Source organism: Pacificibacter marinus, assembly GCF_018860505.1.
Taxonomy (GTDB): Bacteria; Pseudomonadota; Alphaproteobacteria; order Rhodobacterales; family Rhodobacteraceae; genus Celeribacter; species Celeribacter marinus_B.
The window spans coordinates 55,806-232,772 of sequence record NZ_JAHKPU010000020.1 but is presented as its reverse complement, the minus strand read 5'-3'; the positions used below and the strand labels follow the sequence as shown (position 1 = coordinate 232,772).

General features: G+C 51.3%; 172 protein-coding genes, 3 tRNA genes and 1 riboswitch (1 of these 176 cut by a window edge). Of the genes, 99 read left to right on the top strand and 76 right to left on the bottom strand.

The annotated features are described in order from the left end of the window. Positions 1–894 (top strand): flagellar basal body P-ring protein FlgI (locus KO503_RS08860; RefSeq protein ID WP_215991182.1); only part of this gene is annotated, 894 nt, incomplete at its 5' end. 114 nt (positions 895–1,008) lie between these two features. Here KO503_RS08860 and KO503_RS08855 read toward each other — a convergent pair. The 3 genes from KO503_RS08855 to KO503_RS08845 all read right to left on the bottom strand — a co-directional run bounded on the left by KO503_RS08855 (position 1,009) and on the right by KO503_RS08845 (position 4,508). Continuing rightward, positions 1,009–2,493, bottom strand: coding sequence for a heme biosynthesis protein HemY (locus KO503_RS08855; RefSeq protein ID WP_215991181.1), 1,485 nt, complete (start codon positions 2,491–2,493; stop codon positions 1,009–1,011). A 12-nt stretch (positions 2,494–2,505) separates the two neighbouring features. Continuing rightward, entirely contained in the window at positions 2,506–3,771 is a 1,266-nt protein-coding gene (locus KO503_RS08850) for a COG4223 family protein (RefSeq protein WP_215991180.1), read from the bottom strand. An 80-nt stretch (positions 3,772–3,851) separates the two neighbouring features. Further along, a complete protein-coding gene (locus tag KO503_RS08845; protein ID WP_215991179.1) occupies positions 3,852–4,508 on the bottom strand; it encodes a uroporphyrinogen-III synthase in 657 nt (218 codons plus the stop codon). A 136-nt stretch (positions 4,509–4,644) separates the two neighbouring features. On the opposite strand from KO503_RS08845, the gene KO503_RS08840 reads away from it, so the two are divergent. The 4 genes from KO503_RS08840 (at position 4,645) to KO503_RS08825 (ending at position 6,776) form a co-directional block, all read left to right on the top strand. Beyond that, positions 4,645–5,613: an NAD(P)H-dependent glycerol-3-phosphate dehydrogenase gene (locus tag KO503_RS08840; RefSeq protein ID WP_215991178.1), complete on the top strand. Its 969-nt coding sequence runs from the start codon at positions 4,645–4,647 to the stop codon at positions 5,611–5,613. 3 nt (positions 5,614–5,616) lie between these two features. Then, positions 5,617–5,889: a YciI family protein gene (locus KO503_RS08835; RefSeq protein WP_215991177.1), complete on the top strand. Its 273-nt coding sequence runs from the start codon at positions 5,617–5,619 to the stop codon at positions 5,887–5,889. After that, a complete protein-coding gene (locus KO503_RS08830) occupies positions 5,889–6,308 on the top strand; it encodes an EVE domain-containing protein (protein WP_215991198.1) in 420 nt (139 codons plus the stop codon). Before KO503_RS08835 ends, KO503_RS08830 begins: the two co-directional genes overlap by 1 nt. Positions 6,309–6,383: 75 nt before the next feature. Continuing rightward, positions 6,384–6,776, top strand: a complete 393-nt coding sequence (locus KO503_RS08825) for a DUF1761 domain-containing protein (RefSeq protein WP_215991176.1) — start codon at positions 6,384–6,386, stop codon at positions 6,774–6,776. Between the two features lie 250 nt (positions 6,777–7,026). On the opposite strand, the gene KO503_RS08820 is transcribed toward KO503_RS08825, so the two are convergent. Next, positions 7,027–7,368, bottom strand: coding sequence for a DUF2853 family protein (locus tag KO503_RS08820; protein ID WP_215943274.1), 342 nt, complete (start codon positions 7,366–7,368; stop codon positions 7,027–7,029). A gap of 176 nt (positions 7,369–7,544) precedes the next feature. Beyond that, complete coding sequence (gene ahcY, locus KO503_RS08815) at positions 7,545–8,933, bottom strand: adenosylhomocysteinase (RefSeq protein WP_215991175.1); 1,389 nt, start codon at positions 8,931–8,933, stop codon at positions 7,545–7,547. Positions 8,934–9,067: 134 nt separating this feature from the next. Here ahcY and KO503_RS08810 point away from each other — a divergent pair, with 134 nt between their 5' ends. Then, on the top strand, positions 9,068–9,658 hold the full coding sequence (locus KO503_RS08810; RefSeq protein ID WP_215991174.1) for an HD domain-containing protein: 591 nt from the start codon (positions 9,068–9,070) through the stop codon (positions 9,656–9,658). Beyond that, positions 9,655–10,137, top strand: coding sequence for a GNAT family N-acetyltransferase (locus tag KO503_RS08805; protein ID WP_215991173.1), 483 nt, complete (start codon positions 9,655–9,657; stop codon positions 10,135–10,137). The genes KO503_RS08810 and KO503_RS08805 overlap by 4 nt, the downstream gene beginning before the upstream one ends. A 120-nt stretch (positions 10,138–10,257) precedes the next feature. Here KO503_RS08805 and KO503_RS08800 read toward each other — a convergent pair whose 3' ends face one another. Together KO503_RS08800 and KO503_RS08795 are read right to left on the bottom strand one after the other, a co-directional pair. Continuing rightward, positions 10,258–10,809: an ActR/PrrA/RegA family redox response regulator transcription factor gene (locus KO503_RS08800; protein ID WP_215991172.1), complete on the bottom strand. Its 552-nt coding sequence runs from the start codon at positions 10,807–10,809 to the stop codon at positions 10,258–10,260. 97 nt (positions 10,810–10,906) lie between these two features. Further along, complete coding sequence (locus KO503_RS08795) at positions 10,907–11,524, bottom strand: SCO family protein (protein WP_215991171.1); 618 nt, start codon at positions 11,522–11,524, stop codon at positions 10,907–10,909. 241 nt (positions 11,525–11,765) lie between these two features. Between KO503_RS08795 and regB the strand changes: the two genes are divergently transcribed. The 10 genes from regB (at position 11,766) to KO503_RS08745 (ending at position 26,580) form a co-directional block, all read left to right on the top strand. Further along, entirely contained in the window at positions 11,766–13,160 is a 1,395-nt protein-coding gene (gene regB / locus KO503_RS08790) for a sensor histidine kinase RegB (protein ID WP_215991170.1), read from the top strand. 79 nt (positions 13,161–13,239) lie between these two features. Next, positions 13,240–14,826, top strand: a complete 1,587-nt coding sequence (locus KO503_RS08785) for a PAS-domain containing protein (RefSeq protein WP_215991169.1) — start codon at positions 13,240–13,242, stop codon at positions 14,824–14,826. Positions 14,827–14,866: 40 nt separating this feature from the next. Then, positions 14,867–15,889: an aminoglycoside phosphotransferase family protein gene (locus KO503_RS08780; RefSeq protein ID WP_215991168.1), complete on the top strand. Its 1,023-nt coding sequence runs from the start codon at positions 14,867–14,869 to the stop codon at positions 15,887–15,889. Beyond that, positions 15,889–16,545, top strand: coding sequence for a nucleotidyltransferase family protein (locus tag KO503_RS08775; protein ID WP_252731004.1), 657 nt, complete (start codon positions 15,889–15,891; stop codon positions 16,543–16,545). The genes KO503_RS08780 and KO503_RS08775 overlap by 1 nt, the downstream gene beginning before the upstream one ends. Then, positions 16,545–19,520, top strand: coding sequence for a double-strand break repair protein AddB (gene addB / locus KO503_RS08770; protein WP_215991166.1), 2,976 nt, complete (start codon positions 16,545–16,547; stop codon positions 19,518–19,520). Before KO503_RS08775 ends, addB begins: the two co-directional genes overlap by 1 nt. Next, on the top strand, positions 19,517–22,915 hold the full coding sequence (gene addA, locus KO503_RS08765) for a double-strand break repair helicase AddA (protein ID WP_215991165.1): 3,399 nt from the start codon (positions 19,517–19,519) through the stop codon (positions 22,913–22,915). The genes addB and addA overlap by 4 nt, the downstream gene beginning before the upstream one ends. 55 nt (positions 22,916–22,970) lie before the next feature. Continuing rightward, the gene (trxA, locus tag KO503_RS08760) at positions 22,971–23,291 is read left to right on the top strand and encodes a thioredoxin (RefSeq protein WP_215943262.1); all 321 of its coding nucleotides are present in this window, start codon (positions 22,971–22,973) and stop codon (positions 23,289–23,291) included. 134 nt (positions 23,292–23,425) lie between these two features. Then, positions 23,426–23,983 (top strand): ATP-dependent protease subunit HslV, encoded by a 558-nt coding sequence (gene hslV, locus KO503_RS08755; protein WP_252731003.1) that lies wholly within the window; start codon positions 23,426–23,428, stop codon positions 23,981–23,983. Then, on the top strand, positions 23,980–25,284 hold the full coding sequence (gene hslU / locus KO503_RS08750; RefSeq protein WP_215991164.1) for an ATP-dependent protease ATPase subunit HslU: 1,305 nt from the start codon (positions 23,980–23,982) through the stop codon (positions 25,282–25,284). The genes hslV and hslU overlap by 4 nt, the downstream gene beginning before the upstream one ends. A gap of 72 nt (positions 25,285–25,356) precedes the next feature. Further along, on the top strand, positions 25,357–26,580 hold the full coding sequence (locus tag KO503_RS08745; RefSeq protein WP_215991163.1) for an MFS transporter: 1,224 nt from the start codon (positions 25,357–25,359) through the stop codon (positions 26,578–26,580). On the opposite strand, the gene KO503_RS08740 is transcribed toward KO503_RS08745, so the two are convergent. Genes KO503_RS08740 through KO503_RS08730 form a run of 3 tightly spaced genes read right to left on the bottom strand, consistent with a single transcriptional unit; the run spans position 26,559 to position 28,881 of the window. Continuing rightward, positions 26,559–27,185 carry a Smr/MutS family protein gene (locus tag KO503_RS08740; RefSeq protein ID WP_215991162.1) on the bottom strand — a complete coding sequence of 209 codons (627 nt, stop codon included), beginning with the start codon at positions 27,183–27,185 and terminating at the stop codon, positions 26,559–26,561. The two genes, KO503_RS08745 and KO503_RS08740, sit on opposite strands and share 22 nt — an antisense overlap. Further along, positions 27,182–28,225 (bottom strand): murein transglycosylase A, encoded by a 1,044-nt coding sequence (mltA, locus tag KO503_RS08735; protein WP_215991161.1) that lies wholly within the window; start codon positions 28,223–28,225, stop codon positions 27,182–27,184. The genes KO503_RS08740 and mltA overlap by 4 nt, the downstream gene beginning before the upstream one ends. After that, a complete protein-coding gene (locus tag KO503_RS08730; RefSeq protein ID WP_215991160.1) occupies positions 28,222–28,881 on the bottom strand; it encodes a Tim44/TimA family putative adaptor protein in 660 nt (219 codons plus the stop codon). Before KO503_RS08730 ends, mltA begins: the two co-directional genes overlap by 4 nt. A 106-nt stretch (positions 28,882–28,987) precedes the next feature. Here KO503_RS08730 and KO503_RS08725 point away from each other — a divergent pair, with 106 nt between their 5' ends. Next, entirely contained in the window at positions 28,988–29,497 is a 510-nt protein-coding gene (locus KO503_RS08725) for an FxsA family protein (RefSeq protein WP_215991159.1), read from the top strand. A 58-nt stretch (positions 29,498–29,555) separates the two neighbouring features. After that, on the top strand, positions 29,556–30,059 hold the full coding sequence (secB, locus tag KO503_RS08720; protein ID WP_215991158.1) for a protein-export chaperone SecB: 504 nt from the start codon (positions 29,556–29,558) through the stop codon (positions 30,057–30,059). A 9-nt stretch (positions 30,060–30,068) separates the two neighbouring features. On the opposite strand, the gene dnaQ is transcribed toward secB, so the two are convergent. The 4 genes from dnaQ to KO503_RS08700 are packed head-to-tail and all read right to left on the bottom strand — an operon-like array spanning position 30,069 to position 32,833. Beyond that, entirely contained in the window at positions 30,069–30,803 is a 735-nt protein-coding gene (gene dnaQ, locus KO503_RS08715) for a DNA polymerase III subunit epsilon (RefSeq protein WP_215991157.1), read from the bottom strand. After that, complete coding sequence (gene coaE / locus KO503_RS08710; protein WP_215991156.1) at positions 30,796–31,410, bottom strand: dephospho-CoA kinase; 615 nt, start codon at positions 31,408–31,410, stop codon at positions 30,796–30,798. Before coaE ends, dnaQ begins: the two co-directional genes overlap by 8 nt. Further along, entirely contained in the window at positions 31,407–32,237 is an 831-nt protein-coding gene (locus KO503_RS08705) for a shikimate dehydrogenase (protein ID WP_215991155.1), read from the bottom strand. Before KO503_RS08705 ends, coaE begins: the two co-directional genes overlap by 4 nt. Further along, positions 32,234–32,833 carry a Maf family protein gene (locus KO503_RS08700; RefSeq protein ID WP_215991154.1) on the bottom strand — a complete coding sequence of 200 codons (600 nt, stop codon included), beginning with the start codon at positions 32,831–32,833 and terminating at the stop codon, positions 32,234–32,236. The genes KO503_RS08705 and KO503_RS08700 overlap by 4 nt, the downstream gene beginning before the upstream one ends. Positions 32,834–33,242: 409 nt before the next feature. Between KO503_RS08700 and hemJ the strand changes: the two genes are divergently transcribed. The 7 genes from hemJ (at position 33,243) to KO503_RS08665 (ending at position 40,626) form a co-directional block, all read left to right on the top strand. Continuing rightward, positions 33,243–33,695, top strand: coding sequence for a protoporphyrinogen oxidase HemJ (gene hemJ, locus KO503_RS08695; RefSeq protein ID WP_215991153.1), 453 nt, complete (start codon positions 33,243–33,245; stop codon positions 33,693–33,695). Between the two features lie 122 nt (positions 33,696–33,817). After that, positions 33,818–35,089, top strand: a complete 1,272-nt coding sequence (gene rho, locus KO503_RS08690) for a transcription termination factor Rho (protein ID WP_215991152.1) — start codon at positions 33,818–33,820, stop codon at positions 35,087–35,089. Positions 35,090–35,114: 25 nt separating this feature from the next. Then, a complete protein-coding gene (gene mnmE / locus KO503_RS08685; protein ID WP_215991151.1) occupies positions 35,115–36,404 on the top strand; it encodes a tRNA uridine-5-carboxymethylaminomethyl(34) synthesis GTPase MnmE in 1,290 nt (429 codons plus the stop codon). Positions 36,405–36,419: 15 nt separating this feature from the next. Further along, positions 36,420–38,303 carry a tRNA uridine-5-carboxymethylaminomethyl(34) synthesis enzyme MnmG gene (gene mnmG, locus KO503_RS08680; protein WP_215991150.1) on the top strand — a complete coding sequence of 628 codons (1,884 nt, stop codon included), beginning with the start codon at positions 36,420–36,422 and terminating at the stop codon, positions 38,301–38,303. Further along, positions 38,300–38,917: a 16S rRNA (guanine(527)-N(7))-methyltransferase RsmG gene (gene rsmG, locus KO503_RS08675; RefSeq protein ID WP_215991149.1), complete on the top strand. Its 618-nt coding sequence runs from the start codon at positions 38,300–38,302 to the stop codon at positions 38,915–38,917. Before mnmG ends, rsmG begins: the two co-directional genes overlap by 4 nt. Beyond that, positions 38,910–39,707, top strand: coding sequence for a ParA family protein (locus KO503_RS08670; RefSeq protein ID WP_215991148.1), 798 nt, complete (start codon positions 38,910–38,912; stop codon positions 39,705–39,707). Before rsmG ends, KO503_RS08670 begins: the two co-directional genes overlap by 8 nt. Before the next feature lie 4 nt (positions 39,708–39,711). After that, a complete protein-coding gene (locus KO503_RS08665) occupies positions 39,712–40,626 on the top strand; it encodes a ParB/RepB/Spo0J family partition protein (RefSeq protein ID WP_215991147.1) in 915 nt (304 codons plus the stop codon). Positions 40,627–40,629: 3 nt separating this feature from the next. On the opposite strand, the gene hemW is transcribed toward KO503_RS08665, so the two are convergent. The 4 genes from hemW to rph are packed head-to-tail and all read right to left on the bottom strand — an operon-like array spanning position 40,630 to position 43,497. Continuing rightward, positions 40,630–41,781, bottom strand: coding sequence for a radical SAM family heme chaperone HemW (gene hemW / locus KO503_RS08660; protein WP_215991146.1), 1,152 nt, complete (start codon positions 41,779–41,781; stop codon positions 40,630–40,632). A 2-nt stretch (positions 41,782–41,783) separates the two neighbouring features. Then, a complete protein-coding gene (locus tag KO503_RS08655; protein WP_215991145.1) occupies positions 41,784–42,167 on the bottom strand; it encodes a RidA family protein in 384 nt (127 codons plus the stop codon). Continuing rightward, the gene (gene rdgB / locus KO503_RS08650) at positions 42,164–42,784 is read right to left on the bottom strand and encodes an RdgB/HAM1 family non-canonical purine NTP pyrophosphatase (protein ID WP_215991144.1); all 621 of its coding nucleotides are present in this window, start codon (positions 42,782–42,784) and stop codon (positions 42,164–42,166) included. Before rdgB ends, KO503_RS08655 begins: the two co-directional genes overlap by 4 nt. Further along, positions 42,784–43,497, bottom strand: a complete 714-nt coding sequence (gene rph, locus KO503_RS08645) for a ribonuclease PH (RefSeq protein ID WP_215991143.1) — start codon at positions 43,495–43,497, stop codon at positions 42,784–42,786. The genes rdgB and rph overlap by 1 nt, the downstream gene beginning before the upstream one ends. Positions 43,498–43,618: 121 nt before the next feature. Between rph and hrcA the strand changes: the two genes are divergently transcribed. After that, positions 43,619–44,683 (top strand): heat-inducible transcriptional repressor HrcA, encoded by a 1,065-nt coding sequence (gene hrcA, locus KO503_RS08640; RefSeq protein ID WP_215991142.1) that lies wholly within the window; start codon positions 43,619–43,621, stop codon positions 44,681–44,683. A gap of 49 nt (positions 44,684–44,732) precedes the next feature. Next, a complete protein-coding gene (locus tag KO503_RS08635; protein WP_252731014.1) occupies positions 44,733–45,245 on the top strand; it encodes a nucleotide exchange factor GrpE in 513 nt (170 codons plus the stop codon). Here KO503_RS08635 and mutS read toward each other — a convergent pair. Next, positions 45,242–47,869 carry a DNA mismatch repair protein MutS gene (gene mutS / locus KO503_RS08630; RefSeq protein ID WP_215991196.1) on the bottom strand — a complete coding sequence of 876 codons (2,628 nt, stop codon included), beginning with the start codon at positions 47,867–47,869 and terminating at the stop codon, positions 45,242–45,244. The genes KO503_RS08635 and mutS overlap by 4 nt on opposite strands. A gap of 167 nt (positions 47,870–48,036) precedes the next feature. Between mutS and KO503_RS08625 the strand changes: the two genes are divergently transcribed. Both KO503_RS08625 and KO503_RS08620 read left to right on the top strand, forming a co-directional pair. Next, positions 48,037–50,301, top strand: coding sequence for an NADP-dependent malic enzyme (locus tag KO503_RS08625; RefSeq protein ID WP_215991140.1), 2,265 nt, complete (start codon positions 48,037–48,039; stop codon positions 50,299–50,301). A gap of 17 nt (positions 50,302–50,318) precedes the next feature. After that, positions 50,319–51,185, top strand: a complete 867-nt coding sequence (locus KO503_RS08620; protein ID WP_215991139.1) for a ribokinase — start codon at positions 50,319–50,321, stop codon at positions 51,183–51,185. Positions 51,186–51,262: 77 nt separating this feature from the next. Here the strand turns inward: KO503_RS08620 and KO503_RS08615 are convergent, their stop codons facing one another. Further along, the gene (locus KO503_RS08615; RefSeq protein WP_215991138.1) at positions 51,263–52,486 is read right to left on the bottom strand and encodes an argininosuccinate synthase; all 1,224 of its coding nucleotides are present in this window, start codon (positions 52,484–52,486) and stop codon (positions 51,263–51,265) included. Positions 52,487–52,623: 137 nt separating this feature from the next. On the opposite strand from KO503_RS08615, the gene KO503_RS08610 reads away from it, so the two are divergent. Together KO503_RS08610 and ilvA are read left to right on the top strand one after the other, a co-directional pair. Further along, a complete protein-coding gene (locus KO503_RS08610; RefSeq protein WP_215991137.1) occupies positions 52,624–53,373 on the top strand; it encodes a hypothetical protein in 750 nt (249 codons plus the stop codon). Beyond that, positions 53,370–54,626 (top strand): threonine ammonia-lyase IlvA, encoded by a 1,257-nt coding sequence (gene ilvA, locus KO503_RS08605; RefSeq protein ID WP_215991136.1) that lies wholly within the window; start codon positions 53,370–53,372, stop codon positions 54,624–54,626. The genes KO503_RS08610 and ilvA overlap by 4 nt, the downstream gene beginning before the upstream one ends. Here the strand turns inward: ilvA and KO503_RS08600 are convergent. Then, the gene (locus KO503_RS08600) at positions 54,623–54,955 is read right to left on the bottom strand and encodes an Hpt domain-containing protein (RefSeq protein WP_215991135.1); all 333 of its coding nucleotides are present in this window, start codon (positions 54,953–54,955) and stop codon (positions 54,623–54,625) included. The genes ilvA and KO503_RS08600 overlap by 4 nt on opposite strands. A 213-nt stretch (positions 54,956–55,168) precedes the next feature. Here KO503_RS08600 and KO503_RS08595 point away from each other — a divergent pair, with 213 nt between their 5' ends. Continuing rightward, a complete protein-coding gene (locus KO503_RS08595; RefSeq protein WP_354667583.1) occupies positions 55,169–56,383 on the top strand; it encodes a PP2C family protein-serine/threonine phosphatase in 1,215 nt (404 codons plus the stop codon). Here the strand turns inward: KO503_RS08595 and KO503_RS08590 are convergent. Continuing rightward, positions 56,346–56,801, bottom strand: coding sequence for an NUDIX hydrolase (locus tag KO503_RS08590; RefSeq protein WP_215991133.1), 456 nt, complete (start codon positions 56,799–56,801; stop codon positions 56,346–56,348). The two genes, KO503_RS08595 and KO503_RS08590, sit on opposite strands and share 38 nt — an antisense overlap. A gap of 77 nt (positions 56,802–56,878) precedes the next feature. Here KO503_RS08590 and KO503_RS08585 point away from each other — a divergent pair, with 77 nt between their 5' ends. The 5 genes from KO503_RS08585 to KO503_RS08565 all read left to right on the top strand — a co-directional run bounded on the left by KO503_RS08585 (position 56,879) and on the right by KO503_RS08565 (position 61,405). Then, positions 56,879–57,880, top strand: coding sequence for an Hsp33 family molecular chaperone HslO (locus KO503_RS08585; protein WP_215991132.1), 1,002 nt, complete (start codon positions 56,879–56,881; stop codon positions 57,878–57,880). Next, positions 57,864–58,463: a CoA pyrophosphatase gene (locus tag KO503_RS08580; protein WP_215991131.1), complete on the top strand. Its 600-nt coding sequence runs from the start codon at positions 57,864–57,866 to the stop codon at positions 58,461–58,463. Before KO503_RS08585 ends, KO503_RS08580 begins: the two co-directional genes overlap by 17 nt. Further along, the gene (locus KO503_RS08575; RefSeq protein WP_303505080.1) at positions 58,460–59,623 is read left to right on the top strand and encodes a CCA tRNA nucleotidyltransferase; all 1,164 of its coding nucleotides are present in this window, start codon (positions 58,460–58,462) and stop codon (positions 59,621–59,623) included. The genes KO503_RS08580 and KO503_RS08575 overlap by 4 nt, the downstream gene beginning before the upstream one ends. Beyond that, the gene (locus KO503_RS08570; RefSeq protein WP_215991130.1) at positions 59,620–60,837 is read left to right on the top strand and encodes a class I SAM-dependent RNA methyltransferase; all 1,218 of its coding nucleotides are present in this window, start codon (positions 59,620–59,622) and stop codon (positions 60,835–60,837) included. Before KO503_RS08575 ends, KO503_RS08570 begins: the two co-directional genes overlap by 4 nt. Before the next feature lie 67 nt (positions 60,838–60,904). Next, the gene (locus KO503_RS08565; RefSeq protein WP_215991129.1) at positions 60,905–61,405 is read left to right on the top strand and encodes a L,D-transpeptidase family protein; all 501 of its coding nucleotides are present in this window, start codon (positions 60,905–60,907) and stop codon (positions 61,403–61,405) included. Positions 61,406–61,420: 15 nt separating this feature from the next. Here KO503_RS08565 and KO503_RS08560 read toward each other — a convergent pair whose 3' ends face one another. Continuing rightward, complete coding sequence (locus tag KO503_RS08560) at positions 61,421–61,957, bottom strand: CAP domain-containing protein (protein WP_215991128.1); 537 nt, start codon at positions 61,955–61,957, stop codon at positions 61,421–61,423. 161 nt (positions 61,958–62,118) lie between these two features. Here KO503_RS08560 and KO503_RS08555 point away from each other — a divergent pair, with 161 nt between their 5' ends. Further along, positions 62,119–62,712 (top strand): L,D-transpeptidase, encoded by a 594-nt coding sequence (locus KO503_RS08555; protein ID WP_215991127.1) that lies wholly within the window; start codon positions 62,119–62,121, stop codon positions 62,710–62,712. 62 nt (positions 62,713–62,774) lie between these two features. Here KO503_RS08555 and hemH read toward each other — a convergent pair whose 3' ends face one another. Together hemH and KO503_RS08545 are read right to left on the bottom strand one after the other, a co-directional pair. Then, positions 62,775–63,860 (bottom strand): ferrochelatase, encoded by a 1,086-nt coding sequence (gene hemH, locus KO503_RS08550; protein ID WP_252731002.1) that lies wholly within the window; start codon positions 63,858–63,860, stop codon positions 62,775–62,777. Positions 63,861–63,913: 53 nt separating this feature from the next. Beyond that, positions 63,914–64,750: a methyltransferase domain-containing protein gene (locus KO503_RS08545; protein ID WP_215991126.1), complete on the bottom strand. Its 837-nt coding sequence runs from the start codon at positions 64,748–64,750 to the stop codon at positions 63,914–63,916. A 39-nt stretch (positions 64,751–64,789) separates the two neighbouring features. Between KO503_RS08545 and KO503_RS08540 the strand changes: the two genes are divergently transcribed. The 4 genes from KO503_RS08540 to KO503_RS08525 are packed head-to-tail and all read left to right on the top strand — an operon-like array spanning position 64,790 to position 67,094. Then, a complete protein-coding gene (locus tag KO503_RS08540; RefSeq protein ID WP_354667581.1) occupies positions 64,790–65,512 on the top strand; it encodes a ComF family protein in 723 nt (240 codons plus the stop codon). A 36-nt stretch (positions 65,513–65,548) separates the two neighbouring features. Continuing rightward, the gene (gene grxC / locus KO503_RS08535; RefSeq protein ID WP_215991124.1) at positions 65,549–65,806 is read left to right on the top strand and encodes a glutaredoxin 3; all 258 of its coding nucleotides are present in this window, start codon (positions 65,549–65,551) and stop codon (positions 65,804–65,806) included. A gap of 5 nt (positions 65,807–65,811) precedes the next feature. Beyond that, entirely contained in the window at positions 65,812–66,648 is an 837-nt protein-coding gene (locus tag KO503_RS08530) for a carbon-nitrogen hydrolase family protein (RefSeq protein WP_215991123.1), read from the top strand. After that, positions 66,645–67,094, top strand: a complete 450-nt coding sequence (locus KO503_RS08525; RefSeq protein WP_215991122.1) for a MarR family winged helix-turn-helix transcriptional regulator — start codon at positions 66,645–66,647, stop codon at positions 67,092–67,094. The genes KO503_RS08530 and KO503_RS08525 overlap by 4 nt, the downstream gene beginning before the upstream one ends. Before the next feature lie 8 nt (positions 67,095–67,102). Here the strand turns inward: KO503_RS08525 and ubiG are convergent, their stop codons facing one another. Then, positions 67,103–67,849: a bifunctional 2-polyprenyl-6-hydroxyphenol methylase/3-demethylubiquinol 3-O-methyltransferase UbiG gene (gene ubiG, locus KO503_RS08520; RefSeq protein WP_215991121.1), complete on the bottom strand. Its 747-nt coding sequence runs from the start codon at positions 67,847–67,849 to the stop codon at positions 67,103–67,105. 86 nt (positions 67,850–67,935) lie between these two features. On the opposite strand from ubiG, the gene pip reads away from it, so the two are divergent. The 5 genes from pip (at position 67,936) to infB (ending at position 74,472) form a co-directional block, all read left to right on the top strand. Then, positions 67,936–68,925 (top strand): prolyl aminopeptidase, encoded by a 990-nt coding sequence (gene pip / locus KO503_RS08515; protein ID WP_215991120.1) that lies wholly within the window; start codon positions 67,936–67,938, stop codon positions 68,923–68,925. A 154-nt stretch (positions 68,926–69,079) separates the two neighbouring features. Further along, complete coding sequence (gene rimP, locus KO503_RS08510; protein WP_215991119.1) at positions 69,080–69,679, top strand: ribosome maturation factor RimP; 600 nt, start codon at positions 69,080–69,082, stop codon at positions 69,677–69,679. Between the two features lie 3 nt (positions 69,680–69,682). Continuing rightward, on the top strand, positions 69,683–71,305 hold the full coding sequence (nusA, locus tag KO503_RS08505) for a transcription termination factor NusA (protein WP_215991118.1): 1,623 nt from the start codon (positions 69,683–69,685) through the stop codon (positions 71,303–71,305). A gap of 24 nt (positions 71,306–71,329) precedes the next feature. Then, positions 71,330–71,962, top strand: coding sequence for an RNA-binding protein (locus tag KO503_RS08500; RefSeq protein ID WP_215991117.1), 633 nt, complete (start codon positions 71,330–71,332; stop codon positions 71,960–71,962). Beyond that, entirely contained in the window at positions 71,959–74,472 is a 2,514-nt protein-coding gene (infB, locus tag KO503_RS08495; protein WP_215991116.1) for a translation initiation factor IF-2, read from the top strand. The genes KO503_RS08500 and infB overlap by 4 nt, the downstream gene beginning before the upstream one ends. Positions 74,473–74,569: 97 nt before the next feature. On the opposite strand, the gene KO503_RS17905 is transcribed toward infB, so the two are convergent. The 4 genes from KO503_RS17905 to KO503_RS08480 all read right to left on the bottom strand — a co-directional run bounded on the left by KO503_RS17905 (position 74,570) and on the right by KO503_RS08480 (position 77,392). Next, entirely contained in the window at positions 74,570–74,695 is a 126-nt protein-coding gene (locus tag KO503_RS17905) for a hypothetical protein (protein ID WP_290122926.1), read from the bottom strand. Between the two features lie 155 nt (positions 74,696–74,850). Further along, entirely contained in the window at positions 74,851–75,249 is a 399-nt protein-coding gene (gene mutT, locus KO503_RS08490; RefSeq protein WP_215991115.1) for an 8-oxo-dGTP diphosphatase MutT, read from the bottom strand. Positions 75,250–75,258: 9 nt separating this feature from the next. Further along, positions 75,259–76,503 carry a bifunctional glutamate N-acetyltransferase/amino-acid acetyltransferase ArgJ gene (gene argJ, locus KO503_RS08485; protein WP_215991114.1) on the bottom strand — a complete coding sequence of 415 codons (1,245 nt, stop codon included), beginning with the start codon at positions 76,501–76,503 and terminating at the stop codon, positions 75,259–75,261. Positions 76,504–76,549: 46 nt separating this feature from the next. After that, entirely contained in the window at positions 76,550–77,392 is an 843-nt protein-coding gene (locus KO503_RS08480) for a peptidylprolyl isomerase (protein WP_215991113.1), read from the bottom strand. Positions 77,393–77,571: 179 nt separating this feature from the next. On the opposite strand from KO503_RS08480, the gene secA reads away from it, so the two are divergent. Together secA and KO503_RS08470 are read left to right on the top strand one after the other, a co-directional pair. Continuing rightward, positions 77,572–80,268, top strand: coding sequence for a preprotein translocase subunit SecA (gene secA / locus KO503_RS08475; protein WP_215991112.1), 2,697 nt, complete (start codon positions 77,572–77,574; stop codon positions 80,266–80,268). 189 nt (positions 80,269–80,457) lie between these two features. Continuing rightward, on the top strand, positions 80,458–82,062 hold the full coding sequence (locus tag KO503_RS08470) for a phosphate ABC transporter substrate-binding/OmpA family protein (RefSeq protein WP_215991111.1): 1,605 nt from the start codon (positions 80,458–80,460) through the stop codon (positions 82,060–82,062). Here KO503_RS08470 and radC read toward each other — a convergent pair. The 4 genes from radC to KO503_RS08450 all read right to left on the bottom strand — a co-directional run bounded on the left by radC (position 82,025) and on the right by KO503_RS08450 (position 87,160). Next, the gene (gene radC, locus KO503_RS08465) at positions 82,025–82,792 is read right to left on the bottom strand and encodes a RadC family protein (protein WP_215991110.1); all 768 of its coding nucleotides are present in this window, start codon (positions 82,790–82,792) and stop codon (positions 82,025–82,027) included. The two genes, KO503_RS08470 and radC, sit on opposite strands and share 38 nt — an antisense overlap. Before the next feature lie 84 nt (positions 82,793–82,876). Then, positions 82,877–84,031, bottom strand: coding sequence for a molecular chaperone DnaJ (gene dnaJ, locus KO503_RS08460; protein ID WP_215991109.1), 1,155 nt, complete (start codon positions 84,029–84,031; stop codon positions 82,877–82,879). 73 nt (positions 84,032–84,104) lie between these two features. Beyond that, positions 84,105–86,021, bottom strand: coding sequence for a molecular chaperone DnaK (dnaK, locus tag KO503_RS08455; RefSeq protein WP_215991108.1), 1,917 nt, complete (start codon positions 86,019–86,021; stop codon positions 84,105–84,107). 317 nt (positions 86,022–86,338) lie between these two features. Continuing rightward, positions 86,339–87,160, bottom strand: coding sequence for an ABC transporter permease (locus KO503_RS08450; RefSeq protein ID WP_215991107.1), 822 nt, complete (start codon positions 87,158–87,160; stop codon positions 86,339–86,341). Between the two features lie 146 nt (positions 87,161–87,306). Between KO503_RS08450 and cysQ the strand changes: the two genes are divergently transcribed. The 8 genes from cysQ to KO503_RS08410 all read left to right on the top strand — a co-directional run bounded on the left by cysQ (position 87,307) and on the right by KO503_RS08410 (position 96,329). Beyond that, on the top strand, positions 87,307–88,104 hold the full coding sequence (gene cysQ, locus KO503_RS08445) for a 3'(2'),5'-bisphosphate nucleotidase CysQ (RefSeq protein WP_215991106.1): 798 nt from the start codon (positions 87,307–87,309) through the stop codon (positions 88,102–88,104). Continuing rightward, positions 88,104–88,904 (top strand): 3-deoxy-manno-octulosonate cytidylyltransferase, encoded by an 801-nt coding sequence (locus tag KO503_RS08440; protein ID WP_215991105.1) that lies wholly within the window; start codon positions 88,104–88,106, stop codon positions 88,902–88,904. The genes cysQ and KO503_RS08440 overlap by 1 nt, the downstream gene beginning before the upstream one ends. A 182-nt stretch (positions 88,905–89,086) precedes the next feature. Then, a complete protein-coding gene (locus tag KO503_RS08435) occupies positions 89,087–89,983 on the top strand; it encodes a UTP--glucose-1-phosphate uridylyltransferase (RefSeq protein ID WP_215991104.1) in 897 nt (298 codons plus the stop codon). A gap of 8 nt (positions 89,984–89,991) precedes the next feature. Then, positions 89,992–90,978: a UDP-glucose 4-epimerase GalE gene (galE, locus tag KO503_RS08430; RefSeq protein ID WP_215991103.1), complete on the top strand. Its 987-nt coding sequence runs from the start codon at positions 89,992–89,994 to the stop codon at positions 90,976–90,978. A gap of 12 nt (positions 90,979–90,990) precedes the next feature. Next, on the top strand, positions 90,991–92,010 hold the full coding sequence (locus tag KO503_RS08425) for a glycosyltransferase family 2 protein (RefSeq protein ID WP_215991102.1): 1,020 nt from the start codon (positions 90,991–90,993) through the stop codon (positions 92,008–92,010). Between the two features lie 285 nt (positions 92,011–92,295). Further along, positions 92,296–93,228 carry a glycosyltransferase family 2 protein gene (locus KO503_RS08420; RefSeq protein WP_252731001.1) on the top strand — a complete coding sequence of 311 codons (933 nt, stop codon included), beginning with the start codon at positions 92,296–92,298 and terminating at the stop codon, positions 93,226–93,228. Next, a complete protein-coding gene (locus KO503_RS08415) occupies positions 93,225–94,922 on the top strand; it encodes a beta-1,6-N-acetylglucosaminyltransferase (protein WP_215991100.1) in 1,698 nt (565 codons plus the stop codon). The genes KO503_RS08420 and KO503_RS08415 overlap by 4 nt, the downstream gene beginning before the upstream one ends. 3 nt (positions 94,923–94,925) lie before the next feature. Further along, the gene (locus tag KO503_RS08410) at positions 94,926–96,329 is read left to right on the top strand and encodes a nodulation protein NodH (RefSeq protein WP_215991099.1); all 1,404 of its coding nucleotides are present in this window, start codon (positions 94,926–94,928) and stop codon (positions 96,327–96,329) included. Between the two features lie 9 nt (positions 96,330–96,338). On the opposite strand, the gene KO503_RS08405 is transcribed toward KO503_RS08410, so the two are convergent. From KO503_RS08405 to KO503_RS08370, 8 genes are all read right to left on the bottom strand, one after another. Further along, on the bottom strand, positions 96,339–96,803 hold the full coding sequence (locus tag KO503_RS08405) for a PTS sugar transporter subunit IIA (protein WP_215991098.1): 465 nt from the start codon (positions 96,801–96,803) through the stop codon (positions 96,339–96,341). Between the two features lie 46 nt (positions 96,804–96,849). Further along, the gene (gene hpf, locus KO503_RS08400; protein WP_215991097.1) at positions 96,850–97,425 is read right to left on the bottom strand and encodes a ribosome hibernation-promoting factor, HPF/YfiA family; all 576 of its coding nucleotides are present in this window, start codon (positions 97,423–97,425) and stop codon (positions 96,850–96,852) included. Positions 97,426–97,677: 252 nt separating this feature from the next. After that, on the bottom strand, positions 97,678–98,415 hold the full coding sequence (gene lptB, locus KO503_RS08395) for an LPS export ABC transporter ATP-binding protein (protein WP_215991096.1): 738 nt from the start codon (positions 98,413–98,415) through the stop codon (positions 97,678–97,680). Further along, entirely contained in the window at positions 98,416–98,922 is a 507-nt protein-coding gene (lptA, locus tag KO503_RS08390) for a lipopolysaccharide transport periplasmic protein LptA (protein ID WP_354667580.1), read from the bottom strand. A 19-nt stretch (positions 98,923–98,941) separates the two neighbouring features. Beyond that, positions 98,942–99,541, bottom strand: coding sequence for an LPS export ABC transporter periplasmic protein LptC (lptC, locus tag KO503_RS08385; protein WP_215991095.1), 600 nt, complete (start codon positions 99,539–99,541; stop codon positions 98,942–98,944). A gap of 9 nt (positions 99,542–99,550) precedes the next feature. Beyond that, the gene (locus KO503_RS08380) at positions 99,551–100,513 is read right to left on the bottom strand and encodes a KpsF/GutQ family sugar-phosphate isomerase (protein WP_215991094.1); all 963 of its coding nucleotides are present in this window, start codon (positions 100,511–100,513) and stop codon (positions 99,551–99,553) included. Positions 100,514–100,571: 58 nt separating this feature from the next. Beyond that, the gene (locus tag KO503_RS08375) at positions 100,572–101,183 is read right to left on the bottom strand and encodes a ribonuclease D (RefSeq protein ID WP_215991093.1); all 612 of its coding nucleotides are present in this window, start codon (positions 101,181–101,183) and stop codon (positions 100,572–100,574) included. Between the two features lie 242 nt (positions 101,184–101,425). After that, on the bottom strand, positions 101,426–101,716 hold the full coding sequence (locus tag KO503_RS08370) for a DUF2218 domain-containing protein (protein ID WP_215991092.1): 291 nt from the start codon (positions 101,714–101,716) through the stop codon (positions 101,426–101,428). Between the two features lie 119 nt (positions 101,717–101,835). On the opposite strand from KO503_RS08370, the gene KO503_RS08365 reads away from it, so the two are divergent. From KO503_RS08365 to KO503_RS08330, 8 genes are read left to right on the top strand one after another with little or no spacing between them, the layout of a single operon-like run. Next, positions 101,836–102,726, top strand: coding sequence for a siderophore ABC transporter substrate-binding protein (locus tag KO503_RS08365; RefSeq protein ID WP_215991091.1), 891 nt, complete (start codon positions 101,836–101,838; stop codon positions 102,724–102,726). A 36-nt stretch (positions 102,727–102,762) separates the two neighbouring features. Next, on the top strand, positions 102,763–103,716 hold the full coding sequence (locus tag KO503_RS08360; protein ID WP_215991191.1) for an ABC transporter permease: 954 nt from the start codon (positions 102,763–102,765) through the stop codon (positions 103,714–103,716). Continuing rightward, positions 103,709–104,650, top strand: coding sequence for an iron chelate uptake ABC transporter family permease subunit (locus tag KO503_RS08355; protein WP_303505110.1), 942 nt, complete (start codon positions 103,709–103,711; stop codon positions 104,648–104,650). Before KO503_RS08360 ends, KO503_RS08355 begins: the two co-directional genes overlap by 8 nt. Continuing rightward, positions 104,647–105,402 (top strand): iron ABC transporter ATP-binding protein, encoded by a 756-nt coding sequence (locus KO503_RS08350; protein ID WP_215991090.1) that lies wholly within the window; start codon positions 104,647–104,649, stop codon positions 105,400–105,402. The genes KO503_RS08355 and KO503_RS08350 overlap by 4 nt, the downstream gene beginning before the upstream one ends. Before the next feature lie 36 nt (positions 105,403–105,438). Further along, positions 105,439–106,125, top strand: coding sequence for a MotA/TolQ/ExbB proton channel family protein (locus KO503_RS08345; protein ID WP_252731000.1), 687 nt, complete (start codon positions 105,439–105,441; stop codon positions 106,123–106,125). Further along, entirely contained in the window at positions 106,122–106,499 is a 378-nt protein-coding gene (locus KO503_RS08340) for an ExbD/TolR family protein (protein WP_215991089.1), read from the top strand. The genes KO503_RS08345 and KO503_RS08340 overlap by 4 nt, the downstream gene beginning before the upstream one ends. Before the next feature lie 2 nt (positions 106,500–106,501). Then, a complete protein-coding gene (locus KO503_RS08335; protein WP_215991088.1) occupies positions 106,502–106,924 on the top strand; it encodes an ExbD/TolR family protein in 423 nt (140 codons plus the stop codon). Beyond that, a complete protein-coding gene (locus KO503_RS08330; protein WP_215991087.1) occupies positions 106,921–107,823 on the top strand; it encodes an energy transducer TonB family protein in 903 nt (300 codons plus the stop codon). Before KO503_RS08335 ends, KO503_RS08330 begins: the two co-directional genes overlap by 4 nt. 149 nt (positions 107,824–107,972) lie before the next feature. Here the strand turns inward: KO503_RS08330 and KO503_RS08325 are convergent, their stop codons facing one another. Together KO503_RS08325 and KO503_RS08320 are read right to left on the bottom strand one after the other, a co-directional pair. Further along, positions 107,973–109,949, bottom strand: a complete 1,977-nt coding sequence (locus KO503_RS08325; RefSeq protein WP_215991086.1) for a TonB-dependent receptor domain-containing protein — start codon at positions 109,947–109,949, stop codon at positions 107,973–107,975. 567 nt (positions 109,950–110,516) lie between these two features. Then, a tRNA-Leu gene (locus KO503_RS08320) sits at positions 110,517–110,603 on the bottom strand. Positions 110,604–110,744: 141 nt separating this feature from the next. On the opposite strand from KO503_RS08320, the gene KO503_RS08315 reads away from it, so the two are divergent. Next, positions 110,745–111,731, top strand: a complete 987-nt coding sequence (locus tag KO503_RS08315; protein WP_215991085.1) for a complex I NDUFA9 subunit family protein — start codon at positions 110,745–110,747, stop codon at positions 111,729–111,731. A 73-nt stretch (positions 111,732–111,804) separates the two neighbouring features. Here KO503_RS08315 and KO503_RS08310 read toward each other — a convergent pair whose 3' ends face one another. Then, complete coding sequence (locus tag KO503_RS08310) at positions 111,805–112,611, bottom strand: undecaprenyl-diphosphate phosphatase (RefSeq protein WP_215991084.1); 807 nt, start codon at positions 112,609–112,611, stop codon at positions 111,805–111,807. 228 nt (positions 112,612–112,839) lie between these two features. Between KO503_RS08310 and KO503_RS08305 the strand changes: the two genes are divergently transcribed. From KO503_RS08305 to queG, 5 genes are all read left to right on the top strand, one after another. Beyond that, the gene (locus KO503_RS08305; RefSeq protein WP_215991083.1) at positions 112,840–114,273 is read left to right on the top strand and encodes an NAD(P)-dependent oxidoreductase; all 1,434 of its coding nucleotides are present in this window, start codon (positions 112,840–112,842) and stop codon (positions 114,271–114,273) included. Positions 114,274–114,387: 114 nt separating this feature from the next. Then, positions 114,388–118,923: a glutamate synthase large subunit gene (gene gltB, locus KO503_RS08300; protein WP_215991082.1), complete on the top strand. Its 4,536-nt coding sequence runs from the start codon at positions 114,388–114,390 to the stop codon at positions 118,921–118,923. A gap of 122 nt (positions 118,924–119,045) precedes the next feature. Next, positions 119,046–119,816, top strand: coding sequence for a monofunctional biosynthetic peptidoglycan transglycosylase (mtgA, locus tag KO503_RS08295; protein WP_215991081.1), 771 nt, complete (start codon positions 119,046–119,048; stop codon positions 119,814–119,816). Between the two features lie 50 nt (positions 119,817–119,866). Continuing rightward, positions 119,867–120,532, top strand: coding sequence for an FtsZ-binding protein FzlA (gene fzlA, locus KO503_RS08290; protein WP_215991080.1), 666 nt, complete (start codon positions 119,867–119,869; stop codon positions 120,530–120,532). A 30-nt stretch (positions 120,533–120,562) separates the two neighbouring features. Continuing rightward, a complete protein-coding gene (queG, locus tag KO503_RS08285) occupies positions 120,563–121,594 on the top strand; it encodes a tRNA epoxyqueuosine(34) reductase QueG (protein WP_215991079.1) in 1,032 nt (343 codons plus the stop codon). Between the two features lie 12 nt (positions 121,595–121,606). Here the strand turns inward: queG and KO503_RS08280 are convergent, their stop codons facing one another. Together KO503_RS08280 and KO503_RS08275 are read right to left on the bottom strand one after the other, a co-directional pair. Beyond that, positions 121,607–122,107, bottom strand: a complete 501-nt coding sequence (locus tag KO503_RS08280) for a hypothetical protein (protein WP_215991078.1) — start codon at positions 122,105–122,107, stop codon at positions 121,607–121,609. A gap of 62 nt (positions 122,108–122,169) precedes the next feature. After that, positions 122,170–123,039: a branched-chain amino acid aminotransferase gene (locus tag KO503_RS08275; protein ID WP_215991077.1), complete on the bottom strand. Its 870-nt coding sequence runs from the start codon at positions 123,037–123,039 to the stop codon at positions 122,170–122,172. Between the two features lie 166 nt (positions 123,040–123,205). Between KO503_RS08275 and KO503_RS08270 the strand changes: the two genes are divergently transcribed. The 5 genes from KO503_RS08270 (at position 123,206) to dxs (ending at position 127,558) form a co-directional block, all read left to right on the top strand. Next, positions 123,206–123,712: a MarR family winged helix-turn-helix transcriptional regulator gene (locus tag KO503_RS08270; RefSeq protein WP_215991076.1), complete on the top strand. Its 507-nt coding sequence runs from the start codon at positions 123,206–123,208 to the stop codon at positions 123,710–123,712. Further along, positions 123,709–124,404 (top strand): response regulator, encoded by a 696-nt coding sequence (locus tag KO503_RS08265; protein WP_215991075.1) that lies wholly within the window; start codon positions 123,709–123,711, stop codon positions 124,402–124,404. The genes KO503_RS08270 and KO503_RS08265 overlap by 4 nt, the downstream gene beginning before the upstream one ends. A 101-nt stretch (positions 124,405–124,505) precedes the next feature. After that, complete coding sequence (locus KO503_RS08260) at positions 124,506–124,748, top strand: exodeoxyribonuclease VII small subunit (RefSeq protein ID WP_215991074.1); 243 nt, start codon at positions 124,506–124,508, stop codon at positions 124,746–124,748. Then, positions 124,748–125,614, top strand: a complete 867-nt coding sequence (locus KO503_RS08255; RefSeq protein ID WP_215991073.1) for a polyprenyl synthetase family protein — start codon at positions 124,748–124,750, stop codon at positions 125,612–125,614. The genes KO503_RS08260 and KO503_RS08255 overlap by 1 nt, the downstream gene beginning before the upstream one ends. Positions 125,615–125,629: 15 nt before the next feature. Beyond that, positions 125,630–127,558, top strand: a complete 1,929-nt coding sequence (gene dxs / locus KO503_RS08250) for a 1-deoxy-D-xylulose-5-phosphate synthase (protein ID WP_215991072.1) — start codon at positions 125,630–125,632, stop codon at positions 127,556–127,558. A 1-nt stretch (position 127,559) separates the two neighbouring features. Here the strand turns inward: dxs and KO503_RS08245 are convergent, their stop codons facing one another. Continuing rightward, positions 127,560–128,420, bottom strand: coding sequence for an SDR family oxidoreductase (locus KO503_RS08245; protein WP_215991071.1), 861 nt, complete (start codon positions 128,418–128,420; stop codon positions 127,560–127,562). A gap of 136 nt (positions 128,421–128,556) precedes the next feature. Here KO503_RS08245 and KO503_RS08240 point away from each other — a divergent pair, with 136 nt between their 5' ends. The 3 genes from KO503_RS08240 (at position 128,557) to KO503_RS08230 (ending at position 131,390) form a co-directional block, all read left to right on the top strand. Further along, entirely contained in the window at positions 128,557–130,035 is a 1,479-nt protein-coding gene (locus KO503_RS08240) for an AMP nucleosidase (RefSeq protein WP_215991070.1), read from the top strand. Between the two features lie 129 nt (positions 130,036–130,164). Next, positions 130,165–130,452: an HU family DNA-binding protein gene (locus tag KO503_RS08235; protein WP_215991069.1), complete on the top strand. Its 288-nt coding sequence runs from the start codon at positions 130,165–130,167 to the stop codon at positions 130,450–130,452. A gap of 71 nt (positions 130,453–130,523) precedes the next feature. Next, the gene (locus KO503_RS08230) at positions 130,524–131,390 is read left to right on the top strand and encodes a DMT family transporter (RefSeq protein ID WP_252730999.1); all 867 of its coding nucleotides are present in this window, start codon (positions 130,524–130,526) and stop codon (positions 131,388–131,390) included. Between the two features lies 1 nt (position 131,391). Here KO503_RS08230 and aroC read toward each other — a convergent pair whose 3' ends face one another. Beyond that, a complete protein-coding gene (aroC, locus tag KO503_RS08225; RefSeq protein ID WP_215991068.1) occupies positions 131,392–132,495 on the bottom strand; it encodes a chorismate synthase in 1,104 nt (367 codons plus the stop codon). A 100-nt stretch (positions 132,496–132,595) separates the two neighbouring features. Further along, positions 132,596–132,698, top strand: a riboswitch (TPP riboswitch). A 43-nt stretch (positions 132,699–132,741) separates the two neighbouring features. Between aroC and thiB the strand changes: the two genes are divergently transcribed. From thiB to KO503_RS08210, 3 genes are read left to right on the top strand one after another with little or no spacing between them, the layout of a single operon-like run. Then, a complete protein-coding gene (gene thiB / locus KO503_RS08220; RefSeq protein WP_215991067.1) occupies positions 132,742–133,716 on the top strand; it encodes a thiamine ABC transporter substrate binding subunit in 975 nt (324 codons plus the stop codon). Continuing rightward, positions 133,692–135,242: a thiamine/thiamine pyrophosphate ABC transporter permease ThiP gene (locus KO503_RS08215; protein ID WP_215991066.1), complete on the top strand. Its 1,551-nt coding sequence runs from the start codon at positions 133,692–133,694 to the stop codon at positions 135,240–135,242. The genes thiB and KO503_RS08215 overlap by 25 nt, the downstream gene beginning before the upstream one ends. Then, entirely contained in the window at positions 135,229–135,924 is a 696-nt protein-coding gene (locus KO503_RS08210; protein ID WP_215991065.1) for a thiamine ABC transporter ATP-binding protein, read from the top strand. Before KO503_RS08215 ends, KO503_RS08210 begins: the two co-directional genes overlap by 14 nt. Before the next feature lie 52 nt (positions 135,925–135,976). Here KO503_RS08210 and KO503_RS08205 read toward each other — a convergent pair whose 3' ends face one another. From KO503_RS08205 to dapF, 6 genes are all read right to left on the bottom strand, one after another. Next, entirely contained in the window at positions 135,977–136,768 is a 792-nt protein-coding gene (locus tag KO503_RS08205; protein WP_215991064.1) for a cytochrome c1, read from the bottom strand. Between the two features lie 17 nt (positions 136,769–136,785). Further along, positions 136,786–138,111 (bottom strand): cytochrome b, encoded by a 1,326-nt coding sequence (gene petB, locus KO503_RS08200; RefSeq protein WP_215991063.1) that lies wholly within the window; start codon positions 138,109–138,111, stop codon positions 136,786–136,788. 11 nt (positions 138,112–138,122) lie between these two features. Beyond that, positions 138,123–138,686 carry a ubiquinol-cytochrome c reductase iron-sulfur subunit gene (gene petA / locus KO503_RS08195; protein WP_215943167.1) on the bottom strand — a complete coding sequence of 188 codons (564 nt, stop codon included), beginning with the start codon at positions 138,684–138,686 and terminating at the stop codon, positions 138,123–138,125. A gap of 442 nt (positions 138,687–139,128) precedes the next feature. Further along, entirely contained in the window at positions 139,129–139,794 is a 666-nt protein-coding gene (locus tag KO503_RS08190; protein WP_215991062.1) for a glutathione S-transferase, read from the bottom strand. Next, the gene (gene mtaB / locus KO503_RS08185; protein WP_215991061.1) at positions 139,791–141,053 is read right to left on the bottom strand and encodes a tRNA (N(6)-L-threonylcarbamoyladenosine(37)-C(2))-methylthiotransferase MtaB; all 1,263 of its coding nucleotides are present in this window, start codon (positions 141,051–141,053) and stop codon (positions 139,791–139,793) included. Before mtaB ends, KO503_RS08190 begins: the two co-directional genes overlap by 4 nt. Next, positions 141,053–141,901, bottom strand: a complete 849-nt coding sequence (gene dapF, locus KO503_RS08180; RefSeq protein ID WP_215991060.1) for a diaminopimelate epimerase — start codon at positions 141,899–141,901, stop codon at positions 141,053–141,055. Before dapF ends, mtaB begins: the two co-directional genes overlap by 1 nt. Positions 141,902–142,004: 103 nt before the next feature. On the opposite strand from dapF, the gene KO503_RS08175 reads away from it, so the two are divergent. Further along, a tRNA-Lys gene (locus KO503_RS08175) sits at positions 142,005–142,080 on the top strand. 143 nt (positions 142,081–142,223) lie between these two features. Here the strand turns inward: KO503_RS08175 and KO503_RS08170 are convergent. From KO503_RS08170 to KO503_RS08160, 3 genes are all read right to left on the bottom strand, one after another. Further along, positions 142,224–142,922: a GntR family transcriptional regulator gene (locus tag KO503_RS08170; protein WP_215991059.1), complete on the bottom strand. Its 699-nt coding sequence runs from the start codon at positions 142,920–142,922 to the stop codon at positions 142,224–142,226. A 140-nt stretch (positions 142,923–143,062) separates the two neighbouring features. Then, positions 143,063–144,907 carry a dihydroxy-acid dehydratase gene (gene ilvD / locus KO503_RS08165; RefSeq protein ID WP_215991058.1) on the bottom strand — a complete coding sequence of 615 codons (1,845 nt, stop codon included), beginning with the start codon at positions 144,905–144,907 and terminating at the stop codon, positions 143,063–143,065. 172 nt (positions 144,908–145,079) lie between these two features. Beyond that, entirely contained in the window at positions 145,080–146,129 is a 1,050-nt protein-coding gene (locus tag KO503_RS08160) for a LacI family DNA-binding transcriptional regulator (RefSeq protein WP_215991057.1), read from the bottom strand. A 303-nt stretch (positions 146,130–146,432) separates the two neighbouring features. Between KO503_RS08160 and KO503_RS08155 the strand changes: the two genes are divergently transcribed. Then, positions 146,433–146,509 (top strand) — tRNA-Arg (locus KO503_RS08155). A gap of 261 nt (positions 146,510–146,770) precedes the next feature. Here the strand turns inward: KO503_RS08155 and KO503_RS08150 are convergent. Further along, on the bottom strand, positions 146,771–147,448 hold the full coding sequence (locus KO503_RS08150; RefSeq protein WP_215991056.1) for a FadR/GntR family transcriptional regulator: 678 nt from the start codon (positions 147,446–147,448) through the stop codon (positions 146,771–146,773). Between the two features lie 219 nt (positions 147,449–147,667). On the opposite strand from KO503_RS08150, the gene KO503_RS08145 reads away from it, so the two are divergent. From KO503_RS08145 to KO503_RS08130, 4 genes are all read left to right on the top strand, one after another. Continuing rightward, positions 147,668–148,582: a fumarylacetoacetate hydrolase family protein gene (locus tag KO503_RS08145; RefSeq protein ID WP_215991055.1), complete on the top strand. Its 915-nt coding sequence runs from the start codon at positions 147,668–147,670 to the stop codon at positions 148,580–148,582. Between the two features lie 76 nt (positions 148,583–148,658). Further along, a complete protein-coding gene (locus KO503_RS08140; protein ID WP_252730998.1) occupies positions 148,659–149,690 on the top strand; it encodes an ABC transporter substrate-binding protein in 1,032 nt (343 codons plus the stop codon). Further along, a complete protein-coding gene (locus KO503_RS08135; protein WP_215991054.1) occupies positions 149,690–150,496 on the top strand; it encodes an ABC transporter ATP-binding protein in 807 nt (268 codons plus the stop codon). The genes KO503_RS08140 and KO503_RS08135 overlap by 1 nt, the downstream gene beginning before the upstream one ends. An 11-nt stretch (positions 150,497–150,507) precedes the next feature. After that, entirely contained in the window at positions 150,508–151,356 is an 849-nt protein-coding gene (locus KO503_RS08130; RefSeq protein ID WP_436836513.1) for an ABC transporter permease, read from the top strand. A 74-nt stretch (positions 151,357–151,430) separates the two neighbouring features. Here the strand turns inward: KO503_RS08130 and KO503_RS08125 are convergent, their stop codons facing one another. Beyond that, positions 151,431–152,132 (bottom strand): winged helix-turn-helix domain-containing protein, encoded by a 702-nt coding sequence (locus KO503_RS08125; protein WP_215991052.1) that lies wholly within the window; start codon positions 152,130–152,132, stop codon positions 151,431–151,433. Beyond that, a complete protein-coding gene (locus KO503_RS08120) occupies positions 152,104–152,406 on the bottom strand; it encodes a hypothetical protein (protein ID WP_252730997.1) in 303 nt (100 codons plus the stop codon). Before KO503_RS08120 ends, KO503_RS08125 begins: the two co-directional genes overlap by 29 nt. 188 nt (positions 152,407–152,594) lie before the next feature. Here KO503_RS08120 and KO503_RS08115 point away from each other — a divergent pair, with 188 nt between their 5' ends. From KO503_RS08115 to KO503_RS08105, 3 genes are all read left to right on the top strand, one after another. Beyond that, positions 152,595–153,119 (top strand): hypothetical protein, encoded by a 525-nt coding sequence (locus KO503_RS08115; RefSeq protein ID WP_215991051.1) that lies wholly within the window; start codon positions 152,595–152,597, stop codon positions 153,117–153,119. Between the two features lie 121 nt (positions 153,120–153,240). Further along, positions 153,241–153,852, top strand: coding sequence for a ribonuclease HII (locus KO503_RS08110; protein ID WP_215991050.1), 612 nt, complete (start codon positions 153,241–153,243; stop codon positions 153,850–153,852). Between the two features lie 135 nt (positions 153,853–153,987). Next, positions 153,988–155,088: a site-specific DNA-methyltransferase gene (locus tag KO503_RS08105; RefSeq protein ID WP_215991049.1), complete on the top strand. Its 1,101-nt coding sequence runs from the start codon at positions 153,988–153,990 to the stop codon at positions 155,086–155,088. A gap of 224 nt (positions 155,089–155,312) precedes the next feature. Here the strand turns inward: KO503_RS08105 and KO503_RS08100 are convergent, their stop codons facing one another. Both KO503_RS08100 and mutY read right to left on the bottom strand, forming a co-directional pair. Then, entirely contained in the window at positions 155,313–156,452 is a 1,140-nt protein-coding gene (locus KO503_RS08100) for an alkane 1-monooxygenase (protein ID WP_215991048.1), read from the bottom strand. A 43-nt stretch (positions 156,453–156,495) separates the two neighbouring features. Next, complete coding sequence (gene mutY, locus KO503_RS08095) at positions 156,496–157,545, bottom strand: A/G-specific adenine glycosylase (RefSeq protein ID WP_215991047.1); 1,050 nt, start codon at positions 157,543–157,545, stop codon at positions 156,496–156,498. A 104-nt stretch (positions 157,546–157,649) separates the two neighbouring features. On the opposite strand from mutY, the gene KO503_RS08090 reads away from it, so the two are divergent. Then, positions 157,650–158,219, top strand: coding sequence for a DciA family protein (locus KO503_RS08090; protein WP_215991046.1), 570 nt, complete (start codon positions 157,650–157,652; stop codon positions 158,217–158,219). Next, a complete protein-coding gene (locus KO503_RS08085; protein WP_215991045.1) occupies positions 158,216–158,887 on the top strand; it encodes a DsbA family protein in 672 nt (223 codons plus the stop codon). The genes KO503_RS08090 and KO503_RS08085 overlap by 4 nt, the downstream gene beginning before the upstream one ends. 3 nt (positions 158,888–158,890) lie before the next feature. On the opposite strand, the gene lpxK is transcribed toward KO503_RS08085, so the two are convergent. Genes lpxK through KO503_RS08070 form a run of 3 tightly spaced genes read right to left on the bottom strand, consistent with a single transcriptional unit; the run spans position 158,891 to position 161,424 of the window. Further along, positions 158,891–159,883: a tetraacyldisaccharide 4'-kinase gene (gene lpxK, locus KO503_RS08080; protein WP_215991044.1), complete on the bottom strand. Its 993-nt coding sequence runs from the start codon at positions 159,881–159,883 to the stop codon at positions 158,891–158,893. After that, the gene (locus KO503_RS08075; RefSeq protein WP_215991043.1) at positions 159,880–161,166 is read right to left on the bottom strand and encodes a 3-deoxy-D-manno-octulosonic acid transferase; all 1,287 of its coding nucleotides are present in this window, start codon (positions 161,164–161,166) and stop codon (positions 159,880–159,882) included. Before KO503_RS08075 ends, lpxK begins: the two co-directional genes overlap by 4 nt. 12 nt (positions 161,167–161,178) lie before the next feature. Further along, positions 161,179–161,424, bottom strand: coding sequence for a DUF4170 domain-containing protein (locus KO503_RS08070; RefSeq protein WP_215991042.1), 246 nt, complete (start codon positions 161,422–161,424; stop codon positions 161,179–161,181). A gap of 166 nt (positions 161,425–161,590) precedes the next feature. On the opposite strand from KO503_RS08070, the gene KO503_RS08065 reads away from it, so the two are divergent. Both KO503_RS08065 and KO503_RS08060 read left to right on the top strand, forming a co-directional pair. Then, on the top strand, positions 161,591–162,391 hold the full coding sequence (locus tag KO503_RS08065) for an HAD-IIB family hydrolase (protein ID WP_215991041.1): 801 nt from the start codon (positions 161,591–161,593) through the stop codon (positions 162,389–162,391). 3 nt (positions 162,392–162,394) lie between these two features. Further along, a complete protein-coding gene (locus tag KO503_RS08060) occupies positions 162,395–163,627 on the top strand; it encodes a glycosyl transferase (RefSeq protein ID WP_215991040.1) in 1,233 nt (410 codons plus the stop codon). Positions 163,628–163,640: 13 nt separating this feature from the next. Here the strand turns inward: KO503_RS08060 and KO503_RS08055 are convergent, their stop codons facing one another. The 3 genes from KO503_RS08055 to KO503_RS08045 are packed head-to-tail and all read right to left on the bottom strand — an operon-like array spanning position 163,641 to position 167,331. Beyond that, the gene (locus KO503_RS08055) at positions 163,641–164,426 is read right to left on the bottom strand and encodes an inositol monophosphatase family protein (RefSeq protein ID WP_215991039.1); all 786 of its coding nucleotides are present in this window, start codon (positions 164,424–164,426) and stop codon (positions 163,641–163,643) included. Then, positions 164,413–165,759: a TldD/PmbA family protein gene (locus KO503_RS08050; RefSeq protein WP_215991038.1), complete on the bottom strand. Its 1,347-nt coding sequence runs from the start codon at positions 165,757–165,759 to the stop codon at positions 164,413–164,415. Before KO503_RS08050 ends, KO503_RS08055 begins: the two co-directional genes overlap by 14 nt. A gap of 57 nt (positions 165,760–165,816) precedes the next feature. Then, positions 165,817–167,331: a DUF2125 domain-containing protein gene (locus KO503_RS08045; protein WP_215991037.1), complete on the bottom strand. Its 1,515-nt coding sequence runs from the start codon at positions 167,329–167,331 to the stop codon at positions 165,817–165,819. Positions 167,332–167,509: 178 nt separating this feature from the next. Between KO503_RS08045 and KO503_RS08040 the strand changes: the two genes are divergently transcribed. After that, on the top strand, positions 167,510–168,124 hold the full coding sequence (locus KO503_RS08040; protein WP_215991036.1) for an enoyl-CoA hydratase/isomerase family protein: 615 nt from the start codon (positions 167,510–167,512) through the stop codon (positions 168,122–168,124). Further along, positions 168,121–169,320 (top strand): TIGR03862 family flavoprotein, encoded by a 1,200-nt coding sequence (locus KO503_RS08035; RefSeq protein WP_215991035.1) that lies wholly within the window; start codon positions 168,121–168,123, stop codon positions 169,318–169,320. Before KO503_RS08040 ends, KO503_RS08035 begins: the two co-directional genes overlap by 4 nt. Here the strand turns inward: KO503_RS08035 and holA are convergent. From holA to KO503_RS08010, 5 genes are all read right to left on the bottom strand, one after another. Further along, positions 169,286–170,311: a DNA polymerase III subunit delta gene (gene holA / locus KO503_RS08030; protein WP_215991034.1), complete on the bottom strand. Its 1,026-nt coding sequence runs from the start codon at positions 170,309–170,311 to the stop codon at positions 169,286–169,288. The genes KO503_RS08035 and holA overlap by 35 nt on opposite strands. Then, complete coding sequence (gene lptE / locus KO503_RS08025) at positions 170,308–170,793, bottom strand: LPS assembly lipoprotein LptE (RefSeq protein ID WP_215991033.1); 486 nt, start codon at positions 170,791–170,793, stop codon at positions 170,308–170,310. The genes holA and lptE overlap by 4 nt, the downstream gene beginning before the upstream one ends. Next, positions 170,780–173,341: a leucine--tRNA ligase gene (leuS, locus tag KO503_RS08020; RefSeq protein WP_215991032.1), complete on the bottom strand. Its 2,562-nt coding sequence runs from the start codon at positions 173,339–173,341 to the stop codon at positions 170,780–170,782. Before leuS ends, lptE begins: the two co-directional genes overlap by 14 nt. Positions 173,342–173,429: 88 nt before the next feature. Further along, positions 173,430–173,993 carry a DUF3576 domain-containing protein gene (locus tag KO503_RS08015; protein ID WP_215991031.1) on the bottom strand — a complete coding sequence of 188 codons (564 nt, stop codon included), beginning with the start codon at positions 173,991–173,993 and terminating at the stop codon, positions 173,430–173,432. Between the two features lie 173 nt (positions 173,994–174,166). Beyond that, positions 174,167–175,252: a porin gene (locus tag KO503_RS08010; protein WP_215991030.1), complete on the bottom strand. Its 1,086-nt coding sequence runs from the start codon at positions 175,250–175,252 to the stop codon at positions 174,167–174,169. A gap of 218 nt (positions 175,253–175,470) precedes the next feature. On the opposite strand from KO503_RS08010, the gene KO503_RS08005 reads away from it, so the two are divergent. Further along, positions 175,471–176,130 carry a YggS family pyridoxal phosphate-dependent enzyme gene (locus tag KO503_RS08005; protein WP_215991029.1) on the top strand — a complete coding sequence of 220 codons (660 nt, stop codon included), beginning with the start codon at positions 175,471–175,473 and terminating at the stop codon, positions 176,128–176,130. A gap of 18 nt (positions 176,131–176,148) precedes the next feature. On the opposite strand, the gene KO503_RS08000 is transcribed toward KO503_RS08005, so the two are convergent. Then, positions 176,149–176,601: a L,D-transpeptidase family protein gene (locus KO503_RS08000; protein WP_252730996.1), complete on the bottom strand. Its 453-nt coding sequence runs from the start codon at positions 176,599–176,601 to the stop codon at positions 176,149–176,151. A 77-nt stretch (positions 176,602–176,678) separates the two neighbouring features. Then, positions 176,679–176,967, bottom strand: the final stretch of a protein-coding gene (gene ribA, locus KO503_RS07995; protein WP_215991027.1) for a GTP cyclohydrolase II. It continues 800 nt past the right edge of the window; 289 of the gene's 1,089 nt are visible here — the last part of the coding sequence; the start codon falls outside the window, past its right edge — the gene reads right to left on this strand; its stop codon occupies positions 176,679–176,681.

Here is a 176,967-nt window from a genome sequence, read left to right as displayed (position 1 = left end):
ACGGGTGCTGACGTCAGACAAGGTGAGCAGTTTCGTCCCAAAAATGTTGCAGCGGTTTTTGTGACAGCGACGTTGCCTCCTTTTGCCAGAACGGGATCTCAAATTGATGTGACAATTTCCGCCATTGGCGATGCAAAAAGCCTGCTGGGCGGTACGTTAATTATGACACCAATGAATGCTCCAGATGGGCAAATTTACGCGGTTGCACAAGGAACGATTATTGCTGGCGGCGCTTCTGCAGAGGGCGATGGAGCAACGGTGACGCAAGGCGTGCCCACCTCTGGCGTCATCCCATCAGGTGCTAGAATTGAACGCGAAATTGAATTCGACTTCACGAAATTAACGTCGATCCGCCTCGCGTTGCGAAACCCCGACTTCACAACCGCTGGTCGTATTGAGGTGGCCATCAATAACAACTTTGGACGCGTGGTGTCACGAATGCTAGATTCAGGAACTGTTATTCTGGACATAAAGGCCACAAAGTCGCTATCGCCCGCGCACGCACTTGGTCGTGTCGAGAACATTTCTGTCGAGCCAGAACGAAAAGCGCGGGTTATCGTTGATCAAAGATCAGGAACGATTGTGATGGGAGAGGACGTCCGTATTTCAAGAGTCGCTGTCAGTCAGGGCAATTTAACGCTGCGCATTGAGGAAGAACCACTTGTTGTGCAACCAAATCCATTTTCAGAAGGCAGTACTGTGATTGTTCCCAGAACACGCGCGGCTATTGAAGAAGAACCGGGCATAGGACTTGCTGAAATTCCGGGGGGAACGTCTTTGTCAGAAGTCATCGCGGGGCTGAATGCCTTGGGCGTATCTCCGCGAGACATGATCGACATCTTGAAAAGTATTAAGGCAGCCGGTGCCTTACATGCAGAATTCGTCGTTCGATAGAATGCCACATAAACATAAAACTTGGCTGCGATTTTTTCTCGTCTGATAAGAACCAAATACTTACGCAAGTGAACTCGGGCGACAAAACTGCATCGCCCGAGTTTTTGAACTTAGTTATTTAGAAGACTCTTCAATATTGTCAGCATCGACGACGCCTGACTCTTCAACGGTTTCCACGTCTATAAACTCAACCGTTGCATCATCTTCGACTGGAATCTCCTGATCTGCTCCCACAATCATAGGAAGCATTTCAGTTCCAGCGGGCATAGAGACCTCCGACTGTGCCGGCGTGCGCCAACTTAATGTATCGAATGCGGAACAACTGACACAAATGGGTTCCCATGATGTATGAACTGTTTGGCATTTATCACACACCCACTGCGGGCCACGCGGAGCCGTCAAGGCGCGAGTAAGCCATCCACGCACAACGACATCTTCAGCGCCCTCACCGCGTTCAATCGCAGCCATCAATATCATAGATCTTGCGGTTGGATTGTTTTCCACCAAGTCACCTAAAGTGCGACGTGCTGCTGGAAAGTCCTCTGCAGCGATTTGCAACTCAGCCATAAGCATTTTTGTTTCGGGATGACCAGGCTTTGCCCGAACAAGACCAGCAAAACGCTTAATCCGTGCATCAGGTGTTTCATTCGGTGCTATACGTGCGAAAGCAGCCGCCAAATCTGGATGGGGTTGTGTATCCCACGCCTTTTTCAAAATACGGGTGGCCTGACGGATTTTGCCTTGGCGCGTATATTCATCGGCGGCCATGACCGCTGCTGGAATCAAATCGGGCGACTTTTTATTAGCCTCAATCGCGGCCTCTTGCGCCTCTACCGTGGCACCTGTTTCAAAAACACCTTTGGCTTCTGACAGCGCCAAAACTGCGTCACGTCGTTTGTGTACATCACGGGGAATTGCACCGTGTTTAAACTTGGCAGACAATGTGTTGCGCGCCGCCGACCAATCTTTTTTACTGGCTTGTAACTGTAGCAATGTATCTTGCATTTCAACGTGCTTTGGCTTGAGCGCAAAAGCTTTCTCTGCAAGCTTAAGCGCCGTGTCGGTATCACCTTCTTCAAGCTTATGCTTAAGCATACCATGTACACCAACAAACCTGGTGCGATCATCAGCAACAAGACGTCGGTAAACTTCTTGAGCTTTGCGTTTATCGCCCGTCATTTCGGCGGCTTGCGCAGTCAAAAGGTTGGTCAGCTCAGGCTTGCGCAGGTATTTTTCTGCTTTCGATGCTTTGGCCATAGCTACACGGCCTTCGCCTGACGCTAAAGCCATCATACCCTCAGCCATCGCATCAAAGCCTTTGCGTTCGCGATTGCGATCAAAGTAACGCGACAATGCAGTTTCATCGCCCAACAAGAACTTCACGACAGCAACACAGAGCCCAGCAAGTTTCAAAAGCAACCAAGCGACGACCAGTAACACCACGATGGCGATGACCACCTTGATAGGCGACAAGCTAATTTTGAAACCCATGAACGCAATGTCCATACTGCCTTCGCTATCGATCAAGAACATCCCGCCGAATGCGAGCGCCGCCACGAGGACAACAAAGAAAACTATTTTAACCAAAGACCAGAGCATGTGAGCGCCTTTCTATTGAGCAAGCATTGCGGAGAGCGCGTTAGTGACATCGAGACGGGTTTGTGCCATCGCAACCCAATCTGCCATCACCGCTTGCCCCACATCAGGAAGTGTCGAAATTTCAGTCAAAGCCGCTTGCAGATCATTGTCACGAACGGCCTGTTCTGCGCGCGAGAGCACTGCATCAGGACTTGTTCCATCTTTAGGCGTCAAAGATCTAAGCCCCAGTTGCGTGCGCAAAAAACGGTCCATCCAGCCTTGGCTTTCACCATCCGTTTTTGCGGTCTCAACGATAGCAATATCAGCCGCTTCGCCGAACGATATCGCAATGTCCTGCAAGGTCGCGACTCCCTGTACGGCAGGCACACTCAATGCGGCGGGCACATCAATTTGCAAGTCTCTGAGAACAGCATCATACGGCTGCCCCGTTGTTATAGCTTCTTGCAAACGAGAGATGGCAGAGGCTTTGGCTGCATTGGCTTCTTCGTTTTCAGCGGCCGCTTTCGCATCCTGCAAACGCGCAACTTCGCTATTTAATAGCGTCTGCATTTCGGTCAACTGGCGCTCATAAGCCGCTGTAGCTTCGGGTGAAACGATAGCTTCGGCGACAGGGGCGGCCTCAACTGCAGTTAAACGTTGATCAACCGCTGCAAGCGCAGCTTCGACAGGTGCTAATGCATCATTTAAATTTATGTCAGCAATCTTCGCATCTACCGACGTCGTCACAGCCGACATTTCGCCACGCACCGTGTCAATTAACTCAGCCATTTGCACGGCCTGAGTTTGAGAGTCAGCGAGCTGCGTTTCAAGTGCAGACACGCGGGCTTGTAAAACATCTGTACTGGCGCCGGGGAAGGGCCAACCATCTGGCTTAATAAAATTGGCGCCTGCATAGCCAAGACCAACGCAGACAACACCGCCCAAAAGCATGGGGACAAATCCACGTTTTTGTACAATGGCCTGTGGCTCAATCAAATTTGGCGTATCAGTAGAACCTTCGGCCTCTGCGACGACTTCTTTTTCATCTACAGACTCTTCTGCGAGAGTGTCCTTGGACTCATCCTCTGGTGCGGGGATTTTAGCCTCAGCTTCAGACGTTTCGCTTACATCCGCAAGCTCAGGTTCCGGTACGGGGGAGGGGCTGTTCTCTATATCAGGGGTTTTGGGATCGCCATCACCTGTTTCCGTTTGCACTGCGTCAACAGCATCAGTGACGACCGTTTCAGGAGCGCCCTCGGATTTTGCTGTGTCTTTGGGAGATTTCTTTGACCGTGCCACGATATAACCTTTCGAATCCGAACAAATAATGTGTCGCTACAAAACGAACCTAGTCGGACTGAAAGGGACCCTCAAGCCATTCAAGCCAACTGCGACGCAATAGCAGCCACCATTGCCTCGAAATTTGGCGATTTTGCATATACAATTTGATGCGGCACTGGCCCCGACCAACCATTTGCTGCAGCCTTAGATATCGCGACCAAAGTAATTTGGCCCGCAAAACCACTTAAATTTTGCGACACGATGCGAGCAGAACGGGCAGAATAAACGGGAACCAAAAGCTCTGTCGCAGCCAATAGGCTTTGCTGAACATCATGTGAAAATTCACACGGGTCTTGACGATAGACAATCATTGATTTTGTCTCAATTCCAGCCAAACTCAACTCGAATTCCATATCCGCTTGCACATGTGCGCCGCGCAAATACAACACTTTCGACGCACCAGAGGCTTGAACCAATTCGATCAGATCCTTGGCATTTCCTGCCGCCGAAACCGCTCTAAGTCCCAATGAGCGCGCCATCTGCGCGGTTCTATCCCCAACACATAAAACAGGTATCGTTGAAGTCATTTTTGCGGCAGCGGGTACCGCGTGTTTCGAGGTCAAAATAATTGCGTCAAATACATCAGTTTTTAGCTCATATGCGACAGGAACAATCGCAAGTGCAGGCGCCAAGATAATTTTGGTTGAGGGGTTCATCAACAAAAGGGCACGTTTGAGCGCTTTTGCGTCCTCCATCGGTCTTGAAATGAGTGTGATCCTAGGCAAAATGATCCCCAGCATTGTGTGAATGATGCCCCAGTGTTACCCCCCCATATGAGATGAAACAACGCTTGGTCGATTTTAATCGACTAAAGTTTGAAAGGCGCGAATTATGACTGGCATTACCGTCCTTGGTGCAGGTGCATTTGGAACGGCTCTGGCGATTTCCTTGAGTTCCGTGCGTAAAGATATCGTTCTATGGGGGCGTTCAGCCGATCAGATGGTGCAGATGTCAGCCGTTCGTACCAATGAAAGACGCTTACCGGAACGTAAACTGCCTGATGCATTGGGCCTCACATCCGATTTAAGTGAGGCTTGCCGCTCGGATATCATCTTGATGTCGATGCCTATGCAAAAGTTGTCACAATTCGCGCAAGAGAACGCGGCACTTTTGGCGGGAAAAACGCTGGTATCATGCTGTAAGGGCATTGATCTTGCAACGGGACTTGGGCCTGTTGAAGTTCTAAGTCAACTCATTCCGACTGCCAAGGTAGCCATCCTATCTGGTCCGTCTTTCGCGACGGATATTGCGGATGGATTACCAACCGCCTTGACAATCGCAAGCTCAGACGAAGCGATGGTCTCAGCTTTGCAAGCTGCGTTAACCACGAAAACAATTCGGCTTTATTCCAGCTTAGATCCAGTCGGAGTAGAGTTTGGCGGGGCACTGAAAAACGTGATGGCAATCGCCTGTGGCATTGCAATAGGCGCAGGCCTTGGGGAAAGCGCGCGCGCAGCATTGATGACGCGTGGTAATATTGAGATGCAGCGCCTTGCAACCGAACTTGGGGCTTCACCACAGACTCTATCCGGGCTTTCCGGGTTCGGTGATTTGGTTTTGACGTGCACGTCTGCGAAATCACGTAATTTTTCTCACGGCTTAAAGCTAGGGCGCGGGGAAGACATCGATCCGACGATCACCGTCGAAGGTGTCGCCACAGCGCGTGCTGTAGCAGTGCTTGCGAACAGTCATGGGGTCGATATGCCCATCACAAATGTTGTCCGTGACATTCTAGATTCTTCAATCATAATAACTGACGCGGTGGAGCTGTTGCTCTCTCGTCCACTCAAAAGGGAATAAATGATGAAATTCGCTATTATCTGTGCCGACAAAGCTGGCGCACTTCAAACCCGTCTCGACACACGCACCGAGCACCTCGCCTATATTGAAGCGACGGGAGTTGTAGAACAAGCCGGACCGTTTTTGAATGATGCTGGCGACATGTGTGGTTCATTGGTTATTATCGAAGTGGCAGATATGGCTGCGGCGCAAGCTTGGGCAGACAACGACCCCTATGCCAAAGCCGGACTGTTTGAAAGCGTCACGGTTCAAGCATGGAAGCGCGTGATCGGCTGATGGCCTATTGGCTGTTCAAATCCGAAGCTGACGTTTGGTCGTGGGATCAACAAGTTGCCAAGGGTGACATTGGCGAAGAATGGAATGGTGTGCGCAACTATCAAGCGCGCAACAACATGCGCCAAATGCAACTGGGCGATCTTGGTTTTTTCTATCATTCGCGTGCCGAAAAAGAAATTGTCGGCATTGTTGAAGTCTGTGCTCTTGCGCATCAAGATAGCACGACTGAGGACGCTCGCTGGGACTGTGTCGACATTAAAGCGGTGCGCCCCTTTGGGGGCCCCGTGACTTTGGCAATGTGCAAAGAAGATCCACGTTTGGCGGAAATGGTTCTTGTAAACAACTCACGACTGTCTGTACAGCCTGTGACTGCTGACGAATGGGCTATTATCTGCAATCTTGGCGCTACGCAGCCCTAAGACCTTATCAGGAATCGTCTAGCTAAAGCGTCTAAGGCTATGCTTACTTAAGCTATATTGGTTTTGGAGGACCTTATGGGATTAATTTCGGTTTTGGTTGCAGCACTTGCAGGCTTTGTCATGGGGGCAGTTTGGTACATGACGCTCGCAAAACAATGGGTTGCCGCATCGGGCGTCAAAGTGGACGAAAACGGTCGGCCCGAAGGCGGCTCCCCCATGCCATTTATTATTTCTGGGATTTGCATGTTGCTGGTCGCGGGAATGATGCGTCACATGTTTGCTATGGCAGGTATTGATGGTGCAGCTAAAGGGCTGATATCTGGGCTTGGTATTGGAATGTTTTTCATTGCCCCATGGATTGCAATGAACGTCGCCTATGCAATGCGCCCGCGCGCACTGGCCATCATAGATGGCGGATACGCTATTATCGGCTGTGGCGTTATTGGGCTTATTCTCGGTATTTTTTAAAAATGGAGGGTCCCGACCCCTCGGAACCCTCTTCACCCCACGCGCTCCTAAGCACCACACGCGTCTGATATATTAGGTCCGAGCCATACTAGCCTTGGTTTAAAGCTATGTGGTTTAGCGATTCCATGCAAATTAGAAGTCGGAACGTTTTAGTTTAACTGGCGATAGAAAATAGCAATTAGGCGTTAACTATAACCGCATGAAACATCAGAAAAAGCCGCCTCAACACATGATTGAGACGGCTAAATTTTTATTTGTAGACAGCTTCTTTGCCGAAGTGCTTTACCAACAAGTAGTAAAACACGGCACGGAATTTGTTGCGCTCGGACTTGCCGTAAGTTTCGATCGCCGCATGGATTGCGTCCATCAATTCAGGGCTGTCGGCCAATCCCAATTTTTTAATCAAGAAGTTGTTTTTGACTGTTTCAAGTTCTGACTCTTGACTGCCAGCAACAGTGGACGCGTCCGCGTTGTAAATCGCTGGACCGCAACCGATAGTCACTTTCGTCAACAGGTCCATATCAGGCGTCATGCCACATTTTGTTTTAAGATCGTCGGCATATTTTGCGATAAGATCGTCGCGTTTTCCCATTGGAATTCTCCCACCAATTACTAGCCGTTCGGCTACGTTCAAAAGCCTCAACTTGGGCTTGACGTTAGATTAGGTTCAGGTGGCTAGAAAACAAAGGGAAAGTTTTATGAGAAGTCCCCATAGGCGGAAAAGGCCACCCATGACGGCGGCCTTTTTGATCATGACATTCAGTGCGCTTAATAACGGTAATGTTCTGGCTTGAAAGGACCTTCCACAGTCACACCGATGTAGTCAGCTTGCTCTTTAGTCAGTTCAGACAACTGCACACCGATGCGCGCAAGGTGCAAGCGCGCCACTTTTTCATCCAGATGTTTCGGTAAAATGTAGACATCATTTTTGTACGCTTCGCCGTTTGTCCAAAGCTCCATCTGCGCCAAAACTTGATTGGTGAAAGACGCGGACATAACAAACGATGGGTGACCTGTGGCATTACCAAGGTTCAGTAAACGCCCCTCAGACAGCAAGATGATACGCGAACCAGACGGCATTTCGATCATATCCACTTGGTCTTTGATGTTGGTCCATTTGTGGTTTTTCAACGCGGCCACTTGGATTTCGTTATCGAAGTGACCGATGTTGCCAACGATCGCCATGTCCTTCATCGCGCGCATGTGTTCGATGCGAATGATGTCTTTGTTGCCTGTGGTGGTGATGAACACGTCAGCCGTAGCCACGACATCTTCGAGGCGCACCACTTCAAAACCGTCCATCGCCGCTTGCAGCGCACAGATCGGGTCGATTTCGGTGACTTTCACACGGGCACCAGCACCGCTGAGCGATGCGGCAGAACCTTTGCCCACATCGCCGTAGCCACAAACGACAGCGACCTTACCGGCCATCATTGTATCTGTGGCGCGACGAATGCCGTCGACGAGGCTTTCTTTGCAGCCATATTTGTTGTCGAACTTGGACTTGGTTACGGAGTCGTTCACGTTGATCGCGGGGAATGGCAATTGCCCTTGTTTTACAAGCTCATACAGACGGTGAACGCCTGTAGTTGTTTCCTCGGACACGCCAACGATTTGGTCACGCATTTTGGTGAACCAACCAGGAGTTTCGGCCATACGCTTTTTGATTTGGGCGAATACTGCGATTTCTTCTTCAGACGTCGGCACTTCGATCAAATCGGTTTCGCCGTTTTCAACGCGCGCACCCAGCAAGATATATAGTGTTGCGTCGCCACCATCGTCCAAGATCAGGTTCGGGCCATCAGCGAACTGGAAAGACTTATCTAGGTAATCCCAATGTTCTTCCAAAGATTGACCTTTGATCGCAAACACAGGCACACCGCTTGCGGCGATGGCTGCTGCTGCGTGATCTTGGGTTGAGAAAATATTGCAAGACGCCCAGCGTACATCAGCGCCAAGTGCCACAAGAGTCTCAATCAAAACAGCGGTTTGAATGGTCATATGCAACGAACCAACAATACGCGAGCCCTTGAGTGGCTTGGAGTCGCCAAACTCGTCACGCAGCGCCATCAGGCCTGGCATCTCGGTTTCAGCAATATTCAATTCCTTGCGACCGAATTCGGCCAGCGCGATGTCTTTGACGATGTAGTCGGCCATATGGGCGGCTCCTTAAAAATAACTTTGAGGTTGGTTACCACCTCGTATACGCGCTTACAACGTAATGGGATTGATTTGAGGTTAAACCCATAGCGAATTATACGGAACGTGAACGAACTGGCTGGAGTTAAAACATGGCACAAGCACGGGCATGGCAACGCATGCTTTCAGGGCGCAGGCTTGATCTGTTGGACCCGACTCCGATGGATATCGAGATCGAAGACATCGCCCATGGGCTTGCGTTTGTTGCGCGCTGGAATGGTCAAACCCGTGGAGATTGGGCCTATTCAGTCGCGGAACACTCTGTTTTAGTTGAACAAATTTTCAGGCAACTTTATCCGAATGAACCGATAAAGTGGCAATTGGCAGCTCTTTTGCATGACGCGCCAGAGTATGTCATCGGCGATATGATTTCACCCGTGAAAGCCGCAATTGGGCCCGATTACGGGGAGCTGGATGATCGTTTGACGGCGGCCATTCACATTCGGTTTGGCCTGCCTGCGAAAATTCCTGTGGCAATTAAGCGCAAGATCAAAAAGGCGGACAAGGTATCAGCTTGGTTAGAAGCCACTCAAATTGCGGGATTTTCGATCATTGAAAGCAACAAATTGTTCGGCAAGCAAGACGAGACAGTGGTGCGTGGCCTGCGTATCCACCTGCGCCCGCCTGTCCATGCACGCAACGCTTTTACCGCAAGGCACGCCGAATTGATGGCGCAGTTATGAGGTATCACATACGCAAAGCGGGCCCTTTGGATGCCCGTGCGCTTGCTGAATTGTTAAATGAAATCATTGCCGTAGGCGGTACAACAGCTTACGTTCATGACAAAACCGCTGACGATCTGGCGGCCCGTATGCATATGACAGGGGCCGTTTGGCTATTGGCCGAAGATGACACAGGTCGCGTGATGGGTTTCCAGTGGATTGAACCAAGCCCCAAGGCCGCTGATGTAGCAGATATTGCCAGCTTTGTGCGTATTGGCGGCACGGGTTTAGGTGTGGGATCAAAGCTGTTTACTGCGATGTGCAAGGCCGCAAAAGACATCGGCTATCGCGCGATTGATGCGATCATCCGTGCCGATAATTCTGGGGGATTGGCCTATTACCAAAGCCGCGGATTTGAGACCTTCAAAGTGATCAAAGACACTGAATTGGATGACGGCACACGCGTTGATAAAATTTGGAAGCGATACGACCTGCGGTGATCAATTGGCGGTGTTTTAAAGAGAATAAGGCGGGAGTTTGCAACATTTACAAACTTTCCCGCCCCCTCATTTTACATGTTTTAAAGGCCCAAAATCGGCATACACGTCCTATTTGGTGACCTATTTCGGTGACCGCTTGGCCAAGATGCGCTGCAAGGTCCGACGGTGCATGTTCAATCGCCGCGCCGTCTCGGACACGTTGCGATCACAAAGTTCATACACGCGCTGAATATGTTCCCAGCGCACCCGATCCGCAGACATCGGATTTTCAGGCGGCGGCGGCAGATCGTCACCGATAGCCAAAAGCGCATTGGTGATGTCATTGGCATCCGCAGGTTTCGATAAATAATCCGTAGCGCCGATTTTGACCGCAGCGACTGCGGTGGCAATCGCGCCGTAGCCTGTTAGCACAACGATGCGACTGTCGGGACGTTTGGCGCGCAGCACTTCGACCACGTCCAAACCATTCCCGTCCTCAAGGCGCAGATCAACAACCGCATAAGCCGGTGGGCGTGCGGTTGAAATAGCTTTACCTGCCGCAACAGATCCCGCCATTTCAACCTCAAAGCCGCGTTTTTCCATGGCGCGCGTCAAACGGCGCAGAAACGGTTCATCATCATCGACAAGCAACAGTGATTTATCGTCACCGATGTTCAATTTTTCTGTTGTCATCAAATGATCCTCCAACCATTCGCGCCACAAGCGCCCTACTTAAACAGTAGGCGGACTTTGGCCGTTGTCAAATTTTACGCGACTTTTTATCCAAGTCTTACCCTACAGCGTCGATGAAGCACCCAACGGTTTCGGCCATTTTTTCGGGGGAATCGTCACGTTTGAAAAAGTCCACAAAACCGGTCTCTGGCATCACGAAATAGGTCTGGGTGGAGTGATCCATCAGGTAGTATTCTGGATCGCCATCAACCTGTTTTTGGTAATAGGTTTTATAGGCTCTTGAGGCCACTTTGACTTGCTCAGGCGTCCCCGTCAGGCCGATCATATTGTCATGAAATAGGCTGGTGAATTCTTTCATCACCTCGGGTGTGTCACGCTCTGGGTCGATGGTGATAAAGGCTGTTTGCACGTCATAACCTTTCTCATCCAAAATACGCTGCGCATCGGCGTTGCGCATATTGTCGAGCGGGCAAACATCAGGGCAGAAGGTGTAACCGAAATACAGGATTGTAGGTTTGGTAAACACATCGGCGTCCGTCATGGTCACGCCATCTTCACTGACCAACTCAAAAGGCCCACCAATCGATCCGCCAGCCACAGCTGCTTGCGAACAGCTTGCGAGGTCGTTTGAATTTGAACCAAGGGTTAAATATAATGTCCCCCCTAACAGGGCGGCAATTGCGATGGCAGATGTAATGGCGACAGTGCGTGTCATGGGCTTCTCCAGTATAAAAGCAAGGCGACTTAAACCAGAGTTTGCGGCAAGTCGAAACGCGGCAAGATGTATCAACGGTTTTATCATGGCGATAGCCCATTGGTGTTCACAAGATTGGGTGTTCTTATGTTCATATGCGATTTAAACGCTACAATCTGCGCATTGATCGGATGGGTTGGCCAGACTAACAAGGTCAGACGCACAAGAGATATAGTGAAACATTAGGATCAGCAGTCTGTCTATGGACCATATTTCAGAAGACATCATCGACCAAGAACGCCGCTCCAACTGGGTGCGACTGCGCACTTTGGTGTGGCTCAGATGGATCGCCATTACAGGACAGGTGGTCACAATTGGCATCGCCATGGTGTTTTTTGGCTTTCAGCTGTCACTTGGTGGCTTTGCGATCGTCATTGGTGCATCTGTTATCGTCAATGTCGTGGCGGCGTTTGTGTACCCTGAAAACATGCGGCTAACAGAACGCGGCGCGACATGGATGTTGTTGTTCGATATCACGCAATTGTCGGCGATGTTGTACCTCTCGGGGGGATTGAACAACCCGTTTGCCTTGCTGATTTTGGTGCCTGTGACAATTTCTGCCACAGCACTACGCCCCACATCTGTGATCGCCACGGGTGGTGTGGCGATTGTGTTGGTCACACTGATTGCCCTGATCAACGTGCCACTTGTTGATATTTACGGATCGCCCGTCGTATTGCCTTATATTTTTACCTTTGGGTCTTGGGCGGGCATCGTCGTCGGGATCACCTTTTTGGGGGGCTACGCGTGGAAGGTCACCTCTGAAATTCACACTATGTCCGAGGCGCTTTTGGCGACGCAAATGGCGTTGGGCCGCGAACAAAAGCTGACCGATTTGGGCGGCGTTGTCGCGGCTGCAGCACATGAGCTGGGCACCCCCTTGGCGACGATCAAGCTGGTGAGCGCGGAATTGGTTGATGATCTGGCAGAGCTCGAAGAGTTTCGCGCCGACGCACAGTTGATCCACGAACAGGCTGACAGATGCAGAGATATTTTGCGCTCGATGGGACGTAGCGGTAAAAACGATCTGCACCTGCAAATGGCCCCCCTGCAAGCGGTTATTGAAGAAGCCGCCGACCCGCATATGCAGCGAGGCAAAACCGTGATCATAGACGCGTCTGCAGGCGAGACAGGCGTGGGTCAACCACATGTGTATCGCCATCCCGAGATGATCCATGGGCTGCGCAATCTTGTGCAAAATGCTGTCGATTTTTCTCAATCCACGGTTTGGGTGGATGTGTCCTGGACGAAAGACAGCATTCGCGTGCGCATCATCGATGATGGCGCTGGGTTTCCCACCTCAGTGATCGGCAAAATCGGCGACCCGTTTATGCGTAGGCGCAATCGCGCGGATGACGCGCAAAAACGCCCCGCCTATGAGGGAATGGGCCTAGGGCTGTTCATTGCCAAAACGCTGTTGGAACGCACGGGCGCGGATATTTCATTTGCCAACGGATCGCCCCCCCATGATCAACATTTGCACGCAGGAAGACGCTCTGGCGCTATCGTTGAACTGGTTTGGCCGATGTCGCGGATTGCGGTATCAAAAGAAGAACAAACCAAGGCCTTAGGCGAAAATGTGCTGTTTGAACGTTGAAATTTTGATGTTTTAACCGTCCATTAACCTAAATTTTGAAGAGTCATACCCGACGCGACCGCGCGCAAAGGGGATTCTCATGACAGCCAATACCATGCTCACACTTTCGATTATGTGCCTTGGAACACTGTGCACAGCATTTCTAGTTCTCTACGCATTGGCATGGCTTGGCGGGCGTAAAACGGCGACTGACACCATTGCCCTACACGGCGATGACAGTGATATTATATTCCTGTTCGATGACGAAACCTTGATAAACGCCACGAAATCCGCGCGCACTGTGATCAGTGCTGCGGCCGAAGTCGGTTCTGATTGGTCGCGTCTGCTCAGCGTGCTGCTGCATCGGTTCCCGACGTTTCAATCGGACATCAGCGAGCTTGCTGACCTCGGCCAAATAGATGTGGAATCTCGCGACGGCAGTGCGGTTTTACGTTGCGAATGGCGCAATGGGCTTGCGCGTGTGTCACTGTTGGATTTGGAAACGGAACGCGATCATGTGGACATGGATCACCATTCTATTGCGGCCATGGAACAAGAACTTGAAACCCTGCGCGCCACCTCTGAACATGTTCCGTTTTTGGTGTGGCGCGAGCTGAAAGATGGAACCATCAGCTGGGCCAATTCGGCTTATGTTACGCTTGCCGATGCGCAATTGCCCACTGGTGACATTCCCAGCTGGCCCCCCTTGTCTTTGTTTGACACCAAACAGTTATTTTCCACCACGCCGGGCGAATTTAAACGTCTTGCTTTGACCAATGACACTGCTGGTGATCGCCCTTATGAAGTCTTTCCGATGCCAGTCGGAGACGACACATTATTCACCGCCATTGCGGCAGACCACACAGTTAAGGCCGAAAAATCGTTGCGAGAGTTCCGCCAAACACTGACCAAAACCTTTGCACATCTTACCATCGGCCTTGCGATTTTTGATCGTGATCGCAACCTTGCGCTGTTCAACCCTGCCCTTATGGATCTGACAACTCTGCCTGTCGATTTTTTATCCAATAGGCCTGCTCTTACCGCATTCTTGGATCGGCTGCGCGATGTAAAAATGATGCCTGAACCTAAAGACTACAAATCTTGGCGCCAAGAGGTTTCCGAACTGGAAACAGCCGCAAGTGTTGGACAATACGAAGAGATTTGGTCGCTGCATGGCGGCGTAACCTACCGCGTCTCTGGCAGACCCCATCCCGATGGCGCCATCGCGTTTTTGTTCGAAGACATCAGCGCCGAAATGTCTCTCACGCGGCGCTTTCGTGCCGAAATTGAAACGAGCCAAGCCGTGTTTGATTCCCTTGATGAAGCCATCGCGGTGTTTGCAAATGATGGCACACTGCTTATGGCCAACAGCGCTTATACCTCGCTTTGGGGGACTGACGGTTTGGAAGACGCCCGCGATGTCGGCGTGATGGATGCCACACGTCTGTGGCATTCGAAATGTGCGCCCAGCCCCATTTGGGGCGATGTGCGTGATTTTATTGGTCGCATGGGCGAACGCACAGAATGGACAAATTCAGCACGCCTATGGGATGGCCGACGCTTGAACTGTCGCTTTGTCCCGCTGGCCAATGGGCAAACATTGGCAGGGTTTTTACCTGAAGAAACCACGCAGCTCATCCATCCCATCTCCCAACCCCAAGCCGACTCGCGCTTCGTCGAGATGTGATCTCGCTTGCCATGGCTGTTGAGCGGTTTAATGTCGGCGCATGGAAAAACGTGCGCAGCTTTTAGATAACTTTTTATCCACAACGGATTGGCGAACAGCCAAACGCACCCCTCTCGCGGGGGATGCGTCTTTACGACGTTATGAACGTTTGCTTGATGAGGCCACAGGCCGTCATGTCATCGTGATGGATGCCCCGCCAGAAAAAGGCGAAGATGTGCGTCCGTTCTTAACTGTCGCGGCCTATTTGCGTGCCAATGGGTTGGCCGCACCTGAAATATATGAGGCCGATGAATCCAACGGCTTTTTGGTTTTGGAAGACTTTGGGCATGATTTGTTTGACGTTGTTTGCGATGCGTCGCCTGAACATGAGCGCACCCTTTATACCGCTGCGGTTGATGCTTTGGTCGTGTTGGCGCAGGCCCCTGTTTTGGCTGGCGCGCAAGACTATCATCCGAAAATGCTTGATCTCGCGCTGGCCAGTTTTCGATGGTACGCCGAACCTGCGGCAGGTCGTGATCTCAGCGATGCGCACGCGGCCTGTCGCGAGGCATTGTCGCCATTGATTGCCTCTTTAGGGGCGGGTTCTGTCACAACCTTGCGCGATTTTCATGCACAAAACCTGCTTTGGTTGCCGACGCGCCCTGCCCCAAAAAATGTTGGCTTGCTAGACTTTCAAGACGCCATGCTAGGGCATCCTGCCTATGATTTAATATCCCTTACCACCGATGCACGACGCGATGTCTCGCCGGATGTGCAAAAGATGTGTGTGGATCGTTTCACCCAAAGCATGTCGTTTGATCCTGAACAGTTTGCACGCGAGGCAGCGATCTGTTCTGTGCAGCGAAATTTGCGCATCTTGATGATCTTCGCGCGCATGTCGCTCTATTTCAGAAAGCCGCATTACGTCGATCTGATTCCACGCGTTTGGGGGCATTTGATGACGGACCTTGCCCATCCAGATTTAGTGGATGTAGCGAAGATAGTCACATCTACGATCCCTGCCCCGACCCCTGAGATTCTTGGAAAGTTGAAAGCGCAATGCGGCACTGTCTCGACACTGTAATGTTTTTTTGCGCAGGCCGTGGCACGCGGATGCTTGAGCTGACACAACATCAACCAAAACCAATGATCAATGTGGCAGGACGGCCACTGATTGATCATGCAGTTGACGCCATGGGCGACATCCCGCGACAGTTTGCCAATCTGCACTACCAGCCCGAAATTTTGGAAAAACATCTAAATTTGGCTGGAATTGAGCCTATTTTTGAAACTGATTTGTTAGAAACCGGCGGTGGGTTAAAGCACGCCTTGCCTTTGCTGGATCGTGATGCTGTCTTCACAATGAACACCGATGCGGTGTGGTCTGGTCCTGCGCCAGCAGAGTTTTTACGCATGCATTGGAACCCAGACATCATGGACGGGTTGTTGCTTTTAATCCCCAAGGCCAATGCCGTCGGTCATAAAGGTACTGGTGATTTTAGGCGCGCAGCTGATGGCGCTCTCGCACGCGGGGCTGGTGATGTTTATACGGGACTTCAGGTCATCAAAACCAAGTATGTTGCAGAGATTGAACAGTCACATTTCTCGCTCAATATGGCTTGGGAAACGCTTTTAACACGTAGAACACTGTATGGTGCGATATATTCGGGCCACTGGTGTGATGTTGGATATCCCGAGGCTATTCCGCTTGCTGAATCTATGTTGGAGACCCATTCGTAATGTTCATTGAAACAGACCGCCCACGTGTTTACGGCCTGCCCTGCGGCGTGCGCTTTCCATTCGCGCTTAAAGACGGGTTGATGGAGCGATTGAAATTGCAATCGCCGGACGCTTTGGCGCGAGTGGAAATTTTCGTGAACTCATCACGGATGCGCAAAGATTTGAAACTGGCGTTTGACGATGGGAGCACGCATTTTTTACCCAAAATTCGTCTGATCACCGATCTGGGCACCGACATTGCGGCGCGCGACGTGGCCACAGGCGTGTCAGGTTTGCGACGTCGACTTGAACTATCGCAGCTTGTGGCGCGTTTTTTAGATCAAGAACCTGATTTTGCTGCACGCTCAACCATTTACGATTTGGCAGACAGTCTTGCGGGTTTGCTGTCTGAAATGCACGACGAAGGCGTATCGCCTGCGGATTTGGACGCGATCAACATCGAAGATACATCCGGCCATTGGACGCGAGCACGGCGATTTATGTCGATCATCTCTGCTTTTTTCGATCCAACGCAAAACCAACCCCCAATGCCTGAGGCACGATTGAAGATGGTTGTGGATTTGCTGAGCGACAGTTGGGGCGCCGCGCCCCCAAATCATCCAATTATCGTTGCGGGTTCAACAGGGTCGCGGGGGACCACATCGACCTTTATGAAATTGGTCGCAGGGCTGCCACAAGGGGCTGTGGTTTTGCCTGGTGTGGATTTTGATATATCGGCTGAAACCTGGGATAAAATTCATGAGACAGACGCTTTTGAGCATCCACAGGCGCGCTTTTCAGCCTTTGCTCAGAAGGTAGGCATATCGCCCCGTAGCATTGAAAATTGGGTGACTAAATCTGATGAAAATGTGACCCGAAACCAGCTTATATCGCTTGCTTTACGCCCCGCTCCCGTCACCGATCAATGGATGACCGAAGGGCCGAATTTCAAGAATGTATCTGATGCTTGCAATGATTTAACTTTGATCGAAGCCCCAGATTCACGGTCAGAAGCTGTCAGCATAGCTTTGGCGCTGCGCAAGGCGGCCGAAGACGGTAAAAAGGCCGCGCTGATCACGCCCGATCGTGCACTTGCCCGTCATGTTACTGCTGTTTTGGATCGGTGGAACATTGCCCCCGACGACAGCGCGGGCATTCCCTTGAACCAAACTCCACCAGGTCGGCTGTTGCGCCATGTGTCAGCAGCACTTGGTCGGGCCATATCATCTGAGGATCTGTTGGTTTTGCTCAAGCATCCGCTGGTCGCGCGCGGCATGTCTGAGGATGAGGGCATTCGCGGTTATCATTTGCTATGGACGCGCAACCTTGAGCGCCATCTGCGTCGCTATGGGCCTGCATTTCCCAAGCGTGATGACCTATTAGCTTTTGCGGAGAAACAATCTGATGATGGCACGATTGATGCCACGCTTATCGCTTGGGCGATGTGGGCTTCTGACATCATTGAACGTCTCGAATCCAGCCCGATATCTCATCTATCGGATCATTTGGATCATGTGATAGAGCTATCTGAAACATTGGTTTGTGGGCCAAAATCAACCGATGCGACAGAGTTGTGGGCACAGTCTGCGGGCCGCGAAGCCCTGCGCGTGGTGACAGAGCTCAAATTTGAGGCGCCACATGGCGGTCAGATGACCACATATGAATTCGCGTCAATGTTCAACGCCATCGTGGGGCGCGGCCTTGCGCGCGATCCATCCCCCAAACACCCCGACATCATGATTTGGGGCACGCTTGAGGCCCGCGCTCAAGGGGCTGATGTGGTTATTTTGGGCGGGCTGAATGAAACCGTTTGGCCCGCAGCCCCTGCCCCCGACCCATGGTTCAGTCGCGATATGCGCAAGCAAGTCGGGCTTTTGCCGCCCGAGCAACAAATCGGCCTAGCCGCGCATGATTTTCAGCAATCCATCGGGGCCAAAATGGTAATTTTGGCGCGCGCCAAACGCAACGCCGAGGCGGAAACCGTAGCGTCGCGTTGGGTGATACGGCTCACCAATCTGCTAGCGGGTATGTCAGATGAAGGCGCAAATGCACTGAAACAGATGCGCGCCCGCGGCGATGTGTTTGTCGATATGGCCCGTGTGCTTGAGCTCCCCGATGTGACGGTTCCGCTGGCGCAACGGCCCAGCCCGCGCCCCCCTTACGCGGCGCGGCCACGACAATTGTCTGTCACACGGATCGAAACATTGGTGCGTGATCCCTATCAGATTTACGCCAGTCGCGTGTTGAGATTGAGCAAACTCAACCCCTTAACGCAATCTGCTGACCCGCGTGATCGCGGCACGGCCTTTCACAAAGTCATGGAAGAGTTCGTCGCAGAGACCTCTGATAAAATCGGTGAAACACCATCTGACGCCGCCGCACGCTTGATTGCAACCGCAGAGCGCGTCTTAGAAGACACCGTTCTATGGCCAGCTGCACGCCGTGTCTGGCTGGGGCGGTTGAAAAAAATTGCTTTGCCCTTGGTTCTGCGAGAGGCCGAAAACCGCGAAATAGGCACGCCCGTCGCCACGGAGGCCAAGGGCGGCTACCACTTTAAAGACATCGATTTTTCTCTCACCTGCGAGGCAGATCGCATCGACGAAACCAAAGGTGGTGACTATATCATTTACGATTACAAAACAGGATCGCCACCTACGAAAAAGCAAACCGAGACCTTGAAGATGCAGCTTCATCTTGAGGCCGTGATGCTTGAAAACGGCGGATTTAAGGGGCTCAATACGGGGCGCGTGTTTGAATTGGCTTATCTCGGCCTAGACGGAAACACCAAACAAACCCGCTTGCCCTTATCGCCTGGCGATACACAAAAAATCGAAGACCGCTTTATTGATCTGATTAAAAACTATGACGATCCCGAACAGGGCTATACATCTCGGCGGATCGTTCAAAGCGTATCGTTTGCTGGTGATTTCGACCATTTAGCACGGGTGGGTGAATGGTCTGACAGCGACGCGCCTTTTCCGGAGGATGTGCAATGATCTTGCTTGATGACGCAACTCTGCGCCAAATCGCGGCAGCAAAACCTGACAGTTCGACTTGGGTGTCAGCCAATGCGGGCTCTGGAAAGACCAAAGTGTTGACGGACCGCGTGGCGCGACTGTTGTTGGCGGGCACGCCGCCGCAACATATTTTATGTCTGACCTATACCAAGGCAGCCGCCTCTGAGATGCAAAACAGGCTGTTCAAGCGGCTTGGTGCGTGGGCGATGATGCCTGATGACACTTTATCGATTGAGCTGAAAGCCCTTGCGCCAGACGCAGTTTTGACAGACGAGGAAATGCGGCACGCACGCACTTTATTTGCCCGTGCTGTCGAGACCCCGGGTGGATTGAAAATTCAAACCATTCACTCGTTTTGTGGCGCACTATTAAGACGATTCCCGCTGGAAGCGGGTGTTTCACCACAATTCAAGGAATTGGATGATCGCGAAACCAATGCCATTCTGGCTGAGGTTTTGGATACTTTGGCCGAGGGTCAAGGCCGTGATGCGATTGATGCAGTTGCCACACATATTTCAGGACAAGACGACATTGACCCGTTGCATTTGGCGCAGCAAATCGTGCGCAAACGCGAGGCCTTTCATCCGCCTGCGACTTCAGAGGACATCTGGGAATGGTTTGGTCTAACGGACGGATATGGTGAGCAAGATTTGCTTGAATCTGTGTTTTTAGGCGACGAAGATCATGCGCTGACCAGTGCTGCCACAGCCATGGAGGCTTCTCCAAACAAAACTGATGTAAAGGCAGCCGTGATGCTGCGTACATGGATTGGCGCTGCGCCCTCTATCAGCTTGTTGCAAGATATGATCGCTGCGTTTTTGGTCAAAACGGGTGAAAACCAAGGACTGACACGCTTTGGGCGCACGCATTCTGGTCTGCCAACCAAGAAATGTGCGACGCTTGAACCAGAAGCCCTGCGGCAACTTTCCGAATTGATGGAGCGCGTGTCGGAGGCCACAGACAATCTGCGTGCGCTGCAATCTGCGAAAAAAACCGCCGCGCTGCATCAATTCGCATCCGCGCTGTTGCAACCCTATTTCGATACAAAAGCACGACTTGGCTTGCTGGATTTCGACGATCTGGTGCAAAAAGCGCGGGATTTGTTGTCGATTTCGAGCGTAGCGCAATGGGTGCTGTTTCGCTTGGACGGCGGTATCGATCATATTCTGGTGGACGAAGCGCAAGACACCAGCCCCGATCAATGGACGGTGATCAGGCTGCTGGCCGAAGAATTTACAGTGGGTGAGGGCGCGCGCCCCAATGTAACACGCACGATCTTTGTTGTGGGCGATAAAAAGCAGTCGATCTATTCATTTCAGGGCGCTGCGCCTGAAGCTTTTGACCAGATGAAACACCATTTTGAAGCACGACTTGGGGATGCGGGGCATACCTTGCAAGACATTGCATTACAGCATTCTTTTCGGTCCTCTCCTGCGATTTTGAACATGACGGACCAGACTTTTGCGCAATCTGATGGGCAAGGCGTTGGAGGCGACACACATCACATCGCGTTTTTTGAAGATACCCCCGGACGTGTGGACCAATGGCCATTGGTGGAACCTGAGCCTGCGGAGACTGATCCCGATGACTGGGAAAATCCGACCGATCTGGTCGCCCCTGAACATCACAGCATTCGACTTGCGGGGATGGTGGCGCGCAATGTCAAAGACATGATTGAAAAAGGCTCGATTCCACGTAAAGGCAGCGAAAATACTCATATTGAGCCGGGGGATATTTTGATTTTGGTGCGCAACAGATCAGGGTTGTTTTACCCGATGATCCGCGCGCTTAAAAAGCTGAACCTGCCTGTCGCAGGCGCAGATCAGCTTGTTTTGAATGACGAATTGGCCGTCAAAGACATGACATCGCTTTTGGCGTTTTTGTCGCTGCAAGATGATGATTTGGCCTTGGCTGAGGCATTGAAATCACCACTGTTTGGCTGGTCTGAACAAGATTTGTTTTCGCTCGCTCACAAACGCACCGCGGCAACCTTGTGGCGTGAATTGCGCGCACGGCGTGACGAGTGGCCTGTCACTGCGGATATTTTGGACGACTTGCGCAAGACATCTGACTTTTTGCGGCCCTATGATTTGATACAACGGGTGTTGGTACGTCACGGGGGGCGTAAAAAGTTTTTGGCGCGCCTTGGCATTGAGGCGGAGGACGGACTTGATGCGTTACTGCACCAAGCGCTGCATTATGAAACCACACAAACGCCAAGCCTGACGGGGTTTATAGGTTGGCTTGGGGCTGAGAAAATCAAGCTCAAACGTGTTTTGGACGAGTCCTCGAACCTCATTCGCGTGATGACGGTGCATGGATCAAAGGGTCTAGAGGCGCCGATTGTGATCTTGCCTGACACATTGCGCGAAACAAGTGAACCGAAGGACGAACTCATTACGCTTGAGCATGGCGGGATCGCATGGAAATCGAGCAAGGAAAACAACGCAGAGGCGGCTAAAGAGGCTCTAACCCAGCTAAAAAGTAAGAATGACGACGAGGAGCGGCGTCTTTTATATGTGGCCATGACGCGGGCTGAAAACTGGTTGATCGTGGCTGGTGCTGGTAAGATGAAAAAGGACAGCAGCTGTTGGTATCAACTGGTTGAAAACGGCATGCTGTCTGCGGGCGCTGAAGAACAGGCGTTTCCAAGCGGGATTGGAAAGCGGTATGCACATGGGGTTTGGCCCATGCGCACAGGTGATGCCGCCATAAAGGCCGAGAGCAAAGCCGCGCTGCCAGAATGGGTGCAAAAACCGGCTGTGATTGTCGATGATCCTAAGGTGTTCTTGTCGCCCTCGGATTTGGGGGGCGCGAAAGCGCTTGCGGGGCCCACATCAGGACGCAGTGAAGAAGACGCCATGCGCTATGGCAAGCAATTGCATTTGTTGCTGGAACATCTGCCAAATCACCCTGTCTCAGACTGGTCAGAGATTGCGCGATCCTTGTTAGGGTCTGGCGAATTATTTGCGACCTTGACTGAATTAGAGCCTATTTGGGCAGAGGCCACTCGCGTTTTGACAGCGCAATACGCATGGGATGTCTTTGGCAAAAACTCTTTGGCTGAGATCAGGTTTTCTGGCGTTGTAAAGACGCTCAATGATGAGCCTATGCGCGGAATTATTGATCGTCTGATTGTAGAACATGATATTGTTCGCATTATTGATTTTAAGTCTAATGAAATCATTCCAAAAACAGAACAGGACGTGCCAGAAGGGTTGCTGCGCCAATTGGGGGCTTATTCGGATATTTGCACAACCATTTACCCATCCAAAAAAATTGAGGTGGCGATCTTGTGGACACGCACTGCGACGCTTATGCCGCTGCCACACGATATGGTGATGTCTGCCCTACAAGATGCCGCTACATCTTGACCCTTTAAGGCAGGACACATAGGTTCTGCTCAACATAGAAATCAGGAGAAATCAAATGGCCACTGTTGCTGTCACAGATGCAAGCTTTGAAGCCGACGTTCTTAAATCCGACATCCCAGTGATCGTGGATTTCTGGGCTGAATGGTGCGGACCATGTAAACAAATCGGCCCAGCGCTCGAAGAGTTGTCCGCCGAATTTGAAGGCAAAGTCAAAATCGTCAAAGTTAACATTGATGAAAACCCAAATTCACCAGCACAATTTGGTGTGCGTTCTATCCCAGCACTTTTCATGGTGAAAAACGGCGAAGTCGTGTCCAACAAGGTTGGCGCTGCGCCAAAAACTGCGATTTCCAGCTGGATCACCGAAAGCGTTTAAGGCCTTCGGAATAGAATTTGAAAGGGGTGCCAATGGTGCCCCTTTTTGTTTGTGCGTTGTGCATTTGATTGCAACTCTCGCTTGAACCGCCATAAACGAACCCACATATAAAGACTTCATTGAAAGGACACATCATGGCTGATGATCAATTCCCAGGCTGGCATGGCACCACCATTATCGGTGTGCGCCGCGGCAATGAGGTTGTTATAGCGGGCGACGGGCAGGTGAGCCTTGGACAGACCGTGATCAAGGGCACAGCGCGCAAGGTGCGCAGGCTGAAACCTGGCGGACACGAAGTGATTGCTGGCTTTGCTGGGTCGACAGCTGATGCGTTTACATTGCTTGAGCGCTTAGAAGCAAAACTTGAGGCCACGCCCGGTCAATTGGCGCGCGCAAGCGTAGAATTGGCGAAAGATTGGCGCACGGATAAATACCTTCAAAAGTTGGAAGCAATGCTGATTGTCACCGATGGGACTGAGCTTTTGGTCATCACGGGTGCCGGCGATGTGCTTGAACCTGAGCATGATATCGCAGCAATTGGGTCAGGCGGCAACTTTGCCTTGGCCGCCGCACGCGGATTGATGGCCACTGATAAAACAGCCGAAGACATTGCTCGCGAAGCCATGGCGATTGCTGCTGATATTTGCGTGTACACAAACGGAAAATTGACCGTGGAGACGATTAAATCATGACTGACCTAACCCCACGCGAAATCGTATCTGAGCTGGATCGCTTTATCATCGGGCAAAACGACGCCAAGCGCGCTGTGGCTGTGGCCCTACGCAATCGCTGGCGCCGCAAGCAATTGACGGATGATCTGCGTGATGAGGTCTATCCGAAAAACATCCTTATGATCGGGCCAACGGGTGTTGGCAAAACCGAGATTTCGCGCCGTCTGGCCAAGCTGGCCCGCGCGCCGTTTATCAAGGTTGAAGCCACTAAATTTACCGAAGTGGGGTACGTTGGCCGTGACGTGGAGCAGATCGTGCGCGATTTGGTGGATGCAGCGATTGCGCAAACCCGTGAGTACATGCGCGAGGATGTGAAAGCCAAAGCGCATCAAGCCGCCGAAGACCGCGTGATTGAAGCCATTGCTGGTACAGATGCCCGCGCGCAAACCCGCGAGATGTTCCGCAAAAAGCTAAAGTCTGGTGAGTTGGACGACACCGAGATCGAGCTTGAGATGCAAGATACATCATCACCGATGGGGGGCTTTGAAGTACCCGGTCAGCCGCAAATGGGCGGGATGATGAACCTTGGAGATATTTTTGGCAAAGCCTTTGCTGGGCGCACAGTGAAAAAGAAAATTAAGGTGGCTGACAGCTACGATCTTTTGATTTCTGAAGAGGCGGACAAGCTGCTAGACGACGAAACAGTAAACCGTGCAGCGCTGGAATCTGTTGAGCAAAACGGCATCGTTTTCTTGGACGAGATCGATAAGGTCTGCGCCCGTGCTGATGCGCGTGGTGCAGATGTTTCACGTGAAGGCGTGCAGCGTGATTTACTGCCGCTGATCGAAGGCACAACAGTGTCGACCAAGCACGGCCCTGTAAAAACCGACCATATTTTATTCATCGCCTCAGGCGCATTTCATGTGGCAAAACCATCAGATTTGCTGCCAGAGTTGCAAGGGCGTCTGCCGATCCGCGTTGAACTGCAAGCCCTGAACGAAGGCGATTTTGTGCGCATCTTGACGGAAACCGACAATGCGCTGACCCTACAGTACACTGCATTGATGGCGACCGAGGAAGTGACAGTGTCGTTCACGGCGGAAGGCATCAAAGCCATCGCATCGGTAGCCGCAGAAGTGAACACCAGCGTCGAAAACATCGGCGCGCGGCGCCTGTACACTATTTTGGAACGGGTGTTTGAAGAGCTGTCTTTTGCAGCCCCTGATCGAGGTGGTGACACTGTTGTGGTGGACGAGGCTTACGTGCGCGCAAGCGTGGGTGATATGGCTCAAACTGCTGATGTTAGCCGCTTTATGCTATAGATCAAAACTGCACAGGCCGTTTGCTGTGACGATTTGATCTATCTTTTTCATGGGTAAAGCGTACATGGACCTATGAGCTATATTCATTTTATCATCCAAAACGCCCGCTGGTTGCTGGCCGGCTTTTTGCTGTGTCTGACGTCGTCATATGGGCAAACGTATTTTATATCTGTTTTTGCTGGCGAAATTCGCGCCGAATTTGGCTTAAGTCACACAGCTTGGGGCTGGATTTATGCGATCGGCACTATGGTGTCGGCTGCGACGATGGTCTGGGCGGGAACGTTAACGGATCGGTTTCGCGTGCGCCAATTGGCACCTGTGGTGTTGATAGGGCTGGCACTGGCCTGCTTGTCGATGTCATTTGTACCTAGCGCCATAGCTTTGGTCGGCGTGATCTTTGTGCTGCGGCTGTTTGGCCAAGGCATGTCAGGGCATATTGCAATGGTCGCCATGGCGCGCTGGTTTCAAGCGACGCGCGGGCGAGCCTTGTCTGTGGCCTCATTAGGGTTTGCGATTGGCAACGCCGTCTATCCACTTATTTTTGTTGCTTTAATGGCTTATTTCGGCTGGCGAGAGCTGTGGATTCTGGCTGCAGGGCTGGCGATTTTGCTGATTCCTGTGATCATGTGGCTGTTGCGCACAGAGCGCACGCCCCAATCCATTTCGAAATCTTATGCCTCGCTTGGTATGAATGGTGTGCATTGGACACGCAACCGGATGCTGAAACACTGGTTGTTTTGGATGGCCATTCCGCTGATTGTTGGCCCGCCCGCATGGGCCACGGCGCTCTTTTTCCAGCAGGTGCCCTTGGCTGAGGCCAAGGGTTGGGCGCTGTTGGATTTTGTAGCCTTGTTCCCGATTTTGACGCTGGGTTCTGTGACGTTCAATGTCGCCGCAGGGGCCGCTGTCGACAAATGGGGCGCAGGGCGGTTGCTGCCCTTTATGATTGTGCCTTTCGCGATCAGTTTCATGATTATTGCCACAAGTGACACCTTGCTGATGGCGGGGGTCGCGATGGTGTTTTTAGGCATGGGCATGGGGTCGCAAGGGACTATTGTGGGCGCTTTTTGGGCCGAACATTATGGCACGCAATTCATCGGATCGATCAAATCGGCAGCCATGGCGATCGTTGTGCTTGGCTCAGCGATCGGACCAGCGGTATCGGGATCCATGCTGGATGCGGGCATCACCTTTGACGCCCAATTGATGGTCTATGCGGTGTATTTTCTAGCGACAGGCGTTTTGGCCTATTTTGGCACCAGAAGCGCGCGCTGTTACCCGCCTCGCCGAAGGTAGACGTAATAAGCGCCTGAACCACCATGGGACAAATGTGCCTCGTTCACCTGCATGACAAGAAGGCGCAAAGGGCCTGAGCGCAGCCAATGCGGTGTTTGGTTTTTCAGCACGCCGATGCGCGTCGGAATAGGACCGCCATCATCGCGATCTTTGCCCTTACCGGTGATCACCAAAACAAGCCGCAATCCCCGCGCATGTGATGAGACAATGAAATTGGTCAGGGCAGGGTGCGCTTGGGCCATGGTCATGCCATGCAGGTCGATACGAGCCTCTGGGGCGAGTTTTCCACGACGCATTTTGCCGAATTTTTTATGATCCATTTGCAAGGGCGCTTGCCTGATTTCATCGGAAATAGACGGCATTAAATTGTGACGGATTTTGGCAGGCTTGGCTTTGCTGCCCAATTCAAATTCTTTGATATGCTGGTGCAGCGATTTGGTTGCCTCTGTTCGCTCGATGACTTTGGGGGCCGGATGTACAGGAACGACGGACATGTCATGTTTCACAGGTTTCGCATTGGGGCGTAAAGGAATGGCGGTTTTTTTAACCTCATCCCACAGCGAGCGATCTTCGTCGCTCAATGTTTTTGTGCGCCGCCGCGTCATCTGTCGTTCTGTTCCTCAAGTCCGTAGGCCAATTGGATGGGCATCAAGACCACCATCCGACCAGTATCGCGAATTCTGCCCGCAACGTCACCCGCGCTATCGCCTGTGCCGTAAAATATATCTGCGCGCTGTGCGCCTTTAATCGCAGAGCCTGTGTCTTGGGCGATCATCAAGCGACGCAGTGGGGCTTCGCCATCTTTTTCCAACCAAACAGGCGCCCCCAAAGTGACAAAGGCAGGATCAACAGCGACGCTGCGCATAGGCGTGATCGAGCGGCTCATCGCACCAATGGGGCCAGAAGAGGCTTTAAGTGTCTTGAGTTCCTTGAAAAACACATAGGATGGATTTTTGTACAAAAGCGCCCGCCCATCCACAGGATTTCGCCGCACCCAGTTTTTGATCACCTGCGCGGAAACTTGATGTTCATTATAAACACCCATGCGCACCAATTCTTGACCGATGGAGTTGTATTGATAGCCATTGTGACCTGCATATCCGACACGAATGGTACTGCCATTGGTCAATTGAATACGACCTGAGCCTTGGATTTGCAAAAAAAACAGCTCGACAGGATCATCCACCCAAGCGATCTCAAGCCCGCGCCCTGCAAGCGCGCCTTCACCGATATCGCGTCGAGTATGATAGGGACTGGATTGCACGCGATCACTTGGCATTGCGTAAACAGGATAGCGATACGTGGGTGTGCGCACACGAGAGCCTGACAGTTCGGGTTCAAAGTATCCCGTGAACAAGGGCTTAGCGTCATCCGCAATCAAAACGGGCTTAAAAAACAGTTCAAAAAATGTTTTGGCGTTGGACTGATTTTGCGCCAAAGCGCAGATTTGAGGCCATTCTCGCTCCTTAATGCGGTCACAAGTGTTTAAAAAAACATTCAACGCATCTTGATGAGTATCGTCATCCCAACCTTGCAGGTCAGAAAAAGAAAGAATTTTTGCCACAGGCTCGTCCTCGCACTGGGCAGGTGCCGACAGGGCCAACACGGCTGCAAATGCAGCGCTTGCCAGCCCCTTAACCGTCATGCGCCGGTTGCGACCAATTGCCAGTTGGGGTCATTGCTGCCCATCTCGCGTGCAAAGGTCCAAATGTCTTTTTGACGTTTCACTTTGTTGGGATCCCCCTCAACAATCGCGCCAGCGGCATCGCGTGCAACGGATGTGATTTCAGAAACAAAGCGCAGTTTAATTTCTTCTTCGCGTGCCGCTTCGTCCAAATCAACATCTATAATTTGGGATTCGTGCAGGCCGATAAACTGGGCCTCCACTGTCAGGCCAGCCTCTTTGCGATTGTCTATAACATCTTGAAATGCTTCTTCAACATCGTCTGAAATGAAATCAGACACAGAGGACAGGTCACCGTTTTCAAACGCCATCAAGATCATTTCATAGGCGGCACTCGCGCCTGTCAAAAACTCGGAGACGGTGAAATCAGGCTCATTACGCTTGAGCACCAAAAGATTTTCCGCAGCACGCGAGCCTTCGGGAACGTTGTCGATGATATCGTGATCCGCGCCACCTTCAATCACTTCAAACTGACGTTTGGGCGTTTGAGGTTCAGCGATCGGATCAACGCGAGGCTGTTCAAATCCATCGCGCGTGCCAAGGATATTGCGCAAGCGCAGGACTAAAAAAATTGCTATTCCGGCCAGAACCAGAAGCGAGACCAGTGAACTTCCCATCAATACCTCTTTTGCTTCAGAACGTAGTAAAATCCGCTCTTTGACCTTATGTAGGGTGTCGATGGTGCCAAGTCCACCAGTGCCGAGAAATTTGAGAGGAAGTCCTATGTGGTTATTTGCGCTTTTTGTTGCCGTTCCAGTGATTGAAATTGCCCTATTTATTCAAGTGGGTGGGTTCATTGGTCTGTTCCCGACCTTGGCTATTGTGGTTTTGACCGCATTTTTGGGCACCTATTTGGTCAAACAACAAGGTGCAATTGCACTGTCGCAGCTGCGGTCGTCCTTTGGTGAATTGCGTGACCCAAGCGAACCTCTTGCGCATGGCGCGATGATTTTATTCTCTGGCGCGATGTTGTTGACGCCAGGTTTTTTCACTGACGCCGTCGGATTTTTACTGTTGATACCTGCGTTTCGCACGCGACTGTTCGTTGAGCTGCAAAAACGCATCAAAGTGCAAAGCTTTACAATGGGTGGTGGAATGGGCGGCGGCAATGCAGGCTTTGGCGATACACAGCCTGGCAACACCCAAGATCCAAACACCATAGATGGCGAATGGGAGCCCGTTTCGCCCAAGGATATCGAGAATAATGGCCCTTCAGGCTGGACGCGGCATTGAGCCGCGTTTTCCAACCTGATACAAAGTCGCAACTTTAGTTTTTTTGAGGAATATACAGATGGCCGAAACCGGTGAAACAGCTGCTCCAGCACCAGAAGTTAAAATGCAAGTTCTAGGCCAATTTGTGCGGGACATGTCATTTGAAAACATTCTTGCGCAAAAGGGTATCAAATCTGAAGGCCGTCCGAACATTTCTGTTCAGGTCGCATTGGATGCGAAAAAACGCGAAGGTGCGGAAAATCAGTTTGAAGTTGCGATCAAATTGAACGTGAAATCCGAAACGGAAACTGGTGAGACACTGTTCATTCTTGAACTGGATTACGCCGGTATTTTCCTTATCGAAAATGTGCCAGACGCGCAGATGCACCCGTTCTTGATGATCGAATGCCCACGTATGCTGTTCCCGTTCACACGTCGCGTCGTTCACGACCTGACACGCGACGGTGGTTTCCCGCCGCTGAACCTCGACACAATCGATTTTGTGGCGTTGTATCGCCAAGACATGCTGCGCCGTGCCGAAGCTCAAAAAGCCGCAGCCCCAGCAGATGCGCCTGTTAACTAATAGCTAACCCTATTTTGTCCACAACGCACCGTCGCCCATCGCCTCTACAAAGGCTGCATGGGCGGCGGCTTCTTCATCTGTCAGCCGTGAGGGCAGGGCGACCTCGCGCCGTTTAGGACGCCACTGTTGTGACGCCTGCAAATCTTGCGAGGCCTTGTCGCCTTTGGGTTCAGGTGCCAGAACCAAATCAGGTTGACGCCCGCCGATCAGCTCAAGATAAACCTCAGCCAAAATTTCGGAATCGAGCAAAGCGCCGTGCAATGTACGGCTAGAGCTATCGATGTGGAACCGACGACACAACGCATCAAGGGTGGCAGGCGATCCGGGGAATTTTTTGCGTGCAATTGCGAGTGTATCCAGCGCTTGTTCCCATGGAATTTGGCGCAACCCTGCGGTTTTTAATTCTGCATTCAAGAATTTAATATCAAAAGCCGCGTTGTGGATCACCAAAGTGCTATCACCAATAAAATCCAAGAAATCTTGCGCGATCTCTTTGAACACAGGCTTGTCCAGCAAGGTCACTTCATCTGCGCGTGCAGGGCGGGGCGGCTCCAAAATGTCAGGACCAATCCCATGCACACCAAAAGCCCCTGCGGGCATGGTGCGTTTCGGATTTATATATTGGTGATAGGTGCGCCCAGTTGCGAGATGATTGTCCAGTTCAATAGCACCGATTTCAACCAAACGGTCGCCCGTCAGCGGATCAAACCCTGTGGTTTCCGTATCAAGAACGATTTCACGCATCTGGTGTCTCCTGCTGGTTGGACCTGACTGTATTCAATATCTCTAGGACGGCCGCTTTGGCCATATCAATTGACGATGTGTCGATGACAAAATCGGCCTGTGCGCGCTTATCGGCATCTGGGATTTGTTTTGCCAAAATCGATTCAAATTGCGCCACTGTCATATTGGATCGCGCCAAGACGCGAGCGCGCTGAACGTCAGCGGGTACGGACACCACGACAACAAAATCAACAGATGTGTTCAACCCTGTTTCAAACAACAAAGGCACATCTAAAACGATAATTTGGGCGGGATTTGTCTCTAAAAACTTCTGCCTGTCTTGCGCGACCAAAGGGTGCACAATCTGTTCAAGCTGTTGCAAACCCATCGGCGTTTTCTTGATCCAATCTTTAAGTATTTCACGATCAACGATGCCGCTTGTGGTGGCTTTGGGACAAATTTTGGAAATTGCCGCAATGGCGCCCGCGTCACTGGAATACAGCCTGTGCACGGTACTATCAGCATCCCAAACAGGTACACCCTCGGCTTTGAACATCTCAGCCGTGGTAGATTTTCCCATCCCGATGGACCCCGTCAGCCCAATCACAATCGGCTGTGAATCTCTCATTCGGTCAGCAGCACATGGCGGGTTTCATCATCCACATCTGGGCGCACGCCAAACCATCGTTCGAACCCCGGCGCGGCTTGGTGTAAAAGCATACCCAAGCCATCAACAGTCTGACAACCGTTCTTGGCGGCGTTTTCTAAAAACGCGGTGCGTAGTGGCGTGTACACAAGGTCAGTAACAACGGCTTTAGGCGATAAAGCGTCCAGCCGTACATTAAATTCAGGCTTACCCACCATGCCAAGCGACGTCGTGTTAACCACAGTCATAGCGCCCTCAAGCATATTCCCAGCGTGAACCCATTCATAAACTGTTACTTTGCTGCCAAATTCGGCCTTTAGCCCATCTGATCGCAACCGCGTGCGATTGGACAGCCGAATTTCAGTCACACCCACATCAAGCAAAGATGCAATCACCGCTCGGGCCGCACCGCCAGCACCAAAAATAGCCGCAGGGCCTGCTTTAGGGTCCCAATCAGCGTTGGATCGCAGGTTTTCAACAAAGCCATATCCATCGGTATTATCCGCGTGAAGCTTGCCATCAGCCCTAAAAATCAATGTATTTGCAGCGCCGATCAGCGCTGCGCGGTCTGTAACGATGTCAGCAAGCGCGAGTACAGATTCTTTGTGGGGAATAGTTACGTTGGCACCGACAAATCCCATCTTGGGCATCATGCGTAAAACCTCTGCCAAATCGTTTTGGGCCACATCAAGATGCACATAGTGACCTTTGATTCCGTAACGTTTCAGCCAAAATCCGTGCAAATCGGGGGATCTGGAGTGGGCTATAGGACAGCCGATCACGCCAGCCAATGGAATTTTATTGCTCATGATGAAATGACTCCTGTTTGGCCAAAGTATCCTAAAATTTCCAATAGAGGCAGACCTAGAACATTGAAATGATCCCCGTCTATACGTGAAAATAACCGCACGCCTTCTTCTTCGAGCTTATACCCCCCAACAGAATGGCGAATACTGTTCCAATTGCGCGTAACATAATCGTCGAGATAAGCGTCAGAATTTTGCTTCATCTGCAGTTTGACTTCGCCGATGTGCCGCCATTTGGGCTCACCACCTTCATATATAACGGCAGCAGACAGCAATTTATGCCGTTCGCCATTAAGTTCCGTCAACTGTTCACGGGCATCGTCGGGTGTTGTGGGTTTGGAAAACAACCGCCCCCTGAATGACAAAACCTGATCACAACCTAACACGACGGCTTCAGGCATTTTCATCGATATTTTGCGGGCTTTGCCTTCGGCCAACGCGTCTGCGATGTCTCGTGGGGGTGTCCCCTCAGCTAAGAGCGCATCTTTAATGCTTTCTTCATCAATCCGCGGCACATTTACATCGAATGATACCTTTGCATTGGCAAGCAAGGTCTGACGAATGGACGAACCTGACGCCAGAATGAGAGTTTTAGTCATGTTGATGATCCTGTGGAAAAGACGCAGTGAACTGTGTTGGCGGCTGATGGGATAACCATGTCATGAATAAATGGGCGGGAAAAGTCGGCAGTTTGGTATTTTTCGTGCCCATGTTTTCCTAAGTAGATAAAAAAAAATAATCACTGTGGATGACATATCGCAAATCTATTGATTCACGAGTTATACATAGGATAATCCCAGATGTATTTATGTTAAGTGATTGTTAAATTGTTATTTTGTAAATTTATCCCCAAATTTTCTTTCGTATAAGAGATAAAATTTTCCTTGTGCAAAACTCAAGGGGATAAGCCATTAATCCACACAATCCACAGGCCCTACTAACAACATCAACTCTTTTTACTTTCTTATATTATTATATAGATAGGCACAGAAATTCGGAGTGCATGAGATGACTGATTTCCTATCAAGCCTATACCCATGGACCAAATCGCTTCACGTCATTTCAGTGATCGCTTGGATGGCTGGTATTTTTTATCTGCCACGTTTGTTTGTACGCCATACTGAAAGCGTCGAAATTGGCAGTGAAACCGATCTGCTGTTCCAAGATATGGAAAAAAAGCTGTTTAAGGTAATTATGAACCCAGCATTTGTTTCCACATGGGTCTTTGGGCTGAGCTTGATATTCACCCCCGGCGTTGTCGATTGGACTTCGGGCTGGTCATGGATCAAAGCGGCCTGCGTGATCGTGATGTCGTGGTTTCATCATTGGTGTGGATACAGACGCAAAGACTTTATTGCTGGCAATAATCGTTTGACGGGCAAGCAATACAGGTTGATGAATGAGGTCCCAACTGTATTGATGATCGTAATTGTTATTATGATTATCGCACGTCCATTCTGAGAAAGATTGACTCAAGGCACCTTGATGTCTATTGAACCTTAAATCCCAGCCGTCCGGCATCATGGGATATTTCACACCACTTGTAAAACGGATCGCTTGGCGGTCATAGTTTGGATGTCTCGATGACTGTAAATTCCCTCAATCTCTCTGATCTTAAAGCCAAAACACCAAAAGACTTACTGTCTATGGCTGAAGAACTTGAGATCGAAAACGCGTCCACCATGCGCAAGGGTGAGATGATGTTCTCGATCCTCAAAGAGCGGGCTGAGGAAGATTGGGAAATCACCGGAAACGGTGTTTTAGAAGTTCTGCAAGACGGATTTGGTTTTTTGCGTTCTCCTGAGGCAAACTATCTGCCTGGGCCAGACGATATCTACGTTTCACCCGAAATCATCCGCCAATTTGGTATGCGCACTGGTGATACCGTCGAAGGTTTGATGCAATCGCCAAACGATAATGAGCGTTACTTTACGATGATCAGCATCACGCAGATCAACTTTGAAGAGCCTGAAAAAACCCGCCACAAAATCAACTTTGATAACCTGACACCGCTCTACCCTGAAGAGCGTTTGAACATGGAAATCCAAGATCCGACTTTAAAGGATCGCTCAGCTCGGATCATCGATCTTGTTGCGCCGATTGGTAAAGGTCAGCGGTCTTTGATTGTTGCGCCGCCGCGCACAGGTAAAACGGTTCTGCTGCAAAATATCGCGTCCTCTATCGGGATTAATCACCCTGAGTGTTATTTGATCGTGTTGTTGATCGATGAGCGCCCAGAAGAGGTGACAGATATGCAGCGGTCTGTGAATGGCGAAGTTATTTCGTCGACCTTTGATGAACCCGCATCCCGTCACGTTGCTGTCTGTGAAATGGTGATCGAGAAAGCCAAGCGTCTTGTGGAACACAAACGCGATGTTGTGATCTTGCTCGATTCTATTACCCGTTTAGGGCGTGCCTACAATACTGTAGTGCCGTCTTCGGGTAAGGTCTTGACCGGTGGTGTTGATGCCAATGCTCTACAACGTCCAAAACGCTTCTTTGGTGCTGCACGTAACATCGAAGAGGGTGGGTCTTTAACCATCATCGCCACGGCTTTGATCGATACAGGCTCGCGCATGGATGAGGTTATCTTTGAGGAATTCAAAGGCACGGGTAACTCTGAGATCGTTCTGGACCGGAAAGTGGCAGATAAACGCGTCTTCCCTGCGATGGACATTCTCAAATCAGGTACGCGTAAAGAAGAGCTTTTGGTGGATTCAAAAGACCTTCAGAAAACTTACTTGCTACGCCGTATTTTGAACCCGATGGGCACAACAGACGCGATCGAGTTCTTGATCTCCAAGCTCAAACAAACAAAATCTAATGCAGAATTCTTCGATTCGATGAACGCATAACATTTAATTATCAATGGGTTAGCCTATGGATACGATTTATGCTCTCGCATCCGCCCGCGGTAAAGCAGGCGTAGCAGTGGTCCGGATTTCCGGACCTCTTGCGTTTTGGGCTGTCGAAAAACTTACAGGGTCTATCCCGAAAGCACGCCATGCGTCGCTTCGTACGCTGAGGGATGATCAAGGCGATATTCTAGATAAAGCCTTGGTGATTTGCTTTGAAACTGACGCGTCCTTTACGGGCGAACAAAGCGCGGAACTGCAATTGCACGGCTCCATCGCCATCGTTAAATCTGTGCTGGAAGTGCTGTCAAAATTTGATGGGATGCGTATGGCGGATGCGGGCGAATTCACCCGTCGCGCGCTTGAAAATGAACGCCTAGACTTGGCTCAAGTCGAAGGTCTTTCAGACTTGATCGAATCTGAAACAGAGGCGCAGCGTAAACAAGCTATGCGAGTTTTGTCTGGTGCTTTGGGTGACAAGGCCTCTGGGTGGCGCACATCCTTGATCCGCGCGGCTGCTTTGATCGAAGCCACAATTGATTTTGCCGATGAAGAAGTCCCCGTTGATGTTTCGCCTGAGGTTCTTGAACTCTTAGCAGCTGTCATGCTGGAACTTGAAGCCGAAGTCTCCGGCGTGCGTATTTCAGAACGTATCCGTGAAGGGTTTGAGGTCGCTATCGTTGGTCCACCTAATGTCGGGAAATCCACTTTATTGAATGCTCTGGCAGGTCGAGAAGCTGCAATCACATCCGAAGTTGCGGGTACCACACGCGATGTTATTGAAGTGCGGATGGATTTAGTCGGATTGCCAGTGACTTTGCTTGATACTGCTGGGTTACGCGATACTACTGACGTTGTTGAAACAGTTGGCATTGCTCGTGCAAAAGAACGCGCAGAGGTTGCGGATTTGCGTGTGATCTTAATTCCATTCGCTGGCGCTAAGCCCGAGATCACACCAAAAGAGGGTGATCTTGTTGTGATCGGTAAAGATGATACTGGTGTAGAATCTGATTTGTCGGTGTCTGGTCAGTCAGGGCAGGGGGTCGATGCTTTGGTTGCATTCATCTCAAATCGCCTGTCCTCTATGGCTTCTGGAGCTTCGACTGCCACACGCGAGCGCCATAGAATTTCGATGATGACGGCTTTGTCCACTTTGGATTCGGCAAAAAATGAAGTACTGATGGGTGCAGAACGTGCTGAACTTGCAGCCGAGGATATGCGTACAGCGATTCGTGCTCTTGATGCTTTGGTAGGCCGTGTTGATGTTGAAAATCTTTTGGATGAGATTTTTTCAAGTTTTTGCATCGGTAAGTAACCGTAGACTTAAGGAATGTTTCACGTGAAACAACGAGATTTTGATGTCATTGTCGTTGGCGGCGGTCATGCCGGTGCTGATGCAGCTGCCGCAGCAGCGCGCACGGGTGCAAAAACAGCGCTTGTAACGCTAAAAATTGGAAACATTGGGGTTATGTCGTGTAATCCAGCTATTGGCGGGCTTGGAAAAGGTCATTTGGTGCGCGAAGTCGATGCACTTGATGGGGTTATGGCGCGTATAGCTGATAAGGCTGGCATCCAATATCGCTTACTCAATCGCCGCAAAGGTCCAGCGGTGCAGGGGCCTCGGGCACAAGCAGATCGAAAAATTTACCGCACTGAAATGTTGGCAGAGCTGTCTAACACACCAAACCTGTCGATCGTTGAAAGCGAAGTGACAGACCTTGTCATGGATGGTGCTCGCGTTTGTGGTGTTGTTCTTGGTGATGGTGCTACACTGGTTTCCGGTGCTGTTGTTTTGACCACTGGAACGTTTTTGAATGGGATCATACACATTGGCGATGTTCATCATTCAGGCGGGCGCATGGGAGATAAACCGTCCATTGCACTTGCGGATCGCTTATACGGATTTGGTCTTCCAATGGGTCGCCTTAAAACAGGCACTCCCCCACGTTTGAGCAGTAAAACGATCAATTGGGATATTCTCGAAGATCAACCTGGCGATGATGAACCGGTGATGTTTTCATTTTTGAACACTAAACCGCTTGCGCGTCAGGTGTCTTGTGGCATTACCCACACAAATGAAGCCACACACGACATTATTCGGTCAAACCTCGACAAATCCGCGATGTATGGCGGTCATATAGATGGTGTTGGCCCACGTTATTGTCCATCGATCGAAGATAAGGTTGTTCGTTTTTCTGATAAGACATCGCATCAAATTTTTCTTGAGCCGGAAGGACTTGACGATGATACTGTTTACCCAAACGGAATTTCAACTTCTTTACCCGTGGATGTTCAAGAAGCCTATGTGCAATCTATTGTCGGTCTAGAAAATGTTAAAATTCTTCAGCCAGGATATGCTATTGAATATGACTATGTTGATCCGAGAGCACTGCGCCCAACGTTAGAATTGCGTGATGTCCCAGGCTTATTTTTAGCTGGCCAGATTAACGGCACAACCGGATATGAAGAGGCCGCAGCGCAAGGCCTCGTCGCAGGCTTGAATGCTGCCAAGCTCTCTGCGGGTTCAGAGCAAGTGTTGTTCAGCCGGTCTCAATCCTATATCGGCGTAATGATAGACGATTTGATCACACGCGGTGTTTCTGAACCTTATCGCATGTTTACATCGCGTGCTGAGTTTCGCTTGACGTTGAGAGCCGATAACGCAGATCAGCGACTTACACCGTTAGGGATTGATCTGGGATTGATCAGTAACGATCGAAAACATGCCTTTCAGGACAAAATGGAATTATTGTCGTCCGCTAAATCATATCTTGAGAAGACAAAATTTCCACCCAAAGAAATGCAAAAAGCGGGTATAAAGGTCAGCTTTGATGGAAACCGACGCAGTGCTTTCGAAATTTTGTCTTTTCCAGATGTTAGCTTCTCCAATTTGATAATGCTGGATGCTTCCTTTGCTGATGTTCGCCCAGATATTCAAACGCAGCTGTCTTGTGATGCACTTTATGCCAATTATATTGAACGCCAGAATCGCGATGTTGAAAAGATGAGGCGAGACGAAGCCCATGAAATTCCTGATGATTTTGACTATAAGGATCTAAAAGGTCTTTCAAATGAACTCCGTTCAAAACTGGTTGTTGTACGCCCTCAGACTATTGGTCAGGCCTCTCGGGTCGAGGGTATGACACCAGCAGCCTGCACGCTTATTCTGGCGCGACTTCGTCAGATCAATCGCAAAAAGGTTTCTAACGAATGAGTACAGCAGATGATTTTGGACTGGATGTTTCACGTGAAACATTTGATCGCCTCTCAATATATGAGGTACTTCTCAAAAAATGGAATCCGGTGATTAATCTGGTTTCGAAGTCTTCAATCGCAGACCTTCGAAACAGGCATTTCATTGACTCGGCTCAAGTGTTTTCACTTATGCCTGAAGGTGTAAAAACTTGGGTTGATATAGGCTCGGGTGGAGGTTTTCCTGGTATGGTCTGCGCGATGATTTGCGCGGAAAAATCACCAAATACTGAATTTCATCTGGTTGAATCTGATATGCGAAAGGCGACGTTTTTGCGAAGCGTCGCACGAGAGGCTGCGGTACGTGTTCAAGTTCATTCTGAACGCATTGAAAAAATGGACTCTTTTGCCGCAGATGTTATGTCTGCGCGGGCTCTTGCCTCATTGGATAAACTTCTTGAATTCTCTGCGCCTCATTTGCAAAAAAATGGTGTAGCACTGTTTCCAAAAGGCGAGAACTACAAGTCTGAGTTTATAAAGGCTCAAGAAAATTGGCGGTTTGACTGTGAAGAGCACCAAAGTATAACAGGTTCAAATTCGGTCGTTTTGAAAATAGGAAATATACAACGTGTCTGATCCTACGCGCCCACAATCACCAAAAATTATAGCGGTTGCAAACCAAAAGGGTGGTGTTGGTAAAACCACAACAACTATCAACCTTGCTGCTGCTCTTGTCGAGTTAGGGATGCGCGTTTTGGTGGTGGATTTAGATCCTCAAGGTAACGCGTCGACAGGGCTTGGAGTTGAACCTGATCAGAGAGACCGAACCACCTATGATTTGATCATGGGGGATGTCGATTTGGCTGAAATCATTCAGTTATGTCATACTGAAGGTCTATATGTTACGCCTGCGACGATTGATTTATCGTCTGCTGATATCGAAATGGTTGCCAATGAAAAACGTAGTTTTTTGCTGCACGATGCTTTGCGTCAACATGCGATAGATGGATATGCTCTGGATTATATCCTGATCGATTGCCCTCCATCTTTAAGTTTGTTGACAGTAAATGCTATGGTTGCAGCGGATTCGGTGCTTGTACCTCTGCAAAGTGAATTTTTTGCGCTAGAGGGGCTGTCGCAATTGATGTTGACTGTGCGAGAGGTCCGGCAAACGGCCAATCCAACGCTTAGAATTGAGGGTGTGGTTTTGACAATGTATGATCAAAGGAACAACCTTTCACGTCAAGTCGAGCAAGATGCCCGTGATAATTTGCAAGATTTGGTATTTGAGACGGTGATCCCGCGAAATGTACGGATCAGTGAAGCGCCCTCTTATGCTTTGTCTGTTTTGGACTATGATACAAATTCAAAAGGCAGCCAGGCCTATCGTGCTTTGGCGGTCGAATTGCTGAGTAAACGGAGTTAATGGCATGTCCCAATCACCCAAAAAATTAAATAAACCACGCGGTTTGGGTAGAGGACTTTCGGCCCTGATGGCAGATATTCCCAACGATCCCGTTGTTGTCGATAGTGAAAGTGGTGCGCGCCGCGCAGATATGATTGTGCCGATCGAGTGTGTCGAGCCTAATCCAGACCAGCCGCGTCGTCAATTTGTTCAAGAGGATTTGGATGATCTTGCCAATTCTATTCGTGAGAAAGGTGTTATCCAACCTCTGATCGTTCGTCCGAGCCCTCGAGTCGACGGAAATTTTGAAATTGTCGCTGGCGAGCGTCGCTGGCGAGCGTCTCAGTTGGCTAAGCGTCATGATATTCCTATTATTGTGCGCGAATATGATGATATCGAAGTGCTTGAAGTCGCTATCATCGAGAATATTCAGCGTGCAGATCTGAATTCGATTGAGGAGGCTGCCGGCTATAAGCAGTTGATGGAAAAATTTGGTCATACTCAGGAAAAGCTTGCCGAAGCTTTGGGTAAAAGTCGCAGTCATATCGCGAATTTGATGCGTCTTTTGCAGTTGCCTGATGACGTACAGAATTTTGTTGTGTCTGGTGATTTATCTGCTGGACATGCACGCGCTTTAATCACCTCAGAAAACCCGTCTGATTTGGCGCGTATTGCGGTCAAAAAAGGCCTGTCTGTTCGGGATACTGAGAAGCTTGCGAAGCAGGAAAAGTCGCCGTCAGCACCAAAGGCCCGCGCCACTAAGCCTGCCAGTGAAAAAGACGCCGACACGCGAGCACTTGAAGGAGACCTATCTGCCGCCATTGGGATGAGCATCAGTATTGCGCATAAACCTGGAACTGAGAGTGGCATATTATCTATATCATACAAAGACTTAGATGATTTAGATGCGTTGTGCCAAATTCTGTCGCGCGGCCTTTAAGGGTTAAGGAATAAGCTCTCGCAAAATAGCGTTTAACAGCGGGCGACCTTTTGGAGTAACCGAAAGGTGCCCGTTTTCTGTAGTGATCAAGCCATCCTCACTCAAATATTTGTTTTGAATTATAAAAGGGTGCCCTTGTAGAGCTGACGCACGCTCAAGATCAATGCCTTCAGAGAGGCGAAGACCCATCAATAAAAACTCTGTCAGCTGTTCATCTGCAGGAAGTCTGGTACAGGTGCCTTCGCCAGAACCCGTTTTGCGAACTTTTTCAAGCCAAAGGGCAGGGGATAGCGGTGTATCTGTTGCATATCTTTGGCCGTCTATGGTGAGGCGGCCATGTGCACCGGGCCCGATACCCGCGTAATCGCCATATCGCCAATAGATTTCATTGTGGCGACTTTCAGAACCTTTTTGAGCATGATTAGAGACTTCATAGGCACGCATACCCGCTGCGTCGCAAATTTCTTGCGTGGCGAAATACATGTCTGTCGCGGTGTCTTCTGTCGGTAGGCCGCTTAACTTACCGCGGCTGTAGCGATCACCAAAAGCTGTACCTTCTTCGATTGTGAGCTGATACAGCGATAGGTGATCGACGGCCATATCGAGTGCTTCTTTGAGTTCGATTTTCCAATCATCCAAGGTTTGCTGCTGGCGAGCGTAAATTAGATCAAAGCTAATGCGATCAAATGAATCTCTTGCGATATCAAATGCTTTACGTGCATCTTCGACAGAATGAAGTCGTCCCAAAGCTTTAAGGTCATTTTCGTGAAGGGATTGAATGCCCATAGATAGGCGATTGACGCCAGCATCGCGATAGCCGCGAAAGCGTCCAGCCTCAACTGAGGTGGGATTTGCCTCTAGTGAAATTTCGCAATCATTTGCCAGCGTCCAACGGCTTTGAATGTGCTCCAATATCGCTGCAATCAATTCGGGAGACATAAGTGAAGGTGTGCCGCCGCCAAAAAATACAGAATTGAGTAACCTACCATGGGTTAGGGTCGCAACTCGGTCAATTTCTGACAGATACGCAATTTGCCAGTCGGCCTCGTTTATCGTGTTTGAAACATGCGAGTTGAAATCACAATATGGGCACTTTGCTTTGCAAAACGGCCAGTGAATATAGAGGCCAAAGCCACCGTTTTGCCAATCTTCCATGACTACCCTTTAAACGCTGTCACTTCGATTTCGATCAGCATTTCAGGCTTGATCAAATCAGCGACAACCATTGTTGCGGCGGGACGAATATCGCCCAAAACTTCACCAAGTACTGGAACAACGTCACCAACCAGTGAGGCGTCGGTGATGGTGTATTGTACACGCACGATGTCAGTCATTTGAAAGTCTGCTTCAATCAATGTCTTGGCGATTGTCGCAAAACAGTTTCGCGCTTGGTCAGCTATGGACGCGGGCATTTCCATCGTGGTGTAATCGTATCCTGTTGTGCCAGAAACAAAACACCAGTCGCCCTGAACAACAGCGCGGGAATAGCCCATGGTTTTTTCAAAATCTGAACCGGACGAAATTAAGACACGTTTGCTCATTTTTTAAAATCCTTGAACGGGCCCGCGACGAATTTAGCGAAAGCATCCGCGCGATGGCTCATGTCTTGCTTTTTAACGGGGTCCATTTCGCCAAAGGTGATGTCGTAGCCAGAGGGGATAAACATGGGATCAAAGCCAAAGCCTTTATCGCCGCGCATAGGCCACACAAGGCGCCCCTCAACTTTGCCCTCAAACACTTCATCGTGGCCATCTGGCCAAGCAAGACAAAGGGTGCAACAAAACTGTGCAAGCCGTGGCTTAGCAGCATTTTTGTCTTCAAGCTGATCCCAGACTTTTTTCATAGCCATCGGATAATCGCGACCGTTGGGGGTTTCGGCCCAATCGGCGGTGTAAACGCCAGGCTCGCCATCAAGCGCGTCGACCATAATACCGCTGTCATCCGACAATGCGGGCAGACCGCTTTTTTGTGCAGCATAATGGGCCTTGATGCGGGCATTGCCAGCAAAGGTGCTCTCGGTTTCCTCGGGTTCATCAAACCCAAGGTCACCAGCAGAAACCACTTCGACGCCAAAGGGCGCTAGCAGAGCGGAAATTTCGATCAGCTTACCTTTGTTGTGTGAGGCGAGGACGATCTTTTTGCCATCAAATGCGCGCATTATGCCACCGCTGCGTTTTGTGCGGCGACCAGTTCGGCAACGCCTTTTTCAGCCAAATCAAGCAGTTCATTCATTTGACTACGCGAATAAGTAGACCCTTCGGCACTCATCTGGGTTTCAACCATTTGACCATTGGCAAGCATAATAAAGTTGCCATCAACACCGGCTTCTGAATCCTCAGGGTAGTCGAGATCTAGGATGGGCTGGCCAGCGTAGATGCCACAGGATACGGCCGCGACATTGGACATCAAAGGATCTGTGGTAATGTCACCTGCTTTGATCAACTTGTTCACAGCCAAACGCAATGCAACCCAACCACCAGTGATCGAGGCGCAGCGCGTGCCGCCGTCAGCTTGGATCACGTCACAATCGATGGTGATCTGACGTTCACCCAAAGCCACACGATCAACGCCAGCCCGTAAAGAGCGGCCAATCAGACGTTGAATTTCAACAGTGCGGCCGCCTTGTTTGCCTGATGCGGCTTCGCGGCGCATGCGTGATGTGGTCGAACGGGGCAACATGCCGTATTCTGCGGTGACCCAGCCTTGGCCAGAGTTGCGCATAAATGGCGGCACGCGTGGTTCAAGTGTCGCAGTACACAAGACATGCGTGTCACCACAGCGGATCATGCAAGACCCTTCGGCATGTTTGGTTACGCCTGTTTCGATGGAAATTTCGCGCATTTGGTCTAGTGATCTACCGGAAGGTCGCATAATTTGTCCTTTGACTGATGTTTGAACTGACATAGCCAAGTGTAGGCAATCGGTGCAAGTGTCATTGACCCTTATGCTGCATGTCTTTTAACTGCAAACAGATCTAAATTTTGGCGGACCTATGTCAGAGCGCACCAGTTTGATAACCGAAATGAACGACAGATCGCGCGAAGTCTTTCGCAAAGTGGTCGAGGGCTATCTTGAAAGCGGTGATCCTGTGGGCTCGCGCAGCCTAACGCGGACGATGAACGAAAAGGTGTCGGCCGCGACGATCCGAAATGTAATGTCAGATCTTGAGTACCTTGGCTTGCTTGATAGTCCACATACATCAGCGGGGCGTATGCCGACGCAGCTTGGATTGCGGATGTTTGTCGATGGGCTGTTAGAGGTCGGTAAAGTCGATCAATCGGACCGCGACAAAATCGAAGAGACGGTAAACCCAGATCAAAATGATGTCGGCGCGACGCTGGACCGTGTTGGGTCAGTGTTGTCGGGCATCACTCACGGTGCCAGTTTGGTTTTGACGCCAAAACATGAAGCGCCCGTTAAACATATCGACTTTGTTAGTCTTGATCCCTCGCGTGCGTTGGTTGTTTTGGTTTTTGCCGATGGTCATGTTGAAAATCGTGTGTTCACACCGCCAGTTGGTCAAACCGCGGCATCGATGCGAGAGGCTGCGAATTTCTTAAACGCGCTGGCTCAGGGCAAAACCCTGTCAGAGTTGCGCCGCAGTGTTGAGATTGAAATTAAATCGCGCAGGCAAGAATTGGATACATTGGCGGCAGAGCTGATTGAAAACGGCGATGCGTTTTGGGAAGGCGAGGGTCCGCAAAACGAACGCTTGATCGTGCGCGGGCGGTCAAATTTGCTAGGAACTGGCGCAGATGACGGTGACCTGTTGCGCATTCGTAGCCTGTTTGATGACTTGGAGCAAAAGCGGGATATTGCCGAATTCTTGGAATTAACCGAAGATGGTGACGGTGTGCGCATTTTTATTGGCTCTGAGAACAAACTTTTCTCTCTTTCGGGTTCCTCTTTGGTGGTTTCTCCTTATATGAACGCAGAACGAAAAATTATTGGTGCCGTTGGCGTCATTGGGCCGACCCGTTTGAATTATGGGCGGATCGTCCCAATTGTCGATTATACGGCACAGCTTGTTGGCAAAATTCTGTCCAGTAAGTCTTAAAAGGTGAAACATGACGGATTCGAACAAAGACCTGAACGCTGAATTCGATATGGAGGTTGATGATCCCATCGATTTCCTTGGCGAAGACACAAGCGAAGAAGAAATCGAAAAGTTGCGCGCTGAGCGTGACGAGATGCGAGACCGCTTTATGCGGGCTATGGCAGATGCCGAAAACTTGCGTAAACGCGGCGAGCGTGATCGTAAAGACGCGGAAAACTACGGTGGCTCAAAGCTTGCACGAGATATGCTGCCTGTGTTCGACAATCTCAAGCGTGCGGTTGATACGATCACCGACGAGCAACGTGAAGCACAAGCCGCGCTGATCGAAGGTATCGAGCTGACCATGCGCGAGCTTTTGAACGTGTTTAAAAAGCACGGCATCGATGCCCTTGCGCCAGAAGTTGGCGATAAGTTTGATCCGAACATTCACGAGGCTATGTTCGAAGCTGCGCTACCTGGCACAAAAGCAGGCGACATCATTCAGGTGATGAATGTTGGCTTTATGATCCACGATCGCTTGTTGCGTCCTGCGCAAGTTGGTGTGAGTTCTACACCCGCTTAAACGACCGCGAGCGATTTGAGTTCGTATAGCAATTGCAGCGCCTCTCGGGGTGTCAGCTCGTCGGGAAGTATCTCGGCGAGCTTTTCTTCAACCTCACTTGGACCTGTTTGTATTGGCGCGGGTGTCGGGGCTGGATTGATTGAAAACAGTGGTAAATCATCGATGATTGCCTTCGGAGAGGTTTTGGTATCAGAATCTCCGTTTTCCAAAGCTTGCAAAACAATGCGCGCGCGTTCCACAACAGCGTGGGGCAGCCCTGCAAGCTTGGCGACCTGTACGCCGTAAGATCGATCAGCCTTGCCCTTTATGACCTCGTGCAAGAAAATCACATCGCCGTCCCATTCTTTAACCGCAACGGTGGCATTGTCTGCGCCACTCAGCTTGTCGGATAGTGCAGTCATTTCGTGGTAATGGGTCGCAAACAATGCGCGGGATTTATTGACGTCATGCAGGTGCTCTAAAGTGGCCCAAGCGATAGACAATCCGTCATAGGTTGCGGTGCCGCGGCCAATTTCATCCAAAATCACCAAAGCACGGTCGTCAGCTTGGTTTAAAATGGCGGCGGTTTCCACCATTTCGACCATGAACGTGGACCGTCCACGGGCCAGATCGTCCGAAGCCCCCACACGTGAAAACAGCTGCGACACGATACCGATATGAGCAAAGGTTGCGGGCACAAATGAACCCATCTGTGCAATCAACGCGATCAGTGCGTTTTGACGTAAAAATGTCGATTTACCGGCCATGTTTGGACCCGTCAAAAGCCAAATTGCAGCCCCATCATGTCCATCAGTTAGGCGGCAATCATTGGCGACAAATTGGGACTGGCCCTGCTTGCGCAGGGCACGCTCGACAACAGGGTGACGCCCCCCTTGAATATCAAAAGATCGACCTGAATCCACCTTAGGGCGCGTCCAGTTCTCGCCAACAGCAAGATCAGCCAATGCCGTGACAAGATCAAATTCGGCCAAAGCGCGCGAGGCATCAGCAATGCGCGGCGCTACGGATAAAATAGCGTCGCGCAATGTGGCAAACAGACGTTTTTCAATCTCAAGTGCGCGGCCGCCTGCGTTGTGGATTTTGGTTTCCAACTCGCTGAGTTCCAGTGTGGTGAACCGCACTTGGCTGGCCGTGGTTTGACGATGGATAAAGGTTTCGTTCAGTGGTTCGGACAACATTTTTTCGGCATGTGTCGCGGTACATTCGATGAAGTAGCCCAGCACATTATTGTGCTTTACTTTGAGCGATTGAATGCCTGTCGTTTCCGCATACTGCATCTGCAAAGAGGCGATCACACCGCGACCTTGGTCGCGCAATGTGCGGCATTCATCAAGTTCGGCGTCATAGCCTTCGGCGATAAATCCACCATCACGTGCAAGTAGGGGCGGCTCGGCCACAAGTGCATCTTCCAGCAGGTCAATTGTCTGATCGTGCCCTTGTAAAATATCCATGTTTTGCTGGAATAGGGTCGGTATTTGACTCGCATCCATCGATTGAGAAATAGTAAGTGCTTGGGTCAAGCCGCTGCGAATTGCGGTTAAATCACGTGGTCCGGCCCGATCCAAGCCAAGACGTGACAGACTGCGTTCCATGTCAGGCACCTTACGCAACACATCGCGCAGCGCATCAGCTTGCTGACGGTTTGTAATTGAAAACTCGATCGCATCTAGGCGCGCTTGGATTACGGACACATCGCGCGATGGACTGGATAACCGCCGTTCCAGTAATCTGCCACCCGCAGCGGTCACGGTGCGATCCATAGCAGCTATAAGCGACCCTTCGCGTCCGCCAGATAGGGCGTGAGTGATCTCCAAATTGCGTCGCGTTGCGGCATCGATCTGCATTGCGCCGCCAGTATTTTCACGTAAGGGTGGGCGAACCAAAGGCAGTTTGCCTTTTTGAGTGATTTCCAAATAATCGATGATCGCACCCATGGCAGAGATTTCTGCCAAACCAAAGGGTGCGAAAGAATCTAAACTTGAGACGCCAAACAGATCTTGCAAGCGTTTTGCGGCCGATGTGCTATCAAAAGAACTGCGCGACAAGGCTGTGGTTGCCGCATCAAAATCAGGGACTAATTCGGCCCAATTTGATGGATTTGCTTCTGACACGATCATCTCAGAGGGGTTTAACCGCGCCAATTCTGGCGCAAGGCGGATCAACGGGCAGGGCATCACGTGAAACGCACCTGTTGAAATATCGACCCATGCCAAAGCGCCCTCGTCACGCACCTCGGCGAAGGCCGCGAGAAAGTTGTGACGGCGCGCTTCCAGCAGACTGTCTTCGGTTAATGTGCCGGGGGTGACAAGTCGCACCACATCACGTTTTACAACGGATTTAGCACCACGCTTTTTGGCCTCGGCTGGGCTTTCCAGCTGTTCACATACGGCGACGCGGAATCCCTTGCGGATCAACGTATGAAAGTAGTTTTCTGCCGCATGCACAGGCACGCCGCACATGGGAATGTCATCGCCATCATGTTTGCCACGTTTGGTCAAAGCAATATCGAGCGCTTGTGCTGCGGCAATCGCGTCGTCAAAGAACATCTCGTAAAAGTCGCCCATGCGGTAAAACAGCAGAGCGTCGCGGTGACGCGATTTTATTTCGAGGAACTGCGCCATCATTGGTGTCACGGTAGATTTTTCTGCGGCCACGTAGGAATTCCTCGGATTAAGTTGCGGCCCCAATTTAGCGTCCGCACTGGCAGCGTAAAGGGCACATGCGTTCTTTTGTTGAGTGAGGGCGCATGGATCGTTAATAAGGTCAGACTGGCAAAAAGGAGGCCCCCGAAATGCCCAAACCTAAACATACCCGCGAAGAAGCATTGGCGTTCCATATGGACCCGCGCCCCGGAAAGTTCGACATTACGCCGAGTGTTCCGATGACCACGCAACGCGATCTATCTTTGGCTTATTCGCCCGGTGTTGCCGTGCCTTGCGAGGAGATCGCAGCAAATCCTGAGACGGCCTATGATTACACCAACAAAGGCAATCTTGTTGCGGTTATTTCCAATGGCACTGCTGTGCTGGGTCTCGGGAACCTTGGTGCGCTTGCGTCCAAGCCAGTGATGGAAGGTAAATCTGTTTTATTCAAACGCTTCGCGGATGTGAATTCGATCGATATCGAGTTGGACACAGAAGATCCCGAACAGATTATTCAAGCCGTGAAATTGATGGGGCCTACCTTTGGCGGGATCAATCTGGAAGATATCAAAGCCCCTGAATGTTTCATCATTGAGCAACGCCTCAAGGAAGAAATGGACATCCCAGTGTTTCACGATGATCAGCACGGCACGGCTGTGATCTGCGCGGCAGGCCTGATCAATGCTTTACATATTTCCGGCAAAAAGATCGAAGACTGTCGTATCGTTTTGAATGGTGCAGGTGCCGCTGGGATTGCTTGTTTGGAACTGATCAAATCCATGGGCGCGCAGCATGACAATTGTATCATGTGCGACACCAAAGGCGTTATTTATCAAGGCCGCACCGAGGGTATGAACCAATGGAAATCGGCGCATGCCGCAAAAACAGATGCGCGGACATTGGAAGAGGCAATGCAGGACGCAGATGTGTTTTTGGGTGTCTCTGCCAAGGGGGCTGTGACCGGAGATATGGTGGCCTCAATGGCGCCAAACCCTGTGATTTTTGCCATGGCAAACCCTGATCCAGAAATCACCCCAGAAGATGCACACGCCGTGCGTGAAGACGCTATCGTGGCCACGGGGCGCTCTGATTACCCGAACCAAGTGAACAACGTTTTGGGGTTCCCGTATCTGTTCCGCGGTGCATTAGATATTCACGCGCGCGCGATCAATGATGAGATGAAAATCGCCTGTGCCCGCGCCTTGGCGGAACTTGCCCGCGAAGACGTGCCTGACGAAGTTGCTTTGGCTTACGGGCAAAAACTATCGTTCGGGCGGGATTACATTATTCCGACGCCGTTTGATCCGCGCTTGATTTACACCATTCCTCCTGCTGTTGCGAAAGCAGGCATGGACACAGGCGTGGCGCGTCGCCCGATTGTCGACATGGCGGGGTATGAGCACGATCTTAAGGCGCGCATGGACCCAACAGCGCAAATTTTGCAAGGGTTGTATGCACGTGCACGGCAAGCGCAGGCGACGATGGTCTTTGCCGAGGGCGATGACGCGCGTGTTTTGCGGGCGGCTGTGGCTTATCAACGCGGCGGCTTTGGGCGTGCTTTGGTTGTTGGTCGTGAAGAAGACGTGAAACAGATGCTGAAGGAAGAAGGGCTGACAGACACAGCGACTGAGCTTGAGATCATCAACGCCGCTAATACTGAACATTTGGGCACGTATAAGTCATTTTTGTACAATCGTCTGCAACGTTCAGGCCATGATCAAAAAGACATCCACCGTTTAGCGGCTCGTGATCGTCATGCGTTTTCTGCGCTGATGTTGGCTCATGGCCATGCCGATGGCTTGGTAACTGGGGCGACGCGCAAATCTGCTCATGTATTAGACCGGATCAATTCCGTCTTTGATGCCACGGCTGCAGATGGGGCCGTGGGGGTCACGGCGCTTTTGCATAAAGGTCGCATCGTCTTTATTTCGGACACTTTGGTGCATGAGTGGCCTGATGAAAACGATCTTGCTGATATCGCAGAGGCAGCCGCGCGGGTGGCGCGCGCGATGGGAATCGAGCCTCGTGTGGCTTTCGCGTCGTTTTCAACTTTTGGATATCCAGTGTCCGAGCGTGCTAATAAAATGCACTTGGCGCCAAAAGTATTGGATGGCCGTGGTGTTGATTTCGAATATGAAGGTGAGATGGCTGTTGATGTCGCGCTTAATCCTGAAGCGATGGCAAACTATCCGTTCTGCCGCTTGACAGGGCCAGCCAATGTTTTGGTGGTTCCAGCACGTCATTCGGCGTCAATTTCGGTGAAACTGATGCAAGAAATGGCAGGCGCGACTGTTATCGGTCCTATTTTGACAGGGGTTGATAAGCCTATTCAGGTCTGCTCGACGGTTTCTACTGTTAATGATATCCTGAACATGGCAATTTTGGCCGCGTGTAAAGTCGGACAAGTAAGCTAGCAAAAACAGGGAAGTGCATGACAATTTTCAATCTTGGGTCAGTGAATATCGACCGGTTCTATGCACTTCCCCATCTACCTCAGCCAGGTGAAACTCTGAGTGCTTCGAATTATTCTGTTGGCTTGGGTGGTAAGGGTGTAAATCAATCCGTGGCCGCTGCGCGGGCAGGGGCAAAGGTGCATCATATTGGCGCCATTGGACAATCAGACAACTGGGTGCGGGAACGGATCGAAAGCTATGGCGTCGATTGTACCTATTTGCGCGCATTGAGTGGCAACACTGGGCACGCGATTATCTATGTTGATGCGGCAGCTGAAAACACTATCGTTTTGGACGCAGGCACCAATGCGCAACAAGACGGTGGCAGTATTGCCAAGGCGATAGAACTGGCAAAACCTGACGATACGCTTCTGTTGCAAAATGAAACTAACCTACAGTCTCAGACGGCGAAATTGGCTTTGGATAAAGGGCTACGCGTGATTTATTCAGCGGCACCTTTTTCTATCGAAGCGGTCAAGCAGGTGTTGCCGCATGTATCGATATTGGTGATGAATGAGGTCGAGGCTGAGCAGTTGTGTGGCGAAATGGGGGTTACGTTAGACAAAATTCCTGTGCCGCAGGTTTTGGTTACTTTAGGGGCAAAGGGTGCCATGTGGCGATCCAATAAAACGGGTGAGGTGATTGAAGTGACTGCGCCTAAAGTAACAGCTGTTGATACGACCGCAGCAGGCGACACTTTTGCTGGATATTTTGCATCTGGGCTGGATTTGAGTCTGTCGATACGAGAATCTATGGAATGGGCGACGCAGGCCGCGGCTTTAAAAGTCACGCGTCACGGTACCGCGGATGCGATTCCGACAGCGGCAGAGGTTGCTGCAGTTTAGTTAATTGAAGCATGCAACACAGCATTAAAAAAAGGGACGCAATTTGCGCCCCTTTTTCAATTCATATGTCTTAATGATTATTTGAAGCGACGATTGCGAGCCGCCAAAAGTTTCAAGCGCAAGGCGTTGAGCTGGATAAAGCCAGCCGCATCTTTTTGGTCGTATGCGCCAGCATCGTCTTCAAACGTCACATGAGCTTCTGAATACAGCGAGTGGTCAGATGCACGGGCTACAGTGAATACGGACCCTTTGTAGAGCTTCAATGTCACGGTACCTGTCACGTGTTCTTGTGATTTGTCGATCGCTGCCTGCAGCATTTCGCGTTCCGGCGAGTACCAGAAACCGTTGTAGATCAGCTCAGCGTAGCGTGGCATCAGGCTGTCTTTGAGGTGACCAGAACCGCTGTCGAGTGTGATTTGTTCGATGCCGCGGTGGGCTTCCAGCAAGATCGTGCCGCCTGGTGTTTCGTAAACGCCGCGGGATTTCATGCCCACGAAGCGGTTTTCAACAAAGTCCAAACGACCGATTCCGTGTTTGCGGCCATATTCGTTGAGCGTTTCCAAAACTGTCGCTGGGCTTAAGGCTTCGCCATTTATGGAAACGGCGTCGCCTTTCTCAAACCCAACTTCGATGAACTCAGGCGTGTCTGGCGCATCTTCTGGATTCACAGTGCGTTGGTGCACGTATTCTGGTGCGATCTCGGCTGGATCTTCCAGAACTTTGCCCTCGGATGAGGTGTGCAGCATGTTCGCGTCGACAGAAAACGGCGCTTCGCCACGTTTGTCTTTGGCAACTGGGATTTGGTGCTGTTCCGCAAATTCCAGCAAACGTGTGCGCGATGACAGATCCCATTCACGCCAAGGGGCGATCACTTTGATTTCTGGGTTCAACGCATAGGCTGCCAATTCAAAACGCACTTGGTCGTTGCCTTTGCCTGTCGCACCATGTGCCACGGCATCCGCGCCAGTCATTTCAGCGATCTCGACAAGACGTTTAGAAATCAACGGACGTGCGATAGATGTGCCAAGCAGGTATTGGCCCTCATAGATCGCATTCGCGCGGAACATTGGGAATACGAAATCACGTACAAATTCTTCGCGCACATCTTCGATAAAGATGTTTTCAGACTTGATGCCAAGCAGTTCAGCTTTCGCGCGAGCCGGTTCAAGTTCCTCACCTTGACCCAAATCGGCGGTAAAGGTGACTACTTCGCAACCGTATTCGGTTTGAAGCCATTTCAAAATGATCGATGTATCAAGACCGCCTGAATAGGCGAGGACGACTTTTTTTGGCGCGGACATTGGCTTTTTCCTTTTGCGGATATCGCTTGGGCGATTACCGAGTTTTTGCGCGAAGGGCAAGGTTTCACGCTCTGAATGCTTTTTGTTTGCGCGTAAAAGCCCTAAGTGTTGCCTAATACATTTGGGAATGGACCAAGATGACTGGATATTTGCTATTTAAGCACGCTGTCGCGCGTGTGTTTCGAAACTTGGATGACGCGCTGGCGATATCTGGGTTGATCTGGATCGCGACCATGGCGATTGTGCTTGTCGCCTCAACTTATGCGCCAGCTATGCCCGCAACTGTCGAAGGGTGGGAAGCCTTGACGATGAACCAAATATTGATCGCGCTCGGGGCAAATATAGCCGTGATCGTGGCAAGTATTTGGATCGCGGTGGAATGGCATCGTTTTGTGTTGCTGGGTGAACGCCCTCAAACAGTGATCCCGCCGTTTCGTGCGGCATTGATGCTGGCCTATATGGGTAAATCCATTTTATTGATGGTCGTGCTCTTTGCGATGATGTTTGTCGCGATGCTTGTTTTGATGCTGGTAATGGCTCTGGCTGGAGCTTTGCAGTTTCTTGTGATGGCCTTCATTATTTGTGCTGGCAGTGCATTGATGTATGGGTTTTACAGGCTATCTCCTATGTTGCCTGCATCCGCTCTTGGGACATCTCTGTCCATTCAAGAAGTTTGGTCTAAAACGGAACCTTATAAGGCGCAGATATTTCAAGCCACGATTTTGATGATTTTGATGACATTGCTTTTGCAAGTGCCTTACGCATTTTTGGGATCAGGCGTCGTCGGGGTTGTAGTGTCTTTGGTCACGGGATGGATCGGCTTGATGGTCGGCGTCAGTCTGCTGTCGGCAATTTATGAATTGGCAACATCGAAGGCAGGCAGATGATGCGGAGCACAGATATCACCAGACCCGCACGCGAGGCCACTCAGTTGGTGCGCAAATTGTTTGAACCTACGCCATGTGCGCGCAATGATCACTTATCGCAAAAGTTTGACTCAGATATATGGTTAAAACGCGAAGACCTTACACCTGTACGTAGCTACAAAATTCGCGGTGCTGTGAATGCGATGAGCCGCGCACGTACGCAAAATCCAAACCTTGATCTTTTTGTTTGTGCGTCTGCAGGCAATCACGCGCAAGGTGTGGCTTTTGCCTGTCGCCATTTTGGGGTCAGAGGTGTTATTTTTATGCCCGTCACCACGCCCAAACAAAAGATTGAAAAAACCAAAATCTTTGGTGGTGATAACATCGAGGTGCGCATGGTTGGGGACTATTTTGATGATACATTGGCTTCGGCCAAAACCTTTTGCGATGAGGCGTCAGGATACTTTTTGGCACCGTTTGACGACGTTGATGTCATTGCGGGGCAGGCATCGGTTGCTGTTGAGTTTATGGATCAGATGGCCGAGGCCCCTGATGTGGTGATATTACCTGTTGGTGGGGGCGGATTGTCGGCTGGCGTCGTTCAATATTTGGCTCAGGTGGCGCCGAGTACTGAGATTTATTTTGTGGAGCCGAGCGGAGGCCCGTCTCTGGCTGCCGCTGTGGCCGCTGGAACGCCCGTGACGCTAAGTTCGATCGATAGCTTTGTCGATGGTGCTGCCGTTGCGCAAATCGGATCGACCCCTTTCGCTGCCTTGAGGCATGTCGATAAAAGCCAGCTATTGACGGCGCCAGAGGATCGCATCTGCGCGACAATGATTGAGATGCTCAACATCGAAGGCATCGTTTTAGAGCCAGCCGGAGCGCTTGCGATTGATGCCTTACAAGATTTGCAAGATGTGATCCGTGGGCGCAGGGTATTGTGCATTGCGTCAGGCGGGAATTTCGATTTTGAGCGCCTGCCTGAAGTGAAGGAACGGGCTCAGAAATATCTAGAACTCAAGAAATACTTTATTTTACGTATGCCACAGCGACCGGGTGCTTTGCGTGATTTTTTGGACTTGTTGGGAGATGCAGACGATGTTGCACGGTTTGAATATCTTAAAAAATCGGCACGCAATTTCGGGTCTGTTTTGATCGGAATTGAAACGGACCATCCAAAGAATTTTGAACGCTTGTTTTATAAGATGGATCAAGCTGGTCTTGTGTATAAAGACATAACCAATGACCAAACTCTGTCTGAGTTTGTTCTTTAACTGGATAAAATAATGTCAGTTTTCGATGTAAATTCAGCCCGCGATGTTTTGTAGGAAGCTAAAATTTCTGCCAAGTCGACAGCGTCAGAGTGGCCATCTGCAGAAGCAATTTCTCCTGTTTGGCAAAGACTTGAAAAGGACGCAAACCCCAAATTCATTGAACTGCCTTTTAAAAAATGCAGATCTTGTTCGAGTTTGGTGCGATCCCCTGTGGTTTCAAGTCGTTCAATGACTTCATCCACTTCCTCAAGAAAGAGTTCGACAACTTCGCCAAAATCCTCGACGCCGACTTCATCACGTAATTCGGTAATGCGGTTCCAATCAATCATCTGGGCGCTCCTTTAAGCCTCTTTTACACAGGAGACTTAAAATCGCGTAACTTTTGGAAATCATTACAATCAATTTTATATTTAAGGCACCATTAAGTTGCGCAGGCCAATGTAACGCAAACCACGACATCTAGGTTGGAATAGTCATTGGCAATCGCGCAACAAAAGCAAGCATATCTTACATCCGCCCCTGGGCGAGGTGTCGTAAACAACGTGTTGGTTGTCGACGACTCGCGGGCACAGCGACGTATATTGTCATCCTATCTTGGGCGATGGGGCTATACGGTGTTCGAGGCAGAGTCAGGGGATGCTGCTTTGATGATTTGTGAAACAGAAAAAATTGACCTCATTGTTTCTGACTGGATGATGCCTGGACTTAATGGTCTGGATTTTTGCCGTATTTTCAGATCATTAGACCGTGAAGACTATGGATACTTCATCTTGTTGACGTCAAAGTCAGACAAGGCAGAAGTGGCAGAAGGGTTAGATGTTGGTGCAGATGATTTTTTGACGAAACCGGTTGCTGGCGATGAACTTTTGGCGCGTATCCGTGCGGGTGAACGTATATTGCGCATGCAACGTGAACTGTCTGCAAAAAATGAACTGGTTACCTCAACATTACAGGAAATTTCCGGGCTTTATGATTCGCTTGATCGCGATCTTGTTGAGGCGCGTAAACTGCAACAATCGCTTGTAAAAGACCGATTCAAAGATTTTGATACGGCTCAGGTGTCACTTTTGTTACGCCCAAGCGGCCACGTTGGTGGCGATCTTGTTGGTTTTTTTCCAATAAATGACAATCAGTTTGGTGTGTTTTCGATAGACGTATCGGGGCATGGTGTTGCCTCGGCACTGATGACGGCACGTCTCGCGGCTTATTTGACAGGCTCAACCTCCGACCAAAACCTTGCTATCGCACACACTGAAGATGGCAGGCATATCGCCAAATCACCTGCAAAAGTGGCAAAAACACTCAACACAATGATGCTGAAAGAAATGGAGACGGATCTCTATTTTACTATGATTTTGGGGCATTTTGATCGGACAAATGGCAAGTTTGTTATGGCTCAGTGTGGTCATCCTCATCCAGCGATTCAGCGTAAAGACGGAACGGTTGAGTACTTCGGGGAGGGCGGGTTGCCTGTTGGCTTGATTCCCGAGGCCATATTTGACGATTTTGAGATCCAAATTTCCATGGGCGAAAGGATCATTTTGTTGTCTGATGGTGTCACTGAATGCCCTGATGGCACCAATGGCATGTTGGGAGAGGATGGATTCATCTCATTAGTCGAAAATATAGCAGACCTGACAGGCAGCGCATTTTTTGACACGATGCTTTGGGACCTGAACAATTTCAATAATGATAAAGACTTTCCCGACGATATTTCAGCTATTCTTCTTGAGTATACAGGCTCAAGTACTGAGTAACGGCGGCTCTATCACCTGGGTTTCCAAGACAGGCGAGCGTTTGCGCAAAGGGCACCCATTTTGCGGTATGACCAATTTCAGTTGGATCTCCGAGACGTCGAACAGGGCGCGCAACGTATATTTTACACAGTTTTTCCGCCCACATATTGTAGTCAGGCATGAACACGAACCTACGAAAGGCATGTAAAAATTGTGGTTTTGAAATTCGCCAGCCCGTTTCCTCAATGACTTCACGATGTAATGCTGCGATCGAGGATTCGCCCTTGTCGATGCCGCCACCCGGAAGCTGAAATTCTGGACTAGGGGCCGCTTGATGGGTCAACAGCAAAGAGCCATTCAAAGGCAAAATAGCGTATGCACCGGGGCGCATCGTATAGGAAATACCGTTTATTTTTGGATCACCATAGCGTCGAATCATATCTAGCCCTTTTCCCAGAGGTTGCCGCCCTTATATGAACAAGGTATGCCAACCTGCGACGTGCAAGGGAACCGAAAATGCTTGGATCAAAAATCGCTTGGGATGACACTGTTCTCCCGTTTCAACTCGATCAATCAGATGTGCGCGGCCGTGTGGCCCGCCTTGATGGTGTTCTTGAGCAAGTTCTCGAGCAACACGATTACCCGCCAGTGATCGAGGCGCTTGTCGCTGAAGTTGCTTTGCTGACAGCAATGATTGGTCAAACAATCAAATTGCGGTGGAAGCTGTCTATTCAAATTCGCAGCGATGGCCCTGCCCGCATTATTGCGACCGATTATTATGCGCCCTCCGCTGACGGCAAACCTGCGCGTATTCGTGCATATGCGTCGTATGATGCGGAGCGCCTTGACCCCAATGGCACTGCCTATGACCAGGTTGGAAAAGGCTATTTCGCGATTTTGATCGACCAAGGTGAGGGCAATAAACCTTATCAAGGCATTACGCCGCTAACCGCTGAGTCGCTATCTCGTTGTGCTGAGGCGTATTTTGCGCAGTCTGAGCAACTTCCAACACGTTTTGAATTGGCTTTTGGTCGTTCTACGCTTGCAGGAGACGATGAAAAATGGCGTGCTGGCGGTGTTATGTTACAAAAAATGCCTAAAGCATCGCCAAGTGCGGCACCTCTTGAAAGCACAAGCGACGAGGGTTTGTTGACGGCATCCGATATTTTGGATGGGGATGACTTTGAAAACTGGAATCGCGCTAATATCTTGCTTGATACCGTTGATCCATTAGAATTGATCGGACCAAGTGTGCAACCAACAGATTTGTTGGTGCGCTTATTTCATGAGGATAAACCCCGTGTGTTTGATGCACAACCGGTCACTTTTGGATGCAGCTGCTCCGAGAAAAGTGTGCGTAACAGTCTTTCAATCTATTCCGCGAAAGACATTGCCACGATGACAACTGAAGAAGGTACTGTTTCTGCAGATTGTCAATTCTGTGGTGCGCATTACGTTATGGATCCAACAACTCTTGGGTTCGAAGCAAAGGCAAAGACCGATGGTGACGCGGATTGATAGACTGAAGATTGAACGGGCGCTGTCACATGATGGCCGCCCGTCCTCTGATTTTGATCTCAATCCTAAGGCGCGACCAAAAGCTGTTGTTTTAAAGCCCGCAGGTGTGCTTTTGCCGATTGTTGAGCGAGATTCCGGTCTGCAGCTTATTCTCACAAAACGATCCTCAACGATCAAACATCATCCGGGTCAAATTGCGTTTCCGGGTGGGCGTGTCGACCCCACCGATGCGACACATATTGCGGCCGCTTTACGTGAAGCTGATGAAGAAATCGGCCTTCCGCCTGAAAACGTCGATGTGCTTGGCGAGTTACCCAGCCATGAAACTATATCGAATTATACCATGCATCCTGTGGTTGGCTGGGTCACGCAAGATTTCATTCCTCGTTTAGAAGTGGCTGAAGTGTCCGAGATGTTTGAAGTGCCTTTGGCGCATGTTTTGGATATGTCGAATTACACAATTCAGTCACGCATTTGGCGCAGACAGGTCCGCAAGTTTTATACCGTGCCCTATGGGCCCTATTATATTTGGGGTGCCACCGCGCGGGTTTTGCGATCTTTCGCACAAAAGGTCAGTCTGTGAAGTCGGTAAAAACATGCGATTGGTTCCAAGCTGAAGCCACTCAAACTGTTATTAAAATGTTCAAATCAGCAGATCAATCGGCCTATTTTGTCGGCGGTTGTATACGCAACAGTTTGATGGGTGTGCCTGTCACCGATCTGGACATCTCGACGCCGATGCGGCCTGAAGCTGTGATGGAGCTTGCGAAATCGGCTGGGTTGAAAGCCATTCCCACAGGGATTGAACATGGTACGGTGACCGTCATCACGGGTGGCGAACCCTTTGAAATAACGACATTTCGGCGCGATGTTGCCACAGATGGGCGCCGCGCTATTGTTGCGTTTTCTGACAGTTTACAAGAGGATGCTTGTCGCCGTGACTTTACGATGAATGCACTTTATGTGGATTTGAACGGCGCAATCTTGGATCCGCTTGGCGGTATAACTGACTTGGTCGCACGCAAGGTGCGCTTCATCGGCGTGCCTCAGGATCGTATCCGTGAGGACTATCTGCGTATTCTGCGGTTTTTCAGGTTTCACGCGATGTACGGCGATGAAGATGTCGGCCTTGATGCGGATGCACTGGCAGGGTGTGCTGAAAACTTAGACGGATTGAGTGGCCTGTCTAAAGAACGCGTAGGATCTGAAATCATTAAACTTTTATCTGCGCCTGATCCAAGCATGGCGATTGGCGCGATGGAGGCGGCTGGCGTTCTGCAAGCCATTTTGCCGGGCGCGTCTGGGCGTTCGCTTTACCCCTATGTGACACAAGAATTCCATATCGATCCGATGGCGCGACTTGCCGCGCTGGGCGGTGAAGATGCTGGGCCTTTGCTCAAGCTGTCGAAAAAGCAATCTGTGCGGCTTGCGAAATTTAAAGACGCGATGGGCCATGGGCGTTCAGTTTATGAGATCGCATTTGAGGAAGGTGCTGACATGGCGCTTTGTACTGCAGCATTGCGCGCGGCTGTGTTTGAACAGCCATTACAAGCCGATGTAAAATCGCAAATTTTGGCTGCATCTCAGCAGGTTTTTCCAGTCAGAGCCCAAGATTTAATGCCCGAATATACTGGTGCTGAACTTGGGGCGGCGTTGAAGACGCTACAACATGCTTGGCTGGCGTCCGGTTTTGCCCTAACCAAGGCGAAATTGATGCAAATATTGGAAACCAAGTCGACATGACACAGATAGAAATCACACGACTTGGGCACCACGGCGATGGTATCGCGACTGGTCCAATCTTTGCAGCTAAAACATTGCCCGGTGAAATCGTTGAAGGCGACATCTCGGGCGACCGCATGGTAAGCCCAAGCATTGTCACACCATCACCTGATCGCGTGAAACCCCCTTGCGTGCATTTTAAATCTTGCGGTGGTTGTGCGTTACAGCATGCGTCAGACGATTTCGTTGCGAGTTGGAAATCTGATGTTGTACGTACAGCCTTATCGCATCAAGGCATTGATGTGCCGATTTCGAGTGTTTTCACTTCACCAAGACAATCACGTCGGCGCGCGACCTTCGCAGGCCGACGTACGAAAAAAGGGGTTTTGGTTGGATTGCATGGTCGTGCCTCTGGTACTTTGGTGCTCGTGCCTAATTGTGTGTTGATGACGCAAAAAATTATGGACGGGATGCCTGCATTTGAGGCTTTGGTTCAGATCGGTGGGTCACGTCGTGTTGAGATGGCTATTACAGTGACGGATTCCGACGCTGGCTTGGATGTTTCTGTTGTGGATGGCAAAGAACTCGACATGGAATTGCGCTCTAGTTTGGCTGCTGTTGTCCGCGAGTACGGGATCATTCGCTTGTCATGGAACGGCGATGAGGTTGTGCAAGAAACCCGCCCCTTTTTGTCATTTGGGCGCGCACGCCTTGTGCCGCCTCCGGGTGCATTTTTGCAAGCTACACGCCACGGCGAGCAGACTTTGATTGCATTGATGAAAGAGGCCGTGTCTGGCGCTGAGCGTGTGGTGGATCTCTTTTCTGGCTGCGGCACCTTTGCTCTGCCCATGGCAGAATTTGCCGAGGTTTATGCGGTTGAGGGCGAGCATGTGATGCTTAACAGCCTGTCAGAAGCGTGGAAAACAGCCTCTGGATTAAAGCCCGTCACGGTTGCCACGCGTGACTTGTTTCGCCAACCTTTGTTGCCGGAAGAGTTGAACAAATTTGATGCAGCAATCATCGATCCGCCGCGTGCAGGTGCTTTGGCGCAAACGGGTGAATTGGCCAAAAGCAAATTGCAATCGATTGGTTTCGTGTCCTGTAACCCTGTGACATTTGGGCGAGACGCAAAAACGCTTGTTGAGGCAGGATTCGAAATCGATTGGCTACATGTTGTGGATCAGTTCAGGTGGTCGCCTCACGTGGAAATCGCGGCGAAATTCAGTCGCACCTGACACAGAATTTACTTTGAGCATTGTGATTGCTGGCGTATACGCAGCGAAAACAGGTTTGGATATAATAATGGAACGCCGCAAATTTATAGCAGTCTTGGCTGCGGTTAGCCTTTTCCCCACAGTCGCGTTTTCACGCACTTTAGCACCATATACTGGGCCGCGCGTGACTCGTGTGGTGCTGTATAAGGGCAGGCGTCGACTGTACTTGTTAAGCGGAACCAAAGTGTTGAAAAAATACAAGGTTGGCCTTGGCGGCGTTCCTGTGGGGCATAAGCAATTTGAAGGTGATGGCAAAACGCCTGAAGGCAGCTACATTATTGATCGTAAAAACCCGCAGTCCCAGTATCATCTCTCGATTGGAATCTCTTATCCAAACAGTCGTGATATCGCCTATGCGCGTGCAAATGGCCGCAGTCCTGGCGGTGAAATTTTCATTCACGGCCGAGCGGGTGAACATAAAGGCCGTGGGCGTGATTGGACTGCAGGCTGTATTGCCGTTAAGGACAGGCACATGGAAGAAATTTACATGATGGTTGCCACAGGAACGCAAATCGACATCCATCCTTAGGGCGGGGGCCGTGTGTTATTCGGCGCTGGCGAACTGCGGCGCTGCGCTACCCAAAATCATTGTCCACCAAAGTTTGCCGCCTTGTTCTTGGAACCATGCAAAGCCAAGGTCTGTCGCGCGACGATCCAAAATGATCTCGCGTGTATCTGGCTGCTCCATCCACGCGCCCAATGTTTCCAATTCGGATTCATACGTTTCCGAAATGTTTTCGCCGAGCATTGTGCCGATATAGCCTGAGCGTGCAACGCGATCGATGGGCGATGATCCATCAGATCCGAAATGCCACGGGCGATTTTGGTTTTTCATGTCTTGCGAATGAGTGGCCGCCGCTGCGTTGAGGTTGGAATTCAACTTGATTTCTGGTGCGCCAGCTGCGGCGCGCAAGGCGTTGATTGAATCCAGCATACGGTATTGAACCTTGGCCTCTTCACGAGCGCTGATCCGATAAACACGTGGCAGCGGTTTCCCGTCCGGTCCCAATGCGGGGGTGTTGCTTTCGCACGCACTTAGGCCGATAATAGAAACAAGAAGCAGAACAATGAAACGCGTCATTTTTTTAGTACCCCGAATACGATCTTAGAATCACCTATCCTGAAAATGATGTATGATCAAATCATGTCCGCGTGTTTTCGCTGCCAATGATTGTTTGATTTGCGACTGCGACAATCGCGCCATATACATGGCATTATGAAATAACTGTTTTGGGGTCCATTATGACCAATAAAGTCGATACCAAACTCTCAAGACGCGCCTTTGTTGCAGTGTCCACTGCTTGTGTGGCTGCACCCGCTTTGGCGCAGACTGATAACACTACAGAAGTTGAGCGCGATATTTCTGAAGTCGTGCGTCGTAATATTTCGAGCTTTCGCTCTTTGGATTGGCGTCCGTATTTTGACAATACGCGCAATGGCGCGATTTTGGTCGATACGACATCCAGAGCATTGCATTATTGGAGCGAAGATCAATCGCTTTACAAACTGTATCCAACTTCAGTTCCATTGTCCGAAGATCTCACACGCCTTGGCCGGACATCTGTCATCCGTAAGGTCGAGGGTCCATCATGGGCTCCAACGCCATCTATGCGCATTCGCAATCCTGAATGGCCAAGTTTTGTCGGCCCAGGCCCAGACAATCCGTTGGGCACACATGCTTTGTACCTGTCGTGGACCTATTATCGCATTCACGGGACGCATGACACACGCAAAATTGGCCGTCGTTCGTCAAATGGCTGCATCGGTTTGTATAACGAGCACATCAAAGAATTGTACGGGCTTGTTGGCAACGGCGCACAGGTTTTGTTGATTTAACGCAATTGCACCGACATTTATAAAATGGCGACCCTGCGATCGGGGCCGCCATTTTTTATGCCCTATACCCAGCCTGCTAGATTGGTTTCTATGACTGTGCACAGCGCTGAAATATGCGCCTCGTCGTCATTGAGGCAGGGAATGTACAAGAAATCTTTGCCGCCAGCGTGCTCAAAGCTTTCTTTGATTTCCTCGTTGATTTCTTCAAGTGTCTCGATGCAATCGGCGGAAAAGGCTGGCGCGCAGACCGCGATGCTTTTGTTGCCGGCCTCTGCCTGACGCGCAACCTCTTCAACCGTGTAGGGTTGAAGCCATTCTTCGGGTCCAAATTTGGATTGGAAGGTTGTCATGATTTCCGTATCAGCCCAACCTAGCTTTTCTTTAAGCAATCGTGTCGTTTTGTGGCAGTGGCAATGATAAGGATCGCCGCCTTCCTTTAGGTAACGCTCTGGCAAGCCATGATATGAGCAAATTAAAATATCTGGTTTTTTTGCCGCATTGGCATAGCTACGCTCAATGGATTGCGCCAAGGCATTAATGTATTCAGGTTTGTCAAAATAGGGCTCGACCGTGCGCACAGCAGGTTGCCAATTTTCTTCCATCAGAGCACGAAAGAATTGATCGTTTGCCGTTGCGACCGTCGCTCCTGCGTATTGCGGATAAAGCGAAAAAAACAGGATCTTTGTACAGCCTTCAGAAACCATTTCGGCCACCTTAGATTTGGTCGATGGATTTCCATATCGCATGCAGTAATCGACCACCACCTCGTCACCATATTTAGACTCTAACGCGGCTGAAATGGCGGATGTTTGTTGCTTTGTGATTGTCGCAAGCGGACTTTCATTTGCCTCGTTGTTCCAGATGGATTTATAAGCAGCGCCAGATTTTGACGGGCGGACGGACAAGATGATGCCCTGCAATATTGGTTGCCATTTCCAAGCAGGATAATCGACAACACGCTTGTCCGATAAAAACTCACTCAGATATTTGCGCATAGACCAATAGTCTGTCGCATCAGGTGTGCCCAAATTTGCCAAAAGCACTCCGATTTTTTGCTTTGGAATCTTTGGGTGATCCGTTGTCGCATGCGCTGGGCAAACGGCATCGTCGGCATTTGTGTTGAGCCGTGTTGGCTTCATGGTTCCCATCGCGTGATCCTGTCTTTTTGTATTCTGTTAGGCTAGGGCGCAGTCAAAATTGTTCAAGTCTGCGGTGCATCATTTGGTAAGTTGAATTCTTTTGCTCCAAGGGCATCAGCCAAGCGCGTTTTGGCAGACCCGGGCATCAAGGGTTTGGGTTGGCTGGCATCTGGTGCCCAGCCAGTCAAAAACACCATATCAAAGGTCGCGTTCAACCGATCTTGGCCTGAGAAGTGTTTTTTGTAGAGTGTTTGAGTGACCTCAAATAGCGCGCGCGTCGCGGTTTTGCGGGATCGTGCGTGTAAGGCAGAGGTTTCGCCCATAGCGCGTAGATCATGAATAAGCTGGTTTAGAGACGAAAATGTTACTTTCGTGGTGGTTTTATCGGCCACAGGCAGTGCAAATGAGGCGCGTTGTAGCAGGCCACCTAGGTCACGTAGTTCCCCCATCGGTAACACCCGCGGTGACAGTCCGCCGGAGCATTCAATTTCGGCTTGCGACAAACAAGACCGCAATTCGTGAAGCGTTTGGTCGCCAAAAAACGCAGCGATCATGAGACCGTCAGGTTTCAGAGCGCGATTGCATTGAATAAGTTGACCAACCGGATCATTGGCCCAGTGCAAAGACATGGCATGGATGACAAGGTCATGTTGGCGCTCTTGCAGGTCTAAAACATCATCATCGGCAACAACTGTTGCATCAGGGAACCATGATTGCCACAGCTCGGGAAACCCCGTGACAATTGCTGGCGATGTAAACGGTTTGTTAACCATGTCGAGCCGATCTTGAATTTCAAGACGTGCCTCATGGTGCAGAAAGAAATCTCCCCCTAGACGCTTGGCGCGCAGACGGTTGCGTATCAATTGAGCACGATCAACGAGGGGGGCGGTATTAGACATAAGCTCTCTTCCAGTGAAGTTGGGCCAACTTAGGAAGTCATGCGGAAAATGCAAAGACTGGCGCGGTTCTTATACCCCCCTCAATGCTTAACATGCGACGAAATAGTCGATTTTGTTCACGGTCTTTGTCCAAAATGTTGGGCCGATACGCCGTTTATAAAGCAAAATGGTTGTGAAATGTGTGCAGCCCCGTTGATTGGGGAGGTCGAGAGTGGTGATTTGTGCGATTCATGCCGTGCTGTGCCGCGACCGTGGTCGCGCGCGCGCGCTGCCTTACTGTATGAGGGGAATGCAAAATCCATCGTTTTGCGTCTAAAGCATGGAGATAGAACGGATCTTGCTCATCCTGTTGGTGCATGGCTGGCCGAGGCTGCGCGCCCCTTGGTGACGACAGATATGGTTGTCGCACCTGTGCCATTGCATTGGTTTCGTGGGGTTCGGCGCAGGTATAACCAGTCATTGCTGCTTTCACGCCGTGTATCACGATTGCTGGAGTTGGATCACTGTCCAAATCTACTGCACAGACGCATAGCCACACGCAAACTTGATGGCATGACGGCGCAAGAGCGCACGGATGTCGTTTCAAACGCCATAGCGTTGAGGTCGCATCACGTAAGGACACTTAAGGGGCGTCATGTTTTGTTAATCGATGATGTTATGACCACAGGTGCCACTTTAACGACCTGCGCCAAGGCCTGCCTGCAAGGCGGCGCCGTTCAAGTTTCCGTTGCGGTACTGGCACGCGTTGCGAAGAAGAACTAAATCCTTATAGTCCTGCCGGACATAAAGGATAAAAACATGCAGCCTGTAACACTCTATACGACACCGATTTGCCCGTTTTGTATCGCCGCCAAGCGGCTTTTAGACAGCAAGGGCGTAGAATACACCAACCTTGATGTGATGGCTCAGCCAGAACTGCGTGCCGAAATGATGCAGCGTGCTCATGGTCGCCACACAGTACCGCAGATTTTTATAGGTGAGACACATGTTGGTGGATGTGATGAGCTGCACCAACTGGAACATGCCGGAAAACTTGATCCGCTTTTGGCGGGGTAAATTATATGCCAAAGGTTGGCCTCGTCACGCTGAACTCTAGCGATGATCCTGCGCAAAACCTGCGTGTGGTGCAAAGCTATATTGATGAGGCCGTCGCGCGCGGCGCGCAGATTGTGATGACACCTGAGGTCACCAACTGCGTGTCTACTTCGCGGGTGCATCAACAGAATGTACTTTGTTTTGAGGCTGATGATCCAACGCTGCGAGCTTTACAAAAACACGCTCTAAAGCGAGGCGTTTGGATCCTTATTGGATCGTTGGCATTGAAAACAGGTGATGCCGATGGTCGCTTTGCGAATAGGTCATTTTTGATTGGACCAGATGGGGTGATCAAGGCGCGCTATGACAAAATTCATATGTTTGACGTGACCCTGTCCGATACGGAATCCTATAAAGAATCTGCTGGGTATCGCCCTGGAACTGACGCTGTCGTGGCGCAGACGGATGCGGGCACGATTGGTTTGACGATTTGCTATGATGTACGTTTTCCGCATCTTTATCGGTCATTGGCGCAATCGGGGGCAGAAATTCTGACTGTTCCTGCGGCCTTTGCGCAGGCCACTGGTCGCGCGCATTGGGAGGTTTTGCTGCGTGCGCGCGCTATTGAAACAGGCAGTTTCATCTTTGCGCCAACACAGACAGGTCAACATAGCGAAGCAAGGGGTGGCAAACGCAAAACCCACGGGCACAGCTTAGCGATTTCGCCTTGGGGTGAAGTGCTTTATGATGGTGGAATTGAGTGCGGCGTTGGGATCGTGGAGTACGATCTAAATGATGTTGCCAAAGCCCGCAGAGCTATACCTTCATTACAACACGACAGAGTATTTAAGGCCTTAAAATGACGTCATCAACCGGCACAGATTCTTTGGCTGTGGCCCTTTTTTCCGAAATTTTTATGGCAGACCAGTTGGCGCGAAATAGGCTGACGAAAGCGCTGCCAAAAGGCATGGAGATCAGTCACTTTTCGGTGCTCAACCATTTGGCGCGATCTGGTGAAGAGCGCTCTCCTGCACAATTAGCGCGGGCGTTTCATGTGACGCGCGGGGCTATGACCAACACGCTGAACAAATTGGAATGGGCAGGGCATATACACATTCGCCCAGACTGGGACGACGCACGTCGCAAGTTCGTGTCGATTTCACCGGCAGGGAAAGCCGCACGAGATGCAGCTTTGGCCGCGATCACGCCCATCCTCAATCAAGTGGTCGAATCGATTGGGCAAGATAAGGTGAAAAATGCCCTTCCTGTGCTGCGTGAGATGCGAATTCGACTTGAAAGTGACGTATGATTGCGACCCTAAACTGGCTTAATTGATGCTGTAACGTAGTTCACAGATAGATCGCGATCTGACAAAGACCATGTCCACAAGACAGGATTGAAAACAAATCCTTTGCGGTCCACAGGTGATAGGCCGGCTGTGGAAATCAAGTCGAACAGTTCGTTTGGGGTGATGAACTTGTCCCATTCATGCGTGCCGCGCGGCAACCAACGCATAACAACTTCGGCACCCAAGATGGCCATAACATAGGATTTTGGATTGCGGTTGATGGTTGAGCAAATCATCATACCACCTGCTTTAAGCAAAGTCTGACAGGCATTCAGATAGGTTTGCGGGTCGGCGACGTGCTCTACAACCTCCATGTTCAAGACAACATCAAATTGCTCACCTGCTTCAGCCAAATCTTCAGCGGCAGTATGGCGGTAATCGATGTCTAGACCAGATTGCTCCGCATGAAGGCGCGCGACAGGCAGGTTGCCCGCGGCAGCATCGGCTCCGACTACAGTTGCCCCAAGTCGCGCCATGGGTTCCGACAAAAGCCCGCCACCGCAGCCGATATCCAGTAAGCGCAGTCCCGTAAACGGTTTTAGGTCGCTCAGGTCGCGCCCAAATTCAGCGGCGATTTGCGTTGTGATATAATCAAGGCGACAAGGATTGAGCATGTGAAGCGGTTTGAATTTACCGTTGGGATCCCACCATTCGGCGGCCATCGCTTCGAATTTTGCGACTTCGGATGGGTCAATGGTGGACTGAGGCGTTTGCATGATCCGTTCCTTCATGTTCAATTCGTATGTGATCAGAGTCGTGATCAAGATTTTTTCTGAGCTATCATGCTCTATATAGGATTTCCATGAATAAGGTATCGGGCCAAAAGAGCGCATATAGTTATCTCTATCCACAGCTTTCACCAAATGATCAACGGATGCTGGCTGTTGGCGATGGACATACTTTATATATCGAGCAAAGCGGCAACCCCAATGGCATTCCTGTTGTGGTGCTGCATGGCGGGCCGGGTGGCGGTTGTAGTCCGTTCATGCGTCGGTTCTTTGATCCCGCGATTTACCGCATTATTTTGTTTGATCAACGTGGATGTGGGCGATCAACGCCCTTTGCGTCTGTTGAAAATAATACAACGTGGCACCTTGTGGCGGATATTGAGCGTATTCGCGTCACTCTTGGCATTGAGCAATGGGTGGTCTTTGGTGGAAGCTGGGGTGCGACGCTGGGTTTAGCCTATACTCAAGCGCACCCTGATCGCGTGATCCATTTGGTGTTGCGAGGTGTTTTTTTGGGCATGCAAACAGAATTGGATTGGTTTTACGGCGGCGGCGCTGGGCGGTTTTGGCCGGATTTATGGGAAGATTTTGTTCGAGAAATTCCCGCACAGGAACACGATGATTTGATTGCGGCCTATAATCGGCGCTTGTTTAGTGGCGATGTGGCTATGGAGAACCATTTCGCAAAGATTTGGTCCAAATGGGAAAATGCTTTGGCGTCGATTGGGTCTAACGGCAAGGTCGGTGATCCACCCATTCAGTTTGCACGGGCTATTTCGCGTTTGGAAAATCATTACTTTGCCAACCAAGTCTTTTTTGAACAAGACGATAAGCTCCTGCGCAATATGAATGTAATGGCCCATGTGCGCGGTACAATTGTACAAGGTCGCTTTGATATGGTGTGCCCGCCACAGAGCGCTTATGCCGTGCATAAGCTGTGGCCCAATGCGACATTACATATGGTTGGCCTTGCAGGGCACGCTTTGTCAGAGACAGAAATCGCAGCCACACTTGTCGAGACAATGGATCGTATTGGGGGGCATATTGGACGCGCTGTGCGATAGGGCTTGCAGATTCGACTGTGTCGGCGTATATGCCTGTTCAACAGCGGCGCGTTGGGTCATCCCAAGGTTCCACCGGGAAATATCAACGGGCCGCGCGCCCGTTTTTTTGTGCCCTTTAAAAAGGCCCCCAAATGCCCGAAAGGCTAACTGGAATATGTCCGAACTGATTGCCAAAACCTCTATCGATCGCCGCATGGCCGAGATCGTGGGTCCCGTTATCGAGGGAATGGGCTTTGAGCTGGTGCGTATTCGTCTGATGTCATCGACAAAGTCGAAAACGCTACAGATTATGGCTGAGCGCCCTACTGGCGGCATCGAAGTCGATGAATGTGCCCAAATTTCCACAGCCGTTTCCGCGGTTTTGGATGTTGAGGACCCGATTGAAGACGAGTTCACGCTTGAAGTGTCCAGCCCCGGTATCGACCGTCCGCTGACACGTTTGAAAGATTTTGAGACCTTTGAGGGCTATGAAGCTCGCATTGAGACTGACGAAATGTTCGATGGCCGTCGTCGCTTTAAAGGCGAATTGGCTGGCGTCGAAGATGATGATGTTTTGATCAACATTATCGAACATGGCGAAACGGTTACCATCGGTCTTAAGTTTGACTGGTTGTCAGATGCAAAATTGATTCTGACCGACGACCTGATCGCTGAAATGCTCCGTCAACGCAAAGCGTCCGGCGCGATTGACGAAACCAAATTTGATGATGTTGAAACCGAAGACGGTTCCACTGACGACCTTAGAGAGGACTGAGACATGGCAATCACCTCCGCCAACCAGCTTGAGTTGCTTCAAACCGCTGAGGCCGTGGCCCGCGAAAAAATGATCGATCCCAACCTTGTGGTTGAAGCGATGGAAGAGAGCTTGGCGCGTGCGGCGAAGTCCCGCTACGGCTCCGAAATGGACATCCGCGTTCACATCGATCGTAAAACAGGCAAAGCCACGTTCACCCGTGTGCGTACTGTTGTGGCCGACGAAGAGCTTGAAAACTACCAAGCCGAATTGACTGTTGAGCAAGCCAAGCAATACATGGCTGATCCTGAAATCGGCAGTGAAATCACTGACGAAGTGCCGCCAGTTGAGCTTGGCCGTATTGCAGCGCAATCTGCGAAACAGGTTATCTTGCAAAAAGTGCGCGAAGCAGAGCGTGATCGTCAATACGACGAGTTCAAAGACCGCGCTGGCACAATCATCAACGGTGTTGTGAAACGCGAAGAATACGGCAACGTGATCGTGGATATTGGTCGTGGTGAAGGTATCTTGCGTCGCAATGAAAAAATCGGCCGTGAAACATACCGTCCGAATGATCGTGTGCGTTGCTTCATCAAAGACGTGCGCCGCGAAGCGCGTGGCCCACAGGTATTCTTGTCGCGTACAGCGCCAGAATTCATGTCTGAGCTGTTCAAAATGGAAGTGCCAGAAATCTACGACGGTATTATCGAAATCAAAGCTGTTGCTCGTGATCCTGGGTCGCGTGCAAAAATCGCTGTGATTTCGAATGATGGTTCTATCGATCCTGTTGGTGCTTGTGTTGGTATGCGCGGGTCTCGTGTGCAGGCTGTTGTGAATGAACTTCAAGGGGAAAAAATCGACATCATCCCTTGGAACGAAGATGCGCCAACATTCCTTGTGAATGCTTTGCAGCCGGCTGAAGTGTCCAAAGTTGTGCTTGATGATGACGCTGGAAAAATCGAAGTTGTTGTTCCTGACGAGCAATTGTCATTGGCGATTGGTCGTCGTGGCCAAAACGTGCGCCTTGCGTCTCAGTTGACGGGCCTTGATATCGACATTCTTACAGAAGCCGAAGAATCTGAGCGTCGCCAAAAAGAGTTTGCGATCCGCACCAAATTGTTCATGGACAATCTCGACTTGGACGAATTTTTCGCACAGCTTCTTGTGTCCGAAGGTTTCACCAACTTGGAAGAAGTTGCTTACGTCGAAGTTGATGAATTGCTAGTAATTGATGGGGTGGATGAGGCCACAGCTGGCGAACTTCAAGCCCGTGCACGTGACGTTCTTGAGGCCGCAAACCTCAAAGCGCTCGAAAATGCGCGCGCACTTGGTGTTCTGGACAGCTTGGTTGAATTTGACGGCCTGACACCCCAGATGATTGAAGCTCTGGCTGAGGATGGCGTGAAGTCACTCGAAGATTTCGCAACATGCGCAGATTGGGAACTTGCTGGCGGTTGGACAACAATTAATGGCGAGCGCCACAAGGACGAAGGACTGCTCGAAAAATTTGACATGTCCTTAGAAGAGGCGCAAACGCTGGTCATGACAGCGCGCATTCAGCTGGGTTGGGTTGATCCTGCCGAGCTTGAAGGTGCCAGTGATGACGACGCAGATGTTGGCGGCGAAACAGAGGAGGCTGAGGCCTAAGAGGTCTAGGTTTAGGTGAATCTGATGTCCCGTGGTGGCCACAAGAAAACGAAAGATGATGGGGAACGCCGTTGCATTGTTTCGCGCGACGCAGAGCCTCGCTCTGGCCTGATCCGTTTCGTGATCGGTCCCGACGGGCAGGTTGTCCCTGATTTGGCTGAAAAACTGCCGGGTCGCGGCATTTGGGTCAGCGCGGATCGCGCTGTTTTGGATGAAGCGGTTAAGAAAAAGCTCTTTGCCAAAGTGGCGCGCGCAGATGTTGTGGTGGCTGACGGGTTTGTGGATCTTATAGAACAAGGTCTTCTCAAACGTGTTGTGCATCTCATTGCATTGGCGCGCAAAGCTGGCGAAGCAGTGTGTGGGTTTGAAAAAGTTAAAGGGTGGATTGCTGAAGAACATGCGATTGTTTTGATGCAAGCCTCCGACGGATCTGAACGCGGTAAAGGCAAACTTAGGACGCCAGAGGGAGGCCGTTGGTTCGGTCATCTAACAAGCGCCGAATTGGGTTTGGCTTTCGGCCGTGAAAGTGTGATACATGGCGCGCTCGCGCGTGGTGGCCTCTCCGATAAGGTTGTAGAGGACGCCGCACGTTTGATGGGTGTGCGCGAGATAAACGGTGGAGAGCGCTCCGCCGGAAAGGGTAAGACGACGATATGAGCGATACTGATGGAAAAAAACCCCTTGGCCTTCGCGGCGGCCCCGGACAAGTAAAACAAAGCTTCTCTCACGGGCGCACAAAAAGCGTTGTGGTAGAAACCAAACGCAAACGCGTTGTGGTTCCAAAAGCTGGTGCTGCTAAGACTGGTGGCGGTTCTCCGCGCCTTGGCGATCCGTCTAAACGTCCTGCGGGCATTTCCGATACGGAAATGGAGCGCCGGATGAAGGCACTTGCCTTTGCTAAGCAAAATGAGGCCGCAGAAAACGAACGCCGCGCTGCCGAAGAAAAATCTCGTGAAGAAGAGCGCGCACGCCGTCGTGCCGAAATCGAAGCCAAAGAACGCGAAGAGCAAGAACGTCTTGCTACCGCGAAAATTAAGGCTGAAGATGAAGCCCGCGAAAAGGCAGAAGCTGAAGCGGCTAAAAAGCGTGAGGCGGCGCCTAAGCCTGCGCCAAAAGCAGCGGCTCAACCTGATGATCCTGCTGCTGCACAAGCTGCTGCGCAAAAGGCGCCAGATCAACGTGGCCGTCCTTCCTCCGCACCCGTTAAGCGCGACAACGATGATGCGAACCGCAACAATCGCAACAAGCAAGCCGATGACAACCGTCGTTCTGGCAAGCTGACACTGAACCAAGCGTTGAGTGGCGGTGATGGCAAACGTGTACGCTCGATGGCCTCCATGAAGCGTAAGCAAGATCGTATGCGTCAAAAGGCGATGGGCAATAACGAGCCACGCGAAAAGGTTGTGCGCGACGTTCAGGTTCCTGAAACAATCGTTGTGTCCGAACTCGCGAACCGTATGGCCGAACGTGTTGCCGATGTTGTGAAATCACTCATGAAAATGGGCATGATGGTCACACAAAACCAAGCCATCGATGCAGATACTGCTGAATTGATCGTCGAAGAATTCGGCCACCGTATTCAGCGTGTGTCGGATGCCGACGTTGAAGATGTAATCCAGCAAATCGTCGACAAAGACGAAGATCTGCAATCACGCCCACCCGTTGTCACCATCATGGGCCACGTTGACCACGGTAAAACGTCATTGCTTGACGCAATCCGCAAAACAAACGTAACCACGGGCGAAGCTGGTGGCATCACACAACACATTGGTGCGTACCAAGTGACAACCGAAGGCGGCGCATTGCTCTCCTTCCTTGATACTCCTGGTCACGCGGCGTTTACTTCTATGCGCTCACGTGGTGCACATGTGACGGACATTGTTATCCTTGTGGTTGCTGCGGACGATTCCGTCATGCCGCAAACGATCGAAGCGATTGCGCATGCGAAAGCTGCGGAAGTGCCGATGATTGTTGCTATCAACAAATGTGACAAACCAGGCGCGGATGCACAAAAAGTGCGTGCGGAACTTTTGCAACATGAAGTGATTGTTGAAGAATTCTCTGGTGATGTTCAGTCTATCGAAGTGTCTGCGCACACTGGTCAAGGTCTGGATCAACTTCTTGAGGCTATCGCGCTTCAAGCGGAAATTCTTGAACTGAAAGCCAACCCTGATCGCGCAGCCGAAGGTGCCGTGATCGAGGCGCAGCTTGATGTTGGCCGCGGTCCTGTTGCAACTGTTTTGATCCAAAAAGGCACGCTAAAACGTGGTGATATCTTTGTCGTCGGCGAGCAATGGGGCAAAGTCCGTGCGCTTGTGAATGATCAAGGTAAACGCATCGATGAAGCTGGCCCATCTGTTCCTGTCGAGGTTCTTGGCCTCAACGGTACACCTGAGGCTGGCGATGTTTTGAACGTGGTTGACACCGATGCTCAAGCGCGTGAAATCGCTGAGTACCGTGCCCATGCCGCGAAAGAAAAGCGTGCGACTGCTGGTGCTGCAACCACACTTGATCAGTTGCTTGCGAAAGCTAAAGCTGACGAAACTGTGGCTGAGTTGCCAATTTTGGTCAAAGCCGATGTTCAAGGCTCTGCCGAAGCGATCGTTCAGGCGATGGAAAAAATCGGTAACGATGAGGTCCGTGTTCGGGTTCTACATTACGGTGTGGGTGCGATCACTGAGACAGACATCGGCCTTGCTGAAGCTTCCGGTGCACCTGTGATTGGTTTCAACGTTCGTGCGAATGCTTCCGCGCGGAGCAGTGCGAACCAAAAGGGTGTGGAAATTCGCTACTACTCAGTGATCTACGATCTTGTAGATGATGTGAAAGCAGCGGCTTCTGGCCTGTTGTCTGCGGAAATTCGCGAGAACTTTATCGGTTACTCCGAAATTCGCGAAGTCTTCAAAGTGTCTGGCGGCGTTGGCAAGGTTGCTGGCTGTCTTATTACCGAAGGTGTGGCGCGTCGTTCAGCAGGTGTACGTTTGCTGCGTGACAACGTGGTTATCCATGAAGGCACACTGAAGACGCTCAAGCGCTTTAAAGATGAAGTTAAAGAAGTTCAGTCTGGCCAAGAGTGTGGTATGGCGTTTGAGAACTACGAAGACATTCGTCCTGGCGATGTGATCGAGCTCTTTGAGCGCGAAGAGGTTGTTCGTAATCTCGATTGATACGGTCTAACTTAAGAATAAAAAAGGCGGGCTTTAGGGCCCGCCTTTTTTTATGTGATACCGAATTTCATTAGCCTATTTCAGCCATATATTCGTCTTAGGAAATTGGCTTGCCTTCAAAAGTCTTGTCGCCAACGCGGACAATGATTTTACCTGAAGAAGCTTCGCCAACAAAGAGACCTTGTACGGAAATGTATTTTCCGAGAGAGATAGAACGCATCATAATAAATTCCCCAATTGTCTATGATTGTTTCCATACTAGAACAGATTAGTTAATTTTGTGCTTACAAATTTTACTCAAACGCAAAATAATCGCACAAATGTTGTGCATATTTTGCATAAAAGACACAATTGTTGCGTTGGCACATATTTAATTTGTCACAGCCAATCCCGAAGAATCGGAATCAGCGGAATATCGGCAGCGGGCATAGGGTAGTCACGCAATGCGTTTGGCTTGACCCATTTGAGAACTTGGCCCTCACGCGCCTCGGGAATTCCATTCCATTTTCGGCAGGCAAAGACAGGCATCAATAGATGAAAGTCATCATAAGTATGTGACGCGAACGTGAGTGGGGCGAGGCATGAGTTCCATGTCTCGATCCCCAATTCTTCGTGAAGTTCGCGCACCAAGGCCTGCTCTGGCGTTTCTCCTGCCTCCACCTTGCCCCCTGGAAACTCCCATAACCCTGCCATGGATTTCCCTTGCGGCCGTTGAGCAAGTAAAACACGGCCATCGGTATCGATGAGGGCCACGGCGGAGACGAGAACGAGTTTCATAAGCGACCTTTAAGACCGATAATCGGCGTTGATAGTAATGTATCCGTGGGTCAAATCACAGGTCCACATGGTGCATTCAGAAGTACCCAATCCGAGGTCTATTTTGACGACGATATGTTCATTTTTCATATAATTGGCGCCGGCCTCTTCGGAATATGTCGGTGACACCCAGCCGTTTTCGGCAACCAACACGTCACCAAACCAAATGGACAAAAGGTCACGATCCGCTGTGGCTCCCGATTTTCCAACTGCCATAACAACGCGACCCCAATTGGGATCTTCGCCGGCAATGGCTGTTTTAACGAGTGGAGAGTTTGCAATTGCAGATGCAACTTTGCGTGCATCGTCTTCATTTGTCGCACCCGTGACCTGCACCTCAACGAACTTAGTCGCCCCTTCACCGTCTTTGACGACGAGGTGTGATAGTTCAAGCATCACCCCTTGCAGGGCGTTGAAAAACTCTGCCGCTTCTGGGGTGTCGGCACTGATTTCAGCGGCAGGTGATTGCCCTGTTGCTCCAACCAATAGCGTGTCAGACGTCGATGTATCACTGTCGACAGTGATGCAGTTGAACGTCGAATCGGTGGCCTGTGATACGAAGTTTTGCAGCAAGGGTTGCGCGATTTTTGCGTCGGTGAAGATATACACCAGCATTGTCGCCATATCGGGCGCAATCATGCCCGACCCTTTTGCTATGCCGGAAATCTTGACAGGCTGGCCCCCAAGCGTGATCTGTGCGGATGCCCCCTTGGCAAAAGTATCTGTGGTCATGATCGCTTGTGCAGCGTCAGCGATGCGGTCGGGTGCAAGACTGGTTTTCAGATCATCAATCTTTGCCGTGATACGTTCCCACTTCAGTCGTTCGCCTATGACGCCCGTCGATGAAGTGAAGATGCTTTTTTCGTCAAGATTTAGACTGGCAGCAACGGCTGTCGTGATTTTTGCCACGGCTTCCAGTCCATTTTTTCCGGTAAAAGCGTTTGAATTTCCTGAGTTTACCAGAATTGCGGCGCCATCTGATGTGTCGCCCCCGAGTTTTGCCTGACAATCAAGAACAGCCGCTGATCGCGTTGAGGATTTGGTAAAAGTCCCCGCGATTACACTGCCCGCGCAGAGTTGTGCCAACATCACATCGGTGCGCCCTTCGTACTTCACGCCAGCAGCCAAAGTGGCAAAGGTTACCCCGTCGATGACGGGCAGATTAGGAAGCCCACCCGCAGGCGCGAGAGGGGAGACAGAGTCAATCTTGGCCATATGTGGCGTCCTTATTGTCAGGATATCAAGTTGTCAGGGAAGCCAATCAGTCGTTGAGAAGCGCGTCGTCACGCATCAACGCAGGATCAATGCCTTCGCTAAGTTCAATAGTGGCACCGGCTTGCAGCTGAGCCAAGTGAGCAGAGATAGCCGCGTCTTCGATGGTTGACGCTAGTTCATCGCGCTCTGTTTTCAACGCTGGAACCTCTTGCAGGCGACTGTCGATAAGTTTGATCACGTGCCAGCCAAATTGAGTTTGGACAGGCGCAGATATGGCGCCGGGCTCCATCTCAATGACGGCCTGTTCGAACGGGGCAACCATCATGCCAATGCCAAACCAACCAAGGTCGCCGCCGTTAGGTCCAGATGGGCCAGTGGATTTATCTTTCGCCAGTTGGCTAAAATCTGCGCCCCCTTCAAGTTCTGCGATAAGGGCTTTGGCTTCGTCTTCTGTTTCGACCAAGATATGTGCTGCATTGAATTCGCGGCCGGGTTCGAACTCGGCGTATTTCGCGTCATATGCTGCTTTGAGGGCTTCGTCTGTGACAGCAGAGGCCGCGATGTCTTGCAATGCAGAGCCTGCGATTGTGATGCGTTGTTCGTTTTCGATTTGAATGGCAAGGGCTTTGCTCAAGTCGCCTGCGGATTGTTTAAGAAGCTCTTGTTGTACCATTTGGCTTAAAATGCCATCGAACAACGGGGCGTCTTCTAATTCTTGATATTGGGGAGGAAGCGAGGCGCGTGCGGCAATCACATGGCCTAGCGTAATTTGCGCACCGTTCACGGTCGCAACAACTGTATCGGATGATATGTCTTCGGCAAAAGCGCCTGAAGTGAGGGTGAGTGCACCAAAAATGGCAGCAGCGATCACTTTTGTGTGGTATTTCATGCGGAATATCCTTCCTGTTGCCGACTTATCGCGGCGTAACATTGACACTATAGGCACGGCCCCTTACATCGCTTGAGGTCTGGGTAGAGGTGCCTTCGGAACCGTTTTATGGTCTCGCAGGCAGCGGGGCAATCCCCCCTCTCACACGATCCTGTCAAGACGCACCGAGTGGAGAGAATATGCTGGTTGGAACAATCGCCAAAAAGATCTTTGGGACTCCCAACGACCGAAAAGTAAAAGCAATTCGTCCTATCGTGGCGAAAATCAATGCGCTGGAAGCTGAGTTTGAAAAACTGAGTGACGAAGGCTTGATTGCGAAAACGCAAGAATTCAAGGATCGCGTTGCCAAGGGCGAAGCGCTTGACGCGATTTTGCCCGAAGCCTTTGCGAACTGTCGCGAGGCTGCGCGTCGTGCTCTAGGCCTTCGTGCCTTTGATACACAGCTTAAAGGCGGTATTTTCTTGCATCAGGGTAATATCGCCGAGATGAAAACAGGTGAAGGCAAAACACTTGTTGCAACCTTCCCGTCATATTTGAATGCGCTGACTGGTAAAGGTGTTCACGTTGTCACCGTCAATGAATATTTGGCAAAACGCGACAGTGAATGGATGGCCAAAGTGTTTGCTGCTTTGGGCATGACTTGTAGTGCCGTTCATTCTGAACTGTCGCCTGAAGACAAAAAAGCCGCTTACAATTGTGATGTGACCTATGCCACGAACAATGAGCTTGGTTTTGATTACCTGCGCGACAACATGAAAACCGAAATTGGCGATCTTATGCAACGCGGGCACAATTTCGCGATTGTCGATGAGGTCGATTCCATTTTGATCGATGAGGCACGCACGCCTTTGATCATTTCGGGCCCTTCGGATGATCGGTCTGAGCTGTATGTGACGATCAACAAGTTGATTCCTGAATTGACAGATGACCATTTCGACCTCGATGAGAAAACGCGCGGTATTTCGTTTACAGAAGCCGGCAACGAGTTTCTTGAGCAGCGTTTGTTGGAAACAGGTTTACTGGAAGAGGGGCAGACCCTCTACGACCCAGAAAGTACAACCTTGGTGCATCACGTTAACCAAGGCCTTCGCGCACATAAATTGTACCAAAATGGCACACAATATATCGTTCGCGATGGTGAGGCTATGTTGATCGATGAACACACGGGGCGCATGATGTCGGGTCGCCGTTTGTCAGAAGGCCTACATCAAGCCATTGAGGCCAAAGAGGGTCTTAAAATCCAACCCGAAAACGTTACGTTGGCTTCTGTCACCTTCCAAAACTACTTCCGCCTGTACGGCACGCTGTCTGGTATGACCGGCACAGCGACCACAGAAGCTGAAGAGTTTATGGAAATCTACAACCTTGGTGTTGTCGAAGTTCCCACAAACCGGCCTATCCAGCGCGTTGATGAACATGACCGTGTGTATCGGTCAGAACGTGAAAAAATCGATGCTGTTTTGAAATCTGTTCGGTTTTCCAACGATAAGCAACAACCTGTTCTTGTCGGCACGACCTCTATTGAAAAATCCGAAGCGCTGTCTGAAAAATTGACCGCTGAAGGCATTGAACACAAAGTTTTGAATGCGCGCCATCACGAGCAAGAAGCGCAAATTGTTGCGGACGCTGGTAAGCTCGGTGCCGTCACAATCGCCACCAACATGGCGGGTCGTGGAACGGATGTGCAGCTCGGCGGTAACGTTGATCTCAAAGTCATGGATGCCCTTGCTGCAAATCCTGATGCCGACCCTGAAGCGCTTCGCGCCCAGATCGAAGCAGAGCACGCTGAAGAAAAGCGCAAAGTCATCGAAGCGGGCGGCTTGTATGTACTCGCGACGGAACGCCATGAATCCCGCCGGATTGACAACCAATTGCGTGGCCGTTCTGGTCGCCAAGGTGACCCTGGTCGTTCGGTGTTTTTCCTCTCTTTGGACGACGATCTCATGCGGATCTTTGGGTCAGATCGTTTGGATAAAATGTTGTCGTCCCTTGGTATGAAAGAAGGCGAAGCCATTGTGCACCCGTGGGTGAATAAATCACTCGCCAAAGCGCAAGCTAAGGTCGAAGGCCGCAACTTTGATATCCGCAAACAGCTTTTGAAGTTTGATGATGTTATGAATGACCAGCGCAAAGTGATCTTTTCCCAGCGCCGCGAAATCATGGAAGCAGAGAACATCAATGAAATCGTGACTGATATGCGTCACGAGGTTATCGAAGACTTGGTGGAGGAGGCTATTCCAGCGAAGTCCTATCCCGATCAATGGGACGTTGACAAACTATACGTGTCTGTTTCGGAAAACTTAGGCCTTGATGTTCCGGTTAAGACTTGGGCCGAAGAAGAAGGCGTCGATGATGAAGACATCATTGAGCGCCTCGTTAAAGCGTCGGATGAAGCTATGGCTGAAAAAACGGCAGCTTTCGGCGAGACTCAGATGCGCCAGATCGAAAAGCAATTTTTGCTTCAAGCTATTGATGGCAAATGGCGTGATCACCTTATGACGCTTGAACATCTGCGCTCTGTTGTTGGCTTCCGTGGCTATGCGCAACGCGATCCGCTCAACGAATATAAAAACGAGAGTTTTCAGTTGTTTGAAAATATGCTCGATTCTTTGCGTGTTGAAGTGACAGAAAAATTGTCTCGTGTTCGTCCGATGAATGAAGAAGAGCGCAATGCGTTGATGCAGAAAATTGCCGCTCAACAAGCTGCCGCCGCCGCCGCAGGTGCAGCTGATGCTTCTCAACTCGTTGAAGACATTAAAGATGGTGCGCGTGATTTTGATGAAAATGATCCTTCCAGCTGGGGCAACCCTGCGCGCAATGATCTTTGCCCATGTGGGTCGGGTAAAAAATTCAAACATTGCCACGGTGCGGTTTAGTTTAAATACCTGAAGTGAAATTTAGAAAAGCCGTTGCTCAGCAGCGGCTTTTCTATTTCCCTTGCCGCCAAATCTGTGTTTTTCGCGTGTCAGACGTCGGTTGTTAACGTTTACCCAGTTGAAAAAAATACCCCAAACACCGACAGTCAGCAGGTTGATTTCGATCGGTCATTACATGAGGCGTAGGCTATGAGCTTTCTACATGTGGCGAAGTGGGCTGTCTTTCTTTTGGCTGGTAGCACGGCGAGTCCCGTACTGGCGCAGGACGTTGCATTGACGTCACGTGATGGATCTGTGTCTGTGTCTGGAAACTTTCTAGGATTCGATGGCGAATTTTACCGCGTGGATACGGATTACGGCATTCTAACCCTCGATGGGTCTGGCGTTAATTGTGAGGGGCCAGGTTGCCCCGATCTCAACAGTTTTTATCCCATAATTCGGTTTTCTGGTGATGGTGCCGTGTCCGCATCTTTGCTCCCAGCCTTGGTCTCTGCCTTTGCTGCACGTTATGGGTATAACACTGAAGTCTCTGTGACGCCGGCGGAATACACCGTTGTTTTGACAGATGCCGTAGCGGGACTTCCGGCAGCGCAAATTGAATTGGCGCATACGTCTTCCGAAGAAGGCTTCGCCGACCTTGTTACTGAAAATACTGATATTGTTGTCTCGTCACGCGAAGCCAATGCTTTGGAAAAAGAACTGGCTAAAGCTGCTGGCGTTGGCGATCTGAGCGATCCAGTGCGGGCGCGTGTCTTGGGTCTTGATGCTATCGTGCCAATTGTGTCCCCGTCCAATCCTTTGTCTACGATTTCCCTTGAGAACTTGGGAAACCTTCTGAACGGGACCATTCAGAATTGGTCCGAGATTGGTGGGCAAGATGCGCCCGTGTCGCTTTTCTTGGATGAAGCGATTATTGAGCACGGATCGCCTTTGCTTGAACTTTTACCGACACTCACCGTTAAAAGTCTGGCCGCAGGGGTAACGATCTTACCGACAACGCAGGCGGTTGTCGAGGCGGCTGAGGATGATCCATATGGGCTGGCTTTTGGGCGATTGTCGACAGTTGGCAAGGTTAAGGTTTTGGGACTAACCGGTGCGTGTGGATTTCGTACAGATGTTGTGTCCGTTGATGTTAAAACCGAAGACTACCCGCTGACGCAGCCTTTGTTTTTGTACACGCCTGCACGACGCTTGCCCAAAATTGGGCGGGATTTTTTAGATTATGTGTTGTCCCCTGCAGCTCAGATCGTGGTTGCACGATCTCCGTTTGTGGATCAGGGCATTGAAGAATTAACCTTTCGAGACCATGGGCGCCGCTTTGCCAACGCCATTCGCCATGCAGGGGATGAAATTACGCTCGATGATTTGCAAGCCATCGCAGATGACTTGTACGGCGCACGCAGGTTGTCGTTGGGATTTCGGTTTCAAGGTGGCACGGCACAATTGGATGCACAAAGTCGTTCTAATGTGCAGCTTTTGGCGCAATTGGTTGAGGCTGGCGTTTACGATGGCAAGCACTTGGTGTTCGCGGGATTTTCAGATGGTCAGGGGGTAGCCGCGGCCAATGAACGATTATCTGCAAGGCGTGCGGGAGCTGTGCGAAATTCCGTATTGGCTGCACTCGGAGAGGCCGCCGATATTGAACTTTTCCAAACATCGGTGCATGGATTTGGCGAGGCCATGCCACTGGCCTGTGACGATGTGGCCTGGGGACGCAGCCTCAATCGCCGTGTCGAAATTTGGGTGAGAGATGGACTTAAAGATAGCCTGTCGCGCGAAAGCTCAACTCAGTAGACTTGCCGATGATCAAATGATCATGGAGGTGGATGTCTAATGCCTCTGCCGCGTCCCGAATTTGACCTGTCATGGTGATATCTTGATCAGATGGGGTTGGGTCACCAGATGGATGATTATGGACCAAAATGAGCGCTGAGGCATTGAGTTCCAGTGCGCGTTTAACCACCTCACGCGGGTAGACCGGAACATGATCCACGGTGCCCTTTGCTTGTTCTTCGTCCGCGATAAGAATATTCTTACGATCCAAGTAGAGCACGCGGAATTGTTCTGTTTCACGGTGCGCCATTGTTGTGTGACAATAGTCGAGCACAGCATCCCAGCCAGAGATGACAGGCCGCTGCATGACTTTAGCACGGGCCAGTCTATGTGCTGAGGCTTCAATGATTTTGAGATCACGCGCAACGGACAGATCAATCCCGTCGATTTTGGTTAAACGCGAGATCGGTGCGGACAACACGCGATTATAATCGCCAAAGGTGTCGATCAAAGCTTGTGCAAGGGGTTTGACATCTGTGCGCGGCAGAGACCTAAATAGGAGCAGTTCCAGCAATTCATAGTCAGGCATGGCTTGCGCGCCGCCGTCGACAAAGCGATCTTGCAGGTTTTGTTTTTGATTTCGCAGATAGCTAGGCGGTTTTGACGGTAAGACGACAGGACGCGCCTCGTCGAGGTCGAACAGCCATTGCGGCATTTCACGAAATTCTGTGGGGCGCGGAGTTGTTGTCATAAGACAATTCATCCGTCGATTCGCTGAAAATTTAGTTAACACCTCTTAACCCGCAGGATGAATACTGCGGGTTAAGAGTAATACTTAGCTTTTCATGCCATCCCAGAAGCTTTTGACCTTTTTGAAGAAGGTTGAGCTCTCAGGATTGTTTTTGTCTTCGCCCAAGTTGTCGAACTCACGCAGCAGCTCTTTTTGCTTAGATGTTAGGTTCACAGGGGTTTCAACAGCAAGCTCAATGAACATGTCGCCTTGGCCGCCGCCACGCAGAGCAGGCATACCTTTGTTGCGTAGGCGCATTTGACGACCAGATTGGCTGCCTGCGGGAATTTTCACCCGCGACCGTCCGCCGTCAATGGTGGGCACTTCGATATCGCCGCCAAGTGCGGCGGACGACATAGAGACTGGCACGGCACAATGCAGATGCGCGCCGTCACGTTCAAACAAGGCGTGGGGTTGGACTTCGATGAAAATATACAGATCACCGGTTGGTCCGCCTCGCAGCCCAGCCTCGCCTTCACCAGCTAGGCGAATACGTGTGCCTGTTTCGACACCGGCGGGAATATTGACAGACAGGGAGCGCTCTTTTTCAACGCGACCTGCACCACCACATTGCCCACAAGGGTCTTTGATCATCTGGCCGATACCACCACAAGCAGGGCAGGCGCGCTCAACAGTAAAGAAGCCTTGTTGCGCACGTACTTTTCCCATGCCCGAACAAGATGGGCAGGTTTGTGGTTCCGCGCCGTTTGCAGCGCCCGTACCATTACAGCCACCGCAGCTGACGGATGTCGGAACGGTGATTGTTTTTTGTGTGCCAGAGTATGCGTCTTCTAGGGGAATACGCATGTTGTAGCGCAAGTCTGAGCCGCGCTGCGCACGGGATCGCCCGCCGCCGCGTTGCTGTCCGCCCATAAAGTCGCCGAAAAGGTCGTCGAAGACGTCTGAGAAGGCTGAGCCAAAGTCACCTTGGCCGTGTCCTCCACCGGGACGTCCACCGCCGCCCATGCCACCCTGTTCAAATGCAGCATGACCATAGCGGTCATAGGCGGCTTTTTTGTCAGGGTCTTTAAGTGTGTCGTAGGCCTCGTTCGCTTCTTTGAACTTGGCTTCTGCTTCGGGGTTGTCTGCGTTGCGATCCGGGTGAAATTCCATCGCTTTTTTGCGATAGGCTTTTTTCAATTCACCAGCATCGGCGCCTTTGGCAACACCAAGCACTTCGTAGAAATCGCGTTTTGCCATGGATCATGTCCTCCAGAAAAGCGGCAGCCGGCACAAGATAGATTTGCGCCGGCTCACCGAATTTCAATGCGGGTTACGAGCGCTTGTCGAGATCCTCGAAGTCAGCGTCGACGATGTCGTCATCTACGCTGGAAGGACCTTCTTCTGCGTCGTCCATGCCTTCTGGGGCCGCAGCTTCGGCTTGTGACGATTTGTAGATCGCTTCACCAAGTTTCATCGCTGCGTCAGTCACGTTTTGAATGCCAGAGCGAATTTTCTCTGGGTTTTCAGTTTCGAGCTGATCGTTGAGTGCAGCGATTGCCAATTCGATGGCTTCCACTGTCGTTGGATCAACTTTATCCGCGTGCTCTTGCAGAGATTTCTCGGTGGAGTGAATCAAGCTTTCCGCTTGGTTCTTGGCTTCGACAAGATCCTTGCGCTCTTTATCCGCTTCCGCGTTTTCTTCCGCGTCTTTCACCATTTTCTCGATGTCATCATCGGACAGACCTCCAGAGGCTTGGATTGTGATCCGCTGCTCTTTGCCAGTGCCTTTGTCTTTGGCGCCAACTTCGACGATACCGTCGGCGTTGATGTCAAAAGTCACTTCGATTTGTGGCATGCCACGTGGTGCTGGCGGAATGCCTTCGAGGTTGAACTGACCAAGGATTTTGTTGTCAGCGGCCATTTCACGTTCGCCTTGGAACACACGCAAGGTCACGGCAGACTGATTGTCTTCGGCTGTTGAGAAAACCTGAGATTTTTTGGTCGGGATCGTTGTGTTGCGATCGATCAAGCGTGTGAAGACGCCACCCAAAGTTTCGATACCGATAGAAAGTGGTGTCACGTCAAGCAGCAGAACGTCTTTTACGTCGCCTTGCAAAACGCCAGCCTGAATAGCCGCGCCCATGGCAACAACTTCATCAGGGTTCACGCCTTTATTTGGCTCCTTGCCGAAGAACTTTGTCACTTCTTCGATCACTTTAGGCATACGTGTCATACCGCCAACGAGAACGATCTCATCGATGTCAGATGTAGATAGGCCCGCATCTTTGAGCGCAGCTTGGCACGGTTTGATCGAGTTTTTGATCAAGTCGCTCACAAGTGTTTCAAGCTTCGCACGAGTGAGTTTCATCACCAAGTGCAGAGGTTGACCACCTTTGGGGTCCATAGAGATAAACGGTTGGTTGATCTCTGTTTGCTGGCTTGAGGACAGCTCGATTTTGGCTTTCTCGGCAGCTTCTTTGAGACGTTGAAGCGCCATCTTATCTTTGGTGAGATCTACACCGTTTTCTTTTTTAAACTCGTCCGCGAGGTAGTTCACGATACGCATGTCAAAGTCTTCGCCGCCCAAGAAGGTATCGCCGTTGGTGGCTTGCACTTCAAACACGCCGTCGCCGAGTTCCAATATGGTCACATCGAACGTACCGCCGCCAAGGTCATAGACTGCAATGGTTTTGGTGTCTTGTTTATCAAGACCGTAGGCCAAAGCCGCAGCTGTCGGCTCGTTGATGATGCGCAAGACTTCCAGGCCAGCGATTTTGCCGGCGTCTTTGGTTGCTTGGCGCTGCGCGTCGTTGAAGTAAGCAGGTACCGTGATGACAGCCTGTGTGACTTCTTCACCGAGGTAGGACTCAGCGGTTTCTTTCATTTTGCCCAAGATAAAGGCAGAGATTTGAGACGGTGAGTATTTCTCGCCGCGCACCTCAACCCATGCGTCACCGTTGCCGCCATCGACAACTGCGTAAGGGAGGTTCTTTTTATCTTTTGCCAAATGCTTGTCGTCATCGCGACGACCGATAAGGCGTTTCACAGCGAACACTGTGTTGTCTGGGTTTGTTACTGCCTGACGTTTCGCGGCTTGACCGACGAGACGTTCAGATTCAGTAAAGCCGACGATGGACGGCGTTGTCCGCGCACCTTCAGCGTTTTCGATGACGCGCGGTTGCGAACCATCCATAATTGCGACACAGGAGTTGGTTGTCCCGAGATCAATACCAATGACTTTGGCCATGCTCAAAATCCTCTTCTAGGCGATGTTATGACGCCGAGCCCCGAAGGCACTCTTTGTCAATCCCATGGTTTAAATCGGGTAAGCCCGATCAATGCTTCTCGGCGTATATAGGGAGACGATTTGGCCCCTGCAAGTTGTCGTGACGCTCAACGGCACAAAATTTAGGGAAACAGGGGGCTGAAATGTCGTTTCCTTGTAAAAAATGCCAAAATAGTCCTAGCAGATGAAATTTTAGAGCAAATGATTTAAGAGATTACATATGCTACTTCGGCGATTGTATGACATTTTTCACGAGCAGCTTTTGGGGGAGGTCGCGATCAGCGCCCAGCGCCCCAGCTTGCAGATGCGCGTTTGCGTGTGAAAAATTCAGCGAGCAAGCCTATGGTAATGAAGATGAGCGAAAATACGACAGGGTACATCACAGAACTGAAATGTGGTGAGTAGTTTACGAATGTGAACCCGCGCGCTTGATCAATACAATGGAACAAAGGGTTCCACGAAAACATCGTTAAAATATATCCGGGCATCTGATTGGCGACAAACATTTTACCTGACGTGATCATGTTGGCACGCGTGTAAATAGTTTGAGCGATTTTCGTGAATTGTGGAAACCATGGGTTCAGAGCCAGTAAGACCATACCGATCGCTACGCCGGAAAACCAAGCAATCAACAACATCATGATTGCGCCGGGCAGGTATTGAAACGTGACTGTGCCCCAGCCCACAGAATAGGCGGTTAGAATGACTACGACAGATAGTACTTGGATATAAAGGGAGCTCAACGCGGCCGACGTAATTGCGATGGCGGTGTTCATTGGCGCGTGCTGCATCATCGGTGATGTGGCGGATTCTGCCCCCATGACATCACCGAGTGCTTTATTGTGAGTCAAAAACAAAAAGACACCCGTCATGATATACAAGACGAAATCACCGCGAATTGCGTTGCCGCGCAATCCGAGGATGGAGAACATAAAAACGAAGACCACCACCAAGATCAGTGTTTGCATTATATTGATTGCGAGCCCTAGAAGCGGGTTCCCGTGCGTTTTTCTGACGTGGCGTACCGTGTTGTGAAAAACGAGTTTCAAAATCGTGCTGGCAGCAGATAGGCCGCTTTGTTTTTGAGCATAATGAAACATGGTCAATAATCCTGTGACAGCTTTCACATCAGGGTAGCAGTGAATTCTTGCTGTTCCTTTAGCAACATAGCATAAAGCCGTAACGTAAAGTTATCAATGTGCGCGCGTATTCAGTGCGCGCGACACAATTTATTAGGAGCCAGACCTTGGATTTCGAAAAACTTACCTCGATCATGCGCACACTTGCACTCGAAGCTGGAGACAAAATCATGGAAATTTACAACTCCGATGATTTTGAAGTGAAGTCCAAGTCAGACGATAGCCCTGTCACGATCGCGGATGAGGCGGCGGATGCGTCCATTTCTGCTGGTCTACGGGCTGCGTTTCCTGATGTGACATTGATCACCGAAGAGCAAGCTGACTCACATAGCCTATCCGCTGATACGTTTCTGATCGTTGATCCACTGGATGGCACTAAAGAATTCATCAATCGTCGGGGTGATTTTACAGTGAATATCGCTTTTGTTGAGAATGGCGTTCCAACACGTGGTGTTGTCTATGCGCCAGCCAAAGACCGTTTGTTCATCACCGGTGCGGATGGGCAGTCTTATGAGGAAGTGGGTCCTTTCGCTAAAGACACCATCGGCGCGCTCAACAAGATTTCAGTGTCTAAACCTGACAATGCAGGCTTGTTGATCGTTGCTTCTAAATCGCATCGCGATCAGGCGACAGAAGATTACATCAACAAGTATAGCGTCAAAGATAGTAAATCCGCTGGCTCCTCTTTGAAGTTCTGTTTGGTCGCTACTGGCGAGGCTGATTTGTACCCGCGTGTTGGCCGTACGATGGAATGGGACACCGCAGCTGGTCACGCTGTTTTGTCAGGTGCTGGTGGTCATGTCGTACGTTTCGACAACCATGAACCACTGACATATGGCAAAGACGATTACGCCAATCCGTTCTTTATTGCCTATGCGCCAGGCGTAGAGTTGAAGACCGCCTGATGTCTGTTCTTCTTGTCATTCCGGCTCGCTATGCCTCGACACGATACCCTGGAAAGCCGCTCGTCGAATTGACGGGCGCTTCTGGCGAAAAAAAGTCTTTGATTCGTCGCAGCTGGGATGCTGCTATGTCGGTCTCAGGCGTTGATAAAGTTGTCGTTGCAACAGATGATGATCGTATCCGTGTGGCGTCCGAGGCGTTTGGAGCTGAGGTTGTTATGACGTCAGAAACTTGTGCAAACGGGACCGAGCGCTGCGCGGAAGCTTTGGGAAACCTGGACGGTGATTATGATATTGTCGTTAACTTGCAAGGCGATGCGCCTTTAACGCCAGCTTGGTTCGTCGAAGATTTGATCAAAGGTCTGCAGGCTCATCCGGCTGCCGAAGTTGCAACGCCTGTTTTGCGCTGTGATGGCCGTGCATTGAATGGCTTTTTGGCGGATCGCCGTGATGGACGTGTTGGCGGCACTACGGCTGTCTTCGGTGCAGATAAAAAGGCGCTCTATTTCTCGAAAGAAGTTGTGCCCTTTACGTCGCAAGCCTTTTCCGATGATGATGCAACTCCAGTGTTCCATCACGTTGGAGTCTATGCCTATAGGCCTTCTGCGTTGGACGCCTATCCAAAGTGGCCTGCGGGACCGCTTGAAACTTTGGAAGGTTTGGAACAATTACGGTTTTTGGAGCGAGATAGGCCTGTGCTATGCGTTGAGGTCGAGGCGCGCGGGCGGCAGTTTTGGGAGCTTAACAACCCAGAGGATGTTCCACGCCTAGAGCGCATGATGAGTGAAATGCATATTAATTGATTCCAATGTGCAATTTTCGCCATATTTGCCTTGTAAATGGATACTTATTAAGCGGCGTTGCAAAACTGTGCCATAAAACAGTCAAGCTGCCCTATGTGCGCTGGCGAACACGCGTCTTCGACGTAAGGTAAGGTTCGTAAAAAAAATTGATGGTCCTCAATGCCGAGGACGAAGGAGTAAAAATGACACGTAAGGTTACGAAAGCTATTTTCCCAGTTGCAGGTTTGGGGACGCGTTTCCTTCCGGCGACAAAATCGATTCCCAAAGAGATCATGACGCTTGTTGATCGTCCTTTGATCCAATACGCAATTGACGAAGCGCGTGCTGCTGGCATCAAAGAATTTATTTTTGTGACCTCACGTGGCAAAGGCGCCCTTGAAGATTATTTTGATCATTCCCCCGTGTTGGAGCAAGAGCTTCGCAAAAAGGGTAAGACCGAAATGCTAGAGATTCTTAAAGATACCAATATGGACAGCGGCGCGATCGCATATATCCGTCAACACAAAGCGCTTGGCCTAGGTCACGCTGTTTGGTGTGCGCGTCGTCTTTTGAGCCCGAAAGAACCTTTCGCTGTGATCTTGCCTGACGATGTCATCGCGGGGGAAAAGCCCTGTCTTCAACAAATGGTCGAAGCCTATCAGGACACTGGTGGCTCAATGGTTGCGGCGATGGAAGTGCCTAAAAGTAAGGTTAGCTCCTACGGTGTTTTGGATGTCAAAGAAGATATGGGGGCATCTGTGTCTGTTAAGGGTATGGTTGAAAAGCCAGCGCCTGGCACTGAACCATCCAATTTGGCTGTGATTGGCCGTTATATTTTGTCTCCTGATGTGATGAAAAACTTGCATCACATGAAACAAGGTGCAGGCGGCGAAATTCAATTGACCGATGCAATTGCGGATGAGATCACTGCTGGTCGTGATGTGTTTGGATACCGGTTCGCGGGGCAACGGTTCGATTGCGGTTCTAAAGCGGGTTACCTTCAAGCATCGATCTCATTTGGTTTGTCGCGGCCAGAGCTTCGGGATGAACTTCAAGAATATCTTGATGAATTATCCGCGACACGCGCAGCAGCACAGTAAGGGTTGAAATGACTAAAAATGTACTTGTGACCGGCGGTGCCGGCTATATTGGGTCGCACGCATGCAAAGCATTGCGTGCGGCTGGTTATGTGCCGGTAACGTTTGACAATCTATCGACAGGTTGGGAAGAGGCCGTCAAGTTTGGTCCGTTCGAGCAAGGCGATCTGTTGGACCGTGCCCGCTTGGACGAGGTTTTTTCCAAACATAAACCGATCGCTGTGATGCATTTTGCCGCCTTTAGTCAGGTTGGCGAAAGCATGAAGGACCCTGGGAAATATTGGCGTAACAACGTCATAGGGTCATTGCAGCTGGTTGAGGCCGCAGCAGAGGCCGGATGTCTGAATTTCGTGTTTTCATCTACTTGTGCGACCTACGGCGACCAAGACAATGTCGTTTTAAACGAAGACTCTGTACAGCTGCCGATCAATTCCTACGGTGCGTCTAAGCGTGCGATCGAAGATATTTTGGCGAACTTTGAACAATCTCATGGTTTGAAAAGTGTGATTTTTCGTTATTTCAATGTGGCGGGTTGTGACCCCGATGGCGAAGTGGGTGAATTTCATCAGCCTGAGACGCATCTTATTCCGCTTATGCTGGACGCGATTGCTGGAAAGCGCGATGCGCTGACAATCTTTGGTACAGATTATGATACGCCAGACGGCACCTGTATTCGTGACTATGTTCATGTATGTGATTTGGTCGATGCGCATGTTTTGGGGCTAAAATGGCTGCAAGACGCCAAAGGCAGCCGTTTGTTCAATCTGGGTACGGGGAAAGGCTTTTCTGTACGTGAGGTGCTTGACGAGTCGCGCGCCGTCACAAACAAAGAAGTGCCGCATGTCGAAGGTGACCGTCGCCCCGGCGATTGTACCAAGCTGGTGTCAGGCTCTGAGCGCGCTGTGACCGAGCTTGGCTGGACACCAGAACGGTCAAATATGAAAACTATGATTGAAGACGCGTGGAATTGGCACCAAAATGGTCACTATGACAAGTAATCAGACGACCAGATGAGCGTTTTACGGGAGGCTTGGCGCAGATATAAGCTGCGCCTTAAGCATCGCAGGCTGCTGTTGCGTGCGATACGCAAGCGTCGAGAGCTGTCTTGTGCCGTCGATCGAACCAAAGACATCCAGTCAAATGATATCCTGTGTTTTGCAACCGTGCGCAATGAAAGTGTGCGGTTGCCTTATTTCTTAGACCATCACAGGGCGCTTGGTGTTTCTCATTTTCTGGTTGTCGATAACGCCAGCGACGATGGAACCACAGAGTATTTGAAGTCGCAGAGTGACGTATCGCTTTGGATCACACCTAAAAGTTACCGTGCATCGCGATTTGGAATGGATTGGCTCACATGGTTGCAAATGCGCTATGGGCGCGGGCATTGGTGCGCCACGCTTGATGCGGATGAGGCGCTGGTCATTCCGCATCACGACAGTCAAAACTTGCGCGGCCTTACGGATTGGTTGGACGCGCGTGGCGTACCTGTCTTTTCAGCCTTGATGTTGGATTTGTACCCTAAGACGCGATTGACTGAGGCACATTACACCATCGGAACGCCGTTTACGGAGGCTTTGGAGTTTTACGATGCGCAGGGTTATGAGTGGGAATTGCAGCCCAAATATCGGAATATCTCTATTCGAGGTGGCCCTCGAAAACGCAAGTTTTTCAAAGACGCGCCTGACCTTGCGCCGCATATGCATAAAACACCCTTGATCAAATGGAATTGGCGCTATGTTTATGCCAGTTCAACCCACATTATTCTGCCGACGCGGCTAAATATCGGGTTTGATGCGCGCTATAATTTGCCAACAGGCGTGTTGTTGCATGCAAAATTTTTAGATGAAGCGTTGAAACACTCGACCGCTGAGGCGGTACGCCAAGAACATTTTACTCATCCGCAAGATTACAACGCGTATTACGAACATGTCCTGTCTGACCCTGTCCTTTGGGATGATGCATCTCAGTCTTATCGTGGCTGGCGTGGACTGGAAGAGGATGGTTTATTGACGTGCGGAGATTGGCTGTAGTCAAATCTCTGGTAAATTTGTTTCCAGTTTGACAATGCATTGTTTACGAAAACGGAATAAGTCCCTATTTAATTAGACAAAAGAAGGACTGCCAGCTTAAGATGCTGTCTGTTTGCACTGATGTGATTGGCTTGCGAACAGTAGATTTCAAAGCCTGCGCAGTACTAGGGGATCACACAACCCCACACGATATGGAAAAGGGCAGCAGTGAGCCGACTAAAGCAATATCGCCTTAGACTTCGTCGCAAACAGCGACTTGTGCGCGCATTTCGCAAGAGTCGCCAATTGAGCTGCGTTCAAAACAATACAAAGCGTATCGAAAAAGAAGATGTTTTGTTGGTTTGCACATTGCGCAATGAGCGCATTCGCTTGCCCTATTTCATGAAGTATTATCGTGACCTTGGTGTGAAACATTTCTTGTTTGTCGATAATGACAGTGATGATGGATCGCGCGAATACTTGATGGGCGCTGATGACGTCTCAATCTGGCACACAACGGCCAGCTATCGGGATTCATTATTTGGCGTTCATTGGATGAACTGGATCGCGCGTAAATACTGTCACAATCACTGGACACTGACGGTGGATGTCGACGAATTTTTCGTCTTTCCATTTTGTGATACGCGCCCCATTCCTGCATTGACGGATTGGCTGGACAGCTCTGGCATCAAATCCTTTTCAGCGATGCTGATCGACATGTATCCCAAGGGGCCTATTGACGCGCAGCCGTATCAAGATGGTCAGGACCCGATGGAAATTGCCCAGTGGTTTGACAGCGGAAATTATATGCTGTCGAAAAATCCCGAGTTCCACAACCTGTGGATTCAGGGCGGGCCACGCGCGCGATTGTTCTTTAGCGACGATCCATATAATGCGCCTTCGTTGAACAAAATTCCATTGGTGAAATGGCATAAAGATTACGTCTATATGCACTCAACCCATATGCTTTTGCCGCGACGTTTGAATTATGTGTATGAGAAGTCTGGCGGTGAAATGGCTTCGGGCGCATTGCTGCACACTAAGTTTCTGAATACTTTTGTTCAAAAGACCGAAGAAGAAATGCAGCGTCGCCAGCATTACGCGGGCAGTCGAGAATATTTGGCCTATCACAACAGAATAAAAGACGACCCAGAGCTGTGGTGCAATTGGTCTGAGAAATACATCAACTGGCGCCAGCTTGAAATTTTGGGGCTGATGTCAAAAGGGAATTGGGCATGAGTGTCGGATTCGTCATGTTGGTGCATGATGCGCTTCACCGCGCCGAAGAGGTTGCGCGCCATCTTGCTGACCACGGGTGCCCTGTCGTGATTCACGTCGACAAGCGCGTGCCAAAAGACATTTACTTGCCCTTCGTTGACAGCCTGTCCGATTTGGCCATTGTTAAGTTTTCCAAGCGCCACACTTGCGAATGGGGCACGTGGTCTCTGGTGGCGGCCTCACAAGACGCGTCCGAGCTGATGCTTAAAAGCTTTACAGATGTGCGCCACGTGTACCTGTCATCCGGGTCTTGCTTGCCGCTGCGTCCGGTCAACGACCTTATCAAATATTTAGAGTCGCGCCCGATGACCAATTTCATCGAAAGTGTCACGACAGAAGACGTGCCGTGGACTGTGGGCGGTCTGGATGCCGAACGGTTCACCTTGCGCTTCCCGTTCTCTTGGAAACGTCAGCGCAAATTGTTCGATCGCTATGTGTCTTTGCAGCGGCGATTGGGGTTTCAGCGTCAAATACCTGACGGCCTTGTACCACATTTAGGGTCACAATGGTGGTGTCTGACGCGCCAAACTTTGTCGGCTATTCTTGAGGACCCCGATCGCAAGGTTTACGACAACTATTTCAAAAAGGTATGGATTCCTGACGAGAGCTACTATCAAACGTTGGTTCGGCTGTATTCCAACAATATTGAAAGCCGGTCTTTGACGTTGTCAAAGTTTGACTATCAAGGCAAACCGCATATTTTCTACGACGATCATTTGCAGCTCTTGCGGCGCTCTGATTGCTTTGTGGCGCGCAAAATTTGGAGCAAAGCTGATCGACTGTACAATACGTTTCTAAACACCCGAATCAACCCGATGCAGGGGGCAGAGCCTAACCCTGGCAAGATTGATCGCATTTTTTCAAAAGCGGTTGAACGCCGGACCATGGGGCGCGACGGATTGTATATGCAAAGCCGCCAGCCAGCGCATGGTAAAGGCAAAGGCAAAACATCAGCTCCATACTCCATTTTTGAAGGATTTTCGGATCTGTTTGAAGATTTTGATCAATGGTTGTCTCAGGCTGTCAGTGCGCGGGCACATGGGCATTTGTTCGGGCCCGAAGGGGTCGAATTTTCAGGCAATCAAAACGTATTTGCGGGGGCGCTGTCAAATCACGCAGCACTGCGTGATTACAACCCGTGTGGGTTCTTGACCAACATCATTTGGAACACGCGAGGCGAGCGGCAGTGTTTTATGTTTGGGCCGCGTGACAATCAAGAAATCAATTGGTTGATCGCGACCGACCCTAATGCGCAAATTTCGGTGATTTCTGGGGCTTGGGCCGTGACGTTGTTCCGATCAAACAGAAATTTTTCGGACATTCGCCGAGAAGCCGCACGCCTACAAAAGATTGAAGCAGAACATTTAGATATTTTGCGATCTCAGCATGTCAAAGCGCGCGTACGCATTTGGACTATGGCAGATTTTATCGACAGTCGTATGGAGCCGCTGCAAGCTATCATTGACGAAATTGGGCCGCGTAATATACGCCGCTTGACGGAAGCACCACGAATGCGTGACTTGACTGGTTTTGGGCAGTTCCTTCAAAACTTGAAAAATCAGGGTATGCACCCGCACCTCATGGGGGATTTCCCAATGGGGTCAGAAGTTGAAAGCGCGTCGTATGAGCGCAAAAAACCTTACTTGGTGAAATAAATTATGCCTCAACGTTATGACTACTTTGTAATTTTTGCTGAAATGCGGACGGGGTCCAACTTTCTCGAAGAAAATATAAATTCTTACCCAGGGCTTAAGTGTTGGGGAGAAATTTATAATCCGCATTTTGTCGGAAAGCCGAGCAATAAAGATTTTGGCGGTATCACCGTTGATAAGCGTGAAGCGAACCCTATGGCGCTTTTGGACGTGCTGAAAAACAAGTCGAGCGGGCTTGATGGATTTCGCTACTTCCATGATCACGACCCGCGTATGTTTGACATAATCATCAATGATCCGCGTTGTGCCAAAATCATTTTGACGCGCAATCCGCTTGAAAGTTATGTGTCGCGCAAAATTGCAGGTGCTACAGGTCAATGGCGTTTGGGCGATTTAAAAGATGCCCGAACAGCGAAAATCGAGTTTAATCAAACCGAATTCGAAGTGATGCTTGATGCCGTAAAGGCGTTTCAGAAAAAGATTTTGCGCAGCCTTCAGGCCAGTGGCCAGACAGCATTTTATATCGCCTACGAAGACGTTCAAGACATTGATGTGCTCAACGGATTGGCAAAGTATTTAGGTGTAGATGAACCGCGATCAAAAACGGTGCAAAAGACCAAGGTCCAAAACCCGTCCAGCCTTGAAGATAAAGTTGTCAATTACGCTGAAATGGTCAGTGCGCTGTCGTCCATCGATCACTTCAATTTGTCAAATACACCGAATTTCGAGCCGCGTCGCGGGCCTGCTGTGCCCACCTTTGTCGCGTCAAATGGGGCGCCGCTTTTGTATCTTCCTGTTCGTGGTGGGCCGGTAGGCGCTCTCAAAGACTGGCTTGCGTCTCTAGGTGACAATCAAGGCCTCATTGAGGGATTCAGTCAAAAAACATTGAGAAATTGGAAGCGTACCAATAAGGGGCATCGCAGCTTTACTGTGGTGTCTCACCCTGTTGTCCGACTTCACCGTACGTTTTGTAAGTATATCGCAGTTGTGACTGATGACACTTTTGGCGAAATTCGGGAGCAATTGCGAAGCACATATAAACTGTCTCTGCCTGCCGATGGGCCGAATACATCTCCAGATGCACACCGCGAGAGCTTCATAAAGTTTGCCAATTTCGTGAAGGGCAATCTTGGGGGCCAGACCTCTATCCGTGTGGATGGTGGCTGGGCGTCGCAGTCAGAAGTCATCAATGGGTTTTCTGATTTTGCGGTGCCGGATCACATTTTTCGTGAAGACGAATTGGCGCAAGAACTGCCTCGGTTGCCTGGGGCCAAAGAATCTACTTTAGCCGAGTCCGCTCAAGATACCCCATTTGCATTGGAGGATATCTATGATGCAGATGTTGAGGCTGCGGTACGCGGGGCTTATCAAAAAGATTACATGATCTTTGGGTTTAAAAGCTGGCGCTGAGACTTTGGCCTAGGCCGCTTTTGTGACGGGAGCAGAGGTCAAAATCGCATGAAGTGTAGCCGCATCGGTATTTGAGCGCAGCTTTGTACAGGTATCGGCGTTACGCATTGTGCGCGACACAAGCGCCAAAGCCTTTAGGTGATCTACGCCAGATTCGGCGGGTGCAAATAGTGCAAAGACCAAATCAACGGGCTGGCGGTCCACCGCGTCAAAATCAAGTGGCGTTTCAAGGCGTAGAAATGCGCCGACCACGCGGTCTAATCCTTCGATGCGGGCATGCGGCAGTGCGACGCCATGACCAACACCTGTGGGCCCTAGGCTTTCACGTTCTTGAAGCGCATTAATCGCAGAGTTGATTTCCAGGCCGTAACACGCGGACGCGACTTCCCCTAGGTCTTGGAAAAGGCGTTTCTTGCTTGTCAATTTGGTAAAGACTTTGACGGCCTCTGGCTGCAAAATTTCAGAAAGTTCCATTTGTATATTTACCCGCCTCGGCCGTCGCGCGAGGCGGGCCAAGATCCTAATTCGCGTTGTTGGGGTCGATCCAGCCGATGTTCCCATCAGGGCGGCGGTATACGACGTTCACTCCGGTCTTTCCTTCTTTGTGGAACACGACGACAGGTGCGCCCGCAAGTTCCATCTGCATGACTGCCTCACCCACCGACAATGTCGGAATGTGAGTTTCCATTTCAGCGATGATCATCGGCTGCAAGGAATCAGGTTCTTGATCCTCTTCGTACTCCGTTGCGGCGAGGATATACGATGAAGCGCCTGCAAGTTCAACCGGTTCGGAGCGGTGAGAGTGATGATCCTTCAAGCGACGCTTGTAACGACGCAGTTGCTTTTCCATTTTTTCGGCACATTGGTCGAATGCAGCATAAATGTCATGCGTATGTGCATTGGCTTGTGCCGTGAGGCCTGTTGAGAGATGTACCACAGCTTCACAGTTAAATTCTGCGCCGCTTTTTGAAAAAATCACGGTCACATTGGTTGGGCGTTCTGCATATTTGTCAACGATAACACCAAGTTCCGTTTTGACATGGGTTTGAAGGGCTTCACCGATGTCGATTTGCTTTCCGCTAATTTGGTACCGCATGATATCTCCTTTTCGTTATTTAGAACCACGTGTCGCATAGATAGTGCGAGCATGTGGATCTTTTGGATTTTGTGAATTGCGGGGGTTTGATGCTCGAACGTTTCTGGTGTCCCAATCTTGCGGTTGGGGATACGTCGGTGTGGTCTGGGCCCAAACGGGCCACTCCACATTTTGTGAAACGATGGTTATGCATCAAGGGTATTTGGCTGCACAATGGGGGGGGATGTCAACCACAAGCTGTAGCGACGGTTATCAAAACCGAAAGTTTTCACCCAAATAGACGCGGCGTACTGTTTCGTCCTCGACGATTTCGCGTGTTGTGCCTGACATCAAAACTTGGCCATCATGCAAAATATACGCTCGATCGATAATTCCTAATGTTTCCTGAACGTTATGATCTGTCACGAGCACACCGATACCGCGGTTTTTAAGGTCGGACACAAGGCTGCGAATCTCTCCAACAGCGATAGGATCAACCCCTGCAAAGGGTTCATCCAACAACACGTAAAACGGATTTGCGGCCAAACAACGCGCAATTTCGACGCGACGTCGTTCACCGCCCGACAATGCGATAGAGGGCGCGCGGCGCAGGTGGCCGATGGAAAATTCACTGAGCAATTCTTCTAAGCGCTCGCGGCGAATCAATGGGTCGCTCTCTGAAATTTCCAAAATGGCGAGAATGTTGTCCTCAACGCATAGGCCGCGAAAGATAGATGCTTCTTGTGGCAGGTATCCAATGCCGAGTTTAGCGCGTCGGTACATGGGCAGCATCGCAATATCGAGACCGTCCACAACCACTTCGCCCGCCTCAGGTGTGACTAAGCCAGCAATTGAGTAAAAGCAGGTGGTTTTTCCCGACCCGTTTGGCCCAAGCAAAGCGACAACTTCACCACGGTTGAGGTCAAGTGAGACGTCTCTAATTACGGTGCGCTTGCGATAGCCTTTGCGTAGATTGCGGACGCGTAGACCCAATTCAGGAGTGTCGGTCATTTATTGTGTTCCGGTTTGAAGGATCGTTTTTACACGTCCTTCGATTTGGCCAGTGCCTGAGGTCAAATCAACCACCATGCGTTGGCCGGATAGAGCATTTTGACCTTGGGTCAATATAACGTCACCGGACAGGGTGACTGAGGCAGCATTGATATCATAGACGGCTTTTTGTGCTTCGATGGCCTCACCACCGTTTACTAACGTTACGCCGCCAGTTGCAATAAGTTGGGAAATCTCATTGGTATCTTGCGTGTCGTAAATCACTTCGACAGTACTGGCAGTGAGGCGCAGAGCCCCTTGACCAATCAACACATCGCCAGAAAAGACGGCCTTGCCGGTGGATTGATCGACACTGAGCTGATCTGAGGTGATTTCAACCGGCAGGGTGCTGTCATGTTTTAAGCCACCAAAGGCAATTTGAGTGCCCTGTGCAAAGGCAGGGGCCTGAAAAAGGGTCAGCCCAATTGCGACAATGGTCGAAATCGAAATAGATTTGAATAACTGCACTTTGATCCCCAAATTTTGCTTATGGTTGGTATATCAGCTTAACGCGATTTTTGAAAACCAGAACATAGTCACCCGTCGAGGTGTCTTGTGAAATTTCCATGGACCCAGCCGAAATTTCGCCAGTTGGAGCCTGCGCGAGCACTTCACCAGGGCTTTCAATTTTTGACATGTTCAATTTCGCAGCGATACGGTTTGTTGTGATCAAATAGCCTGTAGTCGTTTCAAGTTGAACGCCACCTGACAATTCGGCGATATTGCTTGGTCCGTCAATAACCAGGTCATTGGCTGACATCGATACAGCGCTTTGGTCTGGCATTTTGAGTTCCGCGTGTATGTGCGTTGTGTTGACCACGTCTTGGTTTGACGGATCTGGACGAACGGTCGTCGCCGAGATTTTCAACTGTGCTCCATCATCCGTTACCGTAGCAAAGGTTGGCTCATCCAGTCTTTGCTCGCGTGCCAAAGATTCAATTTCTACGCGGGCATAGGGAATATCTGAGATTGTGCCAGGGTTGCGCGAGAATAAAAAAAGCGTCGCCAAAATCGCAAGACTGGCCAGAGGCAAAAAGATCTTTGCACGTGCAACAAGGCGAGAATGTAGATTGTCAAAACGGGCCATACCGCTTTCTTACACAATGCCTGCGCGAAGGCAGTCTTGAATTTTGAGAATGCCGCAAGGCGTGCCATCTTCGGCGGAATTTCGCACAAAGAGACAGGTGATAGAACGTTCATCCATGCGCGCGAGTGCCTTTTCAGCAAGGGCATCGGCGGCAATCGTCATCGGATTTTCCGTCATAATGTCTCCAGCTTTTTTGGTAAGTAGTTCGTCGATGTTGCGGCGCAAATCTCCGTCTGTGATAATGCCTGCGAGCTGCCCATCATCGCCCAAAACACCTACGACACCAAAACCCTTGGCTGAGATAACATCAAGCGTAGCTCGCATCGGAGTGCCAGCAGTGACTAGGGGCATGTCCGTGTTCATCAGGTCGCTGGCTTTTGTCAGGCGTGCGCCGAGTTTGCCGCCGGGGTGAAGCATGCGAAAGTTGTCGGCGGTGAAGCTACGGTGATCCATCAATGCGATGGCGATGGCATCGCCAAGCGCGAGCGTCATTGTGGTTGACGTTGTGGGCACAATACCTTGGTCGCAGGCTTCTTCGGCTTTTGGTAAAATAAGTGGTACGTCACTGGCGCGAATGAGAGAGCTTTCAGGCTTGGAGGCGACACCGATCATAGGAATTTGAAACCGACGCGTAAAGGCGATCAGGTCGGCAAGCTCCGGGGTTTCGCCTGAATTCGACAGGACCAAAACAACGTCATCTTTGCCGATCATCCCAAGGTCACCGTGGCTTGCTTCTGCGGGATGAACAAAATGTGCGGGTGTCCCAGTAGAGGCAAATGTGGCGGCAATTTTACGTGCAATATGTCCAGATTTGCCCATGCCGGTGACGATGGTGCGCCCTTTGGCCCCTAAAATTAAAGATGTTGCGGCGACAAAGTTGTCTCCTAAAGTATCGGCAAGCATCGTGAGGGCATCTGCTTCGCGACGGATCACGCGCTTTCCAACGGTTAGGAATGTTTGAGACTGAGTCATTGGGCATCTTTCTTGAACGGCGTTTGGTGGTCATGCATGAACATAATAGTGCGGGTCTTTAGTGTGCAAAAATATCTGCGTCAGGCCAGCCTTCTAGGTCCAGTAGCGCGCGGGTGGGTAGGAAGTCATAACACGATTGCGCCAGCGCCATGCGGCCTTCGCGCACAAGCATTTCATTCAATCGGTCTCGCAGTTTATGGAGGTACAAAACATCTGATGCCGCATAGTCTAGCTGGGCTTTGCTTAAATCACGTGCGCCCCAGTCACTCATCTGTTGATGCTTTGAGATATCAACCTTAAGAAGCTGTTCCAATAGGTTTTTCAACCCGTGCCGGTCTGTATAGGTGCGCACGAGTTTAGATGCGATTTTGGTACAATAAACGGGCTCTGCCAACGTTCCAAAAGCCTTAAACATCGCTGCGATGTCAAAGCGACCATAGTGAAAGAGTTTCAATACTTTAGGGTCCGCCAGTATCTTACAAAGATTGGGGGCCTCTGTCTGATCGGGCGCAATCTGGATCATATGCGCATGTCCGTCGCCACCAGACATTTGTACTAGGCATAAACGATCTCGATGTGGGTTGAGGCCCATGGTTTCACAATCAATGGCGACCATCGGCCCAAGGTCAAGATCATCGGGCAGATCACATTTGTATAAGAAATTCGTCACATCAGGCCTCTTGCACAGTTTGGCATTTAATATGTGACATAAGCACTTGTCGGCACGCGGGCAAGTTTAACCAAGATGTCGTGCGCGTAGCTACGCAGCTGAATATCAAGCGAGCGTACCGGTAGAGGCTCTCGTTGATCATTGGATCTGCGGCAAGAGCAGGATCAACACCATGAGTTTAAGAAAGGGCTCAACGCATTTTGAGCATTATGAACAGAGGCAAAAAATGCCTGAACAAAAATCTAGGGCAACATCACCCAGATTAGCCCGATAAAATCTTCGCGATGCGCAAAGGTTACAAGATGAATATCGAACACAAAGCGCGCCCCAATAATCCCTTTTGCGTCTTCAGCAGTGACAGTGATTGTCAGGCCATTCTCATCTGCAGTTAGCTCGGCGGGGCCAGCTTCAAGCGCCACAGCTCCGTGTTTGTCATCATTGGTAACAGTAACCTTATGAGCAAAATGCTTGCACAATTGTTGTAGGTATTTTGACCCGTGTTGTGTCGGGTAATAGGCTGTTGATTTGAGCATTTCAAATTCCTGACTTTTTTAGTACGTTTATATCTTTACCTTCGGAACGCAAGTCGTTATTTCCTTGAAAATAAAGCGAAGCCAGACTTTCAGCCACGCGTTCATTGATGGAGAGAGATATGATCCGCACTTTCTGTGCCGCGTTTTTTGGCATGTCACTGTTCGCTGTATCTGCCGCTACGGCGCAAGATATTCGCATTCAAACCGCTCAAGGTGAGATGACGACCGCCTCGAACCCGTCCAACGTCGTTGCCCTTGATATTGCCGCCATTGACACATTGTCAGCTTTGGGTGTGTCGTTGGCCGGTGTGCCTGACAAGGTTTATGTTGATTATTTAGGCGACCTGAACGCTGCCACGGTGGGGACGTTGTTTGAGCCGAATATGGAAGCTATCGCCAATTTAACTCCAGACTTGATTATTGCGGGCGGGCGTTCTGCGGCTAAGGTTCAGCCTTTGTCAAAAATTGCCCCAACACTTGATATGACGATCGGTGAAGATACGATCGCGGACGCGCGGGTGAATATCGCAACCTATGGCGCGCTGTTCGGCAAGCAAGATGAGGCCGCCGAACTAAAAGCATCACTTGAGGTGCAACTGGACACTGCAAAGTCTGCTGCAACCGGCAAAGGAAAGGCTTTGATCCTTATGACCAATGGGCCAAAAGTTTCGGCTTATGGTCGCGGGTCGCGCTTTGGTTGGATTCACACAGCCCTTGATTTGCCTGAGGCATTCGAAAACCTGAATCCAGAGGTCCATGGTGATGCTGTTTCTTTTGAATTCATTGCCGAAGTGAACCCAGATTGGCTGATCGTGGTTGACCGTAGTGTCGCCATCGGTGAGGCCGCATCAGCGCACACGACATTGGACAATCCTTTGGTTGCAGGCACAACTGCCGCACAAAAAGATCAGATCATCTACTTGTCCGCGGCGCCGCTGTATATCGCTGGCGGTGGTTACACCTCGCTCAGCACTACGTTAGCTGAATTAACGACTGCATTCTCCAAATAAGCAAAGGGCCGAGGTGCGTCCTTGGCCGGTAAACGCATGCGCCCGACGTTCATTCTTATTGGCCTTTTGGTGCCACTGTCGGTCGCAAGTTTGTTGATCGGCGCTGCCGGAATTGGTTTTGCCGATTTCGGCAGTGATCCGCATATGTCATTGATCATGACTGTGTCTCGATTGCCGCGCACTGTGGCGGTCATTTTGACAGGGGCAGCTTTGGCGATTGCCGGAGTGGTCATGCAGCAAATGGTGCGCAATCGATTTGTCGAACCGGGGACAACAGGCACGGCAGAAAGCGCCGCATTTGGTTTGTTGGCTGTGACGATTGTTGCCCCCGCATCGCCAATCTGGGTGAAAATGGTGGTGGCAAGCCTTGCAGCCATGGCCGGAACGGCGCTGTTCTTGCGCCTTATCCGCCGTTTGCCTGCGCGTGAGGTGCTATTGGTGCCTGTGGTCGGGCTGATCTTGTCAGGCGTCCTGGGCGCTATTGTCACATTCGTCGGCTGGCAAACCGACCTTTTGCAGCTCATTAGCATCTGGCTCATGACCGGAGAATTCTCGGGTGTTATTGCCGGACGTTATGAGTTGCTTTGGTTCGCGGCGGGTGCCGCCGCATTGGCATGGTTTGCCGCAGATCGGTTTTCCATCCTTGGCCTTGGACGTGAGACCACAACAAGTCTTGGCCTGAATCCGGATGCTGTTATGCGTCTTGGCTTGGTTGTTGTCTCTGTCGTCACAGCGTTGGTGATTGTAACCGTTGGAATGATCCCCTTTGTCGGACTAGTGGTGCCCAATATCGTGGCGCGGCGTATGGGGGACAATTTGCGCGCGACCCTACCTGTGACGGCAGCAGGCGGCGCCACGCTTGTGTTGACCTGTGATATCGTGGGGCGTCTTGTACGCTTTCCCTATGAAGTTCCTGTTGGCACGATCTTAGGCGTTGTCGGCTCTGGCCTTTTTCTGTGGCTGCTCTATAGGGAGCCAGCTCGTGGATAGACGTTTTGCCATTTTGATTGTCGCGCTTATCGCATCTTGCGGAGTCTATTTGTTTTGGGGGTTGGGTCCGCGATGGCAATTCATTCTGGGCTTGCGCGCCCCTAAATTGATCGGAATGTTGCTGGTTGGGGCGTCTATTGCTGTCGCGACCATGGTGTTTCAAACCGTTTGTCGCAATCGCATTTTGACACCTCAAATCATGGGGTTTGATGCCCTCTATATCCTGATGCAAACTGCAATGGTCGCGGGGCTGGGCATCAGCGGTTATGCTGGCTTGTCCATCTCGATGAAATTCGGAGCCGAGGTTGCAGTTATGACCTTGGCCGCTCTGTTGCTGTTTGGAACCCTCTTGGGCCGTGGAACACAGGATGTGGCGCGATTGGTTCTGACGGGTGTGATTTTAGGCGTGCTGTTTCGATCTTTCTCAACCTTTTTGGCACGGATCATCGACCCAAACGCATTCGCGGTGGTGCAGGCGGCAAGCTTTGCGAGCTTTACAAGTATTGAACCCAATTTGTTGCCCGTGACGAGCGTGGTGTGTCTTTGCACAATCGGAATGGCGCTGTGGTTGTCGTCTCGTTTAGATGTACTGGCACTTGGACGTCCAATCGCAATATCTCTTGGGTTGGCGCATGATCGGCTTGTGCTAATCGCTTTGATGATTGTGGCCGTTTTAGTCTCTGTCGCAACCGCACTGGTGGGGCCAATTGCCTTCTTTGGCTTGCTTGTTTCCGGTCTCGCACACGAGATTACGGGCTCGGCTCGCCATGCGCGTTTGTTGCCCATGGCAATCTTGATTGCTGCCTTCATGCTTGTTGCAGGCCAAACCTTATTTGAACGCATCTTAGGATTGCAGTCGACGCTTTCGGTGGTGATAGAATTTGCCGGCGGCCTGTTTTTCTTATGGCTTTTGTTGAAAGGGCGAACACGATGATTTGTGTGGAACAGCTGAGTCACAACGTTGGCAAAACACCGGTTTTGCAAAATATCTCGCTTGAAATCCCTAAGGGCAAGGTCACCGCGCTTGTCGGGCCTAATGGTGCTGGGAAATCAACGCTTTTGTCTCTGATTGGTCGCTTGATGCCTTTGCAAACGGGACGCATATCTGTTGATGGAGCTGACATTGTGCAGACGCCAACGCGCGATCTGGCGCGGATGATGGCGGTTTTGTCGCAAACCAACACCCTTGGCAGCCGTCTGCGCGTGCGCGAATTGGTGGGGTTTGGCCGCTGGCCGCATCATCAAGGCCGCCCTACGAACGAAGATGAGCAGTTGATCGCACAAGCACTCGAGGCTCTTGACTTGACCACATTCGGTGACCGTTTTTTAGAAGAGCTGTCAGGTGGACAAAGGCAACGCGCGTTTATCGCCATGACCTTGGCGCAGGGGGCGGATTGGTTGCTGTTGGATGAACCTCTGGCGGCTCTCGATATGGCCTTTGCGCGGCGCATCATGGCGCAGCTTGCCGCGTTGCGAGAGGCTGGGCGCAGTGTTGTCGTCGTGGTGCATGACATCAATCACGCCGCAGCTTGGGCCGATCATGTCATTGCAATGAAAGCGGGACGTATCGCCGCACAAGGTCCCCCTGAAGCGGTCTGTACCAGCCAAGTGTTGGGCGATATTTATGACATGGAACTGCGTGTCACTCAGATTGAGGGCAAACCGCTTGTCCTTCACCACTTGTGATCTTGAAACCTAAGCCAAATAGAAAAGTGAAACACGATGGAAACTATGACACACGGACCTTTGCAGGTGGCTTTTGATCAACTTTTGGCTTTCGTCAGCATGGGGGGCGCCGCAATGTGGGCCATCGCCATTCTTTCGGTCATCACGGTTGCTTTGATCCTATGGAAAACGATGCGCTTGCTTTCGCTTGGAGCGTGGTCTGGTGGCAAGCACACTGAAGCCGCCCTTGCGCTTTGGGCCAAAGGTCAGACGCGCGAGGCGATCGCATCCTTGGCTTCGCGGCGGTCTTTACGCGCGATGCTGACCTCTGCGGCGATGCAAGCCAGATTGAAATCAGAGTTTGATCAGGCCGCTGCCGAGGCCGAAACAGCCCGTGTGGCCCGTGCGCTTTTGTTGCGGGCGCGTGCGGGGCTGCGGGGTTTGGAATTGGCGTCTACAATCGGGCCTTTGCTTGGGCTTTTAGGGACTGTGACAGGTATGATCGCCGCGTTTCAAGCTTTGCAAGAGGCAGGGTCACGCGCAGATCCTGCCGCTCTTGCGGGCGGTATCTGGGAGGCGCTTTTGACGACGGCAGCCGGCATGGCAGTGGCGATCCCTGCTTCCATTGCGCTGACATGGTTTGAAAGTGTTCTGGACCGTCTGCGCCATGATATGGAAGACAGTGCCACCCAGATTTTGCATAGTGCACCACAGGTAGAATCAAACCAACAGGCGGCCGAATGATCAGTTTCGGCATCGAAAAACCTAGGCGAAAACCAAATTTGACGCCGATGATCGACGTTGTATTTTTGCTGTTGGTCTTTTTCATGCTGGCCTCACGCTTTGGCGCGGATCGGGCGTTGCCCCTGACGGTGACCGGGTCGGGCGGAAGCTATAACGGCCCCCCGCGACTGGTGGAACTGGTTGCGAATGAAGTGCGGCTAAACGGGGTCGTTATGAGCCAAGATGAATTGATCGAAACCCTGCAAACTCTCACAGAGAGCGGCGAAGATGCGATCATTTTACGCGCGCGCGACGAGGCAAACTTGCAAGCACTCGTTCATGTCATGGATGGGCTAACGGCGGCGGGGTTTTCTCGCCTTGTATTGGTGGAATAGAGATGGATTTCAGCACCCAAGCACCGAAGCGGAAAGAAGAAAATCTGCTGCCCATGATTAACGTTGTGTTCTTGTTGCTTATTTTCTTTCTGATTTCTGCCAAGATGACGCCCCCTGAGCCGTTCGAAGTGACCCCTCCCTCGGCACAGGTCGAGGCCGAAGCGGAGGGTGAGTTTACATTGTATATCGCCGCCGATGCCCGTGTTGGGTTTAGGGATGCGACCGGGAAGGAAGCGTTACAGATGCTGGCTGCCGAGCAAACCGCATATTGTGAGATAAACGACTGCGAGGAGGCCAAGCCTAAACTGACGCTACGTGCAGATACTGCCTTGGCGGCAGAAGAGCTTGCTGCACTTTTGCACGAGATTTCCAAGTTGGGTTTTGCCCAAATTGAATTGGTCGCACAATCAGGAGGTACGCCATGAGTGCGCGCTTACAGGCAGCCGCGGCCATAGCAATGGCCGCAGGGCTACATTTAGGAGCCTTTGCATTGCGCCCCGCATCCGTTGGTGCGGTCTCCTCTGGTGCGGGCGGAGAGGGTTTGGTGTCATTGCAAGCGGCGGATGCTTCCATTGCCGAGATGGTTGAGGCATGGGACAAACCGCCTGAAATAGAAACGACACCAGATGTCACTCCTCCTCAGCCTGTTCACAACATCGAAGCACCGGCATTGCGCACGGCCCTAGATGCTGCACCCAGCTTGCCACAAGTCGCCTCACCCATGGCGCTGCCATCTGTTGCAGATGCACTTCCAGAGGCAGATATCAGCCTGCCGCCGCCACCGGTGGCCGTTGAGCCCCCCACCGAACCGGAAATTGAACCAGCCATTGCTGATATCAAGCCGATCCCACGGCCCGCGCCCCCTGAAAAAGCCGTAACCAAGTCAATGCCACCGGCCAAAGTGGCAAAAAAACCAGCAAAGAAAGCTGCGCCTGCATCAGCAGCCCGTGCTGCCCAACGTGCAAGCGGGGCAGGCGGTGGTGCGCAAGCTGGATCAAGGGGCACATCAGAGGCTGCAACATTGTCAAAAGCCACTTTGAACGATTTGCGCGCCAGTTGGGGGGCAGGCATTCGCATGCGCATAGAACGGCGCAAGCTTTATCCGGCTGCGGCTCGAAATGCATCAGGCACCGTCACAGTGCGCTTGACGGTCAGCAGATCTGGTCAACTGTTGGGTGTCTCTTTGGCGAAATCTTCAGGCAATGCTGCATTGGATCAGGCGGCTATCAAGGCGGTGAATGCGGCGCGAAAGTTTAAAGCGGCACCAAAAGGTCTCACGGATTCACAATACAGCTTCAGTCTGCCTATGAGGTTCTCGCGCTAGTCCGCGAACCATATGTTGGTCAGCTTCAATTACTCCACCTTGTACCCATACATGAAAAAGGGGAGGCCATAAGGCCTCCCAAGTTATCCACGAGATATGCTTTAGGGACAAAGGCCCCCAAAGCGATTTTTGAGCCATTTCAGGCGATCTTAAAAGTCGATGGTGGCTGTCAGGCTGATTGCGCGACCCTCAGCATATTGAGGGTATACAATCCGCGTATCACTGATCTCAGTGTACACATATGATGAACGCTCATAATAGTATTCATCGAACAGGTTATCGACACCAAGGCGCAGCGTTAGGCCATCCATTTGCTGAGGCTTATACTCGGCATATGCGTTCACGACCGTATAGCTTTCATGCGCGTAGAAATTGTTTTCAGACATCAAGTCGCTGTCGAGTGTGCCCGCCCATGCAAGTGTTCCTCCGACCTTCAGCTGATCAGAGATGTTGTGATCAACGTAAAGTGTTGCAAGATCACTTACAGGCACGATGCTTCCGCCAGATGGCAGCACTGCATCACCGTTCTCTGATACATCTGCTTTGGTGTAAGATCCGCCAATGCGCCCATTTGCATAGTTATAGGCAAGATTCAGCGTCATACCCTTGGAACGCACCTCGCCGCCGTTGTTGATCTCATCCACGGTCCAATCATAATTGGCGTAGTCTTCGACCTTGATGTCGAAATAGGTCAGGCCACCAGTGAAAGCACCGCGAGAACCATTCACACCGATTTTGTAATTGGTCGAGTTCGCACCTGCATAATCGGACGCAAAATCGTAATCCCGCGCGTGCATCAAGCCATATTCACCAATATCATAACCAACCCATGTCTGAGATGCGCCCGCGAACACTTCAAAGCCAGGCGCGAATTCATAGGACGCTGTGAGGTTTGCACTTATACCGCTGTCTTCGAAACGCTGGCCATCCATGTCGTTGAAAATCATATGGTCTGCGCGCAGGCCAGTTGACAGGTCGATCCCGTTATCGAATTCAAAACGCCCTTGCACATAGGCGCCAACCTGCATTGTGTCGAGGTTCTGAACCGCCGGTGTGCCAGTGACATCGCCGTAGTTATCGATGCTGTAGCCTTGGTAGGCAAAGTCCACACCAGCGATGATCGACCCACTTTGAACGGTAAAGGTGTTTTCGATCTTGCCGCCGATCGCGCCGTTGTCCAACTCCATGTCACCGTTGCGTCCATCCACAACATAGTTCGGACGCCAGTAGTTATTTTCGGAATAGTAAAGCAGAATCTCTGGATCCCAGACATCCGTTGGTGCAGTCGTTGTATATCTCAGGCTCACGATGTCGTTCGTGATATCGAGAGGGTACTTTGTGCCATCATGGTTCAAGTCCATGTTCATCTTGATAACACGATCAGCCGAATCTTCGCTGTGCTCGTAAGATAGCTCAACTCGGTGCTCTGCCCATTCATACCCCAACTTGGTCATGAGACCTTGAGCCGCAGCCTCGGAGCCTATGACTTCAGTGCCTGAGCCGTCGACGTAATCATCACCGGTTTGATTGCTCAGCACGACCAGATAGTCAAAGTTTCCCGTGTCGCCAAAGGCAGCCAGTGAGCTGGTCAATGTATTGCCATTGTCGCTATAACCCAACGAAGCGCGGCCACCAAAGCTGTCACCTTCTTCAAGCAGATCGCCCGCTGATACAGTTTCGTAACGCAACGACCCCGCGGCAGCCCCGAAACCTGCATCTGCGGTCGAAATGCCCGCCTCGACCTCGACGGATTTCAAAAACGCTGTGTCGACAACATTCGACCCTGTGTGGTGCCAGCTGGTTACCCCCTGTGGAACGCCGTCTACAGTGACAGCCAGGTTGGATTGCTCCATGCCAAACACATAAACGCGTTTTGACGGCCCTGCTCCGCCGGACACTGTCACACCAGACTCACGAGAGAATAATTCAGACAGGTTTTGTGGTTGGATCGCTTGGATATCCTCTTCGGAAATCACAGCGCCACCAGTGGCTTCGATGTTTTCCTGTCCAGCCTCAATCAATGAGATGTTGATTGGGTCCAAGTCGTATACTTCTTGCGCAAAGCCCGCAGCCGTAAATGCGGCATAAGACACGCCGCACAACGCCATAAAACGCGATACTTTCATGAAACTTTCCTTTTAATTGCCGTTTCTTCGAATGATGTTCACGGATTAGGCAGTAGGTTGCAGATTCTCAAGTATTTTTGTCAGGTATTTATTCGTCTGAAATCTATAACGTTTTTATATTCACTCAACTTGGACGCCAAAAAGATATGCCGCCTCTCCCTAAAGACCAATAAAAACAGTAAGATTAAAAGCGAGGACCTTAATTAAGCCTCTGAGACTAGCAGTTTCCATTTGCATGAAAATGGTGCCAAAAAATCACAACATGCGAAAATTTTGCATGGCGAAAGAGAGTGATGCTTAGTTCACTAACACAGAGTGTTGGACTGCAGTCTTGAGGATGTTTTTGTAGTGCGCGCTAAAAGTTTTTTACTTCGAGGGCTTATTTTAAGGCTCTGCACTGGGTGAGAGTGGCGGTGAAGAGTGCTGAAAACGGCTCAATGGCAAGCGGTTATGAAACTTCTGACTCGATGAGATTTTATATAGTACGCAGGGTCAAGATAATTTGGTACATATCGATCTGATATGATGTGTGTAATCTGCTGATTTTAATAAGATCTATCGACCAAATGGTGCCCAGGAGAGGACTCGAACCTCCACATCGTTGCCAATACTAGCACCTGAAGCTAGCGCGTCTACCAATTCCGCCACCTGGGCAGGTGTCGTAAGGTGGCGATGTAAAGAGGTGTTGCAGGCCTGTCAACGCAGATTCGATGGTTTTCATTGGTGATTATAGCGTCTTGTTCATTTGATCATGAAAAGCTAAGAAAAACATAGAAAATGGCATTGGAGATGCAGATGACGAAATTGGTCACCATCTATGGTGGAGCTGGCTTTGTCGGGCGGTATATCGCGCGGCGTATGGCAAAAGAAGGATGGCGCGTGCGCGTTGCTGTTCGTCGCCCAAACGAGTCGCTTCATGTAAAACCTTATGGGGCGGTCGGTCAGGTCGATCCTATTCTGTGTAACATTCGCGATGACGCCTCTGTGCGGGCCGCGATGCAAGGCGCAGATGCAGTTGTGAACTGCGTGGGCGTTTTGACTGAAAAGGGTAAAAACTCTTTTGCTGCGGTTCAAACCGACGGGGCTGCGCGCATCGCGCGTATTGCTGCCGAAGAAGGCGTTGGCAACTTGGTTCATCTGTCGGCGATTGGGGCCGATCTTGAATCTGAAAGCGAATATGCAAAAACCAAAGCTGAGGGCGAACAGGCTGTTCTTGCGTCTTTCCCGGCTGCTGTGATTTTGCGCCCGTCAGTTGTGTTCGGTGTGGAAGATGATTTCTTCAACCGCTTTGCTGAGATGACAAAATTTGGCCCTGTCTTGCCCTTGGTTGGCGGTGAGACAAAGTTTCAGCCTGTCTATGTTGACGATGTCGCACAGGCTGCCGTTAAGGCTGTGTTGGGTGATGCGCCTTCAGGCATTTATGAGTTGGGTGGACCTGAAGTGGATACGCTTAAAGGTTTGATCCACAAAATGCTGGGCCTTATTCAGCGCCGCCGACTTGTCGTTGATTTGCCGTTTTTTGTTGGTAACCTGATGGCGATGGGGTTTGGCCTTGCGCAAACTATGACGCTTGGGCTGTTCCACAACAAAGTTTTGACGCGCGATCAAGTTAAAAACCTTGCAAACGATTGTGTTGTATCACCGGATACAAAAAGCTTTGCAGATTTGGGGATTGCGCCAACAACTATGGATGCCATCTTGCCTGAATATTTGTGGGTTTACCGCGATTCAGGGCAATATGCTGATATTCGCGACAGTGCGAAAAACCTACACAAAACCTAAGGCGGTTGATTTTGAAAATGTAAGAGGCGCGCTCCAATAGTTTGGGCGCGCTTTTTTGTGCGAGTTTGAAAGTTTATACGCTGTAAGAAATGATCAAAAGCACAGCGCCAAGAATAACACGGTAAATGACGTAAGGCGTAAAGCTCACGGAGCGCAAGAGCCGCATCATCAATACAAGTGCCCCCAGTGCCGCGACAAATGCGAACGCAGCGCCTATGCCTGCATATTTTAGAAGTTCCCAGTCTGCATCGCCTGCAACCTCTGCGCCAAGCAAAATGCCTGAAGCCAAAATGGTTGGGATCGACATTAACATGGCAATTTTTGCACCGTCTTCGCGTGTGTAACCAAGTGCGCGTGCTCCTGTGATGGTGATGCCAGAGCGAGAAGTTCCAGGAATAAGGGCAACGGCCTGCCATAGGCCAAGAATGATGGCGTCCTTGATTGACCAGTCTGTGGCGATCTTGTGCGTGGGGCCTTTTTGGTCGAACCAATATAGAACCAAGCCAAAGATCAACATTGTCCAACCGATCACGCGAATGGATCGCATGGCGTCCGATAGCCCAGTGACTTTGATGACGAGGCCGAGAAGGATGACGGGGATTGTCGCTATGAGCAAAAGAAAGGCAAGCTTCGCGCCCGGCGTGTCAATTTTTCCGGTCAACATACGCGGAATGCCTAGCAGGCCAACTTTAACGTCCGACCAAAAATAGGCGACCACAGCGCCCAATGTGCCGATATGAACGGCCACATCGATAGCTTGGCCTTGATCGTCGATTCCAACAAAATAAGGCAGCAGAATCAGGTGACCCGAGGATGAAACAGGCAGAAACTCTGTAACACCTTGAATTAAGGCAACGAGAAATAAGTAAAAGAGGCTCATAGGGCGGTCCTTGGTGATCTGATAATAAAATGATAAACTCTTTTAAACTCAATAAGAAGCTTCAATTAACGTCATAATTGCTGACATACTTTTTGTGATTTATTGTTCGTAACGGGCCGATGTACGGTCATAAACAACATATAGGACAGCACTTATGACTTTTCTTTTGTGCCAGTTCTTTGTACATAGCATACAAATTCAAACTCAAACCTACGGAGATATTGCGTTATGGCCAAGGAGCCTATGCTCAAATTTGTGAACGTTGGACGGGATATGCCCGAAAAACGCGACGCAGGCGACCGTAAGGAAGATTTCTTGGAAATCTACGGTGACTTCATTTCAGCGAAAGCTGAAGAACAAGCCTCCCGCTGTTCGCAGTGTGGTGTGCCTTACTGTCAGTCGCATTGTCCGCTTCACAACAATATTCCCGACTGGTTGCGCTTGACTGCAAGTGGGCGTTTGAAGGAAGCGTATGAACTCTCGCAGGAGACCAACGCATTTCCAGAGATCTGTGGGCGCATCTGTCCGCAGGACCGTCTATGCGAAGGCAACTGTGTGATTGAACAGTCTGGTCACGGGACAGTCACGATTGGTGCTGTTGAGAAATACATCACGGACACTGCTTGGGAAAACGGTTGGGTTGAAGGCATCAAGCCGCACACGGAGCGCACTGAATCTGTGGGGATTATCGGCTCAGGTCCCGGCGGTGTTGCCGCCGCCGACCGTTTGCGTCGTGCTGGCCTTCAGGTGACTGTCTATGAGCGCTCCGATCGCGCTGGCGGCCTGATGACTTACGGCATCCCAAGCTTCAAGCTTGAAAAAGACGTGGTTATGCGTCGCATCGATCAGCTGAAAGAGTCAGGCGTTGAATTCGTTTTGAACTGTAATGTTGGCGAAGACATCACTTTTGACGCTTTGCGCGAAAAGCATGACGCCGTTTTGATCGCCACAGGTGTCTATAAGTCTCGTGATCTTCAAGGTCCAGGCGCCGGTTCTGACGGTATCGTCGCTGCGCTGGACTATTTGACAGCATCTAACAAAGTTTCGTTCGGTGACACTGTTGCAGAATTTGACAGCGGTGCATTGAACGCAAAAGGCAAAAAAGTCGTGGTTATCGGGGGTGGTGACACGGCGATGGACTGTGTGCGTACAGCGATTCGTCAAGGCGCCACATCCGTGAAATGTCTGTACCGTCGTGATCGTGCCAATATGCCTGGGTCGCAACGCGAAACGCAAAACGCCGAAGAAGAAGGTGTAGAATTTGTCTGGCTTGCAGCGCCAAAAGGTTTTGCAGGTAATCCTGTCACGGGCGTTATGGTGCAAAAAATGCGTTTGGGAACGCCGGATGCCTCAGGTCGCCAATCTCCTGAAGTGATCGAGGGGGCGGACTATGTTGAAGACGCAGATCTCGTGATCAAGGCGCTTGGGTTCGAGCCAGAAGAGCTTCCAAAATTGTGGAATGCTGATGGTTTGGAGGTCACGCGTTGGGGTACAGTTTTGGCTGATTTCAAAACGCATGAAACCAAACTGCCGGGCGTTTACGCCTGTGGCGATATTCAGCGCGGTGCATCTTTGGTTGTTTGGGCGATCCGTGATGGACGCGAAGCGGCTGATGCCATTGTTGAGCAGGTCAATGCCGCGGCAAGCGTTGCAGCCGAGTAAATTTTAACGATCGAGAGGCGCGCGGGTGAATTGCTTTCACGCAGTCACATGTCGCCCACTCGGTCTACACTGAAGTCTTTCGACCCCACCAAACGATAAGGAAGGGTTACCAATATGACAAAATATGATGAAAGCTGGGCCGCTCGCGAAGAAGCAAAACGCGAATGGATGGCACAAAATTCTCTCTTCCGCGAAGAAGATGAACACTCCTCTTGTGGGGTTGGTCTTGTTGTTTCTGTCGACGGCACAAAATCTCGTAAAGTCGTTGAAAACGGCATTTCTGCCCTCAAAGCGATCTGGCACCGTGGTGCTGTTGATGCGGACGGCAAAACGGGTGATGGCGCAGGTATTCACGTGCAAATCCCTGTTCCATTTTTCTATGATCAAGTGAAACGCACTGGGCACAAGCCACGCACAGATGAAATGATCGCTGTTGGGCAAATCTTCCTACCGCGCACCGATTTCGGCGCTCAAGAGACCTGCCGTACGATCATCGAATCCGAAGTTCTGCGGATGGGTTATTACATCTACGGTTGGCGTCACGTCCCTGTGAGTGTTGATTGTTTGGGTGAAAAAGCCAATGTGACACGCCCTGAAATCGAACAGATTTTGATTTCGAACTCCAAAGGCGTGGACGAAGAGACATTCGAGCGCGAGCTTTATGTGATTCGTCGTCGTATCGAAAAAGCTGCTTTGGCCGCAGGCGCACAGTCTTTGTACGTCTGTTCTTTGTCTTGCCGCTCTATCATCTACAAAGGCATGATGTTGGCTGAACAGGTCGCAGAATTCTACCCTGACTTGATGGATGAACGGTTTGAATCCGCTTTTGCGATTTACCACCAACGGTATTCCACAAACACTTTCCCGCAGTGGTGGCTGGCGCAGCCGTTCCGTATGTTGGCTCACAATGGCGAGATCAACACATTCAAGGGCAACAAAAACTGGATGAAGTCGCATGAGATTCGCATGGCTTCGACCACATTTGGCGACACGGCTGAGGATATTAAACCGATCATCCCGCAAGGTGCATCTGATTCTGCGGCGCTTGATGCTGTGTTCGAAGTTTTGGTGCGCGCTGGGCGGTCTGCACCAATGGCGAAAACCATGCTCGTGCCTGAGGCGTGGTCGCAACAAGCTGTGGAGCTGCCGCAATCTTGGCGTGACATGTATTCTTACGTGAATTCCGTGATGGAACCATGGGATGGCCCTGCTGCTTTGGCTATGACGGACGGTCGTTGGGTTTGTGCTGGTCTTGATCGTAACGGCTTGCGCCCGATGCGCTACGTTGTGACAGGAGATGGTCTTGTCATTGCGGGCTCTGAAGTGGGCATGGTGCCGACTGATGAGGCGACTGTTGTTGAAAAAGGCGCGCTTGGACCGGGTCAAATGTTGGCTGTCGATATGACAGATGGCAAACTTTACCATGATACAGAGATGAAAGATAAACTTGCCGCAGCGCAGCCGTTTGGTGACTGGGCGGGCAAGATCAATGACCTTGAAGAAAGCCTGTCTGGTTTAGAGGAAAAAGCGATCTTTAGCGGTGTGGATTTAAAGCAGCGCCAAATCGCGGCTGGTTATTCTATCGAAGAACTCGAGCAAATTCTTGCACCTATGGCCGAAGATGGCAAAGAGACTTTGGCCTCGATGGGGGATGACACGCCTTCTGCGGTTTTGTCTGAAAAATACCGTCCGCTGAGCCACTTCTTTCGTCAAAACTTCTCACAGGTCACCAACCCTCCGATTGACTCATTGCGCGAATATCGGGTGATGTCGCTCAAGACACGGTTTGGCAACTTGAAAAACGTGCTGGATGAAAGTAGCTCACAAACTGAAATTTTGGTGCTCGACAGTCCGTTCGTCGGCAACGCTCAATTTGAAACGCTGAAATCAAAATTCAACGCACCGATGACCGAAATCGATTGTACTTTTGCAGTTGATGGCGGTGCGAATGCACTGCGTGAAGGGCTTGATCGCGTGCGCGCCGAGGCCGAAGAAGCCGTGCGTTCAGGTGGCGGACACATCGTTTTGACGGACCAAGGCCAAGGCGCTGATCGTGTCGCGATGCCGATGATTTTGGCAACCTCTGCTGTGCACAGCTGGCTGACGCGCAAAGGTTTGCGCACGTTCTGTTCTATCGGCGTGCGTTCTGCTGAATGTATCGATCCGCATTATTTCGCGGTGTTGATCGGCTGCGGTGCGACTATCGTGAACGCCTACTTGGCCGAAGACTCGCTCAATGATCGTATTGAGCGTGGTTTGTTGGATTGCACATTGACTGAAGCTGTCGCGCGTTACCGTGCTGCTGTCGATGCTGGATTGCTGAAAATCATGGCGAAGATGGGTATCTCTGTGATCTCGTCTTACCGCGGTGGCTTGAACTTTGAGGCCGTCGGTCTGTCGCGCGCGATGTGTGCTGAGTTCTTCCCTGGAATGCAGTCACGCATTTCCGGTATCGGTGTTGGAGGCATCCAGAAGAAACTTAAGGCAGTACACGCGCAAGGCTTCTTGGGTGGTAACACATTGCCCATCGGTGGTTTCTACAAATCACGTAAATCTGGCGAGACCCATGCATGGGAAGCACAATCGATGCACATGCTACAATCGGCTTGTGATCGTGCATCTTATTCCATGTGGCAACAGTACACCGCCAAGATGCGGTCCAATCCGCCGATCCATTTGCGCGATCTTTTGGATGTCAAACCTTTGGGCAAACCTGTGCCAATCGAAGAGGTGGAATCCATCACTGCGATCCGCAAACGCTTTGTGACACCGGGCATGTCTTTGGGGGCTTTGTCTCCTGAATCGCACCGTACTTTGTCCATCGCGATGAACCGCATTGGGGCTAAATCTGACTCTGGTGAAGGTGGCGAAAGCCCTGATGACTTCACGCCGGAACCAAACGGTGACAATGCTTCCGCAAAGATCAAACAGGTTGCATCTGGCCGCTTTGGGGTCACAGCCGAGTATCTTTTGGCCTGTGAAGAGCTTGAAATCAAAGTTGCTCAAGGCGCGAAACCCGGTGAGGGTGGCCAGCTGCCCGGCATGAAGGTCACAGACCTCATCGCCAAGTTGCGTCACTCGACCAAAGGCGTGACCTTGATCTCTCCGCCGCCGCACCACGATATCTATTCTATCGAGGATTTGGCGCAGCTGATCTACGATCTCAAGCAAATCAACCCGCGCTGTAAAGTCACTGTGAAACTCGTGGCGTCTTCCGGCGTTGGCACGATTGCGGCTGGTGTGGCCAAAGCGAAAGCGGATATCATTCTGATTTCGGGTCACAATGGCGGCACGGGCGCATCGCCAGCGACCTCGATCAAATTCGCAGGTCTGCCATGGGAAATGGGCCTGACTGAAGCGCATCAAGTTCTCTCTATGAACAACCTGCGTGAACGCGTGACGTTGCGCACCGATGGTGGTTTGCGCACAGGTCGTGATGTGGTTATGGCTGCGATGCTCGGCGCCGAAGAATACGGCATCGGCACGGCTGCGTTGATCGCGATGGGCTGTATCATGGTCCGTCAATGTCAGTCGAACACTTGCCCTGTGGGTGTGTGTACGCAAGACGATGATTTGCGCAAAAAGTTCACCGGCAATGCGGATAAAGTGGTCAACTTGATCACATTCTATGCGCAAGAAGTGCGTGAAATTCTGGCCTCTATCGGCGCGCGCTCTATGGATGAAGTGATTGGTCGTGCTGATCTGCTAACGCAGGTGTCACGCGGATCTGCGCATCTTGATGACCTTGATCTCAACCCGCTTTTGATCACCGTCGATGGCGCTGACAAGATCGTCTATGATCGCTCGAAGCCACGCAATGCTGTGCCTGATACGCTGGATGCTCAAATCGTCTCTGACGCTGCGCGTTTCTTGAAAGATGGCGAGAAAATGCAGTTGTCCTACGCGGTTCAAAACACACACCGGACCATTGGCACACGTACGTCTAGTCACATCGTGCAGAACTTTGGTATGCGTAACGATTTGCAAGACGACCACCTGACTGTGAAGCTCACAGGCTCTGCGGGTCAATCTCTGGGTGCTTTTGCAGCCCCCGGTCTGAAGATCGAAGTGTCAGGTGACGCTAACGATTACGTCGGCAAAGGTCTGTCTGGCGGTATCGTTGTTGTGCGTCCGCCTATGCACTCACCTTTGATTGCGTCCGAGAACACTATTATCGGCAACACGGTTCTTTATGGTGCGACTGACGGCTATCTTTTTGCAGCAGGTCGTGCAGGTGAACGTTTCGCAGTACGCAACTCTGGTGCAACGGTCGTGATTGAAGGCTGTGGCTCCAGCGGCTGTGAATACATGACCGGTGGTATCGCTGTGATCCTTGGGTCCATCGGAGCTAACTTTGGTGCGGGTATGACGGGTGGTATGGCTTATCTCTACGATCCCGAAGGCACCGCGTTCCAACTGATGAACCACGAGACTTTGGTGACTTGTCCTGTGACAGTTGAGTATTGGGAAATCGAACTTAAATCCTTGATCGAACGCCACGTCCGAGAAACTGGATCCGTTAAAGCATCCGAAATCTTGGGCAATTGGGATGTTGAAAAAACCAACTTCTTGCAAGTGTGCCCTAAAGAGATGTTGGTGCATATCAAAGCCCCGCTGTCTTTGGAAAAAGGTGCAATTCCTGCAGAATAAGGCTTTTCAACCTCTTAAAACATTTAAGCCCCCAAGCGATTGGGGGCTTTTTCTTTTGCCAAAAACACGCGTTCTTTGCGCGACGCCTTGACCTGACGCGTGAGACCATGAATCACTGCGCTATGGCTAAGACACCCAAATCAACCAAGACGACCAAAAGCAAAACCAAAAAGACGGCAAAGCCTTTGCGACCCGTTGCAAAACGCGAACCTGCTCGTTTTGGTTTTTTTGCACGGCTACGGCGACGCGCCTTTCAATTGGTGTTCGCTGTGATTGCGCTCGGGCTTATCTGGATTTTGACATACACAGTGCTGCCCATACCCACGACGCCCTATATGGTGTCCGAGGGACGTGTTTCGAACGGCGTTGATTATCAATGGGTGCCGATGGAAGATATATCACCCGTTTTGGCACGATCTGTCGTTGCAGCCGAGGATGCGAATTTTTGCGAACACTGGGGGTTTGATCTTGGTGCAATCCGCGCAGCCATTGATGAAGGGGCGGGACGCGGGGCGTCGACGATTTCTCAGCAAGTGGTGAAAAATGTGTTTCTTTGGCATGGTCGGTCTTGGTCACGTAAGGCGTTGGAGGCCTTGGTGACGCCCATCGTTGAATTGACGTGGAGCAAGCGGCGTATCCTTGAAGTTTATTTGAATATCGCTGAGTTTGACGAGGGCGTGTTTGGCGCAGAGGCTGCCGCGCGCACCTATTTTGGTGTTGGCCCCGAAGAACTGTCTTCCAGACAAGCCGCTCAACTTGCGGCGGTTTTACCTGCGCCGAAATTAAGAAATGCAGGCAATCCTGGGCCATTTGTAAAGCGGCGTGCCGCGCAAATCGCCGATGGTGCCGCGACAATTCAAGCGGACGGGCGCTCAGCGTGTTTCGAGGATTGAATTGCCCGCGCTTTCACGGCACTTAGGATAAAACAAAAGAGTACTGTGCAATGATCCGACTGTTTCATGTTCCCCTATCCCCATTTTGCCGCAAAGTGCGTTTGAGCCTTGCTGAAAAAAAGCTCGAAGTGGAGCTTGTTGAAGAGCGGTATTGGGAGCGAGACCCTGACTTTTTACGCCGCAACCCCGCAGGAAAAGTGCCCATTTTACGTATCGATGACATGATCCTGTCCGAAAGCGCTGCTATTTGTGAATATATCGAGGAAAAACACCCTAGTCCGTCTTTGATGCCGAACGATCCCGAAGGGCGTTTTGAAGTGCGGCGGTTGGTGTCTTGGTTTGATGATAAATTCCACCACGAAGTCACCTCGAATCTACTGTATGAGCGGGTGAATCGCAAATTGACCAAGTCGGGGTACCCTGATTCGAAAAACGTCAAAGCGGGCTCGAAGGCGATCAAGTTCCATTTGGACTACATGGCGTGGCTTTTGGATCGCCGTCGTTGGCTTGCGGGCGATGCAATGACGTTGGCTGATTTCGCGGCTGCGGCGCATTTGTCATCGCTGGACTATATTTCAGATGTGGATTGGAACCGATCTGCTGTGGTCAAGGATTGGTACGCAAAGATCAAATCTCGTCCAGCTTTTCGGTCCCTTTTGGCTGATCATGTTTCAGGATTTCCACCGCCACCGCATTATGCCGATCTCGATTTTTGATATAGGCTAGTTCGAAAAGAGGCGCGAACAGTGGCAGTATTGGACAAAGAAACGGTGCGCCAACAGGCCTTGCAAGAAGGATTTTCGCAGGTTGGCTTTGCCCGCCCTGAGTTGCCTGAGGCGATGGAGCGATTGCAGCAGTATGTTGATTTAGAACGCCACGGCCAAATGGCATGGATGGCCGACCGCATGGCGTGGCGCGGTGATCCGTCTGCGCTTTGGCCAGAAGCGAAATCGGTGATTATGCTGGCTGAGGCCTATACGCCAGACGATGATCCTATGGAGGCCGTGAAGCGCAAAGATGCGGGGGCCATTTCTGTTTATGCGCGCAATCGCGATTATCACGACATCGTTAAAAAACGGCTTAAGCGTGTTGGGCGTTGGCTTATCGATCAGGCGGGACCTGACACTGAAATCAAAGTGTTTGTCGATACTGCGCCAGTGATGGAAAAACCCTTAGGGGCGAAAGCAGGGCTTGGCTGGCAAGGCAAGCACACCAATCTGGTTGGCCGCGATTTGGGCAGTTGGTTCTTTTTGGGTGCGATTTTTACAACGCTTGATTTTGATCCCGATCCTGCTGAAGTTGACCGCTGCGGGTCATGTACCGCCTGCCTAACATCTTGCCCGACAGATGCATTTCCTGCACCGTACCAGATTGATGCGCGTCGCTGCATTTCTTATCTGACGATCGAACATCATGGGCCGGTGGATGAGAGTTTAAGGCCTCTGTTGGGCAATCGTATTTATGGCTGCGATGATTGTTTGGCAGCTTGTCCGTGGAATAAGTTTGCTGTTGAGGCCGCAGATATTCGATATCATGCGCGCGCAGACTTAGTGTCTCCGCCGTTGTCGGAATTGGTCATTTTAGATGATACAGCTTTTCGAGAACGCTTTTCGGGGTCGCCGATCAAACGCATTGGTCGCAATCGGTTCGTACGTAATGTGCTTTATGCTATAGGAAACTCAGGAGACAAAACGCTTCGCTACTCGGTGAGCGCGCTGTTGACTGATCCAGATGAGACCGTCGCGGAGGCTGCAGCTTGGGCTTTGGCGCGGTTGTGATCTGTTGATGCACTAGTCGTCGAAAAAGCGAAACCAAGACGTTGAGGTGTTCGTTTCGTCAAGAGCATCTTGCTTTTGGATGAGCGTGCGTTGATGTTCTTTAACCATCCGTTCGGCGTGTATGGCAGCTTTGACGCCACTTGCTGCTTGTGTGATTGGGTAGGGTCCGATGCGGCTTAAGCCGACTAAGTATGTGACTGTGATGTCTGATGTGTTTGGGGCGCTGCGAAACTTGACATCTACGTCGCTTCCTAAAATCTCGAATGTCGATTTTAGCGCTTTTATATATTCGCTTTTAGGGCTGTGTTTTGGGGCTCGATCACCAATCGAAACAACGGCGATAATTTCACCCGAACTTTCGATCAATCCTGCTTCGGTCAGACTGTCTAATGTAATACCGAGAGGGCGAAAGTTCGGGTTCTTGGTGATGAAATAGGCAGATAAGCTCAGCGCAGCGGGCAGCACAATAAAGGTTGCGACCAAGCCGACAAAAATTGTTTCTCTTTTAACCAAAGGACCTCTCCGCCAAATATCACCGAAGATATTTAGCAGAAGAGGCTTTAAGTTTTGCTAACTTAGCTGCGCACTAATTTTTCATAAGCTTCAGCGATGTCGCGTGTCAGCGCGCCGACTTCGAATGTATGCGTGCCAATTTGACCAACGGGGGTCACTTCGGCGGCTGTTCCTGTCAGCCAGCATTGTTCAAACCCATCAAGTTCTTCGGGCATGATCACGCGCTCATGGACAGTGATGCCCTTGTCTTTGAGCATTTGAATGATGGTTTGGCGGGTGATGCCGTTCAAGATCGCGTCGGGGATCGGCGTATGTACCTCGCCGTCTTTCACGAAAAAGATATTGGCACCGGTCGCCTCAGCAACATAGCCACGGTAATCCATAAACAATGCATCGGAACAACCTTTGGCCTCAGCTGCGTGTTTGGACATTGTGCAGATCATATAAAGACCAGCGGCTTTGGCGGCTGTTGGAATTGTTTCGGGCGACGGGCGTTTCCATTTAGCGATATCGAGTTTTGCGCCCTGCATTTTCGCATCGCCGTAATAGGCGCCCCATTCCCAAGCTGCGACAGCCATGCGTACGGGGTTTTTGTTTGAGGCAACGCCCATATCCTCGCCAGAGCCACGCCAAGCCACAACGCGAATATAGGCGTCCGTCCAACCATTGGCTTCAAGCACCGCGTATTTGGCCGCTTCGATTTCGTCGACAGTATAAGGGATCGGCATGTCCAGCAATTCACCAGAGCGCAGCAGGCGCTCTGAGTGCTCGCGTGATTTGAAAATCTTACCTGAATAGCAACGCTCACCTTCGAAAACTGAAGATGCATAGTGCATCGCGTGAGTTAGAATATGGACCTGTGCATCGCGCCACTCGACGAGCGCGCCGTCCATCCAGATTTTACCATCGCGATCTTCGAATGAACCGGCCATTTTTCTATTCCCTATAGCTGTGCAATTTGCAATTGTTGCGTTTAGATAGGATATATTTAACATTATCTTACGCAAAACCTGTTATGCGCTAACAATTGCGACTTGGAATGTCAATATCGCTGACTTAAAATGCTTATAGGTTACGCAGATTGTGAATGGAGACACTGTGGCAGACGGCAAAAGTACACGCGGTGGCGAAAGCCTGTTGTTTTTGACTGACGAGCAATTGCGCCGCGGGATTGAGGCGATGTTTTTCGCCTATCGAGGATTTACCGCAGACCCCGATAGAATTCTGGACTTACATGGATATGGGCGTGCGCATCACCGTGCTGTGCACTTCATCAATCGCGCTCCCGGTGCGACTGTGAATGCTTTGCTTGATGTCTTAGGGGTTACCAAACAATCGCTCAATCGAGTGTTGCGCACTTTGATCGAAGATGAGTTGGTCGAAAGCCGCGTTGGACAAAAAGACAAACGTGAACGGCATTTGTTTTTGACGCCGAAAGGCAAGTCACTAGAAGCTGAGCTTTCAGAAGCACAACGCGCGCGTATGCGTACCGCGTTCAGCAAAGCAGGACCTGAGGCTGTCGCAGGCTTTCGCGAAGTGTTAGAGGCTATGATGGATGCCGACCAGCAGCTTTATTTCAATGCGCTAAAGGAGAAAGACACTTGAGTGATATTCATCTTCTCATTGTTGACGACGATGAACGTATTCGCCAGCTGCTGCAAAAGTTTTTGATCCGCAACGGGTTCTGCGTGACTGCCGCACGAGACGCGGCCCATGCGCGTAAGCTTTTGGCTGGGCTAGAATTCGATATGATTGTCATGGATGTTATGATGCCAGGCGAGGACGGAATCACTCTGACGCGCAGTCTGCGTCAAACTTTGGCAACGCCGATACTTTTGCTGACGGCCAAAGGCGAAACCGAGGATAGGATATCCGGACTGGAAGCGGGGGCTGACGATTATTTGGCCAAGCCGTTTGAGCCGAAAGAATTGCTGTTGCGTATTAATGCCATTTTGCGTCGCGTGCCGCAGGCCGAAGAAGCTGTGGCATTGCCCAAATATCTGCATTTGGGCGACTTTAGATACGATATTGAGCGTGGCGAATTGTGGGAAGGCGATAAAATTGTACGTTTGACCCAAACCGAAGCGCAGCTCATGCGTATTTTCTCTGCCACTCTGGGTGAGACTGTTTCTCGTAGTGAGTTAGTGGAAAAATTAGGGCGCGATGGTGGACAAGCGCAAGAGCGCGCGGTGGATGTGCAAATCACGCGGCTGCGGCGCAAGTTCGAATCTGACCCACGTCAGCCACGTTTTTTGCAAACTGTGCGCGGCGCTGGATATATGTTGAGCCCAGAGTGAAGTTCTCCGAAAACTTGCTTGATAGGGAACTGGCCAAGAGGTGGTCACTTCATGTATGCAGCCCATAATATACTGAGACAAATCTTTGTGGAGACGTCGATATGACTGAGACGACTGTGTCTGAATTGAGCTTCGAAGCTGCGATGGCTGAGCTTGATCAAGTTGTGGCAAAGCTTGAACGTGGCGAAGTGGCGCTGGAAGACAGCATTAAGTTGTATGAACGCGGTGCGGACCTCAAAGCCCATTGCGAAGCCAAGTTGAAAGACGCCGAAGAAAAAGTTGAGAAAATCTCAGTTGGGTCTGACGGCAAGCCTGCCGGAGTTCAAGCTGTCGAAGGCCTCTGATGCAAACCGAACTCGATCGCTGCCGTCACTTGGTGCAGACCTGTTTTGCTGAGGTTTTTGTGCCTCTTGGACAATCGCCTGTTGAATTGGGTGTTCAATATGCGCTTTCCGGCGGCAAGCGTCTGCGCGCTTTGCTGGTGTTGGAAAGTGCCGCTTTGCACGATATTGAGCCTGCTCAATCTGTTTGGTCTGCCGCCGCGATCGAGGCGATGCATGCCTATAGTTTGGTGCATGACGATTTGCCGTGCATGGATGACGACGATTTGCGTCGTGGCCAACCAACGGTTCACAAAAAATGGGATGAAGCCACCGCAGTGCTTGTCGGTGATGCGTTGCAAACCTTGTCTTTTGAATTGCTCTCACGTCCTGAAGTATCCCCTTCCTGCCAGATTAGGATCGATTTGATTGCGTCTTTGGCGCGTTCCTCTGGTGCGCAGGGTATGGTTTTGGGACAAGCACAAGACATCGCGGCTGAGACCGCCTTGACGCCCTTGGATTTGGCCGCGATTACCGAGCTACAGGCCAATAAAACCGGTGCGCTTATTGAATGGTCTGCCACGGCGGGGGCCATTTTGGGCGGAGCAGATCCACAGCCTTTGGTGCGTTATGCGCGCGCTTTGGGATTGGCTTTTCAAATTCAGGATGATGTTTTGGATGTCATCGGGGATTCTGGGAAAACCGGCAAAGCCGTCGGCAAAGACCAAGGTGCTGGTAAGGCGACATTTGTATCCTTGCTGGGGGTGGAGGCGGCGCAAAGACGTGCAGCGTCCCTTGTTGATGAAGCCTGTGAGGCAATTGGCCCTTATGGAAATCGCGCTGAAACCTTGCGCGCGACGGCGCGGTTCGTTATTTCCCGCGAAACCTAAGAAAGATGATGCGCCATGTCTGATCTTCCTGACACGCCGACCCTTGACCGCGTAACGACGCCTGCGGATCTTAAATCCTTGTCGGATACCGAGCTGAAACGCTTGGCGGGCGAGTTGCGCGCTGAGACGATTTCAGCAGTGTCTGAAACGGGTGGGCATTTGGGCGCTGGCCTTGGTGTGGTCGAACTGACCGTCGCGTTGCATGCTGTGTTTGATACCCCAAAGGATCGATTGATTTGGGACGTATCGCACCAGTGTTATCCGCATAAAATTCTCACAGGCCGCCGTGATCGCATTCGCACCCTGCGCCAAAAAGGCGGTCTGTCCGGATTTACCAAACGCTCTGAAAGCCCCTACGACCCGTTCGGCGCTGCACATAGCTCGACATCTATTTCCGCAGCACTCGGGTTTTCTGTCGCACGCGATTTGGGAGGGGCGCCTGATCCTGCGCTTGGCGATGGTATTGCTGTGATCGGTGATGGGGCGATGTCGGCCGGTATGGCCTTTGAGGCGATGAACAATGCAGGCCATTTGGGCAAGCGACTGTTTGTGATTCTCAATGATAACGAAATGTCGATCGCTGAACCTGTGGGGGCGCTGTCCAGTTATTTGTCACGCCTTTATGCTGGGGAGCCGTTCCAAGAACTTAAAGCCGCCGCCAAGGGTGCCGTGTCCTTGCTGCCGCCACCGTTTCAAGACGGGGCGCGTCGTGCGAAAGAAATGCTGAAAGGCATGACTGTTGGCGGCACGATGTTTGAAGAGCTTGGGTTTTCCTATGTCGGCCCAATTGATGGTCACGATATGGATCAGCTTTTGTCCGTATTGCGCACCGTTAAGGCGCGGGCATCGGGGCCTGTTTTAATCCATACGATCACGAAAAAAGGCAAAGGTTACGCACCGGCTGAGCGCGCAAGCGATAAGGGCCACGCGACGGCCAAGTTTGATGTCCTGACAGGTAAGCAGGAAAAAGCGACACCCAATGCACCGTCCTACACGTCCGTGTTTGGCAAAGCCTTAGTGCAAGAGGCATCTTTTGACGATAAAATTTGCGCGGTGACAGCCGCGATGCCTGATGGCACAGGGCTCAATTTATTCGCTGAGCGCTATGGGTCGCGGTGTTTCGACGTCGGCATTGCTGAACAGCATGGTGTGACCTTCGCTGCTGGTTTGGCGGCGGGTGGTATGAAGCCGTTTTGCACGATGTATTCGACCTTTTTGCAGCGCGGCTATGATCAAGTGGTGCACGATGTTGCCATTCAACGTTTGCCCGTGCGCTTTGCGATTGATCGCGCGGGCTTGGTTGGCGCGGATGGTGCCACTCATGCAGGGTCGTTTGACATCGCGTTCTTGGCCAATTTGCCGGGCTTTGTTGTAATGGCTGCCGCAGACGAAGCTGAATTGGTTCATATGGTTGCAACAGCAGCAGCGCATGATGATGGGCCTATTGCATTCAGGTATCCGCGTGGTGAAGGCGTTGGTGTCGATATGCCAGAGCGTGGTACACCCATTGAAATCGGCAAGGGCCGTATTGTTCAAAGTGGTGCGCGTGTTGCGATCTTGTCATTTGGCACGCGCCTTGATGCGGTGCGCAAAGCTTGTGAAAGCTTGGCGCAAAAGGGCATCACGCCAACCATCGCCGATGCGCGATTTGCTAAGCCTTTAGATTACGATCTTATTTGTGACTTGGCAGACAACCACGAGGCACTGATCACCATTGAAGAGGGTGCGATAGGGGGTTTTGGATCACATGTTGCGGATTTTCTGGCCAACGAGGGCGTGTTCGATCGGGGTCTCAAATTTAGGTCTATGGTTCTGCCGGATACCTTTATCGACCAGTCTAGCCCTGCGGATATGTATGCGACTGCAGGCCTGAACGCCGAAGATATAGAAGCCAAAGTTCTGCGCGTTTTGGGGATCACGGACATCGCTTCAAAACGCGCGTGAGTTAGCTTTCAGAGGCCAGTAGTGCGGTGAGGCCAGTCATATAGTCGGGATAGATCAGCTCGACCCCGAGTTCAGATTTGATCCGGTCGTTTTTGACCTTTTTACTTTCGGCATAAAAGCTGCGGGCCATAGGGGTCATGTCCGCTGTCTCAAAGTCTTGAGCTGGCGGTAATGGCCGTCCAAGTAGTTTGGCAGCATAGCCAATAACGTCTTCAGGCGGGGCAGCTAGATTGTCGCAAACATTAAATATTTTACTGGATTTGGGTCGATGTATCGAGGCCAAAAGCACCTGTGCGATGTCGTCGACATGAATGCGTGAAAAGACTTGGTTCGGTTTGATAATCCGTCGTGCAGTCCCATTGCGAACTTTGGCGAAAGGGCCACGGCCAGGGCCATAAATCCCCGCAAGTCTGAAGATTTTGAGATTCAAACCTAAATCTTGAGAGGTCTTAATCCACTGTGCTTCTGCTGCGACGCGCGCTTTTCCACGTGCTGTGGCAGGTGTTAAGGGAGATGTCTCATCAACCCATCCGCCGTCACGATCGCCATAAACGCCTGTTGTTGACAGATAGCCGACCCATTCTAAATTTTGTGCGGTTTTCAGGTCTTGCAGGTGATTGAGCAAAAAAGGATCGCCGTCACTTGTTGGTGCGGCTGATATGAGCAGATGTGTGGCGTTTTTGATGTCACTAGAAATGTCGTCATCTGGCGTCACGCGGACATTTACCCCTGTTTTACGCAGGGTTGGGGCCTGTTTTGCGTTCCGTACTGTGCCTGTGATGGCCCAATTCGCAGGCAAAAGCAACGCGCCGAGTGCTGTCGCAGAATATCCGTAACCATAGGAAAAAAGATGAGCTGACATGAATTGATGTCCCGTTTGTAAAAATCACTGCGCGCTGGGCTTGCGTCATCCTAAGAGTTGGTGACAATTGTGCAACCAAAGGTCGAGATTTAAGACCTGAGTGGGCCAATCAGATTAGAACGGAGTTGTTGTGGTGATGTCGAACGCAGGACTGAAACTTGAAACGCCACCAAGGCGTGAGTCTGAGTTATTTTCAGATGCCGGAGCAGCTGTTCAAAGGCTCGAAGAGCTTTATACAGAAGCCACTCAGTTTTTAACGGAACGCTTTTCTCAAGTGGCTGAAGGCGCCAAGCCTACCGCAAAATTTCGTGCCTATTATCCAGAAATTAGAATCACTGTGCGGTCATATGCGTCGCAGGACAGTCGTCTGTCGTTTGGCCATGTTTCTAAACCTGGGATATATTCGACAACCGTCACGCGCCCAGATCTGTTCCGCAATTATCTGACATTTCAGCTACAACAATTGATTGAAAATCACGGTATTCAGGTTGAAATTGGGCCGTCGCAAACGCCGTTGCCGGTGCATTTTGCTGTCGCCAATGATGATAGTGTCACGGTGCCGCAAGAAGGCGCGATGGATTACCCTTTGCGTGATGTATTTGATGTGCCGGATTTGGCGACAACCCACGACAACATCGTCAATGGTTATACCTTTCAGTATGAAGACGGATCGGAGCCGTTGGCGCCGTTTACAGCTCAGCGCATTGATTATTCTCTTGCACGTCTATCGCACTACACAGCAACAGACGCCGGCCATTTTCAAAACCATGTGCTGTTCACGAACTACCAGTTCTATGTCTCTGAGTTCGAGGCTTATGCGCGTGAGCAGCTTGCAGACCCAGACAGCGGCTATACCAGTTTTGTGAGCACGGGGAATGTTGAGATCACTGACCCTGACACTCCGATTGATCCGATCACCAAGATGCCGCAGATGCCGACCTATCACCTGAAGCGTGCAGATGGGTCTGGCGTGACCTTGGTGAACATCGGCGTTGGACCGTCAAACGCTAAAACCGCAACTGACCATATCGCCGTTTTGCGACCTCATGCTTGGATTATGGTGGGGCATTGTGCCGGCCTGCGCAATTCGCAGCGCTTGGGGGATTTTGTTTTGGCTCATGCTTATTTGCGTGAAGATCATGTGTTGGACGCGGACCTGCCTGTGTGGGTGCCGATTCCTGCCTTGGCAGAAATTCAAACCTCGCTTGAAAATGCGGTGGCGCAAGTTACCCAGCTTGAGGGTTATGATCTAAAACGGATCATGCGCACAGGCACCGTGGCGACGATCGACAACCGTAATTGGGAATTGCGCGATCAATCTGGTCCAGTTCAGCGCCTGTCTCAGTCACGTGCTGTGGGCTTAGATATGGAAAGTGCCACGATTGCCGCCAATGGTTTTCGCTTTCGGGTCCCATACGGCACGCTGTTATGTGTGTCCGACAAGCCCTTGCACGGTGAGCTAAAGTTGCCGGGCATGGCGTCTGATTTCTATAAAAGCCAAGTTTCTCGACATTTGTTGATCGGTATTCGCGCGATGGAAATTTTGCGAGACATGCCGATTGAACGCATTCACAGCCGAAAACTGCGCTCATTTGAAGAAACGGCTTTCTTATAAGGCGGAAAATCGCTGTAAAAGGGGCGAAAAGTGACTTGTTTCATACACTAACCGTTGTGTGCGCCCACTATATTCGCTTAGAAATGCCCGATACCCCCTAATCCAAGGGGGACACGAGGAGATACAGACATGTCGAAACCAATGACAAAAACACAGCTTATTGCCGCTTTGGCAGAAGAGCTGGCCGCAGACAAAAAGACAGCTGGCGCTGCTCTTGATGCCGTCGTCGCAATCATCACCCGCGAAGTTTCTGCTGGCGGCGCTGTGACACTTCCAGGTGTTGGAAAAATCTACTGCCGTGAACGCCCAGAGCGCATGGTGCGTAACCCACAAACGGGTGAGCAAATGAAAAAAGACGCAGATAAAGTCGTGAAAATGACCATTGCTAAAGCGCTTAAAGACAGCGTGAACGGCTAAGGCTTGTACGCAATATTTTTTAAAGGGTCGTGCATGTGCGCGGCCCTTTTGCATTTCTAGGTAGGCATAAAATGAAAGCCGATTTCAAAGCGATCTTAATGGGCGTAGCTTTTGTGCTGATGTGGTCATCTGCCTTTACCTCAGCACGGATCATCGTTGCCGATGCGCCGGCATTGGCGTCGCTGTCATTGCGGTTTTTCATGTCGGGTATCGTCGGTGTCGGCTTGGCACGCGCGCTTGGTCAATCGTGGATATTTACGCGTCAGCAGTGGCGCGCGATTATTATCTTTGGTGTGTGCCAGAACGCTGCTTATCTTGGATTGTATTTCTTAGCGATGCGGTCTGTTGAGGCATCGTTGGCCTCGGTTTTGGCATCCTCGATGCCTTTGGTCGTGGCGCTGCTCTCGATTCTGTTTTTGCGAACACTTCCCAAACCCATTGCTTTACTTGGTCTAGGCATCGGCTTTTTGGGTGTGCTGTTGATTATGGGGACGCGCTTGTCGGCAGGCAGCGATATGGTTGGCGTTCTGATGTGTATCGTCGGCACCGTTGCGCTGGCCATTGCCACGCTTTCTTTACGCTCAGTAGGGGCTGGGTCGAATGTCTTGATGGTGGTAGGGCTGCAAAGTCTGGTTGGCAGTCTTGTGCTTGGGGTTTTATCCCCATTGATCGACACATATGAGATCACCATGTCTGCCCAACTTGTGGGAGCAATGCTTTACACTACTTTTGTGCCGGGCCTGTTTGCGACATGGTTGTGGTTCAAACTGGTTGAACGCATTGGTACGATCAAAGGGGCCGCATTTCACTTCCTAAACCCGTTTTTCGGAGTGGCGATTGCGGCCCTTGTGCTTGGTGAGCAGGTGAACGGATGGGATCTGGTGGGGGTGGTCACCATCATGGTGGGTATCTTGGCTGTTCAACTGTCTAAAGCGTAGTCTATTCGCCGAAAACGCCCAAAGGTGTTTCGCCATTTTGACCGCGATGCAAAAGCAGGTGATCCAAAATCACGCAGGCCATCATCGCCTCGCCAACTGGAACCGCGCGAATACCAACGCAAGGGTCGTGGCGTCCTTTGGTGATCAAATCGGTGTCTTCGCCCGCTTTGGTAATGGTTTTACGCGAGGTTAGGATCGAACTTGTTGGCTTCACAGCAAAGCGCACAACCAAATCCTGTCCAGTTGAAATTCCGCCCAGAATGCCGCCGGCATGATTGGACATGTAGCGTGGGCCATCATTGCCCATGCGGATCTCATCGGCGTTTTCTTCGCCCGTCAAGCGCGCGGCGTTCATGCCTTCGCCAATTTCAACGCCTTTAACAGCGTTGATAGACATCATGGCCGAGGCCAAATCAGTGTCAATCTTGGCATAAATCGGCGCGCCAAGGCCCGCAGGTGCCCCTTTGGCAACCACTTCAACAACTGCCCCCACGGACGAGCCTGATTTGCGAATGTCATCAAGATACGCAGCCCAGTTCTGAGCCGTTACAGCACTGGGCACCCAAAATGGATTGTTATCGATTTCCGCCATGTCGCGCGCGCCAATGATGCCGTTTGGCCCGATTTGGGTCATATAGCCTTTGATCTCTAGGTCTGGGATCAATTGCGCTAAAGCAGCACGAGCCACACCCCCAGCCGCAACGCGTGCTGCCGTTTCTCGCGCTGAAGAACGCCCACCACCACGATAATCGCGAATGCCATATTTTTGGAAATAGGTTATGTCTGCGTGACCGGGGCGGAATTTTTCTGAAATATCACCATAGTCTTTTGAACGTTGATCCGTGTTGCGGATCATCAATTGAATGGGCGTGCCTGTTGTCTTGCCATCAAACACACCAGATAAAATTTCCACCTGATCAGGTTCGCGGCGCTGGGTTGTGTATTTCGACGTGCCTGGTTTGCGTTTGTCGAGCCAGACTTGCAGCATTTCTTCTGTCAGTGCGATGCCCGGAGGGCAGCCGTCAACAGTCGCGCCAAGCGCAGGTCCGTGGCTTTCACCCCAAGTGGTGAAACGAAAGAGGTGGCCGAATGTATTGATGCTCATGCTGTGCTCCTAGATCGCCCTTGGTTTAACGGGTGTTTGGCTTGGCGAAAAGGGGGCTAAGTGTCTTGAGCTTGCGCTTTGTGGTTTTGACGCTAAATTGCGCCTTACCTCGGGGTGCCACCACATGTGGCTGAGATGCGCTTTGCGGACCCGTAGAACCTGAACCGGCTAACACCGGCGGAGGGAAGGTATTCGCATCATCAAGACGCGACCTTTTTCTTCGCCCATTTTTGAATGGAGCGAGCTATGAATTATAGCCTGACACTTGCGGCCAGCCTTCTGGTCACCTCAGCTTTTGCTGATCCCCTTACAATTTACGCACCTGATTACTTTGGGTCTGAATGGGGCCCCGGTCCTGCGATCAAGGCCGCGTTTGAAGAAACCTGTGAGTGCGAAATCGAATATGTGACGGGCGATCTTTTGCCTCGTCTCTTGCTTGAAGGTGAGCGCACAAATGCGGATGTTGCCATTGGCTTTAATTCCGATGTGACTAAAAAAGCACGGGAATCGGGTCTATTCGTGCCTCATAAAGTCGATACATCTGCCCTGACTTTGCCGCTCGATTGGACTGACGATACATTTTTACCATTCAATTGGAGCTACACAGCCTTTGTGTACGACAACACAAAAATCACCAATCCTCCAACGAGTTTTGCAGAGCTGGTTAACAGCGACGAAGACTGGAAAATTGCGATTCAGGATCCGCGAACGTCCATTTCGGGCCTAGCGCTGATTCTGTGGGGGAAACAGGTTTTCGGTGATGATGCTGAGTCTGAATGGGCCAAGCTTGCACCGAAGGTGACCACAGTCACCAAAGGCTGGTCCGAGGCTTATGGCATGTTCACCGATGGCGAAGTTGATATGGTGTTGTCCTACACGACATCGCCTGCCTACCACATCATCGCGGAAGAAGACCAAACCAAGTCAGCGGCTTTGTTTGATGAAGGCCATTATTTCATGGTCGAATTGGCGGCCAAATTGAAAACCACAGATCAGCCTGAGCTTGCGGATCAATTTATGGCATTTATCATGGATGAAAAGTTTCAAGATCTTATTCCAACTGCCAACTGGTCTTATCCCGCCGCTTTACCAAAAGATCAGTGGCCTGAGGCTTTCTCTCAGCTCAATTATCCTGAAAAAGCGATTTTCTTAAATGAGGATCAAGCCGCTGCACTGCGGGATGAGGCAATCGCCGAATGGCGCGCCGCGTTCTCGCAATAAATCCTTGGCCGGGGCTGATTGTCGCTGGATTGGTGACGTTTTTTAGCCTCGGCACCTTGGCGGCTGTTGCCATTCGAGCGGACTCATTCGGTGCGCTTGATCAATTTGATGTGGCAGCTGTGCGCTTTACCATCGTGCAGGCCTTTTGGTCGGCTGTCTTGTCCGTGGCCTTAGCAATTCCAGTTGCGCGCGCCTTGGCGCGGCGGTCATTTTGGGGGCGGCGCGCGCTGGTCACGCTTTTAGGCGCGCCGTTTATTTTGCCTGTTATCGTTGCAATCTTAGGACTAACGGCTGTTTTTGGGCGAAACGGAATCGTTGCCTACGGTCTAAATCTGGCGGGATTAGAGCCGATTTCGATCTATGGATTGCATGGCGTGTTGTTGGCGCATGTGTTTTTCAACCTGCCGCTTGCCACGCGACTTTTGATCCATGGATGGGGCTCGGTTCCTGCCGAACAATTCCGGCTTGCTGCATCGCTAGATTTTTCTGGGCGCGACGTGTTTTGGCATATCGAATGGCCTATGTTGCGCAATCTTGTGCCTGGGTTGTTGGTTGTTATTTTTCTGATCTGTACCACAAGTTTTGCAGTCGCTTTGACTTTTGGTGGCGGTCCCAAGGCCACAACTGTGGAACTGGCAATCTATCAGGCTTTCAAATTTGACTTTGATATTGGCAAAGCGGCGCTTTTGGCGGGGGTACAATTTACGATCTGCGGGGTGGCTGCATTGGCATCGCTTTGGCTTGCTGTTCCGCAAGCTGTTATGGGCGGGCAGGATCGTGTGTTTCAGCGGTTTGATACCGGACGCGTGACGTCGAAGATCGTCGACGGGGTATGGATCATTTTTGCGACGTTGTTTTTGGCTGTGCCTTTGCTTGCCATCGTCATGCAAGGCGCGCCCTATATTCTGTCCTTGCCGACATCTGTGTGGTCGTCTGCGCTGCGGTCTTTGGTGACAGCGCTAGGGTCTGCTGGCCTGACGATTGTTTTTGCCGTTAGTCTGTCGCTGGCGGCTTTGCGGTGGCGTTGGCTGGAAGGCTTGGGCATGTTGAGTGTCGCAGCTTCGCCATTGGTGATGGGAACAGGCCTATTCATCATGGTCTTTCCGTTTGTGGAGCCTGCGCGCGTGGCCTTATTGATCACGGCGTTAGTCAATGCCGTGATGTCGCTGCCGTTTGTGCTGCGTGCTATTGGACCTGCTGTGCGGGCTTGCGAAGATCGGTTTGGTCCCTTGTCTGACAGTCTTGGGATGACTGGCTGGGCGCGAGTGCGTTTGGTTATTCTGCCCCGTATTCGTGCGCCGCTGGGATTTTCAGCTGGACTGGCTGCTGCGTTGTCGATGGGCGATTTAGGTGTTGTGACACTGTTTGCGCGTCCTGATGGCGCTACACTACCGTTGCAGATTTATCGGTTGATGGGCGCCTACCGCATGGAGCAAGCGATGGGGGCTGCGCTGTTGTTGTTGTTTTTAAGTCTTGCGCTGTTTTATCTGTTTGATCGAGGAGGGCGTGGTCATGCTAAGTCTTGAAGGCGCAGTGATTGCGCAAGATGGTTTTACGCTAAAGGCGGATTTCAGGGTTAAGGCGGGTAGGCGTGTCGCTGTTTTGGGCCCGTCTGGTGCGGGCAAAAGCACCTTGTTGGCAGCCATTGGCGGCTATGTCACTGTCACGCAAGGCGATATCGTTTGGGATGGGCGCAGCATTTCTAATTTACAGCCAAATCAGCGACCTGTGTCTAACGTCTTTCAAGACAATAATTTGTTTCCGCATATGACCGCACTGCAAAACGTGGGGCTTGGGATCAATCCGAACCTACGACTGAATGCGGCGGATAAGCAGCGCGTTTTGGATGCTTTGATTGCTGTGGGTCTTTCTGGGATGGAAGATCGCTTACCTGCTGCTCTGTCAGGGGGACAGCAAAGTCGCGTCGCATTGGCACGATTGTTGGTGCAACAAAAGCAGCTGGTGCTTTTGGATGAGCCGTTTTCGGCGCTGGGGCCAGCGATGCGGATAGAGATGGCTGATCTGGCGCAGGCTGTCGGTGCGCGGATTGGTGCGACTGTGATGATGGTTAGTCATGACATCAAGGATGTGGAACGGTTCGCCGAAGATGTTCTGTGGGTGGAGGACGGTATTTGTCACTTACCAAGGGCGTTGGGTGATTTTTTAAAAGATCCGCCTGCTGGGTTTACTAGCTATGTCGGAGAGTGAATAAAAAAGGCGCCCCAAATGGAGCGCCTTTTCTTTTGATATCAGCCTGAGTTTACAGGTCGAATTTTTTGCCTTTGTGCGGTGCCCACAATTTTTTGTTTGTGAGGTAGAGCAAAACAGTCAGCAAAAAGAGGAATGTCACAGCGACAAAACCAGCTTGTTTGCGGGCCATCATTTTGGGCTCGGCTGTCCACATCAAGAATGATGCAACATCTTCGGCTTCGTGATGCAGCTCGTTAGAGTGACCGTCAGCGAATTCAACATCTTCACCGTAAAGGGGTGGCGCCATAGCGATCCATCCACCTGGGAAGGCAGTGTTTTCATAGAAGGTTGTGCCAGCTTGTTCCTTTTCTTCACCGGTGTAGCCGGTGAGAATGGATGCGATGTACTCGGGGCCACCGATGCCGTTGACGAACTGGCTGATGCCTGTGCCCATCGGGCCATGAAAGCCAGCACGTGCTTTTGCCATCAAAGATAAGTCAGGCGCGTTTGACAAAGATGAGCTGGGGAAGAAGTCTGCGGGTATACGTGCGCGGTCATCGTCAAGATCAGCATCATAGATATCGAACTGAGAGGCGTAGGCGCGCACCTGATCTTCTGGCAGGTGTGGTCCGCCTTCATCGCTGAGTGTGCGAATTGGCACGTGTTGCAAGCCGTGACAGGCAGAACAGACTTCGGTGTAGATCTGTAGACCACGTTGAAGTTGGTTTTGATCATATGTGCCAAACGGGCCTTCGAAGCTGAAGTCCACGTCATGTACGTGACCTTCGTCGCCTGCAGCCATTGCCGCACCAGCGCTAAGCGCCAGTGCGGTAAGAGCGGAGAGAGTAAGTTTCTTAAACATAGTTCCTAAGTCCTTTCTCACTCTGCCGAGTCTTTGGCAGCGCCAGGATAGTGAGCCACGAAGTCATCTTCGATGGTCGCAGGCAGTGGCAATGGTTTCTCGAACACGCCGAGAAGTGGCAAGATCACCAAGAAGTAGGCGAACCAGTATGTCGCGCCGATCAATGAAATCCAGTCATGCGGGAATTCAGTGTCACGTGCACCAACCCACATTAGAACCATGAAGTCGACGCAGAGCAAAGCGAACCACCATTTGAACATCGGGCGGTATTTGCCTGAGCGCACAGAGGATGTGTCGAGCCATGGCGCCAAGGCCATAACAAAGATCGCGCCGAACATCGCCAGAACACCAAAGAATTTCGCATCAACGATGCCGGCTGTGATAAAGGACGCGAATTGAACCGCCCATACATCGGCCGTAAAGGCACGTAGGATCGCGTAGAAGGGCAAGTAGTACCATTCAGGAACGATGTGCGATGGTGTCGCGAGAGGGTTCGCAGGGATGTAGTTATCAGGGTGACCAAGGTAGTTTGGCATGAAGCCAACAACTGCAAAGAACGCCACCAAAACAACGCCAAGAGCAAAGAGATCTTTGATCACGAAGTATGGCCAGAACGGCAATGTGTCTTTTTTTGCTTCTTTGACAGAGCCACGACGCACTTCAACACCAGTTGGGTTGTTGTTGCCTGTGTGATGGAAGGCCCAGATGTGAACAATCACAAGACCCGCAATCACGAATGGCAGCAAGTAGTGCAGCGAGAAAAAGCGGTTCAGTGTGGCGTTGTCCACAGCAGGTCCGCCCAAAAGCCAAGTTTGCAAGGCTTCACCAACGAATGGAATTGCGCCGAACAGGCCGGTGATCACAGTCGCGCCCCAGAAGGACATCTGACCCCAAGGCAAAACATAGCCCAAGAAACCAGTCGCCATCATAAGCAGATAGATGAGCATGCCGATGATCCATGTGATTTCGCGTGGGGCTTTGTATGAGCCATAGTAGAGACCGCGGAAGATGTGCAGATACACAGCGATAAAGAACAAAGACGCGCCGTTTGCGTGCAAGTAACGCAACATGTGGCCACCGTTCACGTCGCGCATGATGTGTTCAACAGAGGCAAAAGCCAGATCAACGTGTGGAGTGTAATGCATCACCAGAACGATACCGGTGACGATTTGCAAAACCAGACAGAAAGCAAGGACAATGCCCCAGATCCACATCCAGTTCAGGTTTTTTGGGGTTGGTGCCGTCAATGTTGAATGAACAAGGCCAATAATTGGCAGGCGACCATTAATCCACTTTTCGATACCTGTTTTAGGTTCGTAGTGGTCGTGCGGAATACCAGACATCAGTTTCTCCCTCAGCCCAATACGATTTCAGTGTCGCCATCAAAGGCGGCTACTGGAACAGGCAGGTTGCGTGGAGCTGGGCCTTTGCGGATGCGGCCAGCTGTATCGTAGTGAGAGCCGTGACAAGGGCAGAACCAACCACCAAAGTCGCCAGCGCCATCGCCAAGCGGCACACAACCAAGGTGGGTACAAACACCCATCATCACCAACCATTCGCCGTTTTCGTCCAGCGTGCGGTTGGCGTCGGAAGCATCTGATCCTGCCGCGATGTTGTCATTTTCAGCGTTACCATCAATCAACACAGAAAGATCAACGGCGCGAGCAGCGGCGATTTCGTCTTCGGTGCGGCGACGAATGAAAACGGGCTTGCCGCGCCATTTCACAGTCAGCTGTGTGCCAACTTCGATATCGCTGATATCAACGCGTATAGAGGCCAAAGCCTTAACATCCGCTGAGGGGTTCATTTGGTTGACCAGCGGCCATACTGCGGCTCCTGTCGCGACTGCACCAGCACCAGCTGTGGCGTAGTACAAGAAATCGCGACGGTTGCCTTCGTGTTCGTCTGCGTGGGACACGAGCAATTCTCCATTGTCTCAAGCCGGTCTTCCGGCCAATGCATAAGAAGGCCACGGTTTCCCGTTGCCCTGCTGAGGCGCTTTTAGCCCCGTCATCGCGCCACGTCCAGCGTGCATTACGTCGCAAGTGGGGCGCGTTGTCGCGGGAACACAGTTTGAGGTCCTCATAGTGCCAAAGCTCTGTTGTCAAAGCGCGGTTGCCTCGTTTAGCAGCAAGGCGCACTTTGTTTTGCAATTTCTCTTATATCTGGACTTGCCCTTGTTTCGAACACCTTCAGCTGTGCTCTTTAGTCGTTCTTACAGCTGTCCCGCTGACTGCGCATGCGCAGACAGAACTGTCTTTGCCGCATGTCGATATTGAAGCCACTGGCGGGTCACATACCTCTGGGTGTCAGGTGATGGGTCCCGTTGTGCGGGCAACGGCTGGTGATGGTTATTCTTTCTAGCTTACTGGCTGTTCGAAATCTGGAAAATACCTGCTTGGTGTACCTTCACGCCACAGCGGGTATTTTTGCATTATATCTGTAAAACGGCTTGAGGCTAAAAACCGTTCGAGCCATCCTTTGACGCCAGTCCAGTGCTGCGCATCAAACCAAGCGCGGTCCACATTTGCAAACTGGCGCACAAAAGTGATGGTTGCTAGGTCGGCCAGACAGGGTCGATCTGAAAACAACCAATCAGTTTGGCGTAGCTGTGTATCGACAGTCATCAGAATCGCTTTTGCATTTGCGCGCTCAATCTCTGGATCAACACCTTCATACCGCGTCGCGTATTTGTAGCGATCAAGTGCGTTTTTGAATGGACCTTCAATGGTTGAAATCCAATCTGCACCTTCAGCGGGCATATCCAACAGATTTTCAGGATCATTCTGCTCTAAGGCCCAATCCATAATGTCTCGGCTTTCGTCAACAACATCTGTTCCGCCAAGCCACAACACAGGCACAGTGCCTTTGGGCGACAATTCTAACATATGTGCGGGTTTATCGCGCAAAACAATCTCGCGCACTTCTACCGTGATTCCAGCACTTAACAGTGCCAAGCGCGCACGCATCGCATAGGGGCAGCGGCGAAAATTATAGAGAATCGGGTGAGCGAGTACGTGGGTCATGCGATCAACTGTGTGCCGTCGAGGCCAAGGATCGTCGCGGTGACCAATGATCCTTCAGCTTGGGCCCTGTCAAAATGAACTTCGGTAAATTGCTCAGTGCGGCCCATGTTCGGGTTTTCCATTAAGATATGATGGGTGCGGCCAATTTGCGCGGTCAAATGCCTTTGCACCTGAGAATCCCCTGCGGCGCGCAACTGTGCTGCACGAGCCTTGATCACATTGCCATTCACTTGGCTGGGGATTTTGGCGGCAGGCGTCCCCTCGCGTTTGGAATAAGGAAACACATGCAGCCAGGTCAGATCGCAATCACTAACCAGTCTCAGCGAATTTTCGAAATGCGCGTCTGTTTCCGTTGGAAACCCCGCAATGATATCTGCGCCAAAGGTCATGTCGGGGCGCAATTTTTTCGCGTCCTCACAAAATTTGATCGCATCATCGCGCAGATGCCGCCGCGCCATCCGTTTGAGAATCAAATCATCACCATGTTGCAGTGACAAATGTAGATGAGGCATCAAACGCGGCTCGGTCGCGATGGCTTCCATCAGCGCATCATCGGCCTCAATCGAATCAATTGAGCTGATGCGTAGGCGCGGCAAATCGGGGATGAGTTTTAAAATCCGCATGACCAAATCGCCAAGACGCGGCAAGGCAGGCAAATCAGCCCCCCAAGACGTTAAGTCAACGCCCGTCAATACAACCTCGTTATAGCCCTTATCCACAAGCCGCTTGATTTGATCGACCACAACGCCCGCAGGGACTGAGCGCGAATTGCCACGACCATAAGGAATAATGCAAAACGTACAGCGATGGTCACAACCGTTTTGCACCTGCACATAGGCGCGGCTGCGGGTGCCAAACCCATCAATCAAATGACCTGCGGTCTCAGTGACAGACATAATGTCATCAACCTGAACGCGCTCTGTCTGGCCAATAAAATCAGGCCCCATGGCATTCCATGTCTCAGCCTGCATTTTTTCGGTATTACCGACCACCACATCGACCTCCTCCATACTGGAAAACGTCGCGGGTTCTGTTTGTGCCGCACAACCCGTGACAATGATCTTTGCCTCAGGGTTTTCACGGCGCAGTTTGCGAATTTCTTGACGGGCTTTGCGCACAGCCTCGGCAGTGACCGCACAGGTGTTGACCACCACAGCATCTTGCACGCCAGCCTTGGTGGCGAGCTCTTTCATCGCTTCGGTTTCATAAGCATTCAGGCGACAACCAAGCGTGGCAAAAATCGGCGGATTGGCAGTCATTAGATTTGCTCCAAAAAGGCGGTGCTGAATATGCCAGAAAAGACCAAGGTCGTCGGCCCCGTCATCCAAACGCCATCATCGCGCCAGTCCAGCGTGATCCAGCCGCCGTCCATTTCCATACGTACCTTGCGTTCCGTCAGCCCGCGTGTGGCGGAAGCCACGACAGTCGCGCAAGCGCCAGAGCCGCAAGCCATGGTAATGCCTGCACCACGTTCCCACACACGCATCCGAACTTCGTCGCGATTGCGTATTTCAGCGAACTCTACGTTGGTGCGCTCAGGAAACAGCGAGTCATGTTCAACAGTTGGTCCAAGGCCTTTCACATCGACAGTTTCGGCATTATCCACAAAGAACACAGCATGGGGGTTGCCCATGCCAACGGCCACAGGGTCGCCTGCAAGTGGCAAGTGCTCGACATTTACGTCATGCGACAGTGGCACCTGATCCCAATCCATCAAAGGATGGCCCATATTGACAGAGACTTCGTCGCCCGCGCGCACAGCCTGTAAAATGCCGCGCTCGGTGCGAATGGTCACAGCGTCTTTGCCCGTTTCATCAATCATCAATCGCCCAACGCAGCGCGTGGCATTGCCACAGGCACCTGCGCGCGATCCGTCGCTGTTCCAAAAATCCAAATCGATGTCGGCTTCATCCGAGTCGCGAATCTCTGCAAGTTGGTCAAACCCAACGCCGCAGTTACGATCTCCGATGGCTTTTGCCAAAGCAGGCGTTATCTGCGCCTCGCGTCCTCGCGAGTCGATAATGACGAAATCGTTGCCAAGACCATGCATTTTCAGGAAAGAAAGCGTGATATTATCGGCGCGGGTGGTGTTTTGATCGGTGTTCATGTTGGGGCATATAACCCTTGATGACATCTTTTAAAAGATATTCTCAGTTTTGTGCTTGACGCTACCGGTGTGCGACTGTAAATCCGCCCCACCACTAAGAAGTGGGCCCTTAGCTCAGCCGGTAGAGCAACTGACTTTTAATCAGTAGGTCGATGGTTCGAACCCATCAGGGCTCACCACTTCTTCTTTTAGTGTGGTTCAAAAGAGCGCCCCTTGGGCGCTCTTTTTGTTTTCCCTGATATTTCAAAATCTTATCAGAATGGATTGTTCAGAGTCGTGGTTACAGCAGAGGTATTGCGATCTTTCTGTAAAAGGGTGCTATTTACACATGACGGAAATATGTGGGGTGCTGACGTTCCAATGGAATGATACGTTTGATCAATTGGCGCAGGTGGGCTGACATGGCTGCACGGGCGGCATCTGGATCTTGCACGTTGATCGCATTCAGAATCGCGTGATGATCTGCCATAGCGTCGGCGGGGCGGCCTGGCTCTGGCAACAACAGCATGCGCGCGCGGCGTAATTGCAGTGACATCTGGCCCGCTGCAAGAACAACCTTAGGATACCCTGTGAATTCCAGAATCATGTGGTGAAAATCGACATCGGCCTCAAAGAACCCTTGATAGTCTTGGTCGTCTATAAGCAAGCCTTGCAGGCGCAAGTTCCGTGTAAGTTTAGTGAGCTGCTCCTCTGTACGCTCTTTAGCGACCTTGGCCACAGCTGCTACCTCAACGGCTTCACGCAGAAAGCTTTCTTCGCGCAATTCAGACACTGAGAACTGTGAAACGCGGGTCGCAGATTGTGGGATGATGTCGACCAGACCATCCGATGACAATCGCCCCAGCGCTTCGGCAACAGGGGAGCGCGACACTCCAAGATGTTCACATAATGCGCCTTTGCGTAAAACCATGCCCGGCTCGAACGTCATGTCCAAGATTTTATTGCGTAGCGCCGTGTACACACGTTGCCCCAAAGGGCCTTCGAGTGAGTCGATATCAAGCGCTAGGGTCTGGTCGGGCATCGTTCGTCCTTTAAGTGGCATGTTAGTTTACGCTTAGGTCAAGTCAAGTTGGACTGCTTGTTATGCTATGAGACCTCAATTTGTCACAAAAAAACGCCGCCCCAGATGGAGCGGCGCCGTAAATTTTGTCGTGTTGCCGCTTATTTTTTGACGTCAGGCAAGATGCGGACGGCGCCAGTTGCCGCTGACGAGGCAAAGGCGGCATAGGCCTTGAGCGCAGTTGAGACAAAGCGTGGGCGGTCCTCAGTAGGGGCCCATGGCAATGGGCCAGCAGCTTCGCGGCGTTTCGCGATTTCCGCGTCAGAGATCGCCAAATGGATTTTGCGGTTTGGGATGTCGATCTCAATCGGATCGCCGTTTTGCACCAAACCGATCAAGCCGCCTTCTGCCGCTTCAGGGGAAACGTGGCCAATCGATAGACCAGAGGTGCCGCCAGAGAAACGACCATCGGTGAGCAGGGCGCATTTCTTGCCCAAGCCTTTAGATTTCAGATAAGACGTCGGGTAGAGCATCTCTTGCATCCCCGGCCCGCCTTGAGGGCCCTCAAAGCGAATCACGACCACATCGCCGGATTCCACTTTGCGGGTCAAAATACCCTGCACCGCATCGTCTTGGCTGTCGAATACATGCGCTTTACCGTTGAACACAAGGTTGCTGTCGTCCACACCCGCCGTTTTCACGATACAGCCGTTTTCGGCTAGATTACCGAACAAAACAGCTAGGCCGCCATCTTTTGAAAACGCGTGCTCAACCGAACGCACAACGCCATTTTGGCGGTCGTCGTCCAGTTCTTTGTAACGGTTGTCAGTCGAAAACGCCTGCGTGGTGCGCACGCCGCCGGGGGCCGCACGGTAGAACGAATTGGTCTCAGGCGTGTTGGCGACTTTGATGTCCCATTTGGAAATCGCTTGAGCCATTGAATCAGAGTGCACCGTTGGCACATCGCCGTGCAATAAGCCGCCACGATGCAATTCGCCCAAAATCCCGAAAATTCCGCCCGCGCGGTGAATATCTTCCATATGCACGTTGATCGTGTTTGGCGCAACTTTACACAGACAGGGCACTTTGCGTGACAAGCGATCCATGTCTGCCATGGTAAAGTTGACACCCCCTTCGTGCGCGATGGCTAAAAGGTGCAGAACGGTATTGGTCGATCCGCCCATAGCAATATCCAAAGACATGGCGTTCTCAAACGCGTCAAAGTTGGCGATGTCACGAGGCAGCAAGCCCGGTTTTTCGTCCTCATAATGCGCTTTGGTGATCTCGACGATCTTGCGGCCAGCTTCCAAGAACAGGCGCTTGCGATCAACATGTGTCGCCAAAGTAGAGCCGTTGCCGGGAAGGGCCAGACCCAAGGCTTCGGCCAAACAGTTCATTGAGTTCGCTGTAAACATACCAGAACAAGACCCACAGGTAGGGCAGGCGTTCTCTTCGATGTCTTTGACTTGCGCGTCGGTGAATTTGTCGTCGGCGGCAGCAACCATGGCATCCACTAAATCGACTTTAACCTCAAGATCATCAAGGGTCACCTTGCCGGCTTCCATCGGGCCACCGGACACAAAGATCACCGGAATGTTCAGCCGCATCGCGGCCATCATCATGCCGGGGGTGATTTTATCGCAGTTGGAAATACATACCATCGCATCTGCACAATGCGCGTTGACCATGTATTCAACAGAGTCCGCGATCAATTCGCGTGAAGGCAGGGAATAGAGCATCCCGTCGTGGCCCATGGCGATACCATCATCCACAGCGATTGTGTTGAATTCCTTGGCAACGCCGCCAGCTTCTTCGATTTCGCGGGCCACCATTTGACCGAGATCTTTCAGGTGCACGTGACCGGGCACGAACTGGGTGAATGAGTTCACAACAGCGATGATCGGCTTGCCAAAATCGCCGTCTTTCATACCTGTTGCACGCCAAAGGCCGCGGGCCCCTGCCATATTGCGGCCATGGGTGGAGCGGCGAGATTTATAATGAGGCATATTGCTAACTTTCGTATTCGCGTGAGACCGACAGAACCAAAGGTCCGATGGTGTAGAATGGGCAAACGCCCAAATATTTGGAAGGATACATACGAGGTTTGGCGACGCATTTCCAGTTGGTACACCAAAATAGGGCGCGCCAAAGTGATGGGTACCGCTTTATCTTTAAATTTTATTGCTTTTTGACCCGCTTGAGTGTGTCTCCAAAGTCTAACGAAGGCTCTAAAGTGATCAATTCTTTTCCTGCGGCTTCGGGATTCGCTGCACGTTCGGCGATGATTTGCGCGGCTGCGCGACCAATTTCAACTCGACAAGCATCCATTGTGGCGAGCTGGCGGGGTAGGCCATCTAGGAATTCGATGCCGTTAAAGCCCGCAAGGCCGATCTGGCCCGGCACATCGATGTCGTTGTCGAGACAATACAGCAGACCGCCGGCACCGATCATGTCGTTTGAGTAATACAGAAAATCGAGGTCAGGCGTGCGACTCAGAATGGTTTCTGTCATTTCGCGGCCTTTGGCCAAAGCTGACCCACCAGAATAAAATTCTTGATCAGCCACTTCCAAACCCGCCTTGGCAAGTGCTTCTGTAAAGCCTTCAAAGCGTTTGCGTGCACGGTGATCAAGCGGCATCTTTGTGCCGAGAAAGCCGATCTTTTTATATCCTGCATCCACAATCGCCTGCGCCATCTTGCGGCCCGCACGGCGGTGCGAAATCCCAACAACTGCATCAACGGCGTCGCCGTCTGTGTCCATAATCTCAACGATAGGAATGCCCGCTGCCCCAAGCATCGCTTTGGCGGCTTCTGTGTGTTCAAGCCCCGCGATAATCACGCCGGACGGACGCCAAGACAGCATTTCATATAGCACAGCTTCTTCGCGTTCAGGTTTGTAATGCGTGACGCCAACCACGGGCTGAAGTTCAGTGTCATCCAAGATTTCCGAAATGCCCGTCATGACCTCTGGAAAGACCATGTTGGATAAAGAGGGGATAATCACCGCCACCAAGTTGACGCGTGACGAGGCCAAAGATCCTGCGATTTTATTGGGCACATAACCAAGCTCGCGCGCGGCGGCCAACACTTTTTCGCGGGTCGCTTCAGACACATCACCACGATTGCGTAAAACGCGGCTTACAGTCATTTCAGACACACCAGAGGCCTCTGAGACGTCTCTTAAGGTCAAAGGGCGTTTGGGAATTGGTCTGATGGGCATTTGTGTCATTGCATGTGGGCCTTCACTACATTTGGTAGTCATGACCATACAGGGAAAATCGGTCTTGTCCACGCGCAGCAATGTCGCTATGTTATCGCTAACAGGGCTGGAATCCATAGTTCCGACCCAAAAGAACATCCGAATCGTCCTGCAAGCTCTCTAACTCTCAGTGCGGTCTCGGATTTAGAGGGGGAGTGGTGGGCCAAATTCGCTCCCCCTTACCTATTTCAAAACGAGACATTCTCCAACGCAGAATAATGAACACGTGATGGGCTTGTCTTCGGCGTCAACGCAGGTAAAACAAAGCCGCGCGGCCCCGTGGCTCAACTGGATAGAGCAGCCCCCTCCTAAGGGGCAGGTTGGTGGTTCGAATCCACCCGGGGTCACCAAATTATTATTAAGTATATGATTTTACTTATTTCTATTGAGTTTGGGGGGCGAGTTGGAGCTTTTGTTCCTTTTTGGGGGCTGCTGAGCATCATCCGTTTGTTGAAATTGCGGATGTTGTATTCGATCTGTGAGGGACTTTCATGCTCTGGTTGTCGTCTAAAAGTGCGGTTTATCTGTAAGCCTTGTGCGGGATCGGATGTTGTCCCCAAAAAATAAAATACCGTTTATGCCACAGTGCGATTGGACCTATAATGAAGGGGTTAACGCGAAAGCGTTGGTAAAACTCTATCGCGCACAGAGATCAAATGATCGCGCATGCAGGCTTCTGCAAGGTCGGCATCGCGTGCTTCAATCGCGGCACAGATCGCCTCGTGCTGCTGAAAGCTGCAATAATTGGCGGCAGGGCCCATGGTTTCTCGTGATTGTCCCCAAACGGTGGAGCGCCTCACGACATTTAGTGTCTCGAACAGATAAACAAGTAGCTTGTTTTGCGTGGCCTTGGCTATGATAGCATGAAGATTGTTATCTTGTGCCTCATAGCTGCGCCAATCAGGGGCGGCGCGGCAGCGCTCATTGCAGGTGCGCATCGCGATGAAATCCGCTTGGGTGCCAGAATGTGCTGCCAGCCGAGCGAGGCTCGGTTCAATTGCCAATCGCGCGGCGATCACTTGGATAGGGCTGGCCAGTTCCCCAAGGTAGGCGACATCGTTGAGATTGAGCACAGGACGCGCGCCCACAAAGGTACCACGCCCAACATGTCGCCAGATGAGTCCGTCTGCTTCCAAACAGTTCAACGCCTTGCGGAGTTCACCGCGTGAAACCTTGAAATGTGCGGCGAGTTCGCGTTCGGGGGGCAAGCGTTCATTGTGTTGAAAGCCCTTTGATACGATATACAGCCGAATATTTTCAGCCAGAGTTGCGTTCAGTTTTTGATTCATTTTAAACCAATCTGTTAATTGGTTGCGAGTGGCAATCTATGCAAGGCTCGAAAACCTGATAACGTATACCCAACAATGACAGAGGATTTCGAACAATCAAGTCTGAACGGAAAAAAAATCACTTAACCAATTCATCATTGGTTACACACTTGGCTCCACTGTCGCTGGCCTAAATAAATGATGGCTTTGTCCATCCCCTTGCGAAGGAAATGAAACACGATGCGCTTTACTACGATACTCTCAACGACCGGTCCCATTGCTGTCGTAGAATTGAACCAAAATCAATATCTACCAGTCGCTGAAGCAGCGCGTGCGGCAGGTGCCACAGATCCGGCCCTGCTTGAGGGCGGGTTGCAAGCCATCATCGAGGGCGGTGACGCTTCGCTGGCTGTATTGCGTGATATCGTCGCCAATGCGGCGCCTGAATTGACGGTATCTGCTGAGGGCGCGCAGCTTTGTGCGCCTTTACCGACACCTGCAAAAAACGTGTTTTGCGTTGGTCGCAATTACGCAGAACATATTGCCGAAGGCGCACGGGCGTTGAAAGCGAATATTACTGCAACTGAAGTTCCAGTATTTTTCACCAAACCACCAACCACGGTGACCGGCCCCTACGCCGACGTGCCTATCTTTCCACAGGTTTCGACCAGCATCGATTACGAGGTCGAGTTGGCGGTGATCATCGGCAAGCCTGGCCTTAACATTTCTATAGAGCACGCGATGGAGCATGTTTGGGGCTACACCGTCGTTAATGACGTCACGGCGCGCGACGTGCAACGCCGCCACGGCGGACAGTTTTTCAAAGGTAAAGCGTTTGATGATTCTTGCCCGATGGGTCCTGTCATCGTCACCCGCGATGAGATCACTGATCCCCACAATCTGCGTGTGAGCACTGTTGTGAACGGCGAGACACGCCAAGATGGCAATACGGCACAAATGATTTTTGATATCCCCACACTTATCGCATCCCTTTCCGAAGGCTTGACGCTGAACTCTGGCGATATCTTGGCCACTGGAACGCCGTCAGGTGTTGGTTACGCGATGGAGCCGCCACATTTCTTAAAAGATGGCGATATCGTGGAATGCGAAGTCGAAGGCATTGGTACTTTGCGCAATACGATGCGCAACGTCTGATACGAAAACGACGCAAGGTGTTCCGCGGGAGGCGGGATCCTTGTGTTTCAAAAAAGCAGAACAAATTGGAGGATATATGATGCTTACCAGACGTATTTTTACGGCTTTAATGATGAGCGCTGCGGTGATGACGCCCGTCGCGATGACAAGCCCCGCTTCGGCACAGGAACTCACAAAGATCACTTTCGTGTCGCCAAGCGCCTCGGCGATCAATTCATTCAGCATTCACACAGCCATCGGCGAAGGGTTCTTTGCAGATGAAGGCCTTGAGGTGACAGCGCAGGCGATCAACGGGTCCGGAGCGGTGCTGCAAGCGCTCTCATCTGGGCAAGCTGATTTTGGACGCCCTGGTCCGGGACCCTTGCTTGCAGCGCGCGGGCGCGGCGTGGATGCGGTGTTCATTTACAACCACGCGGCCAAGAACAACTTTGGTCTCGTTGTGCCTGATGCCAGCCCAGTGCAAACGCCGGCTGAGCTGAAAGGCACAGTCATCGGCACTGGGTCAGCTGATGGCGCAGAAGTTGGTTTTGCTCGGAATGTGATGACGGGTTCTGGCCTTGTGGATGGCACTGATTATTCATTCTTGACTGTGGGCGATGGCGGACCGGCCTCTGCTGGTCTCAGATCGGGCGAGATTTCAGCCTATTCAGCTGCAGCTGCCGATGCTGCGGTTTTGAACCATCGCGGTGTGGCCGTGCGCGATATTACTCCACCTGAGTTCGCGCGTTTCTTTGGTAACGGTTTGGTGACGATGGGCGATACCATCCGCGACAATCCTGAACTGGTCGAAAAATTTGTCCGTGCAGTGTACCGCGGTCACATGTTTGCGCTGGACGAGGCCAATCGCGAAGCAGTTTTGGACGACATGGCAGCGGCCAACCCGCAAGAAAGCGAAGATCGTGAGTTTGCGAACGCACTGCTGGAAGCGATTATGGACCGATCCATTCCAACCGATCTCAGCCATGGGTATGGCTACCAGCCACCTGAAGTTTGGGTCGAATGGCAGGACGTGCAAATTGCAGGCGGCGAATTGGCTGAACCTTTGCCCGATTTGACAGCGGCCTACACCAACGAGTTTACCTTCAAAGTGAACGGGAGCGCTAACTAATGCCTGCTGCCGCAGCCCTATCCCCTACCGACGCTCCTCGTGAGCCTGTTTATCAACTCAGTCATGTTAGCAAAACCTACGCACGTAACGCGGTTACCGCGTTGGATGATGTGAACTTGACCTTAAGAAAAGGCAGCTTCTCATCCGTTATCGGGTCCAGTGGCTGCGGCAAATCTACCCTTTTAAAAATCATGTCAGGCATGATCTCGCCGACCAAAGGGCGGGTAATGTTGCAAGACAAACCTGTCATGGGACCGCGTCGTGACATCGGGATGATGTTCCAGCAAGCGACATTATTTCCATGGCGTACGACCTTGGAAAATATTGTTCTGCCGATTGAAATTCGTGATGGCAAAAAGGCTGCAAAAGCGGCTGAAGCGCAAGCGCGCGCATTGATGGAACTGGTCGGATTGAAAGGGTTCGAAGACACCTATGCAAACGAGCTGTCCGGTGGCATGGCGCAGCGCGCTTCGATCTGTCGGATGTTGATCACGGAACCTGCTGTTTTGCTATTGGATGAACCGTTCAGTGCGTTGGACGAACTCAGCCGCGATTTTATGAATATGGAATTGCAGCGAATTTGCACGTCGCGTGATGCGACGGCATTCTTAGTGACCCACTCCATCCCTGAGGCGGTGATCCTGTCAGATGTGGTTTATGTGATGAAACCGCGTCCTGGTCGTGTGGCAGAAGTGGTCGAAATCGACCTGCCACGCCCCCGCACTTTGGACATGATGACCACACCGAAATTCGGTGCACTGGTCGAACATATCCGCAGCAGTTTGGACAAGGAGGCCTTTGTATGACACTTGAAAATATCACCGATACAGCGTCAGAGCATGAAGGCGACACGGTTTGGAGTGAAGGCGGCGGCTGGCTTGATCTGGTGCCGCGCTGGGCGCAAATGCTGTTTGTGTTTGTCGTGTTTGTTGCTCTTTGGGACGTGGTAACGCGGTTCGGTTTTGTCAGCCCGATCATTCTGCCATCGCCGATGGAAACTCTACTTGATCTGATTTTTGTTGGTAAAAACATCTTTACGGGGGGGTATATGTTGGGCGCGCTCTGGATCACCCTGCAAGAGGTGTTCTATGGCTTTTTGCTGGCATTGTTTATCGGTGTTGGTCTGGGCGTGATCGTTGGCGAAACGGCGTTCGGCGAACGGGCGATTATGCCTTATCTCGTGGCGATTGATACGATGCCAAAGGTGGCTTTCGCGCCTTTGTTCGTGGCGTGGTTGGGATTTGATATCGATAGTAAAGTGGCGCTGGCAGCCTTTATCGCGACCTTTCCTATCGTGGTGGGCACAGCAGCTGGGCTACATGCGGCGGATACCAACAGTCGCTATCTGTTCAAAACCATGGGGGCGACGCGGCTGCAAACTCTGCTAAAACTTAAACTTCCGATGGCTTTGCCACAGATGTTTACAGGGCTGAAAATCGCATCCGTGGGTGTGATGGCAGGGGCGATCACGGGGGAGTTTTTGGGTGGCGGCAAAGGTTTGGGTGAGTTGATCCGCACCGCAGCCAGCCAATTGAATACGCCCCGCGTTTTCTCATTGATCCTGTATCTTTCAATCGTGGGCTTGATGCTATTTGCCTTTGTTTCATGGGTGCAACGCCGCTTTGTGTTCTGGCACAAAGAACGCGTTCACGCTGACGGTGAGTGATAACCGCAGCATTTTAAAAACGGCGCTGACGGAAATTTCGTCGGCGCTTTTATGTCTGAAACTACTCCCAGAGATTAAACCATTTTGATCACATCTTGCGGCACTGACAGCATATAGCCTTTGCGTGCGATGTTTTTGACCAAAAGTTCGCTCATCATTTGATTGCCCAAAGTATCGCGCAGACGTTTGATTCGCGTGGCTCCTGCGGCCTCATCACATTCGGATGCATCCCGTCCTGACACAACGCCCTCAATTTCCGCACCACTCAGCACATCGTCGTCCATACGCGCCTCTGCCAAGACACAGAGCGTTTCGATCGCCGCGCCGGTGAGTTTAAATTCCATGTTGTTCAGGTAGACGGTGTTCTCGGTGCGTGAGATCATCAAAGACGAAATTTGAATGCCCTGTTTGTCGATTTCTAACATGCGCTTGTTGAGCCCCAAAATCGTGAGCAAAAACACCAAAGATGCCACCAGCAAGGCGGTGGCGAATAGCATCAACACGAAAATAACCACACGGTAACTGGTCAGCGTATCTGAGAACGCCGTGCCCGATTGTGCCAGAATTTCCAGCAGTTTGATTTCTGCATTCGACGTTAGGTTGTCGTTCTCGACAAAGATCGCCTCAACACGCGCATTAAATGCGTTGGCGTCAGGCAGGTTGGCAAACAACAGCCCTGCAGCGATCAACAAAATCAACACAATCGCGACAATACCAATGGACAGCACGCGCCCCGATTTAGACCCGTCAGTAACGGAGGAAATAGGCTCCAGCACTTTTTTTCTTCCCTTGCAAAGCGGCCTCGTCGACAAAACCGACGACCGACAATAATATCCAACCATCTGCCGCAAGGCGTGGCGTTAAAGCAGATTTTGCTGCTGAGGTGTTGCACTGAGCGTCCAGCACTTCTGCTATACCGTAATGCAGTTTCAACGGGTTGTCCCGCTTTGCTTTATATTCGGCATAGCACGCAGCATTGGCGCCTAAGGGCAGTACAGCCAGCGCAATGGCTGCTGCAATAAGGCGGGGGGATATAAATGAGTGTGTCATGCGTGAACCCTGCCCAATCCACGATTGTTATTCAATATCAAAGCCAACAATGCGTGCTGATAGCCTATAACATTTTGCTGATATTGAGCCGCAAAGCCCAATGGCTCCATTCCTGTTTCATCAACACCCGCAGTCACTCGTACGACGGCGCAGATCCCTTAACGGGCTCATAGCAGGAAGGACACAACATGAAGATGCAGAACAAAATATCCAAACGACGCACTCCGAAATTCGCCACAGGTCTCGTGGCGCTTTCAATGGCTGTCACCGCAGCTTATGCGACACCAGCCCGCGCCGGCGATGCAGATGTGGCCCGTGCCATTGGTGGTTTGGTCACCTTGTTTGTCATTGGTAAAGCGATTGAAAACTCAGGGTCGAAATCGAATATCCCCACGGTCACACGTAAAGTCATTGTCGAGGGGCACGGCAAGCATAATGACCATGGTCGCCATGCCGTGCGCAAGAATACTTTTGAAATTCCAAACGCTTGTGTCGTCTCTGTGCGTGACAAACGTAAGCGCGTTCAATCGGTTGCCTTGCAAGACTGCGTAATGCGTGAACGTCGCTCAGCTGTGGCTTTGCCGCGCGCTTGCGAAACTAAGGTGACTACAAAACGCGGGCGTACAGACGCCTATGATGTAGGCTGTCTGAACAACTTTGGTTACCGCGTCACGGGTTCAAGCGGTGGCAAGGGTGTCAACGCTTTGCGCTGATCTGACATAGAATACGCGTGTTTCATGTCCCCATGTGCCGCGTTCACTTGGCGGAGGTATGCGTTCCTCCGCCCTTTTAATTTATCTTGCCCTTGGGGCGTTCATAAGCTTTCAAAGGCTCATGACATATACACCAGATTTTTCATTCGAGACAGCCGCCACAAATCGTGGCTATTCTCGTATCGTGGGCGTCGATGAGGTGGGCCGTGGTCCGCTGGCCGGTCCTGTTGTCGCCGCTGCTGTTTGGCTTGACCCAAACCACATCCCCGATGGAATGAATGATTCCAAAAAATTGACCGCGAAACGACGCGAGGCTTTGTATAATCAAATTCTTGCTGTCGCGGATGTCTCTATCGCATCTTGTTCCGTCGAAGAAATTGATGACATCAATATATTGCAAGCGTCTTTGCGTGCGATGGAGCGCGCGGTGGCGGGGTTAAACACTCGCGTTGATTACGTGCTTGTTGATGGCAATAAAATTCCTGCCGCCTTTGGGTTGAATGCCGAAGCGATCGTCAAAGGTGATGCGCGCTCATTATCGATTTCTGCCGCTTCAATTGTTGCGAAAACATGGCGGGATCGGCTGATGGTGGATTTGGCGCAACAGTACCCTGGTTATGGATGGGAAAAGAACGCAGGCTATGGCACCAAATTGCATATAGAGGGACTCACCAAATTTGGGGTGACCCCACACCATAGACGTTCGTTCAAACCTATACACAATATGTTGTAGCAAGCATTTTTATAACACATTGATTCAATAAAGAAATTGACCTCGAATCACCTATGACTCATCTTAGGCGGTACATAACGACACCAAAAATGGTGCGATTGTATCGCTCGTAAGAGCGTTTCTGTGAGGCAGAGCATGACTAAAAATACACGCAAGGAAGCCCCCGCGCTTCCTCTCAATACAATTATGTCTGGTGATTGCATCGAGGCAATGAACAGTCTTCCCGAAGAATCAGTTGATTTGATCTTCGCGGACCCACCCTACAACCTGCAATTGCGTGGCGATCTTCATCGTCCTGACAATTCCAAAGTTGACGCGGTGGATGATGATTGGGATCAATTCGACAGTTTTAAACGCTATGATGATTTCACCCGTGAGTGGCTCAAAGCTGCGCGCCGTATTCTGAAACCGAATGGCGCGATCTGGGTGATTGGATCTTACCACAATGTGTTCCGCCTCGGCGCGGAATTGCAAAACCAAGGCTATTGGTTGTTGAACGACGTTGTGTGGCGCAAATCGAACCCTATGCCAAACTTTCGCGGCAAACGGTTTACCAACGCACATGAGACATTGATTTGGGCATCCAAAGGCGAAGGCGCGAAATATACCTTCAATTATGATGCACTCAAAGCGCTCAACGAAGGTGTGCAAATGCGCTCTGATTGGGTTCTACCGATTTGTAATGGTGGCGAACGTCTTAAAGATGACGATGGCGAAAAAGCGCATCCAACGCAAAAGCCACAAAGCCTGTTGCACCGCCTGTTGGTCGCAACGACCAACCCTGGTGATGTTGTGCTTGATCCCTTCTTTGGTACAGGCACCACAGGTGCTGTCGCCAAAATGTTGGGCCGTGATTTCATCGGCATCGAGCGCGAAGAAAAATATCGTAAGGTTGCCGAAAAGCGTATCAAAGCGATCCGCAAATTTGACACAGAAGCCTTGACCGTCACGGCGTCCAAGCGAGCAGAACCACGTGTGCCATTCGGCCAATTGGTCGAACGCGGTATGTTGCGCCCAGGCGAACAATTGATGTCCATGAATGGTCGGCACAAAGCCAAAGTGCGCGCTGACGGTACGCTCATCGGCAATGATATCAAAGGGTCTATCCATCAAGTGGGAGCGCATTTAGAGGGCGCACCAAGCTGCAATGGTTGGACCTATTGGACTTATCAGCGCGAGGGCAAAAACGTGCCCATCGACTTGTTGCGTCAGCAAATCCGCGCAGAGATGAACTGATCTCTCAACACCTTTTCAACCAACATCAAGAGTGTCCTTTGTCTGTATAACCACAGGCAAAGGACCAACATTCTGCCGTCCAGACCTTTGGGCGGCCCATAGAGATGCGCATGCATCACCGTTTACCGCCTGATGCCAGTGGTCTGACTTCCACGGCATCCCCTTGCCCCGTCTTTATGGCGGGGCTTTTTTGCGTTTTATGATGCGGTGATTGGCGCCGTCAATTACAGACGTGGCAATGGATTGGTGCCGTGCTTATACGGTTCCCAATCTTCAAACGTGGCGATGTCAGGATAGTATTGTTTGCGCCACGCTTTTACGCGTGGGTTCATGATACGCCGCCACCATGGCGGGACCATGGCCGCAAATGTCATCACTGGATAGCCATAGGGTAATTGTGGAGCATCCTCTTCGGAATAGTTTTGCAACAACGGAAAGCGCCTGTCGGGCTTATAGTGATGATCTGAATGACGTTGCAGGTTGATCAGCAGCCAGTTTGTTGCCATTTGCGCCGCGTTCCAGCTGTGATGGGGTTTGACGTGTTCGTATTTTCCCTCGCCCAAATGTCGACGAGTCAGCCCGTAATGTTCAACGTAATTCGTTAACTCAAGCTGCCAAATCGCGATGAAGGCCTGCCAGATGAACAGGCAAAACCCCATTGTGCCGCCCAACAATACTGCCAAAAGCAAAGCGCTGAGTTGCAAGGTCCAATAGCGGAAATGCGGATTGCGTGGGTGAAACGCAGACAGGCCGCGCCGCGCCAGCAGAGCTTTCTCAGCTTGCCATGCGGACATAGGCCCTTCGCGCAACACCCGCCAAAAGAAGTGGTGAAACCCTTCGTTATAAAGCGCTGTCACCGCATCGCGGCGGGTGCCAACATGCTTGTGGTGCACCAAAAGATGCTCGGTGCGAAAATGTGAATAAAGCACGGATGCCAGCAGTAAATCCCCCAACCAGCGCTCAATCCGATTGCGTTGATGCAAAAGCTCATGTGCATAAACGATGCCGATGGTGCCGGATGAGACGCCGAGACTGAAAAACAGCACAATTATTTCGGTCAATGTCAGATGATCGGTGTGGGTTACAAAATAGATCAGCCCATAGATCATTACAAACTGGATAGGGAACCAGATCATCGTAATCAATCTATACAAAGCCAGCTCTGATATGTCTGTCTCTGGGTTAGGGTTCTCTGTGTTCATACCCAAAAGGCGGTCTAAGATTGAAAACAAATACCACGCGTATACAGGCACCAAAAACGTGGTCCAGCCGCCATAAGTCGCACCAAGTAAAAGCAAGGGGATGACCCCTAAAGACAGCCAAAAGGGTAATGCGTTGCGGGTGCTGATGGAGGACATGTTCATCGGGTTCGGTCCTTAGAGTTTGCGCCTTAGCACAGGCTATAGGTCATTGGCCAAAATGAGGTTGCGCCACATCAAACACCTTTCGCATAACCGTTGGCAAATCCGAAGATTGAAATTCATTTGCCCCCAAGGTCAGCAGCGCTTCGGGCGTGTTCTCAACAGATGGAGAGATCATCACGCGCAAGAACAGGTGGAAATGGGTAAAGGTGTGTTTGATCTCGCCTACTTCAGTCCAATCGGCAGCAAAAGGCGGGGTGTCCTGCGCGACCTCGTCCCAAGGTGACCCTGGCCATCCAAGCATTCCGCCAAGTAATCCCTTGTCCGCACGGCGTTCCATCACCCAAGCACCTGATGCTGTCTGCGACACATAGGCAAAGCCCCTGCGTGTCGGCTTTACAGGTTTTGGAACCTTCTTTGGCAGCTCGGACGCCGTGCCATTCTTGCGGGCCAAACAGGGCGAGACCCAAGGGCAGACCTCGCATTTCGGGGATTTCGGCGTACAGACTGTCGCCCCCAAATCCATGATCGCTTGCGCATAATCGCCTGCGCGCTTTTGCGGCGTGGTGCGTGTTGCCAGTTCGGTCAATTGTGGTTTCGACAGCGGCAAAGGTTCATGTATGTCATGCAAGCGCGACATCACCCGTTCGACGTTTCCGTCTACCACGGTTTCCGGCAGATCAAACGCGATCGAGGCTACGGCGGAAGCTGTATAAGGCCCGATGCCGGGCAGCGCCAAAAGCGATGTGCGATCTTGGGGAAAAACACTATCATGATCGGCCACTACAGCTCGCGCCCCTTTGAGCAAATTGCGGGCACGGGCGTAATAACCAAGGCCCGCCCATTCGCCCATAACCTGATCATCAGGAGCGGCGGCAAGATCTTGCACAGTCGGCCAAAGGTGGGTGAAGCGTTCGAAATAGGCTTTTACTGCGGCCACTGTGGTCTGTTGCAACATGATTTCAGACAACCAGATTCGGTAGGGATCAGGGTGAACACCAGTCGCACGGTCACTGGGGCTGACGCGCCATGGCAAGTCGCGAGCGTTTTTATCATACCAAGTCAGCAAAGACTGGGCCAATTCCCCGTGTTTCATAATGTGTTTCACTCCGTCACGTAATCTTTAGCGGCTGTCATCGGGTTTTGTCTGGTATCGCGGGGACCTCAAGTTAGAATAGGGCTTGAGATAGGATACGCCAGATGCGCAAAGCAAAAGTCACAAAGAAAACGCCCCCGATTGCCGTCGCTGGCATTAAGCGACGCAAAAAGGGATTCGAAATGACGTCGGGTCTTTTGCAATCACGGATTCGCAAGGCGACCGAAACGCGTGGATTTTCGGAAATGCGTCTTTTGACGCATTGGACGGAAATTGTTGGTGAACAAACCGCCGCCATGGCGCGTCCGATTAAGGTGAGTTACGCCAAAGGTGGGTTTGGTGCGACGTTGGTGCTTTTGACCACTGGGTCTTATGCGCCGATGTTGCAAGCCGAGCTGCCCAAAATCCAAAATCGCGTCAACGCGGTCTACGGATACAGCGCAATCAGTCGAATCCATATCACGCAAACTGCGCCGACTGGTTTTGCCGAAGGGCGTGTGCAATTCGAACACGTGAAAGAAAAGCCGCCCAGTCAGCCAAGCCCAGAGGTTTTGGCCGAGGCGCAAGAACTGTCCTGCGGGGCACAAGATGAACACCTGCGCCGAGCGCTGGAAAAACTGGCCAGCAGCTTTCTGCACCGTGCCGACAATACAATGAAAAAGGTAGACCCATGAACAGACGTAATTTCTTGATGACAACAGCCTTGGCCGCTTTGGGCGTTGGCGGCGCCTACCTTTACACCTCACCTGCACCGGTGACGGATTTTCTTGTGACACCTGCCATCGCACAGGACGCGGCAGACATCGATATGTCGATGGTTAAAGATTTGGTCATGGGCGATGAGAATGCGCCAATCGAATTGATCGAATACGCATCCTACACTTGCCCGCATTGCGCGAACTTCCACACGACTGTGTTCAAGCAGCTCAAAGAAAACTACATCGACACGGGCAAAGTGAAATTCGTTTACCGCGAAGTGTATTTTGACAAATACGGTTTGTGGGCGTCTATGGTTGCGCGCTGTGGTGGAGATCTGCGCTATTTCGGCATCAATGCCATGTTGTACGAACAGCAAGGTGAATGGATCGGTGGTGGCCAAGATGCGATGGAAATCGTTGAAAATCTGCGCACCATTGGCAAAAAAGCTGGCCTATCAGACGCCGACTTGGATGCTTGTATGAACGACGGCGCTATGGCGCAGGCTATGGTCGCTAAGTTTGAAGCAGAAGTGGCTGAATATGAGGTATCAGGCACGCCAACTTTAATCATCAATGGCGAAAAGAATTCGAACATGTCCTATTCGGATTTGTCCGAAAAGCTTGACGATATTCTGAACGGCTAAGGTTTAGGTGATCCCGATCTGCGCCAAGACAGCGTCGATCGGGGTCTCATCTTTGATGGACATGCGCACAGGCAAGGTAAGCACCTTCATTTGAAAGGCGTGGGGCAAACGCACCGCGTCTTTTTCCGTTGTGACCAACTGCGCATCCAATGTTGCGGCCTCAATTTCAAGCCGTTTCATCAAAGCAAGGGGGAGGGGTTGGTGATCGCGCAGGGCTTCTTTGCGGATCAATATTGCCCCCAGTCCCTCCAGAGTCGCAAAGAACTTTTCGGGATGACCAATACCGGCAAAGGCCAATGCGCGCAGACCGTTCCAGTCCATGCCTGTCTCAAGCGGCGCAAGCTGGGCGCGAACTTGTGGCAGTGAAATATGACCACCCCAAGTCGTATCAAATCGTGATTGTGCTACTGCATCGCCGATGGAAATGACGATATCTCCACGCTTTAGACCCGAATCAACAGGTTCTCGAAGTGGCCCTGCAGGCATCACCCGTCCATTACCAAAACCACGATGGGCATCGACCACAACAAAGGTGGCGTCTTTGATAACGGACGGATTTTGCATGCCGTCATCTAACAAAATAACATCCGCGCCATCCGCTTCAGCAGCTTTCACACCAAGCGCGCGATCTTTCGACACCCAAACCGACGCAAAGGCCGCGAGCAATAACGGCTCATCTCCGACGTCATCTGCTGAATGCGTTCGTTCTACAACGCGTACGGGGCCCGCCAGTTTGCCGCCGTAGCCACGCGAAACCACGTGAACAACTTTGCCCATGGCTTGCAGTTTTTGAACCAGCGCGATCACGGTGGGGGTTTTGCCGGTGCCGCCTGCGTTGATATTGCCGATGCAAATTACAGGGACAGATGCTTTGTAACCGGATTGCGCCACGCGCCACGCCGTGGCGTTGGCATAGATCTGCGCCAAAGGGGACAGCAGCTTTGATTGCCAGCCGGGCCGCTTGGGCGTATTGGACCAAAACGATGGAGGAGTCATGCCATCATCTCTTCGCGCATATCCAAAATGTCTTGGGTCAAGGCCGCGACTCGATCTGTCATTTCCGCTCCTGTTGAGCACACATCCCATGCGGCGTTGGCCATCAAGGCTGCGCTGTCAGGGGCCAATAGCTCATTGATTGCATCGCCCAAACTGGTGCCACATTTGATCACGCGTGTGGCTTTGGCGGCACGAAACCGTGCATATCCGTCGGTATAATTCGACACATTCGGCCCGTGGACGATTGCCGAGCCAAAAACCGCTGCGGGGTAGGGGTCGATTCCGCCCGCATTGACGATGGACTGCCCCAAAAACGACACGGGTGCGAGCCGATACCATAAGCCATCCTCGTTATCGGCATCGACGATCAGAACTTGAATCGGTTCTGAAATTTTGGCGTAGTTGGCGCGAAAAATGGCTTTTAATCCTTGATCGGCGCAATGCGTTTCTATCAATGGAACCATGCTCGGGTCTTGGGTCGAAACGATCAACAGTAACCGATGGGAACGCCGCAATGCGGCTTTGTGCGCGCGGATGACGTCGCTGATTTCGCCCGTAGCGATCTTGGCCGCAAACCAAACGGGGCGCGTTCCGATTTCAGTTGAAAGCGTTTCCAGTTCTGCTTCATCGAATTGAGGTACGGTCGCGCCCTCTTCCATATAGCCAAGAATTTCGATGTTATCGGCGCTGATCCCTGCGCGGCGCCACAAAATCGACTGGTTTGCATTGGCTGCGAACACATGTTCGAACAACCCCAATGTGGCATTGCGAAGTCCGGGAATAATCTGTGGAATCGAGAGTATATTCTGGCTATTCGGTGCATCGATGGATATCGACGGAATGCCGCGCAGGTGGGCTTTCTCGATCAAGGCTGGACGAAACCCACCGCCAACCCAAATCAAACAATCGGGCGTCCAATGGGCCAGAAACCGACGAATAATAGACAGGCGTTCGTCAGGAGCCTGTGTCATTAATAGCCCTTCTGGCAATTCGTCGGGCAGGGGCGCTTTAAATGTAATGGTTAGAAGCCCATGCAAATCGGGCTCGTTTTCACGTAGCCGGCGAAACAGTTCAAGGCAGGCGGGAATCGCGCGTTTGGTCCCTGCCGTCATCCAAATAAGTCGTCCTTTGGGGCGTTCTGGTAGGTTTCGCGCAAGACGCTGGTCGCGCACATCATCGGTGATGGCGCGCGATTGGACCAGTTGATCAAGCAGTTGAACGGTGGACGCTTCGGACCGTGAAGAAAATGCCGAATATGCGACGAGTGATAGAGATCTGGCCATGCGGCCTATGCCTTATGCGTCAAGGTCTTGAGCTGCGGGAGCTGTCTCGTCTACGTCACGCAGACTGCTTAAATCCGCAATGAAATACCGCATATGCGCGTTGTCTACAGTGCGCTGGGCTTCGGCTTTCCACGCAGAATGCGCGGCAGGGTAGTCTGGGAATATGCCGACCACGTGAATGTCGTCTACGTTTCGGAAAGTCGTTGTCGATGGGTCAACCAATTCGCCACCAAAGACCAAATGCAAGCGTTGTGTCATTTTTCTCTCCGTTTGAGGATCTAAGCCGCACCCTAGTCTAATGCCGTCCATGGTCAAGATGTGCGATGTGAATGATTAAAAATTGGGCGATATGGTTTTGTTGCAAAAAAAACGGGCGCTAGCTGTTGTTCTTTGTCTGCGGTTTGGCACATTATTAGGCATGTCTATGACACCAAATACAGAGACGAAATTGATCGTCTTCACCGATCTTGATGGCACCTTGCTTGATCACGATAGTTACAGTTGGTCTCCGGCTATACCCGCGCTTGAAATGATGAAAGCACTTGGTGTGCCGCTTGTTTTGGCCAGCTCTAAAACGGCTTATGAGCTTGTTGTTCTGCGCAAAGAGTTGGGGTTTGAACACTGTCCTGCTATCGTGGAAAACGGCGCAGGACTGCTGCCTGCATACGAAAAACCAGAGCAGAACGGGCAACAACACGCCCAGATTCTAGCGGCTTTGTCTGACTTGCCACCCGCATTGCGCGCTCAGTATGAAGGCTTTTCAGATTGGAGTGATGCGGAATGCGCCGAGAAAACAGGATTGCCCTTAGAGCAGGCTAAAAGTGCGCGACAACGCCAGTTTTCAGAACCGGGCCTTTGGTCTGGTACGCAAGAAGAATTGCAAGACTTCGAGGCTAAATTGGCTGAAAAAGGCATCTCTGCGCGCCAAGGTGGTCGCTATTTGACTCTATCGTTTGGCGCGACAAAAGCCGATTGGATGTCGAAAATTTTGGACGATTTCGACCCTAGGCCCAAGTCAATGGCATTGGGCGATGCGCCCAATGATGTCGAAATGATCGTAGAAGCGGACTTTGGTGTTATCATCAAAAACACACATGGTGCAGGTATACCTCGGAAGAGTGATAGCATCGAGGCTTCGATTGTCAGAACAAAACAGTCTGGCCCCAAGGGTTGGAACATTGAGGTGCAAGCGCGCCTCAAACAGTTATATCTAGAAGAGGAATAGAGTATGGCAGATTTTCACCAAGGTGGGCATGTCGCCACGCTGCACAATCTTCGCGTTCATCAACCCGAGGCATTGGTCAGCGAGCTTGAAGCCTTTGCCGCCTCGCGCAAAATCACTTTGATTCTGCCGTCGCTGTTTTCCGAGCTTGAGGGCGAAGCGCTGCCTGATATCATTGATGAGTTGAACAAGGTCAACTTTATCCACCGGATTGTCATTGGTCTGGATCGCGCCAATGAGGAACAATACCGTTATGCGCTGAAATTCTTTTCCAAGCTCAAAGCAGACCATGTTGTATTGTGGAACGATGGGCCGCGTTTGAGTGCGGTTGATGAAAAGCTTCAAAACCTCAAACTGTCACCAAGCGAACCCGGAAAAGGGCGCAATGTTTGGTTTTGTATGGGGTACACGATTGCTCAAGCCGACAGCGCCGTGGTGGCTGTGCATGATTGTGATGTGTTGACCTATAGTGCCGATATGTTAGCACGCTTGGTGTACCCTGTGACCAATCCTCGGTTCCCCTATCAGATGTCGAAAGGCTTTTACCCGCGTGTGGCAGATGGCAAATTGAACGGGCGGGTGTCGCGCCTTTTGGTCACGCCGATCTTGAGCGCCATGGCGAAAGTCTTGGGGCCACGTGAATATTTGGACTTCATTTCTGACTTCCGTTACCCGTTGGCAGGTGAGTTCGCGATGCGCACATCTATTTTGCCCGATATGCGTATTCCTTCGGATTGGGGTTTGGAAATTGGCCTATTGTCAGAGGCTTGGCGCAACCTGTCACCACGCTCTGTCTGTCAGGTTGAGATTTCAGACCGTTATGATCACAAGCACCAAGTGCTATCCGAAGAAGACGCCTCTCAGGGATTGTCGCGGATGTCTGTCGATATTTGCAAAGCGCTGTATCGCAAGTTGGCGGCAGACGGCACGGTGTTTTCCGAAGAAATTTTCCGTTCCATCAAAGCCACGTATTTCCGCGATGCTCTTGATTTGATCGAGACCTATTTTAACGACGCGCAAATGAACGGATTGCATGTCGATCGCCATGTCGAGGAAAAAACGGTCGAGCTGTTTGCCTCGAACATCATGCACGCAGGTCAGGTGTTTTTGGACAATCCGATGGAAACGCCGTTCATTCCCAACTGGTCGCGCGTCCATGCCGCCGACCCCGATATCACCACGTCGATGTTGGACGCCGTTGCACAAGATATGAAAGAATACGGACCCGAAAAGGCTTAGGGCTTCATAAGGTCTAGGCTGCGGGCGCAAGTCGTTCCAAAATGCGGTCAGCTAAAATCGGGTTGGCTGCAATAAACCCGTCAAAGGCAGGCGTCGGATTGTTGAATTCCGGCGCTTTGCCATGACGGTCGGTCACCTTCGCGCCAGCCTCAGTCGCGATCAGTGTGCCTGCCGCGACATCCCATTCCCAAGTGCTCCGCAAGGCCAGCATCGCGTCATAACGACCTTCGCCAACAAGCGACACGCGGTAGGCCAACGATGAGCGAAATTTGCGGGCAAAGTTCGGACACCCATCAAGCCAATACTCAGGCAAAAGATTGCGACCTGTTGTCAACAAACGCGTGTTCGTGAGGTCTTGGTGCTGGCTGACTTCCAAGGGCATTCCGTTCAAAGTTGCCCCTTGGCCCTTTTGTGCTGCATACAGACGTTTGCGCATCGGCAAATAGACCACCGCCGCACTCACTTGGCCCTGTTCAACCACTGCCAAGGAGTGCGCCCAATTGTGATCGCCTTCGATAAAGCTGCGGGTGCCATCAATCGGATCGACAATGAACACGCGATCTTTTGACAGTCTAGCGTCTGTGTCGTGGGTTTCTTCAGACAGCCAGCCATAATCAGGCCGCGCGCCTAACAGCATGGTATGCAGCATGCGATCAACCGCCAAATCCGCTTCGGTCACAGGGCCGGCGCCGTCATCTTTGTCCCATGTCTTTGGGTGCTTGCGCCAAAACGGGCGTGCGATATCGCCTGCGGCCTTGGCTGCCTTGATCAAAAGGGCAAGATCATCATGCGCCTGCAATGGTCATACCCTCTACCAACAAGGATGGGACAACGCGGCTGAGATGTGCACGCGCGTCGTTTGCTGGAATGATGCTTTTCAACATATCGCGCAGATTGCCCGCGATGGTGCATTCGTTGACGGGGTAGGCGATCTCGCCGTTTTCGATCCAAAACCCCGATGCACCACGTGAATAATCACCAGTCGTCGGATTGATCGAAGAGCCAATCATTGAGGTGACCAAAAGCCCTGTGCCCATGTCTTTGACCAATGCGTCACGCGACTGATCGCCTTGGGTTAGAGACACATTTGTCGGCGATGGCGAGGGCGGAGAACTGACCCCACGCGAGGCGTTTGAGGTGCTTGTCAGGCCCAGCTGACGCGCAGTGGCCAAATCCATGGTCCAGCCCATCAAGACGCCGTTTTCAACGATGGCACGCTCGGCTGTTGGCAGGCCCTCAGCGTCAAACAGGCGCGATCCAGAGGTGCGTTTGCGATGTGGTAGTTCAGTGACGTTCAAATTTTTTGGCAAAACCTGTTTGCCCAATCCATCACGCAGCCAGCTAGACCCACGCGCAATGGCCCCTCCGTTGACCGCCGCCAAAAGATGACCAAGCAAGGTGGATGATACACGTTCATCAAAGAGCACCGGGAAAGATCCGGTTTTGGGCTTGCGTGCGCCAACGCGGGCCAGTGTGTTTTGTGCAGCGCGCAACCCGATCTCTTCTGCGCTCATCAAATCCGCTTGAAAAATGCGACTGTCGCCAAAGTAATCGCGCTCCATATCAGAGCCAGAGCCGGCAATCGCGACACAGCTGAGCGCGCGATCTGAACGCTCATACCCACCTGCAAATCCGTTGCTCATGGCAATGTGGATTTGTCGACGCCCATATGCCGCTGACGCCGATTGCACCTGCGAAATACCATCACAGCCTAAAGCCATGGCTTCGGTGCGACGTGCGTCGTCTTCCAATTCGGCCGCTGGTGGTTCATCCGTTGGATCAAACATTTCCAACGCGCTACAATCGCGATTATTGGCCAACTGACTTGCATCCGCGAGGCCAATATAGGGATCATCGGGTGACAGTTTCGCCATAGCGACAGCGCGCTCTGCGATGGTTTGGATGGTCTCATCACGCATATCAGAGGCCGACACACAGGCTTGCTTTTGCCCGATCAACACGCGCAACCCGATATCCACGCCCTCAGAACGCTCGGCATGTTCCAGCGTGCCACCGCGCACGTCTATCGACACGGATGTGCCTGTGACGGCGATGGCATCGGCGGCATCGGCGCCATTGGCTTTCGCGGCTTTCAACAGGGCTGCGGTCAACTGTGATAGGTCTTTATGCATGGCGTCCTCGGGTAAACTTTTGTGGATGGCGCGAGATGCGCGCTATCCGAAAGGGCCTTAAAATGGCAAGGGTTGCCCGTTGATGGTCAGATTGCCAGTCTCGTCCAGTACGATATCAGAGACGAAAGAATCCTCGCCCTCTGCGGGGCGTGCGAACATGCTTAACATCACTTTGGCAGTGGTACTCATTTGTGGCGGAACAAGCCCAGTTTGTGCCAATGTGTCGATCAAAGCGATGCCACCAGTCAAGGCAAGCGTTGCTTGCGCCGTTTTAAAGGGTAAATCTGCACCTTCAAAATCACCTTGGTCGACAAATAGCGCATCGCCTGTGCCGGTCAGTGTGGCGCCCGCGATGGACAAAAATAGCTCGTTGAGCATCAGATTTGTAGGAAACAGCGGCAATCCGTCCTCGCTGTTAGTCATGATGTCTGTCGGGTTAAGCAGATTCACGTTCAGCATCATATCGCCACTGACATCAAGCTTCAGCGTGGCAGGGTCATGCGCCATCTGCGCGCTGGGGTCGAGGATCATCCAAGCGATCTCGGGCAGGCGTAGGTTATCAAGCGCGAGCTTCAGGCCAAAAGGTTTTTCATTATGGCTGGCTAGAAACGGCATGGTCAATTTGAACTCTGTGCTCTCAAGGCCAAAATCAACTTGCGGGAAAGGAATAGCAGAGCCGTCCAGAACAACTTCAGTATTCGCTGATGTGCCAGCATAGGTCAACGCGCCCTCTGTAATGGTCACGCCAAGCGTCGAAGCCTCAGTTTCACCGACGATATGCATCATCTGTTCAGCACTGCCTGTCGTTACCTCAAACGTGGTATTTCCCATTGTATAGGTGCCAGTACCATTCAACATTTCGAGGAACCCAAGGGGCGCATCTGGTGGGGTGGCGCTGGTGGTGAAATCAGCACTCAGATTGAAAGGTGCGATTTTGTAGCTCGTGTTCAGTGTCATGTCTGGTGTTGTTCCATCAGACACCATGCTGACCGCATCGGCTTGCATATCCCATGTTGATGACACATCGTCACCAGAGGTCTTTTGGGTTGCAACGCCTTTTACACCAAGCAATGTAACAAGTTGTTCCGGTACAATGGCAATCCCGTCTTCAACCTGCTTTTGGGTCGCATAGGTGATGGATCCGGGCAAAATATCAAAGCTCAAATCGTCTGCGGAGCCTGATGCGATAATTGTATTGTCGATGGCCATTGTGCTGGTGATGGACATTGGGTCCATCCCAAAATCAAGACGTCCTTCAACGGAAACATTGTAAGTCACAACACCGGGGACTGTTATCTCGACTTTGCCATCGCTCAATTGCGTCATGACGATTTGAGGGATGGTGCCGTTCATCGTCATAATGTCCGAAAATCCAGGCATCGTGATTGTCACGTCATGCGCGATCAACGTGTCGCCAGTCTCTTCCAGCTCAGCAGCCGTCCATGTCTGGCCAGAGATTTTGGCGGTCAATAGACCTTGCGCCCAAACCTCTTGAGGTGTGACGTCAGCGAAAGCGGCTGTTGCAGGAAAAAGGGCCGTTGTGGCGACCAGAAACGATGTAAGGAATTTCATAACTCATCCAATCAAAAATTTGCGCCAGACTTTCATGCAATCGAAGGGATGGTCAAGGCTGGATGCCGCACCAAATGCGCATTAGAGTCGGGAAAACAGCAAAGGGCTCAAATGATCGATTTATCCGCAAAATAATGGCGACCCTTTATACTTTGCGCAAAGGCATTGGACTGACAAAATGATTGATGTGACCCACGAGGACGACTTTTGGATCGTGACCTTAAATCGGCCTGAAAAAGCCAATGCTCTAACTGCAGATATGTTGAAAGCCCTTATCACGATCGTGATTGATCTGCGCGACACCGCCAAAGCTGTGGTGTTCACGGGAATGGGCTCTGTCTTTAGTGCAGGCGCCGATCTGGATGAGGCCCCCAAAGGCTTGGCCGTGTCACAAGATTGGGACCGGCTGTCCTCTGCCATTGCCGCATTACCCTGTTTGACCATCTGCGCGCTCAACGGAACGCTTGCAGGTGGTGCTTTCGGTATGGCGTTGGCTTGTGATCTGCGTTTGAGCGTGCCCACAGCAAAGTTTTTCTACCCCGTTATGCGTCTGGGCTTTCTGCCTCAACCTGCTGACCCAATCCGCATGTCGCAATTGATCGGCCCCGCACGCACCAAAATGATTTTGATGGCGGGTGAAAAAGTGCTGGCGGACGAGGCACTGGCTTGGGGGCTCGTGGACCGTATTGTTGCACCAGATGAGTTGCTTCTCACTGCGCGCCGCTTATGCGAGCCTGCGTTGACTGCTGAAGCCTCCCATATCCAAGGCATCAAAGAATTGATTTCGCAATGACGCAAGATATGCACGTGGAGGCTGTAGAGGCACTTGTTATCGGTGCTGGTCCGGCAGGCCTTATGGCCGCCGAAGAACTGGGGCGTGCTGGCGTTCAGGTTATTGTCGCCGAAGCCATGCCATCGCCTGCGCGCAAGTTTTTGATGGCTGGAAAATCGGGTCTAAACCTGACGAAAAACGAAGATATGGGTGTTTTTCTAAACCAGTTTACACCCTGTCCACCTGCTTTGGAAGCGGCGCTAAATGCCTTTGGTCCCACTGAGGTTTCATCATGGACAGACTCTCTTGGGCAACCCGTTTTCACAGGATCAACGGGACGAGTATTTCCCAAAACAATGAAAGCGTCGCCGCTGTTGCGTGCGTGGATTGCGCGACTGGATGGGTACGGTGTTGCGCTGCGTCGCCGGTGGCGCCTGGTCGGGCTTGATGCGGGGGGCGCTATTTTTGAAACACCTGACGGTGAACGTCGTATTCAGGCAAAAGCAACAGTTCTGGCCATGGGGGGGGCAAGTTGGGCCAGATTAGGATCGAATGGTGCATGGGCCACGTCGATGCCTCCTGCGCGGATCGCACCGTTTGAGCCGGCGAACTCTGCGCTGTCTCTGTCGTGGAGCCCGCATATGACGCGGCATTTTGGTGGCGCGGTCAAAGGCGTGTCTTTGTGCTGTGGACTGTATAGGTCGCGCGGTGAATTCATCATTTCCAAACGCGGATTAGAAGGCGGTGGAGTATATTCGGTGTCTCGTGGTGTACGCGAAGGATATGAATTGTATATTGATCTGCTGCCTGACATGCCTTTGGATATTGTGAAATCGACCCTAAAGCGCCGCAAGGCAAAAGAAACTGTTGCAAATTTTTTGCGAAAATCTTTGCGTCTGACGCCAGAAAAAATAGCGCTCGTAATGGAATTTTCTCGCCCTTTGCCCAGCGATCTTGCACCAGTATTGAAAGGTCTGAAAATCACAGGCGCAACGTTGCGTCCGATGGATGAAGCTATTTCCACGGCGGGCGGTTTGCGGTTTGATGGCCTGAGTGCAACACTTGAACTGGCCTATATGCCAAACGTATTTGCTTGCGGGGAAATGCTGGATTGGGAAGCGCCCACGGGGGGCTATTTGCTAACGGCCTGTTTGGCCACGGGCAAGCTTGCAGGGCAGGCTGCTAGCGACGTTGTGCGAGCATCGCAAGGCGAATAAGCGCGCGTTCCATCACGGCCATATTGGGGGCTTTGGACGCAGATCTAAGCGTCAAATCTGTATCGGTCAGTACCCCAAGGGCCACTTCCAATTTATACATACCCCAACTGCTCGCCTGACGGGTCATCTTGTCGCGACGCGGTCCGAAAATCGGAGGACGCGCGCGTGCGATACCTGCTGACGCGCCACCCGGATCAGAGGCCGCCGCGTGCAATGCGCGAAAATGGCGCATGGCGAAAATCGAGATGGCGACGGGATCAATGCCTTGGCCTTCGATCTTGCGCATGATTGGGCCCAGTTCAACTGTGCGCCCTTCGGCGACGATATTAAGCACATCATCAACGTCGGCCTCTGATGTCGCTGGAGCGCAGTTTATGATGTCGTCAGAGGTCACAGCGGTCGTATCGCCGATTTTATACAGCGCAAGCTTTTCCAAGGTTTGACGAAAATCACCGGGATCCAAGCTGCGCGACAGCACTTCGATATCTGTCATCGCATCAGGAGAAATTGTACCGATGCCTGACTTTTTTAAAGTCTCTTCGATCTCGGCGCGGGATGGTGGATCGGCATAGATCGCGGCGGCAAAAGCATTGGGGTGCGATTCGAAAAACTTACGCAGTTTGGACGTCGCTTTGAGATTGCCAGCAGTGATCACCACCTGCGCATCGCCATGCTGCCAATCGGCCATCGATTCGATGATTACAGGGGCGAGCTGTTCGGTGACATCCTCGACAAAGGCCACGCGTGGACCAGGGAAAAAACCTTGGGCTTTGATCGCATCGGCCAGCATGGCTTTGTCCTTGCGCAGCTCGCCCGCTGACATGCGTGTCAGGCGCATTTCTTCTTCGCCTTGCGGGCCGATCAATGCATTGATGAGGTCTTGGCGTTTGAGCGCGATACGCATGGCGTCAGCGCCAAAAAATAACACCCCAGCCTTGTTAGGGTCTGGTTTCGCGAAATATCCAACAGATTCGCGAGGGGACAGTTTCATGCGGATGTTGCCATTTTTGCATAGATCTGTACGGAAATTTGGTTGGCCAAAATCGACATCAATCGGTCATAGGCGTCGCGTGTCGCAGTGACAGAGGATACTGTCGATCCCGTTGCGGAATAGGCGGTAAAATTGCGCGCTTCGCCTGAGGCCACAGTTTGCCCGTCCGCGGTACGGATCAACGAAAATTTGGCGGTGCCCGTAACGTGGTAACGGGTGATTTCTTGATCCGTGGTGATGCCAAGCCCGTCTTCGTCTGTTTCGATGGTGAAGCTCAAAACATACTGCTCATCGACAGTTTGGGCGAAGATATCTTCGAGAGCATGGGCCAGAGTAAAGCCTTCGCGTGAGTCGGATGATTCGATCCGAACCTTACCGCGTAGTTTTGAAGCCGTGCCATTTGGGCCGTAAGCTGGTTGAAATCCGCAGCCCGCGAGGGCCGCGGCCGAAAGCAAAAAGGTTCTGCGATTAAACAACAACATTGACGATACGCCCTGGCACCACGATGAGTTTTTTCGGCTGCCCACCATCGAGCGCCCGCACAACAACGTCGGTCTTTAGAACAAGCTTTTCAACCTCTTCTTTCGACATGTCTTTGGGCACGGTGATTTCATCGCGACGTTTGCCGTTAATCTGAATCGGCATAGTGACGGAATCTTCCACCAGCATCGCTTCATCCGCGACGGGCCAAGGGGCGTGGACGATCAGGCCTTCGCCACCCAAAAGTGACCACATTTCCTCGGACAGGTGCGGCGTCATCGGTGACATCAATTGTGCCAATGTTTTCAGGGCAAAGCGTTTCGCCTCGCGGCCCGCTTTGGATTTGGCGATGAAGTTTGTAAAGCCGTAAAGTTTGGCGATTGACGCGTTAAAGCCAAAGCTATCCACGCCTAATGTGACCTCAACGATGGCTTTGTGCGCTGTGCGAATCAACTCTTCGTCGCCTGCGCCTTGTTCAGGTTGATTGCCAAGCTCAGCCGCCAAACGGTGTACGCGTGTCAGGTGCTTGGCAGAGGCTTCCGCACCAGAGGCCGTCCATTCCACATCGCGTTCGGGCGGGCTATCGGACAGCACAAACCAGCGGGCCGTGTCTGCGCCGTATTGTTTTATGATCTCAACCGGATCGACCACGTTGTTTTTGGATTTCGACATCTTAGCCGATGGAATCACAGTGATTTTTTCGCCTGTGGCTGTCACAACAGTCTCGCCATCGCGTTCTTCCACTTCCTCAGGGTAGTGGTAAATCGCGCGGCCATGTTCGTCTGTGCGCTCAGCATTTTGGTAAATCGCGTGAGTGACCATGCCTTGGGTAAACAGCGCATTGAACGGTTCGCGGGCGCTGTCTGGCAGGTGGCCTGTTTCATTCATTGCGCGGGCAAAGAACCGCGAATAGAGCAGGTGCAAAATAGCGTGCTCGATACCGCCGATGTATTGATCCACGTTCATCCAATAGTCGGCGTCTTCCGCGATTGTGGGTGTCGTGGCGTGTGGTGCAGTAAAGCGCGCATAATACCAAGAACTGTCGACAAATGTGTCCATCGTGTCGGTTTCGCGCAGCGCATCTTTGCCACAGTTTGGGCAAGCGCAGTTGCGCCATGTCGGGTGCCGATCCAGCGGATTGCCGGGGATGTCGAATGACACATCATCAGGCAGCTCAATCGGCAGATTTTCTTTTTTCTCAGGCACGACACCGCAGGCGTCACAATGGACCACAGGGATCGGGCAGCCCCAATACCGTTGACGAGACAGGCCCCAATCGCGCAGGCGATATTTGGTCACACCTGTGCCGACGCCGTTTGATTCGCAAAAATCAACAGCGGCCTCAACAGCCTCGTCGCCAGTTTGGACCTCTTCACCGCTAAAGCCACGGGTGAAGCGAACCTTTTCGGATTTGAGCGGCACATAGGCCTCATTCGCTTTCGCCTCGCCTTCAATCGGTTCGAAAACGGCATTGATGGGCAGGTCGTATTTGGTGGCGAATTCGAAATCGCGTTGGTCGTGCGCAGGGCAGCCAAAGACCGCGCCTGTGCCGTAATCCATCAAGATAAAGTTGGCGATGTAAACCGGCAATTCCCAAGCCGTATCAAACGGATGGCGTACTTTCAGGCCAGTGTTCAATCCCAGTTTTTCAGCCTTTTCAATCGCTTCTGCTGTTGTGCCACCTTTGCGGCACTCTTCGCAAAAGGCTGCGATTTCTGGGTTCTCATCGGCCAGCGCTTTGGCCAGCGGATGATCCGCAGAAATGCCGACAAAGGACGCGCCGTTCAGCGTGTCAGGGCGGGTTGTGTAGACCTCGACCCGATCTTGATTGGCTGGACCGTCGATCAACGAGAACGAAAACTGTAATCCGCGTGATTTGCCGATCCAGTTTTTCTGCATGGTTTTGACCTTGTCAGGCCAGTTGTCCAAATGGTCGATCGATTCCAAAAGATCTTCGGAATAGTCGGAAATTTTAAAGAACCACTGCGTCAACTCGCGACGTTCCACCAAAGCGCCAGAGCGCCAGCCGCGGCCATCTTCGACCTGTTCATTCGCAAGAACGGTCATGTCGATAGGGTCCCAATTGACCACAGCATTTTTGCGGTAAACCAAACCTTTGTCGAGCATATCAATGAACATCGATTGCTGCTGACCGTAATATTCAGGATCACAGGTCGCAAACATCCGCGTCCAATCAATAGACAGGCCAAGCGGTTTCATTTGATCGACCATGGTGTCGATATTGGCGTAGGTCCATGTTTTCGGGTGCCCGCCAGAGGCCATCGCGGCGTTTTCCGCTGGCATGCCAAAGGCGTCAAAACCCATAGGGTGCAAGACGTTATGGCCCGTTGAAGATTTATACCGCGCGACAACATCGCCCATGGTGTAGTTGCGCACATGCCCGATATGAATGCGGCCCGAAGGGTAGGGGAACATCTCAAGCACGTAATACTTGGGCTTGCTTTCATCACGCTTGGCAAGGAAGACCTCGCCCTCGTTCCAAGCTTTCTGCCATTTGGGTTCAAGATCGGCAGGGGTGTAGCTGGTCATGTGTCGTATCCTTCGGGTCTTCATCAAAACGCCGAGCACGTCGGCTCGGCGTGATCTTAAGGTATGTTTTAAAGCGGTTTCGCTTGCGTTACTTACCGCTGCGCAACTGGCGCGCGCGTGTCAAAATCGCGTCTTCGACAGCGTGAATCGTGTCATTGGTCACAGCGCCGCCGCGCGTATAAAGGGACAGGTTCAAAGTGCGCGCATCAAGGGCTGGATCGGTGACGTGAATCACAGCGCGATAGCTGCGTCCACCGCCAGGGGGCGTGCCATATCCAGTGATGATCACGCCGGTGAACGGATCAGCCGATTGCACAGGCAGAAAGGACAGCACGTCAAGGGCTGCGTTCCAAATGTATTTGTTGACTTGAGCGCCAGCTTCCAATGATCCGCGTCCGCCACCAAGAACTTTACGACGATTGGCTTGTTCGATCACGATCACTTCGCCAGTGGCCAACTCAACTGCTTGGCCCGTTTTGCGGGTGTCCACGGTTTCGCCCGCGACTTGGGTCATGCGCCCGCCGCCTGACAAAGATCCAGATCCGATCGACCCGACGCTATTGCCAACAGATCCAAGACTGCCATTGCCGCAGCCAGTCAAAGTGAAAGCGGCTGCAAGGCCGAGCAGAGCGGTGGTTTTCAAGCGGAGCATACTGTGGTTTCCCTAACGATCAATCGCGGCAACCGTATCGCCCAATTTCAGGATGAACAAGACCTTTGGCGGTCCTGAGGTGTGTACAAAGCAAAGACCTGCACCAGACAGTTGGCAAACGAAAAGGGCCGCCCCCGAAGGAGCGGCCCTAGAAAGTCTAAAGTCTTAGTGACTTAGAAGCTCAAAGAAAGTGCAACTGTTGCGCCTTCGAGAAGTTCGTAACCGCCAACAACTGTGTCGATGTCGTCGTTGTCAGATGCTGCAATTGCGTTTGTTTGGTCAGCGTATGACGCAAGAACAGATGCACCGCCACCGAGGTCGTATTCAGCTACGAAGTATGTGCCGAAATCGTCGTCTGTGAGGCTGTCGCCGTCAACGTAACCAACTGTAAGTACCAGGTCGTCCATTGTGTATGAACCGCCGAGGCCGTACTCGTCAGAACCGTTGAGTGACTTGTAGTAAGCTTTTGCTTCGATTGCGTTCGCAGCATATGCAACAGACACACCGTAGTTGTCGTCAGCAGCTGTTTCAGACACGTAGAATGCGCCAAGAGTGATGTCGCCAACTGGGTATGCAACTTCGATACCTGTTGAAGATTCACCTTCTGAGTCAGCGTATGCAACAGTTACGTCAGCACCACCGAAGGATGTACCAACAGCAAGAGCAAAGATCTCTTCGTATGTGTAATCGCCATTGCCAATTGCGTCTGCAGAGACGCCAAGTGCTGTTGTTGCTTCTTGGTACGCAGCAGAGAAGCTTACGTTGCCGAATGAACCTTTAACACCGAATGAAGTCTGGAATGTTTCACCAGTAATTGTGTCTACGCCAGTAGATACAGCAGCTTCAACACCACCGAACGCGCCGGAGATTTTAAGAACGTCTTCGCCGTCAACTTCAGAGAAGTTGTCTTCGTCCATTTCGGAAACGCCAGAGAAGTATTCAACTGCAGCGTACTGTGTGTCGCCGAATGTCAAAGCGTATGTGCCGTTAGTCAAAGACAAAGTGAGGTTGTCATCTGAAGTGAAGTCGTCGTCGTTGTTTGAGCTGAACTCTTCGAGTTCAAAACCGTAAGTTACAGCAGCTGTCCAGCCGTTGTTCAACTCTTGTGACATAGTCACGTCAAGATCAACGTCAGCGTAGATGCCGTCAGTGTGATCGTCGTTGTAGCCCAATGTCGCTGAACCGGAGAATGAAACGTCAGCTGATGCGGCGCCAGCGAAGGCGACGATGGCAGCGGAGGAGAGAAGAATCTTTTTCATTGTTACCCTCGTGGATTTGAAAAATTTGTTCATGCTAGGTCGTCCAGCACATGAGGAGACTTTTGTGGCTAATCGCGCTTTGGGTCAAGGGAACTGAGGGGGGTGTGATGCGCTCTGGCAATTTATGATGCAACTTGGTCACACACCTGTTGCATCCCCAACCTGCACTGGCCTAAACATCCCTGAGGGATCAAGTTTTATTGGGTTTGGAGGCCACTATGGGGCTGAGCGATATTCAAAATAGAGTCGAAAAAGAGGCTCTTCGCGTGGGCAGAGACCCCGAAACGGTACAGCTTATCGCTGTTTCCAAGGTTCAGCCGAACGCGCGAGTTGAAATGGTTTTACAGCAAGGACAGCGAGTCTTTGGCGAAAACCGTGTTCAAGAGGCGGCTGGAAAGTGGCCTGCGTTCAAAGAAGTCTACGCGGGCGTCGAGTTGCATTTGATCGGACCGATGCAATCGAACAAGGTGCGACAAGCGATGGAACTGTTTGACGTTATCCATACAGTGGATCGTCCTAAGATCGCGCAGACGATTGCGCGCATCAAAGACGAAACAGGATCTTGCCCGCGTCTTTATATACAGGTCAACACAGGGGCCGAGCCGCAAAAAGCAGGCGTTTTGCCGGATGAGGCCGACGCCTTTATAAAGATGTGCACAGAATTGAGCCTGCCGATTGAGGGGCTGATGTGTATTCCGCCCTCTGATCAAGATGCCTCGACGCATTTTGCGCTGTTGGCGGATATTGCCAAACGCAATGGCTTGGAGGGGCTATCGATGGGCATGTCGGGTGATTTTGAGCAGGCCATCGCACATGGGGCGACATATGTGCGGGTTGGGTCTGCGATCTTTGGCGAGCGGACTTACGAAGTCACGTAAATCAGCTAGGCGATCAATCTAGCGTATTATAAGACGGGTTCTGGGTGTCAGGTGTTCCACGATCCAACGTAAATGATCGGCACGAAAGGCGACACAGCCCTCAGTCGGATACCGGGGCCGGCGCCAGCGGTGCATAAAAATTGCTGAGCCTTTGTGCGGTGTCGCTGTGGGCCAGTTCCAATCGGTGATCACCACAAGGTCATATAGAGGGTCTCCGCGGTGCAGGTTTTCATGACTGTGTTTGAAAGGTGCTTTGACCTGTTGATTATAGTCAGGGTGATCAGGCGCGTCGCACCATAGATCGCGGGGCAGAATCATCGCAGCGGTGATTGCCCCTTTGATCGATGCGCGATCCGCGCGATACAACGCGCCAGGCATGGAATGCGTACCACGTGGAGAGGCTCCATCGCCCTCGCGTTTGTCAGAGGTGATTCCGCCTTTCCCGATAGAGCACGGAAAACGCCGCCCCATAAAACGAGCGCCCCATTTTGTAACAACAATATCTTTGGCGGACGCTGGCCGCTTTAAAGCGCGCGTAACGGGACGCATTACAGCAAATGCCCTGATTTTTTCGCCTTGGTCGCAAGATAGGCGCTGTTGTGGCTGTTCTTGCCGACTTCTAATGGGACGCGAGATACGACTTCGATGCCATGATCTTGCATACGGGCGATCTTGGCGGGGTTATTGGTCATCAGATTGACCGCGCTGAACCCCATTTCTTTCAAGATAGCCGCTCCGATACGGAAATCACGTTCATCGTCCTCAAACCCAAGGCGGTGATTGGCCTCTACCGTATCAAAGCCTTGGTCTTGTAATGAATAGGCGCGCATTTTGTTG

Coding starts and splice junctions, on each gene's coding strand:
- KO503_RS08855 (WP_215991181.1), bottom strand. CDS start 2,493: ATGCTCTGGTCTTTGGTTAAAATAGTTTTCTTTGTTGTCCTCGTGGCG.
- KO503_RS08845 (WP_215991179.1), bottom strand. CDS start 4,508: ATGGAGGACGCAAAAGCGCTCAAACGTGCCCTTTTGTTGATGAACCCC.
- KO503_RS08840 (WP_215991178.1), top strand. CDS start 4,645: ATGACTGGCATTACCGTCCTTGGTGCAGGTGCATTTGGAACGGCTCTG.
- KO503_RS08835 (WP_215991177.1), top strand. CDS start 5,617: ATGAAATTCGCTATTATCTGTGCCGACAAAGCTGGCGCACTTCAAACC.
- KO503_RS08830 (WP_215991198.1), top strand. CDS start 5,889: ATGGCCTATTGGCTGTTCAAATCCGAAGCTGACGTTTGGTCGTGGGAT.
- KO503_RS08825 (WP_215991176.1), top strand. CDS start 6,384: ATGGGATTAATTTCGGTTTTGGTTGCAGCACTTGCAGGCTTTGTCATG.
- KO503_RS08820 (WP_215943274.1), bottom strand. CDS start 7,368: ATGGGAAAACGCGACGATCTTATCGCAAAATATGCCGACGATCTTAAA.
- ahcY (WP_215991175.1), bottom strand. CDS start 8,933: ATGGCCGACTACATCGTCAAAGACATCGCGCTGGCCGAATTCGGTCGC.
- KO503_RS08810 (WP_215991174.1), top strand. CDS start 9,068: ATGGCACAAGCACGGGCATGGCAACGCATGCTTTCAGGGCGCAGGCTT.
- KO503_RS08805 (WP_215991173.1), top strand. CDS start 9,655: ATGAGGTATCACATACGCAAAGCGGGCCCTTTGGATGCCCGTGCGCTT.
- KO503_RS08800 (WP_215991172.1), bottom strand. CDS start 10,809: ATGACAACAGAAAAATTGAACATCGGTGACGATAAATCACTGTTGCTT.
- KO503_RS08795 (WP_215991171.1), bottom strand. CDS start 11,524: ATGACACGCACTGTCGCCATTACATCTGCCATCGCAATTGCCGCCCTG.
- regB (WP_215991170.1), top strand. CDS start 11,766: ATGGACCATATTTCAGAAGACATCATCGACCAAGAACGCCGCTCCAAC.
- KO503_RS08785 (WP_215991169.1), top strand. CDS start 13,240: ATGACAGCCAATACCATGCTCACACTTTCGATTATGTGCCTTGGAACA.
- KO503_RS08780 (WP_215991168.1), top strand. CDS start 14,867: ATGGAAAAACGTGCGCAGCTTTTAGATAACTTTTTATCCACAACGGAT.
- KO503_RS08775 (WP_252731004.1), top strand. CDS start 15,889: ATGTTTTTTTGCGCAGGCCGTGGCACGCGGATGCTTGAGCTGACACAA.
- addB (WP_215991166.1), top strand. CDS start 16,545: ATGTTCATTGAAACAGACCGCCCACGTGTTTACGGCCTGCCCTGCGGC.
- addA (WP_215991165.1), top strand. CDS start 19,517: ATGATCTTGCTTGATGACGCAACTCTGCGCCAAATCGCGGCAGCAAAA.
- trxA (WP_215943262.1), top strand. CDS start 22,971: ATGGCCACTGTTGCTGTCACAGATGCAAGCTTTGAAGCCGACGTTCTT.
- hslV (WP_252731003.1), top strand. CDS start 23,426: ATGGCTGATGATCAATTCCCAGGCTGGCATGGCACCACCATTATCGGT.
- hslU (WP_215991164.1), top strand. CDS start 23,980: ATGACTGACCTAACCCCACGCGAAATCGTATCTGAGCTGGATCGCTTT.
- KO503_RS08745 (WP_215991163.1), top strand. CDS start 25,357: ATGAGCTATATTCATTTTATCATCCAAAACGCCCGCTGGTTGCTGGCC.
- KO503_RS08740 (WP_215991162.1), bottom strand. CDS start 27,185: ATGACGCGGCGGCGCACAAAAACATTGAGCGACGAAGATCGCTCGCTG.
- mltA (WP_215991161.1), bottom strand. CDS start 28,225: ATGACGGTTAAGGGGCTGGCAAGCGCTGCATTTGCAGCCGTGTTGGCC.
- KO503_RS08730 (WP_215991160.1), bottom strand. CDS start 28,881: ATGGGAAGTTCACTGGTCTCGCTTCTGGTTCTGGCCGGAATAGCAATT.
- KO503_RS08725 (WP_215991159.1), top strand. CDS start 28,988: ATGTGGTTATTTGCGCTTTTTGTTGCCGTTCCAGTGATTGAAATTGCC.
- secB (WP_215991158.1), top strand. CDS start 29,556: ATGGCCGAAACCGGTGAAACAGCTGCTCCAGCACCAGAAGTTAAAATG.
- dnaQ (WP_215991157.1), bottom strand. CDS start 30,803: ATGCGTGAAATCGTTCTTGATACGGAAACCACAGGGTTTGATCCGCTG.
- coaE (WP_215991156.1), bottom strand. CDS start 31,410: ATGAGAGATTCACAGCCGATTGTGATTGGGCTGACGGGGTCCATCGGG.
- KO503_RS08705 (WP_215991155.1), bottom strand. CDS start 32,237: ATGAGCAATAAAATTCCATTGGCTGGCGTGATCGGCTGTCCTATAGCC.
- KO503_RS08700 (WP_215991154.1), bottom strand. CDS start 32,833: ATGACTAAAACTCTCATTCTGGCGTCAGGTTCGTCCATTCGTCAGACC.
- hemJ (WP_215991153.1), top strand. CDS start 33,243: ATGACTGATTTCCTATCAAGCCTATACCCATGGACCAAATCGCTTCAC.
- rho (WP_215991152.1), top strand. CDS start 33,818: ATGACTGTAAATTCCCTCAATCTCTCTGATCTTAAAGCCAAAACACCA.
- mnmE (WP_215991151.1), top strand. CDS start 35,115: ATGGATACGATTTATGCTCTCGCATCCGCCCGCGGTAAAGCAGGCGTA.
- mnmG (WP_215991150.1), top strand. CDS start 36,420: ATGTTTCACGTGAAACAACGAGATTTTGATGTCATTGTCGTTGGCGGC.
- rsmG (WP_215991149.1), top strand. CDS start 38,300: ATGAGTACAGCAGATGATTTTGGACTGGATGTTTCACGTGAAACATTT.
- KO503_RS08665 (WP_215991147.1), top strand. CDS start 39,712: ATGTCCCAATCACCCAAAAAATTAAATAAACCACGCGGTTTGGGTAGA.
- hemW (WP_215991146.1), bottom strand. CDS start 41,781: ATGGAAGATTGGCAAAACGGTGGCTTTGGCCTCTATATTCACTGGCCG.
- KO503_RS08655 (WP_215991145.1), bottom strand. CDS start 42,167: ATGAGCAAACGTGTCTTAATTTCGTCCGGTTCAGATTTTGAAAAAACC.
- rdgB (WP_215991144.1), bottom strand. CDS start 42,784: ATGCGCGCATTTGATGGCAAAAAGATCGTCCTCGCCTCACACAACAAA.
- rph (WP_215991143.1), bottom strand. CDS start 43,497: ATGCGACCTTCCGGTAGATCACTAGACCAAATGCGCGAAATTTCCATC.
- hrcA (WP_215991142.1), top strand. CDS start 43,619: ATGTCAGAGCGCACCAGTTTGATAACCGAAATGAACGACAGATCGCGC.
- KO503_RS08635 (WP_252731014.1), top strand. CDS start 44,733: ATGGAGGTTGATGATCCCATCGATTTCCTTGGCGAAGACACAAGCGAA.
- mutS (WP_215991196.1), bottom strand. CDS start 47,869: ATGATGGCGCAGTTCCTCGAAATAAAATCGCGTCACCGCGACGCTCTG.
- KO503_RS08625 (WP_215991140.1), top strand. CDS start 48,037: ATGCCCAAACCTAAACATACCCGCGAAGAAGCATTGGCGTTCCATATG.
- KO503_RS08620 (WP_215991139.1), top strand. CDS start 50,319: ATGACAATTTTCAATCTTGGGTCAGTGAATATCGACCGGTTCTATGCA.
- KO503_RS08615 (WP_215991138.1), bottom strand. CDS start 52,486: ATGTCCGCGCCAAAAAAAGTCGTCCTCGCCTATTCAGGCGGTCTTGAT.
- KO503_RS08610 (WP_215991137.1), top strand. CDS start 52,624: ATGACTGGATATTTGCTATTTAAGCACGCTGTCGCGCGTGTGTTTCGA.
- ilvA (WP_215991136.1), top strand. CDS start 53,370: ATGATGCGGAGCACAGATATCACCAGACCCGCACGCGAGGCCACTCAG.
- KO503_RS08600 (WP_215991135.1), bottom strand. CDS start 54,955: ATGATTGATTGGAACCGCATTACCGAATTACGTGATGAAGTCGGCGTC.
- KO503_RS08590 (WP_215991133.1), bottom strand. CDS start 56,801: ATGATTCGACGCTATGGTGATCCAAAAATAAACGGTATTTCCTATACG.
- KO503_RS08585 (WP_215991132.1), top strand. CDS start 56,879: ATGCTTGGATCAAAAATCGCTTGGGATGACACTGTTCTCCCGTTTCAA.
- KO503_RS08580 (WP_215991131.1), top strand. CDS start 57,864: ATGGTGACGCGGATTGATAGACTGAAGATTGAACGGGCGCTGTCACAT.
- KO503_RS08570 (WP_215991130.1), top strand. CDS start 59,620: ATGACACAGATAGAAATCACACGACTTGGGCACCACGGCGATGGTATC.
- KO503_RS08565 (WP_215991129.1), top strand. CDS start 60,905: ATGGAACGCCGCAAATTTATAGCAGTCTTGGCTGCGGTTAGCCTTTTC.
- KO503_RS08560 (WP_215991128.1), bottom strand. CDS start 61,957: ATGACGCGTTTCATTGTTCTGCTTCTTGTTTCTATTATCGGCCTAAGT.
- KO503_RS08555 (WP_215991127.1), top strand. CDS start 62,119: ATGACCAATAAAGTCGATACCAAACTCTCAAGACGCGCCTTTGTTGCA.
- hemH (WP_252731002.1), bottom strand. CDS start 63,860: ATGGGAACCATGAAGCCAACACGGCTCAACACAAATGCCGACGATGCC.
- KO503_RS08545 (WP_215991126.1), bottom strand. CDS start 64,750: ATGTCTAATACCGCCCCCCTCGTTGATCGTGCTCAATTGATACGCAAC.
- KO503_RS08540 (WP_354667581.1), top strand. CDS start 64,790: ATGCGGAAAATGCAAAGACTGGCGCGGTTCTTATACCCCCCTCAATGC.
- grxC (WP_215991124.1), top strand. CDS start 65,549: ATGCAGCCTGTAACACTCTATACGACACCGATTTGCCCGTTTTGTATC.
- KO503_RS08530 (WP_215991123.1), top strand. CDS start 65,812: ATGCCAAAGGTTGGCCTCGTCACGCTGAACTCTAGCGATGATCCTGCG.
- KO503_RS08525 (WP_215991122.1), top strand. CDS start 66,645: ATGACGTCATCAACCGGCACAGATTCTTTGGCTGTGGCCCTTTTTTCC.
- ubiG (WP_215991121.1), bottom strand. CDS start 67,849: ATGCAAACGCCTCAGTCCACCATTGACCCATCCGAAGTCGCAAAATTC.
- pip (WP_215991120.1), top strand. CDS start 67,936: ATGAATAAGGTATCGGGCCAAAAGAGCGCATATAGTTATCTCTATCCA.
- rimP (WP_215991119.1), top strand. CDS start 69,080: ATGTCCGAACTGATTGCCAAAACCTCTATCGATCGCCGCATGGCCGAG.
- nusA (WP_215991118.1), top strand. CDS start 69,683: ATGGCAATCACCTCCGCCAACCAGCTTGAGTTGCTTCAAACCGCTGAG.
- KO503_RS08500 (WP_215991117.1), top strand. CDS start 71,330: ATGTCCCGTGGTGGCCACAAGAAAACGAAAGATGATGGGGAACGCCGT.
- infB (WP_215991116.1), top strand. CDS start 71,959: ATGAGCGATACTGATGGAAAAAAACCCCTTGGCCTTCGCGGCGGCCCC.
- KO503_RS17905 (WP_290122926.1), bottom strand. CDS start 74,695: ATGATGCGTTCTATCTCTCTCGGAAAATACATTTCCGTACAAGGTCTC.
- mutT (WP_215991115.1), bottom strand. CDS start 75,249: ATGAAACTCGTTCTCGTCTCCGCCGTGGCCCTCATCGATACCGATGGC.
- argJ (WP_215991114.1), bottom strand. CDS start 76,503: ATGGCCAAGATTGACTCTGTCTCCCCTCTCGCGCCTGCGGGTGGGCTT.
- KO503_RS08480 (WP_215991113.1), bottom strand. CDS start 77,392: ATGAAATACCACACAAAAGTGATCGCTGCTGCCATTTTTGGTGCACTC.
- secA (WP_215991112.1), top strand. CDS start 77,572: ATGCTGGTTGGAACAATCGCCAAAAAGATCTTTGGGACTCCCAACGAC.
- KO503_RS08470 (WP_215991111.1), top strand. CDS start 80,458: ATGAGCTTTCTACATGTGGCGAAGTGGGCTGTCTTTCTTTTGGCTGGT.
- radC (WP_215991110.1), bottom strand. CDS start 82,792: ATGACAACAACTCCGCGCCCCACAGAATTTCGTGAAATGCCGCAATGG.
- dnaJ (WP_215991109.1), bottom strand. CDS start 84,031: ATGGCAAAACGCGATTTCTACGAAGTGCTTGGTGTTGCCAAAGGCGCC.
- dnaK (WP_215991108.1), bottom strand. CDS start 86,021: ATGGCCAAAGTCATTGGTATTGATCTCGGGACAACCAACTCCTGTGTC.
- KO503_RS08450 (WP_215991107.1), bottom strand. CDS start 87,160: ATGTTTCATTATGCTCAAAAACAAAGCGGCCTATCTGCTGCCAGCACG.
- KO503_RS08440 (WP_215991105.1), top strand. CDS start 88,104: ATGTCTGTTCTTCTTGTCATTCCGGCTCGCTATGCCTCGACACGATAC.
- KO503_RS08435 (WP_215991104.1), top strand. CDS start 89,087: ATGACACGTAAGGTTACGAAAGCTATTTTCCCAGTTGCAGGTTTGGGG.
- galE (WP_215991103.1), top strand. CDS start 89,992: ATGACTAAAAATGTACTTGTGACCGGCGGTGCCGGCTATATTGGGTCG.
- KO503_RS08425 (WP_215991102.1), top strand. CDS start 90,991: ATGAGCGTTTTACGGGAGGCTTGGCGCAGATATAAGCTGCGCCTTAAG.
- KO503_RS08415 (WP_215991100.1), top strand. CDS start 93,225: ATGAGTGTCGGATTCGTCATGTTGGTGCATGATGCGCTTCACCGCGCC.
- KO503_RS08410 (WP_215991099.1), top strand. CDS start 94,926: ATGCCTCAACGTTATGACTACTTTGTAATTTTTGCTGAAATGCGGACG.
- KO503_RS08405 (WP_215991098.1), bottom strand. CDS start 96,803: ATGGAACTTTCTGAAATTTTGCAGCCAGAGGCCGTCAAAGTCTTTACC.
- hpf (WP_215991097.1), bottom strand. CDS start 97,425: ATGCGGTACCAAATTAGCGGAAAGCAAATCGACATCGGTGAAGCCCTT.
- lptB (WP_215991096.1), bottom strand. CDS start 98,415: ATGACCGACACTCCTGAATTGGGTCTACGCGTCCGCAATCTACGCAAA.
- lptC (WP_215991095.1), bottom strand. CDS start 99,541: ATGGCCCGTTTTGACAATCTACATTCTCGCCTTGTTGCACGTGCAAAG.
- KO503_RS08380 (WP_215991094.1), bottom strand. CDS start 100,513: ATGACTCAGTCTCAAACATTCCTAACCGTTGGAAAGCGCGTGATCCGT.
- KO503_RS08370 (WP_215991092.1), bottom strand. CDS start 101,716: ATGCTCAAATCAACAGCCTATTACCCGACACAACACGGGTCAAAATAC.
- KO503_RS08365 (WP_215991091.1), top strand. CDS start 101,836: ATGATCCGCACTTTCTGTGCCGCGTTTTTTGGCATGTCACTGTTCGCT.
- KO503_RS08360 (WP_215991191.1), top strand. CDS start 102,763: ATGCGCCCGACGTTCATTCTTATTGGCCTTTTGGTGCCACTGTCGGTC.
- KO503_RS08350 (WP_215991090.1), top strand. CDS start 104,647: ATGATTTGTGTGGAACAGCTGAGTCACAACGTTGGCAAAACACCGGTT.
- KO503_RS08345 (WP_252731000.1), top strand. CDS start 105,439: ATGGAAACTATGACACACGGACCTTTGCAGGTGGCTTTTGATCAACTT.
- KO503_RS08340 (WP_215991089.1), top strand. CDS start 106,122: ATGATCAGTTTCGGCATCGAAAAACCTAGGCGAAAACCAAATTTGACG.
- KO503_RS08335 (WP_215991088.1), top strand. CDS start 106,502: ATGGATTTCAGCACCCAAGCACCGAAGCGGAAAGAAGAAAATCTGCTG.
- KO503_RS08330 (WP_215991087.1), top strand. CDS start 106,921: ATGAGTGCGCGCTTACAGGCAGCCGCGGCCATAGCAATGGCCGCAGGG.
- KO503_RS08325 (WP_215991086.1), bottom strand. CDS start 109,949: ATGAAAGTATCGCGTTTTATGGCGTTGTGCGGCGTGTCTTATGCCGCA.
- KO503_RS08315 (WP_215991085.1), top strand. CDS start 110,745: ATGACGAAATTGGTCACCATCTATGGTGGAGCTGGCTTTGTCGGGCGG.
- KO503_RS08310 (WP_215991084.1), bottom strand. CDS start 112,611: ATGAGCCTCTTTTACTTATTTCTCGTTGCCTTAATTCAAGGTGTTACA.
- KO503_RS08305 (WP_215991083.1), top strand. CDS start 112,840: ATGGCCAAGGAGCCTATGCTCAAATTTGTGAACGTTGGACGGGATATG.
- gltB (WP_215991082.1), top strand. CDS start 114,388: ATGACAAAATATGATGAAAGCTGGGCCGCTCGCGAAGAAGCAAAACGC.
- mtgA (WP_215991081.1), top strand. CDS start 119,046: ATGGCTAAGACACCCAAATCAACCAAGACGACCAAAAGCAAAACCAAA.
- fzlA (WP_215991080.1), top strand. CDS start 119,867: ATGATCCGACTGTTTCATGTTCCCCTATCCCCATTTTGCCGCAAAGTG.
- KO503_RS08275 (WP_215991077.1), bottom strand. CDS start 123,039: ATGGCCGGTTCATTCGAAGATCGCGATGGTAAAATCTGGATGGACGGC.
- KO503_RS08260 (WP_215991074.1), top strand. CDS start 124,506: ATGACTGAGACGACTGTGTCTGAATTGAGCTTCGAAGCTGCGATGGCT.
- KO503_RS08255 (WP_215991073.1), top strand. CDS start 124,748: ATGCAAACCGAACTCGATCGCTGCCGTCACTTGGTGCAGACCTGTTTT.
- dxs (WP_215991072.1), top strand. CDS start 125,630: ATGTCTGATCTTCCTGACACGCCGACCCTTGACCGCGTAACGACGCCT.
- KO503_RS08245 (WP_215991071.1), bottom strand. CDS start 128,420: ATGTCAGCTCATCTTTTTTCCTATGGTTACGGATATTCTGCGACAGCA.
- KO503_RS08240 (WP_215991070.1), top strand. CDS start 128,557: ATGTCGAACGCAGGACTGAAACTTGAAACGCCACCAAGGCGTGAGTCT.
- KO503_RS08235 (WP_215991069.1), top strand. CDS start 130,165: ATGTCGAAACCAATGACAAAAACACAGCTTATTGCCGCTTTGGCAGAA.
- KO503_RS08230 (WP_252730999.1), top strand. CDS start 130,524: ATGAAAGCCGATTTCAAAGCGATCTTAATGGGCGTAGCTTTTGTGCTG.
- aroC (WP_215991068.1), bottom strand. CDS start 132,495: ATGAGCATCAATACATTCGGCCACCTCTTTCGTTTCACCACTTGGGGT.
- thiB (WP_215991067.1), top strand. CDS start 132,742: ATGAATTATAGCCTGACACTTGCGGCCAGCCTTCTGGTCACCTCAGCT.
- KO503_RS08215 (WP_215991066.1), top strand. CDS start 133,692: ATGGCGCGCCGCGTTCTCGCAATAAATCCTTGGCCGGGGCTGATTGTC.
- KO503_RS08210 (WP_215991065.1), top strand. CDS start 135,229: ATGCTAAGTCTTGAAGGCGCAGTGATTGCGCAAGATGGTTTTACGCTA.
- KO503_RS08205 (WP_215991064.1), bottom strand. CDS start 136,768: ATGTTTAAGAAACTTACTCTCTCCGCTCTTACCGCACTGGCGCTTAGC.
- petB (WP_215991063.1), bottom strand. CDS start 138,111: ATGTCTGGTATTCCGCACGACCACTACGAACCTAAAACAGGTATCGAA.
- KO503_RS08190 (WP_215991062.1), bottom strand. CDS start 139,794: ATGACCCACGTACTCGCTCACCCGATTCTCTATAATTTTCGCCGCTGC.
- mtaB (WP_215991061.1), bottom strand. CDS start 141,053: ATGACTGCCAATCCGCCGATTTTTGCCACGCTTGGTTGTCGCCTGAAT.
- dapF (WP_215991060.1), bottom strand. CDS start 141,901: ATGAACACCGATCAAAACACCACCCGCGCCGATAATATCACGCTTTCT.
- KO503_RS08170 (WP_215991059.1), bottom strand. CDS start 142,922: ATGCCCGACCAGACCCTAGCGCTTGATATCGACTCACTCGAAGGCCCT.
- ilvD (WP_215991058.1), bottom strand. CDS start 144,907: ATGCCTCATTATAAATCTCGCCGCTCCACCCATGGCCGCAATATGGCA.
- KO503_RS08160 (WP_215991057.1), bottom strand. CDS start 146,129: ATGACACAAATGCCCATCAGACCAATTCCCAAACGCCCTTTGACCTTA.
- KO503_RS08150 (WP_215991056.1), bottom strand. CDS start 147,448: ATGAATCAAAAACTGAACGCAACTCTGGCTGAAAATATTCGGCTGTAT.
- KO503_RS08145 (WP_215991055.1), top strand. CDS start 147,668: ATGCGCTTTACTACGATACTCTCAACGACCGGTCCCATTGCTGTCGTA.
- KO503_RS08140 (WP_252730998.1), top strand. CDS start 148,659: ATGATGCTTACCAGACGTATTTTTACGGCTTTAATGATGAGCGCTGCG.
- KO503_RS08135 (WP_215991054.1), top strand. CDS start 149,690: ATGCCTGCTGCCGCAGCCCTATCCCCTACCGACGCTCCTCGTGAGCCT.
- KO503_RS08120 (WP_252730997.1), bottom strand. CDS start 152,406: ATGACACACTCATTTATATCCCCCCGCCTTATTGCAGCAGCCATTGCG.
- KO503_RS08115 (WP_215991051.1), top strand. CDS start 152,595: ATGAAGATGCAGAACAAAATATCCAAACGACGCACTCCGAAATTCGCC.
- KO503_RS08110 (WP_215991050.1), top strand. CDS start 153,241: ATGACATATACACCAGATTTTTCATTCGAGACAGCCGCCACAAATCGT.
- KO503_RS08105 (WP_215991049.1), top strand. CDS start 153,988: ATGACTAAAAATACACGCAAGGAAGCCCCCGCGCTTCCTCTCAATACA.
- KO503_RS08100 (WP_215991048.1), bottom strand. CDS start 156,452: ATGAACATGTCCTCCATCAGCACCCGCAACGCATTACCCTTTTGGCTG.
- mutY (WP_215991047.1), bottom strand. CDS start 157,545: ATGAAACACGGGGAATTGGCCCAGTCTTTGCTGACTTGGTATGATAAA.
- KO503_RS08090 (WP_215991046.1), top strand. CDS start 157,650: ATGCGCAAAGCAAAAGTCACAAAGAAAACGCCCCCGATTGCCGTCGCT.
- KO503_RS08085 (WP_215991045.1), top strand. CDS start 158,216: ATGAACAGACGTAATTTCTTGATGACAACAGCCTTGGCCGCTTTGGGC.
- lpxK (WP_215991044.1), bottom strand. CDS start 159,883: ATGACTCCTCCATCGTTTTGGTCCAATACGCCCAAGCGGCCCGGCTGG.
- KO503_RS08075 (WP_215991043.1), bottom strand. CDS start 161,166: ATGGCCAGATCTCTATCACTCGTCGCATATTCGGCATTTTCTTCACGG.
- KO503_RS08070 (WP_215991042.1), bottom strand. CDS start 161,424: ATGACACAACGCTTGCATTTGGTCTTTGGTGGCGAATTGGTTGACCCA.
- KO503_RS08065 (WP_215991041.1), top strand. CDS start 161,591: ATGACACCAAATACAGAGACGAAATTGATCGTCTTCACCGATCTTGAT.
- KO503_RS08060 (WP_215991040.1), top strand. CDS start 162,395: ATGGCAGATTTTCACCAAGGTGGGCATGTCGCCACGCTGCACAATCTT.
- KO503_RS08050 (WP_215991038.1), bottom strand. CDS start 165,759: ATGCATAAAGACCTATCACAGTTGACCGCAGCCCTGTTGAAAGCCGCG.
- KO503_RS08045 (WP_215991037.1), bottom strand. CDS start 167,331: ATGAAATTCCTTACATCGTTTCTGGTCGCCACAACGGCCCTTTTTCCT.
- KO503_RS08040 (WP_215991036.1), top strand. CDS start 167,510: ATGATTGATGTGACCCACGAGGACGACTTTTGGATCGTGACCTTAAAT.
- KO503_RS08035 (WP_215991035.1), top strand. CDS start 168,121: ATGACGCAAGATATGCACGTGGAGGCTGTAGAGGCACTTGTTATCGGT.
- holA (WP_215991034.1), bottom strand. CDS start 170,311: ATGAAACTGTCCCCTCGCGAATCTGTTGGATATTTCGCGAAACCAGAC.
- lptE (WP_215991033.1), bottom strand. CDS start 170,793: ATGTTGTTGTTTAATCGCAGAACCTTTTTGCTTTCGGCCGCGGCCCTC.
- leuS (WP_215991032.1), bottom strand. CDS start 173,341: ATGACCAGCTACACCCCTGCCGATCTTGAACCCAAATGGCAGAAAGCT.
- KO503_RS08015 (WP_215991031.1), bottom strand. CDS start 173,993: ATGCTCCGCTTGAAAACCACCGCTCTGCTCGGCCTTGCAGCCGCTTTC.
- KO503_RS08010 (WP_215991030.1), bottom strand. CDS start 175,252: ATGAAAAAGATTCTTCTCTCCTCCGCTGCCATCGTCGCCTTCGCTGGC.
- KO503_RS08005 (WP_215991029.1), top strand. CDS start 175,471: ATGGGGCTGAGCGATATTCAAAATAGAGTCGAAAAAGAGGCTCTTCGC.
- KO503_RS08000 (WP_252730996.1), bottom strand. CDS start 176,601: ATGGGGCGGCGTTTTCCGTGCTCTATCGGGAAAGGCGGAATCACCTCT.